This window comes from Enterococcus hermanniensis, from assembly GCF_001885945.1.
Taxonomy (GTDB): Bacteria; Bacillota; Bacilli; order Lactobacillales; family Enterococcaceae; genus Enterococcus_A; species Enterococcus_A hermanniensis.
Genome location: NZ_JXKQ01000006.1, coordinates 585 through 188,123 on the forward strand (window position 1 = coordinate 585; position 187,539 = coordinate 188,123).

172 protein-coding genes, 1 tRNA gene, 3 pseudogenes and 1 riboswitch are annotated in these 187,539 nt (G+C 38.1%); of the genes and pseudogenes, 130 read left to right on the forward strand and 46 right to left on the reverse strand.

Going from position 1 to position 187,539, the window contains the following annotated elements:
* The first annotated feature begins 17 nt into the window (after positions 1-17).
* From RV04_RS07890 to gor, 6 genes are all read left to right on the forward strand, one after another.
* A tRNA-Pro gene (locus tag RV04_RS07890) sits at positions 18-91 on the forward strand.
* Positions 92-210: 119 nt separating this feature from the next.
* On the forward strand, positions 211-678 hold the full coding sequence (locus tag RV04_RS07895) for a CtsR family transcriptional regulator (protein ID WP_169818199.1): 468 nt from the start codon (positions 211-213) through the stop codon (positions 676-678).
* A 5-nt stretch (positions 679-683) separates the two neighbouring features.
* Entirely contained in the window at positions 684-3,176 is a 2,493-nt protein-coding gene (locus RV04_RS07900) for an ATP-dependent Clp protease ATP-binding subunit (protein ID WP_071857927.1), read from the forward strand.
* 292 nt (positions 3,177-3,468) lie between these two features.
* Positions 3,469-4,383 (forward strand): peptidase U32 family protein, encoded by a 915-nt coding sequence (locus RV04_RS07905; protein ID WP_071857928.1) that lies wholly within the window; start codon positions 3,469-3,471, stop codon positions 4,381-4,383.
* A 26-nt stretch (positions 4,384-4,409) separates the two neighbouring features.
* On the forward strand, positions 4,410-5,651 hold the full coding sequence (locus tag RV04_RS07910) for a peptidase U32 family protein (protein ID WP_071857929.1): 1,242 nt from the start codon (positions 4,410-4,412) through the stop codon (positions 5,649-5,651).
* Positions 5,652-5,895: 244 nt separating this feature from the next.
* A complete protein-coding gene (gene gor, locus RV04_RS07915; protein ID WP_071857930.1) occupies positions 5,896-7,245 on the forward strand; it encodes a glutathione-disulfide reductase in 1,350 nt (449 codons plus the stop codon).
* Positions 7,246-7,279: 34 nt separating this feature from the next.
* Here the strand turns inward: gor and RV04_RS07920 are convergent, their stop codons facing one another.
* The 4 genes from RV04_RS07920 to RV04_RS07935 all read right to left on the reverse strand — a co-directional run bounded on the left by RV04_RS07920 (position 7,280) and on the right by RV04_RS07935 (position 11,034).
* Positions 7,280-8,233 carry a biotin--[acetyl-CoA-carboxylase] ligase gene (locus tag RV04_RS07920; protein WP_071857931.1) on the reverse strand — a complete coding sequence of 318 codons (954 nt, stop codon included), beginning with the start codon at positions 8,231-8,233 and terminating at the stop codon, positions 7,280-7,282.
* 107 nt (positions 8,234-8,340) lie between these two features.
* Positions 8,341-9,144, reverse strand: coding sequence for an ABC transporter ATP-binding protein (locus tag RV04_RS07925; RefSeq protein WP_071857932.1), 804 nt, complete (start codon positions 9,142-9,144; stop codon positions 8,341-8,343).
* 1 nt (position 9,145) lies between these two features.
* Complete coding sequence (locus tag RV04_RS07930; RefSeq protein WP_071857933.1) at positions 9,146-10,036, reverse strand: ABC transporter permease; 891 nt, start codon at positions 10,034-10,036, stop codon at positions 9,146-9,148.
* A 32-nt stretch (positions 10,037-10,068) separates the two neighbouring features.
* A complete protein-coding gene (locus RV04_RS07935; RefSeq protein WP_071857934.1) occupies positions 10,069-11,034 on the reverse strand; it encodes an ABC transporter substrate-binding protein in 966 nt (321 codons plus the stop codon).
* Between the two features lie 706 nt (positions 11,035-11,740).
* Here RV04_RS07935 and rpoB point away from each other — a divergent pair.
* The 4 genes from rpoB (at position 11,741) to msrA (ending at position 21,069) form a co-directional block, all read left to right on the forward strand.
* Positions 11,741-15,358, forward strand: coding sequence for a DNA-directed RNA polymerase subunit beta (gene rpoB, locus RV04_RS07945; protein ID WP_071857935.1), 3,618 nt, complete (start codon positions 11,741-11,743; stop codon positions 15,356-15,358).
* Positions 15,359-15,432: 74 nt separating this feature from the next.
* A complete protein-coding gene (gene rpoC, locus RV04_RS07950; protein WP_071857936.1) occupies positions 15,433-19,086 on the forward strand; it encodes a DNA-directed RNA polymerase subunit beta' in 3,654 nt (1,217 codons plus the stop codon).
* Positions 19,087-19,338: 252 nt separating this feature from the next.
* Entirely contained in the window at positions 19,339-20,436 is a 1,098-nt protein-coding gene (locus tag RV04_RS07955; protein ID WP_071857937.1) for an LCP family glycopolymer transferase, read from the forward strand.
* A gap of 108 nt (positions 20,437-20,544) precedes the next feature.
* Complete coding sequence (gene msrA, locus RV04_RS07960) at positions 20,545-21,069, forward strand: peptide-methionine (S)-S-oxide reductase MsrA (RefSeq protein WP_071857938.1); 525 nt, start codon at positions 20,545-20,547, stop codon at positions 21,067-21,069.
* Here the strand turns inward: msrA and RV04_RS13680 are convergent.
* Entirely contained in the window at positions 21,066-21,770 is a 705-nt protein-coding gene (locus RV04_RS13680) for a prepilin peptidase (RefSeq protein ID WP_084405580.1), read from the reverse strand. The two genes, msrA and RV04_RS13680, sit on opposite strands and share 4 nt — an antisense overlap.
* Positions 21,771-21,868: 98 nt before the next feature.
* Here RV04_RS13680 and RV04_RS07970 point away from each other — a divergent pair, with 98 nt between their 5' ends.
* On the forward strand, positions 21,869-22,336 hold the full coding sequence (locus tag RV04_RS07970) for a Dps family protein (RefSeq protein ID WP_071857940.1): 468 nt from the start codon (positions 21,869-21,871) through the stop codon (positions 22,334-22,336).
* Positions 22,337-22,377: 41 nt separating this feature from the next.
* Here RV04_RS07970 and argH read toward each other — a convergent pair whose 3' ends face one another.
* Both argH and RV04_RS07980 read right to left on the reverse strand, forming a co-directional pair.
* The gene (gene argH / locus RV04_RS07975) at positions 22,378-23,751 is read right to left on the reverse strand and encodes an argininosuccinate lyase (RefSeq protein WP_071857941.1); all 1,374 of its coding nucleotides are present in this window, start codon (positions 23,749-23,751) and stop codon (positions 22,378-22,380) included.
* A 315-nt stretch (positions 23,752-24,066) separates the two neighbouring features.
* On the reverse strand, positions 24,067-25,275 hold the full coding sequence (locus RV04_RS07980; RefSeq protein ID WP_071857942.1) for an argininosuccinate synthase: 1,209 nt from the start codon (positions 25,273-25,275) through the stop codon (positions 24,067-24,069).
* Between the two features lie 351 nt (positions 25,276-25,626).
* Between RV04_RS07980 and rplM the strand changes: the two genes are divergently transcribed.
* Both rplM and rpsI read left to right on the forward strand, forming a co-directional pair.
* A complete protein-coding gene (gene rplM, locus RV04_RS07985) occupies positions 25,627-26,055 on the forward strand; it encodes a 50S ribosomal protein L13 (RefSeq protein WP_342741676.1) in 429 nt (142 codons plus the stop codon).
* Positions 26,056-26,071: 16 nt separating this feature from the next.
* Positions 26,072-26,464 carry a 30S ribosomal protein S9 gene (gene rpsI / locus RV04_RS07990; RefSeq protein ID WP_071857944.1) on the forward strand — a complete coding sequence of 131 codons (393 nt, stop codon included), beginning with the start codon at positions 26,072-26,074 and terminating at the stop codon, positions 26,462-26,464.
* A 91-nt stretch (positions 26,465-26,555) separates the two neighbouring features.
* On the opposite strand, the gene RV04_RS07995 is transcribed toward rpsI, so the two are convergent.
* The gene (locus RV04_RS07995; protein WP_071857945.1) at positions 26,556-27,743 is read right to left on the reverse strand and encodes a tyrosine-type recombinase/integrase; all 1,188 of its coding nucleotides are present in this window, start codon (positions 27,741-27,743) and stop codon (positions 26,556-26,558) included.
* A gap of 47 nt (positions 27,744-27,790) precedes the next feature.
* Positions 27,791-28,081, reverse strand: coding sequence for a helix-turn-helix domain-containing protein (locus tag RV04_RS08000; protein ID WP_003128904.1), 291 nt, complete (start codon positions 28,079-28,081; stop codon positions 27,791-27,793).
* 218 nt (positions 28,082-28,299) lie between these two features.
* Here RV04_RS08000 and RV04_RS08005 point away from each other — a divergent pair, with 218 nt between their 5' ends.
* Entirely contained in the window at positions 28,300-29,118 is an 819-nt protein-coding gene (locus RV04_RS08005) for a helix-turn-helix domain-containing protein (protein ID WP_071857946.1), read from the forward strand.
* A 31-nt stretch (positions 29,119-29,149) separates the two neighbouring features.
* Here RV04_RS08005 and RV04_RS08010 read toward each other — a convergent pair whose 3' ends face one another.
* Both RV04_RS08010 and RV04_RS08015 read right to left on the reverse strand, forming a co-directional pair.
* Positions 29,150-32,284: a DEAD/DEAH box helicase gene (locus tag RV04_RS08010; protein ID WP_071857947.1), complete on the reverse strand. Its 3,135-nt coding sequence runs from the start codon at positions 32,282-32,284 to the stop codon at positions 29,150-29,152.
* The gene (locus RV04_RS08015) at positions 32,274-33,083 is read right to left on the reverse strand and encodes a Hachiman antiphage defense system protein HamA (RefSeq protein ID WP_071857948.1); all 810 of its coding nucleotides are present in this window, start codon (positions 33,081-33,083) and stop codon (positions 32,274-32,276) included. The genes RV04_RS08010 and RV04_RS08015 overlap by 11 nt, the downstream gene beginning before the upstream one ends.
* Positions 33,084-33,510: 427 nt before the next feature.
* Here RV04_RS08015 and RV04_RS08020 point away from each other — a divergent pair, with 427 nt between their 5' ends.
* Together RV04_RS08020 and RV04_RS08025 are read left to right on the forward strand one after the other, a co-directional pair.
* A complete protein-coding gene (locus RV04_RS08020) occupies positions 33,511-34,578 on the forward strand; it encodes a Fic family protein (protein WP_171311551.1) in 1,068 nt (355 codons plus the stop codon).
* Positions 34,579-35,047: 469 nt separating this feature from the next.
* On the forward strand, positions 35,048-35,503 hold the full coding sequence (locus tag RV04_RS08025; RefSeq protein WP_225585798.1) for a nucleoside deaminase: 456 nt from the start codon (positions 35,048-35,050) through the stop codon (positions 35,501-35,503).
* Positions 35,504-35,899: 396 nt separating this feature from the next.
* Here RV04_RS08025 and RV04_RS08030 read toward each other — a convergent pair whose 3' ends face one another.
* From RV04_RS08030 to RV04_RS08040, 3 genes are all read right to left on the reverse strand, one after another.
* Positions 35,900-36,949 carry a tyrosine-type recombinase/integrase gene (locus tag RV04_RS08030; RefSeq protein ID WP_002406008.1) on the reverse strand — a complete coding sequence of 350 codons (1,050 nt, stop codon included), beginning with the start codon at positions 36,947-36,949 and terminating at the stop codon, positions 35,900-35,902.
* A 105-nt stretch (positions 36,950-37,054) separates the two neighbouring features.
* Positions 37,055-37,252 (reverse strand): hypothetical protein, encoded by a 198-nt coding sequence (locus tag RV04_RS13550; protein WP_002372025.1) that lies wholly within the window; start codon positions 37,250-37,252, stop codon positions 37,055-37,057.
* Positions 37,253-37,341: 89 nt separating this feature from the next.
* Positions 37,342-38,598, reverse strand: a complete 1,257-nt coding sequence (locus RV04_RS08040; protein WP_071857949.1) for a replication initiation factor domain-containing protein — start codon at positions 38,596-38,598, stop codon at positions 37,342-37,344.
* Positions 38,599-38,759: 161 nt separating this feature from the next.
* Between RV04_RS08040 and RV04_RS08045 the strand changes: the two genes are divergently transcribed.
* Positions 38,760-39,572, forward strand: a complete 813-nt coding sequence (locus RV04_RS08045) for a helix-turn-helix domain-containing protein (protein ID WP_002406006.1) — start codon at positions 38,760-38,762, stop codon at positions 39,570-39,572.
* 220 nt (positions 39,573-39,792) lie between these two features.
* Here the strand turns inward: RV04_RS08045 and cadA are convergent, their stop codons facing one another.
* A complete protein-coding gene (gene cadA, locus RV04_RS08050; protein ID WP_071857950.1) occupies positions 39,793-41,910 on the reverse strand; it encodes a cadmium-translocating P-type ATPase CadA in 2,118 nt (705 codons plus the stop codon).
* The gene (gene cadC, locus RV04_RS08055; RefSeq protein ID WP_002406511.1) at positions 41,907-42,266 is read right to left on the reverse strand and encodes a Cd(II)-sensing metalloregulatory transcriptional repressor CadC; all 360 of its coding nucleotides are present in this window, start codon (positions 42,264-42,266) and stop codon (positions 41,907-41,909) included. The genes cadA and cadC overlap by 4 nt, the downstream gene beginning before the upstream one ends.
* Positions 42,267-42,526: 260 nt before the next feature.
* Here cadC and arsR point away from each other — a divergent pair, with 260 nt between their 5' ends.
* The 9 genes and pseudogenes from arsR to nagE all read left to right on the forward strand — a co-directional run bounded on the left by arsR (position 42,527) and on the right by nagE (position 51,957).
* Positions 42,527-42,877 (forward strand): As(III)-sensing metalloregulatory transcriptional repressor ArsR, encoded by a 351-nt coding sequence (gene arsR / locus RV04_RS08060; protein WP_010750088.1) that lies wholly within the window; start codon positions 42,527-42,529, stop codon positions 42,875-42,877.
* Positions 42,855-43,220 (forward strand): arsenite efflux transporter metallochaperone ArsD, encoded by a 366-nt coding sequence (arsD, locus tag RV04_RS08065; protein ID WP_061724874.1) that lies wholly within the window; start codon positions 42,855-42,857, stop codon positions 43,218-43,220. Before arsR ends, arsD (RV04_RS08065) begins: the two co-directional genes overlap by 23 nt.
* Positions 43,221-43,233: 13 nt before the next feature.
* Complete coding sequence (arsA, locus tag RV04_RS08070; RefSeq protein ID WP_025480573.1) at positions 43,234-44,961, forward strand: arsenite efflux transporter ATPase subunit ArsA; 1,728 nt, start codon at positions 43,234-43,236, stop codon at positions 44,959-44,961.
* Positions 44,962-45,034: 73 nt separating this feature from the next.
* A complete protein-coding gene (arsD, locus tag RV04_RS08075; RefSeq protein ID WP_010750091.1) occupies positions 45,035-45,358 on the forward strand; it encodes an arsenite efflux transporter metallochaperone ArsD in 324 nt (107 codons plus the stop codon).
* Positions 45,359-45,413: 55 nt separating this feature from the next.
* Positions 45,414-46,454: pseudogene (gene arsB, locus RV04_RS08080) on the forward strand (ACR3 family arsenite efflux transporter); the annotation flags it as partial.
* A 9-nt stretch (positions 46,455-46,463) separates the two neighbouring features.
* A complete protein-coding gene (arsB, locus tag RV04_RS08085) occupies positions 46,464-47,546 on the forward strand; it encodes an arsenite efflux transporter membrane subunit ArsB (RefSeq protein WP_061724878.1) in 1,083 nt (360 codons plus the stop codon).
* Between the two features lie 2 nt (positions 47,547-47,548).
* Positions 47,549-47,956 carry an arsenate reductase (thioredoxin) gene (arsC, locus tag RV04_RS08090; RefSeq protein ID WP_071857951.1) on the forward strand — a complete coding sequence of 136 codons (408 nt, stop codon included), beginning with the start codon at positions 47,549-47,551 and terminating at the stop codon, positions 47,954-47,956.
* An 844-nt stretch (positions 47,957-48,800) separates the two neighbouring features.
* Entirely contained in the window at positions 48,801-49,694 is an 894-nt protein-coding gene (locus RV04_RS08095) for a hypothetical protein (RefSeq protein ID WP_071857952.1), read from the forward strand.
* 274 nt (positions 49,695-49,968) lie between these two features.
* Positions 49,969-51,957, forward strand: a complete 1,989-nt coding sequence (gene nagE, locus RV04_RS08100) for an N-acetylglucosamine-specific PTS transporter subunit IIBC (RefSeq protein WP_071857953.1) — start codon at positions 49,969-49,971, stop codon at positions 51,955-51,957.
* 308 nt (positions 51,958-52,265) lie between these two features.
* Here nagE and RV04_RS08105 read toward each other — a convergent pair whose 3' ends face one another.
* A complete protein-coding gene (locus RV04_RS08105; RefSeq protein WP_211271186.1) occupies positions 52,266-53,402 on the reverse strand; it encodes a DHA2 family efflux MFS transporter permease subunit in 1,137 nt (378 codons plus the stop codon).
* Complete coding sequence (locus RV04_RS13400; protein ID WP_211271187.1) at positions 53,332-53,649, reverse strand: MFS transporter; 318 nt, start codon at positions 53,647-53,649, stop codon at positions 53,332-53,334. The genes RV04_RS08105 and RV04_RS13400 overlap by 71 nt, the downstream gene beginning before the upstream one ends.
* 141 nt (positions 53,650-53,790) lie before the next feature.
* Between RV04_RS13400 and RV04_RS08110 the strand changes: the two genes are divergently transcribed.
* From RV04_RS08110 to RV04_RS08150, 9 genes are all read left to right on the forward strand, one after another.
* On the forward strand, positions 53,791-54,222 hold the full coding sequence (locus tag RV04_RS08110) for a MarR family winged helix-turn-helix transcriptional regulator (protein WP_245791071.1): 432 nt from the start codon (positions 53,791-53,793) through the stop codon (positions 54,220-54,222).
* A 247-nt stretch (positions 54,223-54,469) separates the two neighbouring features.
* Positions 54,470-54,886, forward strand: coding sequence for a MarR family winged helix-turn-helix transcriptional regulator (locus tag RV04_RS08115; protein WP_071857954.1), 417 nt, complete (start codon positions 54,470-54,472; stop codon positions 54,884-54,886).
* A gap of 13 nt (positions 54,887-54,899) precedes the next feature.
* Positions 54,900-55,466 (forward strand): hypothetical protein, encoded by a 567-nt coding sequence (locus tag RV04_RS08120; RefSeq protein WP_071857955.1) that lies wholly within the window; start codon positions 54,900-54,902, stop codon positions 55,464-55,466.
* A gap of 34 nt (positions 55,467-55,500) precedes the next feature.
* Positions 55,501-55,710, forward strand: coding sequence for a hypothetical protein (locus RV04_RS08125; protein ID WP_071857956.1), 210 nt, complete (start codon positions 55,501-55,503; stop codon positions 55,708-55,710).
* A 122-nt stretch (positions 55,711-55,832) separates the two neighbouring features.
* Positions 55,833-56,810, forward strand: a complete 978-nt coding sequence (locus RV04_RS08130) for a tRNA dihydrouridine synthase (protein ID WP_071857957.1) — start codon at positions 55,833-55,835, stop codon at positions 56,808-56,810.
* Positions 56,811-56,831: 21 nt separating this feature from the next.
* A complete protein-coding gene (locus tag RV04_RS08135; RefSeq protein WP_071857958.1) occupies positions 56,832-57,212 on the forward strand; it encodes an ASCH domain-containing protein in 381 nt (126 codons plus the stop codon).
* Between the two features lie 552 nt (positions 57,213-57,764).
* Entirely contained in the window at positions 57,765-58,421 is a 657-nt protein-coding gene (locus tag RV04_RS08140; protein WP_071857959.1) for an LPXTG cell wall anchor domain-containing protein, read from the forward strand.
* Positions 58,418-60,019: a SpaH/EbpB family LPXTG-anchored major pilin gene (locus RV04_RS08145; RefSeq protein WP_071857960.1), complete on the forward strand. Its 1,602-nt coding sequence runs from the start codon at positions 58,418-58,420 to the stop codon at positions 60,017-60,019. The genes RV04_RS08140 and RV04_RS08145 overlap by 4 nt, the downstream gene beginning before the upstream one ends.
* Before the next feature lie 42 nt (positions 60,020-60,061).
* Positions 60,062-60,367: a nucleotide pyrophosphohydrolase gene (locus RV04_RS08150; protein ID WP_071857961.1), complete on the forward strand. Its 306-nt coding sequence runs from the start codon at positions 60,062-60,064 to the stop codon at positions 60,365-60,367.
* Positions 60,368-60,399: 32 nt separating this feature from the next.
* On the opposite strand, the gene gloA2 is transcribed toward RV04_RS08150, so the two are convergent.
* Both gloA2 and RV04_RS08160 read right to left on the reverse strand, forming a co-directional pair.
* Positions 60,400-60,789 carry an SMU1112c/YaeR family gloxylase I-like metalloprotein gene (gloA2, locus tag RV04_RS08155; RefSeq protein ID WP_071857962.1) on the reverse strand — a complete coding sequence of 130 codons (390 nt, stop codon included), beginning with the start codon at positions 60,787-60,789 and terminating at the stop codon, positions 60,400-60,402.
* A gap of 78 nt (positions 60,790-60,867) precedes the next feature.
* Positions 60,868-61,221 carry a winged helix-turn-helix transcriptional regulator gene (locus RV04_RS08160; protein WP_071857963.1) on the reverse strand — a complete coding sequence of 118 codons (354 nt, stop codon included), beginning with the start codon at positions 61,219-61,221 and terminating at the stop codon, positions 60,868-60,870.
* Between the two features lie 145 nt (positions 61,222-61,366).
* Between RV04_RS08160 and RV04_RS08165 the strand changes: the two genes are divergently transcribed.
* Positions 61,367-62,566 carry an MFS transporter gene (locus tag RV04_RS08165; RefSeq protein WP_071857964.1) on the forward strand — a complete coding sequence of 400 codons (1,200 nt, stop codon included), beginning with the start codon at positions 61,367-61,369 and terminating at the stop codon, positions 62,564-62,566.
* Between the two features lie 18 nt (positions 62,567-62,584).
* Here RV04_RS08165 and RV04_RS08170 read toward each other — a convergent pair whose 3' ends face one another.
* The 3 genes from RV04_RS08170 to RV04_RS08180 all read right to left on the reverse strand — a co-directional run bounded on the left by RV04_RS08170 (position 62,585) and on the right by RV04_RS08180 (position 66,086).
* Positions 62,585-63,955: an MFS transporter gene (locus tag RV04_RS08170; RefSeq protein ID WP_071857965.1), complete on the reverse strand. Its 1,371-nt coding sequence runs from the start codon at positions 63,953-63,955 to the stop codon at positions 62,585-62,587.
* Between the two features lie 201 nt (positions 63,956-64,156).
* Positions 64,157-64,936, reverse strand: a complete 780-nt coding sequence (locus RV04_RS08175; protein WP_071858083.1) for a TraX family protein — start codon at positions 64,934-64,936, stop codon at positions 64,157-64,159.
* 142 nt (positions 64,937-65,078) lie between these two features.
* A complete protein-coding gene (locus RV04_RS08180; RefSeq protein WP_071857966.1) occupies positions 65,079-66,086 on the reverse strand; it encodes a YeiH family protein in 1,008 nt (335 codons plus the stop codon).
* Between the two features lie 109 nt (positions 66,087-66,195).
* Here RV04_RS08180 and RV04_RS08185 point away from each other — a divergent pair, with 109 nt between their 5' ends.
* The 10 genes from RV04_RS08185 to alsE all read left to right on the forward strand — a co-directional run bounded on the left by RV04_RS08185 (position 66,196) and on the right by alsE (position 75,026).
* Entirely contained in the window at positions 66,196-67,026 is an 831-nt protein-coding gene (locus tag RV04_RS08185) for a LysR family transcriptional regulator (protein ID WP_071857967.1), read from the forward strand.
* 80 nt (positions 67,027-67,106) lie between these two features.
* A complete protein-coding gene (locus RV04_RS08190) occupies positions 67,107-68,138 on the forward strand; it encodes a C39 family peptidase (RefSeq protein WP_071857968.1) in 1,032 nt (343 codons plus the stop codon).
* 135 nt (positions 68,139-68,273) lie between these two features.
* Positions 68,274-68,846, forward strand: coding sequence for a LemA family protein (locus RV04_RS08195; RefSeq protein ID WP_071857969.1), 573 nt, complete (start codon positions 68,274-68,276; stop codon positions 68,844-68,846).
* A 15-nt stretch (positions 68,847-68,861) separates the two neighbouring features.
* The gene (locus RV04_RS08200) at positions 68,862-70,172 is read left to right on the forward strand and encodes a TPM domain-containing protein (RefSeq protein ID WP_071857970.1); all 1,311 of its coding nucleotides are present in this window, start codon (positions 68,862-68,864) and stop codon (positions 70,170-70,172) included.
* Between the two features lie 216 nt (positions 70,173-70,388).
* The gene (locus tag RV04_RS08205; RefSeq protein ID WP_071857971.1) at positions 70,389-71,876 is read left to right on the forward strand and encodes a BglG family transcription antiterminator; all 1,488 of its coding nucleotides are present in this window, start codon (positions 70,389-70,391) and stop codon (positions 71,874-71,876) included.
* Positions 71,866-72,279, forward strand: coding sequence for a PTS sugar transporter subunit IIA (locus RV04_RS08210; RefSeq protein ID WP_245791072.1), 414 nt, complete (start codon positions 71,866-71,868; stop codon positions 72,277-72,279). Before RV04_RS08205 ends, RV04_RS08210 begins: the two co-directional genes overlap by 11 nt.
* An 87-nt stretch (positions 72,280-72,366) precedes the next feature.
* The gene (locus RV04_RS08215; RefSeq protein ID WP_071857973.1) at positions 72,367-72,684 is read left to right on the forward strand and encodes a PTS fructose transporter subunit IIB; all 318 of its coding nucleotides are present in this window, start codon (positions 72,367-72,369) and stop codon (positions 72,682-72,684) included.
* 52 nt (positions 72,685-72,736) lie between these two features.
* Positions 72,737-73,186, forward strand: a complete 450-nt coding sequence (locus tag RV04_RS08220; RefSeq protein ID WP_071857974.1) for a fructose PTS transporter subunit IIA — start codon at positions 72,737-72,739, stop codon at positions 73,184-73,186.
* An 18-nt stretch (positions 73,187-73,204) separates the two neighbouring features.
* Positions 73,205-74,305 carry a PTS fructose transporter subunit IIC gene (locus RV04_RS08225; RefSeq protein ID WP_071857975.1) on the forward strand — a complete coding sequence of 367 codons (1,101 nt, stop codon included), beginning with the start codon at positions 73,205-73,207 and terminating at the stop codon, positions 74,303-74,305.
* A 16-nt stretch (positions 74,306-74,321) separates the two neighbouring features.
* Positions 74,322-75,026 (forward strand): D-allulose 6-phosphate 3-epimerase, encoded by a 705-nt coding sequence (gene alsE / locus RV04_RS08230; protein WP_071857976.1) that lies wholly within the window; start codon positions 74,322-74,324, stop codon positions 75,024-75,026.
* Positions 75,027-75,078: 52 nt separating this feature from the next.
* Here alsE and RV04_RS08235 read toward each other — a convergent pair whose 3' ends face one another.
* The 3 genes from RV04_RS08235 to RV04_RS08245 are packed head-to-tail and all read right to left on the reverse strand — an operon-like array spanning position 75,079 to position 79,013.
* Positions 75,079-76,836: an ABC transporter ATP-binding protein gene (locus RV04_RS08235; protein ID WP_211271188.1), complete on the reverse strand. Its 1,758-nt coding sequence runs from the start codon at positions 76,834-76,836 to the stop codon at positions 75,079-75,081.
* Positions 76,817-78,541, reverse strand: a complete 1,725-nt coding sequence (locus tag RV04_RS08240) for an ABC transporter ATP-binding protein (RefSeq protein ID WP_071857978.1) — start codon at positions 78,539-78,541, stop codon at positions 76,817-76,819. Before RV04_RS08240 ends, RV04_RS08235 begins: the two co-directional genes overlap by 20 nt.
* 43 nt (positions 78,542-78,584) lie before the next feature.
* Positions 78,585-79,013: a MarR family winged helix-turn-helix transcriptional regulator gene (locus tag RV04_RS08245; protein ID WP_071857979.1), complete on the reverse strand. Its 429-nt coding sequence runs from the start codon at positions 79,011-79,013 to the stop codon at positions 78,585-78,587.
* A gap of 381 nt (positions 79,014-79,394) precedes the next feature.
* Between RV04_RS08245 and RV04_RS08250 the strand changes: the two genes are divergently transcribed.
* Positions 79,395-79,820 carry an effector binding domain-containing protein gene (locus RV04_RS08250; RefSeq protein ID WP_071857980.1) on the forward strand — a complete coding sequence of 142 codons (426 nt, stop codon included), beginning with the start codon at positions 79,395-79,397 and terminating at the stop codon, positions 79,818-79,820.
* A gap of 49 nt (positions 79,821-79,869) precedes the next feature.
* On the opposite strand, the gene RV04_RS08255 is transcribed toward RV04_RS08250, so the two are convergent.
* On the reverse strand, positions 79,870-81,024 hold the full coding sequence (locus RV04_RS08255; protein ID WP_071857981.1) for a cobalamin-independent methionine synthase II family protein: 1,155 nt from the start codon (positions 81,022-81,024) through the stop codon (positions 79,870-79,872).
* 115 nt (positions 81,025-81,139) lie between these two features.
* Here RV04_RS08255 and RV04_RS08260 point away from each other — a divergent pair, with 115 nt between their 5' ends.
* Complete coding sequence (locus RV04_RS08260) at positions 81,140-82,072, forward strand: LysR family transcriptional regulator (protein WP_071857982.1); 933 nt, start codon at positions 81,140-81,142, stop codon at positions 82,070-82,072.
* 39 nt (positions 82,073-82,111) lie between these two features.
* On the opposite strand, the pseudogene RV04_RS08265 reads toward RV04_RS08260, so the two are convergent.
* From RV04_RS08265 to RV04_RS08280, 4 genes and pseudogenes are all read right to left on the reverse strand, one after another.
* Positions 82,112-83,445: pseudogene (locus RV04_RS08265) on the reverse strand (glycosyltransferase family 2 protein).
* Positions 83,442-83,951, reverse strand: coding sequence for a cell division protein (locus RV04_RS13405; protein ID WP_071857983.1), 510 nt, complete (start codon positions 83,949-83,951; stop codon positions 83,442-83,444). Before RV04_RS13405 ends, RV04_RS08265 begins: the two are co-directional and overlap by 4 nt.
* Before the next feature lie 363 nt (positions 83,952-84,314).
* The gene (locus tag RV04_RS08275) at positions 84,315-85,340 is read right to left on the reverse strand and encodes an LLM class flavin-dependent oxidoreductase (RefSeq protein WP_071857984.1); all 1,026 of its coding nucleotides are present in this window, start codon (positions 85,338-85,340) and stop codon (positions 84,315-84,317) included.
* A 133-nt stretch (positions 85,341-85,473) separates the two neighbouring features.
* Entirely contained in the window at positions 85,474-85,806 is a 333-nt protein-coding gene (locus RV04_RS08280; RefSeq protein WP_071857985.1) for a hypothetical protein, read from the reverse strand.
* A 437-nt stretch (positions 85,807-86,243) separates the two neighbouring features.
* Here RV04_RS08280 and RV04_RS08285 point away from each other — a divergent pair, with 437 nt between their 5' ends.
* From RV04_RS08285 to RV04_RS08295, 3 genes are read left to right on the forward strand one after another with little or no spacing between them, the layout of a single operon-like run.
* Positions 86,244-87,197 carry a PLP-dependent cysteine synthase family protein gene (locus RV04_RS08285; RefSeq protein ID WP_071857986.1) on the forward strand — a complete coding sequence of 318 codons (954 nt, stop codon included), beginning with the start codon at positions 86,244-86,246 and terminating at the stop codon, positions 87,195-87,197.
* Between the two features lie 17 nt (positions 87,198-87,214).
* A complete protein-coding gene (locus RV04_RS08290) occupies positions 87,215-87,874 on the forward strand; it encodes a methyltransferase domain-containing protein (protein ID WP_071857987.1) in 660 nt (219 codons plus the stop codon).
* Between the two features lies 1 nt (position 87,875).
* On the forward strand, positions 87,876-88,337 hold the full coding sequence (locus RV04_RS08295; RefSeq protein ID WP_071857988.1) for an S-ribosylhomocysteine lyase: 462 nt from the start codon (positions 87,876-87,878) through the stop codon (positions 88,335-88,337).
* Positions 88,338-88,397: 60 nt separating this feature from the next.
* On the opposite strand, the gene RV04_RS08300 is transcribed toward RV04_RS08295, so the two are convergent.
* From RV04_RS08300 to coaA, 3 genes are all read right to left on the reverse strand, one after another.
* A complete protein-coding gene (locus RV04_RS08300; protein ID WP_071857989.1) occupies positions 88,398-88,709 on the reverse strand; it encodes a MazG-like protein in 312 nt (103 codons plus the stop codon).
* A 93-nt stretch (positions 88,710-88,802) separates the two neighbouring features.
* Entirely contained in the window at positions 88,803-90,371 is a 1,569-nt protein-coding gene (guaA, locus tag RV04_RS08305; protein ID WP_071857990.1) for a glutamine-hydrolyzing GMP synthase, read from the reverse strand.
* Between the two features lie 55 nt (positions 90,372-90,426).
* Entirely contained in the window at positions 90,427-91,350 is a 924-nt protein-coding gene (coaA, locus tag RV04_RS08310) for a type I pantothenate kinase (protein ID WP_071857991.1), read from the reverse strand.
* Positions 91,351-91,855: 505 nt separating this feature from the next.
* On the opposite strand from coaA, the gene RV04_RS08315 reads away from it, so the two are divergent.
* The 15 genes from RV04_RS08315 (at position 91,856) to RV04_RS08385 (ending at position 106,924) form a co-directional block, all read left to right on the forward strand.
* Positions 91,856-92,437, forward strand: coding sequence for an SGNH/GDSL hydrolase family protein (locus RV04_RS08315; protein WP_071857992.1), 582 nt, complete (start codon positions 91,856-91,858; stop codon positions 92,435-92,437).
* Positions 92,438-92,441: 4 nt separating this feature from the next.
* Positions 92,442-93,041, forward strand: coding sequence for a class I SAM-dependent methyltransferase (locus tag RV04_RS08320; RefSeq protein ID WP_071857993.1), 600 nt, complete (start codon positions 92,442-92,444; stop codon positions 93,039-93,041).
* A 153-nt stretch (positions 93,042-93,194) separates the two neighbouring features.
* Positions 93,195-94,211, forward strand: a complete 1,017-nt coding sequence (locus RV04_RS08325) for a LacI family DNA-binding transcriptional regulator (protein WP_071857994.1) — start codon at positions 93,195-93,197, stop codon at positions 94,209-94,211.
* A 138-nt stretch (positions 94,212-94,349) separates the two neighbouring features.
* Positions 94,350-95,651, forward strand: coding sequence for a pyrimidine-nucleoside phosphorylase (locus RV04_RS08330; RefSeq protein WP_071857995.1), 1,302 nt, complete (start codon positions 94,350-94,352; stop codon positions 95,649-95,651).
* 64 nt (positions 95,652-95,715) lie between these two features.
* Positions 95,716-96,378 carry a deoxyribose-phosphate aldolase gene (deoC, locus tag RV04_RS08335; RefSeq protein ID WP_071857996.1) on the forward strand — a complete coding sequence of 221 codons (663 nt, stop codon included), beginning with the start codon at positions 95,716-95,718 and terminating at the stop codon, positions 96,376-96,378.
* Positions 96,379-96,429: 51 nt separating this feature from the next.
* Positions 96,430-96,822, forward strand: coding sequence for a cytidine deaminase (locus RV04_RS08340; protein WP_071857997.1), 393 nt, complete (start codon positions 96,430-96,432; stop codon positions 96,820-96,822).
* A gap of 61 nt (positions 96,823-96,883) precedes the next feature.
* Entirely contained in the window at positions 96,884-97,978 is a 1,095-nt protein-coding gene (locus RV04_RS08345; protein ID WP_071857998.1) for a BMP family lipoprotein, read from the forward strand.
* Between the two features lie 196 nt (positions 97,979-98,174).
* Positions 98,175-99,710: an ABC transporter ATP-binding protein gene (locus tag RV04_RS08350; RefSeq protein WP_379953039.1), complete on the forward strand. Its 1,536-nt coding sequence runs from the start codon at positions 98,175-98,177 to the stop codon at positions 99,708-99,710.
* Positions 99,703-100,833: an ABC transporter permease gene (locus RV04_RS08355; RefSeq protein WP_071858000.1), complete on the forward strand. Its 1,131-nt coding sequence runs from the start codon at positions 99,703-99,705 to the stop codon at positions 100,831-100,833. The genes RV04_RS08350 and RV04_RS08355 overlap by 8 nt, the downstream gene beginning before the upstream one ends.
* On the forward strand, positions 100,833-101,786 hold the full coding sequence (locus tag RV04_RS08360) for an ABC transporter permease (RefSeq protein WP_071858001.1): 954 nt from the start codon (positions 100,833-100,835) through the stop codon (positions 101,784-101,786). The genes RV04_RS08355 and RV04_RS08360 overlap by 1 nt, the downstream gene beginning before the upstream one ends.
* A 231-nt stretch (positions 101,787-102,017) precedes the next feature.
* Positions 102,018-103,190 carry a phosphopentomutase gene (gene deoB, locus RV04_RS08365; RefSeq protein ID WP_071858002.1) on the forward strand — a complete coding sequence of 391 codons (1,173 nt, stop codon included), beginning with the start codon at positions 102,018-102,020 and terminating at the stop codon, positions 103,188-103,190.
* Between the two features lie 28 nt (positions 103,191-103,218).
* Positions 103,219-104,037 (forward strand): purine-nucleoside phosphorylase, encoded by an 819-nt coding sequence (locus RV04_RS08370; RefSeq protein WP_071858003.1) that lies wholly within the window; start codon positions 103,219-103,221, stop codon positions 104,035-104,037.
* Positions 104,038-104,074: 37 nt separating this feature from the next.
* Positions 104,075-104,779, forward strand: coding sequence for a purine-nucleoside phosphorylase (gene deoD / locus RV04_RS08375; RefSeq protein WP_071858004.1), 705 nt, complete (start codon positions 104,075-104,077; stop codon positions 104,777-104,779).
* Between the two features lie 143 nt (positions 104,780-104,922).
* Positions 104,923-105,675, forward strand: a complete 753-nt coding sequence (locus RV04_RS08380; RefSeq protein WP_071858005.1) for an alpha/beta fold hydrolase — start codon at positions 104,923-104,925, stop codon at positions 105,673-105,675.
* A gap of 61 nt (positions 105,676-105,736) precedes the next feature.
* Complete coding sequence (locus RV04_RS08385; RefSeq protein ID WP_071858006.1) at positions 105,737-106,924, forward strand: iron-containing alcohol dehydrogenase; 1,188 nt, start codon at positions 105,737-105,739, stop codon at positions 106,922-106,924.
* A gap of 40 nt (positions 106,925-106,964) precedes the next feature.
* On the opposite strand, the gene RV04_RS08390 is transcribed toward RV04_RS08385, so the two are convergent.
* Positions 106,965-107,960: an acyltransferase family protein gene (locus RV04_RS08390; protein WP_071858007.1), complete on the reverse strand. Its 996-nt coding sequence runs from the start codon at positions 107,958-107,960 to the stop codon at positions 106,965-106,967.
* 158 nt (positions 107,961-108,118) lie between these two features.
* On the opposite strand from RV04_RS08390, the gene RV04_RS08395 reads away from it, so the two are divergent.
* From RV04_RS08395 to RV04_RS08405, 3 genes are all read left to right on the forward strand, one after another.
* Entirely contained in the window at positions 108,119-108,991 is an 873-nt protein-coding gene (locus tag RV04_RS08395; protein WP_071858008.1) for an alpha/beta hydrolase fold domain-containing protein, read from the forward strand.
* A 60-nt stretch (positions 108,992-109,051) separates the two neighbouring features.
* Complete coding sequence (locus RV04_RS08400; RefSeq protein WP_071858009.1) at positions 109,052-109,666, forward strand: TVP38/TMEM64 family protein; 615 nt, start codon at positions 109,052-109,054, stop codon at positions 109,664-109,666.
* A 66-nt stretch (positions 109,667-109,732) separates the two neighbouring features.
* A complete protein-coding gene (locus tag RV04_RS08405; RefSeq protein ID WP_071858010.1) occupies positions 109,733-110,686 on the forward strand; it encodes a Gfo/Idh/MocA family protein in 954 nt (317 codons plus the stop codon).
* A gap of 444 nt (positions 110,687-111,130) precedes the next feature.
* Here the strand turns inward: RV04_RS08405 and RV04_RS08410 are convergent, their stop codons facing one another.
* Positions 111,131-112,633: a helix-turn-helix domain-containing protein gene (locus RV04_RS08410; protein WP_071858011.1), complete on the reverse strand. Its 1,503-nt coding sequence runs from the start codon at positions 112,631-112,633 to the stop codon at positions 111,131-111,133.
* A gap of 405 nt (positions 112,634-113,038) precedes the next feature.
* Between RV04_RS08410 and RV04_RS08415 the strand changes: the two genes are divergently transcribed.
* The 3 genes and pseudogenes from RV04_RS08415 to gltX all read left to right on the forward strand — a co-directional run bounded on the left by RV04_RS08415 (position 113,039) and on the right by gltX (position 117,516).
* On the forward strand, positions 113,039-114,517 hold the full coding sequence (locus tag RV04_RS08415) for an amino acid permease (protein WP_071858012.1): 1,479 nt from the start codon (positions 113,039-113,041) through the stop codon (positions 114,515-114,517).
* A 33-nt stretch (positions 114,518-114,550) separates the two neighbouring features.
* Positions 114,551-115,928, forward strand: a pseudogene (gene gad, locus RV04_RS08420) (glutamate decarboxylase).
* Between the two features lie 76 nt (positions 115,929-116,004).
* Entirely contained in the window at positions 116,005-117,516 is a 1,512-nt protein-coding gene (gltX, locus tag RV04_RS08425; RefSeq protein WP_071858013.1) for a glutamate--tRNA ligase, read from the forward strand.
* A 51-nt stretch (positions 117,517-117,567) separates the two neighbouring features.
* Here the strand turns inward: gltX and RV04_RS08430 are convergent, their stop codons facing one another.
* On the reverse strand, positions 117,568-118,299 hold the full coding sequence (locus tag RV04_RS08430) for an MIP/aquaporin family protein (RefSeq protein WP_071858014.1): 732 nt from the start codon (positions 118,297-118,299) through the stop codon (positions 117,568-117,570).
* Between the two features lie 223 nt (positions 118,300-118,522).
* On the reverse strand, positions 118,523-119,530 hold the full coding sequence (locus RV04_RS08435; protein WP_071858015.1) for an alcohol dehydrogenase catalytic domain-containing protein: 1,008 nt from the start codon (positions 119,528-119,530) through the stop codon (positions 118,523-118,525).
* A 258-nt stretch (positions 119,531-119,788) separates the two neighbouring features.
* On the opposite strand from RV04_RS08435, the gene RV04_RS08440 reads away from it, so the two are divergent.
* The 8 genes from RV04_RS08440 (at position 119,789) to RV04_RS08475 (ending at position 126,954) form a co-directional block, all read left to right on the forward strand.
* The gene (locus RV04_RS08440; protein WP_071858016.1) at positions 119,789-120,391 is read left to right on the forward strand and encodes a DUF1054 domain-containing protein; all 603 of its coding nucleotides are present in this window, start codon (positions 119,789-119,791) and stop codon (positions 120,389-120,391) included.
* Positions 120,392-120,695: 304 nt separating this feature from the next.
* Positions 120,696-122,165, forward strand: coding sequence for a BglG family transcription antiterminator (locus RV04_RS08445; RefSeq protein ID WP_071858017.1), 1,470 nt, complete (start codon positions 120,696-120,698; stop codon positions 122,163-122,165).
* Position 122,166: 1 nt separating this feature from the next.
* The gene (locus RV04_RS08450) at positions 122,167-122,664 is read left to right on the forward strand and encodes a PTS sugar transporter subunit IIA (protein WP_071858018.1); all 498 of its coding nucleotides are present in this window, start codon (positions 122,167-122,169) and stop codon (positions 122,662-122,664) included.
* Between the two features lie 28 nt (positions 122,665-122,692).
* The gene (locus tag RV04_RS08455; RefSeq protein WP_071858019.1) at positions 122,693-123,007 is read left to right on the forward strand and encodes a PTS fructose transporter subunit IIB; all 315 of its coding nucleotides are present in this window, start codon (positions 122,693-122,695) and stop codon (positions 123,005-123,007) included.
* 40 nt (positions 123,008-123,047) lie between these two features.
* Positions 123,048-124,133: a PTS fructose transporter subunit IIC gene (locus RV04_RS08460; protein WP_071858020.1), complete on the forward strand. Its 1,086-nt coding sequence runs from the start codon at positions 123,048-123,050 to the stop codon at positions 124,131-124,133.
* 111 nt (positions 124,134-124,244) lie between these two features.
* Positions 124,245-125,096, forward strand: coding sequence for a class II fructose-bisphosphate aldolase (locus tag RV04_RS08465; RefSeq protein WP_071858021.1), 852 nt, complete (start codon positions 124,245-124,247; stop codon positions 125,094-125,096).
* A gap of 15 nt (positions 125,097-125,111) precedes the next feature.
* On the forward strand, positions 125,112-126,011 hold the full coding sequence (locus tag RV04_RS08470; RefSeq protein ID WP_071858022.1) for a ketose-bisphosphate aldolase: 900 nt from the start codon (positions 125,112-125,114) through the stop codon (positions 126,009-126,011).
* Positions 126,012-126,090: 79 nt separating this feature from the next.
* Positions 126,091-126,954, forward strand: a complete 864-nt coding sequence (locus RV04_RS08475; RefSeq protein ID WP_071858023.1) for an ROK family protein — start codon at positions 126,091-126,093, stop codon at positions 126,952-126,954.
* Positions 126,955-126,984: 30 nt separating this feature from the next.
* Here the strand turns inward: RV04_RS08475 and RV04_RS08480 are convergent, their stop codons facing one another.
* Both RV04_RS08480 and RV04_RS08485 read right to left on the reverse strand, forming a co-directional pair.
* On the reverse strand, positions 126,985-128,145 hold the full coding sequence (locus RV04_RS08480; protein WP_071858024.1) for a macrolide family glycosyltransferase: 1,161 nt from the start codon (positions 128,143-128,145) through the stop codon (positions 126,985-126,987).
* 126 nt (positions 128,146-128,271) lie between these two features.
* A complete protein-coding gene (locus RV04_RS08485; RefSeq protein ID WP_071858025.1) occupies positions 128,272-128,814 on the reverse strand; it encodes a biotin transporter BioY in 543 nt (180 codons plus the stop codon).
* A 353-nt stretch (positions 128,815-129,167) separates the two neighbouring features.
* Between RV04_RS08485 and RV04_RS08490 the strand changes: the two genes are divergently transcribed.
* Entirely contained in the window at positions 129,168-129,833 is a 666-nt protein-coding gene (locus RV04_RS08490) for a TVP38/TMEM64 family protein (protein ID WP_071858026.1), read from the forward strand.
* A gap of 56 nt (positions 129,834-129,889) precedes the next feature.
* Here RV04_RS08490 and RV04_RS08495 read toward each other — a convergent pair whose 3' ends face one another.
* Entirely contained in the window at positions 129,890-130,798 is a 909-nt protein-coding gene (locus RV04_RS08495) for a DUF975 family protein (RefSeq protein ID WP_071858027.1), read from the reverse strand.
* Between the two features lie 153 nt (positions 130,799-130,951).
* Positions 130,952-131,563: a 30S ribosomal protein S4 gene (gene rpsD, locus RV04_RS08500; RefSeq protein WP_071858028.1), complete on the reverse strand. Its 612-nt coding sequence runs from the start codon at positions 131,561-131,563 to the stop codon at positions 130,952-130,954.
* 424 nt (positions 131,564-131,987) lie between these two features.
* Here rpsD and RV04_RS08505 point away from each other — a divergent pair, with 424 nt between their 5' ends.
* The 13 genes from RV04_RS08505 to RV04_RS08565 all read left to right on the forward strand — a co-directional run bounded on the left by RV04_RS08505 (position 131,988) and on the right by RV04_RS08565 (position 145,076).
* On the forward strand, positions 131,988-132,767 hold the full coding sequence (locus tag RV04_RS08505) for a Cof-type HAD-IIB family hydrolase (RefSeq protein ID WP_071858029.1): 780 nt from the start codon (positions 131,988-131,990) through the stop codon (positions 132,765-132,767).
* Positions 132,768-133,026: 259 nt separating this feature from the next.
* Entirely contained in the window at positions 133,027-133,821 is a 795-nt protein-coding gene (locus RV04_RS08510; RefSeq protein ID WP_071858030.1) for a TIGR00282 family metallophosphoesterase, read from the forward strand.
* Positions 133,822-133,830: 9 nt separating this feature from the next.
* Positions 133,831-134,196 (forward strand): YlbF family regulator, encoded by a 366-nt coding sequence (locus RV04_RS08515; protein WP_071858031.1) that lies wholly within the window; start codon positions 133,831-133,833, stop codon positions 134,194-134,196.
* Between the two features lie 36 nt (positions 134,197-134,232).
* Positions 134,233-136,788: a DNA mismatch repair protein MutS gene (gene mutS / locus RV04_RS08520; RefSeq protein ID WP_071858032.1), complete on the forward strand. Its 2,556-nt coding sequence runs from the start codon at positions 134,233-134,235 to the stop codon at positions 136,786-136,788.
* Positions 136,789-136,856: 68 nt separating this feature from the next.
* A complete protein-coding gene (gene mutL, locus RV04_RS08525; protein ID WP_071858033.1) occupies positions 136,857-138,857 on the forward strand; it encodes a DNA mismatch repair endonuclease MutL in 2,001 nt (666 codons plus the stop codon).
* A 21-nt stretch (positions 138,858-138,878) separates the two neighbouring features.
* A complete protein-coding gene (locus RV04_RS08530; protein WP_071858034.1) occupies positions 138,879-139,433 on the forward strand; it encodes a Maf family protein in 555 nt (184 codons plus the stop codon).
* Between the two features lie 152 nt (positions 139,434-139,585).
* Positions 139,586-140,017 carry a peptide-methionine (R)-S-oxide reductase MsrB gene (gene msrB / locus RV04_RS08535; RefSeq protein WP_379953028.1) on the forward strand — a complete coding sequence of 144 codons (432 nt, stop codon included), beginning with the start codon at positions 139,586-139,588 and terminating at the stop codon, positions 140,015-140,017.
* Between the two features lie 125 nt (positions 140,018-140,142).
* Entirely contained in the window at positions 140,143-140,571 is a 429-nt protein-coding gene (locus tag RV04_RS08540) for a CidA/LrgA family protein (protein WP_071858036.1), read from the forward strand.
* Positions 140,552-141,250, forward strand: a complete 699-nt coding sequence (locus tag RV04_RS08545; RefSeq protein WP_379953038.1) for an LrgB family protein — start codon at positions 140,552-140,554, stop codon at positions 141,248-141,250. Before RV04_RS08540 ends, RV04_RS08545 begins: the two co-directional genes overlap by 20 nt.
* A gap of 51 nt (positions 141,251-141,301) precedes the next feature.
* The gene (locus RV04_RS08550; protein ID WP_071858038.1) at positions 141,302-142,762 is read left to right on the forward strand and encodes a helix-turn-helix domain-containing protein; all 1,461 of its coding nucleotides are present in this window, start codon (positions 141,302-141,304) and stop codon (positions 142,760-142,762) included.
* A gap of 111 nt (positions 142,763-142,873) precedes the next feature.
* Positions 142,874-143,473 carry a Holliday junction branch migration protein RuvA gene (gene ruvA / locus RV04_RS08555; protein WP_071858039.1) on the forward strand — a complete coding sequence of 200 codons (600 nt, stop codon included), beginning with the start codon at positions 142,874-142,876 and terminating at the stop codon, positions 143,471-143,473.
* 13 nt (positions 143,474-143,486) lie between these two features.
* Positions 143,487-144,488, forward strand: coding sequence for a Holliday junction branch migration DNA helicase RuvB (gene ruvB / locus RV04_RS08560; protein ID WP_071858040.1), 1,002 nt, complete (start codon positions 143,487-143,489; stop codon positions 144,486-144,488).
* A gap of 12 nt (positions 144,489-144,500) precedes the next feature.
* The gene (locus RV04_RS08565; protein WP_071858041.1) at positions 144,501-145,076 is read left to right on the forward strand and encodes a TetR/AcrR family transcriptional regulator; all 576 of its coding nucleotides are present in this window, start codon (positions 144,501-144,503) and stop codon (positions 145,074-145,076) included.
* Here the strand turns inward: RV04_RS08565 and RV04_RS08570 are convergent.
* Positions 145,073-146,050 carry a 2-hydroxyacid dehydrogenase family protein gene (locus RV04_RS08570; protein WP_071858042.1) on the reverse strand — a complete coding sequence of 326 codons (978 nt, stop codon included), beginning with the start codon at positions 146,048-146,050 and terminating at the stop codon, positions 145,073-145,075. The genes RV04_RS08565 and RV04_RS08570 overlap by 4 nt on opposite strands.
* Positions 146,051-146,102: 52 nt before the next feature.
* Between RV04_RS08570 and RV04_RS08575 the strand changes: the two genes are divergently transcribed.
* The 3 genes from RV04_RS08575 to thiT all read left to right on the forward strand — a co-directional run bounded on the left by RV04_RS08575 (position 146,103) and on the right by thiT (position 147,790).
* A complete protein-coding gene (locus RV04_RS08575; RefSeq protein WP_071858043.1) occupies positions 146,103-146,561 on the forward strand; it encodes a low molecular weight protein-tyrosine-phosphatase in 459 nt (152 codons plus the stop codon).
* A gap of 65 nt (positions 146,562-146,626) precedes the next feature.
* Positions 146,627-146,989 (forward strand): hypothetical protein, encoded by a 363-nt coding sequence (locus RV04_RS08580; protein WP_071858044.1) that lies wholly within the window; start codon positions 146,627-146,629, stop codon positions 146,987-146,989.
* Positions 146,990-147,057: 68 nt separating this feature from the next.
* A riboswitch (TPP riboswitch) is annotated at positions 147,058-147,156 on the forward strand.
* 49 nt (positions 147,157-147,205) lie between these two features.
* A complete protein-coding gene (thiT, locus tag RV04_RS08585; RefSeq protein WP_071858045.1) occupies positions 147,206-147,790 on the forward strand; it encodes an energy-coupled thiamine transporter ThiT in 585 nt (194 codons plus the stop codon).
* A 100-nt stretch (positions 147,791-147,890) separates the two neighbouring features.
* Here thiT and RV04_RS08590 read toward each other — a convergent pair whose 3' ends face one another.
* Positions 147,891-148,661, reverse strand: coding sequence for a hypothetical protein (locus tag RV04_RS08590; RefSeq protein ID WP_071858046.1), 771 nt, complete (start codon positions 148,659-148,661; stop codon positions 147,891-147,893).
* Positions 148,662-148,928: 267 nt separating this feature from the next.
* On the opposite strand from RV04_RS08590, the gene RV04_RS08595 reads away from it, so the two are divergent.
* From RV04_RS08595 to RV04_RS08690, 20 genes are all read left to right on the forward strand, one after another.
* Positions 148,929-149,633, forward strand: a complete 705-nt coding sequence (locus tag RV04_RS08595; protein WP_071858047.1) for a class A sortase — start codon at positions 148,929-148,931, stop codon at positions 149,631-149,633.
* Positions 149,634-149,742: 109 nt separating this feature from the next.
* Positions 149,743-151,359, forward strand: coding sequence for a patatin-like phospholipase family protein (locus RV04_RS08600; RefSeq protein ID WP_245791073.1), 1,617 nt, complete (start codon positions 149,743-149,745; stop codon positions 151,357-151,359).
* Positions 151,359-151,574 carry a YdbC family protein gene (locus tag RV04_RS08605; protein ID WP_071858048.1) on the forward strand — a complete coding sequence of 72 codons (216 nt, stop codon included), beginning with the start codon at positions 151,359-151,361 and terminating at the stop codon, positions 151,572-151,574. The genes RV04_RS08600 and RV04_RS08605 overlap by 1 nt, the downstream gene beginning before the upstream one ends.
* Positions 151,575-151,612: 38 nt before the next feature.
* Entirely contained in the window at positions 151,613-152,497 is an 885-nt protein-coding gene (locus tag RV04_RS08610; RefSeq protein ID WP_071858049.1) for a YicC/YloC family endoribonuclease, read from the forward strand.
* A gap of 111 nt (positions 152,498-152,608) precedes the next feature.
* The gene (gene gmk, locus RV04_RS08615) at positions 152,609-153,223 is read left to right on the forward strand and encodes a guanylate kinase (protein WP_071858050.1); all 615 of its coding nucleotides are present in this window, start codon (positions 152,609-152,611) and stop codon (positions 153,221-153,223) included.
* 4 nt (positions 153,224-153,227) lie between these two features.
* Entirely contained in the window at positions 153,228-153,530 is a 303-nt protein-coding gene (gene rpoZ, locus RV04_RS08620) for a DNA-directed RNA polymerase subunit omega (RefSeq protein ID WP_071858051.1), read from the forward strand.
* A 187-nt stretch (positions 153,531-153,717) separates the two neighbouring features.
* On the forward strand, positions 153,718-156,120 hold the full coding sequence (gene priA / locus RV04_RS08625) for a primosomal protein N' (RefSeq protein WP_071858052.1): 2,403 nt from the start codon (positions 153,718-153,720) through the stop codon (positions 156,118-156,120).
* A 28-nt stretch (positions 156,121-156,148) separates the two neighbouring features.
* Positions 156,149-156,640, forward strand: coding sequence for a peptide deformylase (def, locus tag RV04_RS08630; RefSeq protein WP_071858053.1), 492 nt, complete (start codon positions 156,149-156,151; stop codon positions 156,638-156,640).
* Positions 156,633-157,574 carry a methionyl-tRNA formyltransferase gene (fmt, locus tag RV04_RS08635; protein WP_071858054.1) on the forward strand — a complete coding sequence of 314 codons (942 nt, stop codon included), beginning with the start codon at positions 156,633-156,635 and terminating at the stop codon, positions 157,572-157,574. The genes def and fmt overlap by 8 nt, the downstream gene beginning before the upstream one ends.
* Before the next feature lies 1 nt (position 157,575).
* On the forward strand, positions 157,576-158,928 hold the full coding sequence (gene rsmB, locus RV04_RS08640; protein WP_071858055.1) for a 16S rRNA (cytosine(967)-C(5))-methyltransferase RsmB: 1,353 nt from the start codon (positions 157,576-157,578) through the stop codon (positions 158,926-158,928).
* A 21-nt stretch (positions 158,929-158,949) separates the two neighbouring features.
* Entirely contained in the window at positions 158,950-159,693 is a 744-nt protein-coding gene (locus RV04_RS08645; protein ID WP_071858056.1) for a Stp1/IreP family PP2C-type Ser/Thr phosphatase, read from the forward strand.
* Positions 159,690-161,873 carry a Stk1 family PASTA domain-containing Ser/Thr kinase gene (pknB, locus tag RV04_RS08650; protein WP_071858057.1) on the forward strand — a complete coding sequence of 728 codons (2,184 nt, stop codon included), beginning with the start codon at positions 159,690-159,692 and terminating at the stop codon, positions 161,871-161,873. Before RV04_RS08645 ends, pknB begins: the two co-directional genes overlap by 4 nt.
* 96 nt (positions 161,874-161,969) lie before the next feature.
* Positions 161,970-162,851, forward strand: a complete 882-nt coding sequence (gene rsgA / locus RV04_RS08655) for a ribosome small subunit-dependent GTPase A (RefSeq protein ID WP_071858058.1) — start codon at positions 161,970-161,972, stop codon at positions 162,849-162,851.
* A 66-nt stretch (positions 162,852-162,917) separates the two neighbouring features.
* Positions 162,918-163,568: a ribulose-phosphate 3-epimerase gene (gene rpe / locus RV04_RS08660; protein ID WP_071858059.1), complete on the forward strand. Its 651-nt coding sequence runs from the start codon at positions 162,918-162,920 to the stop codon at positions 163,566-163,568.
* The gene (locus RV04_RS08665) at positions 163,568-164,206 is read left to right on the forward strand and encodes a thiamine diphosphokinase (RefSeq protein ID WP_071858060.1); all 639 of its coding nucleotides are present in this window, start codon (positions 163,568-163,570) and stop codon (positions 164,204-164,206) included. The genes rpe and RV04_RS08665 overlap by 1 nt, the downstream gene beginning before the upstream one ends.
* A gap of 154 nt (positions 164,207-164,360) precedes the next feature.
* Positions 164,361-165,221, forward strand: coding sequence for a rod shape-determining protein MreC (gene mreC, locus RV04_RS08670; protein WP_071858061.1), 861 nt, complete (start codon positions 164,361-164,363; stop codon positions 165,219-165,221).
* Positions 165,218-165,733: a rod shape-determining protein MreD gene (gene mreD / locus RV04_RS08675; protein ID WP_071858062.1), complete on the forward strand. Its 516-nt coding sequence runs from the start codon at positions 165,218-165,220 to the stop codon at positions 165,731-165,733. The genes mreC and mreD overlap by 4 nt, the downstream gene beginning before the upstream one ends.
* A gap of 236 nt (positions 165,734-165,969) precedes the next feature.
* Positions 165,970-167,547, forward strand: coding sequence for a C40 family peptidase (locus tag RV04_RS08680; RefSeq protein ID WP_071858063.1), 1,578 nt, complete (start codon positions 165,970-165,972; stop codon positions 167,545-167,547).
* A gap of 119 nt (positions 167,548-167,666) precedes the next feature.
* On the forward strand, positions 167,667-168,170 hold the full coding sequence (locus tag RV04_RS08685) for a VanZ family protein (protein ID WP_071858064.1): 504 nt from the start codon (positions 167,667-167,669) through the stop codon (positions 168,168-168,170).
* 77 nt (positions 168,171-168,247) lie between these two features.
* The gene (locus RV04_RS08690) at positions 168,248-168,970 is read left to right on the forward strand and encodes a YebC/PmpR family DNA-binding transcriptional regulator (RefSeq protein ID WP_071858065.1); all 723 of its coding nucleotides are present in this window, start codon (positions 168,248-168,250) and stop codon (positions 168,968-168,970) included.
* A 40-nt stretch (positions 168,971-169,010) separates the two neighbouring features.
* On the opposite strand, the gene RV04_RS08695 is transcribed toward RV04_RS08690, so the two are convergent.
* Both RV04_RS08695 and RV04_RS08700 read right to left on the reverse strand, forming a co-directional pair.
* Positions 169,011-170,417 carry a L,D-transpeptidase family protein gene (locus tag RV04_RS08695; protein WP_071858066.1) on the reverse strand — a complete coding sequence of 469 codons (1,407 nt, stop codon included), beginning with the start codon at positions 170,415-170,417 and terminating at the stop codon, positions 169,011-169,013.
* A gap of 205 nt (positions 170,418-170,622) precedes the next feature.
* Positions 170,623-171,603 carry an L-lactate dehydrogenase gene (locus RV04_RS08700; protein WP_071858067.1) on the reverse strand — a complete coding sequence of 327 codons (981 nt, stop codon included), beginning with the start codon at positions 171,601-171,603 and terminating at the stop codon, positions 170,623-170,625.
* A gap of 358 nt (positions 171,604-171,961) precedes the next feature.
* Between RV04_RS08700 and pth the strand changes: the two genes are divergently transcribed.
* The 13 genes from pth (at position 171,962) to lysS (ending at position 187,126) form a co-directional block, all read left to right on the forward strand.
* Positions 171,962-172,519, forward strand: coding sequence for an aminoacyl-tRNA hydrolase (gene pth / locus RV04_RS08705; protein ID WP_071858068.1), 558 nt, complete (start codon positions 171,962-171,964; stop codon positions 172,517-172,519).
* A 34-nt stretch (positions 172,520-172,553) separates the two neighbouring features.
* Positions 172,554-176,066, forward strand: a complete 3,513-nt coding sequence (gene mfd, locus RV04_RS08710; RefSeq protein WP_071858069.1) for a transcription-repair coupling factor — start codon at positions 172,554-172,556, stop codon at positions 176,064-176,066.
* 39 nt (positions 176,067-176,105) lie between these two features.
* A complete protein-coding gene (locus RV04_RS08715) occupies positions 176,106-177,668 on the forward strand; it encodes a putative polysaccharide biosynthesis protein (protein ID WP_071858085.1) in 1,563 nt (520 codons plus the stop codon).
* Between the two features lie 3 nt (positions 177,669-177,671).
* Complete coding sequence (locus RV04_RS08720) at positions 177,672-177,941, forward strand: RNA-binding S4 domain-containing protein (RefSeq protein WP_071858070.1); 270 nt, start codon at positions 177,672-177,674, stop codon at positions 177,939-177,941.
* A 74-nt stretch (positions 177,942-178,015) separates the two neighbouring features.
* Positions 178,016-178,450: an FtsB family cell division protein gene (locus RV04_RS08725; protein ID WP_071858071.1), complete on the forward strand. Its 435-nt coding sequence runs from the start codon at positions 178,016-178,018 to the stop codon at positions 178,448-178,450.
* A 56-nt stretch (positions 178,451-178,506) separates the two neighbouring features.
* Positions 178,507-178,956 (forward strand): S1 domain-containing RNA-binding protein, encoded by a 450-nt coding sequence (locus RV04_RS08730; protein WP_071858072.1) that lies wholly within the window; start codon positions 178,507-178,509, stop codon positions 178,954-178,956.
* Between the two features lie 74 nt (positions 178,957-179,030).
* Complete coding sequence (gene tilS / locus RV04_RS08735) at positions 179,031-180,368, forward strand: tRNA lysidine(34) synthetase TilS (RefSeq protein ID WP_071858073.1); 1,338 nt, start codon at positions 179,031-179,033, stop codon at positions 180,366-180,368.
* A gap of 13 nt (positions 180,369-180,381) precedes the next feature.
* Positions 180,382-180,927 carry a hypoxanthine phosphoribosyltransferase gene (gene hpt / locus RV04_RS08740; protein ID WP_071858074.1) on the forward strand — a complete coding sequence of 182 codons (546 nt, stop codon included), beginning with the start codon at positions 180,382-180,384 and terminating at the stop codon, positions 180,925-180,927.
* 102 nt (positions 180,928-181,029) lie between these two features.
* A complete protein-coding gene (gene ftsH / locus RV04_RS08745; protein ID WP_071858075.1) occupies positions 181,030-183,090 on the forward strand; it encodes an ATP-dependent zinc metalloprotease FtsH in 2,061 nt (686 codons plus the stop codon).
* A 108-nt stretch (positions 183,091-183,198) separates the two neighbouring features.
* Positions 183,199-183,501 (forward strand): bacteriocin immunity family protein, encoded by a 303-nt coding sequence (locus RV04_RS08750; protein ID WP_071858076.1) that lies wholly within the window; start codon positions 183,199-183,201, stop codon positions 183,499-183,501.
* 145 nt (positions 183,502-183,646) lie between these two features.
* A complete protein-coding gene (gene hslO, locus RV04_RS08755) occupies positions 183,647-184,531 on the forward strand; it encodes an Hsp33 family molecular chaperone HslO (RefSeq protein ID WP_071858077.1) in 885 nt (294 codons plus the stop codon).
* A 2-nt stretch (positions 184,532-184,533) separates the two neighbouring features.
* Positions 184,534-185,538 (forward strand): tRNA dihydrouridine synthase DusB, encoded by a 1,005-nt coding sequence (dusB, locus tag RV04_RS08760; RefSeq protein WP_071858078.1) that lies wholly within the window; start codon positions 184,534-184,536, stop codon positions 185,536-185,538.
* A 124-nt stretch (positions 185,539-185,662) separates the two neighbouring features.
* Positions 185,663-187,126, forward strand: coding sequence for a lysine--tRNA ligase (gene lysS, locus RV04_RS08765; protein WP_143139499.1), 1,464 nt, complete (start codon positions 185,663-185,665; stop codon positions 187,124-187,126).
* Positions 187,127-187,539 lie beyond the last annotated feature (413 nt).

Consider the following 187,539-nt stretch of genomic DNA (forward strand, 5'->3'; position numbering starts at 1 on the left):
AGTTTTTTTTTGTTTTCCGGGAAGTAGCTCAGCTTGGTAGAGTACTTGGTTTGGGACCAAGGTGTCGCAGGTTCGAATCCTGTCTTCCCGATAATTAGAAGGTGGATACCTTCTTTTTTTTTATCTAAATTTTTAAAGAAAAGCGTTCTTCTTTATTTCGAGCTGTAAATTCGTTATAATTATGGTCAGGAATAGTCAATAGGAGGCGATATAGTGAGTAGAAATACCTCTGATTTAATCGAGTCTTATTTGAAGGATATCTTAGAAAATAGTGAAATTATCGAAATTCGAAGAGCAGAAATGGCCCAACAATTTAATTGTGTGCCATCACAAATAAATTATGTAATTAACACACGGTTTACTTTTCAGCGAGGTTACTTAGTTGAGAGTAAGCGTGGTGGTGGTGGGTATATCCGAATTAGTAAAGTTAAGATCTCTGATCAGCATTATTTTTTAGAACAGTTAATGGATTCATTTAGTAATGAAATTTCTGAAGCAAATGCATTTGGAATTATTCAAAAACTTTTTGAAGAAGAAATTATTACAGAAAATGAAGGCAATTTAATGTTAAGTGCAATTTCAAAGAATAGTTTAGGTATCAGTCAAATAGAAAATCGGTTACGTGCAAGGATCCTTCATGGATTTTTAGAGCGTTTAAGCTATGAGAAGAAGGAGTGAAGAATATGGATCAGCTATATACAGAACGTGCAAAGGCAGTATTAGCAATTGCTCAACAAGAAGCAAAATATTTTAAACATCGTTCAGTAGGTTCAGAACATTTATTACTAGCCTTAGTAATTGAGCAGCAAGGGATTGCTGGTAAAGCATTGCGTCAAATGAACTCTAATGAAAATGATATTCGTGAAGAAATCGAACATATGACTGGTTATGGATCTGTTAAATCATATACTGAAGGTGGCTATCTTCCATATTCTCCACGTGCCAAACAAATTTTAATTTTTGCAGATGATGAAGCAAAACGTTTTAATGCAAAATTGGTAGGTACTGAGCATATCTTATTAGGGTTATTACGAGATGACGAAATTTTAGCTTCACATATCTTAGTTAATTTAGGATTAGGTCTTCCTAAAATGCGTCAAACGCTATTGAAAAAAATGGGTGTGAATGAAAATGCTAATCAGAGCACTGCGAGTCGTAGAAAGGCTACAGTAAAACCGACCCAAAGTAATTCTCAAGGAACACCAACGTTAGATGGATTGGCTCGAGATCTGACAAAATTAGCAAAAGACAAACGTTTAGATCCGGTAGTTGGAAGAGACAATGAAGTTCGTCGTGTGATACAAATTTTAAGTCGTCGGACAAAAAATAATCCTGTGCTTGTTGGTGAACCTGGTGTAGGTAAAACGGCAATCGTAGAAGGTTTAGCACAACGGATTATTGCTGGGGAAGTACCAGAAGATATGCGAGGTAAGCGATTGATGATGCTTGATATGGGCGCATTGGTTGCGGGAACGAAATATCGTGGTGAATTTGAAGATCGTTTAAAAAAGGTTATTGATGAAATTTATCAAGATGGACAAATTATTCTATTTATCGATGAATTGCATACATTGATAGGTGCAGGTGGAGCAGAAGGAGCGATAGATGCTTCAAATATTTTGAAACCAGCACTAGCTCGTGGTGAATTACAAACAATTGGTGCAACAACGTTAGATGAGTATCAAAAGTACATTGAAAAGGATTCAGCATTAGAACGTCGATTTGCTCGAGTACAAGTGGAGGAACCGACACCTGAAGAAGCTGAAGAAATACTAAAAGGTTTGCGAGCTCGCTATGAAGAACATCATGGTGTTGAAATTACTGATGACGCATTGCATGCAGCGGTATCATTGTCTGTGCGGTATATCAATTCTCGTCAATTACCAGATAAAGCAATTGATTTAATGGATGAATCTTCTGCTAAAGTTCGTTTGGATTCAACCGATGAAGTATCTGAGCTTTCAGAATTAGAAGAAGAAGTCCTTGATTTGATAACTGAAAAGGAAAAAGCAATTCAAAATCAAGACTTTGAATCGGCTGCTCGGTTACGTTTACGCGAAAAACAACTTTCAGAGATCTTAGAGCAGGCTAAAATCAAAGCTGCTAAACAAGAAAAGGGTTATCTTGACCAAGTGACTGATGAAGATGTGGCAGCAGTTGTTTCTCAATGGACGGGTGTTCCGCTACAACAACTGGAGAAAAAAGAAAGTCAACGTTTATTAGATTTAGAGTCTGTTTTGCATAAACGAGTGGTTGGACAAGAAGAAGCTGTTAAAGCTATTTCAAGAGCTATTCGTCGTGCTCGGAGTGGGTTAAAAGATCCGAATCGGCCAATTGGTTCATTTATGTTTTTAGGGCCAACTGGTGTAGGTAAAACAGAATTAGCTAAGGCTTTAGCTGAAGCAATGTTTGGTAGCGAAGAAGCCTTAGTGAGAGTTGATATGTCTGAATACATGGAAAAATATAGTACGAGTCGCTTGATCGGTTCTCCTCCAGGTTATGTTGGATATGAAGAAGGCGGACAACTGACCGAGAAAATTCGTCAAAAACCTTATTCAGTTATTCTGTTGGATGAAGTTGAAAAAGCGCATCCCGATGTTTTCAATATCTTATTGCAAGTATTAGACGACGGTCACTTAACAGATTCTAAAGGTCGAAAAGTCGATTTCCGCAACACGATTTTAATTATGACTTCTAATATTGGTGCAACAGAACTTCGTGAAGAAAAAAATGTTGGATTTAATGTAAAAGATATTACTAAAGATCATCAAGCTATGGAAAAACGGATTTTAGAAGAATTGAAGAAGAGCTTCCGACCAGAGTTTATCAACCGAATTGATGAAACAGTGGTCTTCAAATCACTAGATCAAGAGCAAATCCATGAAATTGTAAAAATTATGAGTCGTTCAGTCTTAGAACGAATGGATGAGCATGAGATCAAGGTAAAAATTACCCCTGCTGCTTATGATGTTATTGGCAAAGTTGGCTTTGACCCTGAATATGGTGCCCGTCCAATTCGTCGTGCGCTTCAAAAAGAAATTGAAGATCGATTGGCTGAGGCATTGCTATCTGGACAAATTCAGTTAGGTGATGCTGTAACAATTGGTGCAAGCAAAGGTAAAATTACTCTAACCGTTAAGAATTCAAAAGAAGAAAAAATTCCAGCAAAAGTATAATTTTAAAAGAGATAGGACTTTGTAGTGATGGTTAAAAGTTAGATTTTGGTCTAACTTTTAGAGGTCAATTTGCTTAGTTACTATCTCTTTTTTATGTATTTATTTCTAAATCTTTCTATTAGCGTCGGTTGGAAACTTTTGAAAGCTGTGATAGTATGGGAAAGTCTAAAAGAAGACCAATAAGCTGAGTATTTTTATCAAAATAATTAACCATATCAGATTATTGGTAGATAGGTGAAGGTCAATTCATTTTTTGATAGAAATCACCGAACGGGAATTGGGAGGACAAGAAATGATCGAAGTAATTGCGACAGCTGAATCGATGGTGCAAGCCAAAGAATTATTAGCTGCCGGAGTAGATACCTTATATATTGGAGAAGAGGAGTATGGCTTACGACTGCCGTATTCTTTTTCGAGAACGGAACAAAAGCAATTGATTGAGTCAGCGCATGCTAAGGGCAAAAAAGTGAATATCGCGGTCAATGGCATCATGCATCCTGACAAGATGAAAAAAATTCCAGAATATCTAGATTTTTTAGCTGAGGTACAACCAGATAACATCGTTGTTGGGGATACTGGGGTGATTTTTTTATTGCAAAACTATGATTTGTCGTATATCTATGATGCGGAAACATTAGTAACGAATGCCCGCCAAATCAATTTTTGGCATAAAAAAGGTGCTGTTGGAGCAGTCTTAGCACGTGAAGTTCCATTCGAAGAAATGAAAACTTTAAAACAGCATGTTGAAGTGCCAACGGAAGTCTTGGTCTATGGAGCTACTTGCATCCATCAATCAAAGCGTCCATTACTAAATAATTATTTCAATTATACAAAACAAACCGAAGAAACGACGAAAGATCGTGGGCTGTTTATTTCAGAACCGAAAAAAGCAGAAACGCATTATTCAATCTATGAAGATCAACATGGCACCCATATTTTTGCTGATAACGATGTGAACTTGATCAATGAAGTAGAAGAATTAGCTCAAACAGGCTATCAAACATGGAAACTAGATGGATTATTTACTCCAGGAGAACAATTTGTAGAAGTAGCTAAGGCTTTTGTTTTAGCGAAACAAGCGCTTGAAGCTGGAACTTGGGATGAAAAAACGCAAGTTAAAGCACAGCAATCCATTCAAAAAAATCATCCAGTAGCACGTGGAATGGATACAGGTTTTTATCATTTAGATCCAAATGCAATTAAATAAAGAAATTTAGAGCTAGGAGCAACAACATGACAAAAAGAAAGTTAAAACGGCCGGAAGTACTAGCACCAGCTGGTACGTTAGAAAAATTGAAAACAGCGATCCACTATGGTGCAGATGCTGTATATATTGGCGGCGACGCCTATGGGTTACGTTCACGTGCGGGGAATTTCTCATTTGAAGAAATGGAAGAAGGCGTAGCTTTTGCCAAACAATATGGCGCAAAAGTTTATGTAGCTGCAAATATGGTAACACATGAAGGCAATGAAAAAGGTGCAGGAGATTTTTTTAAAAAATTACGAGATATCGGTATCTCAGCAGTGATCGTTTCTGATCCTGCGTTGATCGAAATTTGCGCAACAGAAGCACCTGGATTAGAGATTCATTTATCAACACAAGCTTCAGCAACTAATGCTGAAACATTAAAATTTTGGCAAAATGAAGGATTGGAACGAGTTGTACTAGCACGTGAAGTATCGATGGAAGAGTTAGCTGAAATTCGTCGCAATACAGATATTCAGATCGAAGCCTTTATTCATGGTGCGATGTGTATTTCTTATTCTGGTCGTTGTACGTTGTCGAATCATATGTCGATGCGTGATGCCAATCGTGGCGGATGTTCACAATCATGTCGCTGGAAATATGATTTATTTGATATGCCATTTGCTCAGGAACACCGTTCATTAACTGAAAATGGCGATGTGAAGGAAGAATTTTCAATGAGTGCGGTTGATATGACGATGATTGAACATATCCCAGACTTAATTGAAAATGGTGTTGATAGCTTAAAAATCGAAGGGCGTATGAAATCAATTCATTATGTTTCAACTGTTGCGAATGTTTATAAAGCAGCAGTTGATAGCTATATTGCAGATCCAGATAATTATGTCTGTAAACAAGAATGGATTGATGAATTATGGAAAGTAGCACAACGTGAATTGGCAACTGGTTTTTATTACAATGTACCAACTGAAAATGAACAATTATTTGGCCCACGTCGTAAGATTCCAGTTTATAAATTTATCGGTGAAGTGTTAAGCTACGATGAAACAACAGGTATTGCTACTGTTCGTCAACGGAATCATTTTTCTGTCGGTGATGAGATCGAATTTTATGGACCAAACTTCCATCATTTCGAACAAACTATCACAGAAATGAAAAATGACGAAGGAGAATCGATTGATCGAGCACCAAACCCAATGATGATTTTAACAATGCCAGTGACGCAGCCGGTTAAACCGGGAGATATGATCCGTAAGAAAAAAGACTGAGTTATTCTTAGTCTTTTTCTTTTTGTACTTTTTTTGCTAAAAGAAAAGAGTTGTTATGGTTGGAATAGTTAGGCAGAAAAGGATTAATTTTTAAAGAAATGTATTAAAATAGAGATATTGAGTTTGTATATCGTATTTACTTTTTGATTGAATCATTAGATATGAAAAAAGATTCATACATAATAACGGAAAATTTTAGGTACTTATAAATCCGATAATCAAATAAAAACTAGGAGGCAAATGAATGAAAGAGTATGATTACATCGTCATTGGCGGAGGTAGTGGTGGAATCGCATCTGCTAATCGTGCTGGAATGCATGGCGCAAAAGTTTTATTGATCGAAGGTAACAAAATCGGGGGCACTTGTGTCAATGTGGGCTGTGTTCCTAAAAAAGTTATGTGGCAAGCCAGCAGCATGTTAGAGATGATCGAACGAGATGCACCAAGCTACGGAGTCCAAGCAGAAGTGGGAAAATTTGATTTTAAAGAATTAGTCGCACGTCGCGAAAAATACATTGATTTTTTACATGGGGCTTATTACCGTGGACTAGATAGTAATAACGTGGAACGTATTGAAGGGTATGCTACGTTTGTATCTGATCATGTGATCGCAGTCAATGGTGAAAAGTATAGGGCGGCAAATATCTTGATTGCAACAGGTGGACGCCCGAGCCAAATGAAAATCCCTGGTGGAGAGTTCGCGATTGATTCGAATGGTTTCTTTGAATTAACGGAACAACCAAAAGATATTGTTGTTTTAGGCGCCGGCTACATTGCGGCCGAATTAAGTGGAGTATTGCAAGGGATGGGAACGCAGGTCCATTGGGCATTCCGTCATAGTCGTCCATTACGTACCTTTGATACGATGTTAGCTGATAACTTGGTGGATATTTATCGTGAGAATGGGATGAAACTTTATGATCATCATAGAGCAAAAGAAATTAAGCAAACAGAAGATGGACGGTATACCGTTCACTTTGAAAACGGAAATACGTTGTCAGGGGAATATGTATTGTTTGCCGGTGGACGCATACCGAATACGGATAAATTAGGATTAGAAAATACTTCTGTTACATTAAATGAAAAAGGTTTTGTGATTGTTGATAAATTCCAAAATACGACAAGTGAAGGTGTTTATGCTGTTGGCGATGTGATTGGGAAAATTGATTTGACACCTGTGGCAATTGCGGCAGGTCGTCGTTTGTCTGAACGGGTTTTTAATGGAAAGTCTGAAGAATTTTTAGATTATGAAAATGTTCCAACTGTGATTTTTACGCATCCAACGATGGCAACGATTGGTTTATCTGAAGCAGCAGCTATTGAACGCCATGGGAAAAATCAAATCAAGATCTACCATTCTCGTTTTACACCGATGTATTTTGCTTTAGGAGAATATCGTCAAAAATGTGATATGAAATTGGTTTGTCTTGGTGAAGAAGAAAAAATTATTGGGCTTCATGCGATTGGTGTTGGTGTCGATGAAATGTTGCAAGGATTCGCAGTAGCTATCAAAATGGGTGCCACGAAAAAAGATTTTGATGATACAGTAGCAATCCATCCAACAGGTAGTGAAGAATTCGTCACAATGAGATAAGTAAAAAGCTTTGCCGTTGCGGCAAAGCTTTTTTTTATTGAATGGAACTCAAGCTGATCTCACCAGAAGAAAGCGTCATTTGTTCATTGCCTAAATCTACGACCAGTTCACCAGTATCAGTAATTGCGATTGCCGTACCAAAGTAGGTTTTTTCTTTGCGTTTAAAAGTAATTTTTTTGCCTAAGACAAAAGATTTTTCACGGTACATTGCCAAATAACTTTCAGGTTCCGCCAATAAGGCAAAGAATTGATTCCAAATATCGATAATCAATTGATTTCGCGTACAAGTGGGCTGACCATCAGGAAATAAAGAAGAGGCTTTTGCTTGTATTTCACTAGGAAAATCTTCCTGAGGGATGGAGAAATTGATACCCATGCCAATGATGATATATTTTAAGGAATTCGTTTCGATATCTGTCATGGCTTCGGAGAGGATCCCAGCGACTTTCTTTTGATTCAAGTAAATATCATTGACCCACTTGATTTGACTGTTTACACCTAAGCGTTTATCAATGGCTTTTGCTATGGCAACAGCCATTAATACGGTATATTGCGGCAATTCTTGTAACTGTTCTTTCGGCTCTAATAACAAACTCATATAAATTCCTTGCTGTTTTACCGCAAAGAACGGACGGTTGAACCGACCGTGGGGTGCTTCTTGCATATCAGCAACAACCAATAGAGGAGAAGGGTTCCCCTCAATTACGGCTAATTGTGCATCTTTCATCGTAGAAGTAGAGGTCTCTAAAACGGTCACATCTAGCGGATGCTGAATCTGCGTTTGGATTTCTTCAGCATTCAAAATATCAGAGGATTGGTAACGATAGCCCGTGCTCAAATGTTGAATCTGGTAGCCTTTTTTTTCTAATTCTTTAATGGCTTTCCAAATGGCTGTTCGAGAAACACCAATTTCTTGTGCTAATGTTTCCCCGGATAAAATTTCTTCAGCTGATTTTAAACGAATTAATATTTTTTCTTTCGTAGACAAGGGGACACCTCCGTTGATTTTCTGGTATTTTTCTCTGGGCTCAGTGTAACAAAAAAGCAGACTACATAAAAGTAGTCTGCAAAGAAAGAAGGATTTTACAGCTGAAATTAACTAAGTAGTAAAGCGTCGTCTTTTAATTCAACGCCTGAATTTTGTTGGAACATTTCCATCAATTTCGGTACAGTTAAATGTTGTTTTTCTTCTTGTTTTAAATCTAGTGCAATCTGACCTTGATGAAGCATGATCAGGCGATTCCCATAATGGATCGCATCTTCCATATTATGGGTGACCATGAAGGCAGTCAATTCTTGTTCGCGAATCAAGCGTTCAGTCAATTCCATCACCGTTAAAGAAGTTTTTGGATCTAGTGCAGCAGTGTGTTCATCCAATAAAATTAAATCAGGTCGTTGCAATGTAGCCATCAAGAGTGTGATGGCTTGCCGTTGCCCACCAGAAAGTAATCCAATTTCTGCATCTAATCGATTTTCGAGATTTAGGTTCAACATTGCTAATTGTTCTTTGAAAAAGTTTCGATCTTTACTTTTTACCCCTTTAGCAAAGCCGCGGCTATGCCCCCGTTTCATGGCTAAAGCCAAATTTTCTTGTACAGATAAACGAACGGCGGTCCCCATTTTAGGATCTTGGAAAACCCGACTGATTTTTTTAGACCGGCGGGTAACAGAATGTTTGGTGATCTCTTCTTCGTTTAAGAACATTTGACCTTCTTCGATAGACAACGTTCCAGCCACGCTATTCAGTAATGTTGATTTTCCGGCCCCATTACCGCCGATAATCGTCACAAATTCACCAGGGGCCAAGCTAAGATTGATTCCTTTTAAGGCATGGTTTTCATTGATTGTTCCTCGCTCGAAGTATTGATGTAGATTGCTTATTCTTAAGACTGGTTGCATTTTATTTTACCCCTTTCTTTTTTGGTGTGAATTTTGAACGAATCTGTGGCAAAGAAAGGCAAAGGACTAAGACGATTGCTGAGGCTAATTTAGAATCCGTTGGTTGTACATTCATTTCGAAAACTAGTGCTAAAATGAAGCGGTAAATGATGGCACCAGCAGCGATTGTTGCAAGACGGATACCGATCGTCTTATTATGAAGCAATACTTCTGCAATAATGATCGATGCTAAACCGATAACGATCGTTCCAACACCCGAGTTTAAATCAGCAAAACCATTATTCTGTGCTAAGAGTGCACCGGATAGTGCGATGCTTCCGTTTGAGATCATGTAGCCGACTAATTTCATATTTTCAGTTCGAATGCCATTTGCTTCACTCATGTCAGGATTATCTCCAGTAGCACGGACAGCCAAACCAATTTCGGTTTGGAAAAACAAGACCAACAGTAAGATGACTAAAGCTACAATCAAGAGTCCAATCAAAATGACTGCATTATTTTTCGTTAAGCCCATATTTTGAGCGGCAGTGAAGACGGTATCCTCGCCTAATAAAGCAATGTTTGGTGCACCCATTACTCGAGAAGTGATCGAATAAAGGCCAGTCATAGTGATGATCCCAGCTAGTAAAGCCGGAATTTTAAATTTTGTATTTAAGATGCCGGTCACCAGCCCCGCTAACATACCGCCACAAAAAGCTAATAAAGTAGCTAGGATTGGATTCAATCCGTTGACGATCCCGATTGCAGCAATCCCACCGCCTAAAGGAAAACTGCCTTCAGCGGTAAGGTCGGCAATATCTAAAATGCGAAAAGTTAAATAAACTCCGATTGCGAGTAGTGACCAAAGTAAGCCCTGGGACGTTGAAGATAATAACAAAGAGATAACATTCATGTTTTTTTCCTTCTTTCCAAATTAAAGTGGAGCTATTTTGTTTCTTTGATGCTATCAGGATCAATACCTAGTGCAGTAGCCATGTCTTTATTGACCACTAGTTCTAAGTTATCAGCTGATTCAACGGGCATAGTTGCAGGTTCGGCGTCGCCATCTAAAATTTTGGCTGCCATTTTACCTGTTTGCTTCCCAAGTGCTTCGTAGTCGATGCCGACTGTTGCTAAGCCGCCGTCTTTTACTTGGTCAGTTGATCCAGCAACAAGTGGAATTTTTTTCTCTTTAACAACTTCACCAACTACGCTAGCAGCGCTGGCAAATGTATTATCAGTTGGGACATAGATGCCATCTGTTTCGTTAGCTAATGATTCCGTGACTTGTTGGACATCATTCGTTGTATTTGCTGTTTTGACTTTGACAGCAACACCAGCTTTTTTCAAAGCTTTCTCAGCTAAATCAGCTTGGATTTTAGAGTTGGCTTCACCAGCGTTGTACATGATTCCGATTGTTTTAGCGTCTGGAACAATTGATAGTAAAAGATCGATTTGTTTGTCGATTGGCACCATATCGGTAGTTCCAGTTACGTTTCCGCCAGGTTTTTTAGCACTCTTGACTAATTTTGCTTCTTTTAAATCAGTTACAGCTGTGACTGCAATCGGGATATCTGTTGTTGCATTCAATAAGGATTGCGCCGCAGGTGTCGCGATTCCTAAGAGCAAATCGGGCTTTTCTTTGATTAGTTTATCGCTCATACTTTTTAAGTTGTCTTGGTTGTTTTGAGCATTTTGATAATCGATTTTTAGATTATCGCCTTCTTTATAACCGCCCTCTGCTAAGCCTTCTTTAAATCCATCATAAGCACTATCCAACGAAGCATGCTGTACTAATTGTAAAACACCAACGTGCTTCATGTTATCGTCACTTGCGCTGTCATTACTACCACAAGCACCTAACATCAATAAACTAACTAACCCAATTCCTGCCAATACTGTTTTTTTCATTCTTTTTCTCTCCTTTATAGTAAAAAAATCACCCACCTAGAAGTATAGAAACTCTAAGTGGGTGATACGAATGCAAAAAATATTATGCTTCAGCCACTTAGATTTCTCTATGCGGCCGGCGGTACGTCAAAATTCTCTAGCCATCATAGATACAAAAAACACTTAGGTCGTTTGTATCCACTTCAATGAATACAAACCTATCTAAAATAGCTAAAGTAATAGCGGTTATTCAGTTGTAAGTTTTGTGTGTCCAACATAAGAACAACCCCCAACGTGTTAAGATGTAAATTAGTATACGTGAAGAAAAATTAGATGTCAATAATAAAAAGAAGAATATTCTGAATATTCGAAAATGTAAATTTAAATAGTAGATTGTTGTATTTACTGAAAATGTTAAGAAAACCTTGCGTAAGTAAATACTACGCTTTGAACCTATTGACTTTTATGCTTACCTCATGTATCATATTAATTTGCTAAAACTATCTGAAACGATAAAAGGCAGGAACGAAATATTGTCCGTTCCGGCTTTTAATAGGGAACAAAAGTAGAAGCTCGTGAATATATTTTCAAGAGAACGTTCTATTTTTGGTTTTTTTTTGCCTAAAAGCCGCAAAAAATGTCAGGTGTTACATGAATTTAATTTTTGTAACATAAATGTAATTTATCTTCGGATCGGTTTTCAAAACTTTTAAGAGGGGTGAAGAACTTGGCTGGACACGTAGTGAAATACGGAAAACACCGAGAACGTAGAAGCTTCGCACAAATCAGTGAAGTGTTGGAATTACCGAATTTGATCGAAATTCAAACAGATTCTTATCAATGGTTCCTAGATGAGGGCTTGCAAGAAATGTTTGAAGACATTTTGCCAATTGAAGATTTTAATGGAAACTTGTCACTTGAATTTGTTGACTATGAATTAAAAGAACCTAAATACACGGTAGCAGAGGCTCGTTCACACGATGCAAATTATTCTGCTCCATTACATGTTGTATTACGTTTAGTAAACCGCGAAACTGGTGAAATCAAATCCCAAGAAGTATTCTTTGGCGATTTCCCATTAATGACTGAACAAGGAACCTTTATCATTAACGGAGCAGAACGTGTTATTGTATCTCAATTAGTTCGTTCTCCTGGCGTTTACTTCCATGGAAAAGTGGATAAAAATGGTAAAGAAGGCTTTGGTTCAACTGTTATTCCTAACCGTGGTGCATGGTTAGAAATGGAAACAGATGCTAAAGATATTTCGTATGTACGTATCGACCGTACTCGTAAGATTCCTTTAACGACGTTAGTTCGTGCGTTAGGTTTTGGTTCAGATGATACAATTTTTGAAATCTTCGGCGAAAGCGAATCATTACGTAACACAATCGAGAAAGACTTGCATAAAAACCCAAGTGATTCTCGTACAGAAGAAGGTTTGAAAGACTTATACGAACGTTTACGTCCGGGCGAGCCTAAAACAGCAGACAGCTCTCGTAGTTTGCTTACTGCTCGTTTCTTTGATCCAAAACGTTACGACTTAGCCAATGTTGGTCGTTACAAAGTAAATAAAAAATTAGATCTTAAAACACGTCTATTGAATTTAACATTAGCAGAAACGTTAGTGGATCCTGAAACTGGCGAAATCATCGTTGAAAAAGGGACTGTTCTTACACACCAAGTAATGGAAGAAACACTTGGCGAACGTTTAGAAAATGGTTTGAACTCAGTGACTTACTACCCAACAGATGATGCAGTCGTGACTGATCCAATGACTGTTCAAGTCATCAAAGTCTTTTCACCAAAAGATCCTGAACGTGAAGTAACAGTGATCGGTAATAACTATCCTGATTCTTCTGTCCGTACAGTTCGTCCTGCAGATATTATTGCTTCAATGAGCTATTTCTTAAACTTGATGGAAGGCATCGGCAATGTCGATGACATCGACCATTTAGGGAATCGTCGTATCCGTTCAGTTGGTGAATTATTACAAAATCAATTCCGTATTGGGTTAGCTCGGATGGAACGTGTTGTGCGCGAACGTATGTCGATTCAAGACCAAGAAACATTGACACCACAACAATTGATCAATATTCGTCCAGTTGTTGCTAGTATCAAAGAATTCTTTGGTTCTTCTCAATTGTCACAGTTCATGGATCAAACCAACCCTCTAGGAGAGTTGACACACAAACGTCGTCTGTCTGCCTTAGGGCCTGGTGGTTTGACTCGTGACCGTGCCGGATATGAAGTTCGAGACGTTCACTATTCTCACTATGGCCGTATGTGCCCGATTGAAACACCCGAAGGTCCGAACATTGGGTTGATCAATAGTTTGGCGTCATACGCGAAAGTGAATAAATTTGGTTTCATTGAAACACCTTACCGTCGTGTGGATCGTTCAACTGGTCAAGTAACAGATAAAATCGATTACTTAACAGCTGATATCGAGGACCATTACGTTGTTGCTCAAGCAAACAGTAAGTTAAACGAAGATGGCTCTTTCGTAGAGGAAGTTGTTATGGCTCGTGCTACTTCTGAAAACTTGGAAGTAACAATCGATAAAGTGGATTACATGGATGTATCACCAAAACAAGTAGTCGCAGTCGCTACTGCATGTATCCCGTTCTTAGAAAACGATGACTCTAACCGTGCCTTGATGGGAGCCAACATGCAGCGTCAAGCAGTGCCTTTGATCAATCCTAAGTCTCCTTGGGTTGGTACTGGTATGGAATACAAAGCTGCTCATGACTCAGGTGCAGCTTTACTATGTAAACATGATGGTGTGGTTGAATTCGTTGATGCTCACGAAGTTCGTGTCCGTCGCGACAACGGCGCATTAGATAAATATGACATCACGAAATTCCGTCGTTCAAACTCAGGGACTAGCTATAACCAACGTCCATTAGTTGAATTAGGTGAAAAAGTTGATGCTGGCGATATCTTAGCTGATGGACCATCTATGGAAAATGGCGAATTGGCTTTAGGCCAAAACGTTGTCGTAGCTTTCATGACTTGGGAAGGTTACAACTATGAAGATGCGATCATCATGAGTCGTCGTTTAGTAAAAGACGATGTCTATACTTCTGTCCATATTGAAGAATATGAATCAGAAGCACGTGACACTAAATTAGGACCTGAAGAAATCACTCGCGAAATCCCTAACGTTGGGGAAGATGCATTGAAGAACTTAGACGAAATGGGTATCATCCGCATCGGTGCTGAAGTACAAGATGGCGATTTACTCGTTGGTAAAGTAACACCTAAGGGCGTTACTGAATTATCTGCTGAAGAACGTCTATTGCATGCGATCTTCGGTGAAAAAGCTCGTGAAGTTCGTGATACTTCTCTACGTGTACCTCACGGTGGTGGCGGAATCGTCCATGACGTGAAGATCTTTACACGTGAAGCAGGCGATGAATTATCTCCTGGTGTGAATATGTTAGTGCGCGTTTATATCGTGCAAAAACGTAAGATTCATGAAGGGGACAAAATGGCCGGCCGTCACGGAAATAAAGGGGTCGTATCTCGTATCATGCCGGAAGAAGATATGCCATTCTTACCAGATGGTACACCCGTTGATATCATGTTGAACCCACTAGGGGTGCCATCACGTATGAATATCGGGCAAGTATTGGAATTACACTTAGGGATGGCCGCTCGCCAACTAGGTATCCATGTTGCAACACCGGTCTTCGATGGTGCACAAGATAGCGATGTTTGGGAAACTGTCCGCGAAGCTCGAATGGCTGCGGATGCTAAAACTGTTCTTTACGATGGACGTACGGGTGAACCATTTGATAACCGTATCTCTGTCGGTGTAATGTACATGATCAAATTGGCCCACATGGTCGATGATAAATTGCATGCTCGTTCAATCGGACCATACTCTCTTGTTACACAACAACCATTGGGTGGTAAAGCTCAATTTGGTGGACAACGTTTCGGGGAAATGGAAGTTTGGGCACTAGAAGCATATGGTGCTGCCTATACATTACAAGAAATCTTGACTTACAAATCAGATGATGTAGTCGGTCGTGTAAAAACTTACGAAGCCATCGTCAAAGGTGAACCTATTCCAAAACCAGGAGTACCTGAATCTTTCCGCGTATTAGTGAAAGAATTACAAGCACTTGGTTTAGATATGCAAGTCTTAGATATCAACGATAAAGAAATCGAGTTACGTGACATGGATGACGATGATGATGATTTGATTACAGTCGATGCTTTGACAAAATATGCAGAACAACAACAATCTGCTAAAGAAGTCAAAGAGCAAGCTGCTGCTGAAAAAGCAGAACAAAAATCTGATTTGATCCAAGAAATCGAAACTGCTGAAGACTTATAAGAGTCACACTTGCCATACGTAAGTCAGCTGATCATTAGCTGACTTACGATAATATGAATTGGAGGGAAACCCTTTTGATCGATGTAAATAAATTCGAAAGTATGCAAATAGGTTTGGCTTCTCCTGAAAAAATCAGAAGCTGGTCATACGGTGAAGTAAAAAAACCGGAAACCATTAACTATCGTACATTGAAACCTGAACGTGAAGGGTTATTCGATGAAAGAATTTTTGGGCCTACCAAAGACTGGGAATGTGCCTGTGGAAAATACAAACGAATCCGTTATAAAGGAATCGTTTGTGACCGTTGTGGTGTTGAAGTCACACGTTCAAAAGTTCGTCGTGAACGTATGGGTCACATCGAATTAGCAGCTCCTGTAACACATATCTGGTACTTCAAAGGAATTCCTTCTCGTATGGGTCTTGTATTAGATATGAGCCCTCGTGCGTTAGAAGAAATCATCTATTTTGCATCATATGTCGTAATCGATCCAGGCAATACGAGCCTAGAGAAAAAACAATTATTGACTGAACGTGAGTACCGTGAAAAACGTGAGCAATACGGTCAAGAATTCCAAGCAGCTATGGGTGCTGAAGCCATCAAACAACTACTAGACAAAGTAGACTTAGAAGGCGAAACAGTTGAATTAAAAGAAGAATTGAAAACGGCTCAAGGACAAAAACGTACACGTGCTATTCGTCGTTTAGATGTTTTAGAAGCATTCCGTTCTTCAGGCAATCTTCCTAGCTGGATGGTTATGGATGTTATCCCTGTCATTCCGCCAGATCTACGTCCAATGGTACAATTAGAAGGTGGCCGTTTTGCAACGAGTGACTTGAATGATTTGTATCGTCGTGTAATCAACCGTAACAATCGGTTGAAACGTTTGTTAGACTTGAATGCACCAAATATCATTGTCCAAAATGAAAAACGGATGCTTCAAGAAGCCGTTGATGCGTTGATCGATAATGGTCGTCGTGGCCGTCCAGTTACTGGACCAGGTAACCGTCCATTGAAATCTTTATCTCATATGTTGAAAGGGAAACAAGGTCGTTTCCGTCAAAACTTATTGGGTAAACGGGTCGATTACTCTGCACGTTCCGTTATCGTTGTTGGACCATTCTTGAAAATGTATCAATGTGGTCTTCCAAAAGAAATGGCAATCGAATTGTTCAAACCTTTCGTTATGAAAGAATTAGTTCAACGCGAAATTGCTTCAAATATCAAAAATGCAAAACGTAAAATCGAACGTCAAGAAGACGTTGTATGGGATATCTTAGAAGAAGTTATCAAAGAACATCCTGTTTTACTTAACCGGGCACCTACGCTACACAGATTGGGTATCCAAGCATTCGAACCAATCTTAGTTGAAGGTCGTGCAATCCGTCTTCACCCATTAGTATGTGAAGCCTACAATGCCGATTTCGATGGAGACCAAATGGCTGTCCATTTACCTCTAGGTGAAGAAGCTCAAGCAGAAGCTCGTATGTTGATGCTTGCTGCTACACATATCTTGAACCCTAAAGATGGTAAACCAGTTGTAACCCCATCTCAAGATATGGTCTTAGGTAACTATTACCTAACAATGGAAGAAGAAGGCCGTGAAGGTGAAGGAATGATCTTCCGTGATATGAATGAAGCTGTCCTAGCATGGCGCAATGGCTACGTTCATTTACACTCACGTGTAGCTGTTAATCCTAATACATTAGGTGACAAACCATTCACAGAAGAACAAAAAGAACGCATGTTGATCACAACTGTTGGTAAAATTATCTTCAATGAGATCATGCCGCAAGAGTTCCCTTACTTGAATGAACCAACTGATTTCAATTTAACTCAACACACACCTGACAAATATTTTGTCGAAAAAGGTACAGATATTCCTGCAGTGATCAAAAAACAAGAAATTATCTTGCCATTCAAAAAGAAAAATCTTGGAAATATCATTGCTGAAGTCTTCAAACGTTTCAAAGTCACTGATACATCAATGATGCTTGACCGTATGAAAGACTTAGGTTATAAACACTCAACTTATGCTGGGATGACCGTTGGTATCGCTGATATCATGGCCTTGGCTGAGAAACAAGAAATCATCGATAACGCCCACAAACAAGTGGCTACGATCACGAAACAATTCCGTCGTGGTTTGATTACTGATGACGAACGTTATGAACGTGTTATCGCTGTCTGGAATGCAGCGAAAGATGACATTCAACAACGACTAATGGAATCATTAGATGCGAAGAACCCAATCTTCATGATGTCTGATTCTGGAGCCCGTGGTAACATCTCCAACTTTACTCAGCTTGCTGGTATGCGTGGATTGATGGCCGCTCCGAATGGTCAAATCATGGAATTGCCGATCATTTCTAACTTCCGTGAAGGTCTATCTGTCTTGGAAATGTTTATCTCTACTCACGGGGCTCGTAAAGGGATGACCGATACCGCCTTGAAGACAGCCGATTCAGGTTACTTAACACGTCGTTTGGTTGACGTTGCCCAAGATGTTATCGTACGTGAAGAAGATTGTGGTACTGACCGCGGTCTAGAAATCTCTGCGATCCGTGAAGGTAATGAAATTATTGAATCATTAGAAGAACGTCTAGTTGGACGTTATACTCAAAAATCAGTGAAACATCCTGAAACTGGAGAAGTATTACTTCCTGCAGATGCATTGATCAGTGAAGAAGATGCAAAACTGATTATCAATTCTGGTGTTGAACGCTTAACGATTCGTTCAGTCTTCACATGTAATACAAAACATGGTGTATGTAAACATTGTTACGGCCGCAACTTGGCAACTGGTGATGACGTTGAAGTCGGTGAAGCAGTTGGTACCATCGCTGCCCAATCAATCGGTGAACCTGGTACTCAGTTGACCATGCGTACATTCCATACCGGTGGGGTTGCCGGAGATGATATTACACAAGGTCTTCCTCGTGTCCAAGAAATCTTCGAAGCACGTAATCCTAAAGGTTTAGCTGTCATTACTGAAGTTACTGGTGAAGTGGTTGAGATCGTTGAAGATGCTGCGACTCGTTCGAAAGAAGTTACCGTCAAAGGTGAAACAGATACTCGTACGTATACAGTTCCTTATACTTCTCGTATGAAAGTTGCTGAAGGCGATACAGTTCATCGTGGTGCACAATTAACAGAAGGATCAATCGATCCTAAACACTTGTTGCAAGTTCGCGATGTAATCTCAGTTGAAACATACTTACTACGTGAAGTTCAACGTGTTTACCGTATGCAAGGGGTAGAAATCGGCGACAAACATATTGAAGTAATGGTTCGTCAAATGTTACGTAAAGTCCGCGTTATGGATCCAGGTGACACAGATATCTTGCCAGGTACATTACTTGATATTGCTGATTTCAAAGACCAAAACTACACTACGTTGGTTTCTGGTGGAACGCCCGCAACATCTCGTCCAGTCTTGCTTGGTATTACAAAAGCATCATTGGAAACAAACAGCTTCTTATCTGCTGCATCATTCCAAGAAACAACTCGTGTCTTGACTGATGCTGCGATCCGCGGTAAGAAAGATCCGTTACTTGGATTGAAAGAAAATGTTATTATCGGTAAAATCATTCCTGCTGGTACAGGTATGGCAACTTACCGTAACATGGAACCAAAAGAAGTTGTTGTCGCAAGCGAAAATGTCTACAGTATCTCTGATATTGAAGCACAAATGGCTGCGGAAGATGCTTTGAACAATCCATTAAACTAAATTTTAAGTTGCGTTTCGTAAAGAAACTAAACAAAATTAAGTAGAATATGTGAAAAAAGACCACAAGATTCGTTTAGAATCTTGTGGTCTTTTTCTTTTCAAGGTATTATAGGAAAGTATTTGCATAAATGAGAGCGGTAACTTTAAAGAGATATTAAATTTCGTTTAGAGCGATAAAGAAAACCTATTGTTATAGTACGGTTTATGAGAAAATAACTTGAAAATATATGGATATGATGTTTGAGGTGTGACATGAGCAAAGCGAAGAAAATCATTTTGACTATTATCGGAATCATCGTGGTGCTTGTCGGTGGGATAAGTGTTTATTTACTAAAGGTAAATAGCGATGTAGATCAGGCAGTCTCGAAAATGACTAAGACCGTCAAATATACAAACAAGCGATCGGATACAGTGGATTTAAATAATGGAGAACCCTTTTCTATTTTATTGATGGGAACTGATACAGGTGACAAGGGTAGAACATATCAAGGTCGTTCTGACTCAATGATGGTCGTAACTATCAATCCAAAAAAGAAACAAACGATCATGACGAGTTTGGACCGAGATATTTATACGCAAATGGTTGGCTATAAAGGGGACGAAAATACCTATGTAGCTGATGGTGATACTTACTATGATAAATTGAATGCAGCCTATTCTTTAGGCGGTACAAAAATGGCAATCGAGTCAGTCCAAAAAATGATGGATATCCCCATTGATCATTATGTGGAAATAAACATGAAAGGTTTAAAATCTTTAGTTGATGCCATCGGTGGGATCGAAGTGAATAATAAAATTGAATTTACTTTAGATGGTGTGCATTTGAAAAAAGGCAAACAAACATTAGATGGCAGACATGCCTTGGAGTACGTTCGGATGCGCCATGAAGATCCAAAAGGTGATGTTGGACGCCAAGCAAGACAAAGGGAAATCCTTACTAAGATCGTGAAAAAAATGATTTCAGTTGATTCTGTGACGCAATATAAAAAATATTTGCGCGCGGTTGAAGAGTATGTCCGTACTGACCTGACATGGAATCAAATGTTGACAGTCGCTAAAGACTATACTCCGGCCGCAGAAACCATCAAACAAACGCAAGTAGCAGGTAACGGGGAAATGATTCAAGGGATTTATTTCCAAATTTTAGGACTTAATAGCTTGCTTGAAGAGCAAAATACTTTGAAAAAACAATTGGGTCTACCGACGAAAAAAGAATTGCCGAATTATGATGAAGATGATGATAACCAATTATTCTTCGATGACAGTGATGTCAAAGTCAGTGCAGGAAATCATTATGATTACACCGGTTACGGAAACATCCTCTATCCAATCGATAGTGAAAATTATTAGAACTTGAGCAGCTGCTTAAGTTCTTTTTTTGCATTTATTTAATAAATGAGCAGATCCATGTCTATTTTTTTAGAAAAGTCTATGATAAGAAAAAAGGAGGTCGGTTTTATGAAAGAAGAAAAAGCAATATTCGCAGGCGGTTGTTTTTGGTGTATGGTCAAACCGTTTGATCAGACTCCAGGGATCAAGAAAGTCGTTTCTGGATATACAGGAGGTCATGTTCCCAATCCAACTTACGAAGAAGTTTGCAGTGGGGCAACCGGACATACAGAAGCTGTCGAGATCACATTTGATCCAGAGGTCATTTCCTATCAACAACTGGTTGAAATCTATTGGCAACAAACTGATCCGACCGATGCGTTTGGTCAATTTACTGATCGTGGCGATTCGTATCGTCCAGTGATCTTTTATGCTTCGTCTGAACAAAAGGCAGTTGCAGAACAATCGAAAGAACAGTTGCAAGCTAGTGGTCACTTTAAAGCTCCGATCGTAACAGCGATTGAACCAGCGCAACCTTTTTATCCGGCAGAAGAATATCATCAAGCTTTTTATCAAAAAAATCCTGCACATTACAATGCTTACAGTGAAGGGTCCGGTCGGAAAGGATTTATTCGTCAACATTGGGATGCTTAGTGTTTCAATACTAACAAATAAAGCAGACCGATAAATAGAAAGGGCACAAATGGAAGCCGTTCTAGTCTTCTCTGGTGTAAAGAATGATAGAGGTAATAAATGATTCCGGTCAGGGAAGCAACAAAGAGTATTTGGATCAGCTCATAACTAGATAAGAAAAAACTCCATAGTCCAATAATCCAAAGATCTCCCAGACCAAGACTGTTTGGGAGTATTTTTTGGCTAAAAAAGAAAATTACTATAGCGTACAACGGTTGCCACCAATAAATATTGGGGAGTAAGAAAAGAGCAGTTATGAATAGAAAAATCCCGCTTAGCAAAAAGATCCTCATTTCTACGATAAAGAACTCCCAATCGATCACTGCTAAGACAAGAGTGCTTAATAACCAAAGTAATTTCCAAAGATTGAACCATTGAAACTCGGGCATACACCAGCAAAAAAGTATCCCGCAAAAAAGTTCTAGTCCAAAACTGCGTGCTGAAAAACGTTGGAGACAATGAGTACAGCGAAAACATTGAAAGATAGCAGAGAATAATGGAATCATCTCTAGTGGATGAAGCCGAGCTTTACAATGATCACAATGAGAGGGAGGGGAAATAAGTGAGTGGTTGTTCGGCAGGCGAATACTGACTACCGCTAAGAAAGACCCAATAATTGTTCCTAAAATAAAGTATATGATAACATTCGCCTCCTTTTTTATAAGGTACGAAAAAGAATAGGCAACTGGGCGTTTTCTTTGTACTTTTGACGAAAGTGTATTATGCTTTTAGTGAAGCAAATATTAGGAGGTATAGTGAAATGAAATTCAAACAAACAAAAGAAGTATTGAACCAATTAGTAGCAGACTTAAGCCAAATGTCGATGGTCATCCATCAAACACATTGGTATATGCGCGGACCTGGTTTCTTGACATTGCACCCAATGATGGACACATTCATGGATGATGTGAACGATCAATTAGATGAAATCTCAGAACGTTTGATTACATTGGACGGGGCTCCTTATTCAACTTTACGTGAAATGGCTGACCACACAAAAATCCCAGACGAAGTAGGCCGTTGGGACCGCACGATGGAAGAACGTCTAGCTACGCTAGTTGAAGGCTACCGCTATTTAGCTGACCTTTATCAAAAAGGGATCGAAGTATCTGGTGAAGAAGGCGACGATCCAACCCAAGATATCTTCATCGAATTCAAAACAGCAATTGAAAAACGAATTTGGATGATCCAAGCACATCTTGGCAAAGCACCAGAAATCGATCAATAAAAAACGAAGTAAAAGGACGAGCATTAATGCTCGTCCTTTTTTTAGACTAAAATTTGTTTTGCGGCACTTATTTGAGCACGGACTTGCTCAAAGCCAGTACCACCTAGTGAATGGCGACGGATAACGGCCGTCTTTGAGGCAAGTGTTTCATAGATATCTGAATCAATCACTGGGCTGATGGCTTGGTAATCGGTTAAGGGAATGTCTTGTAGGAAGATGCCTTTTTGAGTACAAGAAAGTACCAGCTTTCCAACGATTTCATGTGCCTGACGGAAAGGAATGCCTTTAGTTGCTAAGTAATCGGCTAATTCTGTCGCATTTGAAAAATCTTTTTCAGTGGCGTCATGCATGACTTGCGTGTTGACTTTCATGGTAGATATCATCCCCGCCATGATCTCAAGACTGGTCGATACGGTATGAACCGTATCAAACATCCCTTCTTTATCTTCTTGTAGATCTTTGTTATAAGCTAAAGGCAAGCCTTTCATCACCGTTAATAAGCCCAATAAATCACCAAACACCCGACCAGATTTTCCTCGAATCAATTCTGCCATATCTGGATTTTTTTTCTGAGGCATAATTGAACTGCCGGTCGAAAATGCATCGGTTAATTCCACAAATTTAAACTCATGACTGCACCATAAAATCAATTCTTCGCAAAACCGTGATAGATGCATCATCAAGATGGAACTGTTGCTGAGAAACTCTAAAATAAAATCACGGTCGCTAACACCATCTAAACTATTGGTATATAAAGAAGCAAATCCTAATTCATCTGCGGTCATTTGGCGATCGATGGGAAAGGTCGTACCTGCTAGTGCAGCGCAACCTAATGGGGAGATATCAACTCGCTTGAGGCTTTCTGCTATACGTTCTTGGTCTCGAGTCAACATGCCATAATAAGCCATCAGATGCTGAGCGAATGAAATTGGTTGAGCATGTTGCAAATGTGTGTAGCCAGGCATGATCGTCTCAACATGTTCTTCCGCTTTTTCAACTAATACTTTACGAAATTCTTGTATTTTTTTGCTGATCAATTGGAGTTGTTCTTTTAGATACAAATGCATATCGGTTGCTACTTGATCGTTTCGACTACGAGCAGTATGTAATTTCCCCGCTACTGGCCCAATCTCATCGTGCAACATTTTTTCTAGATTTAAATGGATATCTTCATTCTCAATCGTAAAGGTCAATTCTTCTTTAGCTGCTTTTTCTGCTAAGTGCTGCAAGCCAGTTGTAATTTGTTTAGCTTCTTCGTGCGTAATGATTCCTGTATTACCCAGCATTTTGATATGCGCTAAGCTGCCTAGGATATCTTGTTTTGCTAATTGATAATCAAATGGGATCGAAGCGCCAAAGGCATCGATCCATGCTTCATTTTTTCCATCAAAACGGCCGCCCCATAATTTTGCCATTGTTTATTCCTCACTTTTTTAACGAATTCATTTAACAAAAAAGACCGTTACAACGGTCAATTCTGTCTGGATCAGATAAACCAAAAAATATTTCTTGGTTTTTTATTCATAGGAGGAGGTATCTATACAGATACCTCAGGATGAAATCATTGCTGGTTTCCTTATTTCCTAACCGGAAAAGAAACTCTCCTAAGAGCAATGGCAAGATGTGAAACCGGACGGCCTTATTTACCGGCAAGTAAAAGCCGCCTCACATCTAGTTCCTCTTGCAATCATCTGGTGGATCAAGAAAATTGCAACGTCTAACTGTTCCTGTTAAACAGTCGGTTGCTTACTTTTTGCTTGGATTTCAGCGTTGACCTTAGTGGGCAAGCCCCACAATTTGATGAAGCCAATTGCGGCCTCTTGATCAAATGTATCGGCAGAAGTATAAGTTGCTAGGTTTTCATTATATAGACTATTGTCGGATTTACGTCCTTCAACGATAACATTGCCTTTAAATAGTTTGACCCGTAAAACACCATTCACCACTTCTTGCGATTGTTTCAAGAAAGCAATCAAGGCATCCATTGTTGGATTGAACCATAGGCCATCATAGATCATTTGGCTTAATTGTTGTTCGATCACTGGTTTGAAATGCGCCATCTCACGAACAAAAGTCAGATCTTCTAGTTCTTTATGGGCCTTCATTAAAACCTCTGCACCAGGACATTCATAGACTTCACGGGATTTGATTCCGACCAAACGATTTTCGATATGATCGATGCGTCCGATTCCATGGACACCTGCGAGGGTATTCAATTTTAAGATCAAGGCAGCTAAAGACAATTCTTCACCATCTAAAGCAGTCGGAACACCTTTTTTAAAAGTAATTTCGATGATCGTCGGTTTATCAGGCGTATCTTCTAATTCCGCTGTGATGGCGTAAGCACCTGCGGGAGGTGTCGCCCATGGATCTTCTAGTACACCGCACTCACAAGCGCGGCCCCATAAGTTTTGATCGATTGAATAAGGATTATCCAAATCGGCAGGAATTGGTACTCCTTTTTCAGCCGCATAATGAATCTCTTCTTCACGCGACCATTTCCATTCACGGACAGGAGCAATAATTTTTAAATTTGGATCAAGGGCTGCGATCGACACTTCAAAACGAACTTGGTCGTTCCCTTTTCCGGTACACCCATGAGCAATCGTAGTAGCGCCTGTTTGGTGAGCCAGCTCAACTAATTTTTTTGAAATCAAGGGACGAGACAGGGCAGAAACAAGTGGGTATGAATTTTCATAATAAGTATTGCCTTGGAGTGCGACTAAAACAAAATCTTGTGAAAATTCTTCACGTGCATCGATGGCATAGGATTCCGATGCTCCAACTTGCAAAGCTTTATGCTTAATAAACTCCGTATCACGACCTTCACCGATATCCAAACAGCAGGCGATGACATCATAACCTTCGTCAACAAGCCATTTGATTGAAACTGAAGTATCTAATCCACCTGAGTATGCTAAAATTACTTTTTCTTTCATCCTGATTACTCCCTTATCGCTTTTTCATTAAACTTTAATTAATGTGTTGAGGCCATATTAGCATCGTAAAATACAAAAAGCAAGCATTTTATAAATATTTATGCAAAAATATTTCGGATTAACGTTTCTTTATTCATTTTAGAGTGAATATATAAGATTGGAACGAATAGTAGGAACAACTTAATAAAGAGAAAATATTTCCCGTTTTCAAAGATAAAAACATTGACATACCAAGTCATTGCAAGTATTATGGTAAATGGTATTGTTTGCCCCATGAGAGCCCCGGAAACTCAAGTGTTTGTCAAACATTCGAAACTGAAATTGGAGGAAAAAAACGTGCGTACAACATATATGGCTAAGCCAGGCGAAGTAGAACGTAAATGGTACGTAGTAGACGCAACTGATGTTCCTTTAGGACGTCTTTCAACAGTTGTTGCATCTGTACTACGCGGAAAAAATAAACCAACATTCACACCACATGTAGATACTGGTGATTTTGTAATTGTAATTAATGCAGATCAAATCAAATTAACAGGTAAGAAAGCAACTGACAAGATTTACTACCGTCACTCAAACTTCCCTGGTGGATTAAAATCTGTATCAGCAGGCGAATTGCGTGCTAAAAATTCTCGCCGTTTGATCGAAACTTCTGTTAAAGGCATGCTTCCTAAAAATACTTTAGGTCGTGCTCAAGGCATGAAACTTCACGTATACGGTGGAGCAGAACATCCACATGCAGCTCAACAACCAGAAGTATTAGATATCACAAACTTAATTTAAATAGGAGGGAAATTCATTGGCACAAGTTCAATATAGCGGTACAGGCCGTCGTAAAAATGCAGTTGCTCGTGTACGTTTAGTACCAGGAACTGGTAAAATTACTGTAAATAAAAAAGACGTTGAAGAATATATCCCACATGCTGACCTACGTTTAGTAATCAACCAACCATTTGGTGTTACTGAAACAACTGGTTCATATGATGTATTTGTAAACGTAGATGGTGGAGGCTACGCAGGTCAAGCCGGCGCTATCCGTCATGGTATCTCACGTGCTTTATTAGAAGTAGATCCTGACTTCCGTGCACCATTAAAACGCGCTGGATTACTTACTCGTGATTCACGTATGGTTGAACGTAAAAAACCAGGTCTTAAGAAAGCACGTAAAGCATCTCAATTTTCAAAACGTTAATCGTTGTTATACCAACGATTTCAAGCACTTTCCATTCAGTTGGAAGGTGCTTTTTTTATTTTGGTTACGAGTTTGGTTACGACTATTTTTCTCAACTTGTTTTTTGCCGATAATCCTCCAAATGTTTGACGGTTTCTTTTTGAACTTCTGGATTTACATGTCCGTAAACATTTCGTGTGATTTCAGATGTTTCCGCATGACCGACTAGAGATTTTACAATTAAATCATCGACACCATTGTTTAAAAGGTCACTGACAAAGGTATGCCGCAAGCCGTGTGGTGTTATTTTAGGAAGGCCGAATTTCTTTGAAAGGGCATCAAGTTTGTTGTTAAGATAGTCTGGATGCAAAGGTTGATTCAGTTCTCCCTTTTGAGTCGTATAGGTGAAGATAAATTGATCATCGGTTGGGAAAATATTGACTTGTTGAAGTTCATTGAATTGTACCTTTTTCCATTTTGCCAATAAATCAATGACGGAATCTGCTACTGGAATCGTCCGAAAGCGATAGGAGTTTTTCATTCCTTTTACACGTTCGTATTTTCCGGTAGCTTTATTTTTCACCAATTTATGCATGAGGGAAATCGTCTTGTTTTTGAAATCAATATCTGACCAGACCAAGGGATAAATTTCTCCTTTGGCTGCTCCTAATTGATAAACCAAAGAAAGTAACGTATAGTCTCGCACCCCATATTCTTGTTTCATCAAAGTTAACACCTGTTGAATGAGTTCCTTGGAATAATATTTTTGCTGACGTTTTTCTTCCTTTTTGTTTTTTAGGTCTGCATTTACAGGCATCTCCAACAAATCATAGGGATTCTTCTGGATATAACCTTTCACTAGGGCATAGCGTAATACTTGTTTGGTGTAGGAGACACAGTGTTTATAGTTAGCGTAAGGTTTAATCCCTTTTTCCTCATTGCCAAATGCCCACAAAATTTGGGTATCTTCTAATAGGTCATAGGTAATCTTATTAATTGGAATATCCCCTAGGTAAGGAAGAATCCGCTTCTTAAAACAAGTCTTAGTTCGATCCAAGGTGGATTGCTCATGATGTTGGGTTACCGTGTATTTCTTATCCCACCACATTTGGTAAACCTCTTTGAATGTATAAGAACCTTTCTTCTTTTTCACTTCTCCTTTCAATTTTTTTAATTTTGCTTCTGTTTCTAAAATCTCTGCTTCGTGTTTGCTGTCCGCATAAGCCACGTATCGAGAAGCATCTGCCCCCATATAAACATTGACTTTATACGAGCCATTTTCCATTAGACTAATTGCCATTTCTATCTTCCTTTCAAAAATGGCATATCAGTATCACTACACACTCATCATACAGCGCCTTGCTGTGCTTTGGAATACTCCCTTAGCCATTTATCTATCTCTTCTCGCTGGAATCGTACAACACCCCAAAGATGTATCATGGGAAGTCCTGCATCAATCCATTTATCAAGCGTGTTGTTGGCGATACCTAAATACTCACACGTTTCTTTCTTTGATAAATAGCGATTCTCTAAATGTACGGCTATTCGTGCGTTTCTCACTTCATCTACCATTAAGGTATACATATATTCTCTTAAACTCGTCTCTTGATCAGGCGAAAGTGTAATTTCAACTGCCATTAGCTAATCTACCTCCAATCTGGAAGTGAAAAGAAGAAAGGTGCTATTCAGTTTTCAAAGGCCATTCCAAAAGTACTTATAAAAGTACTTTTTATCATCGTACACCCAATCCAATAGAATGTCAATAAAATAAAGTTCGAAAATAAGTACTTTTATATTTCGATTATTAAGAAAGTTTGATATGATTGAATTAGAAAACTATCGGAGTGATGAGGATTATGAAAGTCGATCAACAAAGAGTAGCGAAAAAAATCCGTGAAATAAGGACGGATTTAGGATACAGTATGGCTCAGTTTGGTGAGCTAATCAGTAATTCTCCCAAAACTACGGTTAATAATTGGGAGCGGGGTATTAATCTACCCAAAGAAGACAAACTCAAAAAAATCGCCTTATTGGGTAAGACGACTGTAGAAGAGTTATTGTATGGTACGCCAGAAGAAGTACTGACAAACTTATTGAAAGATCATTTTCAGTTACAAGTGAATCCAGCATTTCTACAACAAATATTGGTATTTTTGAAACAGCAAAAAGTGGACGTTTATGATGAAATGACGATTATGGAATTTCTACAGGGCATTATGGACTCGGGGATGTTAGTGGAGAGGAACGATCCGTATTTAACGTATTCCAAAGTCGAAGGAACAGAATCACTTTATACTGCGGCCGCGGCCAATGACCCGCTGGATCCATCACCACGTTATTATGCCCATGTAGACGTTAAGAACAACCGAGTTCATTTATTACCATATACATTTGCGAAGCGACAAAAGTATTTGTATCACAACTTGCCGGACTTAACGAATCAGGTAACGATTGACTTCTTTACCCGAGCTTTTCCATTGTTGGGCATTGATTTGGAGAAGTCGGAAATTGTTTATTATGGGATCGAGAGAAGAAACGAATCTTTGAATATTGAGGAATTTAGATATGATAGGCAATTATGTGTATTTGAAACTGTAGAAGTAGTGGAAGAGGTGTCTTCGTCTTTTAAAGCTGAGGTTATGAAGATGACCCTATACTTGAAAAAACAACAATAAGAAACCAGTCAAAATTTGACTGGTTTCTTGACTATAATTTTTGTAGGGTATCTACAAAATATTGCGGGAAGTCCTTTAACACAGTTTCTATGGAATCTTTTTTTTCTCTGATTAATCTTTTTGTGAGCTGCTTACTAATTGATGGAAGTGAACTGAAAAAGGAATCTTTATCAATAATTTTTGCTATTATTTGAGCAACACCGCGATCAGAAAACCCAAGTTCATAAATATTTATTGATAGATTATTTGGAAGTCCATAACGTATTTTTTTTTGTAGCTTTTTAATTAAATTGATATTTAAATTATTTTGTGAATCATTCATAAATGCCACAATTCCATTTAAAGGTAATATTGTACTATAAGCTAGGATGCTATCACATATTTCAATAACATCTTGTATGGTAAATGAAGCTAATTTATTATACCGAATAAGTGTGAAATGATTGTTTTGACAGTAAATCAATATCTCTCTGTAACTTTCCCCCTGAATCCATAATTCACATAATTTAGAAAAAATAGAAGAATCCGTGATCTTCTTTACAAGAGCATTTTCCCTAAGTAATACTAATTGTGGGAAAATAATATTAACTAATTCAATTTCGGAATTTACTTGATTAATTTCTTCTATTTTTTCAGAGAGCCATTGCGATAAGAATTTGGAACTATCAAATCCTAGGGAGGTAATAGTATATAAATTTAACTCCCCTTTGGTAAGCAAAAGAGAATGATTTTTTATTGTATCAAATAAGTGAATTAATTTTTCTTTTTCATCTTCACTAGCTAATTGATATCCTAAAGTTTGTTTAGTTACGATATTCGTAAAATTTGCTTCATCTTTACCAAAATAATTCATAAAGAACATTACGTAATTCTCTACATCATTTAAACTATTGAGTATGGTTTGTAATTCATTGCTGAAAGGTAAATATGACTCAGGAAACTCTTTTTTTATTACCTGTTTTAGTAGATTATTTTGGCGATTAAATTCATCTGAGTTAGAATATTTTAACAAGATAAGTGGCAATAAATTTATTGAGGGAAGATTCTTAATATCGATATCTCGAACTAGTTTTAACAAATTACTCAGGCTATCCTCTGAGTTTGCTATGTTTAACATAGATTTGTACTTTCTCCATTTCCAGTCTCTTTTATTAGAGTGTACAAATGGTTCTGATAAAATAACTGTACCTTCAATATGTTTGCCAGCTCTTCCGGTTCTTCCAAGAAGATTATGAAAGTCTCTTACTTTAATTTGACTTTGCCCCTGATACAAATTTGAAATTATTAAATACTTTATAGGTAAATTTACTCCTTGAGCTAGTGTAGAAGTACAAACAACAAAATTAATTAAATTATGCGACATTGCATACTCAATTGATGTGCGAATTCCAGAAGGAATATTTCCATGATGAATAAAGACGCCTTTTAAAGCTGCATAGTAGTAGGTGGCACTATCTCCTAAATTAAGTTTAATGAGATTGGCTATTTTTATGTTTTCATCTGCGTTGTTATTGTTTGAAAACGCGGCGATAGGTAGTCCTCTACGTTCAATTTCTAATATTCTCTCAATCGTTTTATCTGCTGATGCTTTTGTTCCGGAAAATATAGCAGTTGCACCGTTATGAATCATTTTTAAAGCGTAATAAATTTGCATATCATAAGCATTATTAAGTTTCTTTTTTTTGAAATCTACATCTGGAAAGTATCTTTTTACACGTTCTCTTCCTAGCTTATTAATTTCTTGTATATCAACAATTTTTGGAACATAAAAATCGTCTATATCAGGATTCTCTTGGTTTAAGAAATACAGTTGTCCAGTATGACCTATCCAATCCCCCATGGCGATTGATCGTTGTGCGGAAATAATATTGTTATTTGAAATGACTTTTCCGTCACCATCATTTAACCAATCGTTGATCATTGAGCTATTTGTAATAACAGCAGAAATCAATATTTTTTGTGAAGATTTTTTCAGGTAATACTTTATTGTTGAAATAAGTAGCTCGTAATTAGTGCCTCTGGAATTATCATCAAATAAATGTGCTTCATCGAAGATAATTAAGTTAAGGTCTTCTAAAATTTCATTCTTATTTCTTATTAAAAAAAGTAATTTTTCAGGGGTGAGTATAATAAGTGTGTTTTTCTCTGTAGTATCAAAAAAATCTATATCATCTTTTTCTGCAATATCTGAAAGTTCGTTAACGATCACTTCATCATGTGAAAAGAAGTCAGTTAAATTTAAAGTAATTTCTTTACAAAGAGCTTTGAAGGGTGCAACAACAATAGCAAGTTTTGTTCGATTAGTGATAAAAGCAGATCTAATTATTAAACCAATTGAAGTAGTTTTTCCTGAACTGGTTGGCATTTGAATAACACCAGAGCTACCCTTAAATATACTTTCTTTACCTAATAATATTTGGCTGGGCCATAATTCTTTTATAGAACTATTATTTAATAATAAACCATTCCAATCTTCGATGGTCGTGCCAGAATAATTTGGTAAAAGATTTAAAGAAGCATTTTTATATTTTTTAATAAAAACTGCTAACAGTGCATCTCCGAAAAGAATTTCTCTTGGGTTTTGAGATTCATAAATTTTTTGTTTCAATATAACTAGGCTCTCAATGTTAATCAGTGTACCATTCGAATAGAATTGGGAGTATTCCTCAATCAATGAATAGAATGAATAGATATATTTACTTGGGAACTTATAGCCGTTTAGATCATCTAGTCTATCTGCCATAAGATATAAGAGAACTGTTTCAATTCCATTAACCTCTAAATCCATCGACCAGTCTATTTTATTGAGCATTACTTTTGTACTTCCTAGGGAGTCTGAAAGATAAAAAGAGATGGCGCCTAATATCCCAAAGTAATCATTGTAATTTGATTCACCAATTTTAGAGGTAATTAGAGAATTGAAGTAAATTGATGTGAAATTTAGATTTTCAATCAATTCATCATTCAATGATAAAGAAGTTCCAACGTTTCTGTTATCCCAAATAAAATTAGAAGCATCGCCAATTGTAGCAATTGCAAGAATTATTAATTCTTGTGCCATGTATTCTACTTGAATATGTTCTTCAAGTGGAACACCATATTCAAACATTTTTGATTTCGCCTGAACTTTTTTTAAATAATATTTTGAATTACTTTCAATTAACATTGGCAGCCCTCACATACATTTGTTTGATAAATTCTAAAAATTTAGGAGAATGTACAGCTATCAACTGAACATCTTTATCTGGATGTGTGGAGATATCTACTGTTTTTAATAAATCTCTAGAAAAAGCTTTATCTGAACAGACAGCCGCAGCAGCAAAGATCCTTTTATAGGGACGATCAACGGAATTTTGAAATCTTTTTACTAAATTAGCTTGGTCACTATTACCATAATAATTTAACATTTGGTATGAGGCATTTAAAGATTCGCCAATTCGTGTAAGATCCTTGGCTGAATGATTAACAGCATTTTGTAAAACATTATCAGGAGCAGATTCGCTATTTCTTGCTTTTACCTCAATGACAATCATTTCATCTTTTTTGTTAGTTTGCCCAACAGTATTAAGTTTGTAACCAATTAAATCACTACCTTGTGTGGATGTATTTCGATTAAATTTTTGTTTGTATCTCACCTTCGGGACAACATAATTTAAAACATACTCAATATAGCTAGCTATTAATATCTCTGAAAAATCTCCAGACATAGTGCTAGGACCAAGGCGGTCTGTAGGATCAGGAAATTTCATATTTAGTAAAAAATCCTTTCGGGAGATGCCAAAACCATCACGCTGCATATCGAGGTCAGCTAACGAGCAATAATTGTCTCTTAAATACTCAGCCCATTGGTTTAGAATTTCTTCATCATCGGCTATATTTACATGTAGAACAGTAATCTCTTTATCCTGGGCAGTTACAATATTTTCTTCTTGAACAAAAAAGTCAATGAACTTTGGATTTTCCATAAAATTCAACTCCCCTGAAATCAATTCAATTCATTATATCATCAATTCCAAAGGAAAGATTAATCTCTTTTGTACTAGTCAAAAGAGATAAATATACGGTTATAGTTTTCTCGTTTTTTTGACGGAAAAAGCTCGCTGGAAGTTTGATATTAATTTCAATGAAATAGATATTGATTATATTGACTATAAGTAGATAGATTTCTCCAGTAGAGTGGTTGATTGATGGGGGGAGATGTCTTTATTATTGTAAACGGTAGAGTAAATCCTGTTGCTAATTTTTACTGATATAACATCTAAGAGGCGCAGAGCTTTTCAAAATATACTGCTTTTTAGATGGAAAATACTTTAAAAGAAGATTTTCTAATTTTCTCCGCCACTATTTGTTTTTCTCCGCCAAATAAGATAAAATGGCGGAGAAAAGAGGTGGATGGCGGTGAAAGAATTTAATTATCGTGAGTTGAAAAAACTCTCTCTTAGTCACGATTTGTTGAATATGATGACTAAGATTCATGAGTATAAGGGAAAGCAAGAACTCTATATTGCGACCAAACCAGAAATTTTAAGTAAACTGACGGACTTGGCTTTGATTCAAAGTACAGAGGCTTCCAACAAAATTGAAGGAATTGCGACGACAGATGGCCGCTTGAAGCAAATCGTGGCAGAAAAGGTCAAACCTCGTAATCGAGACGAAGAAGAAATTGCCGGTTATCGGGATGTTTTGAAACTGATTCATGATAGCTACGAGTACATTCGCGTAGTGCCAAATGATATTTTAACGTTACACAAGAACCTCTATAATTACTCAGCTAAAAGTTACAAAGGTAAGTTCAAAAGTGGTGATAATGTTATTACGGAAAAAGATCTGGATGGTAAGGAGCGAGTTCGGTTTGTACCAGCTCCTGCTTATTTGACACCTGATTTAATTGATGAGTTGTGCTACCAATACAATCAAGCCGTTCAGAAGGCTGAGATTGATCCGTTACTGCTGATTCCTTGCTTTGTTTTAGACTTTCTCTCGATTCATCCATTCAGTGACGGGAATGGGCGGATGTCGCGCTTGTTGACGCTGTTATTGCTATACAAGTCAGGCTATTTAGTCGGCAAGTACATCAGTATTGAAATGTTGATTGAAGAATCGAAGCAAACCTATTATGAAGCGTTACAGGCAAGTTCTGTAGGATGGTTGGAAAATGAGCAAGACTATACGCCTTTTGTTCGCTATCTTGTCGGAATCATTTTGCGAGCGTATGAAAACTTCTCAGAGCGTTTCGAGATTATTATTAATCGTGAGCTAACACCTGCAGAGAGGGTAGTAGAGGAACTAGAAAAGTCCTTTGAACCTTTGAGTAGAGCTAATCTGGAGAACTTATTGCCGGATATTAGCCAGCGAACGATAGAACGTGCTTTAGCTGAGTTACAAACAGAGAATAAGATTCAAAAAGTCGGGCAAGGCCGTTCGACTAAGTATCAGCTAATAAATGAATTCAAATCGTAATATAATTCACGGGCCATCAATAGAAGCATAAAATCGGTAATTTAAAAATCAACGAGGCTAATTGAAAGTTGAATAGCTAAAAATATCAGTTTGATGCGCTATTTGAAACTCGTTAGAACCAGTGAAAACAAAATGTGAACTTTTTTAAATTAGTTTACACTTGTCAATAAGTGCTTATTTCCTTGGTATAACAGTGTTTGTACGTAGCTTTTCGATTGTTTTTCGTGTTTTTGTACCCCCCTGTTAGATAGGGGGGGTGAAACAACACTCGCGGGCTGGCGCCCACTCGTGTTCAAGGCGAACTCTTTACGAAGGGGAATTCGCTTGAGGCGAACCCCTCCGCAAAGAGCGCCTAACATTTGGAGAATTTTATATCAATTCTATCTAGCAATCAATAATGAAAAAATATCAATTCATAAAGTCGTTCAAAGCGCTATGTTTAGAAAGCAATGACTGAAAAGGGGAAACTATGGACTTTCAACATCCTGATGATCAAATTATGTCTGAATTAATTGAACGGCAATGGACTCGGCATTCAATTCAATCAGCTATTGTAAATCCAGCGGGTAAGGTTATTTGTTTTGGTGAGACAACTGTAAGTGAGAGTCATGATCCTACTGCTCATGCAGAGATTAACAGTATTCGAAAAGCCTGCACTATACTGGAAATAGCAGCTTTTCCGAAAGGATATTGGCTGTATTCTACTTTTGAACCTTGCCCTTTGTGTAGTTCAGCAGCAATATGGGCGGGAATAGATGGAATTGTTTATGCAAATAATCCAGATTACAGAGGGAATGAACCAAATTGGTCATTCATGTCTTGTAAGGAGGTCTTAGCAGCCGGCAGTTCTATTCATCCAGTATCATTAATACAAGATTTTAAAATTGATGATATAAAAGGATATTTTATTCGCCATGATGTTTAGTCCTACAAGTTTTGAGGAATTTGTTCTTTTATCTTTGATTTGGCAACGATAAAAAGACTACGTGGATTTACCATGCAGTTTCTTCAATGGAAAGTTTTAAAGGAGTGTAGTTGATACTGATATGCTCTGAACTTATCGTAACTAAATTGTCTTACGTTGAAAATTGGTTACGAATCGTGGTTACGAGTGCCTAAAATCGACTGAAATACAGTACAAATCTTGAGGCGGAAAATACTGGTAAATCAGCACTTTTGATATTCATTGATTTAAAATAACACATTTGAACTGCCAACCAGGTCTTAAGAAAGCACGTAAAGCATCTCAATTTTCAAAACGTTAATCAATTCCTTATTGTATCAACGTTTACAAGAATTTTTTGGTTCAAGTTGGTTCAAATTATAAATTTGACAAAGAATTTAAGAGGTTTAAAGCATCAGCATCTTGCTGGTGCTTTTTTTCTGGCATCAATTCAAGATAATAGTTCTGCGTTGTTTGAATATTGATATGACCTAAGCGTTTTGATACATAGGCAATATCAATATCTTGTGAAAATAGAAAAGAAGCATGAGTATCTCTTAGGCCGTGGAAGGTAGTTTTTGGAATATCTAGTTTTTTCAGTAATCTGGCGAGCTTAGCAGATTGTTGAAAGCCGTCAGGATCAAAAAAATATCCATTATCTTTAATCGGGACAGATTTTAGAATATCGTAGACTTCTTGGTTAATGGAAATATCTCGTCTTGAATTTTTTGTTTTTAACGAGGTATCTTCAGAAGTTGGACTAAGGGAACGTCTGACATGGATACCATATTCAAAGAGGTCTTCGGGACGTATACCTAAAAGCTCTCCGCGTCTCATGCCAGTTTCTAAGGCAAGGAGTACAAGAATGTTAAACTCATTTTCTCGATGATTAATGACATAAGTACGCAGTTTCTTTAATTCGGTAATAGAAAGTGCACGGTTTCTCTTATCTAAAACTTTCCCTCGTGTTTTGACTAAATTTGCAAAATCGGTAGCAAGATAGCCACGAGCATAAGCATCACGTAATGCCGTTTTGATTTTCAATAGTACTTCATGAGTGGTTTTACGAGAATGAGTTTCTGCATACTTATCTATTTTTCGTTGTACTACAATATCGTTCAAATCCTTTAACTGTATATCGCCAAATAATTTCTTCACCACTTGAGAAGTCCTTTGATAATTTTGAAAAGTCGTTTCTTTTACATCGTTTTTCTTTATGATATGAATCCAGTTTTCAAAGAAGTCAGCAAATGTTGTTGTACGCTCTGCTAATTGTTTTCCATTTCCTTTCTCCAATTCATTTTCCAAAGCCCAACGAGTTGCTTCCTTTTTAGAGCTAAATGATTTTGTCAATTTCTTATGTTGACCATGATTGTAAAGTGAGATCTGAGCTCTATATGAGTTACCACGTTTAATTATACTAGGCATTTATAACAAATCCTTTCACTGAAAGATGGTTGATAAATGCTAGTTGAATACACCGTCATTCTACATGGCGAAAAGCATCTAATCAACCATCCTACGATATTTTAGCTAGATAGAGTGCGTCTTAATAAAATTAATGAGGGAAGTGACAGTGTATCGTTCTTGTCTTCCTATCATAAAACGCTCTAACTCATCGTTTGCGCGAACGAATTTATCAAAAGATTTTGGATCGATCCCTAAAAAATGAGAAGCTTGTTCTCTAGTAAGTAGATAGGGCAATTCATAAGTAGTTATTGTATTTTTCATAGTTTATTTCCTTTCCAAAAATGTTTTTTGGCTGACACAAGGAAATGTGCTATACTCAACTTGTCTAGGGCGGAGTACGTTTATACATTTTAATGTGTAAGCTGTGCTTTGCTTTTTTTGTGTATTTTTTCTGCCTTCATATTTTGAAGACACTGGATATAAAATTCTACTTCTTCCTGATAATAATCAGGCTCAGCAATCAAATTTTCTAATATTTTTTGCTGCCTTGAACTAAGTTCCCCACAGCTAATAATCTCGTTAATCAAATTTGAATCAAAATGATTATCTACCTCTTGAATAAATGCGAGGGTGGGAGAAACGCTGTGAATTAACCAATTCATACTTTTCTCAAAGCTTTGAGGAATTGTTTCTAAAGAAATGGTGATTGCGCCATGATTGCCAATAAAGGCTGCCCATTTGGCATCGACTTTTGCACCTGGATCATTTGGAGCACGGTCATAAAAACAAATTGCCCCATTAAGTAACTCAAAGAATAGTTTGGTTAAATCATGGGTTTTTGAAATAATCTTTGCCAAGCTTTGCGCTTTCTCTTTTCGATACCGTAGTTCAAAGCGATTTTTTACTTCTGCTTCTTCTAAAGAAATTCCTCGTCGCTTTCGTTGTTCATAATCCTTCTGATAAAAGCAAAAGCGACACTGACTCTTCTTTGAGCCTAAATACAAGGTCTCACCATTTGATTCATTGTTTATGATATCCGTACCGCCATGAGATTCACTCACTTGAAAAGTGGTCCACACATGGCCTAGTGTTACCTTACGCTTCAGTTCTGGAATGCTGAGACTCCCCACAAAATCATCTAAAGTAAAATCAATCCGTGTAAAGTTTCCCTGATAATCTAATACCTTACGGAAGAACTCTTGCCAGTTTGATTTTGCGGTCTTCAAACGCATGGCAAGATGTTTACAGCCTTGACCTGAAAACTCCATTACGGTTCCTTTTACCGTATCGTCAATGGAATACCGAATCGTGATTACTTGATTCCAAACATATTGCCCAATATAGCCCTTTGGCGCATAATCCAGTTCCTCAAAGCGTTCAATAGGCATGCCAATAATCTCTTCAATCAACTTTAAATGTTGATTCGAGAAAAAGTGAATGGTTAGATAATCAATCAAAACACGATTAACTGGAACAATCTCTTCTTGCAAACTATCCAATACAAGATTCAGTTTTTCTGCACTTAATCGTCTCGTTCCTTTTTCTACCTTTGATAGTAACGACCTCGAAATCCCCACTTTTTCTGCTAAATATCGCTGGGTCCACCCCCTTTCTTCTCGAGAAACTCGAATGGCTTCCCCGAGATCATGTTGATTGACTTGGTTCATAGAAAAACCTCCTTCTGCTATTAAATTGTCAAAGAACCATCAGACTTATTTTAAGTACAAATCGATTGTACGCCTGTATTTATTTTAAGTCAATACATTTTGACTTTTTTTAAGTACAAGCGTATACTGAATTTAAGAACTTATCATGAGGAGGATTTTTCATGGAGATAGACAAGCAAGCAGTGGGCAATCGAATTCGGCAGATTCGTCAAGAGTTAAAGTTGAGTATGGAGAAATTTGGCAAACTAATTGGTGATTTACCACGAAGTACAGTCAATAACTGGGAACGTGGGATTAACCTTCCAAAAACCGAAACCCTTCACCAAATTGCAGAAATAGGCCATGTCACCAACGAGTATCTTTTGTATGGTACTCAAGAAAACCAATACATTTTAGAAATGCTTCAAAAGAAGGCAGGTAAGCTTGATCCTAAGATTGAAGGGCTAATAGTAGACGAACTGAAACAAGCCGGTCTTGTTAGTGAAAAAGAAATGGATCGGATGATTGAATTTTTTATTATAAACCTCATTCCACCAACGGAACAAGACCAATTTACTTATCAATGTATCGATGAGAAAAAGCAGCTTTACCTTGGTTCAACTAAATTTGGTAAAGAAGCTCAACTCTATTTACACCATGATAATCAAAATCACATTCTGCACATTCTGCCCTTTACCTTTTCCAACTTTAGTGTGGATCGCTTACTCGTCTATTTAGCAAATCAAGAATCCTATTCCTATTTTGGGAAACATTTGCCCAAGGAACTAGGTGAAAAAGTCATTCTTCTATACTCGATCAATCAATTGACCGGCGATGTTCGAATCGCCCCATTAGTCTATTCAAAAGAAACAGCCTCCTATCAATACACAGAAGATAATCTATACCTATTAGAACAACAATACCTCTATCTTCCATTCGCAATGGAAATCGAGAAAGAACGCCTGTTAAACGCAGCGTATCCGCAATCAAAATAAGGTGACAAGATTGATAAGCATGTGACAAAGAAAACACTGCTAGGACACTCCCAAATGGGTAGTTGTCACAGTTTCCTGTTCTTTGTTAGCCCCCTGTTAGAAAGAGGGGCTTGCCCATGCCGTCCGGCTACGCCGTCCTGCAACAGCATTAAAAAGAGGAAAGACTAGCTTATACGGCGCTGCCGTCGCTAGTCTTTCCTCTTTTTATGCTACTACTTGTCTATTTAGATTTAACTTTCATCAGTCGTAAGCCGTTCAAGGTAACTAATACAGTTGCCCCCATATCAGCTAAGATAGCAATCCACAATGTTAACCAGCCGGGAACTACAAGTAATAATGCTAATAGTTTGATTCCCAATGAGAAGGTAATATTTTGCTTAATGATTCTCAATGTTTGGCGACTTAATTTAACAATAAAGGGAAGTTTCTGTAAGTCATCACCCATTAAAGCAACATCAGCTGTTTCTAAAGCTGTATCTGTTCCAGCACCACCCATTGCGATACCGACTGTTGAGGCAGCTAATGCTGGCGCGTCATTAATACCATCACCAACCATGGCAACTTTTCCATAGGTTTCCTTGAGTGATTTAATATAATCTAATTTATCTTGAGGCATCAAATCGCCTTTTATTTCAGTTACACCTGTTTGTTTTCCAATTGACTGAGCAGTTGTAGCATTATCACCAGTCAGCATTATCGTATGCTCGATTCCTAAATTATGTAATTTTTCAATGACTGCTTTACTTGATTCTCTTAATTCATCAGCTACCGCAATGACTGCCAAAATTTGTTTATCCGTCCCTAAGAGCATCGCTGTTTTTCTTTGTTGCTGAAGTCTTTGGTAAGTTTCAATAATCTTCGAGTTATCTGTTAAAATAGATTCAAAAAGCTTTGGACTCCCTACAAGATAGGTAATTCCCTCAATGTTTCCTTGTATTCCTTTTCCAGTAATTGAAGTAAACTCGTCAACAACTACTGATTTATAAGAAATCGCTCTATTATCAGCTTCTTTTAAGATTGCTGACGCGAGAGGGTGTTGAGAATATGATTCTAATGCTGTAATAATTGAGAAATATTTCTCTTCGTCTTTTGAATCAACTGTAGTGAAATCTGTTACCGTTGGTGTTCCTTTAGTTAATGTTCCTGTTTTGTCAAAGGCAATGGCCTTGAGGCCACCAATTTCTTCAAGATAAATACCGCCTTTTACCAAAACACCATTTTTAGCAGAGTTTCCAATTGCTGAAACGATAGACACAGGTGTTGAGATTACTAAAGAACAAGGACAGCCAACAACTAATAAAGAGAGCCCTTGATACAACCAAGTATTCCAATCTCCGTTAAAAAATAATGGGGGAACAATGACGATTAATGCGGCAATCACCATAATGGTGGGTGTATAATATTTCGCAAATTTATCGACAAATGCTTGAGCAGGTGCTCGTTCACCCTGTGCTTCTTCAACCAAGTGAATAATTTTTGCAATAGTCGTATCATTTACATGTTTTGTTACTTTGACTTCAAGTGCACCTTCTTCATTAATCGTTCCTGCAAAGATATCATCATTAATATTTTTTTCAATAGGGACAGATTCACCGGTAATCGCAGCCTGATTCACTGAGGAATGGCCTTTAATGACTTGACCATCCATAGCAATTTTTTGTCCAGGCTTAATGATCATAATATCGCCTACTTCGATTTTTGAAACATTAATCATTTGTTCAACATTATTTCTTCTAATTAATGCTTCTTTCGGAGCAATATCCATTAGGGAACGTATTGATTGTCTTGCTTTATCCATTGAAAATCGTTCTAAAGCCTCGCTAATTGCAAATAAGATAACAACGATTGAGCCCTCAGTCCATTCACCAATAATTGCAGCACCAATGATTGCAATTGTCATAAGAGATTCCATTGAGAAATCCAATTTAAATAGGTCTGAAAATCCTTCTTTAAACAAACTAAATCCGCCGATAATAATCGCTAGTATAAATAATCCTTCTGTTAATAGCGCATCTTCACCGTTAACTACTTGAGATACTAATGCCAAAATAATTAAAAACAGTGAAACCAATAGGTTCCAGTTTCTTTTCACAAAAGGCTCTTTTGTTTCAATGCGAGGTTCTGTATCATGTTCGGACTGAACTTTCAGATTCTCAAAAGCTCCTGCAGCTTCAATTTCTGCAATAGTCGCTTCGCCTTCGATAGAGACTTTTCCGGCACCAAAATTTACTTTTGCATCGGTAACTTTTGGTATTTGAGAAACATTTTTTTCGAATTTTGCCGCACAATTCGTACAGCTCAATCCTTCAACCCGATAGACTTGTTTTTTTTCACTCATACTAGCACCTCATCTTCTAAATATAGTTTGGAATTTAGTAGTTGGACAAATTTATCATTCTTGATAGAGTAATAAACCAATTTCCCTACTTTCCGACTCACAACAATTCCATTCTTTTTCAATGATAATAAATGGTGTGAGGTTGTTGCCACGCTTGCTTCAATAGTTGCTGCGATATCACATACACATAATTCATCCTCATAACTTAGGGCGTAGATAATTTTTAAGCGATTCTCATCAGCTAAAATTTTGAAGACACTTTTCAAGCTCGAAATATCTTCAGTTTGTAACTTTTCTTTTCCTAGTAAAACTTTATCTTCATGAACACATGAGATTTCACAAATTTCGTTTTTCATACAAGCTCCCCCTTTATTCTAATTGCTATTTGAATGAAGTGTATCATAGATTATTATTATATTCAAGTTATCATTTGAATATACAGGGAACAGTAAAGATTGAATGATGAATCTATAGAGTAGTGATTTTCAAACTTGGTTTAATCGAGCCCAAAAGAGTAACTAAGTAATTTGAGCTGAAAGACAGAAACATTTGACAAAACATAGATGATTATCTATATTTTATACATAGATAGTTATCGATATGAAGGAGAAAAGCTATGAACTATGAAAAAACATCATTATTATTAAAGGCTATGGCTGATCCAAAACGGATGAAGATTGTGGATCTTCTTTCTTGTGGCAGTCTTTGTGCATGTGATCTACTGGATCATTTTGACTTTACTCAGCCAACACTATCTCATCATATGAAGGTGCTAGAACAAGCTGGAATTATTTCAGTCAGTAAAAAAGGGAAATGGCATCATTATACGTTACAAGAAGAGTTTGTCAGAGAATTTTTGGGTTCAATGATGCAACTGCTGTCTAATGACGAGCAAACGTGTATCTGTCAGAATAAAGAATGTGTAGAAAAAGGAGAAGAAGTACATGAAAAAATTAGAACTATTTGAACCAGCAATGTGTTGCTCAACCGGTGTTTGTGGTCCCTCAGTGGATGAAACATTGCTCATGATTACCTCAGTTTTTGAAGCGCTACAGGGAGTCTTTCAAATTGAAGCGACTCGTCACAATTTGACCAGCGACCCAGATGCGTTTGTCAATAATGAGACTGTGTTGAAGGTGATGCAAGAAAAAGGCAATGAAATCTTGCCAGTTACAGTGATAGATGGTGCCATTGTTAAAATGGGTGCGTATCCAACAATGGATGAACTTTCTAACTACACTGGGTTGGTATTTGTTAACCAAAATTCTGAACAGACAGGCGGTTGTTGTGGCGGATCTGGCTGCTGCTAAGGGAGATGTAAATATGCAACGATATGAATTAAATCAACTGAATCCGACAAAATATTTATTTTTTACTGGTAAAGGTGGCGTGGGTAAGACAACGGTTGCTTGTGCGACAGCGACAAGTTTAGCAGATAATGGCGCGAAGGTGATGTTGGTTAGTACGGATCCTGCTTCGAATCTGCAAGATGTATTTCAGACAGAATTGACCAATAAACCAAAAACGATCGACAGCATTCCTAATTTGAGAGTAGCTAATTTTGACCCAGTGACGGCCGCAGCTGAATATAAGGAAAGTGTTGTTGGTCCTTACAGAGGGATTCTACCCGATAGCGCATTAGAAAACATGGAAGAGCAGCTGTCTGGTTCATGTACCGTGGAGATTGCGGCTTTTAATGAATTTGCAAATTTTTTGACAGATAAATCTGTTGAAGAAGCCTACGATCACATCATTTTTGACACGGCTCCGACCGGTCATACATTAAGGATGCTGCAGCTGCCTTCTGCGTGGAGTAATTACTTAGATGAAAATACGACAGGTGTTTCTTGTCTAGGACAGTTATCTGGTTTAGGCGATAAAAAAGAGATGTACGCTGAAGCAGTTAAAACGTTAAGCCAAGAAGAATTGACTACACTAATGTTAGTGACTCGCCCTCAAAAAGCGGCAATAATCGAGGCGACTCGAGCGTCTGATGAATTAAGTCAACTAGGTATTCTTAGCCAAAAATTAATTGTTAATGGATTACTTGAAACAGCGGATGATCCTATTTCACAAACGATTTACGACCAACAACAAAAAGATTTAAGTGAGATGCCCGCAGGATTAAAGAAATTTGAGCAATTCTATGTTCCGTTACGAGCGTACAACGTAACAGGTATCCAGAATCTACGGACTTTACTTGATAAGAATCAACCACCGATTTCAGAACAAACAAATCCAGCGATTGAATTGCCTACACTCAGTGAGATTGTCGCTGATTTTATCGCAACAGATAAAAAAATTATTTTTACAATGGGTAAAGGTGGCGTAGGGAAGACCACTATTGCGATTCAAATAGCGAAAGCTTTGTCAAAAGCTGGCAAGAAAGTTCATTTAGCGACAACAGATCCGGCCGATCACTTAAGCCTTTATTTAGCAGAGACTAAAGAAATTTTTGTGAGCCATATTGATGAAGAAAAGGAATTGCAAGCTTACCAAGAAGAAGTTTTAGCCAAAGCAAGAGAAACGATGAGTGCGGATGATGTTGCATATGTGGAGGAAGATTTGCGTTCCCCTTGTACCCAAGAGATTGCCATATTCAGAGCCTTTGCTGAGATTGTCGATAAGGCTGAAAATGAGATTGTTGTGATAGACACCGCACCAACCGGTCATACATTGTTATTATTAGATTCTACCCAAAGCTATGCAAAAGAGGTCGAACGCAGTGCTGGTGAAGTTCCAGCATCTATCAAAAAACTGTTGCCGCGTTTACAAAATAAGGCTGAAACTGAAGTATTAATGGTCACCTTACCTGAAACGACGCCTGTTTATGAATCATTACGGCTTGATGCGGATTTGGATAGAGCAAAAATTGCTCATACATGGTGGCTAGTCAATCAGAGTATGTATGCGACAGACACATCGAACGTAATTTTAAAAGCTCGGGCAGCCAATGAGATTGAATGGATAGAGAAAGTGGCTGAAGTATCCAACGGGCATTTTGCAGTGGCTGAATGGGTGTCTGATTTTGAAGCAGAATTCGTCCACTAAACGTTTTACTTTTACGATAGATGAGTTTCTTTCTTAAAGGGACTTATCTATCTAAATGGAGGTTATGATAATTATGAGAAAAATTGAAATTTATGAACCGGCAATGTGTTGTCCTACCGGCGTGTGTGGTCCCTCTGTGGATCAGGAGTTATTGACAATTACGGCAATCACAAAAGAAGTCAATGCGTCTGAGGAAAATCGAATCTATAGAAGAAATTTGTCACAGAATCCACAAGCCTTTGTCAGAAGTGAAGTAGTCAATCAAAAATTGAAAGAATCTGGAGTAGAAGGATTGCCGCTGACTCTCGTAGATGGACAAGTTTATCTGGAAGGGAAATATCCAACTATCGAACAAATACGTGAATTGACAGGATTGAAGTTAGAAGATATAAAATAAATTCTAGAAACTTTGGAGATGAAATAAGTGAATCAAGTAACAAAAAAATTATCATAAATTATCATTATTAGATAGATATCTAACCTTATGGATTTTTATCGCAATGGCTGTAGGGATTGGCCTAGGTTATTTCTTACCCGGCGTACCCAAGATGATTAACCATTTAGAAGTCGGTACAACCTCTATCCCTATTGCAATCGGTCTAATATTGATGATGTATCCCCCTTTAACCAAAGTGAAATATGAAGAAATGTGGCGTGTATTCAAGAATTGGAAAGTTTTGTTGCTTTCCTTAGTGCAAAATTGGATCGTCGGTCCCATTGTTATGTTCGTACTGGCGGTAGTTTTTCTTCATGACTATCCAGACTACATGGTCGGACTGATCATGATTGGTATTGCTCGATGTATTGCGATGGTCATTGTCTGGAGTGAACTTGCTCAAGGCGATAGTGAGTACACGGCAGGCTTAGTTGCCTTTAACTCGATCTTCCAAATTGTTTTCTATTCGCTATTTGCCTATATATTTGTGACTGTTTTGCCGACATGGTTAGGTTTAGAAACACATTCGGTAAATATAACTATGGGTGAAATTGCCAAAAGTGTCTTTATTTATCTAGGAATTCCTTTTATTGCTGGGATTAGTTCAAGATTTCTTTTACTTAAATTCAAAAGGAAAACGTGGTTTGAAACAAAATTCATTCCTAAAATTAGTCCAATTACATTAATTGCTTTGTTACTTACAATCGTGATTATGTTTTCTGTTAAAGGGGAAAAAGTCATTGAATTACCTCTTGATGTTGTAAGAATTGCCATTCCATTATTTTTATACTTTATTATTATGTTTTTCGTTTCATTCTTCATTTCTAATAAAATGGGCACGAGTTATCCAGTCGCAGCTTCGCTCTCTTTTACCGCAGCAAGTAATAACTTTGAATTAGCGATTGCTGTGGCAGTAGACGTCTTTGGGATTAATTCGGGGGAAGCTTTTGCAGCCGTTATCGGTCCACTAGTTGAAGTGCCCGTACTCATCGCATTAGTGAATGTTGCTTTGAAATTTAAGCAAAAATATTTTACGAAAGAAGGCGTAAGCCACTAGGAGGAAAAAATGAGCGCTGAAAATAAAAAACAAGGATTAGGGATTTTTGAAAAGTATCTGACTTTATGGGTTATTTTATGTATGGCAGTAGGTGTGTTGATTGGGAAGTTTATTCCAGCTGTGGCAGACACATTAAGTAAGTTTGAGTATTATCAAGTCTCTATTCCAACCGCGATATTAATCTGGTTAATGATTTATCCGATGATGTTGAAAATTGATTTTACTAGCATTGCTCGTGCAGCAAAGAAACCCAAAGGACTAATTATCACCTGTGTAACCAATTGGTTGATTAAACCATTTACTATGTATGCCATTTCAGCCTTCTTCTTTTATGTTGTCTTCAAAAATCTAATTCCCGTGGATCTAGCTAAGGAATATGTTGCCGGAGCAGTCATTCTCGGCGCAGCACCATGTACCGCTATGGTTTTTGTCTGGAGTTATTTAACAAAGGGAGACGCAGGTTATACCTTGGTTCAAGTAGCTATCAATGATTTGATTATTCTATTTCTATTCGCACCTATCGTAGCGTTCTTACTAGGTGTTGACAATGTGGCCGTTCCAATGGGGACACTCTTACTATCAACGTTGCTCTTTGTGGTTGTACCGCTATTATTAGGCTTCTTCACACGCGTGATAATTATAAAAAATAAAGGCTTAGCGTATTTTGAAAATGTCTTCTTAAAGAAATTTAATTCGGTTACCATTATGGGGTTATTATTAACATTGATTATTATCTTCTCTTTCCAAGGAGAAAAGATTTTAGCTAACCCTATGCATATTTTACTTATCGCGATTCCATTAATTATCCAAACCTTTCTTATTTTTACAATCGCTTATGGATGGGCTAAGCTTTGGAAGCTACCGCATGATATTGCATCACCAGCAGGTATGATCGGCGCAAGTAACTTTTTTGAATTAGCCGTTGCAGTAGCTATTTCATTATTTGGGTTACAATCCGGCGCTACGTTAGCGACTGTAGTTGGCGTTTTAGTCGAAGTACCAGTCATGTTACTGTTAGTTAAAATATCTAATCGCACAAAAAATTGGTTCATTCAAAATCCATCAGAATTGTCTGATATCGGAGGGAATTAACAATGAGAAAAATTTACTTTTTATGTACAGGCAATTCTTGTCGTAGTCAAATTGCAGAAGGTTATGGAAAAGCTATTTTACCAACTGCTGAATTTGAAATTAAAAGTGCCGGCATTGAACAACATGGGTTAAATCCTAGAGCTGTTCAAGTAATGGCTGAGGAAGGGATAAATATCTCTACGCAAACATCTGATTTGATCGATATGGATTATTTTAATCAGGCAGACCTAATTATTACGCTATGTGGTGATGCCAAAGACAAATGTCCAGTAATTCCAAAAGGGATTGAGCATGCTCATTGGGATTTGGAAGATCCAGCCAAAGCAACTGGAACAGAAGAAGAAATCATTAATAAATTCAGAGAAATTAGAGATGATATAAAAAGTCGTGTAGCGAATTTGCTAGATTAAGTAGCAACTGTCATCTATCTCGGTAAAAGATAAAAAGACGTAAAATGTCCTTTTGATAAATTGGAAAATTAAAGTAAAAGCCGTGCGAAGTGAAACATAAATCTTCGATGGCTCTTACTATTTTAAGAGAAAAGGATCTGCTTTTGGCGTAAAATTGGATTTATCTATCTGACATACTGACGAGTATTTTTTGACCCTATATTTGACCTTCTCAATCACATTTAAGTAGGTGTGACCGGCTTATACAATTATTCGAGAATCTAGTAGCTTAGCTAATTCTGGCCTTGAAACCCCTATTAGACAGCTATCCAGCCATCAATACGGTCTCAAATAAATAAGAGGGGAGGAATAACTCTAAAAAAGATTGATAAACTAGTAAGAAAATTGTATTCAACTACCATTCATCTTTGGTTCAAATTGGTTCAAGTAATATCAATATTAATCCTATTTTATCCATATCAAACTATTTTTTAGATGTTTGTAATGTTGATATAATTGGATTTCTATTGATAGAAGTACTTGTAATAAGTACGAGTCACATCTCAAAACGTTAATATTATTATCGTTCAAACAAAAGCACATTCCAATTTTGGAATGTGCTTTTTTGCTTGTTACGAGAATAATACTGATTTAAGTTTTAAAAAATGATACTCAATGTTACTTGATTACGAATAAAAATATGGAGTAGAGATTTCAACAAAATCATGTATCATTCATTTAACTTTGGAAGTTTTTTATGCTTACTTATTTTTCTAATCAATGCCAATCAATTGATTATTTATGTTATTCCTTTGCTAGGTGGGATACAATATCAGTGGGTAGCGTATATTTGAGGAGGAGAAAAATGAAAAGAACTTTTGTTGTTGGGGCATTACTTACAAGCTTATTGGTACTAGGAGCGTGCCAGAAAACAGAAACGACAGTAACTACTAGGAGTCAATTGAGCGGTATAAAAAAAGATAGTAGCACGTCTATTACTAATAGTAGCTCTAAAGAAATGAGGACTAGTAGTAGTCAGAGTAGCGTGGTAAAAGAATCTACAGAAGTGGAAACAGATGTTAAAAGTATCGCTCAAAAACAATTCGTCGGGAAAATTTTTCTAATAAGTCCAATGCTTTATGATGGAGAAGATGCAAGTCAAGCAATGGAAGAAAATAAAGCACCACAAAATCTGATACATGATGGTGCGTCGACAGTTCGATTCACAAATGAAACGACAGCACATATAGAATTAGCTGGGACTTATAGACCAGATTATGATACGCAATATACATTGACAGAAAATCAATTAAGTATTGGTCAGCATACGATTCCTTATACCGTTAAGAATGGTGTACTTACTTTTGATACATGGACGACGGATATGGATGGGCATACGGTTACTTGGGGTATCACTTCGGCTAGTGATTCAACAGAAACTACTTCTTCGACTTCATCAGTCGACACGAAGAATTTGACTTCGGAGCAATTCAAACAATGGGTCGGAGCGGTATTGGACCAACAATTTAGTATGGGTAGACCCTCATTTTCTTATAAGCTATCGGTCGAAAACCACGAGGGCTATGCCTATGTACGGGTAGACGATAGTGAAAAACAAGTTGATACCATTGATATGTTTCGCATCAATAGCTCGGGACAATTAGAAGAGCAAGACCTTACCCATGGTTATCCTGCAACCTATAAAGTTGTTTCCTCACAATTTATGGATACTTCAGCTGTTAAGGAAACAAATAATTAAAATAAGGATGTCCTTATTTGCTTAGGCGAATAAGGGCTTTTTTTATAGTTGAACAGATGTTAGAAAAACTAACGTGAAAGTTGCGTTTTCTAGTTTGTTTTCTGAAATATTTTCAGAAAACAATTGATTTTATTCAAAGGTATAGTTATAATTTTTCTGTTGATGAACGAGCTGGAAAACTAGTTTTAGATAGGAAGTTACATCGATTTAATAAAATAAACAGTTGATATAAGAATGAAAACAGTAATTTATGTTGATTGTAGGAGGTTTTTTGATGAAAGCATATATGCAACGAATTGGTCGATCATTGATGTTACCCGTTGCAACTTTACCGATTGCAGCTTTGTTTATGGGCGTTGGCTATTGGATTGACCCAAGTGGTATGGGTGGGAATAATGTTGTTTCGGCATTTCTTTGTACCGCAGGTGGTATGATACTAAATAATTTAGGAATCTTGTTTGCAGTAGGTTTAGGCTATGGGATGTCAAATGATAAAGATGGGTCAGCTGCACTAGCGGGACTAGTAGCTTTTTTTGCGCCAATTACGCTGTTGAGTACCAGTTCAGTGGCGAATCTTTTACAGCTAAAAGAAGCAGCAGTTAACCCCGCTTTTGCGGCCATCAATAATGGAAATGTTTTTATCGGCATTTTAGCTGGATTGATTGCGGCTGCAGTCTATAATCGTTTTAGTGGGACCAAATTACCGATGGCACTTTCGTTTTTTAGTGGCCGACGCTTAGTTCCAATTTTAACGGCAGTCATCATGGCCGGTCTTTCATTACTCTTATTGTTCATTTGGCCGATTGTATTTACAGGGTTAGTTGATTTTGGAAAACTGATATCTAACATGGGGCCTTTTGGTGCAGGTCTGTATGGATTTTTCAATCGTTTGTTGATCCCAACAGGGTTGCATCATGCGTTGAATAATGTTTTTTGGTTTAATACTGCAGGTATCAATGACATCGGAAACTTTTGGTCAAATAGTGGTATTCGTGGAATTACCGGTCGCTACCAAGCCGGCTTTTTCCCTGTTATGATGTTTGGTTTGCCAGCAGGAGCATTTGCGATTTATCGTAGTGCACGGCCAGAAAAAAAGGCTGCCACAGCTTCTTTAATGCTAGCAGCGGCTTTTGCATCATTTTTTACTGGTGTGAGTGAACCGTTAGAGTTTTCATTTATGTTTGTAGCATGGCCTTTATATCTTCTACATGCGGCTTTGACAGGGATCTCATTGTTCATAGCGGCGCTGTTTCATTGGACGGCGGGTTTCAATTTTAGTGCCGGCTTAGTTGACTATGTTTTGAGCTTGCGTGTACCGATGGCGAACAAACCGTATATGTTGCTTGTCTTGGGTGTGATCATGGCTTGCGTTTATTATTTCTCATTCCGATTTGCGATTGTAAAATTCCATTTGATGACACCAGGGCGTGAAGAAGCTACTGGTGAAGAAACGCCAGATATAGAAGTGGAAACTTCTGCTGGAGATAAACATGCTATTTTGGCACAAAAAATTTATGGCTACTTAGGTGGTTCAGAGAATTTAACGGCGATCGATAATTGTACGACACGTTTGCGGTTACAAGTACACGACACTGACCGTGTCGATCAAGCTAAAATCAAAGCGACAGGTGTGCCGGGTGTTCGAGTGATCGATAAGCAGAATATCCAAATCGTGGTCGGGACAGAGGTACAATTTGTTGCCGATGAACTGAAAAAAATTGATCAAAATGATGTTGAACATACGGACACTCCAGTGGATGCGACACAAAAAGTTATTGAAAAGTTGAGCGAGTCGACAGTTGTAACAAAGGAGCAACCCATCTATTCAGTTGCTGCCGGACAAGTGATTTCGATTACGGAAGTTCGCGATGCGGTGTTTTCAGAGAAAATGCTGGGAGATGGTTTTGCGGTGATACCCGAATCTGGGATGATTTTTACACCGATCGAAGGAACCATCACGAGCATTTTTCCGACGAAACACGCAGTAGGGATTACAACGGTCTCTGGACTTGAAGTGTTATTGCATATGGGGATCGATACTGTCGCTTTGAATGGTCACCCATTTACGTTATATGTGAAAGAAGGCCAGCAAGTTGCACAAGGTCAGCTGATAGCTCAGGTTGATTTAGTTGCTTTAGAAGAAGCGGGAAAGAAAACTGAAATGATCGTCGTTTTTACCAATCAAGAAAAAGTCGCACATTTAAAAATTAGTGCAACTGTTACAGTGGCGAACCAAGTTATTGGTGAAATAACTAGCAATTAATGATTAGCATTTGGCGATTTTTAATTAGTCTAGGAAAGCTGAAAATAAAAAAATTCAGATAAGCTAAACCAAAGTAAGGCTTCACTCTATTTTTAGTAGAGTGAGGTCTTTTTGTTTACTAGAGAAAAATCGTCAACATAGTGGTGGGATTCTATGACAAGCTTAATCATTGATGGAACAACGTTAAAAAGCACCTCTCACTAATTTGAGAAGTGCTCTTTAGTCTTTTTAAATCATAGCGAGAATGATCATCTATACCTTGGTTTATAGGGGCTTAATAAATAAAAATTCTTTTCGATCGTCAACTTCTAGATATTTTTCTTTTTAATAGAAAAGGCTAAGGTTAATCCTAAAAGGCTGAGACAAGTCACGACTTTAAAAGTGATTTGGACACCTGGAACCAATGCTGTAGATCCGAATTTGCTAATATCTAATGAGTGACTAGTCATGATGGTTACTAAAACGGCAGTCCCAATGGCACCAGCAATTTGACGGATAGTATTATTCATAGCTGTCCCATGAGAAATCATAGATAGCGGTAAGGCATTTAGTGCAGCTGTAGTCAAAGGCATCATGACGGTTGCTTCACCAATCATCATGATTACAAAAGCAATTGTGAGGTAAGAAAAGCTAGTTGTACTAGAAATTTTTGTAAGTAAAAATCCACTTACCGTAACAAAGCTTAATCCAACGAAGGCTAATGGACGAGCACCTAACTGATCATAAATTCGACCAGTAAAAGGAGATAAGATACCCATCACGATTCCACCTAACATAAGCGCTAGGCCAGATTTAAGTGCGGAGTAATGTAAAACACTTTGCATATAAATAGGTAAAATTGTCATCCCACCAATAAAGGCAACAAAGACGATTATCACCATGGCCATGGGCAAAGTAAACATTTTATAGGTAAACACTCGGAAATTTAACATAGGCTCTGCTAAATGTGATTGACGAGTAATAAACCACGTTAAGGCTAATATTGCTACAATTAAAATGCCTAAAGTAGTAGGGGAGGTCCAACCAAAGCTCCCTGCAATACTAAAGCTATATAAAAGTCCACCGAATCCCAAACTAGATAAAATAATTGATAGAAAATCAAATTTTGGTTTGTTCGTCTGAGTGATATTTTCGACTAAGAAAAAGGCGAGCAACAAAATAATCAAGGCGATAGGTAATAAGAGATAAAATAAGATTCGCCATTGAAATTGATCGACGATCCAACCGGATAAAGTGGGTCCCACAGCGGGAGCAAAAGCGACGATTAATCCGAAAATCCCCATAGCTACTCCTCGCTTTTCAGGAGGGAAAATTACGAAAAGAACAGTTTGCATGAGAGGCATTAAGATGCCAGCCCCAGATGCTTGCACCATCCTACCAATCAGCAATAGGCTGAAATTGGGAGCAAATCCGCAAAGTAAGGTTCCTAAAGTAAAGAGCGACATAGCAGTAAAAAAAAAGACTACGAATACTAAAGCGTTGAATTAAAAAAGCGGTGATCGGAATCATGATACCATTGACAAGCATAAAGCCAGTCGTCAACCACTGTGCAGTATTACTAGTAATCTTGAAATCAACCATTAAGTGAGGTAGTGCAGTGGTCATTAAAGTTTGATTTAGAATCGCTATAAAGGTCCCAAACATTAGAACGCCAACGATTCCCATAGGATGTTTAGCTATTTTTTGTTGCATGTAATAATCTCCTTTTTAAATATAGTTGTAAATCTAACAATACGATTTACACATAATAATTCAAAAAATATAAGTTGTCAAACTAAAAGTTGTAATTCTAATTGTTTTGTGGGAAACTATAGAAAAGGCAGGTGGTCATTTTTGAAATATGGAATGGAAGATAGTTTTTTAGAAAAATTTTATTATATTAATATGAGGCAACAAGAATTTATTAAAGGCCGTTTAAAAACGATAAAGTTAGGGATTACCCAAGCTCGTACTATCCATTTTATTGGCCTTAATCCTGGCACAATTCAAAAGGATTTAGCGAATTATTTAGGAATGCAACATGCTTCAGTCACTAATCTGTTAAAAAATTTAGAACAAAATGGTTATATCACACGGAAAATTCCCGAAGATAATGAACGCCAAAAGAATTTATACTTAACGAAAAAAGGTGTAGAAGATGCACAAAAGGTTCAAGAAATTTTTTATGATTTAGAAGGTAAAATCGGCGAAAACATTTCTTTAACAGAAAAAAATCAGCTGATGGAGACATTAAAAAAGGTTGATACTACTTTAGGAACCGTTTAAATATCTGGTTTGAGATGCTGATTTCGTCAATTTAAAAAATGATGTGATCAGATAGTTTATACAGTATAAATTAGTTGAAAAATAGATGGTTTAGTTTAGCATCTCACTATTTAGTGAGATGTTTTTTTGAGAAAAAATTTTTAGTTGGATGGGCTGTTCAGAACGATAGATCGATTGACTTTAGTTAAAAAAGGAATTAAAATATGCTTGCGCACGCAATTATATATCTACAGAAGGAGATTATTCTATGAATGAACAAGCTGAAAGTAATTTGAAATGGTTAGGTAAATTGACCCGAGAGTATCAAAAAGAATTAGACCAAGTATTGATCCCTTTGCATTTGAATTCTTCCAATTACTATTTCATCATGAAAATCCATGATCATGGCCGATTGCCACAAGAAAAATTAGTGGCCTTAACAGGATTGAATGGCAGTAATGTCACAAGGACCGTTCAAAAGCTAATTGATCAAGGTTTTGTAGTCAAAGAAAAGAATGAGCAAGATCGTCGCGGTTTTTTATTGGCCTTAACTAGTGTAGGCGAAAAAATTTATGACCAAGTTGTAATAGCGGTAAAAAAAGCACAAGCAATTTTTTATTCTAAGCTGACCGTAGATGAGCAAAAAATATTTGAACAGTTACTAGGTAAGCTAGTCGAAAATTGAGAGGGCGAATGTGATGAGTAATCAATTTCTAAGTGAATTAATAGAAATACCAGAAAATTATCGTAAGGTTAGTAAGACGAATGAAAAAAGAAACAACCAAACAGTAGAAATTAGACGCTATCAAGTCGCAGGAGAGTATACGTATAATGGCCCTCGAATCATTGAAGTTGTAGGATCGGGAAAGTTGATTAGCTTAAAAAATCTGACAACGGTCCCGGTTGGTCGATTGTTAACAGCTGAAAAGGCTCAAATTTTAGCCGTACAACTTTTTGCTAAAGCTCATCCGGCGTATGCTAAAGGCCTATCTTTTATTCGAATCGAACAACAGGAGCGTTCTTTTTGGGATGTTGAAGGGAAGTTACAAACCTTCCCTGTTCAATGGGTCAAGTTTGCCCACCAAAATGGAAGCTACAACTGGGTGACTTTAGGAGCAACAGGAGTACTGATCGAGTTAGAAATCGACTCCCGCTGGGATTATTTCCGTGGCCGCCGTAAAACTGAAATGTGGGACAATGATGATTGGGTACTCGCTCGTGAGGGGAAAGGTCCGCAATTAGCGAGCCCCAATGCTCTTGCGTAGCCTTATTTGTTAAATGAAATGAGGAGAATGATCGATGGACGAACTTCAATATGAACAAGAGATTACTTTATTAGGGCAATTAAGAGCGCGGCTACAACGCTTAGAAGAGACCGAATACATGACAGCTTATTATAAAGGGTATAGTTCTAGTGGGATGACGGTCGAAGAAATCAAAGTTGCAATCGAGGAATTATCTCAAGAGATTCAATTAATAGAAGAGCAGTTAGCAGGACACGAATGGTAAATCAAAAATAAAAAACTAAAAAAGTTAAACGGTAATTTTGCTTCTTCGTTCGATCCTTAGTATAATAACGATGTTTTGAAAGGCTCGCGTTTTAATCGACGCGTCAGGAGGAAGTATACATAATGACCAACAATTTTTGGGCAGAATTGCCAAAGCCCTTTTTTATTTTGGCGCCAATGGAAGATGTGACTGACGTTGTTTTTCGCCATGTCGTCCAAGAAGCCGGAGCACCCGATGTCTTTTTTACAGAATTTACGAATTCAGATAGTTTTTGCCATCCCGATGGTATTGAAAGTGTCCGTGGACGCTTGGTATTTACGGAGGATGAACAACCGATGGTGGCTCATATTTGGGGAGATAAGCCAGAATTTTTCCGAGAGATGAGTATCGCTTTAGCGGATATGGGTTTTAGCGGGATTGATTTGAATATGGGGTGTCCGGTACCAAACGTCGCTGAACGCGGCAAAGGAAGTGGCTTAATCTTACGTCCAGAAGTAGCAGCAGAATTGATCGAAGCAGCTAAAGCAGGTGGTTTACCCGTTAGCGTGAAGACTCGAATCGGTTTTTATGAACAAGCGGAGATGAAAGACTGGATCAGTCATTTATTGAAGCAAGATATCGCAAATCTATCAGTTCATTTACGGACTCGAAAAGAAATGAGTAAAGTTGATGCCCATTGGGACGTGATTCCTGAAATCATAAAATTACGTGATGCAATTGCTCCGCAAACGTTATTAACGATCAATGGAGATATTTTAGACCGAAAAATGGGCTTGGAATTAGCCGAAAAATACGGTGTGGATGGTTTGATGATCGGGCGTGGGATTTTTAAAAATCCGTATGCCTTTGAACAAGAACCTAAAGAACACACACCAGCAGAAATGATCGGTTTGCTACGTTTACAGTTGGATTTACAAGATCAGTATGCTGAACAAGTTCCCCGCTCTATCGTAGGATTACATCGTTTCTTTAAAATCTATGTTAAAGGTTTTCCAGGAGCGAACGATTTACGAATTCGTTTGATGAATACGAAATCAACAGCCGAGGTTCGGAATATCCTAGATGATTTCGATAAAAATCAAACAGCCCTTCTTTCATAATGAAAAATCAGGAGGAATGAGATGAAAGCTTTATCGATTCATCCAGCATATGCACTGGAAATTTTAAAGGGTCAAAAGACCGAAGAATATCGGACGTGGTCTACTAACTATCGTGGGGACTTATTAATTTGTGCTACTGCTAAAAAAACTCTGGGCACTATTTCTGGTCACGCGCTTTGTGTTGTTCGTTTGGATGCGATCAGAGCCTTGAACGATGGGACCTATGCTTGGGTCTTAACCAATCTTCGTTATCTTGAACCGTTTAAAATCAAAGGCAAGCAACGATTGTATACTATCGAGGATCAAATGATTCAAAGTGCTTTAGATAAGATCGATCGAGAAAATCAATCTCCTCAGTTTGAAATAGTCTGGGAAAGATATTATGAGCAATTTCTTGAATAATGATTGATTGGACCAGCATAAAATTATTAGCAATAAATGTTGATTTTCATCCGTCGTGGGATAACAGGTTGTTTTGTAAATTTATTGATTATTAGTCAAAAATAGTACCTCTTAAAAACACTTACTTAAAAAGTAGGTGTTTTTATTTTGTCTAAAATAATAAAAATAAAAACTTATAAACATCAATATGATTAAGGGAAAAAGGTTTATAACAATAGAATTTGATTTTCCATCGTTTAAACCGCTTCAAATGAAGCTGAATTTTAATAAAAATAACTAGTTTTTAATAAAGTCTTCCAAAGCGCTACAAAGTTATTTTGCTTAAAATTGATTATGAACAAGCAAGAAAGGAGGGCCATCGAGTGGAAGATGGGATCTGTAACTATTTGTTGGAGTCCATAAGTATTGAGGAGAAACATTTTGAAAAATAGAACGAAGTATTTGGAGAGTTGTTGTGAACGGCCTGTCGCTGCAAAAGATCACTTATCTGCTCGAGATAAAAAATGATTGAATGCAAAATGAATAAATTTTGAAAAGAGGGAGGTACTGGGTTTGAAAAAAAGGATTCTGCTTTTTATTTTGTTAGTTAGCTGGCTATTCGCACCCTCTTCTTACGCTTCAGAAGCCGAAGTTTCATTGACGATCGATACTAAACAAGCAGGAGAAAAAGTAGTAGGAACAGAATCGATCACTTTCGATCTTGTTGATTTGACGGCTTGGTGTAATAGCCAAAATCAGAGTGAAAAAGACATCCAGCAAACATGGTTGAACCAGTATCAAAATAAAAAACAATTTCAACAATTGATCCAGCAAACCGGATTGCTAAAAGTGAACGCGCAACCAATACTAACAAGTAGTGACGGTATTGCTCAAACAACCGTCCCTCACCAGCAGTTAGGACGAAATGCCGTCTATCTATTAGTTGCGTCCGGTGAAACAGGGAGTAAAGAATTTTTACCGATGGTAATTTTTATGCCAACGGAATTATTTAACGGATCGATGTCTCTCTATGGAAAGTATCAAGAAATCCATCCAAAAGAATCAATCACTATCGAAAATGATACGAATAAGCCGAGCGCTATCGGGAAACAATTACCACAAACGAATACCATGAACAGTAATTTTGTAGTAGGTGGTTTAGTTTTAGTATTGATCGGTAGTCTTGGTCTCGTATATAAAAACAAAAATAAGGGGAGAAAAAAAGAATGAAGAAAAGAACGACACGTTTGTTGGTCGCATTAACTTGTTTATTACCATTGGTTATAGGCATATTTGGCTTTGGAAATACTACGTATGCTGCTGAGGATGAAACAGTTGCTGTAACATTACACAAGAACAAAATGGACCAATTTCCAACGACTACGATCCAAAATACAGGGGATAAGATGTCTGAGTTTGAGCGTTATGAAGGATTGCCGGGAGTAAAATTTGATGTTTGGGAAGTCAGTGCTGATTTTTATCAACAGTTGAATCAAACTATCAAACAAGACGCTAGCGATGCGGAGTACCAAAAGGCAGTAAAAGACTTGATGAGTACGTATACATTACCAGCAGATGCTGGGGCGGCTTTACAAACTGTAGTAACAGATGGAAATGGTGAAGCTAAATTTGAAGGACTCGAAAAACGCAATGCTGATGGGACCTATAAAATTTATCTATTTGTAGAAGAAGCAGCTGACGATAGAGAAACGATTTCCGCACCACTGATCTTGATGTTGCCGGTAATAAATAAGGAAGGTGTGGAAAATACCAACATTCATCTGTATCCAAAAAATAAAATCAAAACCGACATCAGCAAAGAATTATTGGATGACGAGGGCAATCCGATAGCTGGTGAAAATGATAGTCTCATTGACTACGAAATCGGTAAAAAAATTACGTACCGTGTCGGACTTACGATCCCGAATCAGATCGGAGAATTTGTTACTGATGAAAAGGGGCAAGAAATTCCACGTTATACGGCCCTGAACTTAAAAGATGCGGTCTCAGAAAAAGGCTTGAAATTTGAAGGAATCGATAAAATCATAGTTGGTACTGACGAAACAAAAGATATCAAAGATGATTTCCTTAGTCATAGTGCAGCGTCTTATACGAATGCAGGTACAGATTTTTCAGGTTATGCTGGCTTTGAGATCAAGATGAATCTAGATCCTCAATATCTTGATAAAGCAAAGGAAACAGCTGATTATTTGAAGCAATATGCAGGCAAAACGATCTACATTTACTACGCGGTATCATTTACCGATGAAACTCCTGTTGATACATCAGTAGAAAATGAATTTACTGTAGATTTAGGACATGATGGTGAGTCAGAAAATAAAAAAGTTGAAGAAGAGATCCCTTCTATCATTACCGGAGGAAAAAAATTCTTCAAACATGAGGACGGTAAAGAAACACAAGCATTACAAGGTGCTGAGTTCAAAGTGTACAAAATAGTCAATGGTCAAAAACTTTACTTAAAAAAAGGTACGAATACGATTTCTTGGACAGCCAACGAAACTGAAGCAGAAGTCTATACTTCTAATGAATTAGGTCAATTACAAGTAACGGGTCTGTCATTCGGTACGTATTATTTACAAGAAACGAAAGCACCAAACGGCTTCCAATTATTGAAGGATGACCAAGAGTTTGAGATAAAAGAAGGCTCGTTCGACGATGGAGAATCTTTAGCAATTGCCAACGTCTCTAAAGGCGGCTTCTTACCATCAACTGGTGGTAAAGGGATCATCGCCTTCTTAGCGATCGGTTTAGTAATGATGTTAGGTGCCGTTATTAGATACCGTCGCATCCAACAAGCCGTAAACTAAGTGGCTTTCTGTGGTAAAATGGGAGCGAAAGAAGGTTGAACGATGACAAGTATGGAAAAAATTATGGAAAAAATCAACCAATTTCGTGATGAACGAAACTGGCGCCCATTCCACAATGAAAAAGATTTAGCGTTATCGATTTGTTTAGAAGCAGCCGAATTATTAGAACTTTTCCAATGGAAAGATTCGGCTGAGGCACGGACACAGACGGAACGTTTGAAAGAAGAACTCGCGGATGTTTTGATTTACTCGTATATGATGGCAGACAATCTGGATTTTGACATCGATGAGATCATCAGTGAGAAATTAAAGAAAAACGCAATCAAATATCCAGTAGATGAAGCTTAAAAAAGGACATGCGACTTTGTCGCACGTCCTTTTTATTCATGTAATTCTAATGGCAGGCCATCAGGATCAAAGAAGAAGGTCATTTTTTCACCAGTGTAATCATCCGTACGTAAAGGCTCGCACTCAATTCCTTGCTCGGCTAGATAAGTAACCATTTCTTCAATATTATCAGTCTTGAAAGCCAGATGTCGCAAGCCCGTTGCTTCTGGAAAACTGGGCCGCTTGGGTGGATCTTGGACAGCAAAAATCTCTAGCTCGGCACCTTGTAATTGTAAATCTAATTTGTAATCTTGGCGTTCTGGTCGATAGTTTTCACGAATGATCGGTAGTCCTAAAACATCGACATAAAAGTGTTTGGCTTTTTGATAATCCGAGACGATGATCGCCACATGGTGGATGGTAGAAAAAGTTGGTTTTAACATAAAAAAATCCTTTCGCTTTTTCTTTAGTATAACGGATAGATAGTAGGAAAATAAAAGCAGACGAACCTTCGTCTGCCTTTATTTACTTTTTAACGAGATCGCTTGGCCTTGCTGTTGCAAATGATTGACGTGTTGTTCACCCCAATTACATAAACTATCTAAAATATTGGATAAGCTAAGTCCATATTCACTTAAAGAATATTCAACTTTCGGCGGAACCTGTTGATAGACTTTACGATCAATGATTTTATCATCTTCTAATTCACGTAATTGTTGAGTCAGCATTTTTTGACTAATACCAGTGATCCCGCGTTTCAAATCACTTGGGCGCATCGGTCCATGACGCAAGTTGCATAAGATGATCGGTTTCCATTTTCCGCCAATAACATCCATCGTAGCTTCGACACCAATCATGTATTCACGATTTTCCAAAAAAAAATTACCTCCTAAAATATTGATAAGACACAAAAGTTACTAAAAGGTACCTATGATACAAAAAAGTGGGTACTTATCAAAAGTTCATCAACAGTATATAGTATCTTCTCGTAGGATACAAATACTTTTTTTGGAGGAAATTATGGAAAAGAAACTATCACCAAATTTAACTTTATTGGCATTAGCAATCAACGCATTTGCGATTGGTTCAACTGAATTTATTAGTGTCGGATTATTGCCGATGATCGTCAAAAGTTTCAATGTCACATTAGCTCAAGCAGGATTGACAGTCTCACTTTATGCGTTGGGGGTCACGATCGGGGCTCCATTATTGACAGTTTTAACAGGTAAATGGAATCGTCGTAATTTAATGCTGGGGATCATGATCCTATTTATCAGCGGTAACTTACTCGCTGCATTTGCGCCAACATTTTCCATCTTATTAGTGGGCCGTATCTTGGCGGCCTTAGCACATGGTATTTTTATGTCGGTCTCAACAGTTATTGCGGCCGATGTCGTTGAACCTTCTAGACGGGCGAGTGCAATTGCGATTATGTTTACTGGTTTGACTGTTGCGACTGTTACGGGTGTACCGCTAGGCACTTTTATCGGACAACAAACAACGTGGAATATGTCCTTTATATTTATTGCTGCTGTTGGTTTGATCGGTTTGGTTGCTAGCAGTTTCTTAGTACCGCGTCACCTGCCAATTCCTGGTAAAGTTGATTTAAAAGGATTCAAACGAATTTTTTCCAATAAACCATTAGTGATGTCTTTCTTGATCACAGCGTTTGGTTACGGTGGAACGTTTGCGGCATATACGTATCTATCACCGATTCTAGAAAATTTTGGTTTTTCAGCTAGCGCAATCGTGATTATCTTGATTGTTTACGGTTTGATGGTAGCGGTAGGAAATACTGTTGGCGGCCATTTGGCGAATGAAAACCCGTTAGCTTCATTGATCAAAATGTTTGGTTTGTTGATGATCGCTTTACTCTTCTTATTCGTGACGATTATGGTTGGAAATAATATTTTAGGATTGATTGGGGCACTACTTTTAGGTTTGTTTGCTTTTATGAATGTACCAGGTTTACAATTGTATGTTGTCCAATTAGCGGAAAAGTATGTTCCACAAGATATTACGCTAGCATCTGCTTTGAATATTGCTGCCTTCAATATCGGCATTACTTTAGGCTCAACAGTTGGAGCGCAAGTAACTGGGAAGATTGGCGTTGCCTATACCCCGATTTTTGGAGCGATTATTGTGTTATTAGCGATTCTTTTGACGATTCAAGTGCAAAAAAGTGAAGCAAAATCCGTTTTAACTGAATGTGAAGACTAAAAAAGAACCAACCATGAATTAATTCACGGTTGGTTCTTTTTTAAAGTGGATGATGCAAGCGATAAAGACGATCACTAATAAAGCGAGTAGGAAAAGTAGTGATAATTGTGAACCAGTAACGGTCCCCGCGATAAAATCAGCATTTGATTGTTGCGACAGATTAATGATCGTTGCGACGATCGCAGTGGCCACAGCCCCCGAAAATTGTTGGAGCGTGTTAAATAATGTATTGCCATCACCATAATCTTTTTCGGGCAGTAGGCTCATGCCCGTTGTCATCAGGTTGCTGTAGGAAAATCCAATACCGATCATATAGATTACGTGTCCAGCGACAAATCCAAGTAATACCGGCATTCTTAATAATACAGTTAATAGGATCCAACCAATTGTTGCTAAACTTAATCCAAATAAAATCGGTTTTTTCGAACCGAGTGTATCTAAGACCCTTCCCGAGATAGGTGCTAAAATTGCGCCGACAGCAGCTCCTGGCATCATAACTAAGCCAGCAATAAAAGCATCTTTGCCTAATACGATTTGGATAAAATTAGGTAGAACGAAAGAAATACCTAATAATAAAAATTGACAGACCAGAAAACCACATAAGAATAAAACAAAAACCTTGTTCTTCAATACGGTAATCCGAACCAACGGATTATCTCTGCGAGTTGCTTGGCGATAGAAGATGACGAGTCCAACAAGACCAACAGCTAATGAAATCAAACAGAACCAGCTGCCTAATTGATTTAAGAACATTAATAAACCACTAAATAAAAGCGCCACTCCGATCAAACTGATTCCATCGAGTGAACCTGATTTTTGAACAGGAATTTCTGGAATCGCGTAAAGTCCGATAGCTAGGGAAATAATCAAGACTGGCAATAAGAAAAGGAAAATAGCATGCCAGGAAAGATTGGCGGTCATGATTCCACCATAAGTCGGTCCAATAGCAGGTGCGATCGATGTCGTCAATGTACCGACGCCCATCATCGTGCCGCGTTTATGCATCGGAGTAAAGTTTAAGATGATATGGAACATCAATGGCAAAGCAATCCCAGTACTGACTCCTTGTAATAGTCGGCCAGCTAATAAGACAGCATAGCTAGGTGACCACAGATCGGTGACCAAGCCGGCAATAAAGAATAAATTAGCAATAATAAATAATTTCCGGATTGAATAATTTTTTAGTAGATAATTGGAAAAAGGAACCATGATGGAAATCACTAATAAGTAAATCGTTGTGACCCATTGAACCATCCCGGTAGAGATGTTAAATTGTTCAATTAATGTTGGGAACGTTACGTTCATAGCGGTCTCAATCAATACCCCCGCAAATGACATGATCCCGGTAGCCAAAACGGCTAATAATAAATGGATGTTCTTTTCTTTCATTTTATACCCTCACTTTATTTCTATAACTATTAATGCTGAATTGAATCGATCGTACAGTTGATATACGACAAAAATTAACAAAAAAAGAGAGAGGGTTTCTAAATTAATAGAAACCGCCTCTCTCTCGACACGTAAAAACGTGTTATCTGTACGATTTATTCACATTAAGCATTGTAAAGTGTTTTGTAATCTAGGTCAAGCCTATCGTTGCATACAGAAACTAATAATCGCAAATAAAGCAATATGAGCAGGGTAGAAAATATAGAAGAAGTTCCGCATTCCCCGACCTTTTTCTCCGTTATACATAATAATTGGAATCGCTGCAAAAAGCATCATCCACTGATAGTTAGTAGTAAACGCAGCTTGGACGCCACCAGTGAATAAAGTAATTAACGCAATAATGACTAGTGCGGTTACTTGAAGTGGTTTTTTTCCATGGAATAGATAAAACAAGACAGCTAATAAAACAAATAGAACGCCGCCTTCTGTCATAAATATCGTGGGAATGAAAAAAGTAAAAATTTTAAATAAAGGCATCATTAATTTGGAATTCAAGACTGTCGGAATTGTCAATGCGATGATTGGTAGGATACTCAAAATAGTCGGAACTATTAACCAAAGGACTCCTTTGCCAAGTGTTTGACGTTTTTTCAAATAGTCACAGGCTTGCATGTAAACCGTTCCTAAGAAGATCGTTCCAAAAATATTATTGATGACAATCGTGTCTCCAATAGCAAAATAATTATTTAAGATCGATGTGATCACGCCCATGATCCAATATCCTACTAAGAGACGCAACATATATTTTTTTCGATTACTAGTATGAATAAAACCTTCCGAACTTTCAAATAGAAAAATGGGTGCCGTAATTCGGCCAAACCAATGAAACCAACCTGGGATTCCTAAAAACGAGAAAAATTCGCCTAAATGATCCATGACCATGGTGATGATCCCTAAAACTTTCAACTGGAAACCAGTCATCCCTTTTTTAACCAATCCATTCACTCCTTCTTTTTTTACTAAAATAGCAAAGGACGAGCATGTTTTCCATCTTTTAAACGAACATCTAGCTTACAAAAATGTGAGTTCGATGGATTAGGTATTTGTCTGGCTTTTAAGCATTTTATAAATGAAGGAGCAAGATAAATAGCAAAGCCGCAGACGTTTGGACAACACCAACAGATAGACCATAGATCAAAAAGCGCGGACCTTCTTTTAAAAATTTACGAAAATCTAAACGCAAACCAATCGCAGCTAAAGCAATTGTTTCAAACCACGTGCTGATAGTATGCGCAGCTTGATTGAGGATATTTGGCAATGGGAAAAAACTATTTACGATACAAATTATTAGAAAGCCCAGCACGTACCAAGGAATCGGAATTCTTTTTTTCGTTGTCTGTGTAGTAACAGTACCACTGCGACGAACCTTTTGTTCAAATAAGAAGACTACAACAACTAAGAAAATAATCCGAGTGATTTTGAAAAGCATCGCAAATTTAACGGTTTCCGGATTAACTAGGCTAGCACCTGCTACGACTTGACCGACGGATTGGAGTGTCCCACCTAACAAGGCGCTTTTGGCTAATAAATCATCTCCATACAAGGCGATGCCTAAAAAAGGTAGCGTCAGCATCATCACAGTTCCTAAGAGGTTAACTAGCGTGATGATCTGACCTTTTTCTTCATCATTTGCTTCAATCGCAGGAGCAATCGCTCCAATGGCAGAAGAACCACAAACCGCGTTACCGCCAGCCATCATCAGAGCCATTTTTTCATTAAAGCCTAATTTGCGACCAATAAAATAAGTGCCTATGATCACAGTTGTCATCATTAAGATAATAAAAGCCAGACCTTTGATCCCCATTTGACCAATAGTTTGAAATGTTACCGTGAATCCCAGTAGGACGACGGAATATTCTAGTAAACGACTCTCAGCAAATTTGGTTCCTTGAGCTAAGCTAGACTGTTTAAAGAAAGTATTTCCTAAAATAATTCCTAATAAAATCGCAAGTGTCGCTCCGCCAAGTTTTGGTAGCAGCAGTGCTAATAACTTAGCTATAACTGCAACACCAAGCGATAAGCTTAACCCAGGAAGTAACTGATTTATTTTTGTTGTTCCATTTTTTGACATAAAAAAATCCTCTCTAAAAAACTATAATTGCTTGTTTGATAGCTTTATTATAACTGAGAATTACCATTGGTATAATTTATTGATATAATAGTTTAAATAAAAAAAACTGATGGAAGTGATTGCATTGTTTAAATGGTTAGAAACATTTAAAGTCGTCTATGAAACAAAGAACTTTTCTAAAGCTGCAGAAATTTTATTTATTTCGCAACCAACTGTCTCCGCCCAAATTAAACAACTTGAAAATGAATTACATACCCAATTATTTATCCGTAATGGGCGTAAGGAGATAATCGGTACCTCTCAAGCCCAAATTTTGTATGAAAAAGTCACTGATTTGATAGATGATTGGGAGAAAATCCAACAGGCGGTTCAAACTGATCAAAATCAAGTGATCCCCTGTGTGATCGGGGCCTCTCACACGTTTGCCAATTATATTTTGCCTAAATTAGTGAGCGATTTGTATCAAGAATTTCCTCGGCTTCGTTTTAAAATCAAAATGATGAATTCAATGGAAGTACTTCAAGCTTTAGAGCAACATACGATTGATTTAGGATTTATTGAAAAGCCACTTTCTAGTAATCAAATTATTCGTTATCCATTGATGGAAGACCAGCTTGTATTGGCTGGCGATGTAAAAGCTGGTCCATGGCTAGTTCGCGAGAATAGTTCAGGTGTTTATTACTATACGAAGCGTTTTTTAGATGAAAAAGATATCAAGCAGCCAACGATCGAAATCCACAATAATGAAGTTATTGTCGGTTTATTGAAACAAGGATTTGGCTGTTCATTAATATCAGAACGTGCGACTGCTGGGATTGAGTATCAAAAGTTGGATGATAGCTTTAAACGAAAATTTTATTTGATCAAACGAAAAACGAAAACTGTCGAAGAAATCGAACACTGCGCTGAATTTGTCAATAAGTGGAACGAACCATTCTAATTAAGCGCAAGGGGATGGTATACTTATTTATATTGATCAAAGTGTCTAATTTTTTCAAGTAAAACTAGGGGGATATTAGAGTGAAAAAGGTTAGTTTATTATTAGGATTAATTATTGGTTTATTTTTATTACCCGTCTCAGCAAAAGCTTCTGGAATCGCAATGTCACGATTGTACAATCCAAATAGCGGCGAGCATTTTTATACAGCAAACACTTATGAAAGAGATAATTTAAAAAAAGCTGGTTGGCGTTATGAAGGAATTGGTTGGAATGCCCCTGCAAGTGGTAATCCTGTCTATCGCCTATATAATCCAAATGTGGGTGATCATCACTACACATTAAATGTCCATGAAAGAGATAATTTAAAAAAAGCTGGCTGGCGTTACGAAGGAATTTCTTGGTACTCTCCAGGTAGTGGAGCACCTCTTTATCGCTTGTATAATCCTAATGCACGTACTGGGACACATCACTACACGTTATATGCTTACGAGCGAGATGACTTAAAAAAAGCTGGTTGGCGCTATGAAGGGATTGCTTGGAATGCAATTCAAGACAGTTCCTCTAATTATGTTTTATTGAATGCTCCATATATCAATCAAAACTCTGCTGGAATGCCAATGGGGTGTGAAGCAGCATCCTTATTACAAGGTTTACAGCTGAAAGGCTATGCTAAAAACTATAATTTAAAATCGTTTATTAAGGAAATGCCATTAGCGGCTGATAATAACCCTAATAATGGTTTTGCGGGGCGTCCTGATAAAGTGCTAAATAATGTTTACCAATCTATTTTTCCAGCACCACTAGCTAATTGGGGTAATAAATATGGCAAAGCAGTGAATATTTCTGGTAGTTCTACGGCTACGTTGAAACAAGAACTTAATAAAGGCAATCCAATCGTGGTTTATGTTACCTTGAACTTTGCTAGTCCTCAATATGGAACATATTTCTGGGGAACAGGTATCGACAATGCACACGTCATGACATTAGATGGTTATAATTCAAATAATAATACGTATCACGTGTCTGATCCTAATGCCGGTAAATACTGGGTGTCTGCCAGTAAATTTGAAACAAGTTATAATCTAAAAAAATATGCGGTTGCAATTCGTTAACCTGAGACCTTCATCTTACCTGATGAAGGTTTTTATTTTGTCAATGGCGTCTCTTAAAAATCAGCCGAAAGTCTGAGGTGAGGTTTTTGGCAAGTGCTATACTTAAGGCACACACAAAATAAGGAGTGGGTAAAAATGAAAAAAGCAGGATCGGGTGTCATTGTTGGAATTGTTGTCGTTCTTTTAGCGATTGGGGTATATGGCGTTACTACATATAATTCATTGGCTGCTGAAGAAAATAATGTTGAAGCCAAGTGGTCTCAAGTAGAGAATGTTATGCAAAGACGAGCAGATTTAATTCCTAATCTAGTCAACAGTGTACAAGGTAGTATGAATCATGAAGAAAAAATTATCAAAGAAATCACGGATGCCCGCAAAGCCTATAACAGTGCTTCGACACCAACAGAAAAGAATGAAGCAAATAATCAAATCGAACAGAGCTTGGGAACGATGGTCAATGTGATCCAAGAAGATTACCCTACACTAGCATCAAATGAAAATGTAAAAACGTTGATGGTACAGTTAGAAGGAACCGAAAATCGTATCTCTGTTGAACGGAAAAATTACATTGAAGAGGTCAATACGTACAATCAAAGCTTAGTACGTTTCCCCAAAAATTTAGTCGCAAAGGCTTTAGGGTTTGATAAAAAAGCGAATTTCAAAGCAGATGACAGTGCAAAGGTCGTGCCAGACGTCAGTTTTGAATAAGAATGGGTGAAGAAAATGAGGAAGGGTCAAAATACTTCAGGGGAAGCATTGGAACAAGAGGTTGTTGGTAATTACCAAAAAATTAAAAAACGTAACAGTTTGATCAGTATTGTTTTACTGATCGTTGTATTGATCAGCAGTTATTCGTTGACTCAACTGATCGCTGATAATGAATATCCACAACAAAAAGCAGCATATACCAAGCAATTAACAAAGTTAAATCAAGAACGAGAAGCTATTTTGTCAGGGGAAAAAGCTACTGTCAGTCAATCATTCACGACTACTTTGAATGAAAATCTAGCAAAATTAAAAGAATATCCACGACAAGCGGACAATTATAAAGTTGCGATCAAAGGTACCAATGGACAATTAACTTTGAACAAAAACAATATCTTTGTTTCTGACAATGCCAAAATGCTCAGCGTTGAAACTAAGCAAAAAATTTATCAGTTAAATAAACAATTGGCTGCTAGCACAAATGGTGCCCAACTAGAGGTGGTCACTATTTCTGAATTGCCTCGTGGTGAAGACATTGAATCCTATGCGAACACGATCTTCAATCAACTAGGGATCGGGGATAAAAATGAAAATAATGGTGTTTTGTATTTGATCTCTTTAGCGGACAAAGAATTTCGCTTAGAAGTTGGCTATGGCTTGGAAGGTTTGATCCCAGATGGCAAAGCCGATGATTTGATCAATGACGATAAAGTAGTCGATGATTTTAAAGACGGAAATTATGATCAAGCAGTCGGGACGGTCGTAGATAATGTCTTCAATATCATGAATACCAAAACAGCGTTAGTCGATTCTCAAATCAAAAAAGTGAAGAGCGAGCAAACGACGCTTACTGCTACTTATTGGAGCAGTATCGTAATCGTTGGTTTTATTATCGTTGCTAGTATCATCATGATCATTAACTTAATCAGAGGGCGGATCTTATTAAAAGAAAAATATTTACTCTATCAAACAGAAACAGCATATAGCCAAAGTAATGAACATTGGAATCAAAAAATCAAAAATACTGAATTGTATTTTGTTTTATTGAGCGGCATTCTGTTAGCGAAATCAAAACGCTCCGTTGAGTATGCAGTGGCACAAGGAAATCTATTGCGAAACCCAGCGGCCAAGAAACAAATGTTGGGAAGAATCTTGATCGGTGATACCTTATACGCAGGCAATGGTGACATTTTAACGACAGCCTATTTAGCATCAAACTATAATACCAGCAATTGGTCTAACAATAATGGTGGCTCTGGTGGTGGGTCATCTTGGGGATCTTTCGGTGGTGGATCTTCCGGTGGTGGTGGTGCTTCAGGGGGTTGGTAAAATAGACAAAAAAGAGTACATAGTTGTGTACTCTTTTTTATTTTGGGAAAAATTAATCGGTCCAGCTAAATTAAGCTTCTTTTTTAGTTGATTTGGCTATAATATAGGAAAAACATAGCTGACTTTGATAAGTTGTCCGTTGCAACGGACAAAAACGAGTGAAGCGTTTTCTTTTTGAGCGGTTATGATAAAGACAAGAAGGGGAGGTCACTAGCCATGGGAGCAAAGAAAGATCGTGAACAAAGGCTCTTACTACTTCTAACCAAACGACATGACTATGTAACGTCCGAAGAATTAGCGGAACATTTAGAAACATCACAAAAAACGATTTACCGCTTAATCAAAAAAATCAATGAAACATCGGGTGGAGGACTGATTCAGTCAGAAAAGGGGCGAGGCTACAAATTAAATTACGAAAAATATATCGGCCAAACCACTATTCAGCCGAGTCAACGAAGTCAATATTCACCGCAAGAGCGGAGGAACCGCGTGATGGAAGAACTGTTACTTTCTTCACCACAGACTAAAAATGTCTACAATTTGTTTGAAGAATATTATGTTGGAGAGTCGGTGATTTTCAGCGATGAGCAATTGATCGCTGAGCACTTGCAACAGTACGATTTAAAATTAGAGCGCAAACAACGGACTTTAGCCATCTTGGGAAAAGAAGCCAATATCCGCCGTGCGATCGCTGATTTGATCCAAATGCACAATATTATTGAAATCGATGAACTAAAGAATAATGCAGAACTGAATTTTAATCATTTTGATGTTTTGTTTATTTTAGACCAAATAAAATTGATCGAAAAAGAATTAGAAATGACGATCCCATATCCTTACAACATCAATATTTTTTCGCACTTATATATTTTGATCCGCCGTTTGCGTAAAGTTCAGCATCTATCTAACAATGAACTGAGCCCACTCTCAGAAAAGGAGCAGGAACGCTTAGAGCAAGACCAAGCATTATATCAAGTGGCAAAGGCAGCAATTGCCAATGTTGAAAATTATTTACACAATAGGTTGCCAGAAGCAGAGGTATATTATCTTTACCAATACCTGACTTCTTCAAGAATGCAAGGTTCCTTGAGCAAAGTTACGAAGTTCTCTACAAGAGTGGTTGAGCTGACGAACAAGTATTTAGCCGGAATGAGTGAACGACTGAATATCTCAATCAAAGGGGATTCGATCTTTTTAGATTTAGGCAATCATATCAAACCAATGATCAATCGGTTGGAGCATGGTATCCATGTAAAAAATAGTTTGCTAGATCAGATCAAAATGACGTACGAAATGATTTTTTTATACGTAACAGAAGTGTCAGCAGAGATCAGCCAAGAATTTTCACTCCCAAAAATCAATGAAGATGAAAATGGGTTTATTACCTTATATTTTGCTCGCATCATTGAAACCAATCAATTACCGATTCGGACTGTGATCATGTGTACGACAGGAGTTGGGACATCGGAACTTTTACGAGTCAAAATCGAAAAAAAATTCCCGGAATTAGAAATCGTTGATGTGATTGCAACGAGAGATGCTCAGCGCTTTACGGAGAAATATCCAGGAATCGATTTGATTTTAACAACGATCAATGTCAGCGATACGATTTCAGTCCCCTCATTATTAGTTAGTGCGATGTTTACACGCGATGATCAAAATCGATTACAAAAGAAAATCGAGGCGATTTATGATGAACGATGAATTTTTTACAGCCTTCTTAGATCAAAAGCTGACATCGAAAGAACAGATCCATCGCTTTATTGGTGAATTTGCCAATCCTGATGCTGCAGCAGAATTAGTCAGTTTGTTGCAACGGCGGGAAACAGTCGGTAATACGATGATCGCCGAACATGTGATTTTACCTCACCTAGAAAGTCCGAAAGTTAAACGAAGCCAAATTTTAGTGATTCGTCTAGCTGATCCAATCGATTTTGATGATACAACACGTGAGATTCAATTGATCGTCACTATCTTACTAAAAAGCGAAGAAGAACAAGCAACTAAACAAAAAATTGCTCAATTCACACGCCGTTTAGCAGATGAGGATTTCTTAACAGAACTACTTACGAATCAATCAAAAAAAACGATCTATCAATTATTATAAAAAATCAGGAATCATTCCTGATTTTAACAAAAATAAAAATGTGAACGCTTTATTTGAAAGCAACCAATCAATTAGGAGGAATTTATTATGAAAATCGTCGGAGTAGCAGCATGTACAGTAGGTATCGCCCATACATACATTGCACAAGAAAAATTAGAAAATGCGGCTAAAAAAGCCGGGCATGAAATGAAAGTTGAAACACAAGGTACGATTGGTATCGAAAATGAATTGACACAAGCCGAGATCGATCAAGCAGATATCGTGATCTTAGCCATCGATGTGAAAATTTCTGGTCGCGAACGTTTTGAAGGTAAAAGAGTCATTCAAGTTCCAACGGAAGTAGCAGTCAAATCACCCAATAAATTGATTGAAAAAGCGCAAGAAGTTGTCGCTCAAAAAGTATAGACAGTTAACCAGCGCTTAAGCTGGTTGCTCGGATGAAGTAGGAGGAACTCAAATGGAAGTAAAAGATATCGTCGATGTGGACATCGTCAAAACGAATATGAACGCTAAAACGAAAGCGGATGCATTAAATGATTTAGCTAATCAATTATTGAAAAACGGTTATATCACAGAAGTAGATGGTTTCATCAAAGATATTTATGAACGTGAAGCAGAAGGTCAAACTGGGATTGGCAATTATATCGCGATTCCTCATGGCAAGAGTGCGTATGTCAAAAAAGTAGGGGTAGCTATCGGAATCAATCAAGCAGAAATTCCATGGGAAAGTCTGGATGGGAAAGGAGTAAAAGGGATCATTTTATTCGCAGTTGGTAATGATAATGAAGGTGCCACCAAACATTTGAAATTATTATCACTGTTTGCACGAAAACTAGGAAATGATGAAGTAGTTGGTAATCTGTTGCAGGCGAAAAAGCCAGAAGATGTTGTCGAAGCATTTGCTTAAGTTAATGGAGGAAGAAAAATGAAAATAATTAAACAATTAAAGCTTAAAGAACATTTATTGACAGCTATCTCATACTTGATTCCGATTGTTTGTGGGGCGGGATTCCTGATTGCAATCGGGATGGCCTTTGGTGGAACAAGTCAAGACGCATTGATTCAAGGGAAATTTACTATTTGGGATGCATTAGCAACAATGGGTGGGAAAGGTTTAGGTTTATTACCAGTCGTTATTGCCACAGGGATTTCTTTCTCAATCGGTGGAAAACCTGGGATCGCACCTGGGTTTATTATTGGGTTGACAGCAAATGCTATTGGAGCAGGATTCATCGGCGGAATTTTAGGCGGATATATCGCAGGTTATTTAGTTTTAGCAATTTTAAAATATGTCAAATTGCCAAATTGGGCAAAAGGGTTAATGCCGACTTTGATCATTCCGTTCTTAGCATCACTTGTTGGTGGCTTAATCATGGTTTATATCATCGGAGCGCCAATTACGGCTCTAACATCACTATTGACTAACTTCTTAGATGGGTTAGGAAATTCGTCACTATTGATCTTTGGCGGAGTGATCGGCCTATTAAGTGGAGTCGATTATGGTGGACCGATCAATAAAACCGTTTTTGCCTTCGTACTGACAATGCAAGCAGAAGGAATCAACGGTCCAATCACTGCTTTACAATTGGTTAACACAGCAACACCAATCGGTTTTGGTTTAGCTTACTTTGTTGCCAAATTATTTGGGAAAAACATCTATACAAAACTAGAAGTAGAAACATTGAAATCAGCTGTTCCAATGGGCGTGATCAACATTGTTGAAGGTGTCATCCCATTAGTAATGAACGATATCGTTCGAGGAGTAATCGCAACAGCAATCGGTGGTTTTGCCGGAGGCGCGACAACGATGATCCTTGGAGCAGATGCTACGGTTCCATTTGGTGGTGTCTTGATGATTCCGACCATGTCTCGTCCTTGGGCGGGTGTGATCGCGATCTTAGTCAATGTTGTTGTCACAGCAGTTGTCCTTGCAGTGATCAAGAAAAATGTTACGGCTGAAGACGAATTGTCTCAAGTAGAAAAAGAAGAAGCAGATATTGATTTAGAAGATATTCAAATTTTTTAGGAAAGTGTGACGATAAATGAGAAAAGTAGAATTTTCACCTTCGTTGATGACGATGGATTTAGACAAATTCAAGGAGCAAATCACTTTCTTGAATGACAAAGTAGACTCGTATCATATCGATATTATGGATGGGCATTATGTTCCAAATATTACCTTATCACCCTGGTTTATCGAAGAATTACGCAAAGTGACAGTATTACCAATGTCTGCCCACTTGATGGTGACCAATCCAAGTTTCTGGGTCCAACAATTGATCGATTTAAATTGCGAATGGATCTGTATGCATGCGGAAGTATTAGATGGCTTAGCTTTTCGATTAATCGACCAAATCCACGATGCAGGCTTAAAAGCGGGCATCGTGATCAATCCTGAAACACCAATTGAAGCAATTTTTCCATATGTCGAATTAGTCGACAAAATTACGATCATGACGATTGATCCCGGATTTGCTGGTCAACGTTTCATTGAAAGTACACTGGATAAAATTGTTGCTTTAAGAGCATTACGTGATGAAAAGGGCTATGACTATGTAATCGAGATGGACGGTTCTTCTAACCGTAAGTCATTCAAACGCATTGATGCAGCAGGGCCAGATATTTATATCATTGGTCGCAGCGGATTATTCGGTTTAGATGAAGACATTTCAAAAGCTTGGGCTATCATGGAAACAGATTATGAAGAAATGACAGGTAAGAAAATTTCTTATGAAAAAGTAAACTAAAGAAAAGAAGCTAGGACAACAGTATTTTCTACTTTTGTCCTAGCTTCTTTTTTTAATTTTCGAATTGAGCTTGGTGTAATTGGTAGTAATGTCCTGCTAGAGCGAGCAGTTCGTCATGGGTTCCTTGCTCGACGATGTTGCCGTCATCTACGACTAAAATCAAATCTGCTTCACGAATCGTTGACAGGCGATGAGCAATAATAAATGATGTTTTATTGCGCATCAATTGCTCCATTGCCTCTTGGATCTGCAGCTCAGTTTGGGTATCTACATTAGAAGTCGCTTCGTCTAAGATCAATAATTCGGCATTTAAGATCATTGCTCGAGCAATCGTCAATAATTGTTTCTGTCCTTGCGAAATAGCTAAACCATCTTCACTCATCACAGTATCGTACCCGTTAGGTAGTTGTGTAATGAATTCATGGATATGGGCTGCTTTTGTTGCGCGGATCACATCTTCTAAAGTCGCTTGTTCGTTGCCGTAAGTCAAGTTTTCAAAAATCGTTCCGGTAAACAACCAAGTATCTTGTAAAACCATCGCATATTGTTTACGCAAACTATTTCTAGTGGCTTCTTTGATATTGTGACCATCTAAATAAATCGCTCCATTATCTGGATCATAAAACCGCATCAATAAGTTCACGATCGTTGTTTTTCCGGCACCAGTCGGTCCGACGATTGCAACGACATTGCCTGCAGAAATCTCAAACGATAAGTCTTTGATCACCGGCTGATTCGCTTGGTAACCAAAATTAACATGATCAAAACGAACATTCCCTTTAGCAGTTTCAAATACATAGGCTTGTTGGACATCTTGAACTTCGGGTTCTTCGTCTAATAATTTAAAAATCCGTTCAGCAGCGGCAATCGATGATTGTAAATCACTAAAAATATTTGCTAGTTCATTGATGGGTCCAGAAAATTTACGAGAGTAAAGGACAAATGAAGAAAGTTTTCCTAAAGTTAAATGACCAAATAGAAATAAGAAAGCCCCTAAAATACTGATCAATGATAAGGAGACATTGTTGATAAAGTTGACGGAAGGACCGGTCATACTGCCATAGTACTCCGCGTTGTAATAAGCGGACATGGCTTCATCATTCTTCTTACCAAAACGAGCAATCATTGTTTCTTCTTGATGATATACTTTAGTTGTTTGTTCGCCAGATAAAAGCTCTTCGGCCATTCCATTTAGTTCACCAAGTTCGGCGGAACGCTTACGAAAGAGCGGTTGAAATTTATTTGTTAAAAAACGAGTGAGTAAAATAGAGGCCGGGACAGTCACTAAGAAAATCGTTACCATCAATGGTGAAATGATCAACATCATAACGAAGGATCCAATGATGGTTACTAAACTACTTAATACTTGAACCGAATCACTAGCCAAAGAGGTATTGATCGTATCAATGTCGTAACTCATCCGGCTAACGATGTCTCCCGTTTGATGTTGGTCAAAATAACCAACGGGAAGCGAGACGATCTTATCGAACAAATCTTTTCTTAAACGATAGGCTGTTTTTTGACTTAAATAGATCATTAAGCGGCTGATTCCGTAACTTAAGATCGCTGAAACAACATAAAAGAAAACCATCAATAAGCAATAGTAAAAAACTTTTTGAAAGTGGACATGGCCTTTACCGATTTGGATCGCATCAATGGCATAGCCAGAAAGTAGCGGACCAACTAAGGCAAATAAATTACTGGCGATCGTTAAAATTACCGCTAGAAATAGCAACCATTTGAATTGATACAAATAGCCCCATAAACGAAGGAGTGTTCCTTTTTTTGTATTATTCTTCTTCAAGTACATTCCCTCCAGTCTGACCTTGATAGATTTCTTGATAAGTGGCATTTTTTGCTAGTAATTCCTCATGAGTGCCATAACCAATCATCTTTCCCTTTTCCAACAATAAAATTTTATCAGCATGCTGAATCGAACTGATTCTTTGTGCAATCAATAGTTTAGTCGTTGAAGTAAAATGTGTTCGGAGTGCTTTGCGAAGATTAGCATCCGTGTGATAATCAAGTGCGCTAGACGAGTCATCCAAAATCAAGACATCCGGTTGTCCAATCAAGGCACGAGCTAAAAGAACTCGTTGTTTTTGACCACCACTCAGGTTTTGGCCTTTTGCTTCTAAGTGATGATTTAATCCGTCGGGCAATTTATCAATAAATTCACGCGCTTGGGCATCATCGATTGCTTGTTGCAATTGTTCTTCGGAAAAAGACCGGCCAAACAAGATATTTTCTCTGATCGTATCTGCAAAGAGGATATCTTTTTGCAAGACCGCCCCGATATTTTGATGCAATGCGTCCAGTGAATAATGCTTGATTTCTTGTCCATCAAATAAAATTTGACCAGAAGTTCGATCGTATAAACGTAGGATCAAACTTGCGATCGTCGTTTTTCCACTCCCGGTTGCGCCCATGATTCCCAGTGTTTCGCCACTGGCAAGACTAAAGCTGATATGTTCGATCGCCGGACCGCTATCTGGATAGGCAAAGGTCACATCATCAAAGACTAGTTTTGTCGCATTATTTGTTCGTTGCTTCAAAGTTCCAGGAACGACAGCAGGTTTTTTTCGCAAAACTTCATCGATTCGATTTGCCGAAGCAACTCCGCGAGAATACAAAACAAAAATCCGTGTGATTGATAGCATTGCATTCAAGATGATCGTGAAATAAGTTAAGAACGCGACGATTACTCCAGGTTGCGTTAATCCAGCATTTACGCGATAAGCACTGACTAAAATGACTAGTGTTAGACCAAGGTTCAAGAATAGGTCCAATAAGGCAGGCGAGGCTGCGAGCGTAACATTCGCTTTTGTTTCTGCATTCACGAGTGATTGATTGACTGTTTCAAATCGTTTGCGCTCAAAAGATTCTTTGGATAACGCTTTGATCACACGGGCACCAGTCACATTTTCTCGTACCGTCAAAACGAGTTGGTCCACTTGTTTTTGTAGTTTTCCAAAAAGCGGGACACCTTTTTTCGAGATATGAGTGACCATTACAAAAATAATCGGCATCACAGCAACTAATACCAAAGTCAAAATTGGGTCTAAGGTGGTGGTAATCAAAATTCCGCCAACCAATAAAATCGGTGCGCGAATCCCCATCCGCATCATCACGCCTAAAGTTAAATGGATATTGTAACTATCCGTAGTGACTCGGGAGACGAGTGATGAGACACTGACTTCTTCGATTTGGGTGGTATCTAAATAAGAAATTTTGTGGAAAAGATCATCACGAATGTTTTTAGTCGTATCTTTAGCGATTCGTGAAACCATCCGATTGGCAATCACATTTGCCCATAAAGCAAAGGCTGATGCCGCCAACATGACCCCACCCCATAAAAGAATTTTGTGAGGGTCTTTTTCTGGAATGACATGATCTAAGATAAATGCCAATGTCCAAGGCAAGACCAATTCCATCATTGTTCCAAGAAATTTTATCAAAACGCCGATTGAAACGCGGGAGCGATACGGCTTCAGATAATGCATGATTAGTTTCATAGTATCTCCTTAATGAAATAGATTTGTTTAAAAATAGTGCGCTTTATTTAGGGCACATGATAGCTTCTGCTTGTTCCATGATTTGATGTAACTCAATGGAAAGTTGCTCTTGTCTTTCCAACGGAATGCTAGTAAGCAACTGGTTGTTCCAATCAGTTAAAATCGTGCGAATATCTGCTTCGATCGCTAGAGCTTTTTCAGTGGGAAATACTTGCAATTTACGCGCATCTTTTTTATCACTTTTCCGAGTGATGAAACCCTTTTGTTCAAGCTGTGCAAGTTGGCGAGCCACATTGCTTTTATTAATGAAAATCTTACAAGCTAATTCTTCCTGCGAAATTCCTGGTTGATTACACACACCTAAGATATACGCATGATGCATTTCGCCCAAACCCAGCTTTTTAAATTCTTGCTCGCGATACAACGCCGAGAGTCTAGCGATCCGATTAACCATTTTAGTTAAAGAATCCATGAGATTGTTCCTTTCTAAATGAGTGATACTGTTTTGTTTATAAAAACAAACACAGTACAGTATAGAAGAAAAAAGTTGCGGGTGCAACTATTTACTGGATCACTGAACTCAAATAGCAGTAGATAGGATGATGATTGGCTTTTTAGCAATTGATCAAAGCTAAAAAGTAAGTATCATTTCCCCAAAAATAGTAGAAAGTACCAGTGATTTTCGTTCATTGAATAAATGAGCGCTACTGCCAACTATTTTTGGATCATTTTTAAAAACAAGTTTTTGCAAGCGTTTTTATTGTGCTGTATCTATGAGGCGCTTATAGTAGTTATATGGCAATAAGCTACTTGTTTTCTTTGGATTAAGAATATCAGGAAGAAGGTGTTCATCATGGTAAAGACGATTGAGCGAGAATCCATGGTGATCCATGGATGGATCACCACATTGGATACATCAGATTCAGGCGAAGGATTGATTGGGATCAGTCAGCAAAAAATGCGAGCCAAAGAAGAATATGCCTCAAAAATCGAGGAAGATTTATTTGTTGTGAATGCATTGATCGATGGGGACCAATGTTATTTGATCGGAAATAAAGATTTGACCAAAACCCGACCTTCAGAAATTTTATTACCGGCAGGAACATATGCATATTTTGATTTAGACTATCAGGATCAAGTGGAATTAGATCAGGAAATCAGCAAGTGCTACGGTGAGTTGATGCAAGATGAGACCGTGAAGTTGTTGGGTAATTATAATTTAGAAGAATATACAGCAGTTGGAAAACTTAGACTCTATCTGCCCGTGCAAAAAAAATAAACCAAAAAAGCTGCCATATATTGGCAGCTTTTTTAATGATGAGATTGTTTTAATTGCGACCAAAGAATTCAGCAGCGATTTCTTGTCCTTGATCGATTTTTTTCCATTGTTCATCTACAGTTAAATTATTTCCGCTATCACAAGAAGCAAAACCGCATTGATGAGATAAGAAAAGACGTTCTTTGGGAATAATGTTGCTGGCCTTTTCTAAGTACTGTAATACCCGATCAGCATCATCTAACGTATTGGTTTTGCTTGATAATAATCCAAGTACGACTTCTACTTGATCTTTTTCAGCTAACACATTCAAGGCAGATAAATCCCCCGCACGTTCATCGTCCCATTCCAAGAAGAAGCGATCGTAGTGTTGTTCACCTAAGAATTTTTCAGCAATGGCTTGATATGTTCCACCGGAAGCATGGCGAGATTCATAGTTGCCACGACAGTTATGGGTCCAAATCTTCAGTCCAATCTCATGACCAAAGTCGATAATCTCATTGTTGACTGTCACAAATTCTTGTGCCAACCCAACAAGGTCCACATTTCCTTCGGCGAAAAAGCTGTCTTTGTTGCTAGAATCAAACAGTTCCCATAAGCAATCATCAAATTGCACGATTTCACCGCCGCAAGCTTTGTATTCAGTCAAGAATTCTTTATAAGCGTTGATCAAACCAGCTTTTAATTCTTCTTTTGTTTTATAGATTTGATCTTCCCCATATAAACCATTGAAGACAGAGAGTTCTGTAAAGGCATGGGCAACACTCCAAACGGTTGTTTTGACATCATTGCCTTGGTCTTGTGCTTTGACTGCTTTAAAAATATCGATGAAATGATGGTTTTTACCTGATAAAGGTGCAACAATCCGAATACCGATGTCTTTACGAGTCTCAAAATGATCGCCATCAAAATCTTTGAAGCTATAGCCGTGGTCCGCGATAAAACGCTCGATCCCTACAAGTCCCCAAATAAAATCTAGGTGCCACATTGATTTGGAATACTCACCATCTGTTAGCACATCGATCTTGTGATCAAGTTGATCCTGGATGATTTGTGTGATTGCTTTCGTTTCAACTTCTTGATACCCTTCGAAGTCCTTATAGAAAGGATAGGTGATATCATCACGTTCTTGGATTTGATCTTTATAATCCAATAAATTTTGTGGACGTAATAGTGAGCCAACTAATTGAAATTTTGATTTTGCCATTGAAGAATTCCCCCTACCAATTTGTGCACTTATCGTATCAAAAATTGGTTATAATAAATAATACGTATTATCTTTAATTAACTATAGGTAATACCTATTAGAAGGAGGGACTTTTTTGCGAATCCAACAATTGCAGTATTTAGAAAAAATTGCTGAGACAGGTTCGATGAATGAAGCAGCCAAACAGTTATTTATTTCACAGCCTAGTTTGACACAAGCAATCAAAGAGCTAGAAACGGAATATCAGATTCAACTTTTTTATCGCAGTAAAACCGGGATGACATTGACGAATGAAGGCCGAGAATTTATCAATTATACTCGGGGAATCTTAGATCAAGTAAATTTGTTGAATGCGAAATTCAAAAATACAACGATCCGTAAACAAATTTTTAGTGTTTCAGCTCAACACTATGCTTTTGTCGTCCATGCCTTCGTAGAATTAGTCAAAAAAGTAGGCGGGGAAGAGTATGATTTTACTTTGCGAGAGACGATCACTGAAAACGCCTTGAACGATGTCCAAACTTTCAAGAGCGAAGTTGGGATCATCTACTTGAATACATTCAACGAAATGGTCTTGAAACGCTTGATCAATGAAAAGGAATTGGAATTTATTCCACTTTTTGAAGCGCAGCCACATGTCTTTGTTGGTCGAAATAATCCACTGACTCAGAAGGAAAAAATTACCTTGGATGATTTGGTCGACTATACGTATCTGTCGTATGAGCAGGGAGATACGAACTCTTTTTATTTTTCAGAAGAAATCTTAAGTACGATGTATCATAAAAAACACATTAAAATCAGCGACCGAGCGACTATTTTTAATTTGATGGTGGGGCTAGATGGTTACACGATCAGTTCAGGAATTATCAGTAGTGAACTGAATGATGAAAAAATCGTAGCGATTCCCTTAGATGTCGATGATCGAATGACGCTAGGGTATTTAAAACAGAAAAAAATTGCTTTAAGTCCGATGGGACAAGAATATATTGAACTATTGAAACAGCACATCCGTAATTATGGCTTTGAAATCTTTGGATTGACGAAATAAAAAATCTTAGCTGAGATTAAAGAATCAGCTAAGATTTTTTTATTTTTGCTGCGAATCTGTATTATTCATTGTTCCTTTTCGTTCAGGACTCTTCCATGTTCCAGAGCCCAGACCTAGAATCGTTTTGACAGCTGGAATGAAGGTCGTGACGATCGTTAAAGCATTCATGATCCAATAAAAGACCATGTATAACGGAGCAAAAAATAGATATTTAAATTTCCTTCCGCGATCATCTACGATCAACGAGGCAATCAATTGGATGATTCCAGAAAGCATCTCAAAACAAACAAAAAGAAAAGCCATCGTCAACATGTGATAAATCCGTTCAATATCCCCGGTGATCAAAAAGCGTCCTAAACCAAAAATAAAAATTGCCGAAGAGATCCAGAAAAAGAAAGACCAGATAATACTAAACGTTTGATCGATGAACATAACAGTATATCCAATGTTACGAAATGGATGAAAGAAAATCTTTTTAAAATTGGTTAACCAGACTTCTGTTCCACCTTTGGCCCACCGTTTTCGTTGGCGATAGAGCATCGTCATTGATTCTGGTACTTCCATGAAAAACATGATCTGTGGCGCAAAGAGTGAAAGCCAACCATCCATTTGATGATCCCAGGCAATACTGATATCTTCTGTTGCGCGATCTTGACGAAACAAACCAACATCGATCAATGCATCTTTTCGATAAATTGTGTTCGCGCGCCACTATAAGCATAGATGCTTCCCAAAACACCGATCTGTGTACGTTTGATGATCCCGACAATACTAGAAAATTCAACGGTCTGTGATTTAGCAATCAATTTTGACCGATTTAGTACATCCATGTTAGCTGTGATTGCGGAGATATTGGTTGAGTCTGGGCGTAAGAAATAATTGATGTAACGATTCAAACAATCAGGCTCTGGTACCGTATCTGCATCGTTACTTAAAATTAATTTTCCCTTCGCAAAGCCTAAGCCAATGTTGAAGGCATGTGCTTTCCCTTTATTTTTTTCAATCCGTAGTACCCGCAGATTGTCGTATTTTTTCTGAAGGCGAGCTAAAATTTCTGGCGTACTATCTGTAGAACCATCATCTGTGACTAAAACTTCGTAATGCACATAATTGATTTTCGTCATCAAGTATTCGATCGTATTTTCAATAACGATTTCTTCGTTATGAGCAGGTACCATGATCGTAACAAAAGGTTCGATTTCTTCAGGGATCTCATCCCATTCTTTTTGGCGATATTTAAATAAAAAAGTGTAACATAAGACCCCAATAAACCATGCAAAACCACCGATAATCGGATAAGTAACTAAGACTAAAAAGAGAACCGTCAAAATCGTGTCGATAAAGATATTCCCTGTATGAACTAAAAGGCTCATAGTTTTACCCCGCCTTCTTTATACAAATTACGAACAAAATCTGTATCTAAATTTTGTTCTTCTTTGACCGAATAATAGCGGACTTCTTTGCGAAATTCCTCTGGTCCAAACTGTTTATCGTAGGCATCATTTAGTAAAGCTCGCCGAACATCCAATTGTTCTTCATCATATTGTATGTCCTTTTGTAATAAGGTTTTGAACCGATGGTTGTTCCAAAGGGTCAATGAAATATAAGCTACAACTAAAAAAAGGAAAATGATGGCTAGAAAGAGAAAGAGGAAATCGAATGTTTGTATTTCTTCTTTATAAACGATGAAATGCTCTCGTTTTGCCATATCAGGAAAGAGATAAGGGATCGCTAGCCAGAAAAATGGTAGGAAAACCGCAGCCCAGCCCAATAGTGCTACTATAGTTTGGAAAATTTTAGTACCAAAATGGCCTTTTTGATAATAACTATCGTAGACTAAATCTTTTTGTGCTTCCTCACGATTGAGTGTACGTTTCATTTTTATACCTTCTTCCTGGATTTAATTTCTGATATTTGAATAGTTTAGTAAGTATAGTGTGCCACGCACATAATTATTTTTCAAATTATTTTTTTATTTTTTGCCTAATTAATCTCGATTGTTATTTGAAATAAACAGATAGATAAATTATTTTAGTTTGTAGAATCAATAATTTTATCAGTTAATGCTTATCTATCAAATTTAGAACGTTAATAACTAAGAGGACATTCACTTCTTTTTGGAGAACGCTTACTATCCATATTGATGATACCAGTAATAGTACTAATGATGCTAATTATTGAGCTATAAAAAACACTAGTTTTCTCTAAAGGAAAACTAGTGTTTTTTATAGTGTTCGTATTCTTAACGCCACCCTAATTCTGGTGCCACCTCTTTGACGATCGTTTCTAACATATGGACATTATAATCCACACCTAATGTGTTCGGAATCGTTAATAAAACGGTATCGGCCTCTTTGATTGCTTCATCTTCTGCCAATTCTTTAACTAATTTATCCGGTTCACCGACAAACGTTTTACCAAAAATCGTTGGGTCTTGATGATAGGCTAGATAACCTACTTGATCTTGTTTTGTCTCTGCACCTTGAGAACCGAAAATTTGACGATCAAAATCGGTGGTGATCGGTTGGATTGATCGAGTCACTAATGTCCGAGGCTCAAAAGCGTGACCGGCATCTTTCCATGCTTGCTTATAGGCACGTAATTGCTGGGCTTGTTGGACGTGGAAAGGCTCGTTGGATTCATAGGTCACTAAGGTAGAAGACTGGAGATTCATCCCTTGTTGGGCAGCCCAAATCGCTGTTTGTTGCGAACCGGCGCCCCACCAAATCCGTTGACGTAAACCAGCAGAAAAAGGTTCCAAACGTAATTTCCCTGGTTTTTGTGGGAACATCGGTTGAGGATTTGGCTCAGCAAATGGTTTGCCTTCAATCAAATCTAAAAATTCTAAGGTCCGATCACGGGCAATTTCTTTGATCTCATCTTCGCTGTAGTCATAACCAAAGTATTTCCAACCATCCATTACTTGTTCCGGTGACCCACGACCCACACCTAGTTGCACTCGGCCCTGAGTAATGATATCAGTAAGTCCAGCATTTTCTGCCATCATATAAGGATTTTCATAACGCATATCGATAACACCAGTACCAATTTCGATCGTATTTGTTTTTGCCCCGATCGCTGATAGTAAGGGAAATGGGGAGCCGCTTTGATCTGCAAAATGATGGACCCGATAATAGGCGCCGTCGATGCCGATTTTTTCCGCTGCTACTGCTAAATCGATGGCTTGTAGATAAGCATCGCTAGCTGTTTTGACCAATGATCCTTGATCCATCCAATGGCCAAAACTTAAAAAACCAAGATTCTTCATGAGGAAGATCCTCCTTGAAAGTATTTTTACTTACTTTTAATAAGTTTAAATAATTTTACTATGCTTTCGCAAAAAAAGCGAAGAATTGATTTATAAAAAGAGCTGGGACAAATTTTTTGTCCCAGCTCTTTGATCAATGAGTATTGACGATTTTTTGAATTTTTTCCGCCAAACGACGGATCAAATTTGGTGCACTGTTCCTAAAATCTTCGATGAATGAACCAGAGAGGCTATCGATCGTACCGACTTCGTTATTCATGATATCAAAGAAGGCAAGGGTGGTATCCTCTGTTTTCCAACTAGCTTTCCAATAAGGACCTTCTAGATAACCATCTAGTATTTGTTGGCTATTGTCACGGACAGCTTGACGGATGATCTCTTCTTCAGTAATTGGTGTACCTTTTTCTTTGAAATAATTGAGCTTTTCTTCTACTTCATACATATTCTCAGGAACCAATGAATACATTTTTTAGGACTTCCTTTCTTGTCTAACCCAAAAAGATAATTCATTATTGTTATACAAAAAAATTTCAGATTTAGCAACGAAAATTATTCGTCAAAGGCCTAATTTCTTTGAAGTGATCTATCTACTAGTGGAGTGTTTTTATTGACAGATAATTTTAGCTGTGTTAATTTTCTTGCAATAACGAAAACGTTTTAGAATGGATTTGGAGGAAATAGAAATGACAATCAGCAATCATAACGTAACTGAATCTTGCTGTTGTTGTGTGGTGCGTAAAGCAGTACACCATTTTGTCATGCCTATTAACTGCCCAACATTCAGTCGTTTTGAGAACTAGAAAAAAGCTCGTTTTCTAGGTTCAATTTAGCGAAGTGTCTAGGTGCTGATTAATAGTCAGTGCCTTTTTTGTTTTTCTAAAAAATTAATTAAAGGAGTTCATTATGATTATAGATTCGATCCAAGCAGCGATAGGGCAAACACCTTTATTACGTTTTACAGCGAAGGATTTTGAGGAGATTCCTGAAGGCTCAGCGATTTATGCGAAGTTGGAATACTTGAATCCCGGTGGAAGTATCAAAGACCGACTAGGGGAGTATTTAATCAAAGAAGGATTTAATAGTGGCAAAATAAAACAAACGACCACAATCATTGAACCGACAGCTGGAAATACCGGGATTGGGGTGGCGCTAGCAGCCGTCGTTGCCGGTCTTCCGACGATTTTTATCGTACCAGAAAAATTTAGTTTAGAAAAACAAGCTTTGATGCGTGCATTAGGGGCCACAATCATTCACACTCCGACTGAAGCGGGAATCATTGGTGCCATCAAAAAAGCCAAAGAAATCCATGCTGAGTTGCCCGATAGTTATTTACCACTACAATTTGAAAATCCAGCGAATCCAGCAGCCTATTATCGAACACTCGGTCCCGAATTAGTGACAGATCTTGGCGAAGAAATCAGCAGCTTTGTTGCTGGTATCGGTAGTGGCGGTACATTTAGCGGAGTCGCTCGATATTTATTAGAAAAAAATCCAACCATTCGCTTGATTGGCGTGGAACCAGAAGGCTCGATCCTTAATGGAGGAGAAAGCCATGGGCATGAAATCGAAGGTATCGGAGTGGAATTTATTCCCGAATTTTTGACTGATCTACCGATTACTCAGTATGCGACGATCAGTGATCAGGCGGGATTTGCGATGACACGGCGTTTGGCAAAAGAAAAAGGGCTGCTGATCGGTAGTTCATCGGGTGCAGCGATGGTAGCAGCTTTAGAAGAAATTCGTCAATTGCCCCACAGCAGTCAAGTCGTTACGATTTTTCCTGACGCAGGGGATCGTTATCTATCAAAAGATATTTACACACGCGAAAACTATATGGCCGCACATCCAGTAAAATAAGAAAGCGAGACAATTTGATGGGTTTAGAGTTTATGCCGATTTTTGAGGAATGGGCCTCAGATTATGATAATGAAGTAAATGGAGGCAATCCAGAATACCGAGAAGTCTTTGCAGGCTATTGGCGGATTCTCGAGGAAATCACTACATTATCTGGTGAAATTGTGTTAGAGTTTGGTAGTGGAACAGGCAATCTCACGGAGAAATTACTTGCTGCAGGCAAGACCGTTTATCCGGTGGAACCATCACAAGAAATGCTGAACATTGCGCAACAAAAATCTGCGCTTAAAGATGTTCCTTTTTTAGCGGGTGACATGGAAGCTTTTCCAGTACTTCCAGAAAAAATCGATACGATCGTCTCAAATCTAGTCTTTCATCACTTGACGGCTAGCGAAAAAGAACGGGCGATCCATCGTTATAATCAACTGCTGCCGATTGGTGGGAAGATTATTTTTGGTGATACGATGTTTTTGTCGAAAAAAGGTTATAATGAAATCGTAGCAGCTGAAAAGGCGCATAATCGAACCGAACTAGCGGCCGACCTTGAGCGTGAGTATTATCCACTCATCCCTGAGTTAGAAGCCTATTTTAGCACTAACGGCTTTCAAACAAGCTTTCGCCAAATGAATCGCTTTGTTTGGTTAGTCGTCGCAGAAAAATCAACGGAGGTAGAGAAATAAAATGAGAATGAACGTAGAAAGTTTCAACTTGGATCATACGAAAGTAGAAGCACCATATATCCGTGTAGCTGACAAAAAGACCGGCGCAAATGGTGACTTGATCGTAAAATACGATGTTCGTTTCAAACAACCAAATAAAGAACATATGGAAATGGCATCATTGCATTCATTAGAACATTTAACAGCTGAATTGATTCGTAACCACGCTGACTATATCGTCGATTGGTCACCGATGGGTTGCCAAACTGGTTTTTACTTAACTGTTTTAAATCATGACAACATCGATGAAGTGATGGATGTTTTAGAATTAACAATGAAAGATGTTTTAACAGCAACAGAAGTGCCTGCTAGCAATCCTGTTCAATGTGGATGGGCAGCGAGCCATACTTTAGAAGGTGCACAAGAATTAGCACAAGAATTTTTAGCTAAACGTGCTGAATGGGGCAACGTTTATCCAGCCTAAGCAAGCAAAAAGCCGATACTCTAAGCGAGTATCGGCTTTTTATTTGTTCTGGAGAAAATTTTATAAGCCTAATTGTTTCTCTTTATCAGTCAAAAATTTTTCTAATTCTGCTTCGATATCAATATCCAAACGATTAGAAAGTTCTATTAACCACCAAATGTTCTCAGCCAATTTTTGTTCCAAAGTATACGGTGTCTCATCATAATAACGAGCTAATTTCGTCATCGTTAAGCGATTGAGATTTCCAATATCATTTGAAAGTGCTAACAGATCTTCTTCAATTGACCATTCACTTTGATGATGTTTTACTTCTAACTCATGATAACGTGAACGAATCCCATTGCTACGTTCAGCTAATTCTTTGATGTCCATAAAGTCAGCTCCTTCCTAAAATATTCTGATACTTAGCAGTATAGCTAAGGCGATAAAAAAAGCCAGTCAATACTGACTGGCTTTATCGAAAGTCTATTCCCACTCAACTGTTGCTGGTGGCTTGCTCGTAATATCATACACGATACGGTTTACATGTGCGACTTCATTAACGATGCGGACAGAGATTTTTTGCAAGACATCCCATGGGATACGGGCAAAGTCAGCTGTCATCCCGTCGATTGAAGTAACGGCGCGGATACCGATTGTGTAATCATACGTCCGACCATCGCCCATTACGCCGACTGAACGGATGCCAGGTAAGACAGTGAAGTATTGCCATACATCGCGGTCAAGACCAGCGTTGGCGATTTCTTCGCGTAGGATCGCATCTGATTCACGCACGATTTCTAATTTGTCTTCAGTGATTTCACCAAGCACACGGATACCTAATCCTGGTCCTGGGAATGGTTGGCGCCAAACGATTGAGTCAGGCATGCCAAGTTGTGTTCCTAATTCGCGGACTTCATCTTTAAATAATGTATTTAACGGTTCGATCAATTCGAATTGCATATCTTCTGGTAAACCACCAACGTTGTGGTGCGATTTGATTGTTTGAGCTGTCTCAGTACCAGATTCGATCACGTCAGTGTAAAGCGTCCCTTGGGCTAAGAATGAAATACCTTCTTCACCGGCAAGTTTTGTTGCTTCATCATCAAAGACATAAACAAATTCATTTCCGATGATTTTACGTTTTTTCTCAGGATCAGAAACGCCAGCAAGTTTGTTTAAGAAACGATCTTTGGCATCGACTTTGATGATGTTTAAGCCGAATTTTCCGCCCAATGCTTCCATGACTTGTTCGCCTTCATTTTTACGTAATAAACCATGATCTACGAAGATCGATGTTAATTGGTCACCGATAGCTTTTTGTAAAAGCACACCGACAACACTTGAGTCAACACCGCCAGAAAGGCCAAGTAAGACTTTTTTGTCACCGACTTGTTCACGGATTTTAGCTACTTGCATGTCGATAAAGTTATCCATCGTCCAGTCGCCTTTACATTGACAAACATCTAGGGCAAAGTGACGCAACAAGTCATTACCGTATTCTGAATGGCGGACTTCTGCGTGGAATTGGATACCATAGAAGTTGCGGGTTGTATCTTGGATCGCTGCGATTGGGCAATCTTTACTTGTGCCGACTTTTTCAAAACCCTCAGGAACTTTAGTGACTAAGTCGCCATGACTCATCCAAACGGTTTGTTCTTTAGGTGTGTCAGCAAAAAGAACAGCGTTATCAGAAAGTACTTCTAAGGTTGCTTGTCCGTATTCACGATTTTTGGCAGGTTCAACTTTACCGCCTAAGTTATAAGTGATTAATTGCATGCCGTAGCAGATACCTAAAACAGGGATTCCTAATTCAAAGATCTCAGGATCGATCGAGAAGGCACCGTCATCATAGACACTATTTGGTCCACCAGAAAGGATGATTCCTTTTGGATTGATGGCTTTGACTTCTTCAGCAGTGATGCGGTGGCTCATTAGTTCTGAAAAAACACCGAATTCACGGATACGACGAGTGATTAATTGGTTATATTGGCTACCATAATCAAGTACGATAATTTTTTCTACATTTGTTAATTCAGTAGAAATGTTTGTCACAATTATTACCCCTTTTCAAGTTATATTATAAAAGAAAGCAAGCTTTCTTTATAAGCTAGTATTTACGCAAATAGATTTCATCAATGATATGATGCTTTGCCTTGTGCAAGATGATATCAGCTCGGCCTCTGGTTGGCAAGATATACTCTTCCAGATTCTTTAAATTAACATTTTTCCAAACATCTTGTGCCATTGCAAGGGCTTCTTTGCGGTCACCAATGGCGTAATCATAATAATAATTCTCAGGAACTTTGAAAGCTGTGTCTAATAAAGACTCAAAGCGTTCTAAGTACCATCTTTCGATCATTTTTGGTTCAGCATCAACAAAGATCGACAAATCAAAAAAGTCACTGACGTAGATTTGTTGATTTGCAGGGAGCTGCAAAGTATTGATACCTTCAACGATCAAAATATCTGGTGAATCGATCAGTTCATATTCGCCTTCAACGATGTCATACACATCATGGGAGTAAGTCGGGATCGGGATATTTTCTTTACCGGATTTTACTTCATTCAAGACATCGATCAATTTTTCCATGTCGTAACTTTCAGGAAACCCTTTACGATCCATGATCCCGCGTTTTTCTAAAATCGCATTGGGATACAAAAAACCATCAGTAGTAATCAATTGAACGGTTTGGTGTTTGAACAAACGGCTCAATAAGGTCTGTAATAAACGAGCGGTGGTGCTTTTTCCAACAGCGACACTACCAGCGATGCCGATAATGAAGGGCGGCATTTTCACATAACGATGTAAAAATAGTCCCTTGCTCAATGTCAGCGATTCAAAATCTTTCATGTACAGATGGATCAAGTGACACAATGGAACATAGACATCTGCTACATCTTTCATAGAGATGCGATCATTCAAACTTTTGATACTATCTAACTCAGCTTGGGTTAACGGTGTGTTCTCCGGGGTATAAAAATCTTGCCAATCATCCCGGGCAATCCGATAATAATTCCCTCTTTCGTTCATAGCAGCCTCCATACTCATATACTAAGTACTTCAATTTTGGATAAAATGAAATACTATTTTTTATTCCGTCTATCTGTTATAAAGGCCATTAATTATAGTGATGTTTGATATTATTTAGCCTGTCATAAAGGTTTACGAAGAGCGGAATAGACATCATTGATAACTGCGCTTATTCTAACATAAAAAAGTTCTTCAAAGAGCGCTTGCTTGTCAAGATATCCGAATATTTTCTATTTAAAAAGTATTATCTCTCATTGTATCCGAAAAAAACCCTAAAAAGCTATTAGAATAGTAGGAGTTTCATCATTTTTTTAATTGAATGTGAAAAAACTTTTGAGATATTAAGAAATGAGCTGAAATCAAGCCAAATAGTAACCTTACGTTCGATACTATTTAACTGAATAATCGAAGCATTTCATGCTATGATAGAGAAGAATTCTTTGTTAAAAGGATAGTCAAAAATTACCGAAAATAAATAAAACAATCAGAAAGTAGGTACGCAAGGATGAAAAAAATCGTTTTATTTGGGGATAGCTTGCTAACAGGCGTCATGAATGGTGAAACAAGCGATATTTTAGATCAATACATTCTTGATGAACTAAGTGAGATGGGATTTCCAGGTTATCAGTTAATAAAATTGGGCCAAAGAGGTGAGACATCTTCTGATGGAGTAAAAAGAATTGAGGAAGCAGTGGAAGCAGAAGGCGATTTTGTGGTAATCTCCTTTGGTACTAATGATTCATTGAACCTCAAAAATAGTGTTGATCTTTTTGGCGAAAATATCGAACAAATGCTTCGTTCGTTTGATGCCGCTAAAATCATTTTATTGACACCAGGCTACGTGAACACCGCAATCAGGACGGACGGCGACAATGAACGACAACAAATTTTTGCCGAACGAGCGAAACAAGTAGCAGAAGTATCGGGAGTTAATGTGATTGATCTTTATCACCACATGACAGTCTATCCTGAACCAAACGAGTTTATCCAAGCAGCAGACGGAATTCATCCTTCAATGGAAGGCTACCATTTTTTAGGGGCCTTGATTGCTCGTGATATCAAAGAAAAATTATTAGCAGAAGGGTAAAATTATGGCAAATCATTATTATTCAGAAAATCCTGAAACAGCACACGATCTACATCAATGGTCGTTTGAACTTGCAGGTAATACCTTCCACTTCGTTACCGATAGTGGTGTCTTTTCTCGTGGAACCGTCGATTACGGTTCGCGTGTTTTGATCGAACATTTCGATGCAACAGAATTACCAGAAGGAACATTGTTAGATGTCGGTTGTGGCTATGGGCCAATTGGGTTAGCTTTGGCTTATCAAACCCAACGCCCCGTTGAAATGATTGATGTTAATAATCGAGCGGTTGAATTGGCGCAAGGCAATGCCAAACGTAATGGTATCGAAGCGGATATCCACCAATCCAATATCTATGAAACGTTGAACCAGCAAACATATGCGGCGATTATCAGCAATCCACCGATTCGTGCAGGGAAAAAAGTTGTCCATCAGATTTTGAGTGATGCAGCACCGCTACTAAAAGTTGGCGGTAGCTTAACGATCGTGATCCAAAAGAAACAAGGCGCACCTAGTGCCAAAAGTAAAATGGAAGCAGTTTTCGGCAATGCGGAAATCATCGCCAAAGACAAAGGCTATTACATCATTCGCAGTGTCAAAGAATAAATCTAGATCCTATCTACTCGTTTTTTAGTAGATAGGCTTTTTTTATTTTACAAAGTTATTTGGTCAGTATCTGAAACGCCTTTTAAAGAAAAAAGCTTTCTTTCTATTTTTGCCTTTGCTACACTTAAAAAAAATGGAGGAAGAAGGTCCAAAATGAAAATTACCATCAGACAAATTGCTGAACTTGCAGGCGTTTCTGTGACGACAGTTTCACAGATTTTAAATAATAAAGGAAGTCGTTTCAGCGAACAGACACATAGAAGAGTCATGGAAATCGTGGATGAGTACCAATACAAACCTGATTTTTTTGCAGCGAATTTGATTAATCGTCATTCGAAAACTATTGGAATGATCGTACCTGATGTAACGGATTTCTTCTTTTCTAAAGTGATCGAAGGTGTTGAGAGTTACCTCAATCCATTAGGCTATATGATTATTTTATGTAATTCTCGTCATGAACTAGAACAAGAAAATCGCTACTTGAATGAATTGTCGCATCGTTCAGTAGATGGTATCTTGATGGCTACGCCGAACCGACTTGATAAGGATCATGCATTAGGTAGTGATTTTTATCGTCGCCACCCAATCGTCTTGATCGATCGTGGATTAAATGATCGTGACTGGGGTCAATTATTGGTGCAAGAATATGCGGGAGCTCAAGACTTATTACGAATGTTGGTACAAAAAGGACATCGTCATATTGGTATGTTGAAAGAGAGTGAAGGCTATTATCAATTGACTGAACGGGTAAAAGCCTATCAACAAGTTGTGTTTGAATATCAATTACCATTCGATGAAAGCTATATTTGTTCCGGTGAATTGACCATTGCCGGTGGCTATCACGCAGCGAAAGAAGTCTTGAAAAACAAAAAAATCACGGCAATATTTTGTGGAAATGATGAAATGGCGATTGGCTGCTATCAGGCAATCTATGAAGCCGGTTTGAGAATTCCAGAAGATATTTCAGTGGTCGGGTTTGATGGATTGGAAGTGAGCCAATACATGGTGCCGCCATTAACAACTGTCTTTCAGCCGAGTTTTGAAATTGGGTTCTCTTCAGCCAAATTTTTGGTAGATGCGATTAATTTTCCTTCTCAGCGAATTCCGAATAAAATATTCCAAACCAAATTAATTATTCGTGAGAGTGTAAAAAAAATAAAGCAGGGTTGACAACGGGTTAACTACCCGTTATGATAGCGATGGTAGCGCTAACAGAAAACGCTTCTCTGGTTGGTAAACTGTTTTACTAAAGTGGTTTACCTTTCGCCATTTTATTGTATAATAAATTTGAAGCATGGAGGAAAACCTATGAGAATGGTAGATTTGATTGAGAAAAAAAGAGACGGAAAAGCCCTATCAAAGGAAGAAATTAATTTCATTATTGAAGGGTATACCGATGAGAGCATTCCTGATTATCAAATGAGTGCTTTACTGATGGCTATTTTTTATCAAGATATGACGGATGAAGAAATTTCTCAGCTGACCTTAGCTATGGCGAATTCAGGTGAAATTATTGATTTGTCTTCAATTGAAGGGATCAAAGTCGATAAACATTCGACTGGTGGTGTAGGAGATACGACAACAATCGTGTTGGCACCGCTTGTTGCAAGTGTGGGTGTCCCCGTTGCAAAAATGTCTGGACGAGGCTTAGGATTTACTGGTGGTACACTTGATAAATTTGAAGCGATTCCGGGTTTCAAAATTGAATTATCAGAACAAGAATTTATTGATATCGTTAATAAGAGTAAAGTGGCCGTCATTGGCCAGTCAGGGAACTTAGCTCCTGCTGATAAAAAACTTTATGCCCTACGAGATGTGACTGCAACCGTGGACTCAATTCCATTGATTGCTAGTTCGATCATGAGTAAAAAAATCGCTGCTGGAGCGGATGCCATCGTATTAGATGTAACGACCGGTGACGGTGCCTTCATGAAAGACATTGAAGATGCGAAACGTTTGGCCAGAACGATGGTTAGAATTGGTAACTTAGCAGGTCGTCAAACAATGGCTGTGATTTCAGATATGTCAGAACCATTAGGAGAAGCTATCGGGAACAGCTTAGAAATTGTTGAAGCAATCGATACTCTAAAAGGGAACGGTCCTAAAGATTTAACTGAAATGTGCTATGTCTTAGGAAGCCAGATGGTAGTACTAGCTGGAAAAGCAGATTCGTTAGAAGCGGCCCGATTGATGTTAGAAGACGCGCTTCATTCAGGCAAAGCATTAGAAAAATTCCGTGAGATGGTTAAAGATCAAGGCGGTGACGAAAGCGTGATTGATCATACAGAAAAGATTCTAACGGCTAAATATAAAATCGAACTACCTGCAAAATCATCTGGATATGTGACTAAGTTAGTTGCAAATGAAATCGGGATCGCTGCAATGACTTTAGGGGCTGGACGAAAAACAAAAGAAGATGATATCGATCACGCAGTCGGTATCAAGTTACACAAAAAAGTTGGCGATCAAGTCACAGAAGGTGAATCTTTGTTGACGATCTATGCGAATACACAAGAAGTTAGGGATGTTGAGAAGTTACTTTATGAGAATATTTCAATTGGAGATATTCCGAAAGAACCAATTTTGATCCACGATATTATTACAGAATAGGTAATTAAAACTTTTTTATAACAATAAAAAGTATATTATAATAAAACGAAGTGAGGACTTAGCAATGGAAATCAATCGAATGATCGATCACACGCTCTTAAAAGCGGATGCAACACAAGAAAATGTTATGAAAATTATTGAAGAAGCAAAAAAATATCGTTTTTACTCTGTTTGTATCAATCCAACGTGGGTATCATTAGCAGCTAAAGAATTACAAGGCGAACCTGTAGCAGTTTGTACTGTAATCGGCTTCCCTCTTGGTGCGACAACTACTGAAACAAAAGCATTTGAAGCAGAGAATGCAATTGAAAATGGTGCAGATGAAGTAGATATGGTCATTAATATCGGCGAATTAAAAGCTGGAAATACTGAAAAAGTTCAAAAAGATATCGAAGCAGTCGTTGCTGCCGCGAAAGACAAAGCGTTAGTTAAAGTAATCATCGAAACATCTTTACTAACAAATGAAGAAAAAATAAAAGCTTGTGAATTAGCAAAAACAGCAGGAGCTGATTTTGTCAAAACTTCAACAGGTTTCTCAACCGGTGGAGCTACGGTAGAAGATGTTCAATTGATGCGAGCAACAGTTGGACCTGAAATGGGTGTTAAAGCTTCTGGTGGTATCCACAATACTAAAGAAGCAGAAGCAATGATCGAAGCAGGTGCTACACGTTTAGGAGCAAGCTCGGGTGTAGCAATCATGAACGGTCTTACAGGTAATGGCTACTAAAAGTTTTTAGATAAGAAACAAAGAGTATGATGAACCAGGAGGAACGGGCACATGAATAAACAAGAATGGATCGATGTTGCTGTCGACGCGCTCGATAAAGCATATGTTCCTTATTCAAAATTTCCAGTTGGTGCATGTCTTGTAACAAAAGACGGTAAAACCTATCAAGGATTGAATATTGAGAATGCTTCTTACGGCTTATCAAATTGTGCTGAACGGACAGCTTTTTTCAAGGCTGTTTCAGAAGGTGAAAGAGAGTTTAGTCATTTAGTGATTGCAGGGCATACACCAGAACCGATTTCTCCATGTGGCGCTTGTCGCCAAGTCATGGCAGAGTTCTGTGACCCATCAATGCCAGTAACCTTAGTTGGTGACAACGGTGTCGTAAAAGAAATGACCGTTGAAGGTTTACTGCCATATTCATTTACCGACAAAGATTTATAAACCAAGTTCATTCAGTCATCGCACTGTTGAAAAAAAATCATATTTAGGGGGCTTTACAGAAATGAAAAAAGCAAAATTATTTGGCCTAGGTACCGTAGCAATGGCAGCATTGTTAGCTTTAGGAGCTTGCGGCGGGGGCAGCAGTTCAACTGATTCTTCAGGCGGTTCAGGAAAAGAAGATTCAAAACATAGTGTTGCGATCGTAACAGATATTGGTGGCGTGGACGACCGTTCATTTAACCAATCAGCTTGGGAAGGACTTCAAGCTTGGGGTAAAGATCATGATATCAAAAAAGGGAACGGCGGATATAACTATATCCAATCAAATGATGCTTCTGAATATGAACAAAATATTTCACAAGCCGTTACTAATGGATTCAAAACAATTTTCGGGATTGGTTACTTACTAGCGGATCCAATCTCAGCAGCAGCAGATCAAAATGCAGATACAAACTTCGTTATTATCGACTCAGTTATTGAAGGTAAAGACAATGTCGCTTCAGCAACATTTAAAGACCAAGAAGCAGCTTACTTAGCAGGTGTTGCAGCAGCTGAAACAACTAAAACTGACAAAGTTGGTTTTATCGGTGGTGAAGAAGGAGCCGTTATCGACCGTTTCCAAGCTGGTTTTGAAAAAGGTGTAGCGGATACTGCTAAAAAATTAGATAAAGATATTTCTGTAGACGTTCAATATGCGGCTTCATTTGGTGATCCAGCTAAAGGTAAAGCCTTAGCTGCTAACATGTACAATAGTGGCGCAGATATTATCTATCATGCATCAGGTGGTACAGGTCAAGGGGTCTTCTCTGAAGCAAAAGCTCGTAATGAAAAAGCAGACGAAGCAGATAAAGTTTGGGTTATTGGTGTAGATAGCGATCAACAAAAAGAAGGTAAATACACTTCTAAAGATGGTAAAGAAAGTAACTTCTGTTTAACATCTTCACTTAAAGGTGTAGGTGCAGCAGTTCAAGATATCTCTACTCGTGCATTAGAAGATAAATTCCCTGGCGGCGAACACTTAACTTATGGTTTGAAAGACGGCGGTGTATCTCTAACCGATGGTTACCTTTCAGATAAAGCAAAAGATGCTGTTAAAGAAGCAAAAGATTCTATCATCGATGGTAGTGTCAAAGTTCCAGAAACACCTGAAAAATAATTTTTAGGATTTGACCATAGCCTCATACTTATGAGGTTATGGTTCTCTTTTAAAATAAATTTTCTTTTTTTAGACAAGTTTCACTTTGAGTGAGATTTGTCTAAGGGAAGAACGCCCTTAGCGTTGCAACATTTCGTCAGATTTAAAAAGCGATAGGATGTGAAAAAAAGTGGCAGAAGAACAAAATGTCATCGAGATGCGAAACATCACCAAGCAGTTTGGGACGTTTAAAGCAAATGACAACATCAACTTACAGATTCGTAAAGGCGAGATTCATGCGCTTTTAGGAGAAAATGGCGCTGGAAAGTCGACATTAATGAATGTTTTGTCAGGTTTGTTACAACCAACTTCTGGTGAGATATTAATGGACGGACAAAAGGTCGATATTTCAAGTCCGACTAGAGCCAATCAATTAGGAATCGGAATGGTCCATCAACATTTCATGTTGGTTGATGCTTTTACCGTCACAGAAAACATTATCTTAGGTAGTGAGCCGAGTAAAAACGGCATGCTAGATAAAAAGAAAGCCAAAGCAGAAATCGTTCGTTTATCCGAAGAATACGGCTTAAAAGTGGATCCGGATGCGTACATCCGAGATATTTCGGTAGGTATGCAGCAACGGGTCGAAATTTTGAAAACTTTGTATCGTGGAGCAAACGTATTGATTTTTGATGAGCCGACTGCAGTATTAACTCCGCAAGAAATCGATGAGTTGATTACGATCATGGGCGGGTTAATCAAAGAAGGCAAATCAATTATTTTGATTACTCACAAATTAGACGAAATCAAAAAAGTAGCCGATCGCTGTTCCGTTATCCGCCGTGGGCAATATATTGGAACGGTTGATGTGAAGGATGTCAGCTCACAACAATTAGCCGATATGATGGTGGGACGCTCTGTTTCATTTAAAACAGATAAAATACCTGCTGTTCCAGGTGAAGTAGTTCTTTCAATCAATGATTTAGTTGTAAAAGAAAGCCGTGGACTTGAGGCGGTTAAGCATTTGTCATTAGAGGTTCACCGTGGAGAAGTCGTCGGAATTGCTGGAATCGATGGCAATGGGCAATCTGAGCTGATTCAGGCGTTGACGGGATTACGAAAAGTCGAAAGTGGTTCAGTGACTATCAATGGTAAAGATATCACAGGTAAATCACCACGACATATCACTGAAACAGGCGTAGGACATGTACCAGAAGACCGTCATAAATACGGTTTGATTTTACCACTGCCATTGTCAGAAAATATCGCTTTGCAGTCTTATTACCATGCACCATTTAGTAAGAGTGGGATTTTAAATTATGGAGAGATTGACCGCTATGCCAAGCGTTTGATTGAAGAATATGACGTGCGGACAACAAGTGAGAAAGCCCCAGCAGCATCGCTTTCTGGTGGTAACCAACAAAAAGCTATTATTGCGCGAGAAGTTGATCGTGATCCAGATCTATTGATTGTTTCACAGCCAACACGTGGTTTGGATGTCGGTGCGATCGAGTACATTCATAAACGTCTAGTAGAACAACGTGACAAACAAAAAGGTGTCTTGTTAGTAAGTTTTGAATTAGATGAAATCTTAAATGTCTCAGACCGGATCGCAGTGATCCATGCTGGTGAGATCGTTGGGATCGTTGATCCGAAAGAAACTTCTGAAAACGAATTGGGTCTATTAATGGCTGGTTACAGTTTAGAAGAAGCGCGGGCAGAATTAGCAAAGGCTGGTGAGACAAATGAATGATCGCTCAGAGCGTATTAGAAATATTTTAGTACCAATTATTTCAGTTATTTTAGGATTTATTCTTGGAGCCATCTTGATGGCAATTTTTGGATTCAATCCAATCGATGGCTACAATGCGATGTTTAGCTCTGCTTTCCAAAGCACGATGTCAATCGGTGAGATTTTAGTAATTGCAGGCCCACTTATTTTTACAGCATTAGGGTTTTCAGTGGCAAACTCGGCTGGATTTTTCAATATCGGACTTTCTGGCCAAGCGTTGTGTGGTTGGGTCGCAAGTATTTGGGTAGCATTAAGCATGCCGGATGCACCTAAAATCGTGGTTTTACCATTAGCAATTATTGCGGGTGGCTTAGCCGGGGCAGGAGCTGCCGCTATTCCAGGCGTATTACGGGCCTTCTTCGGAACAAGTGAAGTTATTGTTACGATCATGATGAACTATGTGATTTTGTACTTCTCAAATCATATCGTCAATCATGTGATGTCCCCAGACATTATTGCAAATAAAGGGGTGACGAAAGCTGTTGGTCTAAATGCTTCATTAAGAGAACCATGGTTAACTAATTTATTTGGTGGATCACGGGTCAATATGGGGATCATTTTAGCGTTAGTCTTTTTAGTTCTTGTTTGGTTCTTGATGAAACGAACAACATTAGGCTTTGAAATTCGTTCGGTAGGACTTAACCCATTTGCATCAGAATATGCTGGGATGAGCAGTAAACGAACAATTATTATTTCAATGATTATTTCTGGTTTATTAGCAGGTCTTGGTGGCGTTGTTTATGGACTAGGAACATTTATGAACTATTTTGTTCAAGGCACTTCTATCAGTATCGGATTCGACGGTATGGCTGTGTCACTACTAGGTAACGGTAGCTCGATCGGTATCTTGTTATCCGCATTATTATTTAGTGTCTTGAAGCTCGGTGGCCAAGGAATGCAGTTCTCAGGCATTCCAAGTGAACTAGCAAATAGTGTCATTCCATTGATCATCTTCTTCGTAGCAATTAATTATATTGTTCGTGTAGGACTTGCAAAAGTAATGGGCGGCAAGAAAGAAATTGAAAAAGTTCAAGAAGTAGAAGCTGCTCCGAACGAAGAATCAGAAAAAGGGGGCAAAGTCTAATGAATATGGATTTGTTAGCTTCAATTATTGCTCAAACGCTTGTATATTCAGCACCGCTTATCTTGACAGCATTGGGCGGTGTGTTTTCTGAACGTAGCGGAATCGTAAACGTAGGATTAGAAGGTATCATGGTTGTCGGGGCCTTCAGTTCAGTTGTTTTCAACTTGGCTTTTGCAGATCAATTTGGTGCGATGACCCCTTGGTTGGGTGTGTTAGTTGGCGGCTTAGCCGGGATGGTATTTTCACTATTACATGCTGTAGCAACGGTCAATTTTCGTGCAGACCATATCATCAGCGGTACGGTGATGAATTTATTAGCACCGCCATTAACGATTTTCTTGATTAAAGTAATTTACGGAAAAGGCCAAACAGACACGATTCAACAACAATTTGGTTATTTTGATTTTCCCGGTTTAAGTAAAATTCCTGTGATCGGCGAATTGTTCTTTAAAAATACAAGTTTGCCTGCGTATTTCGCTATTTTGATTGCAGTACTTTCATGGTTCATTATTTTTAAAACACGTTTTGGTTTACGTCTACGCTCTGTCGGAGAAAATCCCCAAGCGGCTGATACTTTGGGAATCAACGTGTATGCTTTACGTTATGCAGGTGTTTTATTCTCAGGTTTCTTAGGCGGTATGGGTGGTGCAGTCTTTGCACAATCGATTGCTGGACGTTTTGCAGCAACAACGATTGCCGGCCAAGGTTTCATCTCACTTGCAGCGATGATCTTTGGTAAATGGAATCCATTGGGAGCAATGGGAGCAGCAATTTTCTTCGGTTTTGCACAAAACTTGAGTATTGCCGGTTCCAACCTACCAGTTATTTCACAGATTCCGGATGTGTATTTACAATCAGCACCATATATTTTGACGATTGTCGTATTGGTTCTCTTCTTAGGGAAATCAGCTGCGCCAAAAGCCGATGGTGTCAATTATATCAAAACAAAATAATTCTTTTGTAATTAAAGGGCGGGACTATGGGACAAGTTACTTAGTCACGCCCTTTTTCTTTTAGTAATCACAGTGGCAGATTTTATTTTTATAAGTGATTGTTTCATTGAAATAATTGTAAAGGCTTTTAGTTTACGGGTTAAAAAGAAGCTTTTATACTTTAAATTGGTAAGTTATGAGTGGAATTCATTTCTACTTATTTGATAGATAAAATAGAAAGAGGGAATTGAAATGTTTAAGCGTATTCACTTAGTTGTAATGGATTCAGTTGGTATCGGAGAAGCACCAGATGCTGAAAAATTTGGCGATGTAGGTTCAGATACTTTGGGTCATATTGCAGAAGAAGCCGGACTAACTATTCCACACTTAGAACAACTTGGATTAGGTACAATCCGTCCATTAAAAGGCGTAAAGGATGTCGCAGATCATGATGGTTACGCGACTAAATTAGAAGAAATCTCAGTAGGAAAAGATACGATGACCGGTCATTGGGAAATTGCCGGATTAAATATCAAAACACCATTCCGAGTATTTCCAGAAGGATTCCCACAAGAATTATTAGATCAAATTTCGGAATTTTCAGGTCGTGGCATTATCATGGGAGCGAACAAACCATATTCTGGAACAGAAGTTATCAAAGACTTCGGTGAAGAACAAATGAAGACTGGGGACTTGATCATTTATACTTCTGCAGATCCAGTTTTACAGATTGCAGCTCACGAAGAAGTTATTCCGCTAGAGGAATTATACAAAATTTGTCAGTATGTTCGTGATATTACGAAAGACGATCCATATATGATCGGCCGAATCATCGCACGTCCATATCTAGGTGAACCAGGAAACTTCACTCGGACAAGTAATCGTCATGACTATGCCTTGGATCCATTTGGTAAAACGGTTTTAGATGCATTGAAAGACAATGGCAAGGACGTGATTGCTGTTGGAAAAATCAATGATATTTTTAATGGTCAGGGAATGACGGATGCAGTTCGTACGAAGAGCAATATGGATGGTGTCGATAAATTATTAGCTGTCATGAAGGAAGAGTTTACGGGCTTAAGTTTTACTAATTTAGTTGATTTTGACGCGCTATTTGGTCATCGACGTGATGTTGTAGGGTATGCACATGCAATTGAAGAATTTGATTTACGTATACCAGAAATATTAGATGCAATGCAAGAAGATGATTTATTAATGATCACAGCAGACCATGGGAATGATCCAACCTTTACCGGAACTGATCATACTCGTGAGTACGTGCCTTTGTTGGTTTATAGTAAAAATATGAAAGCACAAGGCAAATTACCACAAGGTTATTACTCAGATATTGCAGCTACGATTGCAGAAAACTTTGACGTACCAGCAACTGAGAACGGCGAAAGTTTCTTAAAATTACTAAAATAAATTCAGATAGATAAATCAGGAGGGTTTTATGACAGACTTACAAGGAAAAATTAAACAAACTGCAAGCTATATCCAAGATAAAGGAGTGGCTGATAGTGCTTTCGGCTTGATTTTAGGCTCTGGGTTAGGTGAATTGGCTGAAGAAATCGAAAATCCGATCGTTATTCCTTATAATGAAATTCCACATTTTCCTGTATCAACGGTGATTGGACATGCAGGTCAATTAGTTTATGGTCAATTAGCTGGGAAGAATGTTTTAGCGATGCAAGGTCGCTTCCATTATTATGAAGGTAATCCAATGGAGACAGTGACCTATCCAGTTCGTGTAATGGCTGAGTTAGGTATTCATTCAGTAGTGGTGACGAATGCTGCTGGCGGTGTGAATGAAGGCTTCCAACCAGGTAATTTAATGTTGATTACAGATCATATCAACTTTATGGGAACGAATCCGTTGATTGGACCAAATGATGATGAGATGGGGCCACGTTTTCCAGATATGAGTGCGGCTTACACGAAAGAGTATCAGGAAAAAGCCCGTGAAGTCGCTAAAAAATTATCAATTGGCTTACAAGAAGGTGTCTATCTTGGTATGACCGGCCCAACGTATGAAACGCCAGCAGAAATTAGAATGGCACGAACAATCGGAGCCGATGCGGTCGGGATGTCGACGGTACCAGAAGTTATCGTTGCTGCCCATAGCGGAATGAAAGTATTAGGTATTTCTTGTATCACGAATTTGGCCGCTGGAATGCAAGCTAACTTGAATCATGCAGAAGTAGTTGAAACAACTGAACGAGTAAAAGAAGACTTTAAAACATTAGTTAAAGAAACATTAGCAGTTCTATAATTAGCAAGCAAAAAATACACTATATCGGAGGAGTAAAATGAGCGTTCATATCGAAGCGAAACAAGGCGAAATTGCTGATAAAATTTTATTACCAGGAGATCCGTTACGGGCAAAATTCATTGCGGAGAATTTCTTAGAAGAGGCAGTTTGTTATAACAATGTTCGAGGTATGCTAGGTTATACGGGGATGTATAAAGGCGAACGTGTTTCTGTTCAAGGAACAGGAATGGGAATGCCGTCAGCAGGAATTTATGCGCAAGAACTGATCCAATCCTATGGCGTAAAAAAATTGATTCGTGTAGGAACATGTGGAGCTTTATCTAAAGCTGTCCATGTTCGTGACCTGATTATTGCACAAGGAGCGGTAACAAGTTCTTCAATGGTCGAAAAACATTTCCCAGGTTTTCACTTTGCCCCAATCGCTGATTTTGATTTGATGATGAAGGCATACGATGTAGCTAAAGAAAAAGGTTTTACGACCCATGTAGGTAACATATTGTCTGAAGATACGTTCTATAAAGATGATCTAACAACGACGTTCAATTTGGCTGAGTATGGTGTCTTGGGCGTTGAAATGGAAGCTGCGATTTTGTATTATCTAGGTGCGAAATTCAATGTTCAAACATTAGGAATCATGACCGTTAGTGATCATATGGTGACGGGAGAAGATACAACATCAGAAGAACGCCAAAATACATTTAAAGATATGATGTATGTCGGTTTAGAAACACTGATTAGTTAAACATTCAGCTGATTTCCATTTTTGGAGATCAGTTTTTTTATTTAAAAGAGAGCAGTTTTTGAATAAGAGTCTTCTAGTAGTTGCGTTTGAGTGAGATTCGTTATAATAAAGGTACTGAGCTAATTATTAAGGAGAGGTCAAAGATGAAAACCGTTGTACGAAAACGAATGATCGGAAACATTCCGTTACTTGAAGTAGTAGAAGAAGACAAAATCTATGAACCATTGCCATTGATTATTTATTATCATGGATGGCAAACCGCGAAAGAATTAGTATTGACTCAAGGGCGTAAACTAGCGGCAAAGCATTTTCGTATTTTACTACCTGATGCAGCGAATCATGGCGAACGCAAGACCAAGACGTCAGAAATTCCGTCACTGACTTTTTGGGATAGTATTCAGACAAATCTTTATGAGTTTGGTTTTTTAGTTGATTACTTTGAAAATTTAGGTTTAGTAATGGGAAAAATTGGAGTGGGCGGTATTTCAATGGGTGGGATTACGACATGCATGTTACTGACACAACATCCTGAGATCGATGTTGCTGCATGTGTCATGGGTTCACCCGCTCCGATTAAGTATCGGGAACGGATTTGTGATCATGCTAGAGAATTAGGTTTTTATTTGCCTACAGATTATCGAAAACTCACCTCATGGTTGGAAAAGTATGATTTATCATTGGCACCTGAAAAAGTTGCTGATCGGCCGCTATTTTTTTGGCATGGGACAGAAGATGAAAAAGTTCCCTATGTCCATACCGCTGATTTTATCAAAGAAAATCCGGGATTACCGCTAACTTTTATCAGCGCTCAGGAGCGTCATTTTGTTCAAATTGCAACGATGGATCGAATTGCTGATTTTTTTGTTGATAACTTAGCTAAAGTTGAGGGAAAGTAGTTTCCTTCTCGAAAAATTTGACTTAAGATATGAAGATAATAGAAACAAGGAGGAATTTTTAATGGAAAATTTTGATTTTCATGTAACCACAGATATTCGCTTTGGGAAAGACCGTTTGGCTGAGTTGCCAGAAGCTCTGAACCAATTTGGTAAAAAAGTATTGATCGTATATGGTGGAGGTAGCATCAAAAAGATCGGCTTATACGATAAAGTGATGGAACAATTAAAAGCTAACGGCAACGAAGTTTTTGAACTTGCGGGCGTTGAACCTAATCCACGCGTTGAAACTGTTCGGCGTGGAGCAGAGATCTGTCGTAAAGAAAAAATCGATGTCTTATTAGCGGTCGGTGGCGGATCAACGATTGATTGTGCCAAAGTAGTTGCAGCAGCAGCGAAATTTGATGGTGATGCATGGGATCTTGTTTTACAACGTCGTGGCTATCAAGGTGGCGCGTTGCCATTAGTAACGATCTTGACATTAGCAGCTACAGGTAGTGAAATGAATAGCGGCGCTGTGATCTCAAATCTTGAAACACATCAAAAATTAGGAACAGGTAGCAAGGCGATGTTACCAAAAGTTTCTTTCTTAGATCCACAAAATACTTTTAGTGTGAATAAATATCAAACTGCTGCAGGTTCAGCTGACATTATGAGCCACTTGATTGAAAATTATTTTAAACGAACTGAAGGAGCCGATATTCAAGATTCTGTTTCTGAAGGTTTGATGCGTTCGGTTATTAAAAATTGTCCGATCGCATTAAAAGATCCGACTGATTATGATGCACGGGCAAACTTGATGTGGGCAAGCACATTAGCTTTGAATGGCTTGACTGGGAATGGTAAGCCAGGAGCTTGGTCGTGTCATCCGATGGAACATGAATTGAGTGCTTTTTATGATATCACTCATGGTGTTGGATTAGCGATCTTGACACCTCGCTGGATGGAGTATAGCTTAAATGATGAGACTGTTGATAAATTTGCTCATTTTGCTTGGAACGTTTGGAATGTAGAAGAAAAAGTTCCCATGTTAGCTGCCCGAATTGGGATTCAAAAATTATACGATTACTTCAAAGCTTGTGGTATCCCAATGACATTGCCTGAAGTTGGAATCGATGAAGAAAAATTTGAAGAGATGGCGAAACAAGCAGTCGCTCACAGTACGATTAAGACAGATGCGTTTGTGCCATTAGATGAGGCCGCGGTTAAAGAAATTTATACTGCTTGCTTGACTGAAAGTAATTTCGAATAAAAAAATGGTGACTCTAAATGAGTCACCATTTTCTATTTAATCAATGATTGGGCATAATAAAATGTAAAACACGAGCCAATGTTTTTTGAAGTGTGGTCGTTACTTTTGGTCGAGACAATATATAGAGGATCAGAAGAGTCCCTGTGACTAACAATAGGAGATGCAAGAGCGGATTTTTAACTGTTTCAGTCAGTTCAACTAATGGTGCAACAAGATACACGTGGAGCAAATAGATTGCTAATGTTTTTTGTCCCCAAGAAGTAAAAAAATGTGGTCTCGGAGCGGCCAAACTGATAAAGACAAAAACAAAAGCAAAACCAACGAGATATAGCAAAATATTGTCTAAAATATTTTGATATAATGGTAATTTAAATAATAAGAAGGAACGATCACGCCATAAAATCTCGGGGGGAAGATCGATTTTGACCCAGAAATAGGCTACGATCAAGCCCAGGATAATGATCCCGATGCTGATAATTTTCCGCCAACGCCAATGATAAATTTTTTCGAGTAATGACCGATCGGTAAAGTAGCCTGCTAAGAAATAAGGTAAAAAACCTAACGTCCGTGCCATTGCCATATAAGTACCAAATTCGGTTAAAAAACCAGAAAAAATACCGATGATAAAGCTTAGAATTAAAATTCGTCGTACTTTAACCAAATCGGGTAGTAATAAACGCCAAATGAACATACAATACAAATACCAAAGCGTCCAGCCTGGACTTAAAATCATAAAGGCGTCGATCTTACCGATGGCCAACATGATTAAAGATAAAATCAAATTCAATAATAAGTAAGGGACTAAAAAGGTCTCGACGGCTGTTGCTCGACCTTTGGCTAAATTTTTTGAAAAGTAGCCTGAAATAAAAATAAAAACGGGCATGTGGAACAGATAGATAAATACATAAATAAATGCGCCAACCTTGTTATCTAAACGAAAATATTCTAGGGCGTGTCCCAAGACGACAAGTAAAATCAAAATCCCACGAATATTGTCATACAGGTATTCACGCTTTGGTTGTGTGATTGTGGACACCTCCTTTAGATTCCGTTATGCTTAAGTAGTAGAGTCAATGCTCTACTTGTCTATTGTAGCACGAAATAAAAAGTTCCTTGGTTCTTTTTGTTGGAATTATTTGAAGAAGTGGCTTTTTAGAAAACTCACCGTATTAAATTAGACGAAGGAGCAATGCGATGCGTTATTCAGCGAAATTAGTTAAAAATGTTTTTAAAGTGATCAATATGAAAAAATTAGTCGGCGCAACTATGGTCGATCCCCCGAAACGCCGGCGGATTATCAGTCGCCAACTTTCTCATACGGATATGCCTCATAAAATAGCTGAAATTGATGGTCATCAATTAATTACGTTATTTCCGGCCCATCCCACAAAACGCCATATTTTTTATTTACATGGCGGTGGTTATGCACTAGAGGCATCACCTTTTCATAAAGAGATTCAAGAACGGTTTGTAAAGCGTTATAATCTAAAAGTTAGTTATTTTGATTATCCTTTAGCTCCTGAAAATACTGCTGAAACGACCGTCCCATTAACAGAGCGTGCGTTCAAACAGTTAACTTACCTGTATCCGGATGATCACTTTTATTTGTTTGGTGATTCTGCAGGTGGAGGCTTAGCGATGAGTTTGGCACAGCATCTCCGTGATATCGACTTGCCTAAGCGACCTCAAAAAATTGCCTTAGCCTCACCGTGGTTGGATGCTTCGTTAAGTGATCCACGTTCACAGGAACTTCAAGAAAAAGATGTATTATTAGAAAAAGATCTACTGGCTGAAGCTGGAGAAAATTATGCAGGGAATTTATCTTTAACTGATCCGATGGTTTCACCTATTTACGGCAACTTTGATCAGTTAGGAAAATTGTTTGTTGTAGCTGGCACAGACGAAATTTTATATCCAGATGTTTTACGGTTGCAAGAGCGGGTTAAACGTAGCGATGGTACTGCGATGCAGTTAGAAGTGGTTGAGGGGATGATGCATGATTTTGTTGTCTATCCGTTGAAAGAATCGTTGCCATATGTGGATCAAATCGGTGAATTTTATCAATAATAAACGGATGATTTAATAGAACAAGCCGATAATTTTTTTATCATAAAAGGGGGTAAAAGGTTGGAACCCAAAACGCACAGTCGTGCTCCGTGGCAACAAAAGGTGATTCAACTATTACCTGTCGTTGGTCTAGCGGCATTTATCTTATTACTTATCTATATCAGACGCTCAGGTCTTTTTAGCTCCGTTGCCGATCTACAACAATTTATTCGCAATTTTGGCAGCTTTGCGGTAGTGGCATTCATTATCGTCCAAGCGATTCAACCGATTGTTCCCTTTTTACCTGGAGGATTTGCGACGATTGTTGGGATGCTGATGTTCGGAAATATCCCTGGTATTCTATATAGTTATATTGGGCTTGTCGTGGGAGAAGTCTTGCTATTTTTATTGGTGAGACGCTATGGTCCACGTTTTGCTCGCTTTGTTTTATCACAAAAGAATTTTGAAAAATTCGAAACGACGTTACAAGATCATACGCAAGATATCAAACGATTACTGATTGTTTGTTTTATCTTTCCGTTCTTACCGGATGACCTGACTTGCTTAGTAGCAGGAATGACCGATTTGCCGTTTAAAGATTATTTACGAATTGTGCTGATTTTCAAATTATGGTCAGTTGCTTCGTATGGTTTTGTTTGTCTATTTGTCTTAAAGAAAACATTCGCAAGTATTTGATTTTGATTGAATAAAAAAAGCTGATAGAACACTATCAGCTTTTTTATTCTAGTTAGGAGGAATAGTATGATCCGATATGGCATTCTAAGTACCGCACAAGTTGTTCCACGTTTTGTTAGCGGAGTCAGAGAAAGCCGGGAGGGAGTAGTGACGGCGATTGCTTCTCGAAAACTTGAAAAAGCGCAAGCGATGGCTCAGTCATTAGAGATTCCCCAGGCATTTGGTAGTTATGAAGAACTCTGTCAAAGTGATGTTGTAGATATCGTATACATCGCTGTTTACAATAAAGGACACTATGTAGCGGCTAAACAGGCTTTATTAAATGGCAAACATGTATTGTTAGAAAAACCATTTGCGATGACAGTTGATCAAGCCAACGAGCTTTTTGCATTAGCACAAGAACGTAATCTTTTTTTGATGGAAGCCCAGAAAGCATTATTTCTTCCAATCACTGAAAAAGTCCGACAAGTGATCAAACAAGGGAAAATCGGACGAATCCGTTGGTTAGATTCGGTTACTTCTTATCCTAATATTGATCATATCAAATGGTTCCGTGATTTGGATGCGGGCGGTGGTGTCTTACGTGGAGCGGGGACCTATCCATTAGAGTATCTGCAATATTTATTGGCCTCATCACCGGAAGAAGTTAAGGGGACCTTGGCGTTTGTTCCCCAACAATCTGATGCTCAAGCTCAAGTCACTTTGTCCTTTCCTGATAACGTGTTGGCTACGATTTTTTTAACCGTAGATTTGGACTTAGAAAATAAATTAGTGATCTATGGTGACCAAGGCCAGATCGTTATTCCAAATTTTTGGAAAACGGATCAAGCCGAAGTCCATTACAGAAATGGGACTTCGGAGTTATTGGGAAATAAACAAACGAGTGAATTTGTTTTTGAGATTGAACATGTTAATGACTGCTTAAAAGAAAAATTGATCGAAAGTCCAATTGTTACGAAAGCATTGACAATCAAAACAGTCGAGCTAATCGAAAAGATTTATCAAAACAATCAAAAATGATTGGTAAAAGGAGAGTAGGTGTGCTATAGTTTGTCTCATGCGACGAGTCGAGTGGATCAGTTTTTTTAAGATCCTTCGATACCAGAGGCACATGACGTAAGTCACCTGTCGGATTTCAGGCGTGTCGGGAAGAAGCTTAGTGGACGAAGAACCTTCCTATCATTTTGATACTGGTGAAAAAAACCTCTTAGAATTTATTCTAAGAGGTTTTTTGTATTATTTTTTACAGTAATCGTGTATTTATTCCAAAAATAGATGGTCGAATATGTCGGTCGACCATCTATCACAGTTAGCCTAATTGAAAGAGAAACTAACTTGAAATAGTATAGCATAATTTTTTAAATCCCGTTGGTGGCTATTCGTTATATCTGAACGAGCATCATCAAATGGTGTAACAGAATGCTAAAAAGCTTGTTTCGTGTAAAAAAAGCAGCATAATTTTAATCACCGATCTACAATTGCTTTTTTTCTCATAATTTTCCGGACCATATTTTGTACGTGTTTAAGATCTTCATATTTATCAGTGCATTCTAAAAAAAGAATAGGTTTATTTTTAGTATTCTCAATAGAGCAAAATTTGTTAGTACTGATGATTAAATCAATCGAATCATCCTCTAATAAAAAGCGGTTAGAGTCAACAAAATTTAATTTTACAAGGCCCATAGTACTCATAGTGAAAAATTTTTTTAGACCGATAGAGTTAAATTCACCTTTGGAATCGTCAATAAAAATAGAAAGTTCACAATCTGTCATAAATTCATTTGTGATGCTTAATGCAGCATAAAGAAAAGTTGAGTAATCGAGGTGTGAATAAATCAAGCTATTCCGCGGACAAATAGATTCTAGTCGGATTCGAATATTTTGTTGAACGATTCCGATATCTTCAGGATAAAGAGTATGGTACTCACCAACGGGTACATAATTATAAAAACTTTTGAATAGCAACCGTGTATGAATAACATATAATTCTTTTTCTAGTTTGTCAGAGTTAAATTGAAATTGGTTGAATAATAGCCCAATATTTTGAAAGAAAAATTGGTTTGCTTGATAAATGCTAGAATCAAGTTCTTTATGATATTTTTTGATCTCTTGAAAGAAATTCATATTCCGATAGAAGGCCATTTTTGATTGCAAAAATAATAACAAAAAAGATACTTCTTCTTTGATATTAGTATGAACTGCAAAATTTTCTTCAGTTATAAACTGAAAATATTGTATAAATTTATTTCCAATAAGAATCGACTCTACTGGCAATTCGTTTTCTTGAATATAATGACCAGATAAGTATCGAATCAACGTGATATCAACCAAATATTCATACTGGATTCTGGTAATAGGATCAATCTGATCTGAGAGTAAGAAACTTAAATTTGCAAAGATTAACTTTTTTTCGGTAGAGTTCGTGAGTTTGAATGGTTGGGAGTATCCTCCGTAAAGTTGCCAAAAGAAGCTCAGAAAAAATAGTCGAATAGTGGGTTCTAAACCGCTTAGTATCAATTTATTGTTTCGGATATGTAGGGAAAGACTAGTCTCTTTTAAAAAATCACGAAGTTCATAAATATCCTTTTTTAAGGTCGAATAACTTAAGTTATATTTTTCGGTTAAGAAAGTCATCGAATTTTCTTTAGTTAATAACAGGTCCTCTAGCAGATTAATTTTTATCGAAATATGATAAATGGCTAGTGACAGTTCTTTATTTACTTTGTAGTTAGTTGCGCATATTTGATAAGCATGACCATCATTGATTATGGGACTGATTCCAGCTTGTTCGTTTATATCATTAGAAAGGATAATAAGTCGATCAAGATATTTTTGAGTCGTTCTTTTTTCAAACCCCACTTGTTCTGAGATGTTATTAATATCATGAGTTCCAGGGTGTTTTTCTAAATATACATAAATGGAAAAAAGAGCATGGCTCTCAAAATCTAATAGTAAGTCAATATTCATGAGATTTCCTCCTTTTTAATTTTATAGTATAGAGGACAATTATTAGAGAAAAAGTGGCGCTGTATAAAAATTATTTTAAAGATAACTGCTAGGATTTTTTTTTTACTATTTTTTGAATAAAATCCAAGGAATAAGAGATATATTCCAAAAAAATGTAACGTTTATCTACGTATTTTAAAACTATTCATTTTTTTCTCAAAAAGAGTTCTTTAAACAGAGATTTATGTTACAGAAATAGTGTGATTACTAAGAAATTCATTCATGGTAAGAAAAAATTTTTTTAATAGTTCTTCTAATAATTCAGAGCAGAGCCTGTTTGACTTTGCCTTTTTTAAGTCTAGTATGGTGGCTGTAGTTTGGAAGTGCGCACTTCGATTGCAATGAATTTAAAAGGATGTGGCACAAATGAATAACACGGAGAATAAAGATTCTTTAAGTAGTAATAATCAACTTACTGGGGTTCAATTATTCTCGATGACTACTTCAATGGTCATGACAGTGTACGGTTTCGCAGCATTTGCTAAACAAGGACCGACAGCTTTGTTCTTTCTATTTTTAGCAGGTATTTTATGGTTCATCCCAGTGACACGTTCTGCGGGTGAAATGGCTTCTGTAGATGGTTGGAGTAAAGGTGGTATTTTCACTTGGGGACGTCATATGTTAGGTGAACGTCTAGGTTGGTCTGCTTTATTTTACCAATGGATCCATATCACTGTGGGCATGTGTACAATGATGTATTTTATCATAGGATGTTTATCAATAACTTTCAATGTTCCTATTATTAACACGAATCCTCTATTCAAATTTATCATTATGATGATTATTTTATGGGGACTGATTTTTGCCCAACAACGTGGAACGAAAGTAACAGGCAAAATTGCACAATGGAGTTTTACAATCGGTGTGATTATTCCAGTGTTCTTATTACTCTTTTTGACAATTACCTATTTAGTTAAGGGTAACCCGATGTTAATCAAGATTAATCTGCATACCATCTTACCCTCAAGTTGGAGCGGCAATGTATTGGTTGGATTTGTTCCATTTATTTTAGCTTTTGCAGGAGCAGAAGGCTCAGCAACACATGTTAAAGATTTAAAGAAACCATCGATTTATCCTAAAGTAATGATGGCGTTGGCAATTTGCGCAATTGTATCAGATATTATCGGGACGATTTCGATTGCTGCAACAATTCCAAATGCTAAAATTCAGTTAAGTACAGGTATTGTTTATGCGTATGGCGCTTTGGTTCAACAATTCCCATGGCTTAATGTTACTTTTGTTGAATGTTTTATTGGTTTATTATTAGCCATCGGAATCATTGGTGAAATTAGTAGCTGGGTCGTTGGACCAAACGCTGGGATGTATGAAGCGGCTAAAGAAGGCTATTTGCCTGATAGTTTTGCTAAAACAAATAGTTATGGCGTTGAGACGAATGTAATGATCTTACAAGGTGTGATTGTTTCAATCATGGCTGCAGTACTTACCTTTGGGGCAGGTGGAGATAAATCAAATCTATCTTTTCAAACGGCAATGAGTTTAACCGTCGCTCTTTATACTTTGATGTATATGCTGATGTTTGTATCATATATAGTTTTAGTTTTGAAACATGATGACTTACATCGTACCTTCAAAGCTGCAAAATCTAAAGTGATGAGAGTCATTATGGGAATTTTGGGTTTGGTATTATCTGCTTTTGGATTTGTTGTAACCTTCTTTCCACCAGCTGCCTATACGGCTCAACAAAAACACACGTATTTGACGTTATTATTGACCGCGTTTATTATAGTTTTCTTTATTCCAGTAATTATGTACCAATTTCATGGAAATTGGACATTACATCGTCATGATAAATCAGAGGATGATTTGCACCATCCGATCCATTAAATACAACCTACAAACCTACAAGGAGATTTTTTTATGAATACAGATTATTTAGAGAGCTCATTTTTAGGAAGCAAAGAAGCAGCACGAAGCATGCCTAAAAAAGTTTTACCTGACCAGGGAATGAACCCTGACACAGCGGAGACGCTCGTCAATCATATTCGTTTGAACGAAGCTAAAGCTGATCAAAATTTAGCAACATTTTGTACTACACAAATGGAACCGCAAGCTGATCGCTTAATGATGAATTCGCTCGAAACGAATGCGATTGACAAATCAGAATACCCAAAAACGACCGCAATGGAAAACTATTCTATTAGTATGATTGCACATATGTGGAATATAGGTGAAGGAAAAGAGTTGTACAAAGACTTTATAGGAACTTCAACTGTTGGTTCTTCAGAAGGGTGTATGCTAGGTGGGTTGGCTTTATTACACAGTTGGAAACATCGGGCTAAAATTGCAGGTTTAGATATTGATAATTTGCACGAGCATAAACCTAACTTGATTATTAATTCCGCCTTTCAAGTTGTTTGGGAAAAATTTTGCACATATTGGAATGTCGAGTTGCGAGAAGTTCCTATGGATGAAAACCATATGTCGTTAAACATGGATACTGTTATGGACTATGTTGACGAAAATACCATTGGTATCGTAGGGATTCAAGGAATTACTTATACAGGACGTGTTGATGATATTCAAAAACTTGATGAACTTGTTTCTGAATACAATAAAACTGCAAAATTACCAATCAAAATCCATGTCGATGCAGCATTTGGTGGATTTTTCGCTCCATTTGTTGATGGTTTTAAACCATGGGACTTTCGATTAAAAAATGTAGCATCAATTAATGTATCAGGGCAATAAATATGGGATGGTATATCCTGGAATTGGTTGGATTGTTTGGCGAGAAAATACAGAAGAATATTTACCAAAAGAAATGCGTTTCTCAGTTCCTTATCTAGGTAGCAGCGTAGATTCTATTGCAATCAACTTCTCACATAGTGGGGCGCATATTGTTGCTCAATACTATAACTTGATTCGTTTTGGGCGTGAGGGATTTACTGCTATCATGAATAATGTTCGTAGTGTATCACAACGTATTAATCAAGAGTTAAAAGATTTAGGGATTTTTGAGATTATTAATGATGGTTCACAATTACCTATTAATTGTTGGAAAATCGCAGAAAATGTAGAATTAACTTGGAATTTATACGACTTAGAAGACAAACTAAAAGAATACGGATGGCAAGTACCAGCTTATCCGCTACCTATAAGTTTAGATGATGTTACCATCAGTCGTATCGTAGTTCGTCCGTCCATGACGATGACCATTTGTGATGATTTCATTGAAGATTTGACGCGTGCAATTGATGACCTAAATCGAAATCATTTGATTCATCACGCATCTTAATTTATAATATCAACTGTTATTAAAGCCCTAATAAAGTATTTTATTTATTAGGGCTTTTAAACTGGAGGGAATCAAATTGAAAAAAGATAAAGTAGAAGTTACCGGCGACGTACGAGTCAGATACGCACCAAGTCCAACTGGTTTTTTACATTTAGGAAATGCGCAATCTGCGTTATTCAACTACTTGTTTGCCAAACATTATAATGGAACATGGGTCTTGCGAATTGAAGATACTGACTTGCTGCGAAATGTTCCTCATGGCGAAGAAAGTCAGATGGAAAATCTTCATTGGTTAGGTATCGATTGGGATGAAGGTCCGGATAAACCGAAAGTCGAATTTGCTCCTTACCATCAAAAAGATCGTGTAGATTTGTATCATAAATATGTCCAACAATTATTAGATGCAGGATTTGCTTATCGTGATTATACGACAGAAGAAGAGTTGAAAGACTTGCATGAACAACAACTCGCAGCTAAAATTGCTCCTCATTATGATGGACGTTGGTATGGTGCGACGAAAGAACAAATCGAGCAAGCACAAGCAGAAGGTCGCAAATCGACTGTTCGTCTTCATTTACCAGAAGATCACGTCTACGGCTGGGATGATATGATTAAAGGACGAGTTGAATTTAACTCAGATAATATCGGCGGTGACTTTATCATTGAAAAAAGTAATGGGATGGCAACGTATAATTTTGCGGTAGTTATCGATGATTACTTAATGAAGATGACTCATGTTCTACGTGGGGATGATCATATCGCGAATACACCTAAACAAATTGCTGTCTATGAAGCACTGGGAATTCCACAACCATTGTTTGGTCATATTACGTTAATCTATAGTTTAGATACACATAAAAAATTGAGTAAGCGAGACAAAAATACGCTTCAATTCATCAGTCAATATCGTAAATACGGCTATTTGAGTGAAGCATTACTAAACTTTATTGCTTTTCTTGGTTGGTCTCCAGTGGGTGAAAAAGAATTATTTACTAAAGAAGAATTAATTGAAGCATACGATATTAACCGAATGTCTGCTTCTCCAGCTTATTTTGATCAAAAAAAATTAGATTGGACGAATGCAGAATACATCAAAAAACTGTCAGTCGAAGAATTAGCGACCCGTGTTTTATCACTAGTCGATGCGGCTGAAACAGAAGTTGCCCAACAATTGAAAGCTATAAATATCGGAAATGAAATCGAATTTGTAAAAAAGGTTATTGATATTTATCATACAGAAGCAAAAACTTTGATGACGTTCATGGAAAAAATATTATTTATAAAACAAGCAGATCAAGTTCACTTTACCTATGATGATTTAGCTGAATTTGATAGCGAAAGCGTCAAACAAATCTTGAATGTTATGGATAAAGAATTGAAAGATACCACAGATATAATCGATTATCCTGCGATTTTGACTACGATCCAAAAATTAACTTCACAAAAAGGGCGTAAACTTTATATGCCATTAAATGTCATATTTACTGATAGTAAATCAGCGCCGCAAATTGTAGATATTCTATCAGTAATGCCGAAAAAAACCGTTCAATTGTTAGTGAATAATGCCTTGAAATTTTTAAATAACTAGCAAAAAAGCTACAGCCAAATATTTGGCTGTAGCTTTTTTTGAGTTTAACATTTAAATGAATACTGTTTTATATAATGCAATCGCAAGAATAGAAGCGATGATCGGCGCTACAACGGGTACCCAAGAATAGCTCCATTGTGAATCACCTTTATTTTTTAATGGTAATAAGGCATGCATGATCCGCGGACCTAAATCACGAGCAGGGTTTAAACCAGGTCCAGTTGGTCCACCAAATGATGCAACCAATGTCCAAACTAAGAAACCTAATGCTAAGTGAGCAGTTCCTAAATTGTTTTGGAAGAATGGTGCTTTAGTGATTCCTAGGGCACCAAAGAATAAAATAAATGAGCCAAAGAATTCATTTACAAAACCATTGAATTTAGAACCAACACTATTGATTGTTGAGAATGTTCCTAAGACATGTAATTTGTTTTCAGTTTGGTCATAATAAGGTTTGTAGCAAGCTACAACAACTAATTGCCCAACCATTGCGCCAAGAATTTGAACGATGATATAAGGAAGAGCCTCAGACCAAGGGAACAAGCCACTTACTGCTAAACCAATTGTAAACGCTGGGTTAATGTGGTTACCGCTAATACCACCAAAAATCATTGCAGGAATCATAACCCCACACCCATAACCTACAGCAATCAACATCCAGTCACTACCGTAACCTTTTGTACCTCTCAAATCAACATTGGCAACCGCACCGTTTCCTAACATTACTAACAAAGCAGTTCCCAAGAACTCAGCTACCAACCGAGTTGTCAGTGAATAATCCATAAAAACCTCCTAAAAATAATTAATACTGAAAATAACAAATGAAAATTTCATTTTATATCTTAATACCATTTTTGTGAATTAGCAAATGTTAACATCAAAAAAACGGATAATTTCTCTAGATTATGCTAATAACAAATGTTAATCACATAAATTAAGAAAAAATTTACTTTAAATTTTATTGTCTTGATAAAAAAACTCGCTTTAAAAGCGAGTTACGGATAAATCAGTTAATCAAAACCAAATGTCTGAAATTAGGATTGTTCTCAATCAATTTATGAGCACCATAAAAATTCTTAGCTGAAAAGCCATTTAATTGTGCAGTTAAAATCGACTTCAATTGCTTTTTTTCCCACAAGTAAATCAAAAGTTCCATAATTTTACGAGAATAGTCGATTCCCGCTTCTGACGCAAAAGATTCCTCAAGAAAATCTTCACAGTAGAAGTTGCGGTAATCTGATGCAATCATTTTTTTCTTTTTGTTGATAAAATGTAGCAATAAAATATCAGCTGTCGCTTCAAAGTCAGCTAGGTGCTCAAAGCTTTTTTCTTTTTCAGTATCTAAGTTGATCACATAATCGACGGAAGAAAAACCCGCATTTTTGAGTTCTCTTGCTAAGTGGTTCGATTGTGAGAGGACAAGATCTGCACCCATGTTTTTGATCCAGATCTCTGAATTGTTTTTGTTGATCGTAGCCACAACGTTTAAACCTGCCCATTTGGCCAATTGAATAATACTTGCTCCTAGTCCGTCTGAAGTATTCAAAATCAACAATGTACCGGAATTTTTCTTCGGTTTAGGATCTAATCCTAATTGCTTGAAAACGACTTCAAAAGCTAAGAAAAAACTATAGGAAAAAGCTGCTGCCTCATCCATCGGGAAATCGGTTGGCAATTTGACTACGGAGCGGCCATCGACGATTTGGAAGTTGCTATAACTACCATATTTTCCGACTTTATTAACAAACAAGACACGATCACCGACATTCAAACGAGGATTACTGCTGCCCATGCGAGTAATGATCCCAACACCGCCGAAGCCTAAAACGTACGGCTTTTTTGGCCCTTTGATCGTTTGTCGGATCTGTGTGTCTAAGGTACTGATAGAGATAGCTGAGATTTTTATCATTAAATCATGTTCACGCAATTTAGGTAACATGACTTTATACTGTTCAAATTTTTGATCTTCTTTCAAACGAAATTTTTTTTCAAATCCGATAGCGTCTGAAATCATTTGTTTCACCCTCCTCAGAAAATAAATTTCTGAATCGCTATTAAATCCATATAGCTACTTATAATATACTTGATTTAACAATCAGAGGGAAATAATTTCTTTAAAAATACGCAACAATCCTAGAAAAATTTGCTTTTATAGCTATTTAGTAAGTAAAAATTTTTTTCTTTAGTTCAATACATGAGAAGCCACTTAACTTGTAGTGGTTCCTTAAGATAGCTAAACTGAGTAGATGAATCAATAAGCAGGAGGAAAGCAATGTTTACTGAAAAAAGTTTTGAAGTCTTTGAAATTGAAGGATTAACGCCAAGAATGGTAGGTATTCGGCAGGAGATCCAGCCTATTTTTCAACAATTAGATGAAGTTTTTCAACAAGTGTTAGAGCCAATAATCGATGAAAAATTATTTATCCACATCGCACAACATCGCCGCCGCTCAGTTTATCCACCAGAAAATACATGGTCGGCATTAAGTCGTCAAAAAAGAGGGTATAAAATGGAACCACATTTTCAATTAGGCATTTGGCCAGATTATGTTTTTATGTGGTTATCTTGTATCGATCAACCAAAAGATGAAGGCCTCATAGCACAGAAATTTTTAGACAATCAAACATATTTTACCCAACTATCCAAGGATTTTGTTTTATCAGGCGATCATACAAAACCACAAACGGAAGAGTTATCACCAGAAAATCTAGAAAAAGGCTTAATAAGGTTTCGTGATGTGAAAAAAGGTGAGTTCCAAGTGGGTCGAATCATCAAAAAGGAGGCCTCATTGTGGAAAAAGCCAGAAGAGGCAAAACAATGTATGATCGATACGTATCAACAATTAACGCCTTTATATAAGTTGAGCATCAATTAAAACGCCACTGACAAAAAAATAAATGTAATAACAAATTAAAATATTCTGACAAAAGCAAGGGCAAAAGATAAGATGCTCTTGTTTTTTTTGAATATTCTGGTTTAATTTTTATTAATAATATTTATTCATTTGAAGGACTTTGAACCATTTAGGGAGATATTAATACTTTTCGAACAAAGTTATTTAAACACAGATAGCTAAAAGGCTATTGAAAGCGCTTTATAAAAGTGTCCATATTAATGGACACAAGAAAAAATATTTTCACCATAAAAGAAGGTATATTAATGACAAGGAGGTTGACCAAATGCAGCTAAGCAAACGAGAAAAGCAATTGATCGAATTATTTATCAAACATGGAATGACTCTCACTGCACAAGAACTAGCTGAATTTGCCAATGTTTCTACGAAGACCGTTTATCGAACAGTAAAAAAAATCAATGAAGCCTCTGATATTGGCGACATTATTTTAGCCGAAGTAGGAAAAGGTTTTCGTTTAGATTATGATAAATATCTAGAGGCAAGTGTAACAAGAAAAAGCGGAGACGTTATCCAGGGACCGTTAGAAAGAAGAAATCGAATCCTTTTGATTTTGTTATTTAAATCACCTAAGAAAATATTGATCCAAGAATTATTTGAAGAATATTACCTTAGTCCCACAGTGATCAAAAATGATTTGATTCGTATGAGCGAATTTTTAGCTGAATACCAACTGACCTTGGTTCGAACAGAACAACGTATTGCAATTGAAGGATCAGAAAAGCATATTCGCAAAGCTGTAAATTATTTGATCGATGCAAATCGAGTCTGGGAAGAAGATTTCTCGACCCAGCATGAAAAAATCAGTTCTTATGATATCAATTTTATCACGTCACTTTTAGAATTTATCGAACGAAAATTACAGAATGGAATTGCCTATCCTTACAACAGTAATATTTTTTCTCATATCTACATCTTAGTCAAACGAGTCAGAGAAGGAGAAATTCATCCAGATACTCGTGCGGAGCTGCTCGATCCTGATGAAGAAGAATTGATCGTTGAATATGATCAGCTCTATCAAATTTCGCGCATGGTAATGACTAAATTGAATCACTATTTAAATATTATTTTACCCGAGAGTGAAACATTCTTTCTCTTTCAATATTTGATTTCTTCGCGCATGGAAAATGAGCAAATCAAATTGAATCGCAAATCAGAAGTTGCTCTTGAAATCACTGAATTTTTTGCAAAAGAAATGAGTTGCTTGATGGGGATGAAGGTGGATAAAAAAGTCAATCGTCAAGACTTATATAACCATATTGAACCACTATTATACCGGTTAAAAAATGAGATCATCGTTAAAAATGATTTACTAAGTGATATCAAATCAGAGTATCCAGATATTTTTAAACAAGTGCAACAAGTCGGTCAGATAGTCACACAAAAATATGATTTGAATGTGATATCAGAAGATGAGCTAGGATTTTTAACTTTATACTTCGTTAAATACCGCGAAATGATTAACAATCAAAAGCGCGTATTGATCATGTGCAGTAGTGGTGTTGGAACGTCCGAATTATTAAAAGTAAAAGTACGTAAGGCATTTCCAGAATTAGAAATCGTGGATGTATTATCCGCAAGAAAATTTTCTAAGGCGCCAGAAAAATACAAAAATATCGATTTGATCTTGACGACAGTTAACTTAACGATCGAGAGAATGACACCTACAATTTTAGTGAATTCAGTATTTACAAAACAAGATGAAAAACGAGTAAAGCAAATGTTAGGAGAGATGTAAAATGACACCTGAAAGAATGATGGATGACTTTAGTATCGCTGATGTGATTACTGAAGAACTGATCCAATTAGAAATGAAAGCGAAAACAAAAGAAGAGGCCATTTATGAACTGACACATCTTTTAAAAGTTCATGGCGATATCAGCGATGAAAAAGATTTTGCTGCCGATGTGTTTTTACGAGAATCAGAAGGGTTAACCGGGATCGGAAATAGCATTGCTATTCCACATGGGAAATCTGATAGCGTGATCAAAACGTCGTTAGTTGTCGGAAAAACAAAAAAACCGATTGAATGGGAATCTTTAGATAACCAACCAGTTCAAGTAATCATTTTATTTGCAGTCCGAAATACAGATGCGAATACAATGCATATCAAATTATTGCAAAAAGTTGCAATGTTGTTAGCTGATGAGGACTTTATCGAAAATATGGTCCAGGCTCAAACGAAAGCGGAAGTAATGGAACTATTATCAACAGACCCAACGGAAGACGAAGAATAAATCAACTTAGAAAATGGAGGAAAATAAAATGAAAATTGTCGGAGTAGCTGCATGTACTTCAGGGATCGCCCATACGTACATTGCAAAACAAAAATTGGAGAAAGCAGCCAAAGCACTTGGTCATACGGTCCACATTGAAACACAAGGAACGATTGGAACAGAAGATGAATTAACAATGGCAGAAATCAAAGCAGCTGACGTCGTGATTATTGCAGCGGATATAAAAATAGGAGGAAGAGATCGCTTTATTGGGAAAAAGGTAGTAGAAATCCCGACTAGCATGGTAATTAAAGCGCCAAAAGGTTTGATCAATAAAATCGAAGAAGAAGTGGCAAAGGTTTAGTTGGTAAAAAATTGAATACAAATCAAAGGAGATGAATGTAATGTTTAAGAAGCTACAATTGAAAAAACATGCCTTGACGGCAATCTCGTACATGTTGCCAGTTGTTGTTACGGCAGGCTTGCTGATTGCGATTGGGAATTTAACGGGTGGAGCAGTGATTGAAAATTATAAAGCTGCATACTCGATCCCCGATGCATTAGTGTCACTAGGTGTTTTAGGCATGGGGCTATTGGCACCGGTGATTTCAGCAGCGATTGCCTATTCAATTGCAGACCGCCCTGGTATCGGACCTGGTTTATTCATGGGACTGATTGCAAATGCAATCGGCGCTGGATTCCTTGGAGGAATGTTAGGTGGTTACTTAGTTGGTTTCTTCGTACTTTTCTTAGTAAAAAATCTAAAAGTTCCAACGTGGGCTCAAGGGTTGATGCCGATGATGATCGTACCGCTTTTATCTACTTTAATTATTGGATTATTGATGTTCTTTGTTATCGGGGTACCAATCGTTTGGGCAACGGAATCGTTAACTAGTTTCTTAGAAGGATTGCAAGGCTCCGGAAACTTCTTATTTGGAGCAATTGTTGGTGGGATGGCTGCCTTTGACTTTGGTGGACCAGTCAATAAAGTTGCTTCGCTATTTGCAGATGGATTGCTATTAGAAGGGGTTCAAGGTCCGGAAGCTGTAAAAGTTTTGGCTTCAATGGTTCCACCATTTGGTGTAACGATTTCTTGGGTATTATCAAAATTATTCCGCAAACCTAAATACTCGAAAGAAGAAGAAGACAATATCAAAATCGCTTTTCCAATGGGCCTTTGCATGATTACAGAAGGTGTTATTCCTATCGCGGCAGTTGATCCGATTCGCTTGATCGTTTCATGTACGACCGGTGCAGCAATCGGAGGTGGCTTGAGTATGGCCTGGGGTGTAGGTTCACCCGTTCCTTCAGGAGGTGTCTTCATTATTCCGGCAATGACGGATCCGCTAAGATTTACGCTTGCTTTAGTGATCGGTTCAGTGATCACAGGTGTCTTATTATTCGCACTGAAAAAAGCACCAGTGGAAAATGATATTCGTGATGAAGAAGAAGAGGAAGAAGTAGATTTTTCATCAATCAAATTATCTTAAATTGATTTAAGCGGTTATCTTTTCTAGCACTGAAAAGATAACCGATTTAAAAATAAAACTGATGTTTCTTTAAACAAAGAAATTCCTGATTCTAAAGAAGGAGACCTTTAAATGTATGTTTCGATGAAGGAAATGTTGCAAAAAGCCAATCGTGAAAAGTACGCAGTCATGGCGATCAATTGTTTTAATCTTGAAACGGCTAAAGCAGTGATTGAAGCAGCAGAAGAGATGCGTTCACCAATCATTATCGATTTATTGCAGGACCATCTGAAAGAACACTTGGATATCCGCTATCTGACCAAACCGATTATTCGAATGGCCAACGATGCGAAAGTAGAAGTGGCAATCAATTTAGACCATGGTCAGGATGTAGCATTTGTTAAGCAGTGTTTACACGAAGGTTTTTCAAGTGTCATGATGGATGCTTCAATGTATCCGTTAGAAGAAAATATTCGAATCACTAAAAACATGGTTGAACTAGCTCAGATATATAATGCGAGTGTCGAAGCAGAAGTTGGGGATATGGGCGCAGTTGCTGGTGATCATTTCACAAATGATGACATGTATACCGATCCAGATGATGCCTTTCGTTTTATCAAAGAAACAGGCGTTGATTGCTTAGCCTTATCGTATGGCTCTAGTCATGGAAATTATCCGGTAGGCTATGTACCTGATTTTCGCTTTGATATCGTTGAAAAAATCAAAGCGGCAACTGATTTGCCTTTAGTGTTGCATGGTGGATCTGGGGCGGGAGAAAAAAATATTATTCGCTCGATTGAATTAGGTATCAATAAAATCAATGTGGGCTCAGATTTTATGAAAGCTCAAAAAGCTGAAATCCAAAAATTATTAAGTGATGATTCAGATGTGGATTATCCGACATTGATTCATCAAACGATTGCAGCAGGAAAAGAAGTCGTTAAACAGTATATAGAACTTTCAGGTTCTAAAAATAAATCTTAGAGGAGATAACGCCAAATGTTAATTAATATGAAGCAAATGCTAGAAATCGCAAAGGAAAATAAATTCGCCGTAGGAGCGTTTAACGTAGCAGACAGCAATTTTTTACGAGTAGTTATTGAAGCAGCAGAAGAAAATGATGCTCCAGCGATCATCGCTGTTCATCCAACTGAATTGGATTTTACAAAAGATGAATTCTTCCAATACGCTGTATCACGTGCAAAAAATAGTTCGGTTCCATTCGTTATCCACATGGACCATGGGGATAGCTTAGCTAGTATCATGCGCGCCATTCATTGCGGCTTTAGTTCTGTCATGATCGATGGCTCATTATTACCATTCGAAGAAAATATCGCTATTACAAAAGAAATCGTTGATGTTTGTCATAAAATTGGAGTTTCTGTCGAAGGTGAACTGGGAACAATCGGCAATACGGGTACTTCGGTCGAAGGTGGCGTCTCTGAAGTGATTTATACACGACCAGAAGATGCAGAAGAATTTATTGAAAAAACAGGGATTGATACATTAGCAGTTGCTATTGGGACAGCCCATGGTATCTATCCAAAAGATGTTAAACCAGAATTGAAAATGGATGTTTTAGAAGAAATCAAAAACAGAGTAGACATTCCACTAGTCCTTCATGGTGGGTCTGCTAATCCAGATGAAGAAATCGCGAAAGCCGTTCAAATCGGGATTCAAAAAGTCAATATCTCGTCAGATTACAAATATGCATTTTACAAAAAATGTCGTGAGATTCTATCGACTACTGAGTTATGGGATCCGAATGCAATCTATCCGGAATGTATCGATGCGGCCAAAGCAGTTGTGAAACAAAAAATGGAATTGTTCAATTCAATCGGCCAAGCAGAAGTTTTCCGTAAAGAAAATATCCAACCTTGGAGATCAGAACAAAATTAATCGAATTGGCCAAGGGGGATTTCCCCTTGGCATTTTTTGTGAGATTATCAAATGAATGATAGAAATGAGGAGGAAATTTATGTTATATGGTGGTATCGAGGCTGGTGGTACAAAATTTATTTGTGCAGTGGCGGATGAGCAACAAAACATTTTAGCAAAAGTCAGTATTCCGACAACTACTCCACAAGCAACCTTCGAAGCAGTATTTGCTTTTTTTGATCGTTATCCGATCGATGCGTTAGGAATAGGTTCCTTTGGTCCTATCGGCATCCAACCGAATCATAAAAATTATGGGCATATTCTGGCAACACCAAAGGAAGGTTGGGCCAATACAAATTTTTTAGGGAAATTGAAACAACGCTACAATGTTCCAACGGCCTGGACTACAGATGTCAATGCAGCCGCTTATGGTGAAATAAAAAAAGGAGCGGCCAAACAAAAACATAGCTGTATTTATCTAACGATTGGAACGGGGATCGGCGGTGGAGTGGTCATAAATGATGCTGTTTTTGAGGGAATCAGTCATCCGGAAATGGGCCATCTTTTTGTAAAACGTGATCCTAAAGATACTTATCAAGGAACTTGTCCGTATCATAAAGACTGTTTAGAAGGCTTAGCTGCAGGTCCTTCTTTAGAAGCTCGAACGGGTATTCGTGGCGAGGACTTGCCATTAGATCATCCAATCTGGGATCTGCAAGCCAATTATTTAGCTCAAGCACTGATGTCTTATACGTTGATTTTAGCTCCAGAAGTAATTGTTTTAGGCGGAGGTGTGATGAATCAAGATCACTTGCTCAAAAAAATCCAGCAGCAATTTACAGAATTAATGGCTGGCTATGTGGAAATACCGAATGTTGAAAAGTATATTGTCCGATGGGGCTTACCAAATGAAAGTGGTTTGATTGGTACCTTATTATTAGCACAAAAAGAATTAGAAAAATAAAAAGTCTTTCATTATGAAAGACTTTTTTGTTTATTTAGCTAAATATCTTTCGATCGTATCAACGGCTTGCTTATACCCACCAGCCACTTCAAAAGACTTTTTGATTTTTTTTAGGTTCATTAAATACTTCGGATCGACTTGGACTGCTTCAACCGCTGATTGTAATTCGTTACTTTCTACTGTTTGATAATCTAAACAAATACCTGCATTTAATTCTGTTAGCCGCTTTGCGAGTGCTGGCTGATCAGAACCCATGGGTAGAGAAACAAACGGGATTTCATTCAAAATCAAGTCGTTCATGCTGTTCAAACCATTATGGGTGATTGCAACATCGGTATATTTTAGCACCTCGTTTTGCGGCACATAGTCGCGAATAATAAAATTATCAGGAATAACTAAATCATCTAGTCCTACTTTATGAGCAGCCATAACAACTAAATAATCAGAATGACTGAAAGCTTCAAAAACTTTTTGATAAATTTCTTTAGCAAAATCACCGAAAATCGTTCCAAATGAAATATACAAAACGTTATCAGCTGATTTGATCTGCTCAATCGGGAAATCAGCTAAGTCTTCTAATCGATTGTAGATATCGGCTCCTACCAACGCATATTTTTCATCAAAGAAATCACGTTCTTCAACCGGTAAAAAATATTCTGAAGTAAAAACAATATTTAAATTTTCTTCATTCATGATTAAATCAAAAAAATGATCCGGCATGGTTAGATTAAATTGTTGTTCGATTTTTTGGGCTTCTTGTAGATATGCTTCATTCAAGGCATTAAATTTACCAGCAATTTTTGTTTGGTTTGGTTGCATGAATTCTTTCATCCCCATAAAAACAGCCAACATTGAGATCGCAGGTAACATCAAATAGTCAGCGATTTGCTTGCTAAAAGGCATAGCGATGGAGTGGATAACATAATCAAAAGTGTCGTTTTCGATTTGATCAAAAATATCTTGAATAATATCTGATCCATGATCGATTAACACGTTGAAGCCATTCTTGAAAATATTTAAATCATAATGGTAAGGGCGGTATTCTGCCCCAGCATTTTCGATTTTTTCACGAAACTCTTCGCTTGAAAAATAGACTACTTCAATTCCACGATGAGTGAGTTCATTTACGAGTCCTAGTGAAGGGTTTACGTGCCCGTGAGTTGTTACATTTAAAAATAAAACTTTTGTCATTTATAATCGCTTCTTTCATTTTCATAATGATAAGGTGACCTTACTAATAAATATAATAAGGCTACCTGATTAAAATGTCAATAAAAAAATAAGCATGACTATTCTTAGTCATACTTATTTTTAAAATTAGTGATAAATATATTTTGTAAAAGTTAGCCGTTTTCCTAACAGGATACCCAAATATCCTGCTGCAATGGCCTTAATGATTCCTGGGAAAATAAATGGGATCATTCCGGCAGAAAAAGCCGCTTCCCAAGGAAGGCCTCCACTTATTTTTAACCACAATGAACCGAAAATAAGGGTAATAAAAGCAGCGATAATATTAGCTGTGATAGACCAAAAATAATTAAACGTAGCTTTTTCTAATAACCAGCCGGTAAAATATGCTTGAAAAATAAAGCCAATTAAAAAACCGCCAGTTGGCCCGAAAAAGTTGGCAAAACCGCCAGCTCCACCAGCTAAGACAGGGAGTCCAATTATTCCCATCAACAGATAAATCAGTACGGCCATGGTTCCTGTTTTCTTTCCAAGAATAGTGACAGTAAAACCAACGGCAAAAGTTTGTAAGGTTAAGGGGATCGCTCCTAAAGGGATTGTAAATTGTGACAAAATACTGATTACAGCTGCAAAAATTCCGGCTAATACAATTTCTCGACTGGATAGTTTCAATCAGATCACTCTTTCGTTAACTTATTTTTTATTTTTTAGGTTAACGAAATTATAAGACAACAAGTATTAGAAGTAAAGACTTTTAATTGTTACCCAAGCTAATTCGGACTTTTTTGTCTCAAACTCGATATTGTAAAAAGAGAAAGCGTTTTATATACTTGGTATAAGAATTATTTGAGGAGGAGAAAAGCTGCTGAAAATGGATCACACGCCATGAGTACTCAAAAATCTTAGGCTAACTAGGAGGGTCAGTTTTCCCAGAAACAAATCTATTGATACCTTTTAATTGGTTCTTTTCGTATTCTTGGGCGAGTCATTTTGAACAATAATCTAGAACAAGGAAGGAAAAATTATTGAAAAATAAACGTTTAGCTAAGATCTATCTAGTTGCAATTATTTTATTAATAAGTATCAGTGCGTATTTCATACCACCAATCCGGTTAAAGTTCACACAAATTTTTGTGTTGTTCAACTCTATGAGTGTCGAAAATATCGTAGAGTTTTTACATTCCTATGGTGTTTGGGCCATTTTGATTTCTTTTTTACTAATGATGTTTCAGTCGGTCATTGCTCCATTACCTACTTTTTTGATTACCTTTGCGAACGCTGCCGTCTTCGGTTGGTGGCAAGGTGCATTATTGTCTTGGACGAGTGCCATGGCGGGTTCATTGGTTTGTTTTTATATTGCTCGGATTGCAGGTCGGGATCTGGTCGAACGCTTGGATAAAAATTTCTCGTTGACAGCTTTAGACAGTTACTTTGATCGCTATGGGAAACACACGATTTTGATTTGTCGATTATTACCATTCGTCTCGTTTGATTTTGTCAGTTACGCAGCCGGTTTAACCGCGATCAAGCCGCTGCCGTTTTTAATTGCGACAGGTATCGGACAATTACCAGCAACGATCGTCTATTCATATGTTGGAAGTAATTTATCTGGAAATACGAAAACGATTCTCTTTGGTTTATTGAGTATGTTTGCTTTATTTATTGCGATTTATATTTTCAAGCAACTTTAGCAAAGCAGACAATTAAAAAAAGGCGCTCGTCAGTAATGAAACTGACGGACGTCTTTTTATTGCTGATTTTGTTCGATGTAATGTTCATAAAGAGTATCTAAAAATTGAATCTCTGTTACGTTTCGATAAGGCAGTACATAAAAATTGGTAACTTGGAAAACCGATAAAATCGTCCAAAAGAAGAATGAAAAACGTAAGATCAAAAATTCTAATTTATAACCATGCATAATTTGGCGACTAAGTAGTATCGCATCCGACGCACTCAACGTTGAATCTTTTTCTAATAGATAATTCGTCATAGCATAAGAAGCTGTTTTTACGATTCCTGGGATAATAAAGAGCAATGTCCAGAAGAACGTGTAGATTGCAATCAAGACATTGGCCTTTAATACCCGGTTTTTTTGAGCTTTGATGAAATAAGTAAAAATCTTGAGTCCGTCAGCTTTATTGCCTCGTAAAGTATGGATCGCACACCATTGAAAGACGGCAGTAGCCAAAGCAGCAATTAAAAACATTGCAACAATCGCCAACAACATAATCAAAAACCAGAAAAAATGAGCAAATGGAGAATAGTTATAGCCATAATTATAATAGTCATAGGAAGAGTAGCTAGGTCCAAATATATTTGCGAACCAATAACTAGTTCCCTGACTGATATATTTGATGAATGCGATACGAAAAATCAGATTAGCAGCCCATTGAGCAATGAGCCATAAAATAATCGTTTTAAACCATTCACCGTAACGGCCAGATAATTTTTCTTGCGCATATTTTTTTATATCTGCGCGAGTAACATTTAAACCAATTGCTGGTTCTAATTCTAATTCAAAGGCATCATCTGTTTGAAACGGATGGACATCCTTTGTTTCGTGATTCGCTGTTTCTTGTTCTAAATCATACCCACACACTGGACAAAATTTTGCTCCGTCCCGTAGTTCTGTCCCACAATTTGGACAATAGTTCATTTTTTTCACTCTTTTCCTTATATAGATACATTCAGTATCTCATTTCCAAAAAATAATTGCTATCCTTATCAAATTTTTTTAGAGAGCTAAAAAAGCGAACAAAAAAACACTCGAATCCTTGTAGACAAGGACTTGAGTGTTTTTTAAGAAGTCTTACATTAATTTGTTGTAGAATTCAACGACTAGAGATTCGTCAATTTCTGGGTTGATTTCATCACGTTCTGGTAAACGAGATAATGAACCTTCTAATTTGTCAGCGTCAAAGCTTACGAAAGCAGGACGGCCAACAGCAGATTCAACAGCTTCTTTAACTGTGATCATGTTTTTAGATTTTTCGCGGATACCAATTACTTGGCCAACTTCTACTTCGTAAGAAGCGATATCAACGCGTTTGCCATCGACAGTTACGTGACCATGGTTAACTAATTGACGAGCTTGACGACGAGTTGAAGCTAAACCTAAACGGTAAACAACGTTATCTAAACGACGTTCTAGTAAGATCATGAAGTTAACACCGTGTTTACCTTCTTTGATTTTGCTAGCGCGTACGAATAAGTTACGGAATTGACGTTCGTTTAATCCGTAGATAAAACGTAATTTTTGTTTTTCTGACATTTGCAAGCCGTATTCTGATTTTTTACCACGGCTGTTTGGTCCATGTTGACCTGGAGCGTATGGACGACGTGCTAATTCTTTCCCTGTTCCTGATAATGAGATACCAAGACGACGAGATTGTTTCCATGATGGTCCTGTATAACGTGACATTAAAAATTCCTCCAATAAATTGTATTTGGAGTAAAATAATCCGTTTGAAAAATTCATATCCGTGTAGTTCGTTCTTCAATCTTCGCCTTCGCAGCCGCGGTTACGCAATTGAACCAATACTGGCAACGAACTGGGGACGGGTTATTATTCTTCTGCTGCATTATTTTACACAGATGTCAGTATAACGGACAAAGGGAAGGTAAGTCAAGCTAAGCTATTGCAATTCTTAAATAAATATGATAAATGATCCATATGTAGTGAATACGGTATTTTCTACTTTAAAAAAATGATAGAATGAAAGGAAATAAAGCAAATTTTGCAAATTCCTTGAAACTTATCTACAATAATAAACGAAGAAAACGGTATTGCACGTTCTTGCTTATTCAATCTGTACCAAAAATACATATAAATGGAGAGATAAATTTTGGAAAGAAAATTGATCGCATTAGATATTGATGGCACCTTGTTGAGCAGTCAAAGAAAACCATTGGATAGTACAATCAAAGCGTTAAAAGCGTTACGTGATGCTGGTCATTTGGTAATTATTGCGACGGGACGTTCGCGTTTGTTGGCGGGTGAAGTGATTCATCAATTAGGCTGTACGAATTATATTATTTGTAATGGTTCCGCTGCGTTTCTTGATCACGAACAAGTTTATAAACATACGCTCGATCGCGAAGCATTGGCGCGAATGATTGATTTTGCTGGGGAACGCAAGGTCGACATTATGCTATTCGGGTTGGATTCATTTGCTCGTGTGACTGAGTATAATGGCGATAAAGTCAATGAAGCGATGGCTTCATTTGGGCAAGCAGCACCTGAGTATCAAAAGGATTATTTTGGTCAACATGAAGTCTACCAAGCATGTGCGTATTACGATAAATCGATGGATCAAGATTTTGAAGCAGCCTTTCCAGAATTCCGAATCGTTCGGTGGCATGAAAACAGTGTCGATATCATTCCAAATCCAGGCTCAAAAGCTCAAACTATTTTGGCATTAGCCAAAAAAGTCAATATTAAACCTGAAAATATCATTACATTTGGTGATGGAAATAATGATATTGAGATGCTGAATCTTGCGGGAACTGGTGTAGCGATGGGCAACGCTGCAGATCATGTCAAAGATGCTGCAAATATCGTGACGGATACCAATGATCAAGACGGCATTTATAAAGCGTTACGTAAATTAGAACTTGTCCATTAAAAAGAACCGGCGCTAGCGTCGGTTCTTTTTTTGTTCAATGAAAAGGTATAATATCTGCCGAATAATAAGTCATTAGGCTAGTTCAAAGAGTAATCGTTCACTTTTTTAAGCTAGGTTCTAAAAAATTAGATAAATGAATCTACAATCGATTTTCCTAGTATAACGTTAAACTTTTTCTGCACGTATGATGCAATCTTTTATTTTTAAGCAAAAACAACTATAATAAAGCCAGACGTTTAACTAGAGAAGGGGAAAAAAAGTGCGCTTACTATTTATTGGGGATGTCGTGGGTTCGTTAGGCCGACAAATGTTGACAGATTATTTGCCGCGATTAAAACAAAAGTATCATCCACAGGTTACGATCGTTAATGGAGAGAACGCGGCTGCCGGTCGTGGGATCACTGAAAAAATTTATAAAAAATTTCTACAAGACGGTGTTGATGTAGTCACGATGGGAAACCATACTTGGGATAATAAAGCTATTTTTGATTTTATTCCTGATGCAAAAAAAATGATCCGTCCAGCCAATTTTCCAGCAGGTACACCCGGTAAAGGGATTGTTTATGTAAAAGTGAATGCAATTGAATTAGCGGTGATCAATTTACAAGCCCGATCGTTCATGGTCGATTTAGATGATCCGTTTCGTGTGGGGGATCAATTGATCGCAGAAGCTCAAAAACGGACACCTTATATTTTTGTTGATTTTCATGGAGAGACAACTAGTGAAAAGCAAGCAATGGGATGGTTTGCCGACGGGCGTGTCTCTGCAGTCGTTGGCACGCATACACACGTTCAAACCAATGACGCACGTATTTTGCCTAAAGGAACAGCTTACTTAACGGATGTCGGCATGACCGGTCCGTATGATGGCATTTTAGGTATGAAAAAAGGTCCGATCATTGAAAAATTCTTGACGGCTTTACCGCATCGTTTTGAAGTAATCGATGAAGGGCGTGGAATCTTATCTGCTTGTGTGATCGATTTGGATAAAGAGGGTCATGCCAAGAAAATCGAAACAATCGTGATCAATGATGACCGACCATTTAGAGAATAGGAGTATCAAATGAATCTAGCAAATGAAGCCGCCGTTGAAGCGGCTTTAGCACATTTAACGGCACTATTAAGTGAAAATGAAACGATTATTCGCTATCAGCAACTTCAAAAACGCGTTGATGAAAATAATACCTTAAAGGAACTAGAAGAAGATATCCAAAAATCTCAAAAAACGGCAGTCCAGTTTGCTCATTATGATAAACCAGAAGCAGAAAAAGCGGCGCTGAAAGAAGCCGATCGTTTGACCAAAGAGTTGAATCAACACCCGTTAGTAACTGCTTATCGCGAACAATTGATTGAAGCCAATGATTTATTACAATATTTGACGACTATGATCCAAAAAGAAGTCAATGACGCACTGGAAACAGATGCCTAATCCAGTTTATCCCACTAAGAATTAGGAGGAGCACGAATGCCTCAAAAAACCAAAAATACGCCAATGATGGAACAATATTTGGCGATCAAAGAACAATATAAAGATGCTTTTTTATTTTACCGTTTGGGTGATTTTTACGAATTATTCAACGAAGATGCGATCAAAGTCTCGCAATTACTTGAGTTGACTTTAACAAGCCGAAATCGTAATGCAGATGACCCAATCCCGATGTGTGGGGTGCCACATCACTCTGCTCAAGGTTATATTGATACTTTAGTAGAACAAGGATACAAGGTAGCGATCTGTGAACAGATGGAAGACCCAAAACAAGCTAAAGGAATGGTCAAACGCGAAGTTGTCCAACTAATCACACCTGGAACAGTGATGGAAGGCAAAGGTATTGAAGCGAAAGCCAACAATTTTTTAACAGCTGTTGTGTATGACAACAATAAATTTGGATTTGCTTACGTAGATTTATCAACGGGCGAATTAAAGACAGCTTTATTACAAGATGAAGAAGCAGTCATGAATGAAGCGACAGCATTACAAACGAAAGAAATCGTCTTGGGCAGTGAGATTCCTGAGAACTTACAAAAAAATCTCGCAGAACGTTTAGGTTTGGTATTTTCAACTCAAGAAACAATTGAAGATAATGCAGAATTCAGTTTTTTAACGGCGGATATCGTAGAGATACTAGAAAAAGAAGCAACTGGTAAACTGTTGACGTATTTATCTGTTACTCAAAAACGTAGTTTGGGTCATATCCAAAAAGCAGAAGAATATCAAACAGAACATTTCTTGAAATTGGATTATTTTTCTAAAACCAATCTAGAATTGACTCGTTCGATCCGAACGGGTAAAAAACAAGGGACTTTATTATGGCTATTGGATGAAACTAAGACGGCAATGGGCGGACGTTTATTAAAACAATGGATTGATCGTCCTTTGATTCAAAAACGTCAGATCCATGAACGTCAAGCCATGGTTGCTTCACTGTTAAATGCTTATTTTGAACGCATGGATCTGAATGAAGCTTTGACGAAAGTCTATGATTTAGAACGACTAGCTGGACGTGTAGCGTTTGGCAATGTTAATGGCCGTGACTTGATCCAACTAAAAACGTCATTGATCCAAGTTCCTCAAATCCGGCAATTACTAATGGGCATCAATCAAGGAGAATGGAACGATTTATTGATCGATATGGAACCAATGGATGACTTAGTTGCATTGATCGAAAAAGCCATCACTGATGATGCACCCCTACAGATCACAGAAGGAAATGTCATCAAAGATGGTTATGATGAGCAACTAGATCAATATCGTGAAGCGATGCGAAACGGGAAGACTTGGTTAGCTGAACTAGAAGCGCGTGAACGCGAAGCAACTGGGATCAAAACCTTGAAAATTGGATACAACCGTGTTTTTGGTTATTATATTGAAATCACAAAATCTAATCTTGCCAATCTGGAAGAAGGAAAATATGAACGCAAACAAACGTTAGCAAACGCAGAACGTTTTATTACTCCTGAATTAAAAAAACTAGAAACCTTGATCTTGGAAGCTGAAGAAAAATCCGTGGCCTTAGAGTACGATTTATTCTTAGCAGTTCGTAATCAAGTGAAAAAAGCGATCACTCGTTTACAAAAATTAGCTAAAAGTTTGAGTGCGACCGATGTACTGCAAAGTTTTGCGACAGTCAGTGAACGGTATCAATATGTCTGCCCAACGATGGAAAGCGGCCGGCACAACCTTCAAATCACAGAAGGACGTCACCCAGTAGTTGAGAAGGTCTTGGGCCATCAAGAGTATATCCCGAATAGTGTCCACATGAACCCCGAAGAAATGTTATTGCTGATCACAGGGCCCAATATGTCTGGTAAAAGTACGTATATGCGGCAATTAGCGTTAACGGTGATCATGGCTCAAATGGGCTGCTTTGTTCCCGCTGAAAGTGCTGAACTACCAATTTTTGATCAAATATTTACCCGAATCGGAGCAAGCGATGATTTGATTGCCGGTCAGTCGACCTTTATGGTGGAAATGATGGAAGCAAATCAAGCTTTGCGTCATGCGACACCGAATAGTTTGATTTTATTTGATGAACTGGGGCGCGGCACCGCGACGTATGATGGCATGGCTTTAGCTCAAGCAATCATTGAATATATCCATGAACATGTTAAAGCAAAAACGTTATTTTCAACGCATTATCATGAATTAACAGTATTAGAAGAAAATTTACCACAGTTAAAAAATGTTCACGTTGGTGCTGTCGAGCAAAATGGAGAAGTGGTCTTTTTACACAAATTAATGGATGGTCCGGCAGATAAAAGTTATGGGATCCATGTGGCTAAAATTGCTGGGATGCCGACAGAGTTATTGTCTCGGGCAGCAACGATACTTGCTGCTTTAGAAGCCGATACTCCAGTACAAAAAAATAGCGAAATTTCAGAAGAAACCGAGCAATTAACTTTGTTCAACGAAGTCTCGACAGCTGAACTAGGTGTGGTGGACCGATTGAAGAAAGCCAATCTTTTAGAAATGAATCCAATGGAAGCTTTGAACTTCTTATACGAATTACAAAAACAAATCTAATTTTTTGCTCTTCATCTAGTTTTAACAGGTGAAGAGCAATTGATTTAGTAGCAGAAAGGAGCAGTTGGATGGGGAAAATTCAAGAATTATCTGAACGTTTAGCCAATCAGATCGCGGCTGGTGAAGTCGTAGAACGTCCTGCTTCGGTCGTAAAAGAGCTAGTAGAAAATGCGATTGATGCGAAGGCAAGCCAAATCGATATCTTGATTGAAGAAGCCGGATTAAAAAAAATCCAAATCGTCGATAACGGTGAAGGAATCAGTCAAGATGACGTCGAAAATGCTTTTAAGCGGCATGCGACAAGCAAAATTCATAATCGCGATGACCTATTTCGTATTCGAACGCTGGGGTTTCGGGGAGAAGCTTTGCCATCGATTGCTTCTGTTTCAGAACTGACTTTAGAGACAGCTACGGCTGACGAACCGCAAGGCTCTTACCTTTTCTTAAAAGGGGGAAAAATAGAAGAGCATCGAGCAACCGCTCTACGAACTGGAACGAAAATCACAGTTGAGAATCTATTCTTCAATACACCCGCACGGCTAAAATATGTCAAATCACTGCAAACAGAATTATCTAACATTGGCGATATCGTCAATCGAATGGCTTTGAGCCATCCCAATATCGCCTTTCGTTTAGTGCACGATGGGCACAAAATGATGACGACGAGCGGCAGTGGGGATTTGAAGCAAACCGTTGCTGGTATTTACGGAGTGGCAACAGCTAAGAAAATGCTCAAAGTTGAAGCCAATGATTTAGACTTTACATTGCAAGGGTATATTTCGTTACCGGAAGTCACACGAGCAAGCCGCAACTATTTATCAGTGATTATCAATGGCCGTTATATCAAAAACTATGCACTGAATAAAGCTATCATCCAAGGGTATCAATCAAAATTGATGGTGGGGCGTTTTCCTATCGCAGTCTTAGAAATCACAATGGATCCTTTGTTAGTTGATGTGAATGTTCACCCAACAAAACAAGAGGTTCGGTTATCTAAAGAAAAAGAATTGATGGATTTGATTAGTCGAGCAATCGCAGAAAGTTTGCGTCAAATCAATTTAATTCCCGATGTGGGTGAAAATCCTAGTTTCAAGCGTAAAGTTGAAAAACTTCACACGGAACAATTAGACTTACCTTTAGAAGAGCAAGCCAAGAAAAAAAGTGATTTAAACTATGATCCGAAAACCGGGATCTTTTATGTAGAACCCAAAGCTGTTGAAACAGGTCCCTTTGAAGCAGAGGTTTCGCAAAAGAGTGAGCTACCGATTTCGGACTTTAATATTCCTTTACAAACCGAACCAGAAAAAGCTTCGATTATTGAAGAAACCCCCAGTGAATTGCTAGAAGAAACGGCTGAAGTACCAAGGATCGAAGAAAACAGTCCCAATGATCATCCAGAATTTGATTTGAGTACCCAGTCAGGCGAAAAAATCGTTGAGCAAGCAATCACCAAATTGGAAAACGAACAACCTCAAGCTCGTTTTCCGATGTTAGAATATTTCGGTCAAATGCATGGGACATACTTATTTGCCCAAAGTAAAGAAGGATTATACATCATCGACCAACACGCAGCCCAAGAACGGATCAAGTATGAATATTTTCGTGAAAAAATTGGCGATGTTTCGGATGATTTGCAAGAATTATTGGTGCCGTTTGTACTGGATTATCCTAACAATGATGCCATCAAATTAAAGGAACAAACAGCGTTATTGCAAGAGGTCGGAATCTATTTAGAAGAATTCGGTCCGAATAGTTTTATTGTTCGCGCACATCCAACGTGGTACCCAGCTGGACAGGAAGAAAGTATTATTCGTGAGATGATTGATATGTTGTTGGTCACAGGTTCTGTCAGCGTGAAAAAATTCCGCGAAGCAACAGCTATCATGATGAGTTGTAAACGTTCGATCAAAGCCAATCATCATTTGAATGAAGCACAAGCTCGCGTTCTGTTGACTGATTTAGCAACCTGTGAAAATCCATTTAATTGTCCGCATGGCCGCCCAGTATTGATCCACTTTAGTAATAGCGATATGGAGCACATGTTTAAACGAATTCAAGATCCGCATTAGGATAAACAAAGGAGTAAAGTGATGTCTGTTATTTTAGCTTCACAATCACCAAGAAGAAAAGAATTATTGCGTTGGTTGATTCCGGATTTTTCCATTCAGCCGGCAGATATCGACGAAGAAGTAAAAGTTCAATACACACCGAAAGAATATGTCATGGAAATGGCTCAGCAAAAAGCAGCAGTGATTGCAAAAAAACATCCGGAAGACTTAGTGATCGCTAGTGACACGACCGTTGTATGGCACGATCAGATATTAGGGAAACCCAAAAGCCGTGAAGAAGCTTTTGAAATGTTGCGTGGCATGAGCGGTGAGACACACCTTGTTTATACTTCTGTTGTTCTCCGCAAAGCAACTCAAATCGAAGAACAACTGACTTTTGCAAAAGTGACTTTTTACCCTTTGAGTGAAGAAGAAATCAATCGTTACTTGGATAGTGGTGATTATAAAGATAAAGCGGGAGCCTATGGTATTCAAAATGGCGCGGGAGTCTTTGTAGAAAAAATCGAAGGGGATTACTACAGTATCGTGGGTTTCCCAATCGGAACAGTTAATCAAATGTTAAAAAAATTCAACTAGGAACGAGCAGCTTCGGCTGTTCGTTTTTATTTTTAGTTGTTCGACTGACTAGCTAAGCAAAAAATTAAGAAATTATTTGAGCAGATTCTTCGTGTCTTTTTTTTGATGAGCGTATGCTTGATTTGTATAAAATTTGATTGAAAGAAGGCGTCATGATGGAAAAAGAAGAATTAAAGCAAAAACTTTCACCGATGGAATACGCTGTGACACAAGAAAGTGCCACGGAACGTCCTTTTTCTGGAAAATATGATGATTTTTATCAAAAAGGGATCTATGTAGATGTTGTTAGTGGTGAGCCATTGTTTTCCTCTAATGATAAATACGATGCTGGTTGTGGTTGGCCAGCATTTAGTCGTCCGATTCAAACGCGTGGTGTTGCTGAAAAAGCTGATTTTTCTCATGGAATGCATCGCGTTGAGGTCCGTAGCAAAGAAGCCGACTCACATCTAGGCCATGTTTTTAATGATGGACCACAAGATCAAGGAGGATTGCGTTATTGCATCAATTCAGCGGCATTGAAGTTTATTCCACTTGATGAGCTAGATGATAAAGGTTATGGAGAATATAAATCGATCGTTAAATGAGCTGTGTCGAATTTTCGCCACAGCTTTTTTCAGAAAATGTATGAAACAATGACAAATTTTGGTGTAGATAATCTTTTTTTTTCGCTATACTAAAAGCATCATACATTTAGAGAAGGCGATTTTTTATGAAAATTTTTAAAGAATTGAGTTTATTATTACTTTATTCTGTTGTCGGTGAAGGATTACGGATGTTTTTAGGCTTGCCAGTACCGGGTAGTATTATTGGAATTCTACTATTGTTTCTTTCTTTCCAAACTAAGTTGTTAAAACCTTCTGATATTGAAGGAACAGCCAATTTTTTATTAAATAATCTGACGATCTTATTTGTGCCTGCGGGTGTTGGGTTGATGCAATACTATGGCGCTATCAAATATACTTGGCCGATCTTACTTGGAGCAGTTGTTTTATGTTCATTAGTTTCTTTAGTCGCTGTTGGTAAAACAGCAGAATTGGTTGAAAAATTTAGTATCAAGAGTCATGAAGAAAAAGAAGTCTTGTTAGAAACAGTTGAAAAGATTCGAGGTGAAGTCGATGATTTCAGCACTGGCGAGTAATCCGCTTTTCGGTCTAGCCTTGACGTTAGTGATCTATGTCTTGATGACCAAATTATTAAGTAAAGTAAATATTCCATTTATCAATCCGTTGATTGCTAGTGTCATTTTGATCATTCTTTTATTGAAGGTCAGCGGCATCAGTTATAAAGCATATAATATGGGCGGCAACATCTTCACGATGATGATCACTCCTGCGACAGTAGCACTAGCGTTGCCGCTTTATCAAAACTTTGATAAATTAAAAAAATATTTTTTACCAGTTATCTTAGGCACATTAGTCGGTGTCGTATTAAATTGTTTATTGAGTGTTGGTATTGGCCGATTGTTTTCTTTAAAAGAAGGCATTGTGGTTTCATTATTACCAAAATCCGTAACGACCGCTATCTCAGTCGATCTTTCTAGTCAAATGGGCGGTATTTCACCCGTAACTTTGGCGATTGTTGTTTCGACGGGAATCTTTGGTGCATTAGTTGGGACAAAAGTTTTCCAACTATTCAGAATCGAAAGCCCAGTTGCCCAAGGAATTGCCTTAGGAAGTACTTCCCATGCGATTGGAACCGGCCGAGCAATCGAAATCGGTGAATTGGAAGGAATCTTATCTGGTCTATGTATTTGTGTGAATGGTTTAGTGACGGTGGCTTTATTGCCGACATTATTTCACTTATTTGAAAGTATTTAATATCAACTCCTCGTACTCTTTTGTTAAAATGAAGGACGAAGGAGTTTTTTTATGTATATAAACGCATGTGAATTAAAACATTATGAAAAAGATATCTATTTAGGTGTTCGTTTAATGGAAGTGATGGATGACGGAGAAATGTACAAGCGCAGTGAGTTAGCGGAGGCCTTAGATTTAGATAGTCGCAGTGTACAGAGATTGCTAGAAGAAATGGATAAGAGCTATCTACGATTTACAGAAGCCGATTTACCGTTAGTTGAAAAAAGCGGTAATACCTATCGGTTAGTCATTGCTGGACAAGTGATGGAAGAAAATCAATTTTTAGTTGATTTGATTCGTCATTCGTTGACATATCGCCTATTGCACTTGTTGATCACTGGAACGGCGCGAACAATCAAAGAATTGAGCGAGCAATTGTATCGTAGTGAGTCCACGATCCGACGAAAGCTGAAGGATCTAGGAGACGAGTTGGCACCACTGGATCTAACGATTGAAAGAGGAACCGTTTTTTTTGCGGCGGAGGAATCCGTCGTTAGGATGTATCTATCTGTGTATTATTGGCGGATTTTCCGAGGGAAAGATTGGCCCTTTGCTCCATTACAGCATGACTTGGTCAAAAAAATCAGTTATACGATCCAGCAATTTTTTCAGGTGGTTTTAAATCCTTTGAAGGAGCAACGTTTAGAGTATTTAGTCGCGGCACATTTATTAAGAGAAGTCCAACACCATGTGTTAGAAAAAAAGGAACAAGTCCAACGAACGTTGATCAATGATTCATTATTTAAGGATTTTTTGAATCAGTTATTGCCGGTATTACCCAGTTATTTCCGTGAACAGGCCACTGTTGGAAACTTATTTTTGAATTTATTGACGCGAGAAGAGTACTATCATGTTCCAATGATTACGCAAAAAATTCAACATTTATTAGCGAAAAAACCTTTTTCTGTCATGGATGAAGTCTCTGCAATGGCACTACTTTTGGAAAAAAAAATTAATAATGAAGCGACTTGGAAAAAATTGCAAAGCTTACAAGCAGAAAATTATTTGATCAGCGGCCATTTATACCATCGACTTTTTCCAATGATTCGTTTTAATATCAATGGGAAAGCTTTTTGGACGATGATCACACAACAGCAACCAAAATTAGTCACTTTTGTGACCGAAATTTTAGCGGATCAAGGTGGCAGTGAATCAATTTTATTTGGTCGTTACTTATCGGTATTGCGGCGGTTGCCTGAGTTGACTGTCCGACCAGTTGTCCGTATTTTTTTACAGACGGATTTACCCGAATTTGAGGAAACAATTTTGCGAGAAGATGTGCACCAATTTTTAGCCAATGATTATCAAGTCGTTTTTGAAGAGAATCTAGAGGAAAGTGATCTTTGCTTAACCACGAGCTTGTCGTATCAAGATGAAGAAGTACCCACGTTAACGATCGCACAGGAATTACGCATGTCAGATTATTTAGCATTGATTCAGTTATTGCAAGGATTCGGCGGTAAGAGTTTTTAACCGCCGGCTTTTGTGCTAAAATGATGAGAACATATGTGCTTGTGCACTTGGATTTTTTTACATAAGTTAGAATAAATAATGATGCAGTTTTATCGTAGGAAAGGAACAGCTATGTACGAATATATTACAGGTCGTTTGACCTATATCAGCCCAAGTTATGTTGTTTTGGATGTGAATGGAGTCGGCTATCAAATCGCGTTAGGAAATCCTTATCGTTACAGCAGTAAAATGGAACAATCAGTCACGATTTATGTGCAGCAGATCATTCGAGAAGATGCGCATTTATTGTATGGTTTTGAAACACTAGCAGAAAAAGAATTGTTTTTACGTCTGCTTTCAGTTTCTGGAATCGGACCTAAAAGTGGTTTAGCAATTATGGCCAACGAAGATCATCAAGGGCTGATCCAAGCAATCGAAGCAGGCGATGTTACCTACTTGACCAAATTCCCAGGAGTTGGCAAAAAGACGGCCCAACAAATGGTCTTAGATTTAAAAGGCAAATTGACTGAATTGATGGACGATCCAATGTCCTTGTTTTATGAAGGTCCTGAAAACAGCGATAAAGCTTTATCAGAAGCAATGGAAGCATTACAAGCATTGGGTTATAGCCCAAAAGAAATCAAAAAAGTCGAAAAAGCCTTGGCGAAAGAATCATTGCAAAATACCGACGATTATTTACGGGCTGCGTTAAAATTAATGATGAAAAAGTAGGAGGATTCGATAGATGGATGAAGAACGTTTACTTTCGCCTGATGCGGATGACAGCGATAAAAGTTTAGAAAAATCATTACGTCCTCGCTACTTGGCTCAATATATTGGACAAGACAAAGTGAAACAAGAACTGTCGATTTATATCGAAGCAGCAAAAAATCGGGAAGAAGCCTTAGATCATGTACTGCTTTATGGACCGCCAGGACTTGGTAAAACAACAATGGCGATGGTCATTGCTAACGAAATGGATGTCCAGATCCGTTCGACTAGTGGTCCAGCAATCGAACGACCCGGTGATTTAGTGGCGATTTTAAATGAATTGGAACCCGGTGATGTTTTATTTATCGATGAGATTCATCGTTTGCCGCGGGTTGCTGAAGAGACACTGTATTCAGCAATGGAAGATTATTATGTCGATATTATGGTAGGACAGGGTCCAACCGCACATCCCGTGCACTTTCCGTTGCCACCTTTTACCTTGGTAGGAGCAACGACGCGAGCAGGAATGTTATCAGCACCTTTGCGTGATCGTTTTGGGATTATCTCGCATATGGAATATTATGAAGAAGAGGATTTGCGAGAAATCGTTTTACGTTCTGCTGATATTTTTCAAACGGAAATCGTAGAAGAAGGCGCAATCGAAGTTGCTCGACGTTCGCGTGGGACGCCCCGGATTGCCAATCGTTTGTTGAAACGAATTCGTGACTTTGCACAAGTTCAATCAGATGGTGTGATCAATCGAGCGATGGCTGATCAAGCCTTGAAATTATTGCAAGTCGATGAAGCGGGCTTAGATTATGTCGATCAAAAGTTATTAAAAACAATGATCGAGTTATATCATGGCGGTCCAATTGGGTTAAGTACGTTGGCGGTCAATATTGGAGAAGAGCGCGAAACGGTCGAGGACATGTATGAGCCTTATTTGATTCAAAAAGGGTTTATTAAACGAACGCCGCGAGGTCGAGTAGCGACCCCATTAGCATACGAACATTTTAATTATCCATATCAATCATAGAGGAGTGAAACGATGGCGGAAGGAAAGACGACCAAAAATACATTGGTTCAAGCGTTAGTCGAGCTATGCCAAGAAAAAAATTATGACAAGATTACTGTTCAAGACATCAGTCAGCAGGTCAACTTGAACCGCCAAACATTTTATTATCATTTTAAAGACAAAAATGATCTGCTTCACTATGCCTATTACCAAAAGGGTTTGGATTACTTGACTTCAGATGAATTGAAATTAGAGAACTGGGAAGAGTCAGTTTTATTGATGCTAAAAGAGATGCAAGAATATCATCATTTTTACTTGAATACTGTTACCGCTGAATCAGAGGTGTTGACCAAAGAATTCAATGGATTGGCAAAGCAATTATTTATTCGTTTATTTGATGATGTCGATCAAGAGGGAGATTTATCATCCATTGATAAAGAATTTTATGCTCGGTTTTTAGCCTATGGTTGTGGCGGGATTTTGATTGATTGGATTTTAGCAGATGCGAAGCAAGCACCGATCACAATTGCGGCTCAATTGTTTCGTTTTGCCAAAGATATTGAATTTTTTGCCTATCATTTATATGAAAAGGACCAACACGAGAGTTAAAACTCTTGTGTTAGTCCATTAACGATATGTTTAATTGGTTTTTGTTCATAGTAAGCGATCGCGTTTTTAGCAACAATTGCAGCCATTTGATCCCGGGCCTCGACACTAGCATTACCAATATGAGGTGTTAGAATCACGTTAGTTAATTCTTGCAAACCATTTGTAACAGTAGGCTCAAATTCATAAACATCTAAAGCTGCTCCAGCAATTTTATTATTTTTGAGCGCTTGTAGCAGAGCTGTCTCATCGATAAGCGGACCACGAGCTGCATTGATCAGCAAGGCGGTCTTTTTCATCACCGCAAATGTATCAGCAGTCAGTAAATGGTGCGTTTCTTCCGTTAAGGGGGCATGGAGCGTCAGGATATCGGCTTGTTGGATTACTTCCGCTTGAGAACAGTATTGGGCATTTAATTGCTGCTCAATTGTTTGATCTAATTGATGACGTTGTGTGTAGATGATCTTCATGCCAAACGCCTGCATCATCTTAGCAACAGTTTGACCAATCTGCCCCATTCCGATGATTCCTAAAGTTTTGTCTTTTAATTCATGACCTAAAAAGAATAATGGCGCCCAGCCATCAAAGCCAGCACCGTGCATCAGGCGATCGCCTTCAACGATACGACGAGATAAAGCAATGATTAGTCCAGCTGTTAATTCCGCAGTTGCCTGAGTGGAAACAACTGGGGTATTGGTTACATAAATTTGTTTTTCTTTTGCATAGGCCGTATCGATATTGTTGAAGCCAGCACCAAAGTTAGCAATCACTTTTAATTTAGGAGCGGCATCGATGACTTCTTGATCGACTTGGGTCGATAATGGACAAATCAAAACCTCGCAATCAGCGATTTCTTGCAGCAATGCTGTTTTTGAAATCAATCCCTGTCCGTTAAAAACTGAAAAATCTAAGTTTTTATCTTTTAAAAAAGTAGTACCTAGCTCAGGAAGTTGAGCGGAAAGAAAAATTTTACTCATTGTTACCCCTCATTTCATTTTGTTAAATTGACTATAGCACAGGAGGTAGGACATGAAAAAGATTCTATTTGTTTGTTTAGGAAATATCTGCCGTTCTCCGATGGCGGAAGCAATCTTTCGTGACGCATTAACAGAGCAACAACTAACTGAGTTTCAAGTGGATTCTGCTGCCACGAGTCAATGGGAAATCGGTAACCCGCCGCATCGAGGAACGAGAAAAATATTGAAACAACACCATATCTCAACGACTGGTATGCAAGCGCGCCAAGTGACGACAAAAGACTTTTATGAAGCTGATTTTATTATTGGAATGGATCAGGAAAATGTTTTTGACCTTATCCAAAGAGCCCCGGCAGAAACGAAGGAAAAAATCTATTTGTATCTCGATCGTGTGCCTGGTTATGAAGGGGGAAATGTCCCTGATCCTTGGTATACGGGGGATTTTGCAGAGACGTATGACTTGATCCAAAAGGGATTGGAAAATTGGTTAAATTTTTTTGAAAATGATTAGATTTCTTGTCTTTTTTTAGAAATTTAAGTAAAATCAAACTACGCTCTTGACTAGGAGGAAACTGGATGTCTAAAAACGAGAAACCCAGAAAGAATTTAATCAAGCTATTTTCGAATTCATCGTATCGCTTCATCTCGGATTTTTTGAATGATTCTGGTGACAAACGCGCTCAAGAGCAAGCAAATGAAAATATTTTTCTTAAGCTAAAGATGGCTGCTCTGCAAAATAGTTTAGTCGTTCTTCAAGTTCAAGATGAAAAAAATGAAGATAAATTCCAGACTATTTCTGGTTGGCTGCCCAAAGTCGTCAAGAATGATGCGATCGTTATTCGAACACAAGATAGCCAATTAGTGATGCTGACGATTGATCGGATCAAAAAGGTAACGACATTATCGCCTAGTGGAGATCAAGAGAGCATTTCACGTTAAAAGTATTTAATACATTTACGAGTGCAAGAACTTTTGTTATACTTGGAATGCACTAAAAAAAGAATAATACTTTCACAAAGGGGAGCCCACGGGCTGAGATTGAGTTTACTCTAAACCCTAGTACCTGTTTCGGTTATTCGAGCGTAGGAATTGTGATGAAGTAATACTGTTACTTCTCCTTTGTGGACTGTATGTTCAAAAAGGAGGAGTTTTTTTATGAGTAAAACAAGAATCATGATCGAAGGAACGATCGTTGCAGCATTAGCATTTATGCTGTCGCTAATTCCGACTTCGATCGGCAGTAGTTTCACCATCTCTTTAGGGATGATACCGATGGTTTTATTTGCTTTGAGACGGGGAGTAAAACCTGGATTATTATCCGCGTTTATCTGGGGGATCCTACATTTCCCTGCAGGGGATGTTTATTTTTTAAGTGTGGTCCAAGTCTTGATTGAATATCCGATCGCTTTTACTTTTGCAGGTTTTGCTGGTCTATATGCAAAAAAAGTTCAACAAGCATTGATCGACCAAGATATTAAAACCGCTAGAAAAAATATTATTTATGGAACATTTGCCGGCACTGGCGCTCGTTTTTTCTGGCATTTTATCGCCGGCGTGGTTTTCTGGGGAAGCTATGCTTTATGGGGAATGAATCCATGGATCTTTTCATTAGTTATGAATGGTCTTAGTGGCTTAGCCACAGCAGTAGTAACGGCTATCGTTGCAGTAGTGATCGTTGAAAAGGTACCACAATTATATTTACCTAAAGGAAGTAAGCTCGTCGAAAAACATAGTCATTAAAAAACAGCTGCACCAAAAGTAGAAAGTACTTTTGGTGCAGCTGTTTTTGTAACTAAACGGACGTATCGAAAAATAAGCACGCAGTTATCTATGTTACTTTTTAGCGAAAAGAAAAGGCGGCATCATCGTTGTCTACCTCTAAAGCCCAGCGTTGTTTTGCAAGATCATACGTAAGCTCTGCAACTTGCTGTTCTTTTTTGTAGTTTTGAGTACTACGGCGCCAACCTTTTTCATCCGAAAGATAGATTGGGATATGATACATTCGATTTTTCAATTCTGTTTGAGTTAAACAAAACAGAGCACCTTCTTGTAAAATAGGGTATAATTCTTTTAAAATTTCACCATCTAAGGGTGCCACCGAAGAGCCCTTACGGAAAAATGACCGACGATCATTAATCTTTTCTAAAACGATCCGCGTCAACTTGCGAGCGAGAATCCGGTAAAATTCATCTAAATAGCGGTAGTAAACCCGCATTGTTTCATTGCCTAAATTAAAATAAACAAAATTATTTTGTAATTTATAAAAGAAAGGTGAATGAAGATGAGTTCGCATATGTCCGAAATAAAGAAGTTCAGATATTTCTAATGGAGTTAGTTCTTTTAACATCGTTGGATCATTAAAATCGATCCATTTGTTCCCCTTAGAATAATTAAAAGTTTTGGTATTAAAAAAGTTATGAATCTGTTCAGGACTATCAATTATTTTTAGACCTGTGTGGGGATCATATTCGCCCGCCTCAGCCACAGGATCTAATAATAACAAATGCTTTGGCTGATGGACGATACCCTGCACAAAATCGTTGGGTGATAGGCCTTTGGATAGTACAGCATTACTTGTAGAATCAATATAAGCAAATAATGTATCTGGCACTTATTCTCACCCTTTCTCATTCTTGTCACAATTATTTTAACCTAATAATAAAAAAAAAGCTCGTATCTTTTATTTTAAAATTAGATTACAATGTCCTTAAAAACAGCAACATTCAGGTACAATTTCAACATTTATAATCATTTTAATAAATAACAAATTGCTAATCTTATTATATCTTTTTTTTAATTTTTCTTTAGTAACGGAAGGTAAAATGACTACTAAATATAGAATATGATATGATAGGGGCGAAACTGTGGGGGGCTCATGATGAAGAAAAAACGAAATTGGTTGATAAACATTTTTCTTTTTTTATTATTGTTAATAGGTCTAGCCTTAATTTTCAACAACCAAATCAAATATTTTTTGATGCAACATAATGGTGAACGTTATGCGGTAGCGAAATTAGAGCGGACTGAGATCGATAAAAATATGAAAAAAAAGGCTTCGTTTGATTTTGATGCCGTACAACCCGCAAGTACCGAAGCGGTTTTACAAGCCCAATTAAGCAATAAACAATTACCGGTAATTGGTGGGATCGCTATTCCAGCAGTGGAAATCAACTTGCCGATTTTTAAAGGGTTATCGAATGAAGCGTTGCTTTATGGTGCGGGGACGTTAGCGGAAGATCAAAAAATGGGTGAAGGAAATTATGCACTGGCAAGTCATCGAGCAGATCGTCCAGGTCTGTTGTTCACACCGCTCGATGGCATCAAAGAAAATGATTTGATCTATTTGACTGATTTGCATAACATCTATACGTATAAAACGACACTTAAAGTTCGTGTCCAACCGACCGAAGTCAAATACCTCGATGTCGATCCAGACAAGAAACAGGTTACGTTGATTACTTGCGGTGAGATTGAAGGTATCACACGAATCATCGTCCAAGGGGAATTGATTGCTGTCACACCAGTTAATAATGCTACAGATACGATGAGAAATGCTTTTCAAATGGAACAACGAACATATTAAACGATTGAGGTTGAGACATAAGTATTTTTACTTTTGTCTCAACCTCTTTTTTGCGGTCACAAATTTCTGCTATACTAAAAGAAGACAACTATACAAGGAGCAAGTGCTGATGCTGAAAAAAATATATGTATCAGAATTAATAGCTACATGGAAAAAATTTCAACAGATGAACTTACTTTTTCCGTTCTATTCTTCCCATCAACAAGCGCGCGATCATTATTTTGCTGCAGTCAAAAATGGCAAAGGGTATCGAATTTCAACCGGGACGAGTGAGCTATGGTTTGTTAAAAATGAAATGGTAGAGGGTTGGCAGATCACAAATTTATTGTGTCTTCCTAACAGTAATTGGCAGCAGGGGATCCAATCACTAGAAAAAGCAGCTCGACAGCAATTTAAGCAGCAATTAGCTTTAACTTTCGAAGCAACGCCGATTTTAGAACATTGGCTGTTGTCAAAGGGCTATTCTTTTACTGAAGGACAATGGCAAAAAAAATTGATTTATCATACAGGATTAGTATTAGGTGGCGGCGGTGCTAGAGGTGCTTATCAAATTGGGGTTTGGCAAGCGTTGCTAGAAAAAAATATTCAGTTTGAATTGATTGCTGGAACTTCTGTCGGCGGGTTGAATGGTGCTCTGATTGCCCAAGGTGACTATCCACAAGCGGTTGCATTATGGGAAGAAATCGAAACGGACAAAGTGTTGGAAGTTACTTTTAATGAGGTGGAAGAAATTGATTTTTCAGCGCAGGTCCAGCAACTGAGGACGTTTCTTCGGACGTCGATGAAACAACGCGGCGTTTCATCGAGACCGCTCAAACACTTATTAAGTGAACATTTAGTCCCTCAAAAAATAAAAACTGGGGTTCCTTTTTATATTGTGACGACTAAAATATCTGCTTTTCAAGAAGTAGTCATTTCTTTGAATCATTCTCCTGCTTCAGAAATCATTGATTGGCTGCTGGCGTCAGCAGCTTTTTTCCCAGTGATGGCCATGGCTAAAATCGGAACAGATTATTATGTAGATGGTGGCTATCGCAATAATTTACCAGTTGATGTAGCGTTGAATCACCAAAAATTAACTGAATTGGTCATTGTAGATGTTCATGGTCCTGGTTTTGATAAAAGATATCACTTGCCTGAAGCTGTGGCAGAAATAAAATTAGCCAGTTCCTGGAGTCTAGGCGATTTATTTTTATTTCAGCAATCTCGCTCAGCAAAAAATCGATTGTTAGGCTATCTAGAAACTAAAAAAACATTGGGCGATTTGCAAGGCGTACGTTATTCTTTTGAAAACCAAGCAGATTTTGCAGTTTTGACTAAAGCCTTTATTCGGTATAGTCAAAAACAAGTAACACTCGACCTAGAAGAGTTAGTGCCTAAATTGCAAAAATTTTTTCACCAGTCATTTCCCATTGAATTGATGAGTCAATTTTTCTTAGAATTTTTTGCCTATTGGACACGGGTCTCGCCATTGAAGAGCTATACCTTGGCCGAATTTATTCAAATTGTATTACGACAATTTGAATTGCCAGAACCGATCGTTGCGGCGGATTATTCTGTTCAGGAACAAATAGAAGGCTTTATTGAAAGCAATAATGTATTCTCAGTATATCGACACATCGTACAACTCGCTCAGCAACCATCCGCTTTTGCCAGAACTTATCGTCGTTGGCCAGTCCAAACGTTGCTAGCGCTATTTATCAATTATTTACAGGAGGAAGTATAATGGCAGATTTTAATTATGAAATTGTAGAAGAAATCGCAGTATTATCAGAAAATCCGAAAGGCTGGCGCAAAGAATTGAATCTGGTCAGTTGGAATGAGCGGCCACCGAAATTTGATCTTCGCGATTGGGCACCGGAACACGAAAAAATGGGTAAGGGCGTTACATTGAGCAATGAAGAATTTGCAGCACTAAAAGAAGCTTTGACGAAAATGTAACGACTTGATGCTGATTATTGAGAAAGGAAATAAGCCGAATGAAAAGTATGACCGGATATGGCCAAGCCAATCAAACCAATGATGCCTATGAATTAACAATCGAGTTAAAAAGTGTCAATAATCGGTTTTTAGATTTACAGATTCGAATGCCGAAAGAATTAAATCCATATGAGGCAGATTTGCGGAAAATCGCAAAAGAAAAAATTCAACGAGGACGTGTGGATGTTTTTATCAATCTAGCTCCTTTAAAAAGTGGAAATAAAAAAGTTCAAATCCATTGGGAGTTACTTGAACAATTAGTTTCTGAATTGCAAACTGGTGGAAAAGAACGCTTTGGGATCATAGATTTTCCTGTAGAAAAAGTATTGGTCAAAGCTATGGAACAAAGTGATTTTGTGACCTTGGTCGATCAACAGTTAGAAACAGAAACATTAAAAGAATTGGTCCAAACGACTGCGAGTGAGGCATTTACTCAATTAGCTAAAAGTCGGGAACTTGAAGGGAGTGGCATTCAAAAAGTACTGATAGAATATGGGCAAAAAGTCCAGTCACTAGTCACTGAATTGCAAAGTTTTGTGACCGAATATGAAGCTGATTTTCAGCAAAGATATCAATTGAAACTAGAAGAATACTTAGGGACAACGGTTGATCAAGACCGATTGCTAACAGAACTAGCGGTCTTATTAGAACGTGGAGATATCCATGAAGAATTGGATCGTTTGACGATTCATTTAGCAAAAATGAGCACGCTGTTACAAGTGACGAGTCCTGTAGGAAGAGAACTAGATTTTCTATTGCAAGAAATGAATCGTGAAGTCAATACGATCGGCTCAAAATCTAGTCCGATCCAAATCAAAGATATCGTGGTTCAACTAAAAACGATTTTGGAAAAAATCCGCGAACAAATCCAGAATATCGAATAAAATTGTGGATTTTGATAAGAATTAATGGACAGCTTAGCGATGCCTCTTGAAATATTCGGAAAAAAAGTGCACAATAGGCGTTAGCTAAAAAGAGCATGAAAGGGCGTTAGTATGTCTGAACGAGGACTGTTGATTGTATTGTCGGGACCTTCCGGAGTTGGAAAAGGAACGGTCAGAAAAGCCATTTTTGAAAGAGACGATAATGAGTTTCAATATTCTGTCTCAATGACCACTCGCAAAAAGCGAGCCGGAGAAGTGGAAGGCGTCGATTATTATTTCCGCAGCAAAGAAGAGTTTGAGGCGATGATCGAAGCAGGTGAAATGTTGGAGTATGCCGAGTATGTCGGGAATTATTATGGCACACCCTTAACATATGTAAATAAAACATTAGATGAGGGCAAAGATGTCTTTTTAGAAATTGAAGTCCAAGGCGCACAACAAGTAAAGGATAAAGTGCCAGATGGCGTCTTTATTTTCTTAACACCACCAGATCTTGCGGAATTAAAAGCACGAATCGTGGGTCGAGGCACTGACAGCCCCGAAGTGATTGATGAACGTATGCGTGTTGCACGCCAAGAAATTGAAATGATGGCTCTTTATGATTATGCCGTTGTGAATGATCAAGTGCCAAAAGCCGTTGATCGAATCAAAGATATTATCGTCAGCGAACATTACCGAGTTGACCGAGTTATTGGTAAATATATTAAAATGTTAAAGGAGATATAAGCTTATGATGTTAAAACCTTCAATCGATACATTGCTAGACCACGTAAATTCAAAATATTCATTAGTTATCTTAGCGAGCAAACGTGCCCACGAATTAGATGCTGGTGCACAACCAACTTTAGATTCATTTGAATCAGTAAAAAGTGTTGGTCAAGCGTTAGAAGAAATCGATTCAGGAACCGTGATCAGTGATCCGCATCCTGAAATCAAACGTGAACGTTTGAAAATGGAAGAAGAAGAACGCAGTATGCAACGTGAACGTGATCAACGTGATCTAGAAGCGCGTATCCGTAGCGAAAAAAACTAAGCGTGTTACAAAAGCGCTGATTAAGTGTAAGTGGGATTGTACCAATACTTTTGGCACAGTCCCTTCTTTTTTGTGGAAAAAAACTAGAAACATAGTACCAAAGGTAAAAGTTTTATTTACATAGGTCATTCATTAGCCCTTGGTGAACAAAATTTAGTACAATAAATGAGGAATGGAGGCGGTAAGAATGAAATTAGCACAAGTGATCGTAGATGTTCCCGCGATGCAAACGGATCAACCATTCAGTTATTTGATCCCGCCTCGATTGACCATAGACGTTGGAATGCGAGTAGAAGTCGGCTTTGGTTCTCGGCATGTCCAAGGTTTTGTGATCGGATTTGAAGATGCACCTGTTCCTTTACCAACTAACTTAAAGCCGATTATCCGTGTATTAGATTTGACTCCAGTATTGAATCAAGAATTATTAGCTCTCGCCGATTATATGAAAGAGACGACGTTTGCTTTTAAAGTGACTTGTCTACAAACGATGCTGCCAAGTGTGATGAAAGCTGATTATCAAAAACGGCTGTATCCTTTAGTTGATGAACCAGAAATAAATGAAAAATATTTTGGAACAGCAGAATCGATTACTTGGGAAGAAGCAGAAGCTCAAGGTTGGTTAAAAGAGTTAGCACAATTGCGCGAGCAAGGAATCATCGAACTGCGTTATGAAGTGCATACAAAAAATAAAATTAAAACAGAACGATATATCAAACGAACATTTTTATCAGAGCAAGTAACAGAATTAAAAGCGGCGTTGCGAAAAAATTCACCTAAACAAGAACAATTGCTCGATTATTTAGCTGCATTAGCGGATGAGCAACTAGTTGCTGTCAAACAAATGAAAGCCGAAGACTTTACATTGGCTAATTTGAATCAAGCAGAAAAAAAAGGGTGGCTGACTTTTTTAGCACTTGAAAAATACCGTGATCCTTATGCGGAACGAGAGATTGAACACACGACTGCTTTACAGTTGAATGACGAACAGCAAACCGCTTATGAAGCAATCAGTAAAGCTAGTGCTGACAATGAGCATAGAGTATTCTTGTTGGAAGGTGTAACCGGTAGCGGAAAAACAGAAGTTTATTTGCAAGTGATCCAAGATGTCTTAGCCAAGCAACAGACAGCGATGATGCTAGTACCAGAAATTTCTTTGACTCCTCAAATGGCAACCCGTTTCAAGGCACGCTTTGGCAGTGAGGTCGCGGTTTTACATAGTGGTTTGTCTCAAGGAGAAAAGTATGATGAATGGCGTAAATTGGAACGCGGCGAAGCTCATGTAGTGGTTGGTGCCCGTTCGGCTATTTTTGCTCCTTTAGAAAATCTAGGTGTGATCATTATCGATGAAGAACACGAGACGAGTTACAAGCAAGATGAATCGCCGCGTTACCATGCGAGAGATCTAGCTATTTGGCGTGGCAAGTATCATAATTGTCCAGTCGTATTAGGTAGTGCGACTCCGTCATTAGAATCACGAGCCCGCGGACAAAAGGGCGTTTATCAGCTGATGAAACTAACACGGCGCGCCAATCGTAATGCAACATTGCCGACTGTTGAAATTGTCGATATGCGTGAAGAGATGCAACGCCGTTTAAATTCATCTTTTTCAGAAAGTCTCGAAGAAAAAATACGTGATCGATTAACAAAAGGTGAACAAAGTGTCTTATTATTGAATCGTCGCGGGTACTCATCATTTGTGATGTGTCGTGATTGTGGCTTTGTTTTGCCATGCCCGAACTGTGATATTTCTTTGACATTACATATGGATACAAAAACGATGCGTTGTCATTATTGCGGCCACGAAGAAGGAATCCCACATCGCTGCCCAAATTGCGGGAAAGATAAGATTCGTTATTTTGGGACGGGGACAGAAAAAGTTCAAGAAGAATTGGCGCAATTGATTCCAGAAGCTCGCGTCTTACGGATGGATGTCGATACTACCAGACGTAAAGGTGCTCATGAAAAAATATTGACGGCTTTTGGTGAGCGTGAAGCAGATATTCTATTAGGAACGCAAATGATTGCAAAAGGCTTAGACTTTGAAAATGTGACGCTAGTCGGTGTGCTAAATGCCGACACAGCTCTGAATCTGCCTGATTTTCGTTCGAGTGAGCGAACGTTTCAATTGTTGACCCAAGTCAGTGGTCGAGCAGGCCGAGGGGATAAAGCAGGCGAAGTAGTGATCCAAACATTCAACCCAGAACATTACACAATTAAATTAGCGCAACATCACGATTATGAAAATTTCTTCCAAAAAGAAATGCGGATTCGTCATCAAACAGATTATCCGCCGTACTATTACACGGTCAAAGTCACTATTTCTCATCAAGAAGAAATGCGTGCGGCCCAAAAAGCATTTCAATTGGCCGAACAAATACGGAGTCAATTAAGCGCGCAAAGCATTCTGTTAGGACCAACACCAGGTGCCATCTTACGTGTCAAAAATCGTTATTATTATCAATTAATCATTAAATATAAACATGAACCTCACTTACCAAAGACATTAGAAGATATTTTACAAGTCAGTCAGAAAGATCAGCGTCAAGGACTGTTGATTGCAATCGATAATGAACCCATGTATTTTATCTAAAAAATAATTCAAAGAAAGAAGGAACGTCATGCGTTATCCTATTATTCTCCACCCAGACGAACGTTTGAACAAAGTGACTGAACCCATCGAATATGTGACTGACGAGATCGTTACTTTATTAGATGATATGTATGAAACAATGATTGCTCATGATGGCATCGGGATTGCTGCCCCTCAGATTGGCAAAAATCTTAGAATCGCTGTAATTGAAGTAGAGGAGAATGATCGATTCGATTTGATCAACCCAGAAATCATTGAGCGTAAGGGGACCAGTATCGATGTGGAAGGCTGCCTTTCAATCCCGGAAACTTATGGAACCGTAAAACGAGCAGATGAAGTGACTGTTCGTTATTACGATCGCGAAGGTTCAGAAATGGAAGTTACCGCATATGGCTATTTAGCCCGAGCATTTCAACATGAAATTGATCACTTGGATGGCAAATTATTTATCGATCAAATAATCGAAAAAATTGCCCCTGAAGATTTAGAACGTTATATGGAGGAACATATCGATGACTAAAATTGTATTTATGGGAACACCAGCCTTTTCAGTTCCGATTCTAGAAAGTTTGATTGAAGCAGATTATGAGATCGTAGCCGTGGTGACTCAACCAGACCGTCCAGTTGGTCGAAAAAAAATCATCACCCCAACTCCCGTCAAAGAGGCAGCAGTCAAACACGATTTATTAGTTTTACAACCAGAAAAAATCAGCGGATCACCGGAAATGGAAAAAATCAAAGAATTAGCGCCCGATTTATTGATTACCGCCGCTTTTGGCCAATTTTTACCAGAAAAATTATTGCAAGTTCCTAAATTAGGAGCCATCAATGTTCATGCTTCATTATTACCTAAATATCGTGGCGGTGCGCCTGTTCATTATTCCATTATGGCAGGTGATGCAGAGACTGGTGTGACAATTATGGAAATGATCAAAAAAATGGATGCGGGCGGCATCTTCAGTCAGCAAAAAATCGCGATTACGAAACAAGACGATGTCGGTACAATGTTTGAAAAATTAAGTCTTGTAGGGCGTGACTTATTACTTGAGACGTTACCTAAAATCATTTCAGGTGAATTAAAGCCCGTTCCACAAAATGAAGCAGAAGTTACTTTTTCACCGAATATCAGCCGTGAACAAGAAGCGATTGATTGGAATAAAACTGCTGAAGCTGTGGATAACCAAGTACGTGGAATGCATCCTTGGCCAGTTGCTTTTACAACGTTTGAGGGAGCACGCTGGAAAATTTATCATGTGACACCATTAGATGAACAAACAACTGAATTACCTGGGACGATTATTGCTCGGACTAAAAAGGCCTTACACATCGCATGTGGTCAAGGGACTGTTTTAGCTATCGATGAATTACAACCTGCTGGTAAAGCAAAGCAAACCGTCCAAGCATTTTTAAATGGCAGTGGACAAGCAATTACAGAAGGACAGCAGGTGAAATAAAATGGCAAAGATCCCTAAAAAATTATTGCACTCCGTCCGTTTTACGGCATTAGAAGCCATTGAACGGATCAATCGTGGTGGGGCATACTCTAATTTGTTATTGAATGAGTTGATCCAGAAGAATAAAGTCGACGGTAAAGATACTGCATTATTGACGGAACTTGTTTATGGTACGATCAGTCGTCAGTTACTGTTGGCCTATGACATCGAACCATTCATTAAAAATGCTAAAAAAGTTGATCCTTGGGTCAAAAGTTTATTGCAACTATCAGTCTATCAAATGCTTTACTTAGACCGTGTTCCTGACCATGCGATCATCAATGAAGCCGTCGAAATTGCAAAAGCTAAAGGAAATCCAGGTACAGGGAAATTTGTTAATGGTGTACTTCGATCGATTCAACGAAAAGGGGTTCCATCAGTAGAACTAATTAAAGATCCGATTGAACGCTTGGCGACAGAAATCAGTCTGCCTGTTTTTCTAACCGAAAAATTTGTAGCAGAAATCGGTGAAGCAGAAACACGCAAATTAGGTTTGTCACTACTTGAGCCTAGTCGCGTAAGTGCGCGAGTAGATGTTCGTTTCTTAACACGTGATGAAGCCATCGAAGCCTTAGCAGAAGATGGAATCGAGGCACGTAAAAGTGAACTTTCTCCGTATGGTATCGTAGCAGATCGAGGATTTTTAGCCGGTAGTGAATTATTTCAAAATGGTTGGTTAACAATCCAAGATGAAAGTTCAATGTTAGTGGCTCAAGCGTTGCAGATCGAACCTGGGCAAAAAGTATTAGATGCTTGTGCGGCTCCAGGCGGGAAAACGACACATATCGCAGCGTTATTACAAGACAGTGGTTCGGTCACTGCGTTAGATATCCATGAACATAAATTGAAACTCGTTCAAGAAAATGCAGAGCGTTTACGCGTAGAAGATCGAATCGTAACCAAAGAATTAGATGCGCGAAAAGCTACAGAGACATTTGAAGCAGAGAGTTTTGATCGGATTTTAGTGGATGCTCCTTGTTCAGGTCTAGGATTGATGCGTCGCAAACCAGACATCAAATATCAAAAACGAGCAGAAGACTTTATACAATTACCAAAAATTCAATTGGATATTTTAAATAGTTGTGTCCCGACTTTGAAAACAGGTGGGATTATGGTATATAGTACTTGTACTATTGCACCAGAAGAGAACCAACAAGTAATTGAAAAATTCTTAAATGAACAAGCTGATTTTGAAAAAATTGATTTACCATTAGATTCAAAAGTGCAGCAAGCTATTCAAGATCAGATGCTGGTCTTATATCCAGAAAGGTTTATGACCGATGGCTTCTTTATTTGTGCAATGCGAAAAAATTAGATAAACGAGGTGGACGAAAAGATGGAGATTCAATTTCAATCAGACATCGGCAAACGGCGTAATATGAACCAAGATTATGCGAATGTTTTTACAAACCAATCAGGAATGTATCTAGCAATTCTTGCTGATGGGATGGGTGGACATTTAGCTGGTGATGTTGCTAGTAAGATGGCAGTGGATGGTTTAGGTGCTGCCTGGTCAACCTCAAGTCTCTCACAGCCTGATAAAGCTGCGGAATGGTTTGTACAAGAGATCCAACAGGTGAATGAAGCTATTTATCGAGAAGGTACGACACATCTTGAGATGCAAGGAATGGGAACGACCATCGTAGGTGCCGCTTTGTTAAATGAGACGTTCGTTTTGGCACATGTGGGTGATAGTCGTGCGTATTTAATCCACGAAGGCCAACTACGTCAATTGACGGAGGATCATTCATTAGTCAATGAATTGTTGAAAACAGGTGAGATTACAGCAGAAATGGCTGCGGTCCATCCACAAAAAAATGTTTTGACTCGTTCTGTAGGAATCGCTGGCACGATCAAGACAGATATTTCTGAACACGAATGTCAATCAAATGACTATTTATTATTATGTTCGGATGGATTGACTAATATGGTCAGTGAAGAAGTGATTTTAGCGATAGTAACTAGCGATCAAAGTTTAGAAGATAAAACGAAACAGTTGATCAATGTAGCAAACGAGGCTGGAGGAGCAGATAATATTACGGTCTTATTGATCCATTTTGAAGGGGAGGCTCGTCCATGATCGAAATAGGCAAATTGGTCAATGGACGTTATAAAGTGATCGCCAGTATCGGTAGCGGCGGCATGGCAAACGTCTTCTTGGCTCACGATCTGATTTTGGATCGTGATGTTGCCATCAAAATATTACGATTTAATTTTCAGAATGATAAAACAGCCATTCGCCGGTTTCAGCGTGAGGCCTTAGCCGCAACTGAACTAGTTCATCCTAATATTGTCGGTGTCTATGACGTGGATGAAGAGAGTGGCATGCAATATCTAGTAATGGAATATGTGAAGGGAATGGATTTGAAACGCTATATCCAAAGCCAAGCACATATTCCGTATGAAAAAATTGTAGATATCATGGAACAAATTTTATCTGCTGTTAATTTGGCGCATGCACATGGAATCATCCATCGTGACCTGAAGCCACAAAATATTTTGATGGATGAAGCAGGAATAGTTAAGATTGCCGATTTTGGAATTGCGATTGCTTTATCAGAAACATCGCTGACTCAAACAAATTCGATGTTAGGTTCGGTGCATTATTTATCCCCGGAACAGGCACGAGGAAGTATGGCGACCAAACAATCAGATATTTATGCTCTAGGGATCATTCTATATGAGATGATCACGGGCAATGTCCCATTTGATGGAGAATCGGCAGTCACGATCGCATTGAAACATTTTCAAGATGAAATCCCATCCGTTAAAGGATTTGATCCAGCGGTTCCGCAGGCTTTAGAAAATGTAGTTATGCACGCAACAGCTAAAGATCCAGCTGATCGATATAAGACAGCTGATGAGATGGCAGCAGATCTTAGTACGGCTTTAACTGCAATTCGCGCAACTGAATTACCTTGGCATCCCTCTGCAATGTTAGACGAGACTAAAGTGCTGATACCTATTCAACCAACTGAGCCGGTAATTGAAGCCTCGGAAGAAGAATCGCTGAAATCAAAAGAACTGAAGTCAGAAGAACCAATAAATACAAAGCCAAAAAAGAAAAAAAGAAAAAAAAGATGGCTGTTTATTTTTCTAGTATTATTAGCAATGATTGTCGGAGCGGTAGCTTATTTTATGACGGGTTCGGCAGAAGTATCGGTCCCCCAAGTGGATAACATGACTGAAACAGCTGCACGTAGCGCGTTGAAAGCAGCCGGTTTGACAGCAGAGAGTACAGCAGATGAAGTTCCTAGCGATACGATTGAAAAAGGTCATATAGTAAAGACAAATCCAGCAGCTGGAACGATGATCAAAAAGAATCGCAAAGTTCGCTTGTATATTAGTTCGGGGACTGAAAAGGTTTCTTTAAAAGATTATCAAGGAGAATCGATTGATGATGCACAAGAAGATTTACAAAAAATCGGTTTTTTACTAAAAAATATCCAAATCAAAAAAGTAAATAGTGATACTGTTCCTGAAGATCAAATCATTAGCCAAGATCCAGAAAAGGATGCAAAGATCGATCCGAAAAAAGATACGATCACTTTTGAAGTTTCTGCAGGCCCTGAAACCATCAAAATCGAAGACTATTCTGGGATGACCTATGAAGATGCCAGAGATAGCCTTTTGCAAATAGGAATTGTAGATAGCCAAATTAATCGAGTAGATACATCAGACGAAACGGTTCCAGCAGGAGAAGTTATTAGTCAAAACCCGGTTGGCGGGACAGAATTGACGACACAGTCAACAATCACCTTAAAGGTTAGCACGGGTAGCAGCTATGTAAAACTAGATGACCTTTCTGGTCAAGATAAAGCAGCTGCCGAAACGACTCTGACCAATCTTGGTTTGAAATACAACGAACAAGAAGAATATTCTGATGATGTGGCCGAAGGAAAAGTTATTCGCACGGATCCTAGTGCGAGCACTTCTTCAGTAAAAATCGGCGATACGGTAACGATGTATGTATCTAAAGGTCCAGAATCAAAAGAAACGACTTTCAATGTCACGATTTCCGCAAGTTTTACTGGTTCTGAAGATACGCAAGATACGATCACAGTCGCTGTGAAAGATGCTAAAAAACAAAGCCTGACGCAAGTATTGAACTTCAAGCTAGATAAGAATACCTCTTCCACAAAACAAACGGTTTCTATTACAACGAAAGACAATCAAAGTGCCACGATTGAAGTTCAACGTAATGGGGATGAAGTAGTAACAAAAGAAGTCCAAAATGCCGAGACAATTACTGTTCCATAAAAGAAACCTTTCCTGATTTTTTAGGAAAGGTTTTTTAGGTCATTTGTACTGAAAAGCATTTTGAAGTATGCTACAATAGAATAGATATTAAAGGAGATGAGCCTGATCGAAGGACAAATTCGTAAAGCCCTAAGTGGTTTCTACTATGTGGCAAGTGAAGGAGAGATCCATCAGACCCGAGCACGTGGAAATTTTCGCAAAAAAAAATTGACTCCTTTAGTTGGAGACGACGTTGTATTTAGTAGTGAAGAAAATAGTGAAGGATATATTCTAGAATTATTGCCACGAAAAAATGAATTGGTACGACCACCTGTGGCCAATGTCGATCAAGGGGTGATCGTGACTAGTTTGATCGAACCCAATTTTTCGTATAATTTATTGGATCGCTTTTTAGTGACTTTAGAAAACAAAAATATCCAACCAATCATCTATCTATCCAAGACCGATTTAGTCTTAGATCAAGCATTAGTAGCAGAGATACGGGCAGTTTATGAACCATTAGGCTATCCAGTGATCGATGGTGAACAAGATAAACAGAAATTGACTGATTTATTTGCGGATAAGTTAACAGTATTTATGGGCCAGTCTGGTGCAGGAAAATCAACGTTATTAAACGAAGTCTCTCCAGGTTTAAATTTAGTGACGGGAGAAATTTCAGATGCATTAGGACGCGGACGACATACGACCCGACATGTAGAATTACTGGAGCTGTTTGGTGGTTTAGTAGCTGATACACCAGGTTTTAGCTCGATTGATTTTCTTGAAATATCAGCAGACGAACTACCTAAAGAATTTCCTGAATTTCGTGCAGCCGCACCAGCATGTCGATTTAGAGAATGCCGTCATGTGAAAGAACCCGGTTGTGAGGTGAAACAGCAAGTTGAGACCGGTGAAATTGCTAAAAAACGCTATGATAATTATTTACAGTTTTTGCAAGAAATCGAGAACAAACGCCCAATCTATAAGAAAAATAAGTGATTATGAATTAGTTTATAATGTTATTTGGATATAAAGAGATAAATCTATTAAAAAGGAGTAAAAATAATGAAAATAGCCCCATCGATTTTGAGTGCGGATTTTGCACGTTTAGGTGAAGAAGTAAAAATGGTTGAAGATGCAGGTGTTGATTACATCCATATCGATGTGATGGATGGGAATTTTGTGCCAAATATTTCTTTCGGTCAAGTGGTAGTAAGTGCGTTGCGTCCAGTGACAAAATTACCATTAGATGTTCATTTGATGATTGCTGATCCAGAAAATTATATCAATGATTTTGTGAAAGCGGGAGCGGATATCATTATGGCTCATGTGGAAGCAACGCCTCATATCCATCGAGTGGTCCAAATGATCAAAGCTGCTGGCGTAAAACCAGGGGTTGTTTTGAATCCAGGAACTCCAGTGGAAGCCATCAAATATGTTTTAGCTGATGTTGATCAAGTGTTAGTCATGACGGTAAATCCAGGATTTGGTGGACAATCATTTATCGAAAGCACAGTGGAAAAAATTGCTGAGTTAGATCAACTACGTAAAGAACAGGGATATCATTATGAAATCGAAGTTGATGGTGGCATCCAACCTGAGACTGCGAAGAAATGTGCAGAAGCAGGAGCAGATGTATTTGTAGCGGGTTCTTATATTTATGGCGCAGATAAACCAGAAGAACAAATTGCAGCTTTGCGGGCGGCACTAAATTAATGAATGTCTTACTTGTGGCAGGCGGTGACTCGAGTCATTGGCCTGCTTTTTCAAATACGTATGATAAAATTATTGGGATCGATCGGGGGAATCTGTTTCTTTTGCGTCAAGGAATCATTCCAGATTTAGCGATTGGTGACTTTGATTCATTAAATACGCTGGAAAAAAAAGAAGTATTCAGTCAAGTGCCAGAGATTTTATCTGCTCCAGCTGAAAAAGATGACACTGATACGCAACTAGCTTTGGTTACTACATTTGAACGTTTTCCAGCGGCAGATGTCACGATCATTGGTGCAACCGGTGGACGACTGGACCATTTACTTGCCAATATTTGGTTAGGAGTGGAACCGCGTTTTTCACCATTTTTATCGCAGATCAGATTGGAAGACCAAGGAAATAGCGTTCGCTATTTAGCGCCGGGGCATCATGCAATTGAAAAAGAAACAGACATGAAATATTTGGCGTTTTGTTGTTTGACGCCAATAAAAAAATTAACATTGAAAAATGTCAAATATGAATTGGTTGAAACAGATTTTTTACAGCCGACAAGTTTAGCAAGTAATGAATTTTTAATGGGAAAAGCCAACATTTCTTTTTCTGAAGGGGTCATTGCAGTCATCCAAAGTCGGGATATTTAAGAGAGACTGATACGAAAGTATTTTATATTTTCGTATCAGTCTCTGCTTTATTTTTAGAGATTCTAAAATTCTCTAAAATCACGGCTCTATGCTTTTTAATCCGTTCAATTAGTGGTAAAATTTGTGATATATTATAGCGTTCAGAGGTGCTTAAGTGAGAAAGTTTAATCCAAATAAAAACATTATCATTATCTTAATTGTTGTTATCATTGTTGTAGCAACAGTCTCCATCACTGCAGCAAATCGTGCAAAAGACAGTGATACCAATCTTGTTCAATCGGCGGTCAATGATTCGATTGGAGTTGTTGATAAAGTAATTACAGCACCGGGACGTTGGCTTAGTAATGGGGTAGAATCAATCTCCGATTTAATCAATACGTATGATGAAAATCAAAAGTTAAAAGCTGAAGTCGATCAATATGATGAGACTAAACAAAAAACAAAGAACCAAGCAAAGGAAATTGAGAAGTTAAAAGCGCAACTTGAATTGAACCAAACGCTGACTAGTTATGATAAAGTGACGGCAAATGTGATTACACGTTCACCAGATACCTGGCAAGATATGCTGATTGTTGATAAAGGTAGTAGTGATGGAATTGAGGGGAATATGGCTGTCATGTCTCAAAAAGGCTTAATCGGCCGAGTCATGGAAGTAAATGCTCATTCATCTAAGATTCAATTATTGACATCAGATACTAAGACTAGCAACCATTTCCCAATCAAGATTACTTCGGCTAGTGGGAATTCTTTTGGTGTCTTAAATAAATATGACACGAAAGCTCAGCAGTTGATTGCTTCAGAAATTACCGGCAGCCAAGATATCAAAGAAGGCGACGTCGTTCAAACGTCAGGCTTAGGTGGGAATTCGCCGGCTGATTTAGCAATCGGAACGGTCGTAAAAGTAAAACCAGACAGTTATGGATTAAATCGGGAGGTTTATATTAAGCCGTATGCACAAATGTATGATATTTCAGTTGTGACGATTATCCAAAGAATGGCAGGGTCTACAGAATGATCAGACGAACAACTTTAAAACGTATAACGCCTGTCCTGCTGCTGATCTTATTGTTATTAGACGCTCATGTAACAAAATTTATGATGGCAATCACCAATAATGCGTATGTAGCAAATGCACATCTCGCTTTATTAGTTCTATTGATTATCACTCGAGTCATCAATGAGCGCTTTATGTTGGGTACTGCTTTAGTGATCGGGATTTTATACGACTTATATTACATCGGAGTGATCGGTATTTATGCGGTAATTTTCCCAGTACTTGTTTTATTGTTTTATCTTTTTCAAAAAGTGATTCAACAAAATGTGTTGACGCTATTTTTTACATTAGTAATTAGTGTGACAATTTTTGAATTAGCTAGTCTATTGTTGCAATCAGTCTTTGGGTTAACGAGTATCAGTAGTGACTTTTTTGTCCCTCGTTATCTAGGTCCGACACTACTTTTTAATATCATAATGTTTGTAATTTTAATCTTTCCATTAGAGAAAATTTTAATTGGACCAATCGAATAAAAGGCTTTATATTATGAGAAAAAACAACAAATTTATCCTTTGATAAAAAGAACAGAAGAAAATTTCTTCTGTTTTTTTATTTTGGCTATTTGTAACTATAAAACAGTAAAATGAAATGTTTTTGTAACAATGCTATTATCTGGATGACATACAGCTATGGTAAACTCATAAATGTGTTAGAAAAAAGTCTAATAAAATTCAAAAAACAAAACTAAGAGTAGTCGGAGGACATAAGAGTGAAAAAAAGTTTGTTATCAGCATTAATGGTATGTTCAGTAACATTAAGCGCATTAGCAGCTCCAGCCGCAGCTTCTGCCGATGAATTTGATAGTAAGATCGCTGACCAAGATGCGAAAATTTCAAGTTTGCAAAACCAACAAACAGATGCACAGTCTCAAATTAGTGCATTAGAAAATGAAGTTGCTGCAATTAATGATCAAGCACAAAGTTTATTAAATAATCAAGCATCATTGAGACAAAAATCGCAAGATTTAGAGAATCAAATTAATGCTTTACAAAAACGTATCGAAAAACGTTCAGAAGCGATCAAAGAACAAGCGCGTAATGTTCAAGTCAAACAATCATCAACCAATGTTATTGACGTAGTATTGAATGCTGAATCATTCAGCGATGCTGTTGGCCGTGTTCAAGCAATGTCTACAATTGTGAAAGCTAATAATGACTTAGTAGAACAACAAAAAGCGGACAAAGCAGAAGTTGAGCAAAAACAAGCTGAAAATAAAAAGCAACAAGAAGCAATCGTTGCTAACCAATCTGCATTGGAAAGCCAAAAAGGTGATTTAATCACTAAACAAGCAGACTTAAATGTTCAAACGACTACTTTAGCAGCAGAACAAGCAACTGCTGAAAATGAAAAAGCTGATTTGCAAGCGAAACAAGAAGCTGCAATCAAAGAACAACAACGTGTACAAGAAGAAGCACGTCAAGCTGCTGCAGCACAAGAAGCTGCTCAAAAAGCAGAAGCAGAACGTCAAGCGCAAGCAGATGCTAAAGCACAAGAAGAAGCCGCTTCAAGCGAATCTTCTACTCAAGCATCAACTGAAGCAAGTACAACGACAGTAGAATCTTCTACTACACAAGAATCAACAGAAAGTTCTACAACAACAGTAGAATCATCTTCAACAGAACAAACAGCACCATCTACAAGTACGACAGATTCATCAACTACGACGGAATCTTCTACTGCAACAACTGAAGATAGCTCACAGGCTACTGAAGTAACACCGCCAGCAAGTAGCACAGATACTTCAACAAGCACAAGCAATAGTAGCAATCAAGAATCTTCTACTTCAACAAATACTTCTACTTCAACAAATAATAGTAGCAATCAAGGTTCTTCTACTTCAACAGGTAACAGCAACCAAGGTTCTACGTCATCATCAAATGATCAAACTGCTACTACGCCTTCAACACCATCAACTTCTACTCCAGCACCGTCTGGAAATGGAGCTGCTGTAGTGGCTGAAGCGATGAAATATATCGGTACACCATATGTTTGGGGTGGAAAAACACCTTCAGGATTTGACTGCTCAGGGTTTACAGCTTATGTATATCGTCAAGCAACAGGCCGTGAAATTGGTGGTTGGACAGTTCCTCAAGAATCAGCTGGAACACGTATCTCAGTTAGCGAAGCACAAGCAGGTGACTTATACTTCTGGGGTTCTCCTGGTGGATCATATCACGTAGCGATTGCCATGGGTGGCGGACAATATATCCATGCACCTCAACCAGGCGAATCAGTTAAAGTTGGATCTACAGCTTACTATGCACCAAGCTTTGCGGTTCGTATGTAATCAATCTAAATAGTATGACCGGTGCGAATAACGCACCGGTTTTTTTATTGGGAATTTCTATTAAAGAAAATTATTTTTAGGTTAAACCAGTTATAAACAAGATATTCGGGGGAAAGAAAATGCACAAGCAGATAAAAAATGGCAATTTATATTTAGGAATCGCCATAGTAATGATGATCGTATTATTTATCAGTTCGTCCATGACATATCAGCAACAAAGTCAAGTTTCAACGATTCAGAAATATTTATCAGAGGAACCATTCAAAGCAGCTTTAAGTCATATTTCTTTTGATTATGCTGGAACGCAAATCAGTATCCAAGCAGAAGGATACGTAAAATTTGTCGAATTTTTTATTCGCAAGGCGGCCCATTTTACGACTTATTTTATTATGGGTGGGAGTTTATTTTTGGGATTATTGCCAAAGTTGAAACAACGGTCATTGATGCTGACACTTTTTTTTTCATGGCTAGCAGCAACGGGCTATGCAGCAACGGATGAATTCCATCAAATGTTGACTGGAGGACGTTCGCCACTGTTCCAAGATGTTATGTTGGATTCTTGTGGAGCTTTGACAGCTTGTTTAATCATTATTATCTATCGTTTGCTTCGTAATAAGAAATAGCTTGGTTTTTACTTGACGTAACTAATATTCAGACGGAAAATAAAGATAGAATAGAATATTTTGAGGAGTGTATAAGGATGTCTGGACACAGTAAATGGAACAATATCCAAGGACGAAAAAATGCGCAAGATGCAAAAAGAGGAAAAATTTTTCAAAAAATTTCTCGTGAAATCTATATGGCTGCAAAAGCTGGTGGACCGGATACTAGTACCAATCCTGCCTTACGGCTAGTAATAGATAAAGCAAAATCAGCTAATATGCCGAATGATAATGTAGATAGAGCAATTAAAAAAGCAACTTCAGCAGGTGAAGGCGAGCATTATGATGAAATCACTTATGAAGGATATGGGCCCGGTGGAGTAGCGATTTTGGTCCATGCATTAACAGATAATCGCAATCGTACAGCGACCAATGTTCGCGTAGCATTTACTCGTAATGGAGGAAACTTGGGTGAAACAGGATCAGTCAATTATATGTTTGATCGAAAAGGCTATATCGCAATCGAACGTGAAGGACTATCGGTGGATGAAGATACGATGTTTGAAGACGTATTAGAAGCTGGAGCAGAAGATATGGAAATTTCTCCAGAAGTATTTGAGATTTATACAGCGGCAGAAGATTTTACGAGTGTGCGGGATCAGTTGGAAGCAGATGGCTTCACATTGGCTCAAGCAGAATTAACGATGATCCCTCAAACCACGGTTCCGTTAGATGAAGAACAAAACGAAAAGTTAAAGCAACTGATTGAAAAATTAGAAGATGATGATGATGTTTCTGAAGTATTTACCTCAGTTGAATAAACAAAAAAAACCAGCGATTATTCGCTGGTTTTTTTGTTTGTTAAAAGACGACTACGGGAGTGCCGACTTCAACCATATCATAAAGTTTTGCCATTACATCTGGTGGCGTGTTCACACAGCCGTGAGAACCGCGCGTTTTCCAAAGATCCCCACCATACGCTGGTTGCCAGTCAGAGTCATGTAGACCAACGCCGCCCCAATCGATTGGCATCCAATATTTCACTGGACTTGCATAATCAGAGCCGTCGTCATTTTTTCCTCTCAGTGTTTCATTTGTCTTCTTCTCCCAAACATAATCAACACCAGTTGGGGTAGGAGATTTTGGTTTACCACTGACAATATCTGTTTCTAAGGCAACTTTACCGTCTTTGTAATACCACATATGTTGATTTTCTAAATCGACTTCAATATATGTTTTATCGACTAAGGCTTTATCAGCAGTTGTAGCACCAGTCACAATCGGTGAGCGAGTAAAATCTTTACCTTCTAAGATTTGTTTTGTCAGAGCTTCAACTTCACTTGTAGTATTAATCGTCCAGCTATAAGTACCTGCTGGAACGGAAACTTTACCGCGTTTCGTACTATTAAATTCAGTTGGATTGGTACTTGTATTATATTTGTCTCCTAAGCTCTTCACATAAGCTGTTACTTTATCTTGATCAAGAGACATTGTTCCATTATCATCGATCAACCAATCATTGATATCGGCTGTTGGAATGTCAAAAGTAGTACCGTTGATACTGTAGGTTGCTTTAATTTTAGCAACAGCATTCATTTTATCGAGTGTTTTCTTCAAGCTAGCATCATTTTTAGTGATCGTTGGCTTTGCTAAGTACTCATCAAAATCAATCGTTTGTTCACCGTTTTTTGTTGCTTCTTTAAATGCATTGACAGCAGCGTCAACATCGATTGTATTACCTTGTTTTTCTGGTGTAATTTCAAAACCGTTAGCTGTACGAGTGACTTTAGCATTTTCCGTGGCTGTTCTTGTTTTATTTGTTTCGACCAATTCAGCTTTAACGGCATCGCTAACAGCATTTAATTTTGTTTCGTCTAAAGTTGAGCCATCAACTTCTTGTTTATCAGAGGCGGAAACTAATTGCATTCCCCAACTAAAAGGATTTTGCTCTTTTTGGACTTTCGTTAATGCCGAAGTATATGAATTTTTCCAACCTAGATCTTCACGATTGATCTCTTTCCAATCTTTCCCATCGACTTTGATAAGGAAGGAAGATTGAGATAGCTTACGAGTGATTTTTTGATTGGCTTCACTGATTGTTAAATTATCGATTTTTACACCATTGACTTCGGTATTTGGAAGAAATCGTTTAGCATAATATGTACTACGAACGGCGTATCCGCCTGCCAGAACTACTAATAAACCTAAGACAACAATAATACCGATTTTTTTCCGGCTATGAGAATTTCTGTTTTCTTGTCTTGTCATCGAAATAACTCCTCGTTGTTTCTCTATGTATTTGGTCTGTATTAATTATAGAGGAAGAAGGGACAGATAGCTCCATGATTTAATACTGTACCGATTATTAATATACCATAGATAAGAAGAAATACGAATGATAGGCCTTGAAACGTAATTAAATATTAAAAAAGCCCCAAAGAATAAAATATTCTTTGGGGCTAGGAAAGTTTAATTATTTACCTTCAGCTTCAAGATCAGCGAAAGCTTTAGTCATAACTTCTTTAAGTTCTTTAGCAGAAGCATCCATACGATCTTTTTCAGAGTCTGTTAATGGGATTTCAATGATGTTTTGGATCCCTTTAGCATTGATGACTGCTGGAGCACCGATATAGATATCTTGTTGGCCATATTGACCTTCTAAGTAGACAGATAATGGGAATACTGCACTTTCATCGTTTAAGATTGCACGAGTGATACGAGCTAGAGCAACTGCGATACCATAGAAAGTTGCGCCTTTCTTCTCGATGATTTCATAAGCAGCATCACGTACGCCGAAGAATAAGTTAACTAATGCTTCTTCATCAACTTCTGGATTGTCTTTAACCCATTCGTAAATTTGTAAGCCAGCAACGTTTGCGTGTGACCAAACTGGGAATTCTGAATCTCCGTGTTCACCTAAGATATAAGCATGGACGTTACGAGCATCAACGTCAACTAATTCTGCGATTGCTTGACGGAAACGAGCTGTATCTAATGAAGTACCTGAACCGATAACGCGTTCTTTAGGGAAACCTGAGAATTTCCAAGTAGAGTAAGTTAAGATATCTACTGGGTTAGCGGCAACTAGGAAGATTCCGTCAAAACCAGAAGCAACAACTTGTTCTACGATACTTTTGTTAATACGTAAGTTTTTACCAACTAAATCTAAACGAGTTTCACCTGGTTTTTGAGGAGCGCCAGCTGTGATGACAACTAAGTCAGCATCGTGACAGTCTTCGTATGAAGCTGAATAGATTTTTTTAGGTGAAGTGAAGGCTAATGCGTGAGATAAGTCGATCGCATCTCCTTGTGTGCGGTTGCTATCGATATCAATAATGCCGATTTCTTGAGCGATATTTTGATTGACTAATGCAAAGGCATAACTTGAGCCTACTGCGCCGTCTCCAACTAAGATTACTTTTTGATGGGTTTTACTAGCTGCTGATGCAGTCATGTGTACCAATCCCTTCTTCTATTTGTTTTTCCATTGGAATCATAACATTAGTTAATGAAATTTGTCACGTGTTTTACTCATTAATAATACAGTTTTTTTACCTGTTTCTTTAGTAAGCGTTTCATGTGTTGATGTTCTAAGGACTGCTATGCTTAAGTTTTTATAAAAATAACATGTTTTTTACACTGGCACAGAGCATTGAAAACGGTCACTACAGCAAAGTTTGTGTTATACTATATAAAGAAATTTTTGAACTGGGTGGTCAGACGACTATCCAGCATTTTGTCATGCCAATGGGAAATGATAATCTCTTTACATAAAAACTATAATATTATAAAAAAATGAGGCGGAAGAACACATGAAAATGATTGTTGGACTGGGAAATCCAGGTAAAAAATATGAAAATACAAAGCACAATATAGGCTTTATGGTTGTGGATCGTTTAGCAGCCGAGCAAGGCGTCAGTTTTAAGAAAAATCCATTTGAAGCAGAAATTGCTGACTATTTTGTGAATGGGGAGAAGATCTTGTTAGTTAAACCAACGACTTTCATGAATGAATCAGGCCGGGCAGTGGGTCCTTTGATGACTTATTTCGGCGTTGAGCTAGCCGAATTAGTCGTGGTGGCAGATGACTTAGATATGGGAATGGGAAAACTACGTTTACGCCAAAAAGGTAGCGCAGGCGGCCATAATGGTTTAAAAAGCATCATTTCACATATCGGAACCCAAGAATTTAATCGAATAAAAATCGGGATCGGACGACCAAATGGTAAAACAGTCGTTAACCATGTGTTAAGCACGTTTAATCCAGAGGAAGCAGCAGTTATTGCAAATAGTGTGGCAAAAGCAGCAGAAGCTGTGGATGATTTCGTTGCAGAAAATGATTTTTTAACAACGATGAATCGTTTTAACTAAAAATGTCCAACAAATTAAGATGAGGAGTACTCGAATGAATTTGATTGATTTTATTAATCAGTTGCCGCTAGTAAAAGAGTGGCAAAATTATTTAGCAAAAAAAGCTAAGCGCCAATTAGTGATCGGGCTCTCTGGCTCAGCGAAAGCATTAGTCATGGCTGCGACTCATCAAAAAAGCCAAAAACAGACGGTGATCGTTGTCCCAAACCTTTATTATAGTAATCAATTGGCAGAAGAGTTGCGTCAGATCGAAGAAGATGTCCATCTTTTTCCAGTCGATGAAGTATTATCTGCTGAAATGGCTTTTGCTTCGCCGGAAGCCCGGACGGAGCGTGTGGCAACCTTGCAAGCATTATCACAAGGTGAAAATGGGATTTATGTCATACCTTCTGCAGCCCTAAGAAGATATCTTCCGACACCTGAAGTTTGGCAAGCAAATCAATTACACTGGGAAATCGGGAGTGAAATCGATTTAGAAAACTTGGCTCAACGTTTGGTTCTAATGGGCTATGAGCGTCAATCGATGGTTGGAAAACCTGGAGAATTCAGCATGCGTGGTAGTATCGTTGATATTTATCCTTTAACGACTGAGTATCCGGTACGCGTAGAATTATTTGATGTAGAGATCGATTCGTTACGCTATTTTGAACCGGAGACCCAACGTTCGGTAGAGAATTTGTCAGAAGTTTGGATCACACCGACAACCGATCTCGTTTTCGCTGCCGAAGAATTGACTCAAGGAGTCGGTAAAGTCAATCAATTGTTACAAAATCGCTTAGCTGTTACGCAAGATAAAGAAAGCTATAATTTTTTAAATGATTATTTTGGTCAATTGATTGCTGCTTGGGAAGAAGGGATTCCTACAGAAGATGCCAAATACTATACGGATCTACTTTACAGTAAAAAGACTTCTTTATTGGATCATGTAGCCGGGGATGCCTTGCTTTTTGTTGATGATTATCCTCGTATGATGGAGACACATCGGGAAATGGAACGTGAAGAAGCCGAATGGCATACACAAAAACTAGAAGAACTACGGGTCTTTTCAGAACAGTCTTTTGGGATGAACGTTCTTGATTTAATCAAAAAAGCTCCTTTTGCGACAAGTTTCTTTTCGCTATTTCAAAAAGGAATGGGCAATTTACGGTTTGAAGCAATCCACAATTTTCAATACCGCTCAATGCAACAATTTTTTGGTCAAATGCCCCTATTAAAGACGGAAGTCGATCGGTGGGAAAAACAAGAGCAAACCGTTTTATTTGTCGTTTCAGATCAGGAACGGCAAGAAAAATTGATGCAAGAATTTCGAGATGTGGCGATTCAAGCTGTCCAGACGACACCAGATCAGTTGATTGTCGGTGCGACACAGGTTGTTATTGGCCATTTAGCTAGTGGCTTTGAGTTGCCGCAAGATAAACTGGTCGTCGTTACTGAACGGGAAATTTTTCAGAAGGTCACTAAAAAAAGAACTCGCCGTCAAACGATTTCGAATGCTGAACGGTTGAAAAGCTACAACGAATTAAAACCTGGTGATTATGTCGTTCATGCGAATCATGGGATCGGTCGATATGTCGGGATGGAAACAATCGAAATCGATGGGGTTCACCAAGACTACATGTCGATCATCTATCAAAAAGACGACAAATTATTTATCCCGGTTACGCAATTGAATCTGATCCAAAAATATGTATCTTCAGAAGCCAAACCACCAAAAATCAATAAATTAGGTGGGAGTGAATGGACAAAAACAAAAAGTAAAGTATCGAAAAGAATCGAAGATATTGCAGATGATTTGATTGAACTTTATGCGAAGCGTGAAGCGGAACGCGGTTATGCTTTTGGTCCAGATGATGAGTACCAAAAAGAATTTGAAAATGCTTTTCCTTATAGTGAAACTGACGATCAACTACGCAGTACGGCTGAAATCAAACATGATATGGAAAAAAATCGTCCGATGGATCGTCTATTAGTTGGAGATGTTGGATTTGGTAAAACCGAAGTAGCCTTGCGTGCTGCTTTCAAGGCAATCAAAGAAAACAAACAAGTGGCTTTTTTGGTTCCAACTACGATTTTAGCGCAGCAACATTATGAGACGATGTTGGAGCGTTTTGAGAATTTTCCCATCAACGTCGATGTGTTAAGTCGCTTTCGAACAAAGAAACAACAAACTGAAACGATTGAAAAAATTCGGACTGGACAAGTGGACATCGTGGTCGGGACCCATCGCCTACTCTCAAAAGACTTGCAATTTGCTGACTTAGGTTTATTAGTCGTGGATGAAGAACAACGATTTGGCGTGAAACACAAAGAACGGTTGAAACAATTGCGTTCTCAAGTCGATGTTTTAACTTTGACCGCAACACCGATTCCTCGGACACTACATATGTCGATGCTCGGTGTACGTGATCTTTCTGTAATTGAAACGCCACCGGAAAATCGCTATCCGATCCAAACATATGTGATGGAAACGAATCCTGGAGCAATTCGTGAAGCAATCGAACGGGAGATGGCGCGAGGAGGACAAGCGTTTTATTTATATAATCGAGTGGAAACGATCGAACGGAAAGTAGAAGAGCTTCAAATGTTGGTCCCGGATGCAAAAGTTGGTTTTGCTCATGGTCAAATGACAGAAGTCCAGTTAGAAAACACGCTGATGGATTTTATTGAAGGGCAATACGATATTCTAGTTACAACAACGATTATTGAAACAGGGGTCGATATTCCGAATGTTAATACATTGTTTGTGGAAAATGCAGATTACATGGGCTTATCGACATTGTATCAATTACGTGGTCGAGTAGGACGAAGCAATCGGATCGCTTATGCCTACTTCATGTATGAACCACAAAAAATCTTAAATGAAGTTAGTGAAAAAAGACTGCAAGCGATCAAAGATTTTACTGAATTAGGTTCTGGATTTAAAATCGCGATGCGCGACTTATCAATTCGTGGTGCTGGAAATCTATTGGGAGCACAGCAACATGGATTTATCGATGCTGTTGGTTTTGATATGTATTCACAAATGCTCTCTGAAGCAGTGGATCGTAAGCAAGGGAAAAATAATCAAATCGAACGGACCTCGGTTGAAATCAATTTAGGAATCGATGCCTATATTCCAGGGACGTACATTGAAGATGAACGTCAAAAAATTGAAATCTATAAACGGATTCGCGAGCTGGAAAGTACTGAGATGCTAGATGAGGTCGAAGCGGATTTAGTCGATCGTTTTGGCGATTATCCGGATGAAGTCGCTAACTTATTGAACATTGGCCAGATCAAAATGGACGGTGATCGGGCGCTAGTGGAAAGTATTCATAAACGTCAGCAACAAATTATTTTGACATTAAGCAAAGTCGGGACCAAAGCGTATAAAGTTGAACAATTATTCGAAGCGTTGAGTGCGACGAAAATGAAAGCAACTCTCGGTGTGGAAAAAGAAAAAATGGTTATTAAGCTTGCGATCGGTAAAACAATGGATGAAGCAGTCTGGCTACGTGAAATCAGTCTTTTTGTCCGTGCGCTCCGAGAACAAAAATATAAAGAATAGGTGGTGGAGGCACTGGCGAATAAAGAAATGAAAGTCATGATGCAAGGTGCTTTCATCTTGACTGCCGCTTCGTTTGCCGCAAAGTTATTAAGTGCGGTCTATCGCGTTCCGTATCAAAATTTCGCTGGAGACGAAGGCTTTTATGTCTACCAACAAGTCTATCCAATCTATGGGATTGCGATGACTTTGGCTTTATCAGGTTTGCCGCAATTCATTTCGAAATATGTGGCAGAGCAAAAAAATATCAAAGAGCAAGGCCACGCGTTAGAAAGATTGTTTCCCTTGATCAGCGGTTTTGGCTTGATTTTATGGGGCTTGTGTTTTTTCACAGCACAACCACTGGCAAATTGGATGGGCGATGGAAAGTTAGCTCCTTTGATCCAGGTTGTTTCGTTCACATTTGTGATCATGCCTTTTTTATCAATGACACGAGGTGAGTTTCAAGGGAAATTACTAATGGTCCCGACTGCGGTCTCACAAGTTATCGAGCAACTGATTCGAGTCAGCGTCATTATCATTGCGGCCTGGTCATTTAAACAATTTGGCTGGAATGTTTACCACACGGGGACTGTAGCTATGTCTGGGGCAGTGTTCGGTGGAGTAGCAGCAGTCATTGTTTTGTGGTACTATCGCCACAAAATTTTAGGTACGAGCTTGTTGCGGCGGAAGTTGAGTCTTGGAGCTGGCTCTTGGGCTTTGAGTAGACGCTTAGTACTTGAAGGGGGATTAATGACCATCTACAGTGGTCTGTTGATTTTATTTCAATTAATTGATTCATTTACAGTAAAAAAAGCACTCGTCGATTATGGTTTGAGTGAGCACGGCGCGAAGTTAGCCAAAGGGGTTTATGATCGTGGTCAACCGTTAGTCCAATTAGGGTTAGTGGTTGCCTTGGCTTTGAGTTCAAGTTTTTTGCCCTTGATGACACGGTATTTAGTCAATCGTGATCGCAAGATGTTTGCTAAAACCAGTCGAATCTTTTTACGTTTGACTTCAGCGATCGCTGCGGCAGCTACTCTAGGGTTGGCATTACTTTTACCGTACGTCAATTATGCATTGTTCAAAGATTATAAAGGGAACTTCACGTTATTGTTATTTGTATTCGCAATTTTTTTGATGGCTATGGTCCAAGCCTATCAAAGTATCGCCCAAAGTCAGAATCGCTATCGTAGCTCGTTACAAGCAGCTGGCGCAGGGCTCGTTTTAAAAATTGTTACTACAGGTGGCTTAACCAAACAATTTGGTACCGTCGGAGCGAGTCTTTCCACATTAATCGGCTTAGCAGTAGCTTTATTTATCTTACATCTTACGAGTGAACACGAGACGCGAGATTATGGAAAAGAACGTCGTTTTAATCGAAAACTCTTACTTTGTTTAATTGGTATGGTTGTAGTGCTTTTATGTTATTATGGCGGTATCACGTTGATCTTTGGTGTGGTTCATAAAAGAAGCATTGCCTTGGTTGCCGCCATTTTAGGTGTAGCAATCGGTGGCAGTACATTTATATTGTTAGCGATACAATTACGATTATTAACGATCCGTGAATGGCTGATGTTGCCATTCGGGAGTAAACTATTGAGAATAAATTGGAAAAGAGGATAATTTATGCGTTTAGATAAATTTTTAAAAATTTCACGAATCATTAAACGGCGGAGTGTTGCGAAAGAAGTAGCGGACAAAGGCCGCATTCAAGTAAATGGAAAACTAGCTAAGTCATCGACAGATGTTAAAATCGGTGATCAATTACGAATTCAATTCGGAAATAAAATTTTAGAGGTTGGAATCGATGAACTGCATGAATCGACAAAAAAAGAAGATGCAGCAAAAATGTGTCACATTATTAATGAGACACGACTGGAAAATAACGGAAATTAAAGATAATTCAAATAGACAATTATAGCCTGAATTGGTATAATAGTAAAGAATTTCATGGTAAGGAGCGAGTGGGAATGAATGAGAACGAGACGCCGAAAATTGCATCATTAGATACGCCGTATGCAAAAGAGCAGTATCATAAATTTCAAAAGCAACATCGTCAATTGATTTTCAAACGAAGACGACTAGCCGCCCTTTTTGCTGTTGCAGCATTTGTTGCAATTGTCATGGGAGTTCAAATTTTTAATGAGCACCGTCACTTGAGCGAATTAAAAGATATCAAAGTTAAAACAATCGCTGAATCCGCCAAAGTCGATGATCAAGTCGCAGGACTGAAAAAAGACGTAAAATTGTTAAAAGATGACAACTATGTAGCAAAATTAGCTCGTAGTCGATTCTATTATTCAAAAGACGGCGAATTAGTCTTTGCATTGCCGGATGCAACAAAGACGCCAAGCAAAGACACTCAGTCAGCTGACGAAGTAATAAAGTCCGAAACTGCAGAATAAAGCAACTAGCAGTTTTAAAATAAAAAATGGAAAAAACTAGGAGGAACATTTTTTTTATGTCAATCGAAGTAGGAGCTAAGCTGCAAGGAAAAGTATCAGGAATTACAAATTTTGGTGCCTTTATCGACTTGGGAGAGGGCAAAACGGGCTTAGTCCATATCAGTGAAATATCTAACGGTTTCGTTAAAGACATTCACGATGTGTTGACTGTCGGCGATGAAGTAACAGTAAAAGTCACTTCAGTAGGAGACGATGGCAAAGTAGGTCTTTCAATCCGTAAAGCACAAGACCAACCTCAACCAGAAAAGAAACCTTTCAAACGGGAGTTTCGTGATAATAATCGTCCGAAACCCGCTGCTAAAGGAAAGCCCCAAAATAATAATAGCGGCAAACAAGACTTCGATTCATTGATGAGTTCCTTTTTAAAGGATAGTGATGATCGTTTGTCATCGATCAAACGCAATACTGAAGGTAAACGCGGAGGCCGTGGCGGTCGTCGCAACTAGAACCAAAAGCTGGAATCCTATAAGATTTCAGCTTTTTTTAGCTAGAAAACTAGGTGAAACGTAAGGAGTCAGAAATGGAACAGGCTTTTTTTTATCAAAATCCTGAATTAAGTACAAACAAAAAAATATTATTAGCTGTTTCGACCGGTGTGGATTCAATGGTTTTGCTACATTTATTAGAAAAACTAGAAAGCTCGATTGGTGTCGCACATGTTGATCATCAATTACGGGAAGAATCAAAAGCAGAAGCTAATTTTTTAAAGCAATACTGTGAGGAACGTGGGATTCCTTTCTATTTAAAAGTATGGCAAACACCGTTGAAAAAAAATATGGAGGCGGAAGCTCGGAAGTTGCGCTATGATTTTTTTGCAACGGTCATGGTAAAAGAAGGTTATGATCTTTTGCTGACAGCGCATCATGGGGACGATCAATTGGAAACGCTTTTGATGCGTTTAGTGCGCGGTGGTTCACTTGCGGGACATGCAGGAATCTCCAAATTTCAACCTTTTGCTACTGGGGAGTTAGTGCGTCCATTATTATCATTTTCGAAAGAACAGATCTATGATTACGCAAAAAAGCAACAATTGACGTATTTTGAAGATGTAACAAATGAATCATCAGATTATTTTCGTAACCGAATCCGCTTGAAGATTGTCCCGGAACTAAAAAAAGAAAATGCCCAACTTCTAGAACATGCCAATCAATTTCATCAACAATTGACTTGGGCGGATCAATTGATTCAACAAGCACTAAAAGAAAATTTAAGAAAAGTTGTAACTGATGGTGCGCAGTGGTCATTTACTCAAGAGGCATTTCCCGTAGATACTGGGGCACGTTATTATTTTTTAGCGGCTTTGTTCCAACAGATCGCTGAAAAACAAGAATTAGTAGTCTCACAGCGACAGTTATTTGCAGTGTTAGAGCAATTAGAAAAACCAAGTAGCCAATGGTGCATTGATCTAGGTAATTCCTGGCAATTTGTCCGTCGGTATAATCACTATTTTATTGAAAGAAAGCGCGCCATCGATAGTCAGGAAGAGCGACTGATCTATGAAAATGACGAGACGATCCTTTCAGATGGCTGTGTGATACGAGTAGAAAAAAAACTTTCAGGCGATGCTTGTGGGGTAGACCAAGTACCATTACCGCTGACTGTGAAATTTCCACTAATGATCCGCCATCGAAAGCCCGGGGATCGCATTCGTTTGACAAAGAATCTAACAAAACGTGTCAATCGTTATTTTATTGATAAAAAAATTCCAACGGCAGAACGAGATGCCGCATGGATCGTTGAAGATGCGACAGGAGAGGTATTAGCAATCTTATCATTTGTTAATTCCTATTTGAGTATTGCTACTGAAACTGATAGAATACACTACATACTTGACTATACGCTTAAAAAAGCGAACTGAAAGGAGTTTCTATATGCTAGAAAAAGATATTGAAAAAATCTTGATCACTAGAGAAGATATTCAAAGCCGTTGCGTTGAATTAGGTGCGCAGCTAACTACAGATTATATGGATAAAAATCCCCTGGTGGTTGGTATTTTAAAAGGAGCGATTCCTTTTATGGCAGACATCATCCGCGAAATCGATACCCATTTAGAATTAGATTTTATGGATGTCTCAAGTTACGGTAACCAAATGGTCTCTTCAGGTGAAGTGAAAATCATTAAAGATTTAGATACCAACGTAGAAGGCCGCGACTTATTAATCGTAGAGGATATCATTGACAGTGGTCGAACGTTGGGCTACTTGGTTGATTTATTCAAATATCGTAAAGCAAAATCAGTGAAAATCGTCACATTGTTGGATAAACCAGAAGGCCGCGTGGTTGATATCCAAGCTGATTATATTGGATTTGATGTACCAAATGAATTCGTAGTTGGTTATGGCCTGGATTACGCAGAAGCGTATCGTAATTTGCCTTACGTAGGCGTATTGAAGCCAAAAATTTATCAGTCAAATTAGTGACCGAAAAAAACTCAGTGTGATATACTTAAAAGGTCAGGATTGATAAAACTTTTAACAAGCTAAACAGCTAACAAGCTAATAAGCGTGAGGAGGACGTAGATGAATAAAAACAATAAGGGAGTAAAAAATGCTCTCTATTATATTCTCGTCATCTTAGCGATGGTTATGGTTGTTTATTTCCTATTTGGAGATAACAAATCAGCATCGCCAGATATCGAGTATTCAACTTTTACTGAACAGATGCAAGAAGGCAAAATTAAAAACGTGAAGATCCAACCAGCCAGTGGTGTTTACAAAATTACTGGTGAGTACAAAGAAAAACAAGAAGTTGCTAACTCTGGTGGTTTAAGTATCATCGGTTCAACTGATACAAAAACAACACATTTTTCAACGATCGTTTTACCAAATGATACGACGTTGAGCCAAGTTACTGATTTAGCAAAAGAAAATAGTGTTAAAACAGAGATTGATGAAGAATCAAGCAGCGGTATGTGGGTTACTTTATTAGTAAGCTTCTTGCCGATTTTGATCATGATTTTCTTCTTCTATATGATTATTGGTCAGCAAGGCGGCGGTGGTGGCGGCAATGGCCGTGTGATGAACTTTGGAAAATCAAAAGCCAAAGAAGCAGACAAAAAAGCCAATCGTGTACGTTTCTCTGACGTAGCCGGAGCTGAAGAAGAAAAACAAGAGCTAGTCGAAGTCGTGGAATTCTTAAAAGATCCACGCCGTTTCGTCGAACTAGGTGCTCGTATACCTGCAGGTGTTCTTTTAGAAGGACCTCCCGGAACGGGTAAAACGTTGCTTGCGAAAGCTGTTGCCGGTGAAGCAGGAGTGCCATTTTATTCGATCTCAGGTTCAGATTTCGTAGAAATGTTCGTTGGTGTCGGAGCATCCCGTGTCCGTGACCTATTTGAAACAGCGAAGAAAAATGCTCCTGCGATTATCTTTATCGATGAAATCGATGCGGTTGGTCGTCAACGTGGTGCTGGTATGGGCGGCGGTCACGATGAACGTGAACAAACCTTGAACCAATTGTTAGTTGAAATGGATGGGTTTGATGGGAACGAAGGCGTCATCGTCGTCGCTGCTACAAACCGTTCAGACGTATTAGACCCAGCGTTATTACGTCCAGGACGTTTTGACCGTCAAATCTTAGTCGGTCGTCCAGACGTTAAAGGTCGTGAAGCAATCTTACGTGTACATGCGCGTAATAAGCCTTTAGCAGATGACGTTGATTTGAAAGTCGTTGCCCAACAAACACCAGGTTTTGCAGGTGCAGATTTGGAGAACGTCTTGAATGAAGCAGCTCTAGTTGCTGCTCGTCGTAACAAGAAAAAAATTGATGCTTCAGACGTGGATGAAGCGGAAGATCGCGTGATTGCAGGTCCTGCTAAGAAAGACCGTGTAATTAGTAAAACTGAACGTGAAACCGTTGCTTACCATGAAGCGGGTCACACAATTATCGGTATGGTCTTGAATCGTGCACGGGTTGTTCATAAAGTAACGATTATCCCTCGCGGACGTGCTGGCGGATACATGATCGCTTTACCAAAAGAAGATCAAATGTTAATGTCTAAAGATGACATGTTTGAACAAATCGTTGGATTACTTGGTGGACGTACGGCGGAAGAAATCGTCTTTAACGTTCAAACAACAGGGGCTTCAAATGACTTTGAACAAGCAACTGCTTTGGCGCGTAGTATGGTCACTGAATACGGGATGAGTGATAAGCTTGGTCCGGTTCAATACGAAGGCAATCATCAAGTCTTTGTAGGCCGTGATTATGGACAAACAAAAGCTTATTCTGAACAAGTGGCTTTTGAGATCGACCAAGAAGTTCGTAAGATCTTGATGGAAGCTCATCAAAAAGCCCATGAAATTATTGAAACACATCGTGAACAACATAAATTGATTGCTGAAAAACTTCTAGAGTTTGAAACATTAGATGCTAAAGCAATCAAATCATTGTTCGAAACTGGTGAAATGCCTGGGGGCGCCAACAGCGCTTATCCAAGTGAAAAATCTCAAGCTCAAACATTTGAAGAAGCTAAACGTGCTTTGGAAGAAAAAGATGCGGAGAAACAAGCGGAAGATAAGACGGTTGAACACAAGCAATCAGACGATAAGATTGAACCAGACGATACAACAGATAAGTAATAATAAACAAGCGGCTATCTTCGGATAGACCGCTTTTTATTTTGTAGTAGCTATCAGTTGGTTGTTTAAAACTAGGAGAGTAAAATGTGGTCAAAGGAGTTGTATAAAATGAAACGGAGTGAAAAAGCACGTTTGATGATGGATCAAATCAGCCAAGCCTATGGGACTGAAACAGTAAAACATATACCAGAAATCCAAGAGCTTCTATTAAGTAATGCAAAGATATTGGAAAAATCTGAAGACTGTGGTTTAGTAGCAACTAGAATTTGTAAAGGGTTAGCGCTCTATGCCCTCTCCCATACCCATGACTTCCCTGAGGTATTAGCTGATTTGCATACTCAGTTAAAGGTTGAAGCTGTAAAATATGATGCTACCGCTATGACCGCATTATTATTACCAATCTGGTTTTAACTAACAGGTGACTATCGCCTGTTTTTTATTTAAAATTTGAAACTTAAACTTTTCCCATGCTCATACAGAGAAGTTGAAAAAAAACGAAACACCTAGTATGATGCAATCACGAGTAAAAAAGTTTGAATAAATGAGGAGTAAACAAATGAGTGATTATTTAGTTAAAGCATTAGCTTATGAAGGCTTTGTACGAGCATACGCAGTAGATGCGACAGAAACGATTTCAGAAGCACAACGCCGACATGATACTTGGAATACGGCATCCGCGGCTTTAGGTCGAACGATGATTGGGGCGCTGATGTTAGGTGCGACATTAAAAGGCGAAGATAAAATGACTGTCAAAGTTGAAGGCGATGGTCCTGCAGGTGCGATCGTGGTTGATAGTAATGGTAAGGGTGATGTCAAAGGTTATATCAAAAATCCACACATCAGTTTGCCATTAAATGAAGTAGGGAAAATCGATGTCCGCGGGGCAGTCGGTACGTCAGGGATGTTTACGGTCATCAAAGACTTAGGTTTAAAAGAGCCTTTTTCTGGTCAAACGCCGATCGTTTCAGGAGAATTAGGGGAAGACTTCACCTATTACTTAGCAGTCTCAGAACAAATTCCGTCCGCAGTTGGCGTTTCAGTTTTGGTAGACACCGATGATACGATCAAAACAGCGGGTGGCTTTATGATCCAAATCATGCCGGGCGCGAGCGACGAAATCATTGACCAAATTGAATTACGATTGAAAGAAACGACGCGTATTTCTACTTTATTAGATGAAGGTCAAACACCAGAAACAATTTTGAAAAGCTTATTAGCGACCGATGATGTCGATTTTTTAGAAACGATGCCGGTACAATTCAAGTGTGATTGTTCCAAAGAAAAATTTGCCTCAGCCATTATTACGTTAGGAGCAGATCAAATCCAAGAACTAATCGATCAAGATCATGGAGCTGAAGCGGTCTGTGCTTTTTGCAACAATAAATACCAATATAGTGAAGCGGATCTAGCGGAATTGAAACAAGAAATTTTGGGGGAATAATAGTGAAACCTTTAAATGGTACTTGGAAAATCGGAAATATTGAAATACCTAATCGAGTGGTCGTGGCACCGATGGCGGGTATTTCAAATGCCGCATTTCGTGTGACGGTAAAAGAATTTGGTGCAGGATTAGTCGTTTGCGAAATGATCAGCGATCAAGGGATTCATTTTAGAAACAAAAAAACACTAGAGATGCTTTATATCGATGAAAGTGAACATCCACTAAGTGTCCAAATTTTTGGTGGGAATAAAGATTCGCTAGTCGAAGCAGCTGAATTTGTTCAAGAAAATACCAAAGCAGCTATCATCGATATCAATATGGGCTGTCCAGTCAATAAAGTCATCAAGGCTGAAGCTGGTGCTAAATGGTTGTTAGACCCTGATAAGGTCTATGAAATGGTTCATGCTGTTTCTTCAGCGGTAGATATTCCTGTGACGGTCAAAATGCGTACAGGTTGGGACGAACAACATGTCTTTGCAGTCGAAAATGCTTTGGCGGCTGAAAGTGCTGGAGCTTCTGCTATTGGGATGCATGGTCGGACACGTGTGCAAATGTATGAAGGTCAAGCCAATTGGGATATCTTAAAACAAGTAGCTGGCAAGTTAACAATCCCTTTTATGGGTAATGGGGATGTACGGACCCCGGAAGATGCGAAACGAATGATCGAAGAAGTGGGTACTGATGCAGTCATGATCGGTCGAGCAGCGCTTGGAAATCCATGGATGATCCATCAGACACAACACTATTTAGAGACAGGCGAATTGATTCCGGAACCGAGCGCCCGCGAAAAAATTGCGACTGCAAAACTTCATTTTGAACGTTTGATTGATTTAAAAGGAGAGAAAGTTGCTTGTCGTGAATTTCGACAACATGCGAGCTACTATTTAAAAGGAATCCCTCGTTCTGCTAAAACAAAGGTAGCCATCAATCAAACAGAGGAAAAACAAGTGGTCTTAGATTTGCTTGATCAATTGGTTGAAAAGACGGAAGCCCGCGAAAAAAATTAGCTAATCTACAAGCCGAATGAGGAATTCGGCTTGATTTTTTGTGAATTCATTGGCATTATAAGTAAGAGTAATTACATACCGAGGAGGAACATTCGTGACTGAAGAACAAACAAATTTAACAGAAATGAACGATCAAATGCGTGTTCGCCGCGAAAAAATGGAAAATCTTCGTACAGAAGGTATCGACCCATTTGGCGCTCGATTTGAACGAACTGCAAATTCAAAAGAATTGCATGAAACATATGATGCAGATACAAAAGAAGAACTTCATGAAAAACAATTAACTGCTAGCGTTGCTGGACGAGTGATGACAAAACGTGGAAAAGGTAAAGTAGGTTTTGCCCACTTACAAGACCGTGAAGGCCAAATCCAAATCTATGTCCGCAAAGATGAGGTTGGGGAAGAACCATATGCCATCTTTAAAAAAGGCGACTTAGGTGACTTCTTTGGTGTAACAGGTGAAATCATGAAGACGGATACGGGCGAAGTGTCAATCAAAGCAAAAGAAATCACGTTATTATCCAAAGCCTTACGTCCGTTACCTGAAAAATATCATGGTTTAACAAATGTAGAACAACGTTATCGTCAACGTTACTTAGACTTGATCAGTAACCGTGAAAGCTTTGACCGGTTTACTAAACGGAGCCAAATCATCAGTCAAATTCGTCGCTATTTAGATGGATTAGGCTATATTGAAGTAGAAACGCCGGTCTTACACAATGAAGCCGGTGGAGCCTCTGCACGTCCATTTATCACACACCATAATGCATTAGATATGGATTTATATTTACGTATCGCGCTTGAGTTGCATTTAAAACGTCTAATCGTTGGGGGAATGGAAAAAGTATACGAAATTGGTCGTGTCTTCCGTAACGAAGGGATCGATACTACCCACAATCCAGAATTTACTATGATGGAAGTTTATACAGCGTATCAGGATTACTTAGACGTAATGAACTTAACTGAAGGAATCATCCGTGATGTTGCTCAAAACGTATTAGGTGAAACCACCTTATCTTACGATGGCCAAATGATCGATTTAGGTTCTGATTTCAAACGAATCCATATGGTCGATGCAATCAAAGAACAAACAGGTGTTGATTTCTGGAAAGAAATGTCTGTGGAAGAAGCTCGCTCATTAGCGAAAGAACATAAGGTTGAAATTAATGACAATATGGAAGTTGGTCATATCATCAATGAATTTTTCGAAACATTCGTTGAAGAAACATTAGAACAACCAACATTTGTTTTTGGACACCCGGTAGAAGTCTCTCCTCTAGCAAAGAAAAATGCTGAAGATGGACGATTTACTGATCGTTTCGAATTATTTATCGTAGGCCGCGAGTTTGCGAATGCCTTTACTGAATTGAATGACCCAATTGATCAACGTGAACGTTTTGAAGCACAAGAAAAAGAACGTGAGCAAGGTAATGATGAAGCTCATGGCGTAGACGAAGATTTCTTAGAAGCTTTAGAATATGGCATGCCGCCAACCGGTGGTCTAGGAATCGGGATCGATCGATTAGTAATGTTATTGACAGATGTACAGTCAATTCGCGATGTTTTGTTGTTCCCAACAATGAGATAATGATAAAAAATAGATGTTCAGCTTTGCTGGACGTCTATTTTTTTATTTTATTCAAATGTATTATTAGAAAATGATGTAAAACAAAAAACGTAAAAAAGTCTGCTTGAAATTTTGAAAAGGTAATTTTCAAATAATTTACATGTTATTTACGAACGTTCTAATAAAATGCGAATAAGAATAATCAGTAATGAAAAAAACTTCAAAAAAAACCATAATTTTTATTGACCCAATGCGATTATGTTGGTATATTATGTAATGTTCCAAGGCGAGCGAGTCTCGTTTAAAAAAACTTAAAAAAAGTTGTTGACATACAACGGATTTTAAGTTATTCTAACAAAGTCGCATCAAGCAGTAACAACTAACTTGAAAAACTTCTTCAAAAAAAGTTTTAAAAAGTTGTTGACATTAACTTT

Bases quoted from the DNA above. Each gene is read 5' to 3' on its own strand.
- RV04_RS07900 (WP_071857927.1), top strand. From the start codon at position 684: ATGGATCAGCTATATACAGAACGTGCAAAGGCAGTATTAGCAATTGCT.
- RV04_RS07905 (WP_071857928.1), top strand. From the start codon at position 3,469: ATGATCGAAGTAATTGCGACAGCTGAATCGATGGTGCAAGCCAAAGAA.
- RV04_RS07910 (WP_071857929.1), top strand. From the start codon at position 4,410: ATGACAAAAAGAAAGTTAAAACGGCCGGAAGTACTAGCACCAGCTGGT.
- gor (WP_071857930.1), top strand. From the start codon at position 5,896: ATGAAAGAGTATGATTACATCGTCATTGGCGGAGGTAGTGGTGGAATC.
- RV04_RS07925 (WP_071857932.1), bottom strand. From the start codon at position 9,144: ATGCAACCAGTCTTAAGAATAAGCAATCTACATCAATACTTCGAGCGA.
- RV04_RS07930 (WP_071857933.1), bottom strand. From the start codon at position 10,036: ATGAATGTTATCTCTTTGTTATTATCTTCAACGTCCCAGGGCTTACTT.
- RV04_RS07935 (WP_071857934.1), bottom strand. From the start codon at position 11,034: ATGAAAAAAACAGTATTGGCAGGAATTGGGTTAGTTAGTTTATTGATG.
- RV04_RS07955 (WP_071857937.1), top strand. From the start codon at position 19,339: ATGAGCAAAGCGAAGAAAATCATTTTGACTATTATCGGAATCATCGTG.
- msrA (WP_071857938.1), top strand. From the start codon at position 20,545: ATGAAAGAAGAAAAAGCAATATTCGCAGGCGGTTGTTTTTGGTGTATG.
- RV04_RS07970 (WP_071857940.1), top strand. From the start codon at position 21,869: ATGAAATTCAAACAAACAAAAGAAGTATTGAACCAATTAGTAGCAGAC.
- argH (WP_071857941.1), bottom strand. From the start codon at position 23,751: ATGGCAAAATTATGGGGCGGCCGTTTTGATGGAAAAAATGAAGCATGG.
- RV04_RS07980 (WP_071857942.1), bottom strand. From the start codon at position 25,275: ATGAAAGAAAAAGTAATTTTAGCATACTCAGGTGGATTAGATACTTCA.
- rplM (WP_342741676.1), top strand. From the start codon at position 25,627: ATGGCTAAGCCAGGCGAAGTAGAACGTAAATGGTACGTAGTAGACGCA.
- RV04_RS07995 (WP_071857945.1), bottom strand. From the start codon at position 27,743: ATGGCAATTAGTCTAATGGAAAATGGCTCGTATAAAGTCAATGTTTAT.
- RV04_RS08000 (WP_003128904.1), bottom strand. From the start codon at position 28,081: ATGGCAGTTGAAATTACACTTTCGCCTGATCAAGAGACGAGTTTAAGA.
- RV04_RS08005 (WP_071857946.1), top strand. From the start codon at position 28,300: ATGAAAGTCGATCAACAAAGAGTAGCGAAAAAAATCCGTGAAATAAGG.
- RV04_RS08010 (WP_071857947.1), bottom strand. From the start codon at position 32,284: ATGTTAATTGAAAGTAATTCAAAATATTATTTAAAAAAAGTTCAGGCG.
- RV04_RS08015 (WP_071857948.1), bottom strand. From the start codon at position 33,083: ATGGAAAATCCAAAGTTCATTGACTTTTTTGTTCAAGAAGAAAATATT.
- RV04_RS08020 (WP_171311551.1), top strand. From the start codon at position 33,511: ATGGCGGTGAAAGAATTTAATTATCGTGAGTTGAAAAAACTCTCTCTT.
- RV04_RS08025 (WP_225585798.1), top strand. From the start codon at position 35,048: ATGGACTTTCAACATCCTGATGATCAAATTATGTCTGAATTAATTGAA.
- RV04_RS08030 (WP_002406008.1), bottom strand. From the start codon at position 36,949: ATGCCTAGTATAATTAAACGTGGTAACTCATATAGAGCTCAGATCTCA.
- RV04_RS13550 (WP_002372025.1), bottom strand. From the start codon at position 37,252: ATGAAAAATACAATAACTACTTATGAATTGCCCTATCTACTTACTAGA.
- RV04_RS08040 (WP_071857949.1), bottom strand. From the start codon at position 38,598: ATGAACCAAGTCAATCAACATGATCTCGGGGAAGCCATTCGAGTTTCT.
- RV04_RS08045 (WP_002406006.1), top strand. From the start codon at position 38,760: ATGGAGATAGACAAGCAAGCAGTGGGCAATCGAATTCGGCAGATTCGT.
- cadA (WP_071857950.1), bottom strand. From the start codon at position 41,910: ATGAGTGAAAAAAAACAAGTCTATCGGGTTGAAGGATTGAGCTGTACG.
- cadC (WP_002406511.1), bottom strand. From the start codon at position 42,266: ATGAAAAACGAAATTTGTGAAATCTCATGTGTTCATGAAGATAAAGTT.
- arsR (WP_010750088.1), top strand. From the start codon at position 42,527: ATGAACTATGAAAAAACATCATTATTATTAAAGGCTATGGCTGATCCA.
- arsD (WP_061724874.1), top strand. From the start codon at position 42,855: ATGAAAAAATTAGAACTATTTGAACCAGCAATGTGTTGCTCAACCGGT.
- arsA (WP_025480573.1), top strand. From the start codon at position 43,234: ATGCAACGATATGAATTAAATCAACTGAATCCGACAAAATATTTATTT.
- arsD (WP_010750091.1), top strand. From the start codon at position 45,035: ATGAGAAAAATTGAAATTTATGAACCGGCAATGTGTTGTCCTACCGGC.
- arsB (WP_061724878.1), top strand. From the start codon at position 46,464: ATGAGCGCTGAAAATAAAAAACAAGGATTAGGGATTTTTGAAAAGTAT.
- arsC (WP_071857951.1), top strand. From the start codon at position 47,549: ATGAGAAAAATTTACTTTTTATGTACAGGCAATTCTTGTCGTAGTCAA.
- RV04_RS08095 (WP_071857952.1), top strand. From the start codon at position 48,801: ATGAAAAGAACTTTTGTTGTTGGGGCATTACTTACAAGCTTATTGGTA.
- nagE (WP_071857953.1), top strand. From the start codon at position 49,969: ATGAAAGCATATATGCAACGAATTGGTCGATCATTGATGTTACCCGTT.
- RV04_RS08105 (WP_211271186.1), bottom strand. From the start codon at position 53,402: ATGTCGCTCTTTACTTTAGGAACCTTACTTTGCGGATTTGCTCCCAAT.
- RV04_RS13400 (WP_211271187.1), bottom strand. From the start codon at position 53,649: ATGCAACAAAAAATAGCTAAACATCCTATGGGAATCGTTGGCGTTCTA.
- RV04_RS08115 (WP_071857954.1), top strand. From the start codon at position 54,470: ATGAATGAACAAGCTGAAAGTAATTTGAAATGGTTAGGTAAATTGACC.
- RV04_RS08120 (WP_071857955.1), top strand. From the start codon at position 54,900: ATGAGTAATCAATTTCTAAGTGAATTAATAGAAATACCAGAAAATTAT.
- RV04_RS08125 (WP_071857956.1), top strand. From the start codon at position 55,501: ATGGACGAACTTCAATATGAACAAGAGATTACTTTATTAGGGCAATTA.
- RV04_RS08130 (WP_071857957.1), top strand. From the start codon at position 55,833: ATGACCAACAATTTTTGGGCAGAATTGCCAAAGCCCTTTTTTATTTTG.
- RV04_RS08135 (WP_071857958.1), top strand. From the start codon at position 56,832: ATGAAAGCTTTATCGATTCATCCAGCATATGCACTGGAAATTTTAAAG.
- RV04_RS08145 (WP_071857960.1), top strand. From the start codon at position 58,418: ATGAAGAAAAGAACGACACGTTTGTTGGTCGCATTAACTTGTTTATTA.
- RV04_RS08150 (WP_071857961.1), top strand. From the start codon at position 60,062: ATGACAAGTATGGAAAAAATTATGGAAAAAATCAACCAATTTCGTGAT.
- gloA2 (WP_071857962.1), bottom strand. From the start codon at position 60,789: ATGTTAAAACCAACTTTTTCTACCATCCACCATGTGGCGATCATCGTC.
- RV04_RS08165 (WP_071857964.1), top strand. From the start codon at position 61,367: ATGGAAAAGAAACTATCACCAAATTTAACTTTATTGGCATTAGCAATC.
- RV04_RS08170 (WP_071857965.1), bottom strand. From the start codon at position 63,955: ATGAAAGAAAAGAACATCCATTTATTATTAGCCGTTTTGGCTACCGGG.
- RV04_RS08175 (WP_071858083.1), bottom strand. From the start codon at position 64,936: ATGACTGGTTTCCAGTTGAAAGTTTTAGGGATCATCACCATGGTCATG.
- RV04_RS08180 (WP_071857966.1), bottom strand. From the start codon at position 66,086: ATGTCAAAAAATGGAACAACAAAAATAAATCAGTTACTTCCTGGGTTA.
- RV04_RS08185 (WP_071857967.1), top strand. From the start codon at position 66,196: ATGGAAGTGATTGCATTGTTTAAATGGTTAGAAACATTTAAAGTCGTC.
- RV04_RS08195 (WP_071857969.1), top strand. From the start codon at position 68,274: ATGAAAAAAGCAGGATCGGGTGTCATTGTTGGAATTGTTGTCGTTCTT.
- RV04_RS08200 (WP_071857970.1), top strand. From the start codon at position 68,862: ATGAGGAAGGGTCAAAATACTTCAGGGGAAGCATTGGAACAAGAGGTT.
- RV04_RS08205 (WP_071857971.1), top strand. From the start codon at position 70,389: ATGGGAGCAAAGAAAGATCGTGAACAAAGGCTCTTACTACTTCTAACC.
- RV04_RS08210 (WP_245791072.1), top strand. From the start codon at position 71,866: ATGAACGATGAATTTTTTACAGCCTTCTTAGATCAAAAGCTGACATCG.
- RV04_RS08215 (WP_071857973.1), top strand. From the start codon at position 72,367: ATGAAAATCGTCGGAGTAGCAGCATGTACAGTAGGTATCGCCCATACA.
- RV04_RS08220 (WP_071857974.1), top strand. From the start codon at position 72,737: ATGGAAGTAAAAGATATCGTCGATGTGGACATCGTCAAAACGAATATG.
- RV04_RS08225 (WP_071857975.1), top strand. From the start codon at position 73,205: ATGAAAATAATTAAACAATTAAAGCTTAAAGAACATTTATTGACAGCT.
- alsE (WP_071857976.1), top strand. From the start codon at position 74,322: ATGAGAAAAGTAGAATTTTCACCTTCGTTGATGACGATGGATTTAGAC.
- RV04_RS08235 (WP_211271188.1), bottom strand. From the start codon at position 76,836: ATGTACTTGAAGAAGAATAATACAAAAAAAGGAACACTCCTTCGTTTA.
- RV04_RS08240 (WP_071857978.1), bottom strand. From the start codon at position 78,541: ATGAAACTAATCATGCATTATCTGAAGCCGTATCGCTCCCGCGTTTCA.
- RV04_RS08245 (WP_071857979.1), bottom strand. From the start codon at position 79,013: ATGGATTCTTTAACTAAAATGGTTAATCGGATCGCTAGACTCTCGGCG.
- RV04_RS08250 (WP_071857980.1), top strand. From the start codon at position 79,395: ATGGTAAAGACGATTGAGCGAGAATCCATGGTGATCCATGGATGGATC.
- RV04_RS08255 (WP_071857981.1), bottom strand. From the start codon at position 81,024: ATGGCAAAATCAAAATTTCAATTAGTTGGCTCACTATTACGTCCACAA.
- RV04_RS13405 (WP_071857983.1), bottom strand. From the start codon at position 83,951: ATGAAACGTACACTCAATCGTGAGGAAGCACAAAAAGATTTAGTCTAC.
- RV04_RS08275 (WP_071857984.1), bottom strand. From the start codon at position 85,340: ATGAAGAATCTTGGTTTTTTAAGTTTTGGCCATTGGATGGATCAAGGA.
- RV04_RS08280 (WP_071857985.1), bottom strand. From the start codon at position 85,806: ATGTATTCATTGGTTCCTGAGAATATGTATGAAGTAGAAGAAAAGCTC.
- RV04_RS08285 (WP_071857986.1), top strand. From the start codon at position 86,244: ATGATTATAGATTCGATCCAAGCAGCGATAGGGCAAACACCTTTATTA.
- RV04_RS08290 (WP_071857987.1), top strand. From the start codon at position 87,215: ATGGGTTTAGAGTTTATGCCGATTTTTGAGGAATGGGCCTCAGATTAT.
- RV04_RS08295 (WP_071857988.1), top strand. From the start codon at position 87,876: ATGAGAATGAACGTAGAAAGTTTCAACTTGGATCATACGAAAGTAGAA.
- RV04_RS08300 (WP_071857989.1), bottom strand. From the start codon at position 88,709: ATGGACATCAAAGAATTAGCTGAACGTAGCAATGGGATTCGTTCACGT.
- coaA (WP_071857991.1), bottom strand. From the start codon at position 91,350: ATGAACGAAAGAGGGAATTATTATCGGATTGCCCGGGATGATTGGCAA.
- RV04_RS08315 (WP_071857992.1), top strand. From the start codon at position 91,856: ATGAAAAAAATCGTTTTATTTGGGGATAGCTTGCTAACAGGCGTCATG.
- RV04_RS08320 (WP_071857993.1), top strand. From the start codon at position 92,442: ATGGCAAATCATTATTATTCAGAAAATCCTGAAACAGCACACGATCTA.
- RV04_RS08325 (WP_071857994.1), top strand. From the start codon at position 93,195: ATGAAAATTACCATCAGACAAATTGCTGAACTTGCAGGCGTTTCTGTG.
- RV04_RS08330 (WP_071857995.1), top strand. From the start codon at position 94,350: ATGAGAATGGTAGATTTGATTGAGAAAAAAAGAGACGGAAAAGCCCTA.
- deoC (WP_071857996.1), top strand. From the start codon at position 95,716: ATGGAAATCAATCGAATGATCGATCACACGCTCTTAAAAGCGGATGCA.
- RV04_RS08340 (WP_071857997.1), top strand. From the start codon at position 96,430: ATGAATAAACAAGAATGGATCGATGTTGCTGTCGACGCGCTCGATAAA.
- RV04_RS08345 (WP_071857998.1), top strand. From the start codon at position 96,884: ATGAAAAAAGCAAAATTATTTGGCCTAGGTACCGTAGCAATGGCAGCA.
- RV04_RS08350 (WP_379953039.1), top strand. From the start codon at position 98,175: ATGCGAAACATCACCAAGCAGTTTGGGACGTTTAAAGCAAATGACAAC.
- RV04_RS08355 (WP_071858000.1), top strand. From the start codon at position 99,703: ATGAATGATCGCTCAGAGCGTATTAGAAATATTTTAGTACCAATTATT.
- RV04_RS08360 (WP_071858001.1), top strand. From the start codon at position 100,833: ATGAATATGGATTTGTTAGCTTCAATTATTGCTCAAACGCTTGTATAT.
- deoB (WP_071858002.1), top strand. From the start codon at position 102,018: ATGTTTAAGCGTATTCACTTAGTTGTAATGGATTCAGTTGGTATCGGA.
- RV04_RS08370 (WP_071858003.1), top strand. From the start codon at position 103,219: ATGACAGACTTACAAGGAAAAATTAAACAAACTGCAAGCTATATCCAA.
- deoD (WP_071858004.1), top strand. From the start codon at position 104,075: ATGAGCGTTCATATCGAAGCGAAACAAGGCGAAATTGCTGATAAAATT.
- RV04_RS08380 (WP_071858005.1), top strand. From the start codon at position 104,923: ATGAAAACCGTTGTACGAAAACGAATGATCGGAAACATTCCGTTACTT.
- RV04_RS08385 (WP_071858006.1), top strand. From the start codon at position 105,737: ATGGAAAATTTTGATTTTCATGTAACCACAGATATTCGCTTTGGGAAA.
- RV04_RS08395 (WP_071858008.1), top strand. From the start codon at position 108,119: ATGCGTTATTCAGCGAAATTAGTTAAAAATGTTTTTAAAGTGATCAAT.
- RV04_RS08405 (WP_071858010.1), top strand. From the start codon at position 109,733: ATGATCCGATATGGCATTCTAAGTACCGCACAAGTTGTTCCACGTTTT.
- RV04_RS08410 (WP_071858011.1), bottom strand. From the start codon at position 112,633: ATGAATATTGACTTACTATTAGATTTTGAGAGCCATGCTCTTTTTTCC.
- RV04_RS08415 (WP_071858012.1), top strand. From the start codon at position 113,039: ATGAATAACACGGAGAATAAAGATTCTTTAAGTAGTAATAATCAACTT.
- RV04_RS08430 (WP_071858014.1), bottom strand. From the start codon at position 118,299: ATGGATTATTCACTGACAACTCGGTTGGTAGCTGAGTTCTTGGGAACT.
- RV04_RS08435 (WP_071858015.1), bottom strand. From the start codon at position 119,530: ATGATTTCAGACGCTATCGGATTTGAAAAAAAATTTCGTTTGAAAGAA.
- RV04_RS08440 (WP_071858016.1), top strand. From the start codon at position 119,789: ATGTTTACTGAAAAAAGTTTTGAAGTCTTTGAAATTGAAGGATTAACG.
- RV04_RS08445 (WP_071858017.1), top strand. From the start codon at position 120,696: ATGCAGCTAAGCAAACGAGAAAAGCAATTGATCGAATTATTTATCAAA.
- RV04_RS08450 (WP_071858018.1), top strand. From the start codon at position 122,167: ATGACACCTGAAAGAATGATGGATGACTTTAGTATCGCTGATGTGATT.
- RV04_RS08455 (WP_071858019.1), top strand. From the start codon at position 122,693: ATGAAAATTGTCGGAGTAGCTGCATGTACTTCAGGGATCGCCCATACG.
- RV04_RS08460 (WP_071858020.1), top strand. From the start codon at position 123,048: ATGTTTAAGAAGCTACAATTGAAAAAACATGCCTTGACGGCAATCTCG.
- RV04_RS08465 (WP_071858021.1), top strand. From the start codon at position 124,245: ATGTATGTTTCGATGAAGGAAATGTTGCAAAAAGCCAATCGTGAAAAG.
- RV04_RS08470 (WP_071858022.1), top strand. From the start codon at position 125,112: ATGTTAATTAATATGAAGCAAATGCTAGAAATCGCAAAGGAAAATAAA.
- RV04_RS08475 (WP_071858023.1), top strand. From the start codon at position 126,091: ATGTTATATGGTGGTATCGAGGCTGGTGGTACAAAATTTATTTGTGCA.
- RV04_RS08480 (WP_071858024.1), bottom strand. From the start codon at position 128,145: ATGACAAAAGTTTTATTTTTAAATGTAACAACTCACGGGCACGTAAAC.
- RV04_RS08495 (WP_071858027.1), bottom strand. From the start codon at position 130,798: ATGAACTATTGTCCAAATTGTGGGACAGAACTACGGGACGGAGCAAAA.
- rpsD (WP_071858028.1), bottom strand. From the start codon at position 131,563: ATGTCACGTTATACAGGACCATCATGGAAACAATCTCGTCGTCTTGGT.
- RV04_RS08515 (WP_071858031.1), top strand. From the start codon at position 133,831: ATGAATCTAGCAAATGAAGCCGCCGTTGAAGCGGCTTTAGCACATTTA.
- mutS (WP_071858032.1), top strand. From the start codon at position 134,233: ATGCCTCAAAAAACCAAAAATACGCCAATGATGGAACAATATTTGGCG.
- mutL (WP_071858033.1), top strand. From the start codon at position 136,857: ATGGGGAAAATTCAAGAATTATCTGAACGTTTAGCCAATCAGATCGCG.
- RV04_RS08530 (WP_071858034.1), top strand. From the start codon at position 138,879: ATGTCTGTTATTTTAGCTTCACAATCACCAAGAAGAAAAGAATTATTG.
- msrB (WP_379953028.1), top strand. From the start codon at position 139,586: ATGATGGAAAAAGAAGAATTAAAGCAAAAACTTTCACCGATGGAATAC.
- RV04_RS08540 (WP_071858036.1), top strand. From the start codon at position 140,143: ATGAAAATTTTTAAAGAATTGAGTTTATTATTACTTTATTCTGTTGTC.
- RV04_RS08550 (WP_071858038.1), top strand. From the start codon at position 141,302: ATGTATATAAACGCATGTGAATTAAAACATTATGAAAAAGATATCTAT.
- ruvA (WP_071858039.1), top strand. From the start codon at position 142,874: ATGTACGAATATATTACAGGTCGTTTGACCTATATCAGCCCAAGTTAT.
- ruvB (WP_071858040.1), top strand. From the start codon at position 143,487: ATGGATGAAGAACGTTTACTTTCGCCTGATGCGGATGACAGCGATAAA.
- RV04_RS08565 (WP_071858041.1), top strand. From the start codon at position 144,501: ATGGCGGAAGGAAAGACGACCAAAAATACATTGGTTCAAGCGTTAGTC.
- RV04_RS08570 (WP_071858042.1), bottom strand. From the start codon at position 146,050: ATGAGTAAAATTTTTCTTTCCGCTCAACTTCCTGAGCTAGGTACTACT.
- RV04_RS08575 (WP_071858043.1), top strand. From the start codon at position 146,103: ATGAAAAAGATTCTATTTGTTTGTTTAGGAAATATCTGCCGTTCTCCG.
- RV04_RS08580 (WP_071858044.1), top strand. From the start codon at position 146,627: ATGTCTAAAAACGAGAAACCCAGAAAGAATTTAATCAAGCTATTTTCG.
- thiT (WP_071858045.1), top strand. From the start codon at position 147,206: ATGAGTAAAACAAGAATCATGATCGAAGGAACGATCGTTGCAGCATTA.
- RV04_RS08595 (WP_071858047.1), top strand. From the start codon at position 148,929: ATGAAGAAAAAACGAAATTGGTTGATAAACATTTTTCTTTTTTTATTA.
- RV04_RS08600 (WP_245791073.1), top strand. From the start codon at position 149,743: ATGCTGAAAAAAATATATGTATCAGAATTAATAGCTACATGGAAAAAA.
- RV04_RS08605 (WP_071858048.1), top strand. From the start codon at position 151,359: ATGGCAGATTTTAATTATGAAATTGTAGAAGAAATCGCAGTATTATCA.
- RV04_RS08610 (WP_071858049.1), top strand. From the start codon at position 151,613: ATGAAAAGTATGACCGGATATGGCCAAGCCAATCAAACCAATGATGCC.
- gmk (WP_071858050.1), top strand. From the start codon at position 152,609: ATGTCTGAACGAGGACTGTTGATTGTATTGTCGGGACCTTCCGGAGTT.
- rpoZ (WP_071858051.1), top strand. From the start codon at position 153,228: ATGATGTTAAAACCTTCAATCGATACATTGCTAGACCACGTAAATTCA.
- priA (WP_071858052.1), top strand. From the start codon at position 153,718: ATGAAATTAGCACAAGTGATCGTAGATGTTCCCGCGATGCAAACGGAT.
- def (WP_071858053.1), top strand. From the start codon at position 156,149: ATGCGTTATCCTATTATTCTCCACCCAGACGAACGTTTGAACAAAGTG.
- fmt (WP_071858054.1), top strand. From the start codon at position 156,633: ATGACTAAAATTGTATTTATGGGAACACCAGCCTTTTCAGTTCCGATT.
- rsmB (WP_071858055.1), top strand. From the start codon at position 157,576: ATGGCAAAGATCCCTAAAAAATTATTGCACTCCGTCCGTTTTACGGCA.
- RV04_RS08645 (WP_071858056.1), top strand. From the start codon at position 158,950: ATGGAGATTCAATTTCAATCAGACATCGGCAAACGGCGTAATATGAAC.
- pknB (WP_071858057.1), top strand. From the start codon at position 159,690: ATGATCGAAATAGGCAAATTGGTCAATGGACGTTATAAAGTGATCGCC.
- rsgA (WP_071858058.1), top strand. From the start codon at position 161,970: ATGAGCCTGATCGAAGGACAAATTCGTAAAGCCCTAAGTGGTTTCTAC.
- rpe (WP_071858059.1), top strand. From the start codon at position 162,918: ATGAAAATAGCCCCATCGATTTTGAGTGCGGATTTTGCACGTTTAGGT.
- RV04_RS08665 (WP_071858060.1), top strand. From the start codon at position 163,568: ATGAATGTCTTACTTGTGGCAGGCGGTGACTCGAGTCATTGGCCTGCT.
- mreD (WP_071858062.1), top strand. From the start codon at position 165,218: ATGATCAGACGAACAACTTTAAAACGTATAACGCCTGTCCTGCTGCTG.
- RV04_RS08685 (WP_071858064.1), top strand. From the start codon at position 167,667: ATGCACAAGCAGATAAAAAATGGCAATTTATATTTAGGAATCGCCATA.
- RV04_RS08690 (WP_071858065.1), top strand. From the start codon at position 168,248: ATGTCTGGACACAGTAAATGGAACAATATCCAAGGACGAAAAAATGCG.
- RV04_RS08695 (WP_071858066.1), bottom strand. From the start codon at position 170,417: ATGACAAGACAAGAAAACAGAAATTCTCATAGCCGGAAAAAAATCGGT.
- RV04_RS08700 (WP_071858067.1), bottom strand. From the start codon at position 171,603: ATGACTGCATCAGCAGCTAGTAAAACCCATCAAAAAGTAATCTTAGTT.
- pth (WP_071858068.1), top strand. From the start codon at position 171,962: ATGAAAATGATTGTTGGACTGGGAAATCCAGGTAAAAAATATGAAAAT.
- mfd (WP_071858069.1), top strand. From the start codon at position 172,554: ATGAATTTGATTGATTTTATTAATCAGTTGCCGCTAGTAAAAGAGTGG.
- RV04_RS08715 (WP_071858085.1), top strand. From the start codon at position 176,106: ATGCAAGGTGCTTTCATCTTGACTGCCGCTTCGTTTGCCGCAAAGTTA.
- RV04_RS08720 (WP_071858070.1), top strand. From the start codon at position 177,672: ATGCGTTTAGATAAATTTTTAAAAATTTCACGAATCATTAAACGGCGG.
- RV04_RS08725 (WP_071858071.1), top strand. From the start codon at position 178,016: ATGAATGAGAACGAGACGCCGAAAATTGCATCATTAGATACGCCGTAT.
- RV04_RS08730 (WP_071858072.1), top strand. From the start codon at position 178,507: ATGTCAATCGAAGTAGGAGCTAAGCTGCAAGGAAAAGTATCAGGAATT.
- tilS (WP_071858073.1), top strand. From the start codon at position 179,031: ATGGAACAGGCTTTTTTTTATCAAAATCCTGAATTAAGTACAAACAAA.
- hpt (WP_071858074.1), top strand. From the start codon at position 180,382: ATGCTAGAAAAAGATATTGAAAAAATCTTGATCACTAGAGAAGATATT.
- ftsH (WP_071858075.1), top strand. From the start codon at position 181,030: ATGAATAAAAACAATAAGGGAGTAAAAAATGCTCTCTATTATATTCTC.
- RV04_RS08750 (WP_071858076.1), top strand. From the start codon at position 183,199: ATGAAACGGAGTGAAAAAGCACGTTTGATGATGGATCAAATCAGCCAA.
- hslO (WP_071858077.1), top strand. From the start codon at position 183,647: ATGAGTGATTATTTAGTTAAAGCATTAGCTTATGAAGGCTTTGTACGA.
- lysS (WP_143139499.1), top strand. From the start codon at position 185,663: ATGAACGATCAAATGCGTGTTCGCCGCGAAAAAATGGAAAATCTTCGT.